210 protein-coding genes, 4 tRNA genes, 2 pseudogenes and 1 riboswitch (2 of these 217 cut by a window edge) are annotated in these 225104 nt (G+C 71.3%); of the genes and pseudogenes, 128 read left to right on the top strand and 88 right to left on the bottom strand.

Annotated elements, in window-relative coordinates:
* Positions 1–1843, top strand: the 3' portion of a protein-coding gene (locus tag BLW14_RS18395) for a bifunctional FO biosynthesis protein CofGH (protein WP_177154019.1). It extends 740 nt beyond the left edge of the window; 1843 of the gene's 2583 nt are visible here — the last part of the coding sequence; the start codon falls outside the window, past its left edge; the stop codon is at positions 1841–1843.
* Positions 1844–1919: 76 nt separating this feature from the next.
* On the opposite strand, the gene BLW14_RS18400 is transcribed toward BLW14_RS18395, so the two are convergent.
* Both BLW14_RS18400 and eccE read right to left on the bottom strand, forming a co-directional pair.
* A complete protein-coding gene (locus tag BLW14_RS18400; protein WP_093708340.1) occupies positions 1920–2684 on the bottom strand; it encodes a hypothetical protein in 765 nt (254 codons plus the stop codon).
* Positions 2681–3859, bottom strand: coding sequence for a type VII secretion protein EccE (gene eccE / locus BLW14_RS18405; RefSeq protein ID WP_093708341.1), 1179 nt, complete (start codon positions 3857–3859; stop codon positions 2681–2683). The genes BLW14_RS18400 and eccE overlap by 4 nt, the downstream gene beginning before the upstream one ends.
* A gap of 247 nt (positions 3860–4106) precedes the next feature.
* On the opposite strand from eccE, the gene eccB reads away from it, so the two are divergent.
* The 14 genes from eccB to BLW14_RS18475 all read left to right on the top strand — a co-directional run bounded on the left by eccB (position 4107) and on the right by BLW14_RS18475 (position 15544).
* Positions 4107–5657 carry a type VII secretion protein EccB gene (gene eccB, locus BLW14_RS18410; protein ID WP_093708342.1) on the top strand — a complete coding sequence of 517 codons (1551 nt, stop codon included), beginning with the start codon at positions 4107–4109 and terminating at the stop codon, positions 5655–5657.
* Positions 5658–5898: 241 nt separating this feature from the next.
* Positions 5899–7011, top strand: coding sequence for a type VII secretion-associated serine protease mycosin (gene mycP / locus BLW14_RS18415; RefSeq protein WP_093708343.1), 1113 nt, complete (start codon positions 5899–5901; stop codon positions 7009–7011).
* Positions 7012–7167: 156 nt separating this feature from the next.
* Positions 7168–7521 (top strand): WXG100 family type VII secretion target, encoded by a 354-nt coding sequence (locus BLW14_RS18420; RefSeq protein WP_093708344.1) that lies wholly within the window; start codon positions 7168–7170, stop codon positions 7519–7521.
* A 48-nt stretch (positions 7522–7569) separates the two neighbouring features.
* The gene (locus BLW14_RS18425) at positions 7570–7851 is read left to right on the top strand and encodes a WXG100 family type VII secretion target (protein ID WP_093708345.1); all 282 of its coding nucleotides are present in this window, start codon (positions 7570–7572) and stop codon (positions 7849–7851) included.
* A 110-nt stretch (positions 7852–7961) separates the two neighbouring features.
* On the top strand, positions 7962–8438 hold the full coding sequence (locus BLW14_RS18430; protein ID WP_093708346.1) for a hypothetical protein: 477 nt from the start codon (positions 7962–7964) through the stop codon (positions 8436–8438).
* Positions 8439–8470: 32 nt separating this feature from the next.
* On the top strand, positions 8471–9991 hold the full coding sequence (locus tag BLW14_RS18435; RefSeq protein WP_093708347.1) for a WXG100 family type VII secretion target: 1521 nt from the start codon (positions 8471–8473) through the stop codon (positions 9989–9991).
* A 56-nt stretch (positions 9992–10047) separates the two neighbouring features.
* Positions 10048–11292: a S8 family serine peptidase gene (locus BLW14_RS18440; protein WP_256332828.1), complete on the top strand. Its 1245-nt coding sequence runs from the start codon at positions 10048–10050 to the stop codon at positions 11290–11292.
* A gap of 55 nt (positions 11293–11347) precedes the next feature.
* Entirely contained in the window at positions 11348–12106 is a 759-nt protein-coding gene (locus BLW14_RS18445) for a YbaB/EbfC family nucleoid-associated protein (protein ID WP_093708349.1), read from the top strand.
* A gap of 21 nt (positions 12107–12127) precedes the next feature.
* Positions 12128–12433, top strand: a complete 306-nt coding sequence (locus BLW14_RS18450; protein ID WP_018524934.1) for a hypothetical protein — start codon at positions 12128–12130, stop codon at positions 12431–12433.
* Between the two features lie 12 nt (positions 12434–12445).
* Positions 12446–13186, top strand: coding sequence for a hypothetical protein (locus BLW14_RS18455; protein ID WP_018524933.1), 741 nt, complete (start codon positions 12446–12448; stop codon positions 13184–13186).
* An 80-nt stretch (positions 13187–13266) separates the two neighbouring features.
* Positions 13267–13629, top strand: a complete 363-nt coding sequence (locus BLW14_RS18460) for a hypothetical protein (RefSeq protein ID WP_093708350.1) — start codon at positions 13267–13269, stop codon at positions 13627–13629.
* 11 nt (positions 13630–13640) lie between these two features.
* Positions 13641–14243: a PH domain-containing protein gene (locus BLW14_RS18465; protein WP_143052012.1), complete on the top strand. Its 603-nt coding sequence runs from the start codon at positions 13641–13643 to the stop codon at positions 14241–14243.
* A gap of 276 nt (positions 14244–14519) precedes the next feature.
* Positions 14520–14855, top strand: coding sequence for a hypothetical protein (locus BLW14_RS18470; protein ID WP_256332829.1), 336 nt, complete (start codon positions 14520–14522; stop codon positions 14853–14855).
* Positions 14856–14956: 101 nt separating this feature from the next.
* Positions 14957–15544, top strand: a complete 588-nt coding sequence (locus BLW14_RS18475; RefSeq protein WP_177154020.1) for a hypothetical protein — start codon at positions 14957–14959, stop codon at positions 15542–15544.
* A gap of 20 nt (positions 15545–15564) precedes the next feature.
* On the opposite strand, the gene eccCa is transcribed toward BLW14_RS18475, so the two are convergent.
* Positions 15565–19530, bottom strand: a complete 3966-nt coding sequence (gene eccCa, locus BLW14_RS18480) for a type VII secretion protein EccCa (RefSeq protein WP_093708353.1) — start codon at positions 19528–19530, stop codon at positions 15565–15567.
* Positions 19531–19733: 203 nt separating this feature from the next.
* On the opposite strand from eccCa, the gene eccD reads away from it, so the two are divergent.
* Positions 19734–21203, top strand: coding sequence for a type VII secretion integral membrane protein EccD (gene eccD, locus BLW14_RS18485; RefSeq protein ID WP_093708354.1), 1470 nt, complete (start codon positions 19734–19736; stop codon positions 21201–21203).
* Positions 21204–21357: 154 nt separating this feature from the next.
* Complete coding sequence (locus tag BLW14_RS18490; RefSeq protein WP_093708355.1) at positions 21358–22470, top strand: ADP-ribosylglycohydrolase family protein; 1113 nt, start codon at positions 21358–21360, stop codon at positions 22468–22470.
* On the opposite strand, the gene BLW14_RS18495 is transcribed toward BLW14_RS18490, so the two are convergent.
* The 4 genes from BLW14_RS18495 to BLW14_RS18510 form a co-directional block, all read right to left on the bottom strand.
* Positions 22458–24050 (bottom strand): sodium:solute symporter family protein, encoded by a 1593-nt coding sequence (locus BLW14_RS18495; RefSeq protein ID WP_093708356.1) that lies wholly within the window; start codon positions 24048–24050, stop codon positions 22458–22460. The two genes, BLW14_RS18490 and BLW14_RS18495, sit on opposite strands and share 13 nt — an antisense overlap.
* A 434-nt stretch (positions 24051–24484) precedes the next feature.
* A complete protein-coding gene (locus BLW14_RS18500; RefSeq protein ID WP_107468444.1) occupies positions 24485–24685 on the bottom strand; it encodes a DUF397 domain-containing protein in 201 nt (66 codons plus the stop codon).
* 210 nt (positions 24686–24895) lie between these two features.
* Positions 24896–25753 carry a helix-turn-helix domain-containing protein gene (locus tag BLW14_RS18505; RefSeq protein ID WP_093708357.1) on the bottom strand — a complete coding sequence of 286 codons (858 nt, stop codon included), beginning with the start codon at positions 25751–25753 and terminating at the stop codon, positions 24896–24898.
* 243 nt (positions 25754–25996) lie between these two features.
* Positions 25997–26719 carry a GOLPH3/VPS74 family protein gene (locus BLW14_RS18510; protein WP_093708358.1) on the bottom strand — a complete coding sequence of 241 codons (723 nt, stop codon included), beginning with the start codon at positions 26717–26719 and terminating at the stop codon, positions 25997–25999.
* A 194-nt stretch (positions 26720–26913) separates the two neighbouring features.
* Between BLW14_RS18510 and BLW14_RS18515 the strand changes: the two genes are divergently transcribed.
* The 3 genes from BLW14_RS18515 (at position 26914) to BLW14_RS18525 (ending at position 32048) form a co-directional block, all read left to right on the top strand.
* Positions 26914–29433: a D-alanyl-D-alanine carboxypeptidase family protein gene (locus BLW14_RS18515; protein ID WP_093708359.1), complete on the top strand. Its 2520-nt coding sequence runs from the start codon at positions 26914–26916 to the stop codon at positions 29431–29433.
* Between the two features lie 192 nt (positions 29434–29625).
* Positions 29626–31452 carry an MFS transporter gene (locus BLW14_RS18520; protein WP_093708360.1) on the top strand — a complete coding sequence of 609 codons (1827 nt, stop codon included), beginning with the start codon at positions 29626–29628 and terminating at the stop codon, positions 31450–31452.
* Positions 31449–32048, top strand: a complete 600-nt coding sequence (locus BLW14_RS18525; RefSeq protein ID WP_093708361.1) for a DNA topoisomerase subunit B — start codon at positions 31449–31451, stop codon at positions 32046–32048. The genes BLW14_RS18520 and BLW14_RS18525 overlap by 4 nt, the downstream gene beginning before the upstream one ends.
* Here BLW14_RS18525 and BLW14_RS18530 read toward each other — a convergent pair.
* From BLW14_RS18530 to BLW14_RS18540, 3 genes are all read right to left on the bottom strand, one after another.
* Positions 32032–32508 carry a flavoprotein gene (locus BLW14_RS18530; protein ID WP_093708362.1) on the bottom strand — a complete coding sequence of 159 codons (477 nt, stop codon included), beginning with the start codon at positions 32506–32508 and terminating at the stop codon, positions 32032–32034. The genes BLW14_RS18525 and BLW14_RS18530 overlap by 17 nt on opposite strands.
* Positions 32501–33373, bottom strand: a complete 873-nt coding sequence (locus BLW14_RS18535) for a GNAT family N-acetyltransferase (protein WP_093708363.1) — start codon at positions 33371–33373, stop codon at positions 32501–32503. Before BLW14_RS18535 ends, BLW14_RS18530 begins: the two co-directional genes overlap by 8 nt.
* Positions 33374–33441: 68 nt before the next feature.
* Positions 33442–34137, bottom strand: coding sequence for a DUF6308 family protein (locus BLW14_RS18540; protein ID WP_093710777.1), 696 nt, complete (start codon positions 34135–34137; stop codon positions 33442–33444).
* Positions 34138–34224: 87 nt separating this feature from the next.
* On the opposite strand from BLW14_RS18540, the gene BLW14_RS18545 reads away from it, so the two are divergent.
* The 5 genes from BLW14_RS18545 (at position 34225) to BLW14_RS18565 (ending at position 36415) form a co-directional block, all read left to right on the top strand.
* Positions 34225–34638, top strand: a complete 414-nt coding sequence (locus tag BLW14_RS18545) for a GNAT family N-acetyltransferase (RefSeq protein WP_093708364.1) — start codon at positions 34225–34227, stop codon at positions 34636–34638.
* A gap of 90 nt (positions 34639–34728) precedes the next feature.
* A complete protein-coding gene (locus BLW14_RS18550; protein WP_093708365.1) occupies positions 34729–35019 on the top strand; it encodes a winged helix-turn-helix domain-containing protein in 291 nt (96 codons plus the stop codon).
* Between the two features lie 400 nt (positions 35020–35419).
* Entirely contained in the window at positions 35420–35788 is a 369-nt protein-coding gene (locus BLW14_RS18555; protein ID WP_177154021.1) for a type II toxin-antitoxin system RelE/ParE family toxin, read from the top strand.
* The gene (locus BLW14_RS18560) at positions 35788–36111 is read left to right on the top strand and encodes a helix-turn-helix domain-containing protein (RefSeq protein ID WP_093708367.1); all 324 of its coding nucleotides are present in this window, start codon (positions 35788–35790) and stop codon (positions 36109–36111) included. Before BLW14_RS18555 ends, BLW14_RS18560 begins: the two co-directional genes overlap by 1 nt.
* A gap of 28 nt (positions 36112–36139) precedes the next feature.
* On the top strand, positions 36140–36415 hold the full coding sequence (locus tag BLW14_RS18565; RefSeq protein ID WP_093708368.1) for a prevent-host-death family protein: 276 nt from the start codon (positions 36140–36142) through the stop codon (positions 36413–36415).
* 721 nt (positions 36416–37136) lie between these two features.
* Here the strand turns inward: BLW14_RS18565 and BLW14_RS18570 are convergent.
* The 8 genes and pseudogenes from BLW14_RS18570 to BLW14_RS18605 all read right to left on the bottom strand — a co-directional run bounded on the left by BLW14_RS18570 (position 37137) and on the right by BLW14_RS18605 (position 48860).
* Positions 37137–37877 (bottom strand): M48 family metallopeptidase, encoded by a 741-nt coding sequence (locus BLW14_RS18570; RefSeq protein WP_093708369.1) that lies wholly within the window; start codon positions 37875–37877, stop codon positions 37137–37139.
* A gap of 6 nt (positions 37878–37883) precedes the next feature.
* On the bottom strand, positions 37884–41261 hold the full coding sequence (locus BLW14_RS18575) for a type I restriction endonuclease subunit R (RefSeq protein WP_093708370.1): 3378 nt from the start codon (positions 41259–41261) through the stop codon (positions 37884–37886).
* An 82-nt stretch (positions 41262–41343) separates the two neighbouring features.
* Entirely contained in the window at positions 41344–42183 is an 840-nt protein-coding gene (locus tag BLW14_RS18580; RefSeq protein WP_177154022.1) for a restriction endonuclease subunit S, read from the bottom strand.
* A 190-nt stretch (positions 42184–42373) separates the two neighbouring features.
* Positions 42374–43191, bottom strand: a protein-coding gene (locus BLW14_RS18585; protein ID WP_093710523.1) for an IS5 family transposase whose coding sequence is annotated in 2 segments (ribosomal slippage) — positions 42374–42849 and positions 42849–43191 — 819 coding nt in all. Because the reading frame shifts where the segments join, the coding sequence is not laid out codon by codon here.
* A gap of 185 nt (positions 43192–43376) precedes the next feature.
* Positions 43377–45857, bottom strand: a complete 2481-nt coding sequence (locus tag BLW14_RS18590; protein ID WP_093708372.1) for a type I restriction-modification system subunit M — start codon at positions 45855–45857, stop codon at positions 43377–43379.
* A gap of 70 nt (positions 45858–45927) precedes the next feature.
* The gene (locus BLW14_RS18595; RefSeq protein WP_143052014.1) at positions 45928–46599 is read right to left on the bottom strand and encodes a restriction endonuclease subunit S; all 672 of its coding nucleotides are present in this window, start codon (positions 46597–46599) and stop codon (positions 45928–45930) included.
* Positions 46599–47252 carry a hypothetical protein gene (locus BLW14_RS18600; protein WP_143052015.1) on the bottom strand — a complete coding sequence of 218 codons (654 nt, stop codon included), beginning with the start codon at positions 47250–47252 and terminating at the stop codon, positions 46599–46601. Before BLW14_RS18600 ends, BLW14_RS18595 begins: the two co-directional genes overlap by 1 nt.
* A 453-nt stretch (positions 47253–47705) precedes the next feature.
* Positions 47706–48860: pseudogene (locus BLW14_RS18605) on the bottom strand (serine hydrolase domain-containing protein).
* On the opposite strand from BLW14_RS18605, the gene BLW14_RS35200 reads away from it, so the two are divergent.
* On the top strand, positions 48765–49001 hold the full coding sequence (locus BLW14_RS35200) for a hypothetical protein (RefSeq protein ID WP_256333042.1): 237 nt from the start codon (positions 48765–48767) through the stop codon (positions 48999–49001). The pseudogene BLW14_RS18605 and the gene BLW14_RS35200 sit on opposite strands and share 96 nt — an antisense overlap.
* 67 nt (positions 49002–49068) lie before the next feature.
* On the opposite strand, the gene BLW14_RS18610 is transcribed toward BLW14_RS35200, so the two are convergent.
* The 3 genes from BLW14_RS18610 to BLW14_RS18620 form a co-directional block, all read right to left on the bottom strand.
* Complete coding sequence (locus BLW14_RS18610) at positions 49069–49824, bottom strand: hypothetical protein (RefSeq protein ID WP_093708375.1); 756 nt, start codon at positions 49822–49824, stop codon at positions 49069–49071.
* Entirely contained in the window at positions 49821–50153 is a 333-nt protein-coding gene (locus BLW14_RS18615) for a hypothetical protein (RefSeq protein ID WP_093708376.1), read from the bottom strand. The genes BLW14_RS18610 and BLW14_RS18615 overlap by 4 nt, the downstream gene beginning before the upstream one ends.
* Positions 50154–50266: 113 nt before the next feature.
* Positions 50267–50339 (bottom strand) — tRNA-Arg (locus BLW14_RS18620).
* Positions 50340–50495: 156 nt separating this feature from the next.
* Between BLW14_RS18620 and BLW14_RS18625 the strand changes: the two genes are divergently transcribed.
* The gene (locus tag BLW14_RS18625) at positions 50496–51272 is read left to right on the top strand and encodes a hypothetical protein (RefSeq protein ID WP_256332830.1); all 777 of its coding nucleotides are present in this window, start codon (positions 50496–50498) and stop codon (positions 51270–51272) included.
* Here the strand turns inward: BLW14_RS18625 and BLW14_RS18630 are convergent.
* Entirely contained in the window at positions 51269–52549 is a 1281-nt protein-coding gene (locus tag BLW14_RS18630) for a M6 family metalloprotease domain-containing protein (RefSeq protein ID WP_093708378.1), read from the bottom strand. The two genes, BLW14_RS18625 and BLW14_RS18630, sit on opposite strands and share 4 nt — an antisense overlap.
* A gap of 272 nt (positions 52550–52821) precedes the next feature.
* On the opposite strand from BLW14_RS18630, the gene BLW14_RS18635 reads away from it, so the two are divergent.
* Both BLW14_RS18635 and BLW14_RS18640 read left to right on the top strand, forming a co-directional pair.
* The gene (locus BLW14_RS18635) at positions 52822–53469 is read left to right on the top strand and encodes a TetR/AcrR family transcriptional regulator (RefSeq protein ID WP_018104255.1); all 648 of its coding nucleotides are present in this window, start codon (positions 52822–52824) and stop codon (positions 53467–53469) included.
* A gap of 153 nt (positions 53470–53622) precedes the next feature.
* Positions 53623–55155: an MFS transporter gene (locus BLW14_RS18640; protein ID WP_093708379.1), complete on the top strand. Its 1533-nt coding sequence runs from the start codon at positions 53623–53625 to the stop codon at positions 55153–55155.
* An 81-nt stretch (positions 55156–55236) separates the two neighbouring features.
* Here BLW14_RS18640 and BLW14_RS18645 read toward each other — a convergent pair whose 3' ends face one another.
* Entirely contained in the window at positions 55237–55749 is a 513-nt protein-coding gene (locus tag BLW14_RS18645) for a MarR family winged helix-turn-helix transcriptional regulator (protein WP_093708380.1), read from the bottom strand.
* Between the two features lie 135 nt (positions 55750–55884).
* Here BLW14_RS18645 and BLW14_RS18650 point away from each other — a divergent pair, with 135 nt between their 5' ends.
* The gene (locus BLW14_RS18650; protein ID WP_093708381.1) at positions 55885–56667 is read left to right on the top strand and encodes a dioxygenase family protein; all 783 of its coding nucleotides are present in this window, start codon (positions 55885–55887) and stop codon (positions 56665–56667) included.
* Between the two features lie 20 nt (positions 56668–56687).
* Here BLW14_RS18650 and BLW14_RS18655 read toward each other — a convergent pair whose 3' ends face one another.
* Complete coding sequence (locus BLW14_RS18655; protein ID WP_093708382.1) at positions 56688–57752, bottom strand: questin oxidase family protein; 1065 nt, start codon at positions 57750–57752, stop codon at positions 56688–56690.
* Positions 57753–58173: 421 nt separating this feature from the next.
* Between BLW14_RS18655 and BLW14_RS18660 the strand changes: the two genes are divergently transcribed.
* Positions 58174–59172, top strand: coding sequence for a sigma-70 family RNA polymerase sigma factor (locus BLW14_RS18660; protein WP_093708383.1), 999 nt, complete (start codon positions 58174–58176; stop codon positions 59170–59172).
* Positions 59173–59337: 165 nt separating this feature from the next.
* Here the strand turns inward: BLW14_RS18660 and BLW14_RS18665 are convergent, their stop codons facing one another.
* Positions 59338–60300: a helix-turn-helix transcriptional regulator gene (locus BLW14_RS18665; RefSeq protein ID WP_093710778.1), complete on the bottom strand. Its 963-nt coding sequence runs from the start codon at positions 60298–60300 to the stop codon at positions 59338–59340.
* A gap of 62 nt (positions 60301–60362) precedes the next feature.
* Between BLW14_RS18665 and BLW14_RS18670 the strand changes: the two genes are divergently transcribed.
* Positions 60363–61898 carry an MFS transporter gene (locus BLW14_RS18670; RefSeq protein WP_093708384.1) on the top strand — a complete coding sequence of 512 codons (1536 nt, stop codon included), beginning with the start codon at positions 60363–60365 and terminating at the stop codon, positions 61896–61898.
* A gap of 77 nt (positions 61899–61975) precedes the next feature.
* Here the strand turns inward: BLW14_RS18670 and BLW14_RS18675 are convergent, their stop codons facing one another.
* Together BLW14_RS18675 and BLW14_RS18680 are read right to left on the bottom strand one after the other, a co-directional pair.
* On the bottom strand, positions 61976–62731 hold the full coding sequence (locus BLW14_RS18675) for a DUF6227 family protein (RefSeq protein ID WP_093708385.1): 756 nt from the start codon (positions 62729–62731) through the stop codon (positions 61976–61978).
* A 134-nt stretch (positions 62732–62865) separates the two neighbouring features.
* Complete coding sequence (locus BLW14_RS18680; RefSeq protein WP_093708386.1) at positions 62866–63954, bottom strand: P1 family peptidase; 1089 nt, start codon at positions 63952–63954, stop codon at positions 62866–62868.
* A 279-nt stretch (positions 63955–64233) separates the two neighbouring features.
* Between BLW14_RS18680 and BLW14_RS18685 the strand changes: the two genes are divergently transcribed.
* From BLW14_RS18685 to BLW14_RS18710, 6 genes are read left to right on the top strand one after another with little or no spacing between them, the layout of a single operon-like run.
* The gene (locus BLW14_RS18685; RefSeq protein WP_371128126.1) at positions 64234–65280 is read left to right on the top strand and encodes an MFS transporter; all 1047 of its coding nucleotides are present in this window, start codon (positions 64234–64236) and stop codon (positions 65278–65280) included.
* The gene (locus tag BLW14_RS18690; protein ID WP_093708388.1) at positions 65277–67601 is read left to right on the top strand and encodes a molybdopterin oxidoreductase family protein; all 2325 of its coding nucleotides are present in this window, start codon (positions 65277–65279) and stop codon (positions 67599–67601) included. The genes BLW14_RS18685 and BLW14_RS18690 overlap by 4 nt, the downstream gene beginning before the upstream one ends.
* A 7-nt stretch (positions 67602–67608) precedes the next feature.
* Positions 67609–68211, top strand: coding sequence for a 4Fe-4S dicluster domain-containing protein (locus BLW14_RS18695; protein WP_018104243.1), 603 nt, complete (start codon positions 67609–67611; stop codon positions 68209–68211).
* Positions 68208–69026, top strand: coding sequence for a QcrA and Rieske domain-containing protein (locus BLW14_RS18700; protein ID WP_093708389.1), 819 nt, complete (start codon positions 68208–68210; stop codon positions 69024–69026). Before BLW14_RS18695 ends, BLW14_RS18700 begins: the two co-directional genes overlap by 4 nt.
* A complete protein-coding gene (locus BLW14_RS18705; protein WP_093708390.1) occupies positions 69023–69457 on the top strand; it encodes a hypothetical protein in 435 nt (144 codons plus the stop codon). Before BLW14_RS18700 ends, BLW14_RS18705 begins: the two co-directional genes overlap by 4 nt.
* A 36-nt stretch (positions 69458–69493) precedes the next feature.
* On the top strand, positions 69494–69697 hold the full coding sequence (locus tag BLW14_RS18710) for a hypothetical protein (protein ID WP_093708391.1): 204 nt from the start codon (positions 69494–69496) through the stop codon (positions 69695–69697).
* Between the two features lie 22 nt (positions 69698–69719).
* Here BLW14_RS18710 and BLW14_RS18715 read toward each other — a convergent pair whose 3' ends face one another.
* From BLW14_RS18715 to BLW14_RS18740, 6 genes are all read right to left on the bottom strand, one after another.
* Entirely contained in the window at positions 69720–70148 is a 429-nt protein-coding gene (locus BLW14_RS18715) for an MscL family protein (protein ID WP_371128127.1), read from the bottom strand.
* A gap of 174 nt (positions 70149–70322) precedes the next feature.
* The gene (locus BLW14_RS18720) at positions 70323–70898 is read right to left on the bottom strand and encodes a hypothetical protein (protein WP_256332831.1); all 576 of its coding nucleotides are present in this window, start codon (positions 70896–70898) and stop codon (positions 70323–70325) included.
* A gap of 237 nt (positions 70899–71135) precedes the next feature.
* On the bottom strand, positions 71136–71969 hold the full coding sequence (locus tag BLW14_RS18725) for an S-methyl-5'-thioadenosine phosphorylase (RefSeq protein ID WP_093708393.1): 834 nt from the start codon (positions 71967–71969) through the stop codon (positions 71136–71138).
* Positions 71970–72078: 109 nt separating this feature from the next.
* Positions 72079–72423 carry an FmdB family zinc ribbon protein gene (locus BLW14_RS18730; protein ID WP_093708394.1) on the bottom strand — a complete coding sequence of 115 codons (345 nt, stop codon included), beginning with the start codon at positions 72421–72423 and terminating at the stop codon, positions 72079–72081.
* A 67-nt stretch (positions 72424–72490) separates the two neighbouring features.
* Entirely contained in the window at positions 72491–73774 is a 1284-nt protein-coding gene (locus tag BLW14_RS18735) for an MFS transporter (protein ID WP_093708395.1), read from the bottom strand.
* A 317-nt stretch (positions 73775–74091) separates the two neighbouring features.
* Entirely contained in the window at positions 74092–75750 is a 1659-nt protein-coding gene (locus BLW14_RS18740) for a potassium/proton antiporter (protein ID WP_256333012.1), read from the bottom strand.
* A gap of 243 nt (positions 75751–75993) precedes the next feature.
* Between BLW14_RS18740 and BLW14_RS18745 the strand changes: the two genes are divergently transcribed.
* A complete protein-coding gene (locus tag BLW14_RS18745) occupies positions 75994–78747 on the top strand; it encodes a penicillin acylase family protein (protein WP_093708397.1) in 2754 nt (917 codons plus the stop codon).
* Positions 78748–78751: 4 nt separating this feature from the next.
* Here the strand turns inward: BLW14_RS18745 and BLW14_RS18750 are convergent, their stop codons facing one another.
* On the bottom strand, positions 78752–79357 hold the full coding sequence (locus BLW14_RS18750; protein WP_093708398.1) for a 5-formyltetrahydrofolate cyclo-ligase: 606 nt from the start codon (positions 79355–79357) through the stop codon (positions 78752–78754).
* Positions 79358–79464: 107 nt separating this feature from the next.
* On the opposite strand from BLW14_RS18750, the gene galU reads away from it, so the two are divergent.
* The 7 genes from galU (at position 79465) to BLW14_RS18785 (ending at position 84886) form a co-directional block, all read left to right on the top strand.
* Positions 79465–80367, top strand: a complete 903-nt coding sequence (gene galU, locus BLW14_RS18755) for a UTP--glucose-1-phosphate uridylyltransferase GalU (RefSeq protein WP_093708399.1) — start codon at positions 79465–79467, stop codon at positions 80365–80367.
* 4 nt (positions 80368–80371) lie between these two features.
* Positions 80372–81682 carry a molybdotransferase-like divisome protein Glp gene (glp, locus tag BLW14_RS18760; RefSeq protein WP_093708400.1) on the top strand — a complete coding sequence of 437 codons (1311 nt, stop codon included), beginning with the start codon at positions 80372–80374 and terminating at the stop codon, positions 81680–81682.
* 121 nt (positions 81683–81803) lie between these two features.
* Complete coding sequence (moaC, locus tag BLW14_RS18765; RefSeq protein ID WP_093708401.1) at positions 81804–82304, top strand: cyclic pyranopterin monophosphate synthase MoaC; 501 nt, start codon at positions 81804–81806, stop codon at positions 82302–82304.
* Positions 82301–82813 carry a MogA/MoaB family molybdenum cofactor biosynthesis protein gene (locus BLW14_RS18770; protein ID WP_093708402.1) on the top strand — a complete coding sequence of 171 codons (513 nt, stop codon included), beginning with the start codon at positions 82301–82303 and terminating at the stop codon, positions 82811–82813. The genes moaC and BLW14_RS18770 overlap by 4 nt, the downstream gene beginning before the upstream one ends.
* A 17-nt stretch (positions 82814–82830) precedes the next feature.
* The gene (locus BLW14_RS18775; RefSeq protein ID WP_093708403.1) at positions 82831–83454 is read left to right on the top strand and encodes a GNAT family N-acetyltransferase; all 624 of its coding nucleotides are present in this window, start codon (positions 82831–82833) and stop codon (positions 83452–83454) included.
* 136 nt (positions 83455–83590) lie between these two features.
* Positions 83591–84715, top strand: coding sequence for a divisome protein SepX/GlpR (gene glpR / locus BLW14_RS18780; protein WP_093708404.1), 1125 nt, complete (start codon positions 83591–83593; stop codon positions 84713–84715).
* Between the two features lie 97 nt (positions 84716–84812).
* Positions 84813–84886: transfer RNA gene (locus BLW14_RS18785), tRNA-Ala, on the top strand.
* 228 nt (positions 84887–85114) lie between these two features.
* Here the strand turns inward: BLW14_RS18785 and BLW14_RS18790 are convergent.
* Positions 85115–85993, bottom strand: coding sequence for a YwqG family protein (locus BLW14_RS18790; RefSeq protein ID WP_371128081.1), 879 nt, complete (start codon positions 85991–85993; stop codon positions 85115–85117).
* Between the two features lie 147 nt (positions 85994–86140).
* Here BLW14_RS18790 and BLW14_RS18795 point away from each other — a divergent pair, with 147 nt between their 5' ends.
* The 8 genes from BLW14_RS18795 to BLW14_RS35205 all read left to right on the top strand — a co-directional run bounded on the left by BLW14_RS18795 (position 86141) and on the right by BLW14_RS35205 (position 91628).
* Positions 86141–86410, top strand: coding sequence for a hypothetical protein (locus BLW14_RS18795; RefSeq protein ID WP_256332832.1), 270 nt, complete (start codon positions 86141–86143; stop codon positions 86408–86410).
* 395 nt (positions 86411–86805) lie between these two features.
* Complete coding sequence (locus BLW14_RS18800) at positions 86806–87813, top strand: MarR family transcriptional regulator (protein ID WP_093708406.1); 1008 nt, start codon at positions 86806–86808, stop codon at positions 87811–87813.
* 213 nt (positions 87814–88026) lie between these two features.
* The gene (locus BLW14_RS18805; protein WP_143052016.1) at positions 88027–88731 is read left to right on the top strand and encodes a hypothetical protein; all 705 of its coding nucleotides are present in this window, start codon (positions 88027–88029) and stop codon (positions 88729–88731) included.
* A 56-nt stretch (positions 88732–88787) separates the two neighbouring features.
* Complete coding sequence (locus BLW14_RS18810) at positions 88788–89429, top strand: hypothetical protein (RefSeq protein WP_093708408.1); 642 nt, start codon at positions 88788–88790, stop codon at positions 89427–89429.
* A 5-nt stretch (positions 89430–89434) separates the two neighbouring features.
* Positions 89435–89941 (top strand): hypothetical protein, encoded by a 507-nt coding sequence (locus tag BLW14_RS18815; RefSeq protein ID WP_143052017.1) that lies wholly within the window; start codon positions 89435–89437, stop codon positions 89939–89941.
* A 60-nt stretch (positions 89942–90001) separates the two neighbouring features.
* Positions 90002–91165, top strand: a complete 1164-nt coding sequence (locus BLW14_RS18820; RefSeq protein WP_093708410.1) for a TRAFAC clade GTPase domain-containing protein — start codon at positions 90002–90004, stop codon at positions 91163–91165.
* On the top strand, positions 91162–91506 hold the full coding sequence (locus tag BLW14_RS18825) for a hypothetical protein (protein WP_093708411.1): 345 nt from the start codon (positions 91162–91164) through the stop codon (positions 91504–91506). The genes BLW14_RS18820 and BLW14_RS18825 overlap by 4 nt, the downstream gene beginning before the upstream one ends.
* A complete protein-coding gene (locus tag BLW14_RS35205) occupies positions 91503–91628 on the top strand; it encodes a hypothetical protein (RefSeq protein WP_256332833.1) in 126 nt (41 codons plus the stop codon). The genes BLW14_RS18825 and BLW14_RS35205 overlap by 4 nt, the downstream gene beginning before the upstream one ends.
* Before the next feature lie 168 nt (positions 91629–91796).
* Here BLW14_RS35205 and BLW14_RS18830 read toward each other — a convergent pair whose 3' ends face one another.
* The 5 genes from BLW14_RS18830 to BLW14_RS18850 all read right to left on the bottom strand — a co-directional run bounded on the left by BLW14_RS18830 (position 91797) and on the right by BLW14_RS18850 (position 97847).
* Positions 91797–92378: a DUF4352 domain-containing protein gene (locus BLW14_RS18830; protein WP_093708412.1), complete on the bottom strand. Its 582-nt coding sequence runs from the start codon at positions 92376–92378 to the stop codon at positions 91797–91799.
* A 158-nt stretch (positions 92379–92536) separates the two neighbouring features.
* Complete coding sequence (locus BLW14_RS18835) at positions 92537–93697, bottom strand: PP2C family protein-serine/threonine phosphatase (RefSeq protein WP_093708413.1); 1161 nt, start codon at positions 93695–93697, stop codon at positions 92537–92539.
* On the bottom strand, positions 93684–95798 hold the full coding sequence (locus BLW14_RS18840) for an FUSC family protein (protein ID WP_093708414.1): 2115 nt from the start codon (positions 95796–95798) through the stop codon (positions 93684–93686). Before BLW14_RS18840 ends, BLW14_RS18835 begins: the two co-directional genes overlap by 14 nt.
* A gap of 169 nt (positions 95799–95967) precedes the next feature.
* The gene (locus BLW14_RS18845; RefSeq protein ID WP_093708415.1) at positions 95968–96615 is read right to left on the bottom strand and encodes a response regulator transcription factor; all 648 of its coding nucleotides are present in this window, start codon (positions 96613–96615) and stop codon (positions 95968–95970) included.
* Complete coding sequence (locus tag BLW14_RS18850; RefSeq protein ID WP_093708416.1) at positions 96600–97847, bottom strand: sensor histidine kinase; 1248 nt, start codon at positions 97845–97847, stop codon at positions 96600–96602. The genes BLW14_RS18845 and BLW14_RS18850 overlap by 16 nt, the downstream gene beginning before the upstream one ends.
* Positions 97848–98001: 154 nt before the next feature.
* On the opposite strand from BLW14_RS18850, the gene BLW14_RS18855 reads away from it, so the two are divergent.
* Positions 98002–98418: a hypothetical protein gene (locus BLW14_RS18855; RefSeq protein ID WP_093708417.1), complete on the top strand. Its 417-nt coding sequence runs from the start codon at positions 98002–98004 to the stop codon at positions 98416–98418.
* A gap of 13 nt (positions 98419–98431) precedes the next feature.
* Here BLW14_RS18855 and BLW14_RS18860 read toward each other — a convergent pair whose 3' ends face one another.
* On the bottom strand, positions 98432–98935 hold the full coding sequence (locus BLW14_RS18860; protein WP_093708418.1) for a GNAT family N-acetyltransferase: 504 nt from the start codon (positions 98933–98935) through the stop codon (positions 98432–98434).
* Between the two features lie 50 nt (positions 98936–98985).
* Here BLW14_RS18860 and BLW14_RS18865 point away from each other — a divergent pair, with 50 nt between their 5' ends.
* On the top strand, positions 98986–99801 hold the full coding sequence (locus tag BLW14_RS18865; RefSeq protein ID WP_093708419.1) for an exodeoxyribonuclease III: 816 nt from the start codon (positions 98986–98988) through the stop codon (positions 99799–99801).
* Between the two features lie 35 nt (positions 99802–99836).
* Here the strand turns inward: BLW14_RS18865 and BLW14_RS18870 are convergent, their stop codons facing one another.
* Positions 99837–100481 (bottom strand): MerR family transcriptional regulator, encoded by a 645-nt coding sequence (locus BLW14_RS18870; protein WP_093708420.1) that lies wholly within the window; start codon positions 100479–100481, stop codon positions 99837–99839.
* A gap of 194 nt (positions 100482–100675) precedes the next feature.
* Here BLW14_RS18870 and BLW14_RS18875 point away from each other — a divergent pair, with 194 nt between their 5' ends.
* From BLW14_RS18875 to BLW14_RS18890, 4 genes are all read left to right on the top strand, one after another.
* Entirely contained in the window at positions 100676–102205 is a 1530-nt protein-coding gene (locus BLW14_RS18875) for a flavin-containing monooxygenase (RefSeq protein ID WP_093708421.1), read from the top strand.
* The gene (locus BLW14_RS18880; protein ID WP_093708422.1) at positions 102202–103182 is read left to right on the top strand and encodes an alpha/beta fold hydrolase; all 981 of its coding nucleotides are present in this window, start codon (positions 102202–102204) and stop codon (positions 103180–103182) included. The genes BLW14_RS18875 and BLW14_RS18880 overlap by 4 nt, the downstream gene beginning before the upstream one ends.
* The gene (locus BLW14_RS18885; protein WP_093708423.1) at positions 103179–104072 is read left to right on the top strand and encodes an SDR family oxidoreductase; all 894 of its coding nucleotides are present in this window, start codon (positions 103179–103181) and stop codon (positions 104070–104072) included. The genes BLW14_RS18880 and BLW14_RS18885 overlap by 4 nt, the downstream gene beginning before the upstream one ends.
* Positions 104073–104158: 86 nt before the next feature.
* Positions 104159–104350, top strand: a complete 192-nt coding sequence (locus BLW14_RS18890) for a hypothetical protein (RefSeq protein WP_018524865.1) — start codon at positions 104159–104161, stop codon at positions 104348–104350.
* Positions 104351–104446: 96 nt separating this feature from the next.
* Here BLW14_RS18890 and BLW14_RS18895 read toward each other — a convergent pair whose 3' ends face one another.
* Positions 104447–104911: an Lrp/AsnC family transcriptional regulator gene (locus tag BLW14_RS18895; RefSeq protein ID WP_093708424.1), complete on the bottom strand. Its 465-nt coding sequence runs from the start codon at positions 104909–104911 to the stop codon at positions 104447–104449.
* Positions 104912–105005: 94 nt separating this feature from the next.
* Between BLW14_RS18895 and BLW14_RS18900 the strand changes: the two genes are divergently transcribed.
* Complete coding sequence (locus BLW14_RS18900) at positions 105006–105857, top strand: LLM class flavin-dependent oxidoreductase (RefSeq protein ID WP_093708425.1); 852 nt, start codon at positions 105006–105008, stop codon at positions 105855–105857.
* Positions 105854–106294, top strand: a complete 441-nt coding sequence (locus tag BLW14_RS18905; RefSeq protein ID WP_093708426.1) for a nucleoside deaminase — start codon at positions 105854–105856, stop codon at positions 106292–106294. The genes BLW14_RS18900 and BLW14_RS18905 overlap by 4 nt, the downstream gene beginning before the upstream one ends.
* Here the strand turns inward: BLW14_RS18905 and BLW14_RS18910 are convergent.
* Together BLW14_RS18910 and BLW14_RS18915 are read right to left on the bottom strand one after the other, a co-directional pair.
* The gene (locus BLW14_RS18910) at positions 106281–106484 is read right to left on the bottom strand and encodes a DUF397 domain-containing protein (protein ID WP_177154024.1); all 204 of its coding nucleotides are present in this window, start codon (positions 106482–106484) and stop codon (positions 106281–106283) included. The genes BLW14_RS18905 and BLW14_RS18910 overlap by 14 nt on opposite strands.
* Complete coding sequence (locus BLW14_RS18915) at positions 106441–107310, bottom strand: helix-turn-helix domain-containing protein (RefSeq protein WP_177154025.1); 870 nt, start codon at positions 107308–107310, stop codon at positions 106441–106443. Before BLW14_RS18915 ends, BLW14_RS18910 begins: the two co-directional genes overlap by 44 nt.
* Before the next feature lie 118 nt (positions 107311–107428).
* Here BLW14_RS18915 and BLW14_RS18920 point away from each other — a divergent pair, with 118 nt between their 5' ends.
* Both BLW14_RS18920 and BLW14_RS18925 read left to right on the top strand, forming a co-directional pair.
* Positions 107429–107638: a hypothetical protein gene (locus BLW14_RS18920; protein ID WP_093708427.1), complete on the top strand. Its 210-nt coding sequence runs from the start codon at positions 107429–107431 to the stop codon at positions 107636–107638.
* Positions 107635–108060 carry an ATP-binding protein gene (locus BLW14_RS18925; protein WP_093708428.1) on the top strand — a complete coding sequence of 142 codons (426 nt, stop codon included), beginning with the start codon at positions 107635–107637 and terminating at the stop codon, positions 108058–108060. Before BLW14_RS18920 ends, BLW14_RS18925 begins: the two co-directional genes overlap by 4 nt.
* Positions 108061–108079: 19 nt before the next feature.
* On the opposite strand, the pseudogene BLW14_RS18930 reads toward BLW14_RS18925, so the two are convergent.
* The 3 genes and pseudogenes from BLW14_RS18930 to BLW14_RS18940 all read right to left on the bottom strand — a co-directional run bounded on the left by BLW14_RS18930 (position 108080) and on the right by BLW14_RS18940 (position 110148).
* Positions 108080–108651, bottom strand: a pseudogene (locus BLW14_RS18930) (dihydrofolate reductase family protein).
* A gap of 31 nt (positions 108652–108682) precedes the next feature.
* Positions 108683–109291, bottom strand: a complete 609-nt coding sequence (locus BLW14_RS18935; protein ID WP_093708429.1) for a dihydrofolate reductase family protein — start codon at positions 109289–109291, stop codon at positions 108683–108685.
* Between the two features lie 74 nt (positions 109292–109365).
* Positions 109366–110148: a polysaccharide deacetylase family protein gene (locus BLW14_RS18940; protein WP_093708430.1), complete on the bottom strand. Its 783-nt coding sequence runs from the start codon at positions 110146–110148 to the stop codon at positions 109366–109368.
* A 171-nt stretch (positions 110149–110319) separates the two neighbouring features.
* Between BLW14_RS18940 and BLW14_RS18945 the strand changes: the two genes are divergently transcribed.
* Entirely contained in the window at positions 110320–110904 is a 585-nt protein-coding gene (locus BLW14_RS18945; RefSeq protein WP_177154026.1) for a DinB family protein, read from the top strand.
* 184 nt (positions 110905–111088) lie between these two features.
* Complete coding sequence (locus BLW14_RS18950; RefSeq protein ID WP_256332834.1) at positions 111089–111718, top strand: LysE family transporter; 630 nt, start codon at positions 111089–111091, stop codon at positions 111716–111718.
* Between the two features lie 47 nt (positions 111719–111765).
* On the opposite strand, the gene BLW14_RS18955 is transcribed toward BLW14_RS18950, so the two are convergent.
* The 3 genes from BLW14_RS18955 to BLW14_RS18970 form a co-directional block, all read right to left on the bottom strand.
* Positions 111766–112698 carry an RNA polymerase sigma-70 factor gene (locus tag BLW14_RS18955; RefSeq protein WP_093708433.1) on the bottom strand — a complete coding sequence of 311 codons (933 nt, stop codon included), beginning with the start codon at positions 112696–112698 and terminating at the stop codon, positions 111766–111768.
* A 28-nt stretch (positions 112699–112726) separates the two neighbouring features.
* The gene (locus BLW14_RS18960) at positions 112727–113200 is read right to left on the bottom strand and encodes a carboxymuconolactone decarboxylase family protein (protein ID WP_093708434.1); all 474 of its coding nucleotides are present in this window, start codon (positions 113198–113200) and stop codon (positions 112727–112729) included.
* A 346-nt stretch (positions 113201–113546) separates the two neighbouring features.
* Complete coding sequence (locus BLW14_RS18970) at positions 113547–116831, bottom strand: S41 family peptidase (RefSeq protein WP_093708435.1); 3285 nt, start codon at positions 116829–116831, stop codon at positions 113547–113549.
* A gap of 195 nt (positions 116832–117026) precedes the next feature.
* On the opposite strand from BLW14_RS18970, the gene BLW14_RS18975 reads away from it, so the two are divergent.
* Together BLW14_RS18975 and BLW14_RS18980 are read left to right on the top strand one after the other, a co-directional pair.
* A complete protein-coding gene (locus tag BLW14_RS18975) occupies positions 117027–117599 on the top strand; it encodes a TetR/AcrR family transcriptional regulator (RefSeq protein ID WP_018524847.1) in 573 nt (190 codons plus the stop codon).
* A 126-nt stretch (positions 117600–117725) separates the two neighbouring features.
* Positions 117726–119954: an MMPL family transporter gene (locus tag BLW14_RS18980; RefSeq protein WP_093708436.1), complete on the top strand. Its 2229-nt coding sequence runs from the start codon at positions 117726–117728 to the stop codon at positions 119952–119954.
* Between the two features lie 128 nt (positions 119955–120082).
* Here BLW14_RS18980 and BLW14_RS18985 read toward each other — a convergent pair whose 3' ends face one another.
* Positions 120083–120436 carry an SsgA family sporulation/cell division regulator gene (locus BLW14_RS18985; protein WP_093708437.1) on the bottom strand — a complete coding sequence of 118 codons (354 nt, stop codon included), beginning with the start codon at positions 120434–120436 and terminating at the stop codon, positions 120083–120085.
* Positions 120437–120635: 199 nt separating this feature from the next.
* Here BLW14_RS18985 and BLW14_RS18990 point away from each other — a divergent pair, with 199 nt between their 5' ends.
* The 5 genes from BLW14_RS18990 to BLW14_RS19010 all read left to right on the top strand — a co-directional run bounded on the left by BLW14_RS18990 (position 120636) and on the right by BLW14_RS19010 (position 125306).
* Positions 120636–121694 (top strand): energy-coupling factor ABC transporter permease, encoded by a 1059-nt coding sequence (locus BLW14_RS18990; protein ID WP_093708438.1) that lies wholly within the window; start codon positions 120636–120638, stop codon positions 121692–121694.
* A 1-nt stretch (position 121695) separates the two neighbouring features.
* Complete coding sequence (cbiQ, locus tag BLW14_RS18995) at positions 121696–122457, top strand: cobalt ECF transporter T component CbiQ (RefSeq protein WP_093708439.1); 762 nt, start codon at positions 121696–121698, stop codon at positions 122455–122457.
* Positions 122454–123227, top strand: coding sequence for an energy-coupling factor ABC transporter ATP-binding protein (locus BLW14_RS19000; RefSeq protein WP_093708440.1), 774 nt, complete (start codon positions 122454–122456; stop codon positions 123225–123227). Before cbiQ ends, BLW14_RS19000 begins: the two co-directional genes overlap by 4 nt.
* Before the next feature lie 66 nt (positions 123228–123293).
* Positions 123294–124454: a serine hydrolase domain-containing protein gene (locus BLW14_RS19005; RefSeq protein WP_093708441.1), complete on the top strand. Its 1161-nt coding sequence runs from the start codon at positions 123294–123296 to the stop codon at positions 124452–124454.
* Between the two features lie 75 nt (positions 124455–124529).
* Entirely contained in the window at positions 124530–125306 is a 777-nt protein-coding gene (locus tag BLW14_RS19010; RefSeq protein WP_093708442.1) for an SDR family NAD(P)-dependent oxidoreductase, read from the top strand.
* A 43-nt stretch (positions 125307–125349) separates the two neighbouring features.
* On the opposite strand, the gene BLW14_RS19015 is transcribed toward BLW14_RS19010, so the two are convergent.
* Positions 125350–126093, bottom strand: coding sequence for an SDR family oxidoreductase (locus BLW14_RS19015; RefSeq protein ID WP_177154027.1), 744 nt, complete (start codon positions 126091–126093; stop codon positions 125350–125352).
* 104 nt (positions 126094–126197) lie between these two features.
* On the opposite strand from BLW14_RS19015, the gene BLW14_RS19020 reads away from it, so the two are divergent.
* Together BLW14_RS19020 and BLW14_RS19025 are read left to right on the top strand one after the other, a co-directional pair.
* Entirely contained in the window at positions 126198–127046 is an 849-nt protein-coding gene (locus BLW14_RS19020) for a LysR family transcriptional regulator (protein ID WP_093708443.1), read from the top strand.
* A gap of 84 nt (positions 127047–127130) precedes the next feature.
* Positions 127131–127541, top strand: coding sequence for a VOC family protein (locus tag BLW14_RS19025; RefSeq protein ID WP_093708444.1), 411 nt, complete (start codon positions 127131–127133; stop codon positions 127539–127541).
* Positions 127542–127670: 129 nt separating this feature from the next.
* On the opposite strand, the gene BLW14_RS19030 is transcribed toward BLW14_RS19025, so the two are convergent.
* From BLW14_RS19030 to BLW14_RS19045, 4 genes are all read right to left on the bottom strand, one after another.
* Entirely contained in the window at positions 127671–128108 is a 438-nt protein-coding gene (locus BLW14_RS19030) for a DoxX family protein (RefSeq protein WP_093708445.1), read from the bottom strand.
* Between the two features lie 16 nt (positions 128109–128124).
* Entirely contained in the window at positions 128125–129873 is a 1749-nt protein-coding gene (locus BLW14_RS19035) for a discoidin domain-containing protein (RefSeq protein WP_093708446.1), read from the bottom strand.
* A 147-nt stretch (positions 129874–130020) separates the two neighbouring features.
* Positions 130021–131121 (bottom strand): DUF1996 domain-containing protein, encoded by a 1101-nt coding sequence (locus BLW14_RS19040; protein WP_177154028.1) that lies wholly within the window; start codon positions 131119–131121, stop codon positions 130021–130023.
* A 172-nt stretch (positions 131122–131293) separates the two neighbouring features.
* Complete coding sequence (locus BLW14_RS19045; protein ID WP_093708448.1) at positions 131294–132187, bottom strand: LysR family transcriptional regulator; 894 nt, start codon at positions 132185–132187, stop codon at positions 131294–131296.
* Positions 132188–132278: 91 nt separating this feature from the next.
* Here BLW14_RS19045 and BLW14_RS19050 point away from each other — a divergent pair, with 91 nt between their 5' ends.
* Both BLW14_RS19050 and BLW14_RS19055 read left to right on the top strand, forming a co-directional pair.
* Entirely contained in the window at positions 132279–133202 is a 924-nt protein-coding gene (locus BLW14_RS19050) for an EamA family transporter (protein WP_093708449.1), read from the top strand.
* Entirely contained in the window at positions 133199–133834 is a 636-nt protein-coding gene (locus BLW14_RS19055; RefSeq protein WP_093708450.1) for an NAD(P)-dependent oxidoreductase, read from the top strand. Before BLW14_RS19050 ends, BLW14_RS19055 begins: the two co-directional genes overlap by 4 nt.
* On the opposite strand, the gene BLW14_RS19060 is transcribed toward BLW14_RS19055, so the two are convergent.
* The 3 genes from BLW14_RS19060 to BLW14_RS19070 form a co-directional block, all read right to left on the bottom strand.
* Positions 133828–134352, bottom strand: a complete 525-nt coding sequence (locus BLW14_RS19060; RefSeq protein WP_256332835.1) for an NUDIX hydrolase — start codon at positions 134350–134352, stop codon at positions 133828–133830. The genes BLW14_RS19055 and BLW14_RS19060 overlap by 7 nt on opposite strands.
* The gene (locus BLW14_RS19065; protein ID WP_177154029.1) at positions 134349–135998 is read right to left on the bottom strand and encodes a penicillin-binding transpeptidase domain-containing protein; all 1650 of its coding nucleotides are present in this window, start codon (positions 135996–135998) and stop codon (positions 134349–134351) included. The genes BLW14_RS19060 and BLW14_RS19065 overlap by 4 nt, the downstream gene beginning before the upstream one ends.
* Before the next feature lie 148 nt (positions 135999–136146).
* Positions 136147–137925, bottom strand: a complete 1779-nt coding sequence (locus BLW14_RS19070; protein WP_093708452.1) for a dolichyl-phosphate-mannose--protein mannosyltransferase — start codon at positions 137923–137925, stop codon at positions 136147–136149.
* Positions 137926–137977: 52 nt separating this feature from the next.
* Between BLW14_RS19070 and rsmI the strand changes: the two genes are divergently transcribed.
* The 5 genes from rsmI to BLW14_RS19095 all read left to right on the top strand — a co-directional run bounded on the left by rsmI (position 137978) and on the right by BLW14_RS19095 (position 142202).
* Complete coding sequence (gene rsmI / locus BLW14_RS19075) at positions 137978–138874, top strand: 16S rRNA (cytidine(1402)-2'-O)-methyltransferase (protein WP_093708453.1); 897 nt, start codon at positions 137978–137980, stop codon at positions 138872–138874.
* A 160-nt stretch (positions 138875–139034) separates the two neighbouring features.
* Positions 139035–139424, top strand: a complete 390-nt coding sequence (locus BLW14_RS19080; RefSeq protein ID WP_093708454.1) for a hypothetical protein — start codon at positions 139035–139037, stop codon at positions 139422–139424.
* Between the two features lie 42 nt (positions 139425–139466).
* Entirely contained in the window at positions 139467–140333 is an 867-nt protein-coding gene (locus tag BLW14_RS19085; RefSeq protein ID WP_093708455.1) for a TatD family hydrolase, read from the top strand.
* 94 nt (positions 140334–140427) lie between these two features.
* Positions 140428–141312, top strand: coding sequence for a 16S rRNA (adenine(1518)-N(6)/adenine(1519)-N(6))-dimethyltransferase RsmA (gene rsmA / locus BLW14_RS19090; RefSeq protein WP_093708456.1), 885 nt, complete (start codon positions 140428–140430; stop codon positions 141310–141312).
* Positions 141309–142202 carry a 4-(cytidine 5'-diphospho)-2-C-methyl-D-erythritol kinase gene (locus BLW14_RS19095; protein WP_093708457.1) on the top strand — a complete coding sequence of 298 codons (894 nt, stop codon included), beginning with the start codon at positions 141309–141311 and terminating at the stop codon, positions 142200–142202. Before rsmA ends, BLW14_RS19095 begins: the two co-directional genes overlap by 4 nt.
* A 4-nt stretch (positions 142203–142206) precedes the next feature.
* Here the strand turns inward: BLW14_RS19095 and BLW14_RS19100 are convergent, their stop codons facing one another.
* On the bottom strand, positions 142207–142836 hold the full coding sequence (locus BLW14_RS19100) for a lipoprotein (RefSeq protein WP_177154030.1): 630 nt from the start codon (positions 142834–142836) through the stop codon (positions 142207–142209).
* Positions 142837–142973: 137 nt separating this feature from the next.
* Here BLW14_RS19100 and BLW14_RS19105 point away from each other — a divergent pair, with 137 nt between their 5' ends.
* From BLW14_RS19105 to BLW14_RS19125, 5 genes are all read left to right on the top strand, one after another.
* The gene (locus BLW14_RS19105; protein ID WP_093708459.1) at positions 142974–144791 is read left to right on the top strand and encodes an ABC-F family ATP-binding cassette domain-containing protein; all 1818 of its coding nucleotides are present in this window, start codon (positions 142974–142976) and stop codon (positions 144789–144791) included.
* A gap of 144 nt (positions 144792–144935) precedes the next feature.
* Complete coding sequence (locus BLW14_RS19110) at positions 144936–146636, top strand: outer membrane protein assembly factor BamB family protein (RefSeq protein WP_093708460.1); 1701 nt, start codon at positions 144936–144938, stop codon at positions 146634–146636.
* A 248-nt stretch (positions 146637–146884) separates the two neighbouring features.
* Positions 146885–148756, top strand: a complete 1872-nt coding sequence (locus tag BLW14_RS19115; RefSeq protein ID WP_093708461.1) for an outer membrane protein assembly factor BamB family protein — start codon at positions 146885–146887, stop codon at positions 148754–148756.
* 109 nt (positions 148757–148865) lie between these two features.
* Positions 148866–150803 (top strand): outer membrane protein assembly factor BamB family protein, encoded by a 1938-nt coding sequence (locus BLW14_RS19120; RefSeq protein WP_093708462.1) that lies wholly within the window; start codon positions 148866–148868, stop codon positions 150801–150803.
* A 121-nt stretch (positions 150804–150924) separates the two neighbouring features.
* Positions 150925–151617 carry a response regulator transcription factor gene (locus BLW14_RS19125; RefSeq protein WP_018524814.1) on the top strand — a complete coding sequence of 231 codons (693 nt, stop codon included), beginning with the start codon at positions 150925–150927 and terminating at the stop codon, positions 151615–151617.
* A 31-nt stretch (positions 151618–151648) separates the two neighbouring features.
* On the opposite strand, the gene BLW14_RS19130 is transcribed toward BLW14_RS19125, so the two are convergent.
* Positions 151649–151942, bottom strand: coding sequence for a hypothetical protein (locus BLW14_RS19130; RefSeq protein WP_093708463.1), 294 nt, complete (start codon positions 151940–151942; stop codon positions 151649–151651).
* A 15-nt stretch (positions 151943–151957) separates the two neighbouring features.
* Positions 151958–153628, bottom strand: a complete 1671-nt coding sequence (locus tag BLW14_RS19135) for a sodium:solute symporter family protein (protein WP_018524812.1) — start codon at positions 153626–153628, stop codon at positions 151958–151960.
* A 238-nt stretch (positions 153629–153866) separates the two neighbouring features.
* Between BLW14_RS19135 and galT the strand changes: the two genes are divergently transcribed.
* From galT to galK, 3 genes are read left to right on the top strand one after another with little or no spacing between them, the layout of a single operon-like run.
* The gene (galT, locus tag BLW14_RS19140; RefSeq protein ID WP_093708464.1) at positions 153867–154910 is read left to right on the top strand and encodes a galactose-1-phosphate uridylyltransferase; all 1044 of its coding nucleotides are present in this window, start codon (positions 153867–153869) and stop codon (positions 154908–154910) included.
* Positions 154907–155887 carry a UDP-glucose 4-epimerase GalE gene (gene galE, locus BLW14_RS19145; protein WP_093708465.1) on the top strand — a complete coding sequence of 327 codons (981 nt, stop codon included), beginning with the start codon at positions 154907–154909 and terminating at the stop codon, positions 155885–155887. The genes galT and galE overlap by 4 nt, the downstream gene beginning before the upstream one ends.
* On the top strand, positions 155884–157053 hold the full coding sequence (gene galK, locus BLW14_RS19150) for a galactokinase (protein ID WP_093708466.1): 1170 nt from the start codon (positions 155884–155886) through the stop codon (positions 157051–157053). The genes galE and galK overlap by 4 nt, the downstream gene beginning before the upstream one ends.
* 40 nt (positions 157054–157093) lie before the next feature.
* Here the strand turns inward: galK and BLW14_RS19155 are convergent, their stop codons facing one another.
* On the bottom strand, positions 157094–157537 hold the full coding sequence (locus BLW14_RS19155; RefSeq protein ID WP_093708467.1) for a GNAT family N-acetyltransferase: 444 nt from the start codon (positions 157535–157537) through the stop codon (positions 157094–157096).
* A gap of 196 nt (positions 157538–157733) precedes the next feature.
* Between BLW14_RS19155 and BLW14_RS19160 the strand changes: the two genes are divergently transcribed.
* A complete protein-coding gene (locus BLW14_RS19160) occupies positions 157734–158540 on the top strand; it encodes a response regulator transcription factor (protein WP_218137685.1) in 807 nt (268 codons plus the stop codon).
* Here the strand turns inward: BLW14_RS19160 and BLW14_RS19165 are convergent.
* Entirely contained in the window at positions 158499–158996 is a 498-nt protein-coding gene (locus tag BLW14_RS19165) for a MarR family winged helix-turn-helix transcriptional regulator (RefSeq protein ID WP_093708469.1), read from the bottom strand. The two genes, BLW14_RS19160 and BLW14_RS19165, sit on opposite strands and share 42 nt — an antisense overlap.
* Before the next feature lie 87 nt (positions 158997–159083).
* On the opposite strand from BLW14_RS19165, the gene BLW14_RS19170 reads away from it, so the two are divergent.
* Positions 159084–159884: a trans-aconitate 2-methyltransferase gene (locus BLW14_RS19170; protein ID WP_093708470.1), complete on the top strand. Its 801-nt coding sequence runs from the start codon at positions 159084–159086 to the stop codon at positions 159882–159884.
* Positions 159881–160246, top strand: a complete 366-nt coding sequence (locus BLW14_RS19175) for a VOC family protein (RefSeq protein WP_093708471.1) — start codon at positions 159881–159883, stop codon at positions 160244–160246. The genes BLW14_RS19170 and BLW14_RS19175 overlap by 4 nt, the downstream gene beginning before the upstream one ends.
* A gap of 27 nt (positions 160247–160273) precedes the next feature.
* Here the strand turns inward: BLW14_RS19175 and BLW14_RS19180 are convergent, their stop codons facing one another.
* Together BLW14_RS19180 and BLW14_RS19185 are read right to left on the bottom strand one after the other, a co-directional pair.
* Positions 160274–160960, bottom strand: a complete 687-nt coding sequence (locus tag BLW14_RS19180; protein WP_093708472.1) for a TetR/AcrR family transcriptional regulator — start codon at positions 160958–160960, stop codon at positions 160274–160276.
* Positions 160957–161940 (bottom strand): acyl-CoA desaturase, encoded by a 984-nt coding sequence (locus BLW14_RS19185; protein ID WP_093708473.1) that lies wholly within the window; start codon positions 161938–161940, stop codon positions 160957–160959. Before BLW14_RS19185 ends, BLW14_RS19180 begins: the two co-directional genes overlap by 4 nt.
* A 334-nt stretch (positions 161941–162274) precedes the next feature.
* On the opposite strand from BLW14_RS19185, the gene ppc reads away from it, so the two are divergent.
* Positions 162275–165004, top strand: coding sequence for a phosphoenolpyruvate carboxylase (gene ppc / locus BLW14_RS19190; protein ID WP_093708474.1), 2730 nt, complete (start codon positions 162275–162277; stop codon positions 165002–165004).
* Positions 165005–165074: 70 nt separating this feature from the next.
* Here the strand turns inward: ppc and BLW14_RS19195 are convergent, their stop codons facing one another.
* The 7 genes from BLW14_RS19195 to BLW14_RS19225 form a co-directional block, all read right to left on the bottom strand.
* Complete coding sequence (locus BLW14_RS19195; RefSeq protein WP_093708475.1) at positions 165075–165545, bottom strand: hypothetical protein; 471 nt, start codon at positions 165543–165545, stop codon at positions 165075–165077.
* Between the two features lie 54 nt (positions 165546–165599).
* Positions 165600–166193, bottom strand: coding sequence for an aminoacyl-tRNA hydrolase (gene pth / locus BLW14_RS19200; RefSeq protein WP_093708476.1), 594 nt, complete (start codon positions 166191–166193; stop codon positions 165600–165602).
* Between the two features lie 133 nt (positions 166194–166326).
* Positions 166327–166914 (bottom strand): 50S ribosomal protein L25/general stress protein Ctc, encoded by a 588-nt coding sequence (locus BLW14_RS19205; RefSeq protein ID WP_093708477.1) that lies wholly within the window; start codon positions 166912–166914, stop codon positions 166327–166329.
* Between the two features lie 194 nt (positions 166915–167108).
* On the bottom strand, positions 167109–168083 hold the full coding sequence (locus BLW14_RS19210; protein WP_018524797.1) for a ribose-phosphate diphosphokinase: 975 nt from the start codon (positions 168081–168083) through the stop codon (positions 167109–167111).
* A gap of 120 nt (positions 168084–168203) precedes the next feature.
* On the bottom strand, positions 168204–169652 hold the full coding sequence (glmU, locus tag BLW14_RS19215; protein ID WP_093708478.1) for a bifunctional UDP-N-acetylglucosamine diphosphorylase/glucosamine-1-phosphate N-acetyltransferase GlmU: 1449 nt from the start codon (positions 169650–169652) through the stop codon (positions 168204–168206).
* Positions 169653–169758: 106 nt separating this feature from the next.
* Positions 169759–169831 (bottom strand) — tRNA-Gln (locus BLW14_RS19220).
* Between the two features lie 7 nt (positions 169832–169838).
* The gene (locus tag BLW14_RS19225) at positions 169839–170711 is read right to left on the bottom strand and encodes a hypothetical protein (protein ID WP_093708479.1); all 873 of its coding nucleotides are present in this window, start codon (positions 170709–170711) and stop codon (positions 169839–169841) included.
* 155 nt (positions 170712–170866) lie between these two features.
* Here BLW14_RS19225 and BLW14_RS19230 point away from each other — a divergent pair, with 155 nt between their 5' ends.
* Positions 170867–172207, top strand: a complete 1341-nt coding sequence (locus BLW14_RS19230; protein WP_177154031.1) for a sensor histidine kinase — start codon at positions 170867–170869, stop codon at positions 172205–172207.
* Between the two features lie 132 nt (positions 172208–172339).
* On the opposite strand, the gene BLW14_RS19235 is transcribed toward BLW14_RS19230, so the two are convergent.
* Complete coding sequence (locus tag BLW14_RS19235) at positions 172340–172873, bottom strand: SUKH-3 domain-containing protein (RefSeq protein ID WP_018524793.1); 534 nt, start codon at positions 172871–172873, stop codon at positions 172340–172342.
* An 8-nt stretch (positions 172874–172881) separates the two neighbouring features.
* On the bottom strand, positions 172882–173415 hold the full coding sequence (locus tag BLW14_RS19240; RefSeq protein WP_093708481.1) for a YwqJ-related putative deaminase: 534 nt from the start codon (positions 173413–173415) through the stop codon (positions 172882–172884).
* A 311-nt stretch (positions 173416–173726) separates the two neighbouring features.
* Here BLW14_RS19240 and BLW14_RS19245 point away from each other — a divergent pair, with 311 nt between their 5' ends.
* From BLW14_RS19245 to BLW14_RS19255, 3 genes are all read left to right on the top strand, one after another.
* Positions 173727–174704 (top strand): SMI1/KNR4 family protein, encoded by a 978-nt coding sequence (locus tag BLW14_RS19245; RefSeq protein WP_093708482.1) that lies wholly within the window; start codon positions 173727–173729, stop codon positions 174702–174704.
* A gap of 5 nt (positions 174705–174709) precedes the next feature.
* A complete protein-coding gene (locus tag BLW14_RS19250; protein WP_093708483.1) occupies positions 174710–177220 on the top strand; it encodes an SUKH-4 family immunity protein in 2511 nt (836 codons plus the stop codon).
* 196 nt (positions 177221–177416) lie between these two features.
* Entirely contained in the window at positions 177417–178313 is an 897-nt protein-coding gene (locus tag BLW14_RS19255; protein ID WP_256332836.1) for a cellulose-binding protein, read from the top strand.
* A gap of 29 nt (positions 178314–178342) precedes the next feature.
* On the opposite strand, the gene BLW14_RS19260 is transcribed toward BLW14_RS19255, so the two are convergent.
* A complete protein-coding gene (locus tag BLW14_RS19260; protein WP_093708485.1) occupies positions 178343–178810 on the bottom strand; it encodes a MarR family winged helix-turn-helix transcriptional regulator in 468 nt (155 codons plus the stop codon).
* Between the two features lie 150 nt (positions 178811–178960).
* On the opposite strand from BLW14_RS19260, the gene BLW14_RS19265 reads away from it, so the two are divergent.
* Positions 178961–180418 carry an MFS transporter gene (locus BLW14_RS19265; protein ID WP_093708486.1) on the top strand — a complete coding sequence of 486 codons (1458 nt, stop codon included), beginning with the start codon at positions 178961–178963 and terminating at the stop codon, positions 180416–180418.
* A gap of 195 nt (positions 180419–180613) precedes the next feature.
* On the opposite strand, the gene BLW14_RS19270 is transcribed toward BLW14_RS19265, so the two are convergent.
* The 3 genes from BLW14_RS19270 to BLW14_RS19280 are packed head-to-tail and all read right to left on the bottom strand — an operon-like array spanning position 180614 to position 182627.
* Entirely contained in the window at positions 180614–181498 is an 885-nt protein-coding gene (locus BLW14_RS19270) for a haloalkane dehalogenase (RefSeq protein ID WP_093708487.1), read from the bottom strand.
* Positions 181499–181533: 35 nt separating this feature from the next.
* Positions 181534–181938 carry a pyridoxamine 5'-phosphate oxidase family protein gene (locus BLW14_RS19275; protein WP_093708488.1) on the bottom strand — a complete coding sequence of 135 codons (405 nt, stop codon included), beginning with the start codon at positions 181936–181938 and terminating at the stop codon, positions 181534–181536.
* Positions 181935–182627 (bottom strand): NAD(P)-dependent oxidoreductase, encoded by a 693-nt coding sequence (locus BLW14_RS19280; protein ID WP_093708489.1) that lies wholly within the window; start codon positions 182625–182627, stop codon positions 181935–181937. Before BLW14_RS19280 ends, BLW14_RS19275 begins: the two co-directional genes overlap by 4 nt.
* 76 nt (positions 182628–182703) lie before the next feature.
* Between BLW14_RS19280 and BLW14_RS19285 the strand changes: the two genes are divergently transcribed.
* The 4 genes from BLW14_RS19285 to mfd all read left to right on the top strand — a co-directional run bounded on the left by BLW14_RS19285 (position 182704) and on the right by mfd (position 190799).
* Positions 182704–183294: a TetR/AcrR family transcriptional regulator gene (locus BLW14_RS19285; protein ID WP_093708490.1), complete on the top strand. Its 591-nt coding sequence runs from the start codon at positions 182704–182706 to the stop codon at positions 183292–183294.
* 372 nt (positions 183295–183666) lie between these two features.
* Entirely contained in the window at positions 183667–184455 is a 789-nt protein-coding gene (locus BLW14_RS19290; protein WP_093708491.1) for an ABC transporter ATP-binding protein, read from the top strand.
* Complete coding sequence (locus BLW14_RS19295; RefSeq protein ID WP_093708492.1) at positions 184452–187031, top strand: ABC transporter permease; 2580 nt, start codon at positions 184452–184454, stop codon at positions 187029–187031. Before BLW14_RS19290 ends, BLW14_RS19295 begins: the two co-directional genes overlap by 4 nt.
* Before the next feature lie 237 nt (positions 187032–187268).
* A complete protein-coding gene (gene mfd, locus BLW14_RS19300) occupies positions 187269–190799 on the top strand; it encodes a transcription-repair coupling factor (RefSeq protein WP_093708493.1) in 3531 nt (1176 codons plus the stop codon).
* Positions 190800–190874: 75 nt separating this feature from the next.
* Here the strand turns inward: mfd and BLW14_RS19305 are convergent, their stop codons facing one another.
* Entirely contained in the window at positions 190875–191657 is a 783-nt protein-coding gene (locus BLW14_RS19305) for a hypothetical protein (RefSeq protein ID WP_256332837.1), read from the bottom strand.
* A 250-nt stretch (positions 191658–191907) separates the two neighbouring features.
* Here BLW14_RS19305 and BLW14_RS19310 point away from each other — a divergent pair, with 250 nt between their 5' ends.
* On the top strand, positions 191908–192492 hold the full coding sequence (locus BLW14_RS19310; RefSeq protein WP_256332838.1) for an MFS transporter: 585 nt from the start codon (positions 191908–191910) through the stop codon (positions 192490–192492).
* On the opposite strand, the gene BLW14_RS19315 is transcribed toward BLW14_RS19310, so the two are convergent.
* Positions 192473–193036, bottom strand: a complete 564-nt coding sequence (locus BLW14_RS19315) for a TetR/AcrR family transcriptional regulator (protein ID WP_093708494.1) — start codon at positions 193034–193036, stop codon at positions 192473–192475. The two genes, BLW14_RS19310 and BLW14_RS19315, sit on opposite strands and share 20 nt — an antisense overlap.
* 108 nt (positions 193037–193144) lie before the next feature.
* Here BLW14_RS19315 and BLW14_RS19320 point away from each other — a divergent pair, with 108 nt between their 5' ends.
* Together BLW14_RS19320 and BLW14_RS19325 are read left to right on the top strand one after the other, a co-directional pair.
* Positions 193145–194011: an SCO6745 family protein gene (locus BLW14_RS19320; RefSeq protein WP_093708495.1), complete on the top strand. Its 867-nt coding sequence runs from the start codon at positions 193145–193147 to the stop codon at positions 194009–194011.
* A 132-nt stretch (positions 194012–194143) separates the two neighbouring features.
* A complete protein-coding gene (locus BLW14_RS19325) occupies positions 194144–194926 on the top strand; it encodes an HNH endonuclease family protein (protein ID WP_177154032.1) in 783 nt (260 codons plus the stop codon).
* Between the two features lie 124 nt (positions 194927–195050).
* On the opposite strand, the gene BLW14_RS19330 is transcribed toward BLW14_RS19325, so the two are convergent.
* Positions 195051–195815 (bottom strand): hypothetical protein, encoded by a 765-nt coding sequence (locus BLW14_RS19330; RefSeq protein ID WP_093708497.1) that lies wholly within the window; start codon positions 195813–195815, stop codon positions 195051–195053.
* A 168-nt stretch (positions 195816–195983) separates the two neighbouring features.
* On the opposite strand from BLW14_RS19330, the gene BLW14_RS19335 reads away from it, so the two are divergent.
* The 17 genes from BLW14_RS19335 (at position 195984) to BLW14_RS19415 (ending at position 215110) form a co-directional block, all read left to right on the top strand.
* Positions 195984–198071, top strand: coding sequence for an N-6 DNA methylase (locus BLW14_RS19335; RefSeq protein ID WP_093708498.1), 2088 nt, complete (start codon positions 195984–195986; stop codon positions 198069–198071).
* Positions 198072–198193: 122 nt separating this feature from the next.
* Entirely contained in the window at positions 198194–198808 is a 615-nt protein-coding gene (locus BLW14_RS19340) for a hypothetical protein (RefSeq protein ID WP_093708499.1), read from the top strand.
* On the top strand, positions 198805–200337 hold the full coding sequence (locus tag BLW14_RS19345; RefSeq protein WP_093708500.1) for a serine/threonine-protein kinase: 1533 nt from the start codon (positions 198805–198807) through the stop codon (positions 200335–200337). The genes BLW14_RS19340 and BLW14_RS19345 overlap by 4 nt, the downstream gene beginning before the upstream one ends.
* Before the next feature lie 123 nt (positions 200338–200460).
* Positions 200461–201426: a glycosyltransferase family 2 protein gene (locus BLW14_RS19350; protein ID WP_093708501.1), complete on the top strand. Its 966-nt coding sequence runs from the start codon at positions 200461–200463 to the stop codon at positions 201424–201426.
* Positions 201423–201827, top strand: a complete 405-nt coding sequence (locus BLW14_RS19355) for a GtrA family protein (protein ID WP_093708502.1) — start codon at positions 201423–201425, stop codon at positions 201825–201827. Before BLW14_RS19350 ends, BLW14_RS19355 begins: the two co-directional genes overlap by 4 nt.
* 101 nt (positions 201828–201928) lie before the next feature.
* Positions 201929–202375: a hypothetical protein gene (locus BLW14_RS19360; protein ID WP_256332839.1), complete on the top strand. Its 447-nt coding sequence runs from the start codon at positions 201929–201931 to the stop codon at positions 202373–202375.
* 131 nt (positions 202376–202506) lie between these two features.
* Positions 202507–203163, top strand: a complete 657-nt coding sequence (locus BLW14_RS19365) for a SurA N-terminal domain-containing protein (RefSeq protein WP_093708504.1) — start codon at positions 202507–202509, stop codon at positions 203161–203163.
* A gap of 34 nt (positions 203164–203197) precedes the next feature.
* Complete coding sequence (locus BLW14_RS19370; RefSeq protein ID WP_093708505.1) at positions 203198–204172, top strand: nucleoside triphosphate pyrophosphohydrolase; 975 nt, start codon at positions 203198–203200, stop codon at positions 204170–204172.
* A gap of 9 nt (positions 204173–204181) precedes the next feature.
* Positions 204182–205576 carry a cytochrome P450 family protein gene (locus BLW14_RS19375; RefSeq protein ID WP_093708506.1) on the top strand — a complete coding sequence of 465 codons (1395 nt, stop codon included), beginning with the start codon at positions 204182–204184 and terminating at the stop codon, positions 205574–205576.
* Positions 205577–205682: 106 nt separating this feature from the next.
* Entirely contained in the window at positions 205683–206771 is a 1089-nt protein-coding gene (locus BLW14_RS19380) for a LysM peptidoglycan-binding domain-containing protein (RefSeq protein ID WP_093708507.1), read from the top strand.
* Between the two features lie 299 nt (positions 206772–207070).
* Positions 207071–207239, top strand: a riboswitch (cyclic di-AMP (ydaO/yuaA leader).
* A gap of 4 nt (positions 207240–207243) precedes the next feature.
* Positions 207244–207960 (top strand): transglycosylase family protein, encoded by a 717-nt coding sequence (locus BLW14_RS19385; protein WP_093708508.1) that lies wholly within the window; start codon positions 207244–207246, stop codon positions 207958–207960.
* 298 nt (positions 207961–208258) lie between these two features.
* A complete protein-coding gene (gene eno / locus BLW14_RS19390) occupies positions 208259–209539 on the top strand; it encodes a phosphopyruvate hydratase (RefSeq protein ID WP_018104074.1) in 1281 nt (426 codons plus the stop codon).
* A gap of 110 nt (positions 209540–209649) precedes the next feature.
* Entirely contained in the window at positions 209650–210120 is a 471-nt protein-coding gene (locus BLW14_RS19395; RefSeq protein WP_093708509.1) for an FtsB family cell division protein, read from the top strand.
* Between the two features lie 72 nt (positions 210121–210192).
* Positions 210193–210747: a DUF501 domain-containing protein gene (locus BLW14_RS19400; protein ID WP_093708510.1), complete on the top strand. Its 555-nt coding sequence runs from the start codon at positions 210193–210195 to the stop codon at positions 210745–210747.
* On the top strand, positions 210744–211685 hold the full coding sequence (locus tag BLW14_RS19405) for a Ppx/GppA phosphatase family protein (protein ID WP_093708511.1): 942 nt from the start codon (positions 210744–210746) through the stop codon (positions 211683–211685). The genes BLW14_RS19400 and BLW14_RS19405 overlap by 4 nt, the downstream gene beginning before the upstream one ends.
* 426 nt (positions 211686–212111) lie before the next feature.
* Complete coding sequence (locus tag BLW14_RS19410) at positions 212112–213497, top strand: NAD(P)/FAD-dependent oxidoreductase (RefSeq protein WP_093708512.1); 1386 nt, start codon at positions 212112–212114, stop codon at positions 213495–213497.
* Between the two features lie 308 nt (positions 213498–213805).
* Entirely contained in the window at positions 213806–215110 is a 1305-nt protein-coding gene (locus BLW14_RS19415) for an SAM-dependent methyltransferase (protein WP_093708513.1), read from the top strand.
* Between the two features lie 71 nt (positions 215111–215181).
* On the opposite strand, the gene BLW14_RS19420 is transcribed toward BLW14_RS19415, so the two are convergent.
* Both BLW14_RS19420 and BLW14_RS19425 read right to left on the bottom strand, forming a co-directional pair.
* Complete coding sequence (locus BLW14_RS19420) at positions 215182–217710, bottom strand: ABC transporter permease (protein WP_093708514.1); 2529 nt, start codon at positions 217708–217710, stop codon at positions 215182–215184.
* A gap of 79 nt (positions 217711–217789) precedes the next feature.
* Positions 217790–218560: an ABC transporter ATP-binding protein gene (locus BLW14_RS19425; RefSeq protein ID WP_093708515.1), complete on the bottom strand. Its 771-nt coding sequence runs from the start codon at positions 218558–218560 to the stop codon at positions 217790–217792.
* A 496-nt stretch (positions 218561–219056) separates the two neighbouring features.
* On the opposite strand from BLW14_RS19425, the gene BLW14_RS19430 reads away from it, so the two are divergent.
* From BLW14_RS19430 to BLW14_RS19445, 4 genes are all read left to right on the top strand, one after another.
* Positions 219057–219142 (top strand) — tRNA-Leu (locus tag BLW14_RS19430).
* Between the two features lie 155 nt (positions 219143–219297).
* Complete coding sequence (locus tag BLW14_RS19435) at positions 219298–219666, top strand: DUF4259 domain-containing protein (RefSeq protein WP_177154229.1); 369 nt, start codon at positions 219298–219300, stop codon at positions 219664–219666.
* Between the two features lie 126 nt (positions 219667–219792).
* The gene (locus BLW14_RS19440; protein WP_093708516.1) at positions 219793–220665 is read left to right on the top strand and encodes a Bax inhibitor-1/YccA family protein; all 873 of its coding nucleotides are present in this window, start codon (positions 219793–219795) and stop codon (positions 220663–220665) included.
* Positions 220666–220751: 86 nt separating this feature from the next.
* Positions 220752–221069, top strand: a complete 318-nt coding sequence (locus tag BLW14_RS19445) for a hypothetical protein (RefSeq protein ID WP_093708517.1) — start codon at positions 220752–220754, stop codon at positions 221067–221069.
* Between the two features lie 62 nt (positions 221070–221131).
* On the opposite strand, the gene BLW14_RS19450 is transcribed toward BLW14_RS19445, so the two are convergent.
* The 3 genes from BLW14_RS19450 to BLW14_RS19460 form a co-directional block, all read right to left on the bottom strand.
* Entirely contained in the window at positions 221132–221968 is an 837-nt protein-coding gene (locus tag BLW14_RS19450; protein WP_256332840.1) for a hypothetical protein, read from the bottom strand.
* A gap of 245 nt (positions 221969–222213) precedes the next feature.
* Positions 222214–223434, bottom strand: coding sequence for an acetyl-CoA C-acetyltransferase (locus BLW14_RS19455; protein WP_093708519.1), 1221 nt, complete (start codon positions 223432–223434; stop codon positions 222214–222216).
* A 292-nt stretch (positions 223435–223726) separates the two neighbouring features.
* Complete coding sequence (locus BLW14_RS19460; protein ID WP_093708520.1) at positions 223727–224809, bottom strand: SGNH/GDSL hydrolase family protein; 1083 nt, start codon at positions 224807–224809, stop codon at positions 223727–223729.
* A gap of 164 nt (positions 224810–224973) precedes the next feature.
* Between BLW14_RS19460 and BLW14_RS19465 the strand changes: the two genes are divergently transcribed.
* A protein-coding gene (locus BLW14_RS19465; RefSeq protein ID WP_093708521.1) for a cystathionine beta-synthase crosses the window boundary here: on the top strand, positions 224974–225104 show its 5' portion. It continues 1273 nt past the right edge of the window; only the first 131 of its 1404 coding nucleotides appear in the window; the start codon lies at positions 224974–224976; its stop codon lies beyond the right edge, outside the window.

Here is a 225104-nt window from a genome sequence, read left to right on the forward strand (position 1 = left end):
CGAGTCGTACGAGGAGCGCGCGGACTCCCTCTTCGAGCTGCGCCGGACCGCCCGGGCCTACCACGGCATCCAGGAGGTCATCGTCCAGAACTTCCGGGCCAAGCCGGACACCGCGATGCGCGGGATGCCGGACGCGGAGCTGGAGGAGCTGGCCGCCGCCATCGCCGTCGCCCGGCACATCCTCGGCCCGTCCGCCCGCATCCAGGCCCCGCCGAACCTCGTCGACGCGGAGTACGCCCTGCTCATCGGCGCCGGCATCGACGACTGGGGCGGGGTCTCGCCGCTCACCCCCGACCACGTGAACCCCGAGCGGCCCTGGCCGCACATCGACGAACTCGCCGCCCGCACCGCCGAGTCCGGCTTCGCGCTGCGCGAACGCCTCACCATCTACCCGGAGTTCATTCGGCGCGGTGAACCCTGGCTCGACCCGCGCCTGCTCCCGCACGTCCGGGCGCTCGCCGACCCGGAGACCGGCCTCGCCCGCGAGGGCGCGATCCCCGAGGGGCTGCCCTGGCAGGAGCCCGACGAGGGGTTCAACGCCTCCGGCCGCACCGACCTGCACCGCACCATCGACACCGAGGGCCGTACCGGCGACCGCCGCGACGACTTCGACGTCGTGTACGGGGACTGGGAGGCGCTCCGCGAGGCGGCGGCCCCCGGGATGGTGCCCTCCCGGATCGACGGGGACGTCCGCGCGGCGCTGAGCCGGGCCGCCGACGACCCGACGAAGCTCTCCGACGACCAGGCGCTCGCGCTGCTGCACGCGGACGGGCCGGCCCTGGACGAGCTGTGCCGGATCGCGGACACCCTGCGCCGGGACGTGGTCGGGGACGACGTCACGTACATCGTCACGCGCAACATCAACTTCACCAACGTCTGCTACACCGGCTGCCGCTTCTGCGCCTTCGCCCAGCGCCGCACCGACGCCGACGCGTACACCCTCTCCCTGGACCAGGTCGCGGATCGGGCCGCGCAGGCGTGGGACGTGGGCGCGGTCGAGGTCTGCATGCAGGGCGGCATCCACCCCGACCTGCCCGGCACGGCCTACTTCGACATCGCGCGGGCGGTGAAGGAGCGCGTCCCCGGCATGCATGTGCACGCCTTCTCGCCCATGGAGGTCGTCAACGGGGCCACCCGCACCGGCATGTCGATCCGCGACTGGCTGACCGCCGCGAAAGAGGCCGGGCTCGGTTCGATCCCCGGCACCGCGGCCGAGATCCTGGACGACGAGGTCCGCTGGGTCCTCACCAAGGGCAAACTGCCCACGGCCACCTGGCTTGAGGTCATCAGGACCGCCCACGAGGTCGGCCTGCGCTCCTCGTCGACCATGATGTACGGGCACGTCGACCAGCCCCGCCACTGGCTGGGCCACCTGCGCACCCTGGCCGCGCTCCAGCAGGAGACGGGCGGCTTCACGGAGTTCGTGACGCTGCCCTTCATCCACACCAACGCGCCCGTCTACCTCGCCGGCATCGCCCGCCCCGGCCCCACGGACCGCGACAACCGGGCCGTCACCGCCATGGCCCGCCTCCTCCTGCACCCGCACATCACCAACATCCAGACCAGCTGGGTCAAGCTCGGCACGGAGGGCGCGGCGGAGATGCTCCGCTCGGGCGCCAACGACCTGGGCGGCACCCTGATGGAGGAGACCATCTCCCGTATGGCCGGGTCGGGTTACGGCTCGTACCGCTCGGTGCGTGACCTGGTCGCCATCGCGGAACTGGCCGGCCGCCCCGCGAAGCCGCGCACCACCCTGTACGGGGAGGTGCCCGAGGAGCGGGTCACGGCCGCCGCTGCCTCCGACGGGCACCTGCCGGAGCTGCTGCCGGTGCTGCCGGACTGACGGACCGGGGCGGGGCTTCGTCCGGGGCGGGGGCTCTTCGCCTGGGGGCGGGGCCTTCCCGGCCGGGGCGGCCGGGTCAGTCCAGGCGGCGCGGGCCGCCGAGGAGCCCGGCCTCGATGTCCGTCGGCTGCATCTTGACCAGCTTGCGGTGCTTGGGCGTGCACCACAGCACCATGTCGTCGCCGAGCTGGGACAGCGCCTCCGCGTTCACCCGGGGCAGGCGCAGGATGCGGCCGAGGACCGCGGCCTCCTCCGGCGAGACCCGCTGGATGCCGACCAGCCCCGCGTGCTCCACCAGCTTCGGCGCCGTCGGGCCCAGGAACGGCAGCAGTGTCAGCACGGACTGCCAGGGGCCGGGCGCCAGCCGGCTGCGTGGGGGCCGCATGCCGGCGTCCCGGACCACCAGGACCGGGCTGGTGACCGAGGCGCCCTGCGGACCCACCTGCTGCACGTCGTGCACCGTCATGCACTGCTGGCTGCCGCCCGCGGCCTGCGCCAGGCCCGTCCACGCCTGCGGCCGGGCCGTCTCCACGGCGACGCGCGCCCCGGTGCCGGCCGTGCGCAGCGCCAGCACCTGGGCCGTCCACACACTCCCGATGACCACGACGTCCAGCTGGGCCGGGCGGAACATCCCCAGCACCGCGGGCTGCCCCTGCGCGTCAGTGCCCGCCACGACCCCGTCGTCCCCGACCGGCAGCCGCAGCGCCGCGAGCTGCTCCACCGGCAGCTCGTGCCGGCCCCGGCGCGGCCCGAACAGCCCGTGCCCGGCGCGCGCACGGGCGGCCGGGGCCGGGGCGGCGGGGGCCGGGGCGCCGGCCGGGCTCGTACGGTGGATGCTCAACGGGTACCTCCGAGCGGCAGGGTGGCCAGCACACCGGGCAGTTGTTCGCGGTCCAGCCGTACCAGGCCGACCTTCACTCCACGCGCGGCGCGCTCCAACTGCCGCCGCACCGAGACCAGTTCATCGGCGCCGCGGGCGGTGAGGCGGACGTGCCCGCTGACCGCCGGCATGCCGCCCGTGCCCTGCGACACCGTCAGGCTGAACGTGCTGACCGGGGCGGGCATCGACGTCAGCAGCGCCACCACCTGCGCCGAGGCCGCCGCCCCCGCGCCCAGGTGCGGCCAGCGGCCGACCCAGTACGTGGTGTGCCAGCGGTCGTCGCAGCGCCAGGTGCGGCTGGACTCCGCGGTGCGCCGCTCGGCGGTCTCCGACCGGCCCGCCAAAGCGCTGGCCTGCGGGTTCACCCCGGCGGACGTCGCCAGGGCGGACGTCAGCTGCGCCTCGGTCAGGATCGAGGCGTCGAACCCGGCCGCCGTCAGCCGGCTCGCCAGCTGATCCGCGGCCCGCAGCAGCGCACGCTGCGCCCCGCCGAGCCCGCCACCGCGCGCCTGCACCGCCTCCGGGCACAGCTTCGGGTCGAGCTTCAGTGCGATCCACGTCAGCCGGACCGCGGGGGTGCCGGCCCGCGCCTGGAGCGGGCCGTACGAGCGGGCGGCGGCCGCCTGCTCCGGCAGATGCGGACCGGGCGCGGGCTGCGTGTGCTGCACGACCTGCGCCGACTCCAGCCGGATGCCGTCCACCTCAAGGGCCTCGTGCAGCAGCCCGAGCTCCAGCGGACGCGCCTCACGGGCGGCGCGCAGGGGTTCGTCCCGCGGCTGCACGAGGAGCAGCGCCGTCAGGAACGTACCGTCGCCCACCATCCCGACAGCGCGCTCCCGCTGCCGGTCGGTGTAGGTGTACGTGCGCAGCGCGTCCTCGCACTCCAGGACCGGTGCCAGCGCGGGATCGACGCCCTCGGCGGACCACGGCCGCCGCGCGGCCCGCTGCCGGCCGCGCAGGGCCAGGAACGCCTTGATCCACTCCAGCACCGGCCGCCCGCGCCAGCGCAGGACGGCCAGGAGCACCAGTACGGCCCCGACCAGGCCCATCGGCACCATCAGGACCTTGTCCGTCACCCACGCGATCAGCATCAGCGCGCCGGCGACCTCCAGCAGCACCATCTGGTGCAGCCGCACTCCACCGATCCGTCCCGGCCGCGGTTGCAGCCTCGTCACTGCGGTCGTCGTGCTGCTCATCCCCCGGTATGTCCCTCCGTGTCACGGCACTGCGGCGTGTGCGAGCCGGACCCACGCTATCGGCACACCGGCCCGCGGGCGCCCCCTGGCCCCCGAAGCCCGCACCCGGACGGCGGCGGGCGGGGCCGGGCGGGCATAGTGGGGTCGGTTCGCGACGCGTTCACAACCACGGGGAGAAGTCGGGCAGATGGCATCACGGCGTGACGAACTCAATGCCTACACCTTCGCGAAGAAGAGACTGGTCGCCGCCTTCCTGCAACCCTCGGCGGCCGCGACGGACGAGGCGGCGCCGCGACCGCTGCGCGCCGTGCTGCCGGGCGTGGTGGTCGGCGCCCTGCTGGTGGCGGGCTTCGGCGCCTGGGGCATCTTCAAGCCGAAGGTCCCGGCCGGCTGGACCGACGCCGGTGCCCACGTCATCGTCGGCAGCGAGTCCACCACCCGTTACGTGGTGCTGGAGACCAAGGGCGTCAAGCGGCTGCACCCCGTGCTGAACTTCGCCTCGGCGCGCCTGCTCCTGGACCCCGGCGACTCCTCGGTGATGCAGGTGCCCGAGTCCGAGCTCGACAGCGGCAAGCTGCAGCGGGGCCCCATGCTCGGCATACCGTACGCACCCGACCGGCTGCCCGGCGCGGACGAGGCGGGCAAGAGCAAGCTCTGGGCGGTCTGCGAGCAGCCGGGCGCCGGCTCCGGCGACACCGTCCAGAAGGCCGTGTTCCTGTTGGCCGACCGGGAGGCCGGCAAGGTCGGCGGCAAGCGGAAGCTGCGCGACGGGCAGGCGCTCTACGTGGAGGCGGACGGCGGGGACGGCACGCGCTACCTGGTGGACGCGGACGGCACGCGGCACCCCATCGGGACCACCCCGGGCGACAAGCCCTCGGCCCGCGACGAGGTCCTGCGGCGCTCCCTCTTCAGCGAGGGCGCCAAGCCGCAGAAGGTCAGCAAGGACTGGCTCGGCACCCTGCACGACGGTTCGCCCGTCGACTTCCCGAAGCTGCCGGGCAAGACCGGCGACCCGGCGGGCGTGAAGGGCCTCGACCCCGGCCTGAACAAGGTGGGCACGGTGCTCAAGGCCGTCGCCGGTACCGGGATGCAGCACTACGTCGTGCTGCCGGGAGCCGTCGCGCCCGTCTCCGACCTCGTCGCCCGGCTGCTCCTGACGAGCCCGGAGGCGGAGGTGCTCGGCCAGAAGGCGCAGGCCGCCGAGGTCGCCCCGCAGTCCTTCACCTCGTCGCCGGACGAGTTCTACGCGTCCAAGGGCTGGCCGAAGAGCGTCCCGACCCAGGCCAACGACACCTCCGCCCGGACGGGGACCGTCTGCAACGTGCTGCACGGCGTCGACGGCAAGGGCGTGCCGGAGCTCACGACCTGGGCCGGGCCCCGCTACCCGGTGAGCTTCCTGGACGGTGCCACCAGCGCGTACGTCACCCCGGGCAGCGGTGTGCTCTACCGGCAGTTCAGCGGTGCCTCGCCCACCACCGGGTCGGTCTTCCTGGTGACGGACACCGGGCTGCGGTACGCCGTGCAGACCAACAACGACAGCAGCGCCGACCACTCGAAGATCGGTGAGACGGCGAAGCCCGCGTCGCCCGAGGACCGGGCCGCCGAGGTCAACCAGGCGCAGATCAGGCTCGGCTACAAGGACGTGAAACCGCTGCCGGTGCCGGAGAACTGGTCGAACCTGCTGCCCAAGGGGCCACGGCTCGACACCAACAGCGCCAAGCAGCCGCAGAGTTCCTGACGACGGAGGAGGGGGAAGCGTGAAAACGATCAACCGCGGCACATTCCGGCGCCGGGCTTCTTCCGGAACTCATTCCGCATCTCGTTCCGTATCACGTTCTTCGGTTCGCCCGGCCGCCGCCGTACTGCTTCTGACATGCGCGGCGACCATCGTTCTGCCGGTATTTCCTGCCACGTCGGCGGCGGCCGAGGATTCCGTTCCGCAAACGGGGGCCGAGGGCAGCGGCGAGTGCACCTTCCCGATGCCGAAGCAGATCCAGGGCCGCCCCTGGTCGCTCCAGCGGCTGGTCTTCGACCAGCTCTGGCAGGACACCAAGGGCAAGGGCGTCCGGGTCGCGGTGATCGACACCGGGGTGGACGCGACCAACCCGCAGCTGAAGGGTGCCGTCGACCGGAGCTCCGGCACGGACCTGCTTCCGGCGCTGAACCCGGACGGTACGAAGGCCAAGGGCAAGGCGAAGGGCAAGCGGGGCGACGGCACGACCGACGTCGTCGGCCACGGCACCAAGGTCGCCGGCATCATCGCGGCCCGCCCGCGCAGCGGCACCGGCTTCGTGGGCCTGGCCCCGGAGGCGACGATCATCCCCATCCGGCAGAACGACGACAAGGGCAACGGCACCGCCGCGACGATGGCCGAGGCGATCCGCCATGCCATCAGGAAGCACGCCCGGGTCATCAACATCTCGCAGGACACCGTCAAACCCCTGCGCGCAGACTCGGAGTTGGGCCGTGCGGTGAGCGAGGCCCTGAAGAACGACATCGTGGTGGTCGCCTCCGCGGGCAACGATGGGCTCACCGCCCCGGCCAAGGCCACCTACCCGGCCGCGTACCCGGGTGTGCTGGCGGTGGCCGCGTCCGACCGCAACGACGAGCGGGCGCCGTTCTCCCAGACCGGTGACTTCGTCGGGGTCGCGGCGCCGGGCGTCGACATGGTGTCCACCGTGCCGAAGGGCGGCCAGTGCGTCGACAACGGGACCAGCTTCTCGGCGCCGTACGTCGCCGGGGTGGCCGCCCTCATCCGGGCCAAGCACCCGCGCTGGACGCAGGCCCAGGTGGTGGCCCAGATCGAGCAGACCGCGGAGCGCGCGGTGAACGGCCGGGACGACTTCATCGGCTGGGGGGTGGTGGACCCGGTGCGCGCCCTCAACGACGACGAGCACCCGGTGAACGCGCCCACTCCGGACCGCGCGGTTTCGAACGGTCCCGTGGGGCCGGAACCGGTGGCGCTCCAGCTGCGTGAAACCAGGCAGGAACGGATGACTCGCATCTCGACCTACGTACTGGCCGCGACGGGGCTCCTCGTCGCGGTGGTCGCGGGGGTCGCGGTCCTCGTGCGGGACCGGAGCCGTCCGTGAATAGGTGAATTTCCAACAACTTGCTGTTGCAATAAGCCGGTTGGAATCGTTGGTCATCGCAGTTAAAGTGAAAGTCGCAAAAATGCGGTCCGATCTGGACGTGCCAGCCGGCGGCCCGACAGCCCGCAACATCCAATTCATGGGGGAAGGTGCGCTATGGGAGACAAGCTCAAGGTCACATCCGGGGAGATCACTCAGCTGATCAAGGACCTCGGCCACATGCAGGACACGCTGGAGAGCAGGATCAGCGCGCTCAACGCGGTCATCGACTCCGTCGAGGGTCACTGGAAGGGCGTCGCGGCCAACGCGTACAACGGCCTCCAGACGCAGGTGAACCTCGATGTGCGCAACCTGAAGGAGCTCCTGGACTTCACCCACGAGGCGGTCCAGATGAGCCGCGACGGCTTCGACGCCGAGGAGGTCGAGCGCCTGAACAGCTTCAAGGGCATCGACGGCGTAGACCACACGGGCAGCAACGGCATCCTGGACCGCTTCCAGGTCTCGCAGTAGTCGGCCCGTCCGCCCTCATTCCGCACCTTCGCGTCAGGAGACCGTTCCATGGAGATCACGTACTCCGGGGTCGTCGAGGCCTCTAACCAGGTCAAGACCACCGCCAACACCATCAAGGAGCAGCTGGACTCGCTGAACAGGAGGGTCGAGGCCGTCGTCGCCACCTGGGACGGTGAGACCCGGCGGGCGTTCCACGACCGCCACGCGGGCTGGCAGCTCAAGGTCGACCACATGCACCAGACTCTGCTGAAGATCTCGACCAAGCTCATGGAAGCGACGGACGGCTACCAGGCCAACGACCTGGCGCAGTCCCGCCGCTTCCACGGCTGACCCAGGCCCAGATGAACGACAACGGAACCGGCACGCCGGGGGTGCGGGGCGCGGACACCGCGTCCCGCACCCACGCCTGCCGGACCACGGCACTCTAGGGAGGCGTATCCATGGGATCCCATCTTCCGGACGACCCGCCGCTGCCCGACAACGGCAAGGGCAAGGGCTCGCCGGACCTGGACACGCCGAGCGAGTCCCTGAAGAGCTTCAAGACGCGCGTGGACAAGCTCCTCACCGCGCTGGACGGCTCACCGGCCGCCCACAGCCGCATCACCGAGCAGAAGGTCACCGCCGCCGCGTACGGCACGGGCTTCCCGGAGGCACTCGGGCTTTCCGCTTCCTACGATGTCGTCCACCTGCGCCTGACCCAGCTCTCCAAGACGCTCGGCGAGCAGTTGGAGGCGATGGGCATCACGGTCGACTTCGCCGACCGCGGGTACCAGAACGTCGACCACGAGTACGCGGAGCGCCTGCAGGCCATCCAGAAGCGCGTCGAGGCCGAACACCAGAAGCCGGAAGTCGACCCGCAGACCGGGCTGTTGCCGAGGCCGGGCGAGGGTACTGGCACCGATCAACACGGTTTGTAGGCACGGGAAGTGAACGGGGGAGAGGGATAACCATGGGGGACAAGGGCAAGCTGCCGCCGCTCAACGCCTGCTATCTCACGACCGACTTCGAGAACATGTCGTACGAGGACATGCTCGCGATGGTGCGCAGCGTGGACCCCACGGCGATCATGGGCCGGGGAACCGCGCTGATCGACGCACAGACCGAGATCGAGAAGATCGGTACCGAGCTCAAGGAGCACGTCAGCCGCACCACGTGGAAGGGCAAGGGGGGCGACGCCTTCCGCGAGTGGGGCGACGACTTCGCCAAGCAGACCATCAAGCTGGCCGACTACGCCGGCGCCGCGGGCACCTCGCTGCAGACGGCCGGCCAGGCGCTCAGCGAGGTCAGCAAGGTGATCCAGGGCCACTCCGACGCCACGGCCATGTGCTACGCGGACGAGGAGAAGGAGAAGGCCCGGCTGAAGGCCGTCGACAAGGCGCGGAACGAAGCGATTCCGCAGATGAACAAGCTCGCCTCGTACTACATGATGGCGCAGCAGACGATCTCGTCGCAGGAGGAGCCGGTCTTCAAGCCGCTGCCTGCGGCGGCGTTGCCGGACGAGAAGTACGCGGGTGGCGAAAGGAGCTACGGCACTTCCGGTGACTCGGGCAGCACGCACTCGGTCTCCACTGTGCCGAGCACCGGCGGCTCGTCGGGCACCTACCACCACGTCACCGCGCAGCCCGACGGCAGCAGCTCGCCTTCCACCACCAACGTCTCCACCCCCCCTGCGGCGCATCACGTCGGTGTGGTCCCCGTGACGCCCGGCGTCCCGGACACCACGGGCACCAACATCGACACGGTCACGATGCCGGACGCCCCGCCGGTCACGTCGACACCGCCCACGGGCGGCCCTCCGGTCACTCCGGTCGGCGGCGGCGGGCAGAACAACATCCCGCCCGTGGTCCTGCCCACGCAGTCGCTTCCGAACGGTCCCGGGGGCGGTGGGAACCGGCGGACGATTCCGGTCGCCCCCGTTACCGACGGCGGCCCACGGGCGAACCCCGTCGGCCCCGTTGCGGCGGGGGACCGGCGCACGATGCCGGTCGGCCCGATGGGCAGGGGCGGCGGCGAGAGCGTGCGTGCTCCCGGCATCCACGGCGGTACGCCCGGCCGCCCGGTGACCGGCCCCCTCGCGGGCGGACAGCGCGGAACGGTCATCGGCAACGAGCGCCCCGGGGTCGGCCGCTCGATGATGGGCGGCCACGGCATGGGCGCCGTGGGTTCGCCCACGGGGCGTGGCGGAGTCGGCGGAGCCGCCGGTTCGCGACGCCTGGTCACCCAGCCCGGCGGCACGGTGGGGGAAGCGCGCGGTGGCGGCGCGGGACGGGAGTTCACGCCCGGCGGCAGCGGCCTCGTACGCGAAACCGCGCGCCCGGGAGCCATGGGTCCGATGGGCGGTGCGATGGGCGGGTCCCGGAGCGCGGGCCGGCGTCCCCAGCGGCGTGACGGTGAGCACCCGGACTACCTCGAAGAGGACGAGGCGACCTGGGCCACGGGGGACGACGTGGTCCCGCCCGTGATCGACTAGCAGCCGGTTTTCCGAGCACCGACGCCGGTGGGGCGGACAGAACACGAGTGGGTGGCATGAGGTCAACGGTCTGGCGACGGCGCGGTCGGACGTCGGCGGTGGTGTCCGCGCTGGGCGCCCTGCTCCTCCTGGGCGGCGCCGTCGCCCCGGCCGCGACCGCGGACACCATGCGCGACCGCCAGTGGTACCTGGACCGCATGCAGGCCCCGGCCATGTGGAAGGTCAGCACCGGCAAGGGGATCACGGTCGCCCTGCTCGACACCGGGGTGCTCCCCTCCGTCCCCGAGCTGACGGGCAAGGTGCTCAAGGGCAAGAACTTCGTGGAGCCCGAGCGGGGTGCGCACAAGGACAAGGACGGGCACGGCACCGCGTTGGCGATGCTGATCGCCGGCAACGGGGCCAACGACCAAGGCGTGAAGGGTCTCGCGCCGGATGCGCGCATCCTCCCGCTGACCGTCTTCGGCTCCTCCAAGGAGTCGGGCACCAACAGCGTTCCGGCGGTGATCGATGCCATCAGGTACGCCGCTGACAGCGACGCCCAGATCATCAACATGTCGTTGGGTTTCGAGAACTACATGCTTGAAACCGGCGAGCGGGAAAAGATCCAGCAGGCGGTGGACTACGCCATTGGCCGCGGGAAGCTGCTTCTGGCAGCCACGGGGAACCGAGGCGACAAGGACAACGATCCCGCGTACCCGTCGGCGAGTCTCGGCGTCGCCGGGGTCGGAGCGATCGACAAGACGCTCAAGGTGACGAAGTTCTCGGGCTGGGGGTCCCAGGTGGCACTTGCCGCGCCTGGTGAGGACATTCCCGTCCGTTGCTCTGAAGGCAAGCCCGGCTACTGCAGCAGCTGGGGCACCAGTCAGGCCACCGCCATCGCCTCCGCATCGGCAGCCCTCATCTGGTCCATGCACCCCGACTGGACCGGCAACCAGGTCCTGCGCGTCCTCATGAACACCGCGGGCAAGCCGACCGAGGGCAGGATTCCCAGCCGCTACATCGGCTACGGCACGGTCCGCCCCCGGATCACCGTCCTCGGCGGCAAGGCCGACCCGGGCCCCGCCGACGTGAATCCTTTGGTCGCCGCCCGCGCAACCGCGTCCCCGTCGCCCAGCGTCTCCGCTTCCGCGTCCCCCTCGGAGGACCCGAAGCCCTCCGCCACCCCCACGGCGAAGGACGACGACGGACAGGGCGGCACGGACACGACCGTCTGGATCGTCGTCGGGGCGGTCGCGGCGGTGGTCGTCGTCGGCGGTGCGGTGCTCCTGGTACGCCGGAGGAGCACCGGCCCCCGGTACTGAGCGACCTCCGTCGCACCACCCCCCCCCACGTAGTACACAGGCCGGAGGAGACATCGTGGACCAAGAGTTCCTGGCAGGGCTGCAGCAGTTCCAGCAGCAGGCGCAGAACTTGCAGAACCTGATGACGGACATGCAGAACCGCATGCCGCAGGGAGGCGAGGGAACGGACGCCCAGGGCGCCGTGACCGTACGCCTGGCGGCCGACGGGATTCCGGAGTCCATCAAGGCCGCCTCGGACTGGCAGCGCAGGCAGGGCCCCGAGGTCATCGGCGCGGCCGTGCTCGACGCATACGGGACGGCGATGAGTGCGCGGATGGAGGGCGTCGCCCGCGCCTTCGACCAGGCGGACTGGCAGGCCACGGCCGAGCAGGTGGACCGCTCGCTCGCCCAGCCCGGGCCTCCTCCCGCGACGGGCCTCCCGCCGGCGACGCCTCCCGGACCGGATCTGCGATATGTGGTGCCCCGGAGCCTCGACGAGGTGACCGAGGACGCGCTGTCGGCGCTCGACGCGGTGCAGCAGATGGCGACGACGGTCGCCGAGCCCCCCCGGGCCGTCGGCAGATCCACGGCGCACCGGGTCGTCATCACCGTAACGAAGGGGGCCCTGCTCTCCTGCGAGGTGGACCCGCAGTGGGCGGCGAAGCAGACGTCCATCGGGCTCAACCAGGCGTTCGAGGAGGCCCTGGCCGGTGCCCGTAGCCAACTGGGCGAACTGGAGGCCGCCGCCGAGGACGGCGCGGGCCACCTCCAGCTCGACAGCCTGCTGCACGAAGCACTGGCCATTCTCAGCGACCCGCGGCGTCTTGCCGAATGACTTCCGAAGGGACTGACTGCATTGGGTGATCCCGACCTCAAGGTCATCACCGATGGACTGCGCACCGACGCGGTCATGTGGGACGAGCAGAGCACCGCGATGAAGGCGGTGCACGACGCGGTCGAGGGCACGAGGATGAACCGGCTCCAGGCCGGCGTGTTCCAGCTCCTCGTCTCGGCGTACGGAGCCGTGGTCGAACAGGTCTCCGCACGCAGCGCCGAGGGTGAGGTGCAGATGGCGGCGGTGAGCTCCGCGCTGTACAAGAACGCCAAGGCGTACGACGCACACGAGGTGGACACCAAGCACCACGTGGACCACGCCTACTAGACAGGGAATTTCATGGCTTTCAACGCCGCGCAGTACGAGGCGACCACACAGAAGCTGACCACCGGGATACAGACGCTCTCGGAGAAGGTGAACCAGGTCGGCCCGAAGGCCGAATCCACGGCGAACCACTGGTACGTCCCCGACTTCATCGGGGACGCGCTGATCTGGGCCGCCAACAAGGTCATCGAATTCGGCAACTGGGTCCTCGGCAAGCTGAAGGAACTCATGGAGGGCGTGGCGGCGCCCGTCTACATGGCCATCCACACCTGGACCTGGCAGTCCGACATCCGCGGGGGCGCCTCCGGAGTGGCGGGCACCACCACCGCCGACCAGCTCCAGTCGCTGAAGCACTGGACCGGCGAAGCCGCCACCTCCTACACCAACGCGGTGAAGGCCCAGCCGATCGCCGCCGCGAAGATCGGCACGACCGCGGACAAGGTGGCCACCGGCCTGGCGCTGTGCACGACCGCCGGCGCCGCGTTCTACGTGTCGCTGGCCGTCATCCTGGCCCAGTACATCGTCACCATGATCGGTGCGATCGCGGCCCTGGGCTCGGTCGTGTTCTCGTGGGCGGGTGCGGCCCTGATCGTCGGCGACACGTCGGTGAGCGTCGGCTACATCATCACCGCCGTCACCGCGCTGGCCGCGCTGCTCGGTGCGCAGGCCCAGCAGATGGCCGCCATCGAGGGCGAGGCGCGCGACATGACGACGTACCCCAACGGCCACTGGCCGGTTGCCGCGCCGGGCGCCTGAACCCGTCCGATACTGGGGCCTCCCCCCAGTAGAAGACCGGGTGGTACGGGCCTCTCGGACGAACAGACAGGTGAGACATCATGCGTGCATTCCGGGTAGTTCTCTGGGCCGTCGGCCTGGTGGCTCTGGTGGGTCTGTTCTTCTCACTGAAGGAGGCGTTCCACCCGGCGGTCTGGATCCTCTGCATGGTCCTCGCCGTCGGCTGCCCCCTGGCGGCCGAGGGCCGTGCGGCCCGGCAGACGCAAGGCAGGCGACGCGCGGAGCAACGCGCCTGGTACGCGGAGAACTTCGGCTCCCTCGAAGCCCTGCGCGAGGCCGTCGACGCGCCGGCCCTGCGCCGCATCCGTGACGAGAAGGGCCCGGCGCAGGCGGTCCGCGAGGTCAAGCGCGAACACCCCCGCCTGCCGCTGGACGTGGCGGTGTCCCTGGTCAGAGCCTTGTGAGCCCGGGGACCATGTTTACGTCCCCGGGCCCCGGCGAAGGGCTGTTCATCCCCGCCGAGGGGGCGCGCCGAGGCGGGGTCTACCTGTTGGTGACTCTCGCGTGTGTGCTCGCTCTGGTGGTTCTCGAAGCGCTCACCGTGTTCGTGGTCCTCGTGCTGCTCTCGGGTGAAGGCATCGAATCCATGGGCTGGGCCGGCGTCGGCGGGTACATCGGCCTGCCCGTGTTCTTCGCAGGGGTGTTCCTGCTGCCGATGGCGGTGATGATGCGGCGGCTCCCGGGCATGCGCATCGACGCGACCGGTGTGACCAGGGTGTGGCGCAAGCGTAGTCAGACCATTGGCTGGGCCGACATCGACCAGGTCCGGTTCAACAGTCGGCGGAGTTACCTGATGATCGTGCTGAAGCCGGGTGTGAACGCCGGGAAGCCGAACGACGGCGGTGGGCCGCGCGCGGTTCTCCACTCGCTCGGACACGCCGTCTGGCGCCGCCGCAGGCCCGGTCAGGCCGGGCTGATCATCGAGGCGGTCGAGCGCTTCGCCCCGGGTACGTACATCCCCGGCCAGTGGCCCGTGGGCAACCAGGGCCGCACGCGCGGGACGGGCGCTCCGGCGTAGCGGAGCGGATGTGCAGGGCGCCGTGACCGTACAGCCGGAACCGGATGGGCTGCCGGAGTCCATCACGGCTGCTACGGACTGGCAGCGCAGGCAGGGCCCGGAATCCATCGGAGGCGCCGTGGTCGATGCCTACGGAGTGGCCATGAGCGAACAGATGCGGGGATGAGCCCTAGCCTTGGAGCGGAGCGACTGGCAGGCCAAGGCCGACCGTGCAGGCTCGGCAGTGCTTGATGATGCCGGGAGGCGGGTTCTCTGAAAGACAGGTGATGGTTTCGCATGTACTGGATTCGAGTACCGCTTTGGTGTGCCTCCCTGGCCTGCTTGTATGTGGTGTTCGCTGTTCGGCCTCATAGTCTGCCGCTGACGATCCTTCTTTACGCCCTTTTCGTTCTCCTCCCGAGCTTGGGCGAGGGATACGTGCAGCGGCGGCGCCAGAAGGACTGGTACGGAAAATTCGGGTCCATCGACGCATTGCGGTCGATCGTGACGGACGAGGCGGAACTTCGTCGGATCCGTGATGAAAAGGGGTTGCTGGTGGCTGCCCGCCGGTTCAGGCGCCAGTTTCCTCGGTGTCCCTTGCCCGAGGCCCTGAAGCTGGTTCAGTCGCTGTGACCACTCCGCCCATCCCCTCGGCGTCGCGGTCGTGACGTTGGGTTGTGTCCATCTCGCAACTGAGCGCGTGGACTTCTCGGATCAACAGGCAGGTGGGCCTCATGTACGTGTGGCGGATGGCTCTCTGGGCAGCTGCGAGCGCAGCCGCCGGAGCGGCGGTGCTGCTCTTTCACGGAGCGGACACCGGTTCGTCGGCGCTGCCGTTCCTGCTCTGTCTCGTGCTGGCCTTCGTGTTCGCGCTAGCCGCTGAGCTCTATGCGACGGGCCGCAAGCGACGCGAAGCGAGGAAGAGCTTTATACAGAAGTTCGGATCGGTCGACGAGTTGAGGCAGGCCGTCGATGGACCGGGGCTCCGGCGTACGCGTGATGAGGATGGGCTGCTGAGCGCCGTGCGCAAGCGTAGTCAGAGCATTGGCTGGGCCGACATCGACCAGGTCCGGTTCAACAGTCGGCGGAGTTACCTGATGATCGTGCTGAAGCCGGGTGTGAACGCCGGGAAGCCGAACGACGGCGGTGGGCCGCGCGCGGTTCTCCACTCGCTCGGACACGCCGTCTGGCGCCGCCGCAGGCCCGGTCAGGCCGGGCTGATCATCGAGGCGGTCGAGCGCTTCGCCCCGGGTACGTACATCCCCGGCCAGTGGCCCGTGGGCAACCAGGGCCGCACGCGCGGGACGGGCGCTCCGGCGTAACGGAGCGCCCGTCCCGGCCGTCACCCCTCCTCCGGCTCCAGCCACCCCGTCTGGATCAGGGCCGGCGTGCCCCGGCGGGCGACGAACATGCCCCGGCCGGGCGGCAGCGGGCGGCCCTTCACGGTGCCGAGGAGTTCGCCCTCGCTGGGGTGGCCGGACAGGATCACGCCCTGCGCGCCCAGCTCCTTGAAGCGCTGGATGAACGGCTCGTACGAGGAGCGGCCGGCGCCCGCGCTGCTGCGGGCGATGATGAAGTTGACGCCGGTGTCCCGGGCGAACGGCAGGTTGTCCACCAGCTGGGCCAGCGGGTTGGCGGACGACGTGGCCACCAGGTCGTAGTCGTCCACGATGATGAACGCCCGGGGGCCGCGCCACCAGCTGCGGGTGCGCAGCTGCTGCGGGGTCACGTCCGTCCCGGGGATGCGGCTGGTGATGAGGGTGTTCATGTCGCCGAGGTAGGACTCGAACGCGTTCTGCGTGGTCGCGTAGCCGACCAGGTACGGCTCGGGCACGACCTCCAGCAGGCTGCGCCGGTAGTCCCCGACGCAGATCAACGCCTCCTGCGGGGTGTAGCGGGCGGTGATCTGCTTGATCAGCAGCCGCAGCAGCGCCGTCTTGCCGGACTCCGACTCGCCGAAGACCGCGAACAGCGGGTCCGTGTCGAAGTCGACGTACACCGGCGCGAGGTTCATCTCGTCGATGCCGATCGCGACACCGCCGCGCGTGGCGTCGGGGCCGGTCGGCAGGTCGCGGGCGGACAGCATCCGGGGCAGCATCCGGACGGCCGGGGCGTGCGGGCCGGGCCAGTTGTCGTTCATGGCCTTGACGAAGCCGGCCGTGGCCTCGGACAGGTCGTCGCCGCCCCCGCCCGCGGAGTCGTCGATGCGCGGCAGGGCGCCCATGAAGTGCAGCCGCTCCTCGGTCAGACCGCGGCCCGGGGTGCCGACGGGCACGTTCTTGGCGACCTTGCGGTCCAGCTCGGAGTCGGCCGGGTCGCCGAGGCGCAGCTCCAGGCGGTTGAGCAGCTGGTCCTTGAGCGCGGCGCGCATCTCCATGTACCGGGAGACGGTGGCGACCAGGTGGACGCCGAGGCCGAGGCCCCGGGCGGCGATGTCGGCGACGACGGGCTCCAGGAACTCGTAGTCCGTCTTGAAGGACTGCCAGCCGTCGATGACCAGGAAGACGTCGCCCCACGCCTCGCCGGGCAGCCGGCCGGCGGCGCGCAGCCGGCGGTAGGTGGCGATGGAGTCGATGTTGTTGTCCCGGAAGAACGCCTCGCGCCGGTTGAGGATGCCGGCGACCTCGGCGACCGTACGGCGGATCTTCTCCGGGTCGAGCCGGGAGGCGACCCCGCCGACGTGCGGGAGGCCCTCGATGGCGGACATGCCGCCGCCACCGAAGTCCATTCCGTAGAACTGCACTTCGTGCGGGGTGTGGGTGAGGGCGAAGGCGCCGATGAGGGAGCGGAGGAGGGTGGACTTGCCGGAGCGCGGGCCGCCCACGATCAGCATGTGGCCGGCGGCGCCGGAGAAGTCCCTGACCAGGGTGTCGCGGCGCTGCTCGAACGGCTTGTCCACCAGGCCGAAGGGGACGACGAGCGCCCCGTTCCGCTGCTCGGGCGCGTGCAGGCCGCGTTCGGGCGTGACCGCGAGCCCGGGCAGCAGCCGGTCGAGCGAGGGCGCCTCGGTGAGCGGTGGCAGCCACACCTGGTGGGCGAGGGGCCCCTGGCCCTCCAGGCGGCGGGCGATGACGTCGAGGACGGTGTCCGCCAGCGCGTCGGGCGTCGCCTGCCCGGGCACGAAGGGGACGTGCGGCTCGGGCTCCGGGTAGTGGACCGCGACCGGGGCGGCGGTGAACAGGACCGGCCGGCGGTCGATCGCGAGATCCCCGTTGCCGGAGACCGGCGCGACCCCGGGCCGGTAGGTCCCCGACACGTACGCGGCCTTGAAGCGGGTCATCCCCTCGGTGCCGAACTTCAGGAACCCGGAACCGGGCACCGACGGCAGGTGGTAGGCGTCGGGCACGCCCAGCGCGGTACGGGACTCGGCGGCGGAGAAGGTCCGCAGCCCGATCCGGTACGAGAGGTAGGTGTCCAGGCCGCGCAGCCGGCCCTCCTCCAGGCGCTGCGAGGCCAGCAGCAGGTGCACGCCCAGGGACCGCCCGATGCGGCCGATCTGGATGAACATGTCGATGAAGTCCGGCTTGGCGGTGAGCAGTTCGCTGAACTCGTCGATCACCAGGACCAGCGAGGCCAGCGGCTCCAGCGGGGCCCCGGCGGCGCGTGCCTTCTCGTAGTCGGTGAGGTTGGCGTAGTTGCCCGCCGCCCGCAGCAGCTCCTGGCGGCGCTGGAGCTCACCGGTGATGGAGTCCCGCATGCGGTCGACCAGGGTGAGGTCGTCCGCCAGGTTGGTGATGACCGCGGCCACGTGCGGGAGTTCCGACATCCCGGCGAAGGTGGCGCCGCCCTTGAAGTCGGCGAGGACGAAGTTGAGGGTCTCCGACGAGTGGGTGACCGCGAGGCCCAGCACCAGGGTGCGCAGCAGTTCGGACTTGCCGGAACCGGTCGCGCCCACGCACAGCCCGTGCGGGCCCATGCCCTCCTGCGCGGCCTCCTTGAGGTCGAGCATGACGGGGGAGCCGTCCTCGCCGACACCGATGGGCACCCGCAGCCGGTCGGCCGTCGAACGCGGCCGCCACACCGTGTTGGTGTCCACCGCGGCGGGATCGCCGATGCCCAGCAGGTCCGTGAAGTCCAGGTTGGCGAGCAGCGGCTCCTCGTCGTCCCCGCCGCTGCCCATCCGGAACGGGGCGAGCTGGCGGCCCAGGGCCTGAGCGGTTTCGACGGGCAGGAGGTCCGGGATGCCGTGGTAGGAGACGCTGGCCGACTCCAGCCGCAGCCGGCCCGGCCGCACGGCGATGTGGAGTCCGCCGCGCGGCTCGTCCAGCTCCTCCGGGACGATCTCCACCACGGTGACCCCCTGGAGCCCCTCGGCGGAGGCGAACAGCGAGTTCTGCGGGACGACGCCGCCGTCCAGCACGAGGACCACGTGCGGCTGGTCCAGGAGCGGGGAGCCCTCGCGGTTGAAGCGGGAGCGGCCGTCCAGGGTGTGGTGGAGCAGCGTCTCGACCTCGGCCAGGTCGTCGCTGAACAGCCGCTTGGTGCCGGCCCCGTCCGACGTGCCGGGGGCCTGGGTGTGCGGGAGCCACTTCGTCCAGTCCCACTGGTCCGTCACGTCCGTGGACGCCACGACCGCGACCAGCAGGTCCTCGGGGGAGTGCAGCGCGACCAGTCCGGAGATCATCGCGCGCGCGGAGCCGCGTACGGAGACCGGGTCGCCGGAGACCACGACGTGGTAGAAGGCGCGCAGCGACATCGCCATGGGGAGCCGGTCCACGGAACCGTGGGTGGCCAGGAACCGGTGCATGGCACCGGCCGACAGCGGCTCCAGCTCGTCCACCGGCGCGGTGGTCGGGGCGATGAGCGGCGTCCACAGCTGCTGCGGGCCCAGGCCGACGCGGACCTGTCCGAAGTCGTCGTCGGTGATCCGGCGCTCCCACAGCCGCCCGCCCTCGGCGACCAGCGACCACAACTGGTCCGGGTCCGGGTGCAGGTAGAACTGCGCGTCGCGCTGCGCCTGCGCGGTGCGCCGCACCTTGCGCCGGGTCTGCCCGAGGTACTTCAGGTAGTCGCGGCGGCCCTGCACGGCCTCGCCCTGGGTGCCCTTGCGGTACCGCATCATCTGCGCCACGGCCATCGCGACCGTCGACAGCAGCATCATGACGCCCATGATCTTCATGAACGACTGGGAACCGGGCATGAAGAAGAACACCACCGACGAGCCCATGCCGAGCATCGGCAGGAGCTGCATGGCCATGCCCTCCTGCTGCCCGCGGGGCAGTTCAGGAGGAGCTTCCAGACGCAGTTCCGTGGTGGACGTCTCGGGCGGCATCGCGCGGGGCGGGCGCTTGACGACGATCTGGGTCACCGGCGAATCAGTCCCTCAGTGCGGCCCGGAGAGTTGTGGGCCGGCACCCCCGTGGCAGCGACCTACCTCCGCGCGCGGATCATCCTAATGTAGGCACGGAAGGGGGCCCCGATAGGGTGACGCCCTGCGGGCGTACGACGGCACTGTGCCGACGCGGCCCGCTCTCAGCAGCACGGCGTGCAGCGAACGAGGGGACCCCACAGGTGAGTTCGACCCTGACAACCACCGGCTTCTGCCGCATAACGGTCGTGGCGCCGGACAGTCGTATCGACGTCGCCCTGCCGGACGACGTCGCCGTCGCCGATCTCCTCCCGGAGATCCTGCGGCTGACCGGCCAGGAGACACCCGCGGGAGCGCCTCCGGGATACCACCTGACCCGCCGCGACAACACGGTCCTGGACGCCACCCACACCCTGGGCGTCCAGCGCGTCCTGGACGGTGACGTGCTGCGGCTGCGGCCCTTCACCGAGTCGCTGCCGCCGGCCGTCTTCGACGACGTCGCCGACGCGGTGGCCTCCGCCGTCCGCCGCGACCGGGCCCTGTGGAGCGACCAGCTCCTCGGCGTCGCCGGTCTCTTCGGCGGGGCGCTGCTGCTCGTCCTCATGGGCTTCGTGGTCTGGTTCGCCGACCCGGTCCGGCACGACATGCACGGACTGCCGGGCATCGTCGCCGCCGCCGTCGGCGTCCTGCTCGCCGTGCTCGCCGGGATCCGCGCCCGGCGCTACGACGACCGGGCCTCCGCGATCGCGCTCGGCCTCGCCGCCCTGCCGCACGTCATGATCGCCGGGTCCGGGCTCCTCGCCCTCGACCCGGGCACCGGGATCGGACGCCTCCAGTTCATGCTGGGCTGCGCGGCGGTGCTCCTGGTCTCCGCCGGGCTCGTCGTCGCGATGCCGACCGGCGACGCCCCGTTCGTCGCCGTCGTGTTCGCCTCGGCGGTCGGCACCCTCGCCACGTTCCTGTCGATCGTCACGGAGGCCGCACCCCGCGAGGCGGCCGCCGTCTGCGCCGTCGTCGCGATCGGCCTCATCGCCTTCCTGCCCGGCCTCTCCGCACGGGTCGCCCAGCTGCCCATCGGCTACGCGGCCCCGCGCCCCGCGACCGACGCCGACCTCGACGGCGAGCCCGGCCCCGGCAGCCCCGAGCCCGTCGACACCGAACGCATCGCGGCCCGGGCCCGGCGCGGCCACGAACTGCTGCTCGGCCTCGTCGGCGGCTGCTGCGTCGTGGTGGTCGCCTCGGCCGCCGTCCTCGGCTTCTCCACCGACACCTGGGGCCGCACCCTCGCCCTCGTCGCCGGAGTGGCCATGCTGCTGCGCGCCCGCCTCTTCCGCTACACCTCGCAGGTCGCCGTCACGCTGAGCGCCGGCATCGCCGCCCTGGGCCTGCTGGTGCTCGGGCTCTCCCTCAACCCGCCGGCCGACGCCGTCGTCAAGCTCCTGACCGAGAACGACCGGGGCCCGCTCGACATCCGTACGCTGTGGCTCGCCGCTGCCGTCACGGCCGGCGCCGCCCTGCTGACCGGCATCGCGCTGATCATCCCGAAGAAGGGCCTCTCCCCGTTCTGGGGTCGCATGTCCGACCTGGCCGAGGTCCTGCTCCTGCTCGCCCTCGTCCCCCTCTGCCTGGCCGTCCTCGACCTGTACTCGGCAGCCCGGTCCATGACCAGCTGAGCACCGGGCCCGACGCGCCTGCGGGGCCAGACGCGCCTCGGAGCCGTACAAAACGTTCCGTCTCCTCGGACGCCGGGCCTGTTCGATTACAGTGCTGCGCAGTTACCGCACAGTCGCACAGGGGAACGAGACGACGGCATACGGGAGTGGCGCGGTGAGCACAGGGATCACGGCCGTCTGGGGCCGGGCCGAGCAGCAGGACTTCCGCAGCCGGGTCCGCGGGACGCTCCTCGGCGGGGCCCTCGGTGACACCCTCGGCGCGGGTGTCACCGCGCTCACCCTGGAGGAGATCCGCGCCGCCCACGGGCCCGACGCCGTCACCGACCTCGTCCCCGCCCACGGCGCCCGCGGCACCGTCACCGCCGCCACCCAGCTCACCCTGTTCACCGTCGACGGGCTGATCCGCGCCCAGGTCCGCCGCGACACCGGCGCCTGGCACCCGCCCACCGACGTCCACCGCGCCCATCTGCGCTGGGCGGCGACCCAGCGCGACTGGGGGCCCGACGAGCGCCGCAAGGACAACGGCTGGCTCGCCGGGCAGGAATGGCTCTACGCCCGCCGCGACCCCACCCGGGAATGCCTGAACGGCCTCGGCGACGACATCATGGGCACCCTGGACCGGCCCAAGCACCCCGCCGCGCACGACGCCGCCGCGCTCACCCGCTCCGCACCGTTCGGGCTGCTCGTCGGCTGGGAGCCCCGGCTGGTGTTCCAGCTCGCCGTCGAGTGCGCCGCGCACACCCACGGCCACCCCACCGCCCTGCTCTCCGCCGGCGCCTTCGCCGTCCTCGTGCACGGCCTGGCGCGCGGCGAGACCCTGGACGGCTCCGTGCAGCACGCACTCGGGGTGCTCGGGGACCGCCCCGGCCACGAACCCGTCACCGAGGCGCTGCGCCGGGCCCTCGGCACCGTGCGCCAGGGCATCCCGGGGCCCGCGCTCATCGAGTCCCTGGGCGCCACCGACTCCGCCGACGAGGTGCTGGCCGTCGCGGTGTACTGCGCGCTGGTCGGGGAGGACGTACGGCAAGGGCTGCGGCTCGCCGTGAACCACGGCGGGCCCTCCTCGGCCACGGGCTCGCTGTGCGGGGCGCTGCTGGGCGCGATGCACGGCGAGACCGCGCTGCCGCCGGACTGGGTCGCCGAGCTGGAGGGGCGGGCCACCCTCCTCGAACTCGCCGACGACTTCGCCATGGAGATGACCCAGGGGCCCGCCCTGCACAGCCCGGCCTCCGCGGCTCCGGGCTGGCTGGCCCGCTACCCGCGCTGAGACTCCCCCTTCGTGCCCTCCGCGACCGGGGCGTCCTGCGGGCCGCCCTGCGCCGGGACCGCGGCCGCGCCCGACGTCCCGGGGCCGTCGCCGTCGGCGTTGATCCGCTCGATGAGCGCATCCCGTTCCGGGGTGTCCTCCGGGCGTACGAGGCCGATCACGACGTACAGCACCAGCGAGACGGCCAGCGGCAGCGCCACCTGGTACTGGAGCGCCACGCCCTCCTTCACCGAGCCGTCCAGGTCGTAGTTGGTGAAGTAGAACGCCAGCAGACCCGCCGCCCAGCTGGTGAGCGCCGCCGTCGGCCCCGACCGGCGGAAGGTGCGCAGCAGCCCCAGCATGAACGGGATGGCGATCGGGCCCATGAGCCCGGCGACCCACTTGATGACGACGGAGATGATGTCCTTGAACGTGGGCGAGTTGATCTGCGTAGCCAGCGCCATGGACAGCCCGAGGAAGCCCAGCGTGGACAGGCGCGCGGCCAGCAGCCCGGCCCGGCTGCTCCACTCGCGGGCCGCCTTGGAGAACACCGGGGCGATGTCCCGGGTGAAGACTGCCGAGATCGCGTTGGCGTCGGAGGAGCACATGGCCATCGTGTGCGAGAAGAACCCGACGACCACGAGTCCCAGCAGGCCGTGCGGCAGCAGCTGTTCGGTCATCAGCGCGTAGCTGTCGGAGGCGTCCGGCTTCTCGGCGTGGACGAGCAGCGGGGCGCACCACATCGGGAAGAACAGGACCGTCGGCCACACGAGCCACAGAAGGGCGGAGAGCCGCGCCGAACGGGTCGCGGAGGCGGCGGAGTCGGTGGCCATGTACCGCTGGGCCTGGTTCCACATGCCGCCGTTGTACTCGAAGGTCTTGATGAACAGGAACGCCAGCAGGAACGTCACGGTGTACGGACCGGCCGTGGGCTCGGCGTGGCCCTCGGGCAGCTTGTCCCAGACCGTCCAAAGGGTGCTGAAGCCGTCCAGCTCGCGCATGACGGTGATGAGCATCGCGAGGCCGGCGAGCAACTGGATGACGAACTGGCCCAGTTCGGTGAGCGCGTCCGCCCACAGGCCGCCGACCGTGCAGTAGACGGCCGTGATGATGCCGGTGATGAAGATGCCCTGGGTGAGGGAGATCCCGGTGAAGACGGACAACAGGGTCGCGATGGCGGCCCACTTGGCGCCGACGTCCACGATCTTCAGCAGCAGCCCGGACCAGGCCAGCGCCTGCTGCGTGGGCACGTTGTAGCGGTTCTTCAGGTACTCCAGCGGCGAGGCCACGTGCAGCCGCGAGCGCATCCGGTTGAGCCGGGGCGCGAAGAGCTTCGCGCCGATGCCGACGCCGATGGCGATCGGCAGCGACCAGGTCACGAAGGACGTGACGCCGTACTGGTACGCGATGCCGGCGTAGCCCGTGAACATCACGGCGCTGTAGCCCGACATGTGGTGCGAGATGCCGGACAGCCACCACGGCATCCGTCCGCCCGCCGTGAAGAAGTCGCTGACGTTGTCCACACGCTTGTGGGACCAGAGCCCGATCGCGATCATCACGCCGAAGTAGCCGATGAGCACGACCCAGTCGAGACTGTTCATGTGTCCCCTCCCGGGGTCCGCCTTGTGAACGGGATACGCACTTCGCCAGTACGGCCGTCTCAGCGGTGTCCCCGTGCGGGAGCGGGGACTTCGGGGATTGAACCGTCTGTGCGGGGCCTCGGTCAAGGACTCCTTCGGTCAGAGATGTGAACACAGGTCAGTAAGCCGAACGATTTTGCCTGTTCTTGACCCACGGGAGCGTTGTCGTGAACGTGACGGCGGCCACACGATGAGCGGGCGCTTCGCCAGGCTGTGGGCGCGTGCAGGCACGAAAAAGACCGCACGGGATGCGGGTCCCGTGCGGTCGAGAAGGAGGGGAACTGCCCGAGGAGAGGCCGGCCCGGAGGTGCGAAAAGCCCTCTCGGCCAGGACGGCGGGCCGGTCGAGAGGGCCTGGCCCGGGCCGCGGCGCGCCGCGGGCCGAACCGCTCGGTCTCAGAACCGGGCGGTCCGGGTCACGTCCGAGAGGAACGCCGACCAGGTCTTCGCGGAGAAGTCGAGGACCCCGCTGCTCACGCTCTTCGAGTCGCGGACCAGCAGTGCGTGACCCTCCGCCGCCTTGACCTCCACACAATTCCCATTCGCGGAATACGAGGACTTGGTCCACTCCGCCAGTGCGTCCTGCCGAATCACCATAATGACTCCGATGGTTGTGCCGGTCGTTGGGCGATGCGCCCAGCCGCTGCGCCCAGCGACTTGTGAAGGGACGCTACGCCGCAACATCATCGGACGTGAGCGGCGTTCACTCGTTCGGATGACTTGCGCCGCTATGGTCTTCCGGCACGGCCTTGTGGAGGTGTACCTTCCGCGCCGCCTTCCAAATCCCTTCGGAGGAGACCGAATTGCTCACGCTCCGCAGTTGTCCGCCGTCTCCAGAATGAACGCGCGGGACTGCTCCGCACTCAGCGCCTTCGCGCGCAGGTGTTCGTACATCACCGCATAGCTCTGGACGTCGGGCGCCTTTTCCAGATACAGGTCGCTCGTGATGCCTTCGAGGTAGACGACGCTCGCGTCCATGTCCTCCTGGAATTCCAGGATCGTGTAACTCCCGTACATCCCCGGGTGCGCGCCGACGGTGTACGGCAGCACTTGGAGCGTCACGTGGGGCAGCTGGCTCAGCTCCGCCAGGTGCCTCAGCTGGTCCGCCATGATCTGCGGGCTGCCCACGACGCGGCGCAGTACGGCCTCGTCGATCACGGCCCAGAACCGCAGGGGTTCGACCGGATCGGTCAGCCGGTCCTGGCGCTTGATGCGGATCTGGATGCGCTTGTCGATCTCGGTGGGCGTCGCCTCCGGCCACATCCCCTCGATCGCCGCCTGCGCGTACTCGCGCGTCTGCAGGAGGCCCGGGACGATCAGCGACTCGTACACCCGCAGCGACGCCGCGTCGGTCTCCAGACCGATGTACACGCTGTACGGGATGTCGCCGAACGCGTGCCACCAGCCCTGCTGACGCGAGTCCTTGGCCATCTGCATCAGCGAGTCGACGACCCGGTGGTCCTCGACCTCGTACACCCCGCAGAGATCGCGCACATCGCGCTGGCTGATCGAACGGCGGCCGTTCTCCAGGCGGCTGATCTTCGACTGCGAGACCAGCAGCCGCTCCGCCACCTCCTCGGCCGTCATTCCCTTGACCTCGCGCAGTCGGCGCAATTCCTGACCCAACCGGCGTCGCCTGACGGTGGGATTGACGTTGGACGGCACGGAAACGGCACCTCCGGCTATGTAGCTGTGCGTATCTACTGCTGAGCAGATTGCCACCCGTGCCCCCGGCCGCGCTGGGAAACGGCCACACAAAGCGGCGCGGGGCAGTCGGTGGTATCGACTGCCCCGCGCCCTGGTGCGGCTCCCGAACCGGGTCTGAGGGGACGACGGTGCGGCGTTGTGCGGTTGTTGACGCGATGGTGCGAGTGGTGCGAGTGGTGCCCGGGGTGTGCGCGGTGCGGCCTAACCGGCCGCGGTGTGCGCCATGCTGCCGCGGTGTGGCTGCGACTGCACTTGCGGTTGCAACGGAACGCCGGCCGCCTGGGCGCGGCGCGGCTGCGCGACCGCCCCGTTCTGGACGTCCATCACGGCGTGTGCCACGAGGCCGCCCATCGGGTCGTGCCGGATCAGGTCCCGGAGCCGGGAGCGCGATGAACGCCCCTCGTTCCCGGGGTACAGGTGCTTGCCGAGACCGACCGCGTGGGCCAGTGCGGCGAGCGCCGCGGTCCGCGGGTCCGGCGGTACGCCGGTGCGGATCGCACTGTCCAGCCGGGCCCTGATGTCCCGGCTGATCGCCGTGTCCGTCGCCTGGTAGCGAGTCGTCGGCAGCACCCCGCACATCTGGCCCGCGACGGCATGCACCATGCCGCACCGCTCCAGATGAGCGAGGTAGATCTGGCGGAGCCCCAGCCGGGGTCCGCCTATCCAGTGGACGGCCCGTACCGGACTGCCGCGCCTGCGCAGCAGTTCCAGTGCGGAGTCCAAGGTCGGATCTCCTGTCGGCCGTGGCATCACCACGGCGATACGATCCCCGTCAGGGGCTATCCGTCCTGCCAGGGCCAGCTCTACTAGCTGGGCTCCGGCGAGGCCGAGGTCGAGCGACTGCGGCTGCGCTGTGGTACCCGTGGCCGGGTCCAGAGCGAGCAGCAGAAGCTCCTCCGGAATTGTTCTGCGGCTCCTGCCCATCCATGCCTCCCCGCGTGGATGAATGACAGGGTGACCCCTCTCACATCTTCCTGTCGAGGGTGCCTGGTTGCTTTGTACGGGAACCAGTAGGTATGTCGTTCTCGTCTAGCAGCCCGGCCAAGGGTTCACACGGGACACTGGTAGATGGTTCGGACAGCGCGGGTGGTTCCCCGCGCCGCATGGAGGAGGCATCGGTGGCGGGCGAGTCCCCCGACAAGTCGGAGCAGCAGCAGTCGTCGGGAACGACTCGGAACGGGCGCGATCCGCGGCTCGACGTCTTCCGCGAACCGGAGCCCCCGGAGGAGTCCGGTACGGGAGCCGGCTCCGCCGGTACGGGGTCCGGCGAGGCCGGTACGGGGGAGGAGCCGGCGTCCGTCGAGCCGGCCGGTGACTCGGACCGCGATGCGCGTGCGGATGACGCTGCGGCGTCGGAGCCCTCGGGGGCCACGGAGGGCCCTGAGAGCGCTCTGAGTCCCGTGGACGCCCCGGAGGAGCCCGACGACGCCCCGGAGGGGCCCAGCGAGGCGGAGGGGGCTGCTGAGCCCGAGGCGGACGGTTCCGAGGCGGAGGAGCCCGAGGCCGACGAGCGGAAGCCTGTCGCCCAGGCCCAGAGCGCTGAGGCCCAGAGCGCCGAGGCCGAGAGTGCTGAGGCCGACGCCGAGGTTGCCGAGCCCGAGGCCGCCCCCGACGCCGAGGTTGCCGAGCCCGAGCTCGAGGCCGCCCCCGACGCCGCCGCCGAGCCCGACGCTGCCGACGACGAGCCCGAGGCCACCGAGCCCGACGAGGACGACTCCGCTGCCGAGGCCGCCAAGTCCGAGCCCGACTCCCCGGAACCCGCTCCGGAGGAGGGCGACGCCCGCCTCCGGGCCGCCGTGGCCGCCTGGGTCTCGGAGACCGACGATGGCAGCGACGACATCGGTGACGGCGACGACGGCGACGACGCCGACGAGCAGCCCCGCGTACCCCGTTCCCGCGACGAAATGCCGGCCGCCGAGCCGGACGAGACGCCGGACGCAGCCGCGAAGCCGGACGCAGCCGCGAAGCCGGACGCAGACGTCGACGCAGACGCAGACGCCGACGCAGACGCAGACGCCGACGAGAAGACGCCGGCCGCCGACGACGAGAAGCAGCCCGCCGCCAAGGCGCCCGCGCCCGTCGACCAGCCCACCGCCGTTTTCAAGGCCCCCCGGCTGCCCAAGGTCGACCAGCCGACCACCGCGCTGAAGATCACCAGGTCCCCGTCGGGCCAACCCGTCGCCGCCGAGACCGAGTCGCTCACCGAGCGCACCAGCCGGTTCGTACCGCTGCGCTCCGACGAAGCGCGGCCCGCGCCCGCCCCGCGCAAGCCCGAGAGCCCCGCGCCGGCACCCGGCGCCCCCGCGGCTCTGAGCGAGGCCGAGCGGACCCGGCAGCAGCCCATGCCGCCCAAGCCGCCGCTCGACCTGCTCGCCGAGCTGACGAACACCCCGCCGCCGCCGGAGACCCCGGTCCGCACCGCGGTGCGCCGGGTCAAGATCTGGACGCCGCTGGTCCTCCTGCTGCTGCTCGTGTTTGCGATCGCGCAGATGGTGCGCCCGCTGCCGGACCCGACGCTGACGATGACGGCGAAGGAGACGTACAGCTTCGGGGGCGGCGAGCTGAAGCTCGACTGGCCGTCGCAGGGGCAGTCGGCGGTCACCGTGGACGGCGTCGGCTCGCTCGGTTCGTCCGGCGCGCAGAAGCCCGCGCCGATCGCCAGCGTCGCCAAGATCATGACGGCGTACGTGATCCTCCAGGGCCACCCGCTCTCGGGCAAGGACGAGGGCGAGAAGATCACCGTCGACCAGCAGGCCGAGGACGAGTCCAAGGCCGAGGACGAGTCCACGGCGCCGATCAGCAAGGGACAGCAGTTCACCGAGAAGCAGATGCTTCAGCTGCTGATGATTCCGTCCGGGAACAACGCGGCCCGTCTCTTCGCCCGCTGGGACGCCTCCTCGGAGGCCGCCTTCGTCAAGAAGATGAACGACGAAGCGAAGAAGCTCGGCATGACCCACACCACGTACACGGACCCCAGCGGTCTGAAGAAGACGACCGTCTCCACCGCCGCCGACCAGCTCAAGCTGGCGCAGGCCGTCATGAAGAACGAGGTCTTCCGCGAGATCGTCGACACCCCGCAGATCAAGATCGACGGCATCGACACGACGATCTACAACAACAACACCATCCTGCTGAAGCCCGGGGTGAGCGGGATCAAGACCGGTTCGTCCACGCCCGCCGGCGGCAACCTGATCTGGTCCGCCAACACCGTGGTGGACGGCAAGAAGCTGTGGATCTACGGCGCGGTCATGGGCCAGCAGGCGGGAACGGGCCAGCCGTACGACAGCCTCGTGATGTCGCTGGACAACAGTCTCAAGCTGATCGAGGGCGCCCAGGCCGCCGTGACCTCCGCCAAGGTGGTCCACAAGGGCGACGTCGTCGGCTACGTGGACGACGGCTTCGGCGGCCGGACGCCGCTGGTCGCCACCGCCGACCTGAAGGCGAAGGGCTGGGCGGGTCTCGAGGTGGAGCTCTCCGTCGAGGGGAACGGCAAGAAGATCTCCCGCAGCATGAAGGCGGGCACCGAGGTCGGCGTGGTCACCGTGGGCAGCGGCACCGGCAAGGTGAGCGCCCCCGTCGCCCTCAAGCAGGACCTGGCCGATCCGACCTTCGGCCAGAAGCTGAAGCGCATCGGCTGACCCGCCGGACCCGCTGTCAGGAAAGGCCCCCTGTGCCGCCCCGCAGCGCAGGGGGCCTTTCCGGACACCGCGCGTGGGCGCGTGTTAGCGTCCCGGGGGCAACGCGTGGACCCTGGAACGCGTCTTCCGGCCCATGAGACCCGAGCAGGAGAGCCGGCCGAGACCACGCGTCCGGGGACGGGGAGAGACGCAGTGACCACTGCCGAGCCGACACGGGCCGACGACGAGACCGCCGTCCCGGACCCCGCGCACACGAAGCGCGGCAGCGACGGCGAACGCACCCCGGAGCCGTCCGGCCGACTCGACGGCCTGAAGCAGCGGTGCCTGCGCCACCCGGTCCTGCTGACGACCGCGGTCGCCGCGGTCGCCCACATCCTGTGGTTCCTCTACTTCGCCAACAGCGGCGGCGACATCGCGGCCCAGGACGCCTGGGCCGAGTTCGTCGGCCGGCACCCGGGCACGGCGTACAACCTCGCCTGGTACGGGGGCATGCACCCCGTCTCGTACAGCGTGGTCTCGCCGTACCTCATGTCGCTGCTCGGTGTGCGGACGACGATGATGATCGCCGGCACCGTCTCGGCCGGGCTGACCTCGCTGATCCTGTACCGGGTCAAGGCGGTCCGTAACCCCATGGCCTGCTCGATGGCGGGCGTCTTCGCGTACCTGTGCAACGCCCTGTCGGGCCGGGTGACGTTCGGGCTCGGCATGATGTTCGCGGTCGGCGCGGCGGCGGCCGTGTTCTGCTGGCCGTACCGGTGGCGCTACAAGCGGTGGGCGAAGGCGGCCGTCGCCGCGCCGCTCGCCGGACTCGCGACGCTGGGCAGCCCGGTGGCGGGCCTCTTCCTCGGCGTCGTCGCGGGCGCGCTGTTCCTGAACAAGCGGCGCCCCGGCGCGTACGCCCTCGGCCTCGCGCCCGTCGTGGTGGTCGCGCTGTCCGCGTGGCTCTTCCCGTTCTCCGGCACCCAGCCGATGTCGGTCGCGACGCTGTCCGGGCCGTTCATCTTCGCGTGGCTCGTCTTCTTCCTCGTACCGTCCGACTGGAAGACCGTCCGCATGGCCTCGGCCGTGTACGGGGTCGGGACGCTGGCGACGTTCGTCGTGGACTCGCAGATCGGCTCCAACGTCTCGCGGATGGCGATGCTGTTCGCGGGGGTCGTCCTGCTGGCCGCGCTGCCGTACACCGCTCCCCGCTCCCGGAAGTGGTACGCGGTGGTCATCGCGTTCGTCTCGCTGAACGTCTGGATCGGCTACAAGGGCGTCGACGACATCGTCAGGACCGCCCCCACCGCCTCCTGGACCCGTTCGCTGGCGCCGCTCGTCAACCAGCTCCAGAAGGTCGGCGCCGAGCGGGGCCGGGTCGAGGTCGTCCCGCCGAGCAGCCACCGCGAGGCATCCGCGCTGCCGCGCTCCGTCAACCTGGCCCGGGGCTGGAACCGCCAGGCGGACATGAAGCGCAACCCGCTCTTCTACGACGACACCCTGGACCCCGTCAACTACCGCCAGTGGCTCGACCGCTGGGCCGTGCACTACGTGGTGCTGCCGCAGGGCGACCCCGACTACAGCGGCGCGCGCAAGGAGGCCGAACTCGTCGGCAAGGGCCTTTCCTACCTGAAGCTGATCTGGTCCAACAAGGACTGGCGGCTCTTCGAGGTGGACAGCCCGGTGCCGCTGGCCGACCCGCCGGCCACGGTGGAGCGCGCGGGCGAGGGCGAGCTGACGATCCACGTCAAGAAGGCGGGCCGGGTGCTGATCCGCGTCCCGTACTCGCGCTGGCTGGCGGTCGTCGACGAGGACGGCAACGGCGTGGAGCGCCCCCAGGAGACCGAGGAGTCCAAGCACCGCCAGGACCAGGACACCCCGAGGACCTTCGTCAACGAGAACGGCTGCCTGATCAAGATGGACGAGGACGAGGACGGCGACGAGTGGACGGAACTCCTCGCCCCACGCCCCGGCACGTACCGCCTGGGAGCCCCGTACCAGCTCCCGCCGGGCACACCGTGCCCGGACGAGCTGCGGTGACGGACGCCGTACGCGCCACCTGGCGCAACACGACCCACGACTGGGCGGCGGAGGTGGACCACGCCCACCTCGCCGCCGTCCGCCGGGCCCCGGAAACGTACGCCCCCGGCGGTGTACGCCACCTGATCCTCGAAGTCCTCGCGTATGCGGCGGACGAGGCGGAGTGCACCGGGGGCGGCCGAGCCGTCGTCACCCTGCACCCGGACGGCTCGGTCTCCGTCACCGACGACGGCCGGGGCACGGACACCCGCCTCGACGCGGCGGGCCGCCCGGTGAAGAAACCGGTCATGGCCACGAAGGACCTCCGCTTCTTCGACGAGCCCGACGCGCCGGCCCTCCCCGACGGGCACCCGCGCCGGGGCATGTCCGTCGTCGCCGCGCTCAGCGACCGCCTGACCCACACCAACCGCCGCGCGGCCGGCTCCTGGACCCAGCGCTACGAGCACGGCATCCCGGTCACGGACCTGGACCCGCTCCTGGACGACGGAACCACGGGCACCCGCGTCCACTTCCACCCGGCACCGGGCCTCGCCGCGGCGACCGGGACCGGGCTGACGGCGTGGCCGGACCACCTCACCGTCACGGTCGAGCGCTGACCAGCGCCTCCCGCACCGCCGCCCACGGGAACGGCTCGGCCTGATCCGCGGCCAGGAGCCGGACGCCCCATCCCCGCAGGGTCTCCACGGCGGGCGCGAACACCGGATGCGCGGCGAGCCTGTCGTTGGTCCACGGCACGACGATCACCGGGGTACCGCCGCCGATCGCGTCGGCGGCCACCGAGAGCGCCAGTGTGTCCGCTATGCCCGCGGCGAGCTTCACGACCGTGTTGTACGTGGCGGGCGCGACGACGACCGCGTCCGCCTGCGGCAACTCCACCGGATCATCCGGGGCGGACTCGCTGTGCACGGCCGTCCCGGCATCCAGGAACCGGAGCCCCACGGGGGTGGGGACGAGGTACGGGGCCCACCCGGCGTCGAGCGTGGCGGCGAAGGCGGGCAGATCCCTCGTGGGCCGCGATCCGCAGCCCACGAGGTGGACGACCGGCCGCTCAGCCATCCGCCGCTCCCGCCAGGTCGTACACCGCGAAGTCGGTCACGGGCCGGTAGCCGACGCGCTGGTACAGCCCGTTGCTGGTGGGGTTGGCGAGGTCCGCGAAGAGCAGCACCTCGTCCGCCCCCGAGGCGAGCGCGGCACGGCTGGCCTCGACGGTCGCGGCGCCCGCGTAACCCCGGCCCCGCAGCCCGGCCGGGGTGTAGACGGGCGCCACCCGGATCTGCCCGGCGACCTTCGCCGTCGTCCCCGCCATGGAGACGGGCACCCCGTCGGGGGTCTCCCAGAGGCGGATGAGCCCGTCTGCGATGTGCGCATCGGCCCAGGTCCCCGGGTCCCGGTGCCCGCCCCCGCCGATGTCCCGCACGAACTCCACGTACCACCGCGCCAGCAGCTCACGGTCCCCCTCCCCGGCGACGCGGGCCCGCCCCTCCGGCATCGGCTCGGGCCGCCGGAGCTCCCCGAGCCGGTAGAGCCGCGTCCGCTCGTGCAACCGCGGCTCCACCCCCGTACGCCCCCGCCACGCCTCCGCGAACGCCTCGGCCGTCCCGCTCTCCGCGTTGACCCCGGCCACGTCGTGCCCCACGTCCACCAGGTGCGCGACCAGCGACCGGGCCTCCTCGGCCGTCAGCGGCGTAACGGCGAGCGGATAGGGCGGCGTCCGAAAGTACGCCGCCCGCACCACCCCACCCCGCTCCAGCACCCCGAACACGGGCGCCTCGTCCCCGTACACCTTCGACCCCCGGACCCGCAGCCCCTCGGTCACGGTCAACGCGACGGTGTGCAACGCGGGCCGCGACCGGAGGAAGCCCCCGGCCCGGTCGAGGAAGGCGTGAACGTCGGCGGGCCGAAGCCAGGTTGAGGTATCCATGACTCATCCTCGCGCGACGGGGGCGGGGAGCGCCTGCGCTTTTCCCGGGGCTGTTGGTCGTCCGGGCCTCACGGCTCCCGGGTCTTCCGACTGCCCAGCGTCCACGCGACGACATCCAGAACGCGCAGCACGCTCACGTCGTCCGGGACACATTCCTTCAGGACCTTCCAGGTATCCGGCTGCTCGTCCAGGTCGTGTGCCATGGCCTCGCCGAGGAGCGGGAAGAACTGTGCCCAGGTGCGCCGCGACGAGTGCTGGATCGGATACGGGATGCCGGGCCCGCAGTAACAGGCATAGACCCGGCTGTCGTACAGCGGCAGGAACAGCGGACGCTTACGGTGCATGATCTTCAGCAGAGTCGTCCCGCCCACCCCACGCAGCAGGGCCGGGTGGTCGAGCAGATCACCGAGGCGACGCAGCGGCTCCGCGTGCCTGCCGGAAGCCGCCGCATCCTGCAGTGTGAGCCGTGGAGGAATCGCGGCGAGCACGGCCTCAAGGTCCGGTCGCACCGCTTGCAGGTTCAGAAAGGAGTGCAGCTTGGGAGCCACGTGCAGCAGCACCGATGCCAGCAGGTCCCCGTCGTTCAGCTCGTTCGGCTCGCTCCCGGTTTCCATCCGGTCGTAGGCCGGAAACGCATACGGCCTGCCCTTCGCAACGGCCGCGGCCGCCCGGTTCGCCTCGGCATCGAAGTACTCCCGCACCCACTGAACCGCCTGCTGGACGCCCGCATCACATCCACCGACGCGCAGGGTCTCACTGCTCATGTTCCCCTCCCGGCAACGCCGTTGTGGCAGGCACAAGCTACCGGGCGGCCCCTTTCCGGTCGACGCCCAACCGGCGAGACTGCCGCAATGATCACTCACATCGCGAGCGATGACCTGCCCCTCCTGGACCGAGCGGCCCGCCAGTTCAGAGGAGTGGCCGCCGGCGCTACGTTCATCGAGTCCCCGGCCGTGATGGCTTACGTGGCAAGCGAGGGTGACGAGATCCTGGGATGGTGTTGGGGCTATCGGCTGGTACGGCCCGATGGATCCATGATGCTCTACGTCCACGGCCTGGATGTGGCGGAGGCCCACCGCCGACGGGGGATCGGGCGTTGTCTTCTGACGGCATTCATGGCGGCGGGCAAGGCGGCCGGGGCCGCAACGATGTTCGTCTTCACGGCAGAGGCAAATGTGGCTGCGCGATCCCTCTACGAGTCGATGGGAGGCGGCCCGCCGGCCCAGGGCCCGTCGGTGAACTACTGGTTCCTGCTCGACTCGTGAAGGCCGTTCTAGGTACAGCGGACCGGCAGCGGGCCGGGGAGGGAGTCTCGACGGAGTGCGCCAACCCACTTTCCATGATGGAGCCTGATCATGAGCGGCTTCGACGAAGTGATCCATCCGGTGCACAGGCTGCAGATCTGCAGCATGCTCGCCGCGGTCGAGTCGCTGGAGTTCTCCGTGCTTCGTGACGCCCTCGGGGTGAGCGACTCCGTACTCAGCAAGCAGGTGAAGGTGCTTCAGGCGGCCGGTTACGCAGAGGTCACCAAGGTGCCCATGAATTCCCGGCCCCGTACCTGGCCCGCCCTCACACCGGCCGGTCGTGAAGCTCTCGCCGGACATCTGGCGGAGTTGCGCCGCATCGCCGCGCTGGCACAGCCGTAGGCGGGGTCGCAGATGCGGACACGGCTTCACCCCCGGGCCCGATGCCCGGAACGCCGGCATCCGGCACGGCAACACCTCGACCCGCGCGTCCAGCTCCCGCGTACGCCGCCGCGCCTCGGCCTCACGCTGCTCCCGATATGCCGCCTTCCGCTCCCGCTGACTTCGCGAGAGCTTCCGCCGACAGGCCCACCGGTCCCGGTCCTGATTCGCAGGCATCATCCGTCCAAGCCCTCCCCACCGGGACGGCACGCGTGCGTACGCACGGCGAGCAATGGTCTCGTGACCATCAGTGACGTACGCCGACTCATCGGCATGGTCGAGGCGCAGCAGAGCTGAGACCCGGCGGGGCGTATCTCCGTCGGCTTGCGGTATGTATTCCGGGGTATATACCGTTGATTGCATGGCGGAGCGGTGGCAGATCGAGATCGAGTCCGAGGTGCGGGATTGGCTGGAGTTGCTTCCCTTCGGCCTGTACCGGCGAGTCGAGGACAAGACAGACCGACTGCTGGATGAGCCGACGACTCTTGGTGAGCCGTATTCCCGGCACCTTGGTGGCAAACTGCGTGAGCTCCGCTTCGAACTGGACGGCGAAGCCGTACGTATCCCGTACTGGCTCGCGCCCGGGCAGCGGATTGTCCTGCTGACGGTCTTCCGGAAGACGAAGATGCGGGAGACGGCGGAAGTGGAGCGCGCGCATCAAGCCCAGAAGGTGTGCGAGGCCGAACACGGCCACGCCCAGGACACGTACGAGCGGCGCAAGGAGAGCTGATGAATCACAGCACGTGGAGAACGCGCCGAGCCCGACAGCTCGCGGGCGAGACAGCCGAGTACGACCAGGAGTACGTCGACGCCCGCTTGGCCGGAGACCTGGGGCAGGCGGTCTATGACCGCCGCATCGAGCTCGGCCTCTCCCAGGCGGAGCTGGCCGAGCGGGCGAATATGACCCAGCCCCAGGTTTCCCGGATGGAGGGCGGCGACACCGTGCCGACGCTCCCGCTGCTGCGACGCCTGGCCAAGGCCCTCAACGGCACGCTGAACCTGACCATCGACGAAGGCGATTCCCACGTCACCTTCACCCCGCACGCCGCGTGAGCCGCTGGGGACCGAGGCCGACAGGACCATGCCGGCGGTCGATACCCAGCTTCATGTACGCAGCCACCTCGCCGACGACATCGATCGCGCCCGTCGGGAGAGCACCCTGACGATCGTCATCCGGAGCGGCAAGCAGAAAGCTGTTGAGATGGACATCCAGGAGTATCAGCGCCTGCGGCGGATCGTCGAACAGGCCGAAGAGATATGGCTCACCCGGTTGGCCGACGAAGCCGAGTCGGAAGGCAAGGAAAAGTCGGTCTCGTTCGAAGAGATGGCGGTCTTGCTCCGCACTCACGACGGCTGACCCATGGGGCACGTCACGCAATAACGGCCGGCCCATCGTGTGGGACCTGCCGGCGAAAGGCCCTCTATGCCGCCCCTGAGCCCCGCTTCCCGCTGGCGATGGGCTGATTACCTCGAGTCGGCGCCCCGCACGACACCGCTTTAGGAGTTCGACCGGAGGTGCCTGAGCACCCTAACGGACTCCACTGCGGCTGCCGCCCCGGGCTCTCCACGGCCGCCGTTGTACGCCGCCGTTGATGTCAGACGTGGATGTCAAAGAGCACCCCTCAACGTTGAGGGGTGCTCTTTCCCTTGTGCCCCCGGCAGGATTCGAACCTGCGACACCCGCTTTAGGAGTGGGATCGAATCCTTGCCGGGGGGTGGCCGGTGCTGCCTGCCGGTGCTGTTTCCCCTGGTCAGAACCCCCAGGCTGAGCCCTTTGACCCGGCTCATGCCGCCCTGTATCAGGCCGTCCGCTCACGCGTCGCTCACGCGATGTCGGCTGCTGAGCAGCGCGTGGGTCAGTTCTGGCTGAGGTCGATTTCCACGAAGAAGGGTGCCGCTGCCTTGAGGATGACGGTGGACACGTCTCCGTCCCAGTAGGTCTTCGTCGCGGGGTCGAGAAGGTGCGGCCGAACTTCAGCTCGGCTGCCAGGGCCTGTACGCGGGCTTCGAGCTCCTCGCGCGTGGCCTCAGAGGCGGGGCCGGGGCGAGGTCGCGATCCCTGCTAAACGCGTTCTCTTTCAGACGGGTGGACGGGAGAGGGTTACCTCTTCGGGAAGCCACACGCCGGCCCCCCACCCTTCCAACCGATCCCGCCGGACTTCGTAGTCGGGAAGAGCTCGGGCCACCATCCGCCAGAAGTTGGGCGAGTGGTTCGGCTCATGCAAGTGCGCCAGCTCATGCACCAACACGTAGTCCACGAGTGCGGCGGGAAGTTGCATGACCGCCCAGTGGATGTTGAGCGCGCCCCGGTCCGAGCAGGATCCCCAGCGGTAGCCGAGGGGACGCACCAGCAGATCCGCTGGCGGAGCCTCGAGGCAATCTGCCCATGGGCCAATACGCTGGGGAAGCCATTGCCTCCCCCGCTCCGCGTACCAGGCCACCAGCGCCTCGCTAGCTGAGTCCTTACAGTTCCGTCGCAGCCTGAGCCTGCCTTCCACCAGGGCTACCGGGCGAGGCGTTTCGTCGACGGTCTTGAGCCGGTAACTGCGCCCCAGGTAGTAGAAGCCCTCGCCATCGACGAACCGGCGGCGCGGGCGCTGCTCCACATCCGCCTCACGGCCGCGGACTTTGCTGTAGAGCCAGGGCAGGCGGGTGCGGATGAGACTTTCGAGGGTCTCACGGTCCGCGCCGGGCGGCACGGCCGCGACGATCCGCGCATCTCGTTCCACCGTGACCCGGACGCTCGTGCGTCCGGGTACCGGGTGGATGTCGATGACCAGACCGCCCACTTGCAGCGGTTTGGCCGGGGTGTCGGGCATGGAGGGTTACAGGTCCTTCTTGTTGTGCTGGATGATCTCCCGCACCGCAGGCGCGAGACTGTCGGCAGCAGGATGGGTGCGGTCGTTGACGGCGAAGAGCATCCAAATATCGCTCTGCAGATCATGCAGCGCGGCCGTGTTGGAGAACAGGTCCTTCCGCGCGGTGTGCCGCACAGCAACAGCCCGCACTTCGCGCGCAAGCCCGAGCAGGTCAAGGCGTACCTCGTCGGCGATGACCCCGTCCGTGACAACGGTGGTCAGCTGCTGGTACACGGCCTGCTCGAGCTTGCTGAGACTGCGTACGTCCTCAGGCAGACCCGAGCCACGCCCCTCGGTCACATCCTGCGCCTCCTGGGAGAGCGCCTCGAACGCATCGAGTTGCTGGGCCCAGTCCTCGGCGTACTTCTTGAGGATTTCCTCCAGGCGTTCACGGAGCCTGTTGTAGGCGACGGGATTCTCCTGGAAGTGGAGTTCGATGTGGTTGCGCACGGCGTGCGCCATCATCGACGCCTTGGCGCGGGAACTCGGCAGCTGTTCGACCTTGGTGCGGAAGTCGTCGGAGGTGAGCCGGGTGGGCTCTATCGCGCGTTCCACGCCAAGCGCCTTGACGTGCTCGTCGATCAGCTCGGCTACCCGCTCGCCGTACGCGGACGGGTCGAAGCCGACCTCCTCCTCGCTGAACCGCTGTTTGGCCACCTGGGCGATGAACCCGAAGAGCTTGGCTGGCCGCTGATAGCGGCGCGTGGCTTCGCGTGGCAGGAGGAGATCGAAGGTGTTCAGGAAGTCCCGAAGGAGCTTGTGGTAGGCGATGCGCCGCTCCTCGTCCTCCAGGGTGTCCACCAACCGGTGTACGGCGGCAGTGTCGGCGGGGTCGATGAGCTCCCGGGTGAGACCGAGATGGTGGCGGAGCGCGTCGTACTGGTCCTCAAGCTTGTTCTCCTCCACTTCGATCTTGATGGTCCCGCCCTCGGCTTCGTCGGAGGCATAGGCGGCCATTGCTTCGAGGAGGGCCCTGGACACGCCCGCATAGTCGACGACGAAACCGGCCTGCTTCTTCTCCCCGTAGGTGCGGTTGACACGGGCGACGGCCTGGAGGAGCTCGGCCTCGCGCATCCGACGGTCCAGGTACATGACCTGTTCGATGGGGGCATCGAAGCCGGTGAGCAGCATGGTCCGGACGATGAGGACAGCTACCGGCCTGGGGGATTCAGGGGTCAGGTCAGCGGGGTCGGGGAAAGGGCTGCGGAAAGCCGTAACAGCGTTCTCCTGGGCGTTCCCGTCGGACCAGGACGTCCACGTCGGGTCGTCCTCGGAGTCGGGGGAGATCACCGGCACGAAGTCGATGGCCTTGAGCAGGGTGAGCTGCTTGTGGGCAGAGACGAGCAGTCGCTGCTTGGGGGTACGCTCCTCCGCCGGGGTGTCCTGGGCCCTGGCGAGAGTGCGAGCCGGGGGTGTAGCGGCCTTCTCCACTTCGGCGACCAGTTCGTCGCGCGCGTCGCACAGAGCCTCCCTGTAACGGACCGCGATGCCGCGTGAGTAAGCAACGACCTGGGCCTTGAAGCCCTCCTTCATAGCCCCCTCGACGTAGTGGCGCAGCATGTGGCGCGCCTTGCGCCGGATCATGTCATCGGCGTTGAGGACGGCCGAGGACTTCGCATACCGCTTCTGGAGTTCGTCGTACTGGTCATCGGTGAGTTCTTCGAACTCCTCCTGGAACACCTCGTCCAGGGCCTCGCCCTCGTTCACCGCGCCCTTGGCGATGTGGCCCTCGTAGTAGATCGGCACGATGGCGCCGTCGTCCTCGGCGTCCTTGAGGCGGTAGGTGTCGATGAACTCGCCGAAGGTCGTGGTGGTGAGCTTGCGGTGGTTCATGATGATAGGGGTGCCGGTGAAGCCGATCCGGGCTGCGTTGGGCAGGGACTCCATGAGGTTCTGGTGGAGAGCGGAGCCGTGCGATCGGTGTGCTTCGTCGACCATGATGAGGATGCCGTCGCGGTCGTTGATCAGGCCCCAGCCGGGGGTGCCCTGGTGGGCGAGGGAGTCTGCGGCGTTCTGCCGGGCCTTCTCCGCGTCCTGCTGCTTCTGGATCATGACAAAAACCAGGCCGGCGTTCTCCAGCCCGAGGACCTTCGGCACCTTGGACGCGCGAGTGACGATGTCCGGTTTCTCGCCCGCGAGCACGGCCGTCTCGGCGAGCTGCTTCTGGAGCTGCTTGCGGTCAGTGACCACGACGACCTTGAAGTGGCCCAGCCCGGGCGTGGAGCGCAGCTTGCGGACCAGGAACACCATGGTCAGCGACTTGCCCGAGCCCTGGGTGTGCCAGATGATGCCGCCGCGCTTGTCCTCCTTGCCATGCACCTGCTTGGTCTCGCCCGTCCGCAACCGCTCGATCGCCTTGTAGACGGCCCGGTACTGCTGGTAGCGCGGGCCGATCTTCACCCGCGCGGTTCGGCCTTCGGCGACCTCGACGTCCTTGAAGACGACGAAGTTTCGAACGATGTCGAGCAGGTGGTGGGGGTGCAGCACCCCCGCGGCGAGGACCTTCTGTGCGGTGGCGAAGGCGTCGTCCTTGTCGTACGTCGTCTTGGCCACCCGCTTCGTGCTGAGCGGGTGCGTGTCCCCGACGAGCGGGTGTGCCTGCCGCCAGACCACGTAGTCCTGGGGCCGCGAGGTGAACGTGCCCAGCAGGGCGGTGTCCCCCGTGGTCGCGACCGTCAACTGCACCGTGCGGAACAGCTGTTCGCTGCCCTCCGGAGTGGTCGACACCCGCTTCTGGTTGGCGTATCGGCGCAGCTGCTGGATCGCCTTGTGGGCATCGCCTTGCCCGGCTTTGAGCTTCTTGCACTCGATGACGACCAACGGGATGCCGTTCACGAATAGCACCAGGTCGGCGATGAGCTTCTTGGGCTTGCCGTGATCGTCCCGTGCACCGGGGATCGTCATCGGGAACTGTGAGACGACGAGAAAGTCGTTGTTCGCCGGCGTCTCCCAGTCGATGAACCGCACTTTCTGCGCCCGCCCGCCGTTCCAGCCGTCCACGCCGGGGACGGCGACGCCCTCGACCAGCGCCTCGGTCGCCGCCTCGTTGGCGGCGATGAGCCCGCCGCCGGGCGTGCCGCCCTTGCTGAGCGCGGAGATCGCGACGGCCGCACGGGCGTCGTCCAGCCACGCTGCCCCGTCCGGCATCCGGTTCAGCTGGTCCAGCCGACGCCGAAGTATTCCGGTGAGCAGCGCGCTGTCCGTCCCTTGCCGGACGTACGGCTCGTCGCCGGGCGCCTGCAACTCCGTCCCCTGATTCCCCACCGCATGCCGCCAGCCCATGGTGTGGTGGGTGAGTTGCGCGATCAGTGGGGCTTCGACGTACTTGTACTCGGGGCCGGACATCGGGAGCGCGGTCTCCTTCGGTGAGCGGTACGTGGGGGACGGGCGGGGGCGGACGGCGGGGCGGAGTGTCGGCGCAGTGGGGCTACGCGGAGGCGGGGACGCGGACCTTGCCGGTGAGTAGGTCGTCCATGAGGGCCTTTTTCAAGGTCTTGAGCTTGACGACCTCCTGGCTGATCTGACGGCTCGCGTCTCTGACTTCTCTCACAGCCGTCATGGCTCGATGCTGCGCGTCCTCGCTCGGAATCGGAAACAACATCGCCCCGAAGCGGTCGCCGCCAAGGTGAGCGATGCTCGTAGTCTTCTTGGCGATATCAGCGAAAGCCCCTGTGTCGAGCCAGTGCTTGAATACAAGCCTGGCGAATTCCGGCAGCACCGTCATGGTCCGAAAACGAACCAAAGTGTTTTGAAAAAACATCCCCGACGGGCCATCGTACAGAGCGGACCGTCCCACCAGCTCGAGACTTTGCCCCTCGTTAAGCAGGATGTCGCCAGGCTGGAGTTCATACCGCTCCTGTTCGACCGGATTGAAATTCATACTCATTACATCCGAGTAATCGATGAACCCATCGAACACGTTTGCCACTCGCAAGTATGGGCGCATGAACTCACCCTCAGAGTGTTCGGGGGAGCGCTGCCGCCCCAGCCTCACCTCTCCGGCTTCCTTGACCGGCCGCCATACTGTCGCAGGATCTGCCCGAACTACATCCATTGCCTGGAGGAGCGTTCCGCGGAACACTTTGGAAAGCTTGGAGACCTCGGCGCCAGCCCGCCGGATCTGTGCCCCGACCTCGTCGAGGATCTCGGTGATCCGCCGCTGTTCCGCCAGTGGCGGGAGGTCAACCGCGATCTTCTTGAATTCGCTGTACTTCAGATTCCACGTGTCACTGACGAGCCCTTGTGAGCGGTTCATGAACTTTGCCACGAGCCTCGGCTCCTTCATAAGGAACCCGAGAAATTTGCCGTCAACGTGTCCGGCCGGCTCACACACTGTGTACGCGGGACTGACGATTCCGCCTACAGGAGCGACTCCAGATACCCCCTGCCACATGCGCATTGTGTTGTAGACAACATCGCCAGGATGAACATCCAAGTACAGCGACTTAGACCGTGTCCTATGTGGTGAGTCGAGCGAGTCGTTTGTAGCAGCAGAGGGTGGCGGCGAGGCCGAGAAAGGCCAGGTAGTTGCGGGGATGGCGTTCGTAGCGGTGGTTGAGTCTGCGGTAGCCGGTCAGCCAGGACATGGTCCGCTCGATGACCCATCGGCGGCGCCCTAAGCGTTCGCTGGGCTCGATGCCCTTGCGGGCGATGCGCACGCCGATGTGCTTGCCCCATAGCCATTTCCGCAGGTGGGGGACATCGTATGCCTTGTCCGCGTGGAGACGCTGGGGCTTGAAGTAGCGGCCGCGGTGGGGGTCGTGTCTCGTTTGGTGACCCATGATCATGGGCTTCAGCGCGAGGCTGTCGTGGGTGTTGGCCGCGGTGAGACCGACGAGGAGGGGCAGTCCGTTCGCGTCCGACAGGACGTGCATCTTGGAACCCGACTTGCCCCGGTCCACGGGGCTCGGACCTGTGAGTTCGCCCCCTTTTTGGCCCTGACATGGGCGGAGTCGAGGACGGCCCGGGACAGGTCGAGCAGGCCGGCGTCGTCCAGGCGGTGCAGGATCTCCTCGTGCAGCCGGCCCCACACACCTGCCCGCGACCAGATCAGGAACCTGCGGTGAGCCGTCGACTTCGATATCCCGAAGCACGGCGGCAACGCCCGCCAGGCGCATCCGCTGACCAGTACGTAGATGATCGCGGCGAACAGCGTCTCATCAGGCGTGTCCTGCGTCCCGCCGCCCTGCGGCCGCACCTTCGACGGCGGGATCAGCGGCTCCGCGATCTCCCACAGCCCGTCCGGAACAATCCAACTCCACGTACCCCGGCCCATGACGAGTCCAACGAACCAACCCCACATAGGACACGGTCTTATCCGTACTCGACGAGTCCCGACGCCCACTCTCGCTCTGCGGGATCACACCTCGGTCAGCAGTCACCGACAGCAGTGTGGTCACCGCGTGTGCTCGCTCGGAACGCAACCTGAGGACGTCGCCCAAGGCAACCCTCTCCCACCCCTCACGCATAACCCAGCTCCTTCAGATACCCCCGCAGTCGCTTGGCTGAGGCCTCGCGTTTCTGCTCCAGGTCCGCCAAAGGCACCGCATACTTCTCGCCCCAGTTACGGAAGGCGTCTACCAGCCCGCGTCGGTCGACGGTGACGAAGCGGGTCATGCGGGCGTAGAGGTCCGCGTTCAGGAATCCGAGAACGACTCCCTGCGCCTGCATGGGGGTCAGCTGCTCCGCCGCGCTATGCAGCTCACTCACGAACGATGCCTTGATGGTGGCGAGTTCGACCTTCGCCTCCCGCTGCCTCTTCTTCAGCGCCGTTAGTTCCTTGGGGGGCAGGACCTGGGGCAGGTCGAGCTCTGCCTCGTCGTCGTCCTCCCCCTCTCCCTCGCCTGCCTTAGATGTCTTCTTCGGCGGGGAGCCCGCCTTCACTTCTGCGTCCAGCTTCGCGACCAGCGCCTCCGCCGTCTCCAGCTGCTTCACATATGCCGGGATCAGCTCCGGGACCAGCCGGTGCTCGCGGGCCTTGCGCATCGCTGCCCGGTAGCGGGCCTTGGTCTTTGCGTCGGCCTTGGCCGAGGGCTCCTCGAAGGCCGAGGCGATGCTGCGGACCCAGCCGTCGATCAAGCCTTTGAAGTTTTTCGCCATCAGCACGTCGAGGTCGTTCTTGGCGTCGAACCACCATGCGGCGACCGCACCCGCCAACTGGTGCCTGTCCAGCACGCCCACGGGCTTCAGTGCCGCCACGAAGGTAGTGAGCAGCTCCTCACGCGTCTGCGACTTCTGCTGATGCACGGGCAGCTTCGCGAGCTGCTCCCGGTGTTCGCCCCACCATGTGTGGAACGCCCGTCCGAGGACGACTTCTCGTTCCTGAGCGAGCCCGGGGATTTGCGCCGCCGTCGCGTTGTATCCCTCCCCCAGGAAATCGAGGTAGTCCGGATCACCGTCCCGTGGCCGGAAGAGCGCTCCCTCGGGCTCGATGCCGAATGCCTCGAACTGTGCCCTGCGTGCCGCGACCTCACTTCTGGGCACGCCTCCGTACAGGTGCGCCCGCACGTCCTGCGGCTCGGGCGGGGGCGTGTTGTCCACGTAGCGGCGGATGTTGAGGTTGTAGTCGTTCTTCGCCAGCTCGGCGAACTCCACTACCCGAGCGAACCCGGGGATCTCCTTCCAGCCTTCGTACGCCGAGACGATCTTCTCCGCGTGCTGGGCCTCCAGCAGGTTCTGCGTGCGCCCGGCGGTGATTTCCCGGTCGGCGTTGATGAAGAGCACTCCGTCGCGCCGCCCCTCCGGTACGCCGTCACGGCCGCGCAGGACGAGGATGCACGCCGGGATTCCGGTGCCGTAGAAGACGTTGGGGCCGATGCCGATGACGGCCTCCAAGCGTCCCTCTTCGATGATCTGCTTGCGGATCTTCTGCTCTTCTCCGCCCCGGAACAGCACCCCGTGCGGCATGACGGAGGCTGCGATGCCGTCCGCTTCCAGCACGGCCAGTACGTGCTGGATGAACATGAGGTCGGCCTTCTTGCCCGACTCGGGAGTCCAGCCGTACCCCATGCGCTCGGCGAATTTCATCCCTGTCCGCTGGTAGTTCTGCGCGAACGGCGGGTTGGTGAGGATGCGGTCGAAGCGCTGGAGCTGTCCGCCTTGTACGTGTTGCGGGTCGGCGAGGGTGTCGCCGTGGTGGATGACGCCGTCGGCGACGCCGTGCATCAGCAGGTTCATCCGGGCCATGGCCCAGGCGCTGCCGTTGTCCTCCTGTCCGTAGACCGACAGGTGTGACTCGTCACCGCCGTGGTCCTGTACGTACTCCTTGGCGAGGATCAGCATGCCGGCCGAACCGCAGCACGGGTCGTAGACGGACATGCCCGGCTGCGGCTTGACCAGCTGGTTCATCATGCGGATGACGGAGCGCGGTGTGTAGAACTGGCCACCCTTCTTGCCGCCCTCGTCGGCGAACTCGCCGATCAGGTACTCGTAGGCGTGCCCCAGGAGGTCGGGGAACTCGAAGTCGTCGTTGCTGAGCCGGTACTCACTGAAGTGGTCGATGAGCTGCTGGATGACCGGCTTGGTCAGCTTGGTGTTACCACCGCGGGACTCGGTGAAGCTGATGTAGGAGAGGACCCCGTCGAGTGCTTGGACGTTGTGGTTCTCCAGCTGGGCCAGCGCCACGTTCAGCGCCTCGGCCGGTTCGGTCCGGGATTTACCGACGATCGTGGACCAGCGGGACTCCTGCGGGACGTAGAACTCGTGCGCCTTGTAGGCGCCACGGGCCTCGGAGATCCGCTCGGCCTGCTCCTGGTTCTTCCCTTCCTCGACGAGTCTCTTGACCAGTGCGGCCTGTGCCACGTCGAACTGGTCCGAGGCGCGCTTCAGGAAAAGCATTCCGAAGATGTAGTCCTGGTACTGCGCCGCATCCATCTTGCCGCGCAGGATGTCCGCGGCCGCGTACAGATGCCGTTCCAACTGCGGCAGCGTGAGCTGTGCCACTCGGGTCTCCTCTTACTTCACGTCCCACAGGGCATGCGTCCTGTGACAACTGGCCCAGGTTATGGTCTGGCTACGACATCCGGTTCGTACGGCGGGTTCTGGGGGCCCTGCGTTCGGGCAGCGCACCGGCCGGCCGTGAGAGGGGTGTGCCCGGGAACTCGTCCCCCAGCATCTGCGTGAACAACCCCTGCCTGACGGCATCGAGGCGCGCCAGTATGCGGTGCTGGATCTCCATCTGCAGTCCCACTTCACTCAGCGCGCCGGCCATCAGCCGCTGTTCGCGCAGATCGGGCAGCACCACCGGCAGTCCTTTCAGTGAACCCGCTGTGAGGACCGGCACCGTGCCCACCTGGGCGCGGGACAGCAGCTCGTCGACCACGGGTGGATGCGCCAAGTAGGCGGCCAGATAGACAGGGTCGACACGGCTGGCGTCCGGGCGGATCCGGATGCAGGAAGAGTGGTAGATCCAGTTCCTGGCTCTTTCGTCGACCAGTGCGATCCGACCGACCCCGCCCAGTCGGACCAGTACCAGGTCGCTTGCGCGCAGGTGATAGCGCTCCAGGCCGCTGACAGTACTCGGCAGCCGCCGCAGAGTGTGAGTGTCGATCCGCCGGGCACTGGTGATGTCCGCAGGGGTTACCACCGGCGTCCCGTTTGCCTCGACCGAAAGTTCGGTGAAGAGGTCACTGGAGGGACTGGGGGTCACCTGGCAAAGGTCACCCAACGGGAGGGCTTTCGGCATCACGACTCACATCCCTGGCGCTGAGCGCACACCCCGGGCCGGTTCGCCAGCAGGGCCGGCAAGGCGGTGTCTGCCGCATCGACGCGGCGGGCTACGGCCTCGGAGACGTACCCGATGGCGGTCAGTACGGATCTGCGGTCGGCCGCGAGGTCGCGGCCACCGATGCGGTCTTGGTGCGCCACCTTGTTGCGAAGCACCCGCAGATGGTCCAGGCGGGCGTGAAGAGGTGCGCGCCGACCCCGGTAGCCGGGAAACCCGGCGCTGATGGGACGCCACAGCTGGGTCTCGTAGTCAGCGCCGCGCCCCAGCAACGCGACCCAGAACCCGAGCGTCATCTCACGCTGCACGGCCGTGGGTGTCAGTGGAGCGCAGGCTCGGGACAGCTTGCGCTTCGCCTCCGCGATCTTCTCCTCGGTGCCGTAGGTAAGCCGCAGCCGAGGGGCGCTCCACCAGTCCTCCTGCCCGTAGTACGTCGACAGCCGAACAGAGATGGTGTAGCGCAGTACACCCTCCAGATGCCGGAGTGCCTCGTACATCGCCTTGGAGACGTTGGTCTCCCAGTCGGACCACGCCAGGGACTGACGGCATAATGCCGAGCAGAGTGCCCCGGAGTCGGCGTACCGCCCGGCATCGAGCATCTTGATCAAGTCCATCTCGTCAGCAGTGGCGCACGGCACAGCGACCCCCCGAGGGTCCGTATTGCACAACTTAGGGAATGGGCACTAGGATGACCGGCGTAAGCCCCGGTGTGTGCCTCTGCTCGCAAGCGCCCCGGGGCATAGTTATGTCCCGGAAAGCGCGCTTTAAGCGAACTGTGCGTCATGACCCGAACACGAGCCAGACGCTAACACGATCGCTGGCCGACTTCCAGTGTATGTAGTTACACGACGACGCGGGCGGGTCTTGGGCATCGGGGAGAATGTCGGCGCAGGACTCGCTGTGGCGGTCACCTGGTGCTGCTGCTCGTGAGCAATCAGACCGCCCTGTGAACCAGGAACCTGGCCTCGCCTGCGGTCATCCGGCCGGGCCCACTGCCCCCGCTCCCAAGACATGCGACACCCGCGAGGTGCTGAGCTGGAGTTGGGGGACGGGGATGCGATTTCGGACTACGTCAGCGACTCTCGCACCGCGTTCACCAGCGAAACCGCACGCACATCGTCGGTACCTCCGATGACGCGGTTCATCGCGTAACCGAAGGCAACGACGTGTCCCGGATCGGCGAAAGCGAGCGATCCCCCGCGTCCGGTGTGACCGAAGGCGTTCGGCCCGGTCATGCGGGTCGCCTCAGTGGGCAGCATGTATCCGGAGCCGAATCGGCTCGGGGTCAGCATCACCTGGTCCCTCCTGTCAGCCTGCTCCGCAGTGGCAGCCGCCACCGCCTCCGGGGTGAGCAGGCGCACGCCGTCCACCTCGCCGATCAGCGCCGCGTACATCCGCGCCAGCGCGTGCGCGGTGCCGATGCCGTTCGAGGACGGGAGCTCGGCGGCCTGTACCTCCGGTGAGTCGAAGTCGATCTCGGCCGGGTCGGTGACCGCGAAGGCTCGGTTGCCGAGTGAGTTCGGGTCGCGCCAGGCGGCGACCTGTTCGCGGAGCTCCTCGGGGATGGAGTTGGCTGGCACAGTGGTGAGGTCGACGGGTGGGCGCCTGTACACCATGCGGCTGACTCGATCGCGTTCCGCCGCCGGCAGCCCGATGTAGAAGTCCAGCCCGAGGGGCGCCGCGATCTCGTCGGCGAAGAAGCGGCCCGGGGAGCGGCCGGACACCCGGCGGATCACCTCGCCGACCAGCCAGCCCCATGTCCTGCCGTGGTAACCGTGTGCCGTTCCCGGTGTCCACTGGGGGCGCTGGGCGGCCAGTGCCGCCGTCATGGGATACCAAGCCAGCGCTTCTTGAAGAGGCACGGCCTGATCCAGCGCGACGAGGCCGGCCTGGTGGGACAGGAGCCAGCGCACCGGGATGTCCGCCTTGCCGTTCGCGGCGAACTCGGGCCAGTATTCGGCCACCGGGGCGTCCAGGTCCAGGAGGCCGCGTTCGGCCAGCATGTGTGCGGCGGTCGCGGTCGCGCCCTTGGTCGCCGAGTAGACCAGTTGCAGCGTGTCGCGCGTCTACGGGCGACCGGTTCCGGGGTCGGCGATGCCACCCCACAGGTCCACCACCGGCCGACCGTGCTGGTACACGCACACGGCAGCGCCGAGGTCACCGTGCTGCGAGAAGTTCGCCGCGAACGCCTGGCGCACCGGCTCGAATCCGGGCGCCCCGATCGCCTCGACGAGGTCTCGAAGAAGATGCACAAGCGTCGCGCCAAGCAGCTGGCCAAGGCGAAGGCCAAGCTTGAGAAGGCGGAGCGGAGGGCACGCGAGGCGGCCGAGGCGGTGGCCACCCTGGAGGAGTCCGCGGCGTGATCTGTGTGCTGGATCCGTGCAGAGCGGCAGCTGCCGACGGAGGCGAAGCACGGCCCTGGGGGCGCGGTCAGAACGGGAGATCTTCGGCGTCACCTACGGCGAGGTTCCATTCGGCCGACGGGGACGTGTCGCTCGTTGCGTCGCACACCTCGAACGCCTCCCGCCGGACTTCCAGGCCCGCAGTGTTCTCGCCCCATGCGGTGAGCGCTTCGATGGCTCGTTCCCGGTATTGCCACAGGGCGCTGACGGCCAGCGTCTCTCGTAGGGCTGGGGCCATGGCTTTGCGGTGGTGGTGCAGTTGAGGGTCGTCCAGCAGTGGGATGCAGGCGGCGAGTGCTGCCTCACGGACGTGCAGGTCGTGGTCGTCGAAGCAGGCGGAAGCGGCCGAGAAGAGCAGCGGACGGATCTCGCGGGTCTGGACGAAAGGAGGGTAGTCCTCGGGCGGGAAGCCGAAGCGGCGCATCGTCGCCTCGGCCTGGTCGTCGGCGGCGTTGGCCACCGAGTCCAGCCAGCCGAGGAGTTCGGCGCGCATCGGTCCGGGGAAGTCTCGGGGCCCTTTCTCGACAGGCAGGGCGGTGCGCGGGTCGAGGAGGATCGCGGCCACGTAGAGGGCGGCCGGGGTCGTTGCGGCGTAGAGGGTGTTCTGGTGGTGCACCACGTGGTGCAGGTGGTCCAGGGCCCGGGATCTCACACGCTGGTCGACATCCAACAGCGCGACGAGCTGTGTGGGGGTGTCCTCCGCTGTCCCGTAGGCGTGCTCCAGGCTGCCCCAGTCGGTTCCGGCGAGCAACACGGCTGGATCGGGCAGGGGATCCAGGCTCACTGATGCTCCTGCCAGGCTCGGTCCATAGCCTTGGCTGACGCGTCTTGGGCGAGCTTCTCGATCTCCGCAGGCGCTTCCCGCTCGTCGAGGACGAAGAGCCGGCCGTTGACGAGTCTGGTCGTGGGCTTCCAGCCCAGACGGTGGCCCGCCTCACGGGCAGCCCGCCGGACGTCTTTGAGCTCGCCCATCTCTGCGAGATCGTCGCTGCTCAGGATCAGCTGTCCGTAGTAGCCCTTGTACTGCGGCTTCAGTGCACCCCGCATCATCGACTCAAGCCGGCCAACCAGCTTCTCGTACCTTCGTCGGGCCAGCTCGTCCTTCGCGGGCATCTCGCACAGTTCCCCACCTCTGCCCGCAGCCGCATGTGTGCCATATGTGTGCTGCGAGTACGAAGGCCCTCCCGCCCGACGGGCGGAAGGGCCTCTGACCTGGTGTTTCTCTGTGCCCCCGGCAGGATTCGAACCTGCGACACCCGCTTTAGGAGAGCGGTGCTCTATCCCCTGAGCTACGAAGGCTGGGCTTGGTCGCCGCCGTCAGTGTAGCGGGTGGTTCGGTCGGCGTACGGGGGGTTGGGGGTGCGGGGATCTTGGTAGGGGAGAGGCGTCGGGCGTGAGGGGGAGCTGGTCGTGGCGTACGACCTGTTGACCGTTGGTGCCGTTGGGCCCGCTGTTATGGCGAATGCGCTTGCCGGGGTCCTGGGCGTCGCCGTGCAGGACGTCGACGTGGCCGATGCCGATGGGGATCAGGAGTCGCGGGACTGGGAGGCGGCCGTCCTGTGTACGTACCACGGCCTGCGCGGGGACCTGGCGTTCTCGATCGACGTCTACGCGCAGGAGTTCGTGGCCGACCAGCCGGCCGAGAGCGAGGTCGCCGCGGTCTTGGCGAAGGCCGCCGGGACCACCGTGCTGTTTCCCGCGGACGAGGCCCCGCCCAGCGCGTACTGGGCCGTCACGCCCGAGGGCATGCTCACCCGGGCCCGGCTCGAACCGTCCGACGACGAGCCGCCGGTGTTCACGGTCACCGCGGTCGAGGCGCCCGTGCCGGAACTGCCCGGGGCGGTCGTGGAGCGGTTCGCCGAGATCGTACGGGAGCAGCGGCCGGAGACCCCCGTGGCCGACGCGTTCCTGGCGTCGGTCACGGAGTTCCCGCTCGACGGCAGCCTCGTCGTGTGGGAGCGGGTGATCCGGCAGATGGAGTCCGGGTGGGCGCCCTCCGGGTGGTATCCGGCCGATCTGTACCGGGAGCGGCTGGAGGCGCGGGATGCCCTCGCCGAAAGGGCGGGGGAGCTGCCCGCGGTGGTCGCCGCGCGGCTCGGAGAGGTGCTTCGGGAGCTGGACGCGATCTTCGTCGCCGGCACCGAGGACGATCCGGACGGGAGCCTTCGGGGCAGACACGCCGGCTGGTGGTGGTACCGGAGACCGGTGCCCGCGCCCTGGGACACCCCCTAGGGTCGCGTCACCTGCACCCGGTAGTCCCCCTTCTCGTCCTTCTCCAGCACCGAGATCCGTATCCCGTTGGCCCGGTCCGTGAAGGTGTCGCCCGGCTGGAACGCGGCGTCGGAGAGTTCCGCGTGGACGTTGGGGAGGCGGGTGCAGCCGGGGCTGTCCTCCGTGCTGTCGGTGACCGAGACCGGGCCCTGGCCGGTGTCCACGTCGGAGCTGACCTTGTAGATGAGGACGCCGGGGCGGCAGACCGCCTCGTCGTTGCCCGCCTGGGTGCGGACCTCCACCGCGTAGCCGGACTCCGCGGTCAGGGGGACGAACGCCAGCTTCAGGCCGCCGCGGGTGGCCAGGGGTTCCAGGACGTGGTCCGTGGTGCCGGGCCGGGCGGCGCAGCTGACCTGGTCGTTGTCCAGCCAGCCGAGCTTCCACTTGTGCCAGCCGAGCATGTCGTTGTTGGCGCCCCAGTCCTCGGACATGATGTCCCAGTGCCCGACGGAGCCGCCGCCCTCCAGCGTGTAGAGGTCGGGCAGCCCGAAGACGTGGCCGTTCTCGTGGGGCAGGACCCGGTAGCCGGTCCGGGCGTACGAGCCGGAGCCGTCGTCCTGGCGGCTGTAGACGAAGGACGTGTTGGACAGTGGCACCCCGTCCGCGAGCGGGGCCTCGTCGTTGCCCGAGAAGGTCACCGACAGCACGGTGTCCAGCGCCGAGGGCCCGGCGTTCGGGGTGACCAGGATGTTGACCAGGTCGTACTCGTCGAAGTCCACCCTCGGGTCCGCGGCGGCCACGATGTCCTGGACCAGGTGGCGGTAGCCGGGCTCGTACGGGGAGCCCCGCTCGATCCCGTACTCCTCGAAGGGCAGCGGCATCCGCAGCCACGAGTGGATCGGGGCCTCCGGTATGTAGGTGAGCCGCCCGTACGAGCTCGTCCGGAACCAGTCCGTGGTCTGCGGGAAGAATTCCGCCAGGCGGTCCATGGCCGGCTCGGTGCCCTGGGCGTCCGGGAAGTCGATCATGAGGTTCAGGGCGCGGACGCGGCCGGTGGAGCGGGCGTAGCCGGGCTGGGTCGGCATGCCCTCCGACATCTGTACGCCCATGGAGGACGCGATCCGGCAGGGGCCGAGGCCGGTCGCCGGCGGGGCCGTCGCGGCGGGGCCGGCCGACGCGGGGCTCTGCAGGGGCAGGGTGCTGCTCGCCGTCGCCAGGGCCGCGATGACCAGGGCCGTCGCGGCGCCGAGTGCGACCGGGCGGCGGTGCCTGCGTATCCGGCGGCGGGGCTGCTGCATCGAGGCGCCTTCCGGTCCGCGGCAGCCGGCCGACCCCGGCTGCGCTCTGCCGTCAGCCTCTGCCGGGTGATCGCGGGCCGCTCGCTGGGTGCGCCGTTCGGTTGGTTTTCGAGGACAGTGGTGTACGTGACGCAGGTCACAAAGTGCGGGGAAATAACCGGGGAGGGTTTCCCCGTTTGAACTCGTGTCCCCGCGAAACGGGGAAGCGGTCCCCGGTTGGTCCTCCGGCCGGAACCGCGAGGGACGAGAACCGGAAGAGAAGGAGCACTGCCGTGGCCACCACCGCACCCGCGCAGCCGCGTACGCCCCGGCCGAGGGCCGACGCACTGCGCAACCGGGAGCGGATCGTGACGGCCGCGCGCGAGATGTTCGTCGAGTTCGGGCCGGACGTGCCGCTCGACGAGGTCGCCCGCCGCGCCGGCGTCGGCAACGCCACCCTCTACCGGAACTTCCCCGACCGGGCCGCCCTCGTCCACGAGGTCGTGCTCGCCGTCACCTCACGCACCACCGACCGCGCCGAGGAGGCGGCCGCCGAGGAGGCGGACCCCTTCGACGCGCTCACCCGCTTCGTCCACGCGGCGGCCGACGAACGCATCGGGGCCCTGTGCCCCATGCTGTCCGGCGGCTTCGACAAGGACCACCCCGAACTGCTCGCCGAGCGCCGGCGCCTCGAAGAGGCCGTCGAAGGGCTCGTCGCGCGCGCCATGTCCGCCGGGCGCCTGCGTACCGACATCGCCGTCGGTGACGTACTGGTCGCCCTCTCCCAGCTCACCCGGCCGCTGCCGGGCATCGCCTGCCCGAACATCGACCGGTTCACCCACCGCCACATCCAGCTGTTCCTGGACGGACTGGAGGCCCCGGCCCGGTCCGTACTCCCCGGAACGGCGGCGACCTTGGAGGACCTGCGGCGCCGGACGTGACGTGATCCGCGCCCGCCGTTCCCTCTTCTTCTCCCTGACCTGAAGCCCGACGACCCTCCTTTCCACAGACCTGCCCTCAGCCGTGCCCGCGACCGGCGGCACGCACGGTTCGCGATCTCTTGCGCCCTCGCGCGCCCCTAGGTGGCTACTCCCATGTCAAAAACTGCTGATCTCCGACTCCCCGACCCCAGCCGCTGGAAAGCGCTGGCGTTCATCGCGCTCGCTCAGTTGATGGTCGTGCTCGACGCCACGATCGTGAACATCGCGCTGCCGCACGCCCAGACCGCGCTCGGCATCACCGACGCCAACAAGCAGTGGGTCATCACCGCCTACGCCCTCGCCTTCGGCGGTCTGCTGCTCTTCGGCGGGCGTATAGCCGACCTCTGGGGCCGCAAGCGCACTTTCGTCGTCGGCCTCATCGGCTTCGCGCTGGCCTCCGCGCTCGGCGGCGCCGCGCAGAACCAGGGGATGCTGTTCGGCTCCCGCGCCCTCCAGGGCGTCTTCGGCGCACTGCTCGCCCCGGCCGCGCTCTCGCTGCTCGCGGTGATGTTCACCGACGCCAAGGAGCGCGCCAAGGCGTTCGGCATCTACGGGGCGATCGCCGGTGGCGGGGGCGCCGTCGGCCTGATCCTCGGCGGTCTCCTCACCCAGACGCTGAACTGGCGCTGGACGTTCTTCGTCAACATCCCCTTCGCGGTCGTCGCCGCGGCCGGTGCGTACTTCGTCATCCGTGAGCCCGCCGGCACCCGCAACCGCTCCCCGCTCGACATCCCCGGCGTCGTCCTGTCCGCGCTGGGTCTGGTCTCGCTGGTGTACGGGTTCACCCGCGCCGAGTCCGCGGGCTGGTCGGACGCGCTGACCGTCGGCTCGTTCGTCGCCTCCGCCGTCCTGCTGCTGGCCTTCGTCCTGACCGAGGCCAAGGTCAAGTCGCCGCTGCTCCCGCTGCGCGTGGTGATGGACCGCAACCGCGGTGGCGTCTACCTGTCGCTGGGCCTGGCCGTCATCGCGATGTTCGGCCTGTTCCTCTTCCTCACGTACTACCTCCAGGTCGTCAAGGGCTACTCGCCGATCAAGACCGGCTTCGCCTTCATGCCGATGATCGCGGGCATGATCACCGGGTCCACGCAGATCGGTGCCCGGCTGATGACGCGGGTCCCGGCCCGCAAGCTGATGGGTCCGGGCTTCCTGACCGCCGCGGTCGGCATGCTGCTGCTGACGCGCCTGGGCATCGACTCCTCGTACGCCGCGGTCATCCTGCCGGGCCAGCTGCTGCTGGGTCTGGGCATGGGTACGGCGTTCATGCCGGCGATGTCGCTGGCCACGCACGGGGTCGAGCCGCGTGACGCGGGTGTCGCTTCCGCGATGGTCAACACCTCGCAGCAGGTGGGCGGTGCGATCGGTACGGCCCTGCTGAACACGATCGCCGCCTCGGCCGCCACGGCGTACGCCACCTCGCACGCCGCGCTCGGTGCCAAGAACCCCGAGCTGCTGAAGCTCCAGTCGATGGTGCACGGCTTCACCGGCGCCATCTGGTGGGCGGTCGGCATCCTGGTGGTCGCCGCCGCGATCGCGCTGACCTTCATCAACGCGGGCCGTCCGGGGGAGGCGGGGACCTCGGACGGTTCCGCCTCCGGTGAGGTGGACGGGGTCGAGGACGAGTTCAAGGTCCCGGTCGTCGCCCACTGATCCACAGGAGCGCCGATACGCCTCTGCCCCGGTTCCCTCGTACGAGAGGACCGGGGCAGAAGTGCGTCGCGGGCGGGTGGCTCAGCGCAGCCAGGGGAGGTCGGCGTCCGCGCCCTCCGGCTGGAGTCCGGCGGCGAGGATCTTCATGATCTCGCCCAGCGAGCGGACCTGCTCGGGCGTGAGGCGGTCGAACATCGCCTGGCGGACGGCCTTCACATGGCCGGGCGCGGAGCGGCGGAGCATCTCGTAGCCCTCGTCGGTGAGGACCGCGTTCTGGCCGCGCTTGTCGGAGGGGCAGTCCTCGCGGCGCACCCAGCCGTTCTTCTCCAGCCGGGCCACCGCGTGCGAGAGGCGGGAGCGGGTGATCTTGGCGTCCTTGGCCAGTTCGGTCATCCGCATTTGGCGGCGGGGTGCCTGGGAGAGCTGGACGAGCAGGCCGTAGTAGATGTGCGGCATGCCGGCATCGGCCTGCAACTGGCGGTCGAGGTGATCCTCCAGGAGCGTGGTGGCGTGCAGATACGCACGCCAGACGCATTGTTCTTCGTCGGTGAGCCAGAGCGGCGCACCGGTTGATGCCGTGGTCATGTACTCCACTGTACGACCTTTTCTTGAAAGTTGAACTAGATAGAGCTAAGGTCTCCGAAGGTAGGAGCTTGAAGATTAAAGAATCTTCCCTGTCGAAGGCTCCTACAGAAGACTTACCTTGAGTAGCCGCAGATGGGGAGTGTCATGACAATCACCGCGGAGCGCATGCCCGCCCTCTACCTCTCCCACGGCGCGCCGCCCCTGGCCGACGACCCCGTCTGGCCCGGCCAGCTGGCCGCCTGGTCGGCGGAGCTCCCGCGCCCCACCGCCGTCCTCATGGTCTCCGCCCACTGGGAGGAGGCCCCGCTCGCACTCGGCGCGACCGAGACGGTCCCGCTGGTCTACGACTTCTGGGGCTTCCCCGAGCACTACTACCAGGTGCGCTACGCCGCCCCCGGCGCCCCGCGGCTCGCCGAGAGCGTCCGCAAACTGCTGCGCGGCGCCGGTACGCCGGTCCAGGACATCCCGGACCGCGGCCTCGACCACGGCGCGTACGTACCGCTGGTCGAGATGTTCCCCGAGGCCGACATCCCGGTCCTCCAGATCTCCCTGCCCACGCTCGACCCGCAGAAGCTGATGGACATCGGGCGCAAGCTGGCGCCGCTGCGCGACGAGGGCGTCCTGATCGTCGGCAGCGGCTTCTTCACGCACAACCTCGCCGCCCTGCGGCACACCGGCGGCTCCACCCCCGGCTGGTCGGCGGAGTTCGACGACTGGGGCCACCGCGCACTCCAGGCGCAGGACATCGACGCGCTCCTGGACTTCGAGCACAAGTCCCCGGCGGGCCGCCTCGCGCACCCGCGCACCGAGCACTTCGCCCCTCTCTTCGTCACCCTCGGCGCCGCCGAGCAGGAGCTCGACCAGGGGCGCAGCGTGATCGACGGCTTCTGGATGGGGCTCGCGAAGCGCTCGGTGCAGTACGGCTGAGCCTTTTACGGGTGAGGCGTCTACAGCACCGGCGGGTTCAGCTCCACCGAGCGCAGCGCCGCCGCCAGGGCCGGCGCGTCGCCCACGTCCAGCGCGGTGTCCGTGAACTTGATGGTGTGGTCGTCGCCGTGCGCCGCCGCCCGCGCGAACACCTCGTCGGCCGTGAGCGACGCCCCGTACCCGGCCGGCAGCACGGCGGGACCGGCGGGGGAGTACGCGGCGGTGACCGCCGCGCTCGCCGCCCACGCCGCCCCCACGCTCGGCGCCCACAGCTCGCGCGGCAGCGCCGGCAGCGTCCGCAGTACGGCGTTGGGCGCGGTCGCCGCGTGCACCAGCATCACCGGCGAACCGTGCCCGTACTCCGCGTAGCGGTGGGTGGCCGCCGCCACCAGCTCCTCCAGCCGGTCCCGCGCCTCGTCCGCACCGGTCGCGGCCGCGCCCGGCCACTGCGGGAACGCGGTGACCTGGGCCAGCCGGGCCCGGATGCCACCGCTCTGGTCCGGCACCCGCGGTACGGCGTCCAGCGCGTCGCCCGCGGTCCGGGCCGGGGCGAGCGGGGTCAGCGAGGGCAGCGGCTGGTGGCGGGCCGCCCAGTAGCCCAGCGCGTGGGCCAGCTCCCTGACGCGGGGGCCGGTCTCCTCGGTCGTCAGCAGGGTGCGCACGCTGTGGCCGAGCCGGATCGCCGGGTGCGTGGCGCCGCCCGCGATGCCCGGGAGCAGCCGGGGCCACCACTCGGCGAGCACCTCGCGCCAGGGCCGGTCCGCCGTCTCCCGCTCGTAGTACACCGCCCAGTCGGCGATACGGCGGGGGTCGCCGAGGGCCTCCTGCCAGTTCGCCGGGGTCACCTCGGCGAAACGGTCCGGCATGTCCTCCAGTTTCGTCCGGTAGTGGTCGAGCCAGCGGTGCACGGCGTCCGCCCGGCCGTTGCGTACCAGTGCCTCCACGGCCATCGGCGCGTGATTGGACAGCCAGCCCTCGCGCTCGGGGCCGGAGGAGTGCAGCCGCTCCAGGGCCTCGTCGAGCGTGCCGGAGGCGTCGGGGGCCGTGGGGGCGGTGGGCGGGGTGCTGGGCGTCGTCTCGGTCATGCCAGCGACGCTAGGCACTCGGTGCGCGCCCGGTAACGGCCCGTGGTCCCAAGGGCCGGGGGCATGGGGACTAGGACTGCGGTCCCGGGCCCGCGGGGGGCCGGGACCAGGACCCGGAGATCACCGGACCGGGGAACTCGCAACCCGTATCGGACGTCTTCCTGGGTACTAGCGCAGCAGAGCCGCCGCGGAGCACCGCCGAGGGGTGCGAGTGGGACCCTGCATCGCCCTCGGCACCCGTTCCGACCTGCACGGACGTGCCCGGCAGCGTCATGCGCCCGCCCCGGCGGCGGGACAGGGTACTGCATGATCGCGAAATTCAATGCCAGGCATGGGAATTCTGTCCGGATTCCAGTCGTTGTTTCCATCGGATGCAGGGCACCCGAGAGGGTGTCGCGACCTACTCAGCAAGGGAGCACGCATGGCAACCCGTGCCGTCGCCCGTCGTTCGTCCGCCACCGGCGGGACCAACCGGGCGAGCAGTGTTCGCGCCGTGGGCGGAGAGATCGCCGATCGCGACCTGGTCGGCATGTACCTGGACGAGATAGCCCGTACGCCGCTGCTCGACGCCGCCAAGGAAGTCGACCTGTCACAGGCCGTCGAGGCAGGCGTCTACGCCCGGCAGATCCTCGACGGCCAGGTCGAGAGCGACGCGGGCGGCGCCTCGCGCGAGGAGCTGGAGGCGCTGGTCGCCGAGGGCGAGCGCGCGAAGGACGTCTTCATCCGCTCCAACCTCCGTCTCGTCGTCGCCGTCGCCCGCCGCTACCCGCGGGCCGGACTCCCCCTGCTCGACCTGATACAGGAGGGCAACGCCGGCCTCGTGCGCGCGGTCGAGAAGTTCGACTACGCCAAGGGCTTCAAGTTCTCCACGTACGCCACCTGGTGGATCCGCCAGGCGATCACCCGCTCCATAGCGGACCAGTCGCGCACGATCCGGCTCCCCGTCCACCTCGTGGAGGAGCTGGGCCGCATCCGCCGGGTGCAGCGCGAGTTCAACCGGGAGAACGGACGCGACCCGGAGCACGCCGAGATCGCCGCCGAGCTGGGCTCCACCGCGGGCCGCGTCGGCGACGTCCTCGACTGGGCCCGCGACCCGGTCAGCCTCAACATGTCCGTGGACGACGAGGGCGACACCCAGTTCGGTGACCTCCTCGAAGACACCTCCGCCGTCTCGCCCGAGCAGTCGGTCCTCACCCTGCTGCGCAGCGAGGAGCTGGAGGAGCTGATCGGCAAGCTCGACAACCGGACCGCGTCGATCATCCGCATGCGGTACGGCATCGAGGACGGCCGCGAGCGCACGCTCACCGAGGTCGGCAAGGAACACGGCCTCACCCGCGAGCGCATCCGCCAGATCGAGAAGCACGCCCTCCTCGAATTGAAGCGAATGGCTCACGACACGGGCTTTGACGCTGCAGCCTGAGCTCGAGTCCAGTAACCTCCGAATTGGGCCGCTTCACCTGGCCCCCCTGAGCTGAGTCCCGGCGCCCACCCCCCCCTGGCGCCGGGGCTCATTCTTTTAGACGGCTTCCCTCACGCGGCTTCCTCCGCGCGGCCGCCCCCGGCAGGCGTCACGATCCGGCAGGCGTCACGCCCCCGCCGCGCGGCCGAGCCGGCCGCCCAGCTCCGCCACGTACGCCACCAGCTGCGGCGGCTCGTGCACGGCGAACTCGCAGCCCGCCATCGCCAGCCGCACCGCCAGCCACTCCAACTGGTCCCGCACCACCGCACGCAGCCGACAACCGCCCTCGCCCTCCGGCTCCAGCGAACCCATCCGGCCGTGCAGCCGCGACGACACGAACTCCGGCGGCGCCGCGAAGCTCACATCCACCTCGAACTCCGGCTGCCGACGCGCCATCGAACTCGTCAGGAACTCCGCCGCGTCCCCCTCCGGCAGCTCACGCGGCGCGAACCGGGCCCCCGTCGCGAACGGCTCGCTCACCCGGTCCACCCGGAACGTCCGCCACGCCTCCCGCTCCAGGTCGTACGCCACCAGATACCAGCGCCACCCCGTGCTCACCAGCCGGTACGGCTCGACCTGCCGCCGCGTCTCCGCGCCGTCCCCCGCCCGGTACGCGAACCGCAGCCGCTCCCGGCCGGTCACCGCCGACGCCATCACCGTCAGCGTCCGCGGGTCGATCGTCGAACCGTCGCCCCGGGCCAGCGGCACCGTTGCGTTCTGAAGGGTGGAAACCCGGTGCCGCAGCCGGGACGGCAGCACCTGCTCCAGCTTGGCCAGCGCCCGTACGGACGCCTCGTCCACGCCCTCGATGGCATGGCCGGCCCCGGCCCGCAGCCCCACCGCGATCGCCACCGCCTCCTCGTCGTCCAGCAGCAGCGGCGGCATGGCGGTGCCCGCCACGAGCCGGTACCCGCCGACCGAACCGCGCGACGCCTCGACCGGATAGCCGAGGTCACGGAGCCGGTCGATGTCGCGGCGGATCGTGCGCGGGCTGACGGCGAGCCGATCCGCGAGCTCGCTGCCCGGCCACTCGCGCGGCGTCTGGAGCAGGGACAACAGATTCAGCAGACGTGCCGGAGTGTCGGTCATGTCACCCAGCATGCGGCCTCAATGGGTCATGACCTGACCTAATGCCCCTCTAATTTCTTCCTATGACTTCCACCGCACCACAGCCGTCGCCCGCGGAATCCACCGCGGGGGCTCCGTCGGACCGCCGCCGCTGGTTCGCCCTGGCCATCGTGATGACCGCCGCCTTCATGGACCTCGTCGACGTCACGATCGTCAACATCGCCATCCCCAGCATCGAGCGGGACACCGGCGCCTCGTTCAGCTCGATCCAGTGGATCGTCGCCGGCTACGCCCTGGCCTTCGCCGCCGGACTCATCACCGGCGGCCGGCTCGGTGACATCTACGGCCGCAAGCGGCTCTTCCTCATCGGCATCGGAGGCTTCACCCTCGCCTCCGCGCTCTGCGGATTCGCCGCCAACCCGGAGATGCTCGTCGCCTCCCGCTTCCTCCAGGGCGCGACGGCGGCCCTGATGGTGCCCCAGGTGCTCTCGATCGTCCACGCCACCTTCCCCGCCCACGAGCGCGGCAAGGTTTTCGGCCTCTTCGGCGCGATCGTCGGCCTCGGCGCGGTCTCCGGACCCCTGCTGGGAGCGCTGCTGACCGAGTGGAACATCGCCGGTCTCGAATGGCGCCCCATCTTCCTGATCAACCTGCCCGTCGGCATCCTCGGCCTGGTCCTCGGCCGCAAGTTCATCACCGAGTCCAAGTCGCCCAAGGCCCTGCGCCTCGACCTGGTCGGCGTCGTCCTCGTGACCCTCGGCATGCTGATGCTGATCTACCCGCTGACCCGGGGCCGCGAGCTGGGCTGGCCGCTGTGGGGCCACCTGTCGATGGCCGGAAGCGTCCTCGTCTTCCTCGTCCTCGTCCTGTTCGAGCGCGGCAAGGCAGGCCGGGACGGGTCGCCGCTGGTCGAGCTCTCGCTGTTCCGCGTCAGGAGTTTCGCCGCCGGCATCGCCGTGCAGCTGACCTTCGGCATCGGCCTCGGCATATTCTTCCTGGTCTGGACCCTGTACATGCAGATGGGCCTCGGCTGGAGCGCGCTGCGGGCCGGCACGACCGGAATCCCGTTCTCCGTCTCCGTCTCGGTGGCCGCCGGCCTCTCCGTACAGAAGCTCGTGCCCCGCTTCGGCCGCAAGGTCCTCCAGACGGGCGCGCTCCTCATGGCGGCCGGCCTGCTGCTCTACATCTGGGAGTCGCACCACTACGGCATGGACATCACGTCCTGGCAGATGGCGCTGCCGCTGGTGGTCATGGGCGTCGGCATGGGCCTGATCGTCGCGCCGCTGGCCGACGCGGTGCTGTCCGAGGTGCCCAGGGAGCACTCCGGCTCCGCCTCCGGCCTGTTCAACACAGTGCAGCAGATGGGCAACGCGCTCGGCCTCGGCCTCGTCTCGGTCGTCTTCTACGGGGCGATCGGCGACCGCCTCACCCCGCAGCAGGTCGGCCCGGCGTTCGCGGACGCCTTCGAGCAGTCGCTGTGGTGGGTGGCCGGTGTGCTGGCCCTGATCTTCGTGGTCATGTTCGCCCTGCCGGCCAGGCCGAAGCAGCACGTGGAGGGCGCCGGGGCGGACGAGCCCGCCACGGTCGAGCCCGCCGAGGAGCCGGTGCTCACGCACTGACCGGACGGCGTACGCGGCAGAGTCACGGTGCCCGCATCCCCACGGGGGACGCGGGCACCGGCATGCGTGGGGCCGGGTCAGCAGATGCGCGTACGGGACTCCATCGCGCCGCGCGCCGTCTCCTCGTCCCCGTACACCTCGCACATGTGGCGGCCGTCCGGCGTCGCCGTGTGCTCGACCTCCCACAGGCTCGTCTCGCTGCCGTCGAGGAGCAGGAACGCGTGCTCGTACAGCGTGAAGCCGGCGTCCCGGCCCTCCACCCGGCACTGACGCCCGAAGACCTGCGTGATGTGGTGGGCGAAGGCGGCCCGCAGCAGACGGGCGGTCTCCTCACCGGGCACGTCGCCGTTCTCCGCACGGCGCAGCACGCGGCGGGCGTGGTCCGCGGAGTTGTCCGGCGCGTACGTCCGGGGGAGCGGGGCAGGGGGCGCCGCCAGCAGGGCCGACATCAGCTCCAGGTCGGCCTGCGCCCCCTCCTCGTCCCCGAACTCCGGAACATCCCACAGGCTGCCGGTCAGCCGGGCGGCGGCGATGTGCGCGTCGGCCTCGTCGTCGTACAGCTCGTGCTGCCGGGTGTCCGGATGACCGGCCCCGCGCGGACCGCCGTGCACCAGCTCCCACAGCGTCGCCGCGGAGCCGTCGCTCAGCAGATACGTATGGCGGTACGTCTCGCGGTGCAGGGTGGCGCTGTGGTGCGAGGAATGCAGGGTGCTGCTGTGGGCCAGGGCGGAGCCCAGCCGCTCCACCGTGCTGTCGGGCAGGTCGAACGAGTTGAGAGCCCGACGCAGGATTCGCTCAAGGTGCTGCTCGGTCGTCTCGTACGGATCGCTCAAGGTGCTGTCTCCAGGCCGTCGCCGCGTGTGACTCGATGCGTGCATAACGTAGCCCCTGGGGCTGACATCGGGACCGGGGTTCAGAAAAACGCACGGGGCGCGCGGAAGGTTCCGCGCACGCCGCCCGAACTTCCCTACGCGGGGGGCGAGTCGGTTTCCCCGCCCCGTCCGTTCCCGGTGTGCGACGGCGGCCCGTAGAGGTCGCCGTACGAGGGGAAGGTGCCGCCGCCGTCACGGCCCTCCACGCCCGTGGCCGCCCGGACCGCCTTCACGATGGCCCGGGCCACGGCCTCCGCGCCCGCCGCGAGCAGCGGGTTGAACGCGAACGGGTCCTCCGCGTCCAGAGCCTCCCGGCCGGTGGCGAGCGCGAACACGGTGTCCCCGTCGGTCATCAGGTGCACGGGCCGGATGGCGCGCGCCAGCCCGTCGTGCGCCGTGCCCGCGAGCTTCTGCGCCTGCGCGCGGGTGAGGCCGGCGTCGGTCGCGACGACCGCGAGCGTGGTGTTGAGCGGGGGGCGCGCGTTCGCCTCGCGCACCTGCGCCAGGCGCCGTTGCGCCGCCTCGTGGACCGAGGCCGGCGGGGCGACGGCCGGCTCCCCGCCGCCGTACTCCCCGAACAGCACCCCTGTACGGGGGTCGAGCACCGAACCCGCCGCGTTGACCACGACCAGCGCCCCCACGGTGACCCCGGACGGCAGCAGCACGCTCGCCGACCCCACCCCGCCCTTGAGCCGCCCGGCGACCGCGCCCGTACCCGCGCCGACGCACCCCTCGGCGACCGCGGCACCCTCCGCCGACCGGGCCGCGTCCTCCACGGCTGCCCGGCCCGTCGCCGCGTCCGGCCTGGCTCGCCAGTCGCCGCCCCTGCCCAGGTCGAACACGCAGGCCGCCGGGACCACGGGGACCACCTGGGCCGGACCGGCGCCCACCCGCACCCCGCGCCCCCGCTCCTCCAGCCACGCCATCACGCCTGACGCCGCGTCGAGCCCGAACGCGCTGCCACCGGTGAGGACGACCGCGTCGATGCGCTGCACCAGATTGCGCGGATCCAGCGCGTCCGTCTCCCGCGTCCCCGGACCACCGCCCCGCACATCGACGGCCGCGACAACCCCGCCCTCGGGCCCGAGCACCACGGTGGTACCGCTGAGCGCGCCCTTCCCGGGAACCCGGGCATGACCGACACGCAGCCCGCGAACGTCGGTGAGAGCGTCCTGACGGGTCATGGGGGCTCCTTCGGGTGGGGGCGGGGCGGCCAAGGTACCGCCGAAGACCCTTCACGCCCCTTGGGGCTTCCCCCCCCCGCCCCACCCCTCCCGCCCACCCCCATCCCACGACTCGCTCACCCCCCGGCCGCACAAAACAGGACCAATCGCCCCACGCCGCCCTACCGTGGCAGCGTGACCGAGCCACCTGAAGCCGCAGGCGCAGCCGCGCAGCCCGTTCCCGGGGGCCGTACCGGGGTCGCCGACGGGGGCGGCGGTCCGCCGTCGGCGGGCGGGGCGGTGCGGGCCGGAGGGCTCGTTCCCCGGTCCGTCACCGGGCGGGCGACCGCGGCGGGCGTCATCGTCTCCCTTCTGCTGGTCGTGGCCATCGTGCTCGGCAGCCGGTTCCTGGAGCACTTCGACTCCGCGCTGCTGCCGTACGCCGTGGCCACGGTGTTCCTCGCCTTCGGCGTCGCGTACCGGTACACCGTCTGGGTCTCCGCGCCCGGCGCCAAGCGGCTGTTCAAGAAGGGCTGGGGGAGCCTCTTCTCGGTCGACAACTTCCGGCGGGCGCCCACCGCGCTGCCGAAGATGATCGCCACCTACCTGGGCTTCCAGAAGTTCCTCGGCGCCCGCTCGCACGCCCGCTGGGCCGCCCACCAGCTGATCTTCTGGGGCTGCATCCTCGCCTCACTGATCACCTTCCCGCTGACCTGGGGCTGGTTCACCTTCACCTCGGGCACCGGGTCCGGGCCCGGCTACGAGATGCGTATCTGGGGCTTCAAGATCATCGGGTTCGACTCCCTCGACTTCCTCGGCTGGCTGATGTTCCACGGCCTGGACATCGCCGCCGTCCTCGTCATCCCCGGCACCTCGTACTTCCTGTGGCGGCGGATGAAGGACCGCGGGGCCGTCACCGGGCAGCGGTTCGGCTACGACCTGGTGCCGCTGATCGCGCTCATCGTCATCTCGGTGACCGGTCTGCTCCTCACCTTCTCCTCGATCTTCCTGCACGGCGGCGGCTACGAGTTCCTGGCGATCCTCCACATGGTCGCGGTGGTCTTCACCCTCATCTACATCCCGTTCGGGAAGTTCTTCCACATCGTCCAGCGGCCCGCAGCCGTCGGGATGCAGCTGTTCAAGTACACCGGCCGGCAGGACGACGAGGTCTTCAGCTGCCGCCGCTGCGAGGAACCCATCGACACCACCCCGTACGTCGACAACCTCCGCGGCACCATGCGCGACCTCAGCCTCGGCTTCGACGAGTGGGCCGAGTACTGCCCGCGCTGCAAGCGGGTGCTGCGGGGCAGCGCCTACCTCTCCCAGGTGAAGAAGGGTTTCAAGTGACCGCGGACTCGCGCACGCCCGAACCGCATGCGGTCGTCCCCATCGACCCCTCCCTCGCACCCCCGGGCACCCGCGCCTTCCGCGACGCGGGCGGCATCCCCGCCGACCGGTGGCACGCCGACCAGAACGGCGAGACGCTCGTCCCCACCCACTGCTGCTTCTGCGGTGTCCAGTGCGGCATGTATCTGCGCGTCGACCGCGGCGGCAAGGTCTTCGGCGTCGAACCCCGCAACCACGACATCAACCGCATGCGCCTGTGCCCGAAGGGCATCAACGCCTACCAGCAGGTCAACCACCCCGACCGGCTCACCGCCCCCCTCATGCGCCGCTCCCGCGACGAGGAGTTCCGCGAGGTCTCCTGGGAAGAGGCTCTCGAATTCACCGTCGCCGAGATCAAGCGCATCCAGCAGACCTACGGGAACGACGCCTTCGGGCTGCTCGGCGGAGCGAGCCTGTTCTCCGAGAAGACCTACCTCGTCGGCAAGTTCGCCCGGGTCGCCCTGAAGACCCGGCACGTCGACTACAACGGGCGGCTCTGCATGGTCAGCGCCGCCGGCGCCAACAAGCTGGCCTTCAACATCGACCGGGCCGGCAACCCCTTCTCCGACATCCTCCTCACCGACTGCCTGCTCATCGCCGGCTCCAACGTCGGCGAGTGCTTCCCCGTCATGACGCAGTACGTGTGGGGCGCCCGGGACCGCGGCGCCAGCCTCATCGTGATCGACCCCCGCGAGACGGCCGTCGCCCGCACCGCCGACATCCACGTCGCCCTCAAACCCGGCACCGACTCCGCGTTCTTCAACTCCGTGCTCCACGTCATCGTCGAGGAGGGCCTCACCGACGAGGCATACCTCGCCGCCCACGCCACCGGCTGGGAGGAGGTCAAGGCCAAGGTCGCCGAGTACCCGCCGTCCCGCGCCGCCGAGATCTGCGGTGTCCCCGCCGAACAGATCGTCCAGGTCGCCCGCACCTTCGCCCGCGCCCCCAAGGCCATGGCCTGGCACGCCCGCGGCATCGAGCACCACTCGCAGGGCGTCGAGAACTGCCTCACCGTGATCAACCTCTGCACCGCCACCGGAAACATCGGCAAGCCCGGCGCCGGCTACGGCACCCTCACCGGTCAGGGCAACGGGCAGGGCGGCCGCGAGCACGGCCAGAAGTCCGACCTCCTTCCCGGCGGGCGCTCCATCAACAACGCGGAGCACCGCCGGCAGATCTGCGAGGTCTGGGGCATCGAGGAGCCCGAACTCCCACCCGCCGGAACCTCGATGATGGAAATGGTCTGGCAGATGCAGCGCCGCGAGATCCGCGGCCTGATCGGCATCTGCAACAACCCCTTCGTCTCCCTGCCGAACCTCAAGGTCGTCAAGGAGGGGTACGACGCCACTGAGTTCCACGCCCAATTCGACTTCTTCCTTTCCGAGACCGCCGCCAACGCGCACGTCGTCTTCCCCGTCACCACCTGGGCCGAGGACGACGGCGTCATGGCCAACGCCGAAGCCCGTGTGGTCAAGCACAACAAGGCCCAGGACCCGCCCCCCGGCGTCCGCACGGACACCTGGGTCATGTGCGAACTCGCCCGCCGGCTCGGTGCCGGCGACAAGTTCGCCTTCGACAACTCCCGCCAGGTCTTCGACGAACTGCGGATCGCCTCCGCCGGCACCGTCAACGACTACTACGGCATCACCTACGAACGGCTGGAGGAGACCGGCGGCATCTCCTGGCCCTGCCCGTCCACCGACCACCCCGGCACCCCGAGGCTCTTCGAGGACGGCAGGACCTACCACCCCGACGGCAAGATCCACCTCCAGGTCGTCGAGTGGCACCCGCCGATGGACCCGTACGACGACGAGCACCCCATGACGCTCACCACCGGGCGCACCGTCGCCCACTTCCTCTCCGGCAACCAGACCCGCCGCCTGGGCGCCCTCGTCGAGCAGACCCCCCGCCCGTGGGCCGAGGTCCACCCCTCGCACGGCTTCCGCAACGGCGAACCCGTCCGCGTCGTCACCCGGCGCGGCAGCGAGGTCTTCCCCGCCCTGGTCACCGAGGCCATCCGCCCCGACACCGTCTTCATCCCGTACCACTGGCCGGTCCCCACCGCGGCCAACGCGCTCACCATCGACGCTCTCGACCCCCGTTCCAAGATCCCCGAGTACAAGGTCTGCGCCTGCCGCATCGAGCACGCCGAGCGGATCGACGTGGTCCCCGCGCCCCCGGTCGCACCCGGGCACGTCGCCTACCCGGAGACCCAGGTCTCCCGCACCGACCCCCTGCCGCCCACCTCCCCGCAGGGCCGCGGCACCTCGGAGAGGAGCTGATGCCCGGATGATGGGCCGCACGATCTTCATCGACCCGGGGCGCTGCATCGGCTGCCAGGCCTGCGTCTCCGCCTGCCGCGAATGCGACTCGCACCGCGGCAAGTCCATGATCCACCTCGACTACACCGACGAGGGCCAGTCCGTCGCCTCCCTTCCCACGGTCTGCATGCACTGCGAGGACCCCGTCGCCCCCTGCGCCGAGGTGTGCCCCGCCGACGCGATCCTGGTGACCGCCGACGGCGTCGTGCAGCAGGCCGACACCACCCGCTGCATCGGCTGCGCCAACTGCGTCAACGCCTGCCCCTTCGGCGTACCGAAGATCGACCTCCAGGCGAAGCTGCAGATGAAGTGCAACCTCTGCTACGACCGCACCGCCTATGGCCTCGCCCCCATGTGCGCCACCGTCTGCCCGACCGGCGCGCTCTTCTACGGGACGGCCGAGGAGCTCCAGGCCGAGCGGCCCGGTGTCCAGGTCGCCGACTCCTTCGTCTTCGGCGAGAGCGAGGTCCGCACCGGCGTCGCCATGGTCGTCCCCGCCGACCGCGTCCAGTGGCCGGTGCCCGGCGGCCTGCCCGTCGTCGAGATCAACGGGAAGGACGTCCGACGGTGACCGAGACCGACGCCCCGCCCCCCGGCGACCCGAAGCAGCCCCCGACCCGCGGACCCGGCGGTACGCCTCCCGGCGCGCCCGGACAGCCGGCCTCCGGGGACCCGCGCGAGGCCCTGCACGACCGGATCGCCGCCGACGCCCTCACCACCCGCCGGGACTACCTGCGCATCGTCGCCACCGTGTCGGGCGGGCTCGCCGTCGGCGGCCTCGGCGTCGCCGCCGGCATCCTGCCCCGCCACGGCGACCCCGACGAGGACGGCAAGGCCCCCGCCCCGAAGAAGATCGCCTCCCAGCTCCTCCCCGGCGAGTCCATCGCCTTCGACTACCCCGACGAGGAGGACCGCGCGGTCGCCGTCCGGCTCAACGACGGCACCCTCGTCGGCTACTCCGCGATCTGCACCCACCTCGCCTGCGCCGTCCTCTGGCGCAAGGACCGGGGCACCGAGGGCGAGCTGTACTGCCCCTGCCACGAGGGCGTCTTCGATGCCCGCAGCGGCGAGGTCACCGCCGGACCGCCGCCCCGGGGGCTGCCCAAGGTGGTGCTCACCGAGCAGACCGACGGCAGTATCTGGGCCGTCGGCACCACCCGCTCCGGCGAGAGCATCGAGCACGGGCTGTGCCGTCAGTTCGGCCAGGACCGCCCCGACCTGGCCTCCCGGCTCGGCTGCCCCGGCGTCCGCGACGGCGCCGAGGCGCCCCCCGCTTCCGGAGCCACCGCCCGCACGGTGGCCCCGGGGCCCGTCGCTCCGGGGGCGTCCCGTACCCGCACCCGCACCGGAGCCGGCACGTCCGAGACCCCCGGGAGCCCGGCATGAGCGACGACGACCGCCGCCCCGCGAACGGCCCGCAACCCTCTCCCGACTCGCAGTACCTCGGACCCCCCGAGCACCCCGGGCCGCACTACCCCGAGTACCACCCCGGCAGCGCGCGGGCCGAGCTCAACCGGCCGGTCCACGAGCGCTACCCGCAGATCCGGCCCACCAGCGGTTACGGAGACCCCCGCGTCCGCCACACCGGGCCCGGTCCCGGCGCCGGCACCGACCAGGAGCCGGAGCGGTCCTCGAAGCTCACCGCCCGCCTCGTGCTGGCCATGAGCGTCGTCATCGGGCAGCTGTGGGGCCTGACGGTCATCGTCGACGAGTGGATGGAGGGCAACTCCGGCACCGCTTGGTGGGGTGCCGGGTTCCTCTGCCTCTCGTTCCTCGTGGTCCTCGGGCTCTGGCTCGCCGACCCCAAGGACCGCTGACCACCCGCCCCGGCCGGGCGGCCGTACCCTGGAGGTATGAGTACCGCCCCCGCCCACGGCCCGCGCGATGCGGAGCCCACCACGCCGGACCGGCCCAGGCCGGCGCTGATCTTCGACGATCCGCTGGACCAGCAGTCCGCGGACGACACGGACCAGGGGTGGGGCGAGCGGGCCCCGTCCGGCAACAGCGCCGCCGACCTGGCGCGCTTCCTCGACGAGAAGCCGCCGCACCACATCTGACGCCGGCCCCGGCAGCGGCTCCCTAGGCGGGGTTCCCGCTGCCGCCGCGCTGCGCGACCAGGGTGTCGCGGATCTCCTTCAGGACCTCCAGCTCGGTCACCTCCAGCGTCTCCTGGACGCCCTCCTTCGCCGCCTGCATCGCGGCCCGCCGGGCGAGGTACTTCGCCATCGGCAGGACCATCAGGAAGTAGACGACGGCGGCGGTGATCAGGAAGCTGAGCGTCGCGCTGAGCACCGAACCCCACATGATCCGGATGCCCTCCCTCGCCTCGCCCGTCGCCGGGTCCGTCGTGCACGGGGCCTTCAGGCAGGAGCTGTACTTCTCCAGGTCCTGGGTGCCGAACGCGCCGACGAGCGGGTTGATGACGCCCTTGACGATCGAGTTCACGATGTTCGTGAACGCCGCGCCGATGACGACGGCAACCGCCAGATCGATCACGTTGCCACGCATCAGGAAGGCCTTGAAGCCCTCCAGCAGACTGACCTTCTTCGTCTCGCTCACGGCTGCGCTGTCCTCCGTAAATGCCACAAGGGGTGTGAACTCCCGGGCAACTTACGGCAGTAGGGCGCGCAACCACCCCATCCGGGCGGGTTGTCAGGTGACGTGATAGTTCGTCAGTACGAATCAACACAGGATCACCGCGAATCCACCGGAAATCCCGGCCCCCGCCAGATCGGCGGCCGTCGCCCTCGGCACCGCCAGCACGATCAGCGCCCCCGCCTCGCCCGCGCCTCCGACGGCCGCAGGCACCCGCTCAACCCGCGCCCCCCTGGCCAGCACCCGGGCCTCCGCCGCCCCGGCACCCCCCGACGCGACCACGTCCACCCGGTCGCCCGGCCGCAGCAGCCGCACGGTCTCCGCGTCCGCGATCCGCACCGGCGCCGACACCAGCCGCACCGGCGGCGACGCCCGCTCCCGGGCCGCGCCCTGCGCCGTACCGCCGCCGTGCCCACCGCCGCCGCCACCGGCGAACCCGGAGACCGCCAGCGCGGCCGCCGTCAGTGCCAGCCCGGCCGCCATGGACCGGCGCTGCCGCCACACCGCCCGGCGCAGCCGCTGACCGGAGCCCCCGCGCACCCGCAGCGGCGGGAACGCGGGCACCCCGCACGGCGCTGGAGCGGGCAGCGGCCCCGGCGGCGCGCCCGCGAACGGAGCGGCGGGGCCGGGCTGGGGCGGGAAGAGGGAATCGGAGGAGCGCATCGCGAACACCGCCTGCGTCGGGAGTCGTCGGGTCGGGCCGGCCGCCGAAACCCGTGGGTTCGGCCGCCGGACAACCCCCACGATCCACCGGCCGCGCGATTCCCGCCGGAGCCTGTGGACCGTCCACCGGATGTGGATAACTCCGTCACCCGCCGCGGGTATGACCGCCCCCGCCGCGGGTATGACCGCCCCCCGCCGCACGTACAACGCCCCCGCAGCGGGTGCGACGGCCAGCTCCTACGGCAGCGCGATCCCGGTGTCGATGCCGTCCAGCGCGTGCCCGCACGGGCACCCGCGGTCCGCCTCCGACGGCAGCCCCGCGACCGCGTCGAAGAGGACCGAGCGCAGCCGGTCCACGTTGGCCGCGAAGACCTTCAGCACCTCCTCGTGGGAGACGCCCTCGCCCGCCTCCGCGCCCGCGTCCAGGTCCGTGACCAGGGTCATCGTGGTGTAGCAGAGTCCCAGTTCGCGGGCGAGCACCGCCTCGGGGTGGCCCGTCATGCCGACCACGGACCAGCCCATCGCGGCGTGCCAGCGAGACTCGGCGCGGGTCGAGAAGCGCGGCCCCTCGACGACGACCAGCGTGCCGCCGTCCACCGCCTCCCAGTCCCGTCCCCGCGCGGCGGCCAGCGCCACCTTGCGGCCCTCGGGGCAGTACGGGTCCGCGAAGCCCAGGTGGACGACGTTCGGCAGGACACCGTCGGCCCGGGTCTCACCGTCGTAATAGGTCTGCGCACGGGTCTTCGTGCGGTCCACCAGCTGGTCCGGCACGATCAGCGTGCCCGGCCCGTACTCCGGGCGCAGCCCGCCCACCGCGCACGGGGCGAGCACCTGGCGTACGCCGACCGAGCGCAGCGCCCACAGGTTGGCGCGGTAGTTGATGCGGTGCGGGGGCACGTGGTGGCCGCGGCCGTGCCGGGGGAGGAAGGCGACCCGGCGGCCGCCGGTCTCGCCGATGAAGACGGAGTCGCTGGGGTCTCCGTAGGGGGTTTCCACGCGGACCTCGGTGACGTCCTCCAGGAAGGAGTACAGCCCCGAGCCGCCGATCACACCGATCTCTGCGTTCGCCATGCCGTCACCCTAGGCGCCGGGCGTGCGGTCCTCGCAGGGGGGCGCGGGCGCGCGAAGACCCCGCCGGACGGGTCGGCGGGGTCTTCGGGAAAGCTGTGGGGCCGGCTGCTCAGGCGGCCGACGAACCGCTCGTCGAGGAAGAGGACGAGGAGGCGGACGACGTGGACGCCGGGGCGGCCGACGACTTCGTCTCCGACGACGTCGAGGAGCCGGCGGACGACGATCCGGAACCGGACGTCTTCGAGGCGGAGGACGCCGGCGTGCTGCTCGACGAGGAGCCGCGGCTGTCGTTCCGGTAGAAGCCGGAACCCTTGAAGACGATGCCGACCGCCGAGAACACCTTCTTCAGGCGTCCGTCGCAGTTCGGGCACACCGTGAGGGCGTCATCGGTGAACTTCTGCACCGCTTCGAGGCCCTCGCCACACTCGGTGCACTGGTACTGGTAGGTCGGCACTTTGTTCCTCCTGGCACTCTGACTCGATGAGTGCTAACGACGCTCCATAGTGACGTATTCCGCTGGATCAGTCCACCGCGACCGGCCCGCGGTGACCGACACCACGCGCCACGGTCCGCCCCGAACCGGCCGGCAGGAGCCTCGAACGCAGCGTCAGCAGGGTCACCAGCGCCAGCACCGTACCCACCAGCGGGACCAGGAATCCGGCGCTCGCGCCGTGTCCGTCCGCGAGTCGGCCGGCCACCGTCACCGCGGCCGCCTGGCCCAGCGCGACCGCGCCCGTCAGCCAGGTGAACGCCTCGGTCCGGGTGGAGCCCGGCACCAGCGCATCGACCAGCGTGTAGCCGCTGATCAGCGCCGGAGCGATGCAGAGTCCGACGAGCAGGCCGAGCGCGGCGAGCAGCGGCACCGAGTGCATCGCCCACAGGCCCGACGCGGTCAGCGCCAGCCCGGTGTAGCCGACGAGCAGGCGGCGGCGGGGGCCGACCTTCCAGGCGATGGCCCCGCAGGCGATCCCGGCGAGCATGTTGCCGGCGGCGAAGATCCCGTACAGCACGCCGTTGGCGCCGGGGTTGCCGATCTCCTCGGCGAACGCGGTCAGCGAGACCTGCATGCCGCCGAAGACCGAGCCGATGCCCAGGAAGGCGATCGCGAGCACGCGCACGCCGGGGATGGAGAGCGCGGAGGCGTGCCGCTCGGCGCCGGGCAGGGCGCGGTCGCGGACGGGCGGTTGCGTGGCGCGGCGCGCGGCGAAGAGCAGACCGCCGACCAGGGTGAGCGCGGCCTCGGCGATCAGGCCGGCCGCCGGGTGCACGCCCGTGCAGAGCGCGGTGGCGAGAACGGGGCCGATGACGAAGGTGAACTCGTCCGTCACCGATTCGAAAGCGGCGGCCGTCGCCAGCAGCGGCGACGCCTCGCGCCCCGGAGCGGCCCCCAGCACGGCCGCCCAGCGGGCGCGCACCATGGGGCCGATCTGCGGGACGGACGCGCCGGTCGGGACGGCCGCGGCGAACAGGGCCCACAGGGGCGCGTCCGCCAGGGCGAGCGTCACGAGGAGCGAGACGGCGGCGGCGTGGACCAGCACGCCGGGCAGCAGTACGGCCCGCTGGCCGAAGCGGTCGGCGAGCTTGCCGGTCTGCGGGGCGAACAGGGCCATGGAGACCCCGGTGAAGGCCGCGACGGCGCCCGCGCTGCCGTAGGAGCCGGTGGTGTGCTGGACCAGCAGCACGATGCCGATGGTCAGCATCGCGAAGGGCTGCCGTGCGGCGAAGCCGGGGAGGAGGAAGGTCCACGCACCGGGGGTGCGCAGCAACTGCCCGTATCCGGGGCGGTCGGAGACCGTGGACGCCACGGTCCTTGCCTTTCTGCCGCCTGGTGGCCGTGCTCCCCGGGGCGGCCGGCACAGGGGTGCGGGCCGGGCGGGGGCTGCCGAGAGCTGTCCTCTTCGCGCGGAACTGCGGTAGATGCCGGGCGCTCGCGGCCGGTGTGCGGGGCACAGCCGGTACGCCAGGACGCCACGACCGCCATACGGTCGCGCCAGCTCTGCGTCAGGCAGAGTTGGTCGATCAATCGGTGGTTCTGGGTTTCCTTCATGCTACAGGCAGGAAGGGCGGCGCTCCTGTGATTGTGCGCGCACCGCCCTTCGGTGCCTGTGAACGCGGTGTGCGTTCAGTGGTGGGCCTTCGCGTCGCGTTTGCGTGCTTCCTGTTCGGCGGTCTCCTGTTCGGCGGCTTCGCGTTTGGCGGCGACGCGCTTCGCGGAGTCGCGTTTCTTCGCCTCGTCCGCCCTGCCGAGCTTCTTCACCGCCTTGAGTGCCCCGGCCACATGGGGACCGGTGAGGTCCTCGTGGCCCGCGGGCTGCCCGCCGGGCGTCCCGAGCCAGCCGGCCAGCTTGCCACCCTCGGCGACAGCGCGCAGCCGGGCCTCGGCCGCGTCGCGCACCGGGTCGGTGGCCACGACGAGCAGTTCGTCGCCGCGCCGCAGCACCGTCGAGGGGGCGGGTACGAAGCTCTTGTCGTCGCGTACGACGAGGGTGACCGCGGCGCCCGCGGGCATGCGCAGTTCGCCGACCTCGACGCCGTGCATCTTCGACTTCGCGGGAATGGCCACCGACAGCAGGTGCCCGCGCAGCCGTTCCAGGGGAGCCGATTCGATGCCCAGGTCGGAGGCCTCGGACGGGTCGTCCTTGATGTTGAGGGCCTTGGCGAGCCAGGGCAGGGTCGGGCCCTGGATGAGGGTGTAGACGATGACCAGGACGAAGACGATGTTGAAGACCCGGGTGGAGCCTTCGATTCCGGACACCATGGGAATGGTCGCCAGGATGATGGGTACGGCGCCGCGCAGCCCGGCCCAGGACATGAGGGCCTTCTCCTGCCACGGCAATCGGAACGGCAGCAGCGAGATGAAGACTTCCAGCGGCCGTGCCACCACGGTCAGCACGAGGCCGACGACGACGGCGGGCCAGAAGTCGTCGAGCAGGTCGTGCGGGGTGACCAGCAGGCCGAGCAGGACGAACATGCCGATCTGGGCCAGCCAGCCGAGCCCGTCCGCGAAGCCCCGGGTCGCCGGCCAGTGCGGCAGCTTGGCGTTGCCGAGGATCATCGACGCGAGGTAGACGGCGAGGAAGCCGCTGCCGTGGAGCATGGCGCCGGCCGCGTACGCGGACACCGCGATGGCCATGACGGCGATCGGGTAGAGGCCGGAGGCGGGGAGCGCCACGTGGCGCAGCCCGTACGAGCCGAGCCAGCCCACGGCGATGCCGACGGCGGCGCCGATGGCCAGTTCCAGGGCTATCTCGCCGACCAGCACGTACCAGCTGTCGACCTCGCCGACGGTCGAGAAGGCGACGACGAGGATGACCACGGGGGCGTCGTTGAAGCCGGACTCGGCCTCCAGGACACCGGTGACGCGGGCGGGGAGCGGGACCTTGCGCAGGACGGAGAAGACGGCCGCGGCGTCCGTCGAGGAGACGACCGCGCCGATGATGAGCGCCTGCCGCCACTCCAGACCGACCAGGTAGTGCGCCCCGGCCGCGGTCACGCCCACGCTGATGCCGACGCCGACCAGCGAAAGCATGACGGCCGCGGGCAGCGCGGGCCTGACCTCTTTCCACTTCGTGCCGAGGCCGCCCTCGGCGAGGATCACGACGAGCGCCGCGTAGCCGATGACCTGCGTCAGTTCCGCGTTGTCGAACTTGACGTCGAAGAAGCCGTCCTGGCCCATGGCGATGCCGATGCCCAGGTACAGGAGCAGGCTGGGGAGCCCGCTGCGGGACGAGATGCGTACCGCCGCGACGGCGACGAGCAGGACGAGCGAGCAGACGAGCAGGAGTTCGTTGAGCGTGTGGACAGTCAGTGGCCGGTCCTTTCCCTGCGTACGCCTGCCGGATCGTCTTCCGGCGGCCGGTACTTCGTTACCTTACCTAATCTTTAACGTTTTCTTGATGCGTTCGAGTATTCGTACGATCGCTACGCAATTCGAGCCATCCTGATACCGCGTCCGAGTGGGTTACGCGCTGCGCCTATGGTTGCTCCTGCACTCCCAGGACCGCCCTGCCCTCGAAGGACAGCGATGCCCGCCACAACAACCGCCTCTTCCGGATCCACCGGTACCGCCGGTGGCGGGCCGCGCAAGAAGAAGAAGGGGCGCCGCGCCCGCCTGCTCGTGCTCGTCCTGGTGCTGGCGCTCGTCGCGGGCATCGGTTACGGAACGTACTGGTCCGTATCCACCGTGCGGGCCTCGTACCCGCAGACGAACGGCACCATCCACATCGACGGCCTCTCCGGCAGCGTCGAGGTCAAGCGCGACGGCTACGGGATCCCGCAGATCTACGCGGACTCCGACGCCGACCTGTTCCGCGCCCAGGGCTTCGTCCAGGCGCAGGACCGCTTCTGGGAGATGGACGTACGCCGCCACCTGACGGCCGGCCGGCTCTCCGAGATGTTCGGCTCCGGCCAGGTCGAGACGGACTCCTTCCTGCGGACGCTGGGCTGGCGCAAGGTGGCGCAGGAGGAGTACGACACCGTCCTGTCCGACGAGACCAAGAAGAACCTCCAGGCGTACGCGGACGGCGTGAACGCCTACCTCAAGGGGCGCGACGGCAAGGACATCTCGCTGGAGTACGCCGCGCTCGGCTTCACCAACGACTACAAGCCGTCCGAGTGGACCCCGGTCGACTCCGTCGCCTGGCTGAAGGCCATGGCCTGGGACCTGCGCGGCAACATGCAGGACGAGATCGACCGCTCGCTGATGACGAGCCGGCTCGACGCCGGCCAGATCAAGCAGCTCTACCCGGACTACCCGTACGACAAGCACGAGCCGATCGTCACCGAGGGCGCGATCTCCTCGGTCACCGGAAAGTTCGACCCGGAGGCGACCGGCACCGAAGGCAGCGGCGCGAACACCGTGGCGGGCGCCACCGAGGGCCTGAACACGCAGCTCGGCGCGCTCTCCGACACCCTCGACGAGATCCCCGCACTGCTCGGCCCGAACGGCACCGGCATCGGCTCGAACTCCTGGGTGGTCTCCGGCAAGTACACGACCACCAACAAGCCGCTGCTCGCCAACGACCCGCACCTCGCGCCGATGCTGCCGTCCCTCTGGTACCAGATGGGCCTTCACTGCCGGCAGGTCTCCGAAACCTGCAAGTACGACACGGCCGGGTACACCTTCTCCGGGATGCCCGGCGTGATCATCGGTCACAACCAGGACATCGCCTGGGGCTTCACCAACCTCGGCGCCGACGTCACCGACCTCTTCCTGGAGAAGGTCTCCGACGACGGCTACCTGTACGACGGGAAGACCAAGCCCTTCACCACCCGCGAGGAGACCATCAAGGTCGCCGGCGGCAAGGACCGGCACATCACCGTCCGCGAGACCAACAACGGCCCGCTGGTCTCCGACCGCAGCAGCGAGCTGGAGAAGGTCGGCCAGAAGGCCCCCGTCACCAACTCCGCCCCGGACCGCGCCGACGGTTACGCCGTCGCCCTGAAGTGGACCGCGCTGGAGCCCGGTCACTCCATGGACGCCGTCTTCGAGCTGAACCGCGCCAACGACTTCGCGACCTTCCGCGAGGCGGCCCAGCACTTCGAGGTTCCCTCCCAGAACCTGATCTACGCCGACACCAAGGGCCACATCGGCTACCAGGCCCCCGGCAAGATCCCGGTCCGGAAGCAGGGCGACGGCACCACGCCGAGCCCCGGCTGGTCCTCGGCGTACGGGTGGAAGAAGGACCCGATCCCGTTCGACGAGCTGCCCTACGAGTACGACCCGGCGCGCGGCTACATCGTCACCGCCAACCAGGCCGTGATCGACGAGGACGACTACCCGTACCTGCTCACCAAGGACTGGGGCTACGGCAGCCGCAGCCAGCGGATCAACGACCTCATCCAGTCGAAGATCAAGGGCGGCGGCAAGATCTCGACCGAGGACATGCAGAAGATGCAGATGGACAACACCAGCGAGATCGCCGCGCTGCTGGTGCCCGAACTGCTGAAGATCAACGTCTCCGACAAGGACGTCCGCCAGGCGCAGAAGCTGCTGGAGGGCTGGGACTACACGCAGGAGGCCGACTCGGCCGCCGCCGCGTACTTCAACGGCGTCTGGCGCAACATCCTCAAGCTCGCCTTCGGCGACAAGCTGCCCAAGGAGATGCGCGTCGAGGGCGAGTGCCTGAACGTCCGCCCGGCCAAGAGCTCCGGCCCGGTCGACGAGCAGGACCGGCTGGTACGCGAGTGCGGCCAGCGCTCCCCGGACTCCGCGCAGCCCGACGGCGGCGACCGCTGGTACCAGGTCGTCGCGAACCTCATGGACAAGCCGGACAGCGACTGGTGGAAGTCGCCCAAGGGCCGCAAGGACAAGGCGACCGAGACCCGCGACGAGCTGTTCGCCCGCGCCATGGAGGACGCGCGCTGGGAGCTGACCGCCAAGCTCGGCAAGGACATCACCACCTGGAACTGGGGCCGGCTGCACCAGCTGACCCTGAAGAACCAGACCCTCGGCACCGAGGGACCCGGCCTCCTCCAGCGGGTCCTCAACCGCGGCCCCTGGAACCTCGGCGGCGGCGAGGCCGCGGTGGACGCCACCGGCTGGAACGCGGCCGGCGGCTACGAGGTCGTCTGGGTGCCCTCGATGCGGATGGTCGTCAACGTCGGGGACTGGGACAAGTCCCGCTGGATCAACCTCACCGGCGCCTCCGGACACGCCTTCGCCGCGCACTACACCGACCAGACCGACAAGTGGGTCAACGGTGAGCTGCTGCCCTGGTCCTACGGCACGAACGCCGTGGCCGGGACGACGACGGACACGCTGACGCTCAAGCCGTAGGCGCTCACCGCGGGCCCCCGGTGCTTCGGTTCACGCCGAAGCGCCGGGGACCTTCGGGTGTCACCACCGCGTGCACGGGGAAGTCGTGCGGCTCGGCCGGGACCCGCGCGGCCACCTCGTCCGCGTACAGCAGGACGACCAGCGCGGGCGTGGCCCCGGCGGCCGTCAGGCGGGCCAGCACCCGGTCGTAGCTGCCGCCGCCGCGCCCGAGGCGCATGCCCTGCGCGTCCACCGCCAGACCGGGCAGCAGCACCGCGTCCGCCTCCAGGACCGCGTCGGGGCCCAGCCGCTCGCCGGCCGGTTCGAGCAGCCCCCGCCCCGCCTTCACGAGGCTCTGGGCACCCTCGTACGCCGCCCAGTCCAGGTCGTTGTCGGCGAGCAGCACCGGCAGCAGCACGCGTACGCCCCGCGCGCGCAGCGCGTCCAGCAGCGCGCGGGTGCCCGGTTCGCGCCCCACCGAGACGTAGGCGGCGACCGTGCGGGCCCCGCCCAGTTCGGGGAGCGCGAGTGCGTGGCGGGCGAGAACCGCGGCGGCCCGTTCCACGTCCTGATCCGTCAGGAGGCCACGCGCGGCGAGCAGTTCACGCCGCAGCAGTGCCTTTGCGGACATGTCGGTGTTCAAGGGGGCACCTACCGGCCTCTCGTACAGGGCTATATAAGGACAAAGTTAACCGGAAGCTCATCTTCCGCCCATGTGGGCCCGTTAATGTTCAGCGCATGACCCAGTCGAACCCCAGGATCAGCAAGGCCGTCATCCCGGCGGCGGGCCTCGGTACCCGCTTCCTGCCGGCCACCAAGGCCACCCCCAAGGAGATGCTGCCTGTCGTCGACAAGCCTGCCATCCAGTACGTCGTCGAGGAAGCGGTGGCCGCCGGTCTCCACGACGTGCTGATGATCACCGGTCGCAACAAGCGTCCCCTGGAGGACCACTTCGACCGGAACTACGAGCTGGAGGGCGCGCTGACCCGCAAGGGCGACGCCGACCGGCTCCGCAAGGTCCGCGAGTCCACCGACCTCGCCACCATGCACTACGTCCGCCAGGGCGACCCCCGGGGCCTGGGTCACGCCGTCCTGTGCGCCGCGCCGCACGTCGGCGACGAGCCCTTCGCCGTACTCCTCGGCGACGACCTCATCGACCCCCGCGACCCGCTGCTGTCCCGGATGACCGAGGTCCAGGAGCGCGAGGGCGGCAGCGTCATCGCGCTCATGGAGGTTCCGCCCTCGATGATCCACCAGTACGGCTGCGCGGCCGTCGAGCCCACCGCAGAGGCGGACGTCGTACGCGTCACCGGCCTGGTCGAGAAGCCGGAACCCGCCGACGCGCCCAGCAACCTCGCGGTGATCGGCCGCTACGTCCTTGACCCCGCGGTGTTCGGGATACTGCGCAGGACCGAGCCCGGCCGGGGCAACGAGATCCAGCTGACCGACGCACTGCAACTGCTCGCCGAGGACGAGAAGGCCGGCGGCCCCGTGCACGGCGTCGTCTTCAAGGGCCGCCGCTACGACACCGGTGACCGCAGCGACTATCTGCGTGCCATTGTCAGACTCGCGTGCGAACGTGAAGATCTGGGTCCGGAGTTCCGCAGTTGGCTCCGCCGGTACGTCACCGAGGAGATGTAGCACGTTGAGCAGCACGATCTGGTCGGTGGACGAGCACCTGGAAGACATCCTCGCCGCGGTGAAGCCGCTCGAACCCATCGAGCTGCAACTGCCCGAGGCCCAGGGCTGCGTCCTCGTCGAGGACGTCGTCGTGGAGATCGCCCTGCCGCCCTTCGACAACAGCTCGATGGACGGTTACGCGGTCCGCGTCGCCGATGTCGAGGGCGCCACCGAGGAGTTCCCCGCCGTCCTCACCGTCATCGGCGACGTCGCCGCCGGCGACGACGGGCTCGGCGACGGCCGCCGCGTCGGCCCCGGCGAGGCCGCCCGCATCATGACCGGCGCACCCCTCCCGGAGGGCGCCGAGGCCGTCGTCCCCGTGGAGTGGACCGACGGCGGTACGGGCGAGGGCCCCGCCGCCGCGATGCGCGCCCACAGCGACGCCCCCGAGGGCGCCGGCGGCGAGGTCCGCGTCCACCGCCCCGCCGAGGCCCGCGCCCACGTCCGCGAGCGGGGCAGCGACGTGCGCCCCGGCGACCTCGCGCTCAAGGCGGGCACGGTCATCGGACCGCCCCAGATCGGACTGCTCGCCGCGATCGGCCGCTCCACCGTCAAGGTGCGGCCCCGCCCCCGCGTCGTCGTCCTGTCCACCGGCAGCGAACTCGTCCAGCCCGGCGGCGAGCTGACGCCCGGCCGGATCTACGACTCCAACAGCTTCGCCCTCACCGCCGCCGCCCGGGACGCCGGGGCCATCGCCTACCGGGTCGGCGCCGTCGCCGACGACGCCGAGACGCTGCGCTCCACCATCGAGGACCAGCTGATCCGCGCCGACCTCCTCGTCACCACGGGCGGCGTCAGCGTCGGCGCGTACGACGTGGTCAAGGAGGCCCTGTCCTCGGTCGGCGACGAGGACGAGCCGGGCGGCGGCGTCGACTTCCGCAAGCTCGCCATGCAGCCGGGCAAACCGCAGGGCTTCGGCTCCATCGGCCCCGATCACACCCCGCTGCTCGCCCTGCCCGGGAACCCGGTCTCCAGCTACGTCTCCTTCGAGCTCTTCGTCCGCCCCGCGATCCGCACCCTGATGGGGCTGCCCGCCGCGGACCGCTCGACGGCGAAGGCCACCCTCGTCGCGGACAAGGCCCTGTCGTCACCGGCCGGGAAGCGCCAGTTCCTGCGTGGGACGTACGACGCCGAGGCCGGCACCGTCTCGCCCGTCGGCGGTTCCGGATCGCATCTGATCGCCGCGCTCGCCCAGGCGGACGCGCTGATCGTGCTGCCCGAGGACGTCACCTCCGCCGAGCCCGGCGCCGACACCGAGGTGATCCTGCTCCGCTGACCGGGGCGCGGTGGCGGTACGGTATCTGGCGCTGTGCCGTCCGGGGGACACCCCCCGGCCCCCGGACCGCGCCCCGGTGCGGCACCGGGGAATCCGGCGCCCTACCGCTAGGCGGAGTGAGTTGAGTACGCAGAACAGGCTGACGCACATCGACGAGGCGGGCGCCGCCCGCATGGTCGACGTCTCCGGGAAGGACGTCACCGCGCGCGTCGCCCGTGCCAGCGGCCGGGTCCTCGTGTCGCCGCGTGTCGTCGAACTGCTCCGGGGCGAGGGGGTTCCCAAGGGCGACGCCCTCGCCACCGCCCGGATCGCCGGGATCATGGGCGCCAAGCGCACCCCGGACCTGATCCCCCTCTGCCACCCGCTGGCCGTCTCCGGCGTCGGCGTCGAGCTGAGCGTGGCCGACGACGCGGTGGAGATCACCGCCACGGTGAAGACCACCGACCGCACGGGCGTGGAGATGGAGGCCCTGACCGCGGTCTCGGTCGCCGCGCTCACCGTGGTCGACATGGTCAAGGCCGTCGACAAGGCCGCGGTCATCACGGACGTCCGGGTGGAGGCCAAGTCCGGCGGCAAGTCCGGCGACTACGTCCGTACGGCGCCGCCGGGAGCCGAGGCGTGAGCGCCGCGCCCCCGTCCCCGTACCGCGCCCTGGTCGTCACCGCGTCGAACCGCGCGTCCACCGGGGTCTACGCGGACAAGGGCGGGCCGCTGATCGCCGAGGCGCTGGCCGGGCTCGGGTTCACGGTCGACGGCCCCCGGGTCGTCCCGGACGGCGACCCGGTCGAGGAGGCCCTGCGGGACGGGGTGGCCGCCGCGTACGACGTGGTCGTCACGACCGGCGGTACGGGCATCTCGCCCACCGACGGCACCCCCGAGGCCACCCGCCGCGTCCTGGACCACGAGGTCCCCGGCATCCCCGAGGCGATCCGGGCCGAGGGCCGCGACAAGGTCCCCACCGCCGCCCTCTCGCGCGGACTGGCGGGCGTCGCCGGGCGCACCCTGATCGTCAACCTCCCCGGCTCGACCGGCGGGGTGCGCGACGGGCTCGCCGTCCTGGAACGGCTCCTGGTGCACGCCGTGGACCAGCTGCGCGGCGGCGACCACCCCCGACCAGGGAGCCCGAGCTGAACGTCCCGACCTGGCCGGTGATCCTGGCGGACGGCGATGTCGCCCTCCGGCCCATCAAGCTGCGCGACCAGCGGGAGTGGCGCGAGGTCAACCGCCGCAACCGGGACTGGCTGCGGCCCTGGGAGGCGACCGTTCCGCCGCCCGCCCCCGGCGGCCCGGTCGCCCAGCGGCCCACGTACCGGCAGATGATCCGCCACCTGCGCTCCGAGGCCAATGCGGGCCGGATGCTGCCGTTCGCCATCGAGTACCGGGGGCGGCTGGTCGGCCAGCTGACCGTGGCCGGGGTCACCTGGGGCTCGATGTGCTCGGGGCACGTCGGCTACTGGGTGGACAGGGACGTGGCCGGGCGAGGGGTGATGCCGACCGCCGTCGCGCTCGCCGTCGACCACTGCTTCCAGGTGGTGGGACTCCACCGCATCGAGGTGTGCATTCGGCCCGAGAACGGGCCGAGCCGGCGGGTCGTGGAGAAACTCGGATTCCGTGAGGAGGGCCTTCGTCCGCGTTATCTGCACATCGACGGGGCCTGGCGGGACCACCTCATCTACGCGCTGACGGCGGAGGAGGTGCCGGACGGGCTGCTGCGGAGGTGGCACCGGTCACGGCCGTCGCCCCGCCCGGATCAGACGGATCCTCCCGCGTAATAAAAAGTTTGTTCGAATTGCTGGTCATCTTCTGATCGGAACAATCACAAAAAAAGTCCGGGATATCGGCCGGATCGTGCGACACACCGCGCCAATTGGCGGATGCCTCCGCGCAAACCCCTCTACGGTGTGAGATGTGAGCAGCAGCGGCCTCATCTACGCAGTCATCGTCGGGGCCTGGGCCGCCTACTTGGTGCCGATGTGGCTCCGCAGGCAGGACGAGCTGAACGAGGAGCGTCCGACCGAGCGCTTCAGCACCGCCATCCGGCTGCTTTCCGGCCGGGCGGCGATGGAGCGTCGTTATGCCAAGGGGCTGCAGGAGCGCACCGAGGACGAGGCGGCACCCGACGCCGACCCGGACGTGAGCGCGGACCGAAAGGACTCCGCCGACGTCCGGGCCTTCGCCGCGCCCCCGGCGCACACCGAGGCCCGGGTCCACGACCCGGCCGCCACGCCGGAACGCGCCCCGCGCAGACGGCGCGGCGCCGCACCCGCGGCCCCCGGGCCCGCCCGGCGCCCGCGCCCCGGCGGAATCGACGCGGAACGCGCCCGGCGCGCCCAGCGCCACCAGGTGCTCGCGCGCCGCCGGCGCACCACCGTCGTCCTCTTCCTCGCCTTCACGCTCGGCGCGATCGTCGCGGCCGTCGGCGGCCTCCGCTTCCTGTGGGCGCCCGCGGTCCCGGCCGTCCTGCTCAGCGCGTACATCGCGCACCTGCGGGCGCACGAGCGGCGCCGGTTCGCCTTCACCATGGACCAGCGGCGCGCCGAGGTGGCGGCCCAGCGGCTCCGCGAGAACCGCCCCCGCCGCCACCAGCCCGCCGCCACGGCCCCGGCCGACGCCGACGAGGACTCCGAACCGCGCCACCCGGCCCCCGAGCCCACGCCCACGGTCTCCCCGCAGGAGGCCGGCCGCCGCGCCCTCGTCGAGCAGACGGACCACGCGGAGTGGGTCGACCAGCAGCGCGAGCGCGGCCGGGTCCAGGGCGACAGCTGGGAGCCCGTCCCGGTACCGCTGCCCACCTACGTCACCGCCCCGGTCGCCCCGCGCGCCACGGGCGGCGTCGAGGTCGGCAACCCGGAGACCTGGAGCGCGGCCCGCTCCAGCACCGCCGAGCCCGCCCAGCCGGAGACCGCCCCGCCCGCGGTCGACCCGGCGCCCCGCCGGCGCTCCCCGCAGTCCCGCCGCTCCCGCGACCGGGGCCGCACCCCGCTCTTCGACCAGTACGAGGACGGCGACCGCCCCCGCGCGGCCAACGAGTGACACCTCGCCGGACGGCCGCGGACCACGCCACGGCTGACCAGCGCGGAACGGATTTCCGAGCACCCCGTAGAGGGTGCTAGAGTTTCACACGTCGCAAGGGCCTGTGGCGCAGTCTGGTAGCGCACCTCGTTCGCATCGAGGGGGTCTGGGGTTCAAATCCCCACAGGTCCACACACGACAGTTCGCGAGTAGCTCTCGGGAACGGTGACGAGATCCCGTCCGATCGGAAGATCGGGCGGGATCTTCGTCGTTTCTGGAGTCGGCCCCGGTTGCCCGGGGCCGACCGGCCGTAGTTACGGCAGATCAGGCTCCGCCACGATTCCCGACGTCACGTCTTCGAGAAACAAGGCGGCAGGACCAGCGTGTACTGGACTCCCCAGGCGGGAGGTGCCGCGCTCATCAGCCGCACTGCCAGGTGAACATCGCCCGCTCGAAGCGCCTTTCGGCCAGGTCTTCCGGGCGGATCAGCCAGTACAGAGCCCCGGCGTCGCCCCACATCATGTCCGCGGCGTCCTCGCTGTCGAACTGGGCCAGCAGCAACCAGTTGCCCGCCTCCTCGGACAGCCGCGGATCGTCCCAGGGCACCTCGCCGTCCAGGGCCGCCTCCGCGATCTCGATCTCCACAGGGTTCTGAACGGAGTGAGGGTGGCCGCCGATCTGATGCCCCACTTCACCATCGAACTCCCACAGCCCGTCGATGAACTCCTGCGAGCAGACGGGGTGGTCGTAGCGGTTGCCCAGAGGGGCGCCCGGGGCGAAGGCGGCCCGCGCGGAAGGGTGCCAGGGCTCTGTCGCCGTCATTCTCACCCGAGCGGTCAGCGGTACCACCGGATACGGCTTGAGCCCTGCAGGCGTCCCGCGATCCGCCACCTCCTCCTCGGCCGCTACGTAGAGCACACGGGCGCCCGCCCAGCTCTCCCGGTCCTCGGCCAGAACGAGGGCCTCGCCGTCGTCCAACTGCCCGTCGAAGTAGAAGAACAGCAGCGTTCCCGCCTCGGGCAGATCGATGTCCAGCGAGGCCGTCGACAGACGCGCGCAGTCGATCGAGGCGACGAAGGAGAGCGGACCATGCCCCTCCCACACCGGCCATTCCGCGCCGACAGGCAAGGCGGGGAGACCGCCGAGGCGACCCACAGCGTCATCAGTGTCAGTTGCCACCTCAAGACGTATGCCAGGTCGGAGCAGACCGAGCCACTTCTCGGCATCCTCAGGCGACAGGTGCCGCAGGGCGAGGGATCGAAAGGCTTCTCGGGAACCATGTGTCATACGCCCGATCATCCACGGTGCCGCTGACAGAGACCTCGGCGGACCACCCTCTGCACACAGGCCGCTCAGCCGGTGGCCGTGGACCTGCAAGCAGCGGTAACGCCCCCTACCCGGTGACTCCTAAAATCCTCGGACGCTTCTCATGGAGGTGATCGCGACGTGATCCCGCACACCGGCACCCTCTTCAACGACGGGCCGCTCAGGCGCGTGCTCGAGACGGCTGTGCGCGCCCGGGAGTCGCAGGGCGTCCTCGACCTGGACGAGGAGGTCAGGCGCTTCGTCCGTACCGCAGGTGCCACCGATACATCGCCCTGGTTGTTTCCGGTCGTGGCCGTTGCCGCCCTGCTCGACCACACGGCCGACGCCGCTGATGCGCAAGCGGTCCTGGTGCTCCTTGACCACATGCGGACGAAGCATTCCGGTTCCTGAACCACCGGGTGTCGTCGGGAGCGGGTCTGCCCAGGCGCAGGTCGCTTTCCGGAACCCGGGTTTCGGGGTGCGAGCTCCGGAACGGCCCCCGTTCCCTCTTTCGTGTGTACGGAAAGGGGGCTCCGCCCGAGTCTTGGGACCCGGGTGCCGGGCGTCGGGATTCGGGCTTCGGGAGTCGAGCGCTGTTGTACAACCGGTAGGGGAAAGAAGGGTTGGGGAAAACCTCCCCGCCCTCCCTGCCCCGTCACGGCGAGCAAGTGTGACTATTCGTGACCGACTTGCGACGCGGTGTCGCGGCTGCTTACGGTGCCGCCAGACGAAGCGACCCCGACGCGGTGTTGAACGCACCGGCCGGGGTCTCACCTCAAGATCGCTACCTAGAAAGACCCGATCCTGTGGCTGCACAAAACTTTAGCCCCGCCCTGCCGACGTCCGCTCGTTCGGCCCCGTATCCGAAGGCCAGTCCCGGCTACGGAAAGCGAGCTGTTCCTGGTCAACGCCCGCCCACCGCCGATGACTTCGCGTTCCTGCCGGTGCGGGAGCGGTACATCGCGGGTTACGTAGACCGCCTTCCCGACGGTGCGGCGATGGGCATCAAGTCCCTGGCCAAGTGCCAGCCCCTGTACGGGCAGATGGCTGTCGGCAGCGCGCTGCGGGCTCTGGCAGTGGCCGGGCATCTGCGTCAGGTCCGGTGCGCGGTCGATGGCGGCGAGGGTATTCGCTGGGTGACCCGCACGTTCTGGTCGCGTACGGCCCGGGACAACGAGTGGTGGACCGCCTTCCTCGGCGCCGAGGAGAGCCGCTGCGCGCCGCAGCCGGCCGTGGCGCCCGTGGGCCCGCCGCCGTGGGTTCCGGCCGAACCCGCCGCCATGGACGCGGCGGGGGCCCGGCCATCCGCCCCGGTCCTGCCGAAGCAGCGCACCGAGGAGCCGCAGGTCCCGTCACCCGCGTACCTCGCCCTGGCAGGGCTGGGCCGTACCGACGCGCGGCTGGCGCTTTCCGCCGCCGACTGTGCGGTGCTGGAGCAGCTGGCCGGCCAGTGGTTCGCACGCGGTGTGGACGCGGACTACCTCACCCGTGCCCTCATCGCCGGGCTTCCCGAAGCCGTCGACTCACCCGTGGGCTTCGTCCGGCGCCGCCTTGTCGACAAGCTCCCGCCGCAGCTCCCCGCCCCCGCTCCTGCCTCCGCCGCGCAGGACGGCCCCGCCCGCCACCTGATGATCGAGTGCGCCGACTGCCGCACACCCGGCCCGCCCGAGGTCTTCCGCGACGGGCTGTGCGGCCCCTGCCTCCGCAGCACCCATAGCCCCGCCGCCGACCCCGCACCCGAGGAGGACCCCGGCGCCGGGTGCGACGTCCAAGGCCACGTACAACGCATCCGCGAGCAACTGAAGGCCCGCTGAACACCTGGGGCTGCCCGTTGTGAGTGACCCGTTCAGGTCGCACGCTGCTCGCTCACGGAAGGCTCGCCCCCTTCGACGGTGGGTGTGGACGCGAGGCGAGGCCCTCGCGTCTGCTGCGATGCGAGATTTCGGACCCCCTGTCAGTGCGCGGTGAGAGACTGATGGTCGGCGGCATGCGCGATGCGCAGGCGCGTGGCGGAGGAGGGGGCTGCGGTGAGTCACTGGTATCAGCCGCATGAGCAGTGGCCCAAACACCCGAAGCCGTGGTGGAGGGAGACGCTCACCCTGGCCCGGTCTGCAGGGTGGCATCTGCAGAAGATCGAAGGTCACACCTGGGGGCGCATCGTGTGTGACCCGAGTGCGGACGAGCCGTGCAAGGTCCCCGTCTTCACTTCGGGCGTCGGCGGGGAGTCTGCGGCCCTCACAGCACGTAAGACCGTCGCACGCTGCGACCACCTCACGGCATCGGGCGTCGACCAGCTCCTGTTCAGGGCGGTCCAGCTGCTCGATCGTGCGGAAGCGCTGCTGGCAGCGGCGAGCCGCTGCCTGCAAGCCGCAGACAAGCAAGCCGAGGTCGAGGAACTGCTTCTCGGCGCCGCCGCAGCGGCTGATGAGGCGGAGCAGCTCAGCCAGGCGCTCATATTGGAGGCGGACGGCGACCGGCTGTTCGTTGAGGCCTTTGCCGTGTTGCCCCACGGGGCCGAGCTGGGATGTCCGCCCACGCCGGCGGAGCTCGACGTATTGATGGTCGACGCGTCGGCCCACGTCGACGAGGCGGAGCAGATGGTCCACGGCCTTCCGAGAGGAGACCCCGGGGGCGCTCTCCGCAGCCGGATCGGACAGGTCAGAGCACATGCGGCCGACGTGACCGAGCGCCTTCGGCGAGGCCCGGATGCAAAGGGTTCTTCCCCCGCTTAACATGTTGGAGAAGTCCAACAGGCGGGTATGGTGATGTCAGGAGGAGGGGGTACTCCATGGAGACGCACATTCCGCTGATCGTTCGCAACGTCGATCTCGACGACGACGAAACACTCGAGCAGCTCGCGATCAATCTGGCCGACTTCGGGTGGCAGGAGACCGGCGGGCAGGTGGTTGCCACGTTCTTCACCGAGTCGTCCGATCCCGTGGCCGCCGCTGCGGCTGCGGCGCTGTGCATCAGACGTGTGCTGCCGCAGGCCTCGGTGGAGCGAGTCGACGAGCAGTTCGTTTCTCTCGCCGACATCGCCGCGCGGGCCGGACTGAGCCACGAAGCCGTCCGCCTGTGGGCCGCAGGGAAGAGGCGTACCACCGGTGCACCGTTCCCGGCCCCGCGGGCCGAGGTGGGGCAGGGACGCACGGCGACCAAGATCTGGACCTGGCCAGAGGTCCTCGTCTGGCTGGAGGCGCACTACTGCCTCGACCTTGAGCCGGACACGGCGTATCTCACGGTGCGGCAGGTGACGCAGCTCAATGCCCTTCTTCAGGAGCCGCGGAAGGAGAACCGGCGGGGGCGCTGGCAGCCAGTGGCGACGGCCGGTGTCACGCGCACCCTCGGCATGGTGGACGCGGCGCTGGAGGAGGGCGTCGCCCCGGGACCGACCGTGGTGCGCTACGCCGTGCCGACCGGCCGACGGTGATGTCCGTGAACACCGAAGAGGTTCGGGGGGCGTCGGACGATGCCCTGCGCGAGCAGGTCGTCGCCCTGCACGACAGGCTCCATCTCGTGGACGTGCGAGTGCAGCGCCTGAGAGCGGAGAGCCTGAGCGAGCCGCCGTTCGACGTCCACAGCATCGAGATCCGCAGCAGCCCGTGCGAAGTGCTGGTCGAGTCGCCGCGCTTCGCCGTCCGAGTCAACCAGACGGTCGAGCTGCGGCGCTCCGACGAGCAGGCGCTCGCGGAGATCGAGGTCGTTCTGGTCATCGACTACACCCTTGACGACGGCCCGGACCCGGGCGAAGACGCGGTCAGCGCCTACGTGGAGCACAACACCTACTTCACGGCGCATCCCTACCTGCGGGAGATCCTGCAGAATGCCACGTTGAAACTCGGCCTGGAGCCGGTCGTCCTCGGCGTTCTCAGCAGGGACCGGCCCAGACCGGCCGAAGTCACGCTGGTGCGCCGAGTTTCGCCCGGTGCCGTTGCCGACTGACCGAATTTGCGTGCAGTCATAGTCTTCACGCCACAAGAAAAACGCCAGTATGGTTCTCATATGCGAGTAACAAAAGCAGCGCTCGAGCAGCACATCGCCGTTTTTGGTGAGAGTGGCAGTGGGAAGACCGTCATGCTTTCCTCCTTCTACGGAGCCACGCAGGAGCCTCAGTACCGGCAGAAGAGCCTGTTTCATGTCCTGGCGGATGACATGGGTCAGGGGACGCGGCTTCATCAAAATTATCTCGGCATGAAGTCGGCGCGAGTCCCCGCAGCCAACCGTTTTGCCGCCACGTCGTATTCCTTCTCGGTCAGGATGAAGGATGCCCCCGACGTTAAGGTGAATAAGGGTAAACCTTTCGATGCCCTGCGGCTCGTCTGGCACGATTATCCGGGGGAGTGGTTCGAGGAGGGTGCCAGCGGGCCCGAGGAAGCCCAACGCAGGGTTGACGCCTTTATGTCCTTGCTCAGGTCTGACGTCGCTCTCCTGCTGGTGGACAGTCAGCGGTTGCTGGAGAACGCCGGGCAGGAAGAGCGGTATCTGAAGTCTCTGCTGGCCAATTTCCGCAACGGATTGCTGTTGCTCAAGGACGATCTGCTGAAGGACGGCAAGCCTCTTGTCGACTTTCCGCGTATCTGGATCATGGCGCTGTCGAAGTCGGATCTGCTACCGGACTTGGATGTGTTCGGGTTCAGGGATCTCCTCGTGGAGAAGGCCGGCGGCGATCTGGTCGAATTGCGGGAGGTGATCTCCGGACTGGTGGAGGCCGACGAAGCGCTGTGCGTGGGCGAGGACTTCGTGCTGCTTTCGTCGGCGAAATTCGGTGAGGAAAATATTGAGGTGACCAAGCGTGTTGGTATGGATTTGATCCTCCCCCTGGCCGCCATGCTCCCCTTTGAGCGCCACATCCGATGGGGTCAGTCGAAGCAAATTACTGCGAAGGTGACCGAGGGGCTGCTCGCCGGCGTCGGGGTCCTTTCCGCTGTGCTGCTCGAGAAAAAGATCAAACCTGCCGGCCCCGCAGGAGCAGTGCTTAACCTCGTCAGCCGCGTGCTCTCGAAGGAGCTTCTGGACGAGGCGGTCAAAGCGACGGGAGATAAACTCAAGAACATGAACTCCGAAGCAATGGCCAAAAGGAACTATCTCACAGCAACACTGACCCGGTTCCGGATGGACTTGGACAGGGGCGAAGAGGAGCAGGTCCTTCTGAGGAGCGTGAAGTGAGCCTCATCTGGACCACTCGCGGGCAGACCTGGGGTTTCAGGTTTCTCCGTGATGGCGGATTCAGGGATCCGCTCCGGGTCTATGACGAAGCCTTCTCCGGTGTCGAGGACGAACCGGAAGTCTGGCGGCGCGTCGCGGGCAAGGGGGCGCTGCGTTTCCCGGATCCGCTGGGACGGAAGGACAGGGCCGGCAGAGTCATCCCCCACGAGTTCGTCCTCCTCGGGCCCTTGGCCGATGAGGTCGACTCGGTGGATGAGGCTCGCGAGTTGGTCTGGCCGCAAGTCGCAGACGTATTCGCGCGGGTCTGGGAACTGCCCGAGCCGCCCTCGGTCGAGACGTGACGCCGACGACACCATCCTCGCGGCAGCGCCAGGCGACGTACAAGGTGGCCTTCGACACCGCCGACCATGCAACCGTCTACTCGTCGACGGGTCAGAAGATCTACGAGATCGACCGCTTCTGAACTGCCCGATCCGGGAGGTCGGGCCGCGCGCCCATAGCTGGCGAACGTACCGCCCGCCACCGCAGGAGCGCGGTGCGTCCGCTCGTGCGCGGCCGTCTGCTGACTCAGGTCGCCAACACGGCCCGGGTCTCCGAGTTCGAGCGCTCGCCGGTACCCGTGCTCGGCGGATCAGTGCTTTTCGGGGACCTTCCACTGGCCCGTGTCTCCGGAGAAGCCGCTGTTCATCGCGAACTGGATCTTGGCGACCGTGGACTTCTTCGGGACCTCGAACGTGATGAAGCCGAGTCCGGTGTCACCGGGCGCGATCGTGACGCTGCCGGGGAACCCGGGGCCCGCGGAGGTGTCCTCGACGGTCGCCTCGAACTGCTGGCCCTGGGTGTCCACGACGGTTGCGCCGTTGCCCGGAGAGTCGTCGTAGACCGCGGACCCGGTGTTCTTCAGGCGGAACTGCACCGCCACGTACCGCTTGTCAGCCGCCGGTGTGGAGAACTCGTCCGCGGCACCCGCCGGATCGACCACCTTGACCACGGTGACGGCGAGTTGTTCTCCTTTCTCGCCGTCACCGGTGAGATCGAGTGTGTCGCCCACCGAGGCCTGAGGCTTCGGGGCCGTCGTCTCGGGTGACGGTTGCGTGGCGGAAGTTTTCTGCGCCGCCTCGCTGCTCGGGGGAGCGGTGCTGACCGTCTTGGCCGAGCAGGCCACCGTGGTGGCGAACAACCCGGAGAGCACGAGGGCGAGTGTGCGGCGCATGAGGTCTCCCTGATACCGGCGCCCACCGGGGTACGGAAGGTGCGGGTGCCTCCATGCTCCGCCCTGGCACGTATTTCCGCGGGGCGGCCGTGTGGACGGGCGGCCGCGGCGGGGGCCGCCGAGCATGCGGGTGTTCACTCGTCCAGCGGCCGGAAGGTCTACGAGGTCAGCGGGTTCCGGGGCGGGAGGGGCTCGGTCGGCTCGGGCGGCTTCGGCAGCCACGTCAGTGCCAGCAGGGCCGCGTCGTCGTACGTGTCGTCGGCGCTGTACGCCTGGGCGTCCTCCAGGAGCCAGGCGAGCAGGTGGTGGGGGTCGACCGGGGTGGGGTGGTCGTGCTGGTAGGCCGTCAGGCGGGTGGTGAGGGGGTAGAAGGTGCCGGCCGCGTTGCGGGTCTCCGCGATTCCGTCGGTGTAGAGCAGGAGGGTGTCGCCGGGGCGCAGGTGCGTGCCGGCGGGCTGCGGGGCGTCCGGCGGGGTGGGTGGGGCCGCGAGGGCGCGCAGGCCGAGGGGGAGGCCGGGGGCGGCGGGGAGTTCGCGGACGGCGCCGGTGCCCAGGACGAGCGCGGGCGGGTGGCCGCAGGAGTACGCGTGGGTGCGTCCGTCGGGCGCGGTCTCGATCAGGAGCGCGGTGACGAACGCCTCCTCGTCGCGCAGGAAGCGGCTCAGCCCGGTGTCGAGCCGGCCGGCCAGGCGGCCGAGGGTGGGCTGTTCGTAGGCCGCTTCGTGGAAGGAGCCGAGGACCGCGGCGGCGGTGGACACGGCGCCGAGCCCCTTGCCGCGTACGTCGCCGATGAGGGCGCGTACGCCGAAGTCGGTGTCCGCCACCGCGTAGAGGTCACCGCCGATACGGGCGTACTGGGCGGCGGCCAGATAGCTCGCGGCCGTACGGAAGCGGCCCAGGGTCTCGGGCGGCGGGCGCAGGACCGCGCGTTGCGCGGTTTCGGCTACGGAGACCACCTTCCGCAGCCGGGCGTAGTCCTGCTCGCCGCGGCGGACCACGAAGCAGCTCAGTGCGGCGATGACGCCGATCACCACCGTGGTGCCGGCCACGGAACCGATCCTCTGCGGTTCGGTCGGCAGGAGCAGCCAGCGGGTCGCGGCCGCCACGATCGCCGAGCAGATGATCATCGGCGGGCGGAACGCGAACGCGATGACGGCGGGGATCGCGACGAGGACGGAGGCGATGTGCGAGGAGGGCGGGGTGGTGAGCTGAAGGATCACGACCAGGAGGCACAGCACCAGAGCCGTGCCCAGGACCGCGAGCTTGGTGGCCCGTCCGGCCGGCGGGCGGGTGTCGGGCGCCCCTTCACGGGTGGGCATGTCCGCCCCTCCCGGTGATTGCGGCCGGTTCGGGATCGCGCCGGGCCGTGCGCTCGATCCACGCCAGCTGGTGGCCGAGGCTCGTCAGCCACACCTCCAGGTCCACGGAGAGCGACGCCGGCGGGTAGTCGGCCGGGGCCGGGGCGGGCGGCCGCGCGGGCGCCGGGCTCCGGCCGCCGACCAGGGCGGCGATCCGGTCGGCCTCCGCCTCCAGGTCCGCCGCGGCCGTACGGGCCCAGACCGCGGGCGGGCCGGTGGGCTCGGCGGTCCGGGGGAGGCCCAGGTGGGGCAGGCGGTGGGCGCCGAGGATCGTGTGGCTCGCGAGGATGAGCACCGCGTGCCAGTCCGTTCCGGTTCCGGCCGGGAGGGCGGGGGCCTCGCTGCGGTACTGCGCGTACGCCGCCTCAGCGAGGCGCAGCCGGTGCAGGCTCGGGAGGACCGGTGCCGGGGTCCGCTCGTCGGGCGCGGGGGTCATCAGGAGCTGTGCGGTGGCCGGGACCAGGCCGCCGCAGGAGTGCAGCAGGTCGGCCATCGTGCGGCGGACCTCGCGACGGGCCCCGGCCGGCCAGGCGAGGAGCCCGCACAGCAGCCCGATCGCGCTGCCGGTGAGCACGTCGATCATCCGCGCTTCCGAGAGCCGCCAGGTGACCGGGGCGATCTGGGCGAACGCCGTCGCCACGACCAGCGTGAACCCGGCCTGTGCCCAGGCGATCCCCAGCTGCGGCCCCAGGCAGAAGGCCGCAAGCATCGCCGGGAGGAGCAGCGCCGCGTACAGGTCGGTGTGCGGGCCGAGCCCGATCAGGAGCGCGCCCGCGGCCAGGGCGCCGACGACGTTCCCGACGACGGCGCGGCGTACCGCCTGCCAGGTCGCGCCCACGGTCGTCCGCCCGAGGGTCAGCACCGCCAGCAGCACCCAGAACCCGTGGGCCAGGTCGAGGGTGCCCGCCACCAGCCGGGCGGCGGCCAGTCCGAGGGCGGTGCGCACGGCGTTCTGGAAGAGCACCGAACGCAGGGTGATGTTGCCGAGGACCCGGCGGGCCCACAGTCTCGGCGTCGACAGCTCCGCATACCAGAACTGCTCGCGCGGGACGGCCGGCCCGCGTGGTCCGCCGTGCGCGGCGATGTCCGTCGCGACTTCCACGATCCGGGCCGACTCCGCCAGTGCCAGGACCCGCGACTGCCGTCTGAGGACGGCGATCGGCGGTACGAGGGAGGCCGGCCCGGACGTCAGCCGTACGCGCTCCGCCCTGAAGCCCTCCATCGCCGCGTCGAGCGTGCCGGCCACGGGCGGGTGCTTCCCGGTGCGCAGGTAGGCCGCGCAGCCCCGGCACACCTCGGCGACCCGGGCCAGGAGCGCGGCGGACGGCGGATCGGCGGGCGCGGGCGGCTCCTCCGCGAGGGTGGCCAGCTGGTTCAGGAGGCGGCGCACCGAGCGGCCGGCCTGGTCCAGGGCGCGGTCCGTCCGCCCGGCGCTCGCCGGTTGCTCGGCCGGGGGCAGGGTCGACGGGCGCAGCCGCTCACCGGCCGCGCGCAGCGTCGCCGGGGGTACGCGGCCGGGCGAGGCGGCCTCGTCCGCCGCCGTTCGCAGCGCGTCGGCCATGCGGTGGCGGTAGGAGGGGGCGGCCCGCTCGGGCAGGAGGAGGGTCTCGCACGCCACGAGGAGCAGGACGCCGGCGGTCAGGCCGACGAGCCGGTCGCCCAGGGCGCCGGGGGCGTACGGGGGGAAGCAGGCGAGGATGTAGAAGAGCTGGAGGCCGGGGCCCGCACCCGCCGGGCGCGGCCCCGCGACGGCCGCGAAGGCGAGCAGGAACCCGACGACGAGCATCCCACCCACGGCCGCCCAGGTGTCCACGGCCAGCAGCGTTCCCAGTGACGCCAGCGCGAGGGCCGGCGGGAGTGCGCACAGCATCACGGTCGCCTTCTGGCGGCCGGAACCGGGGATGTGGGAGAGCAGGCCCAGCGCGACGGGCGCGAAGAGCGCGTACAGCGCGGCGACCGGCCGGTCGCCGGCGTAGAGCAGCGGATAGAACCCGGCGCCCGCCGCGACCGCCACCCGGACACCCCGCCGGACGACGACCGGCCGCGCGCTGTCGACGGTCACCCCGGTGCCCGGCAGCCGCCGTCGCCCGGGCCCGGCGCGTCTCGTATGGGCAGCGGCTGTGCGCACATCCCGCGACGCTCCCTTCTCCGCCCGGACCGTGTCCCTTCCCCCACGACATTGTCGAACAGGCCCGGCCGCCGCGCTCGCGGACGATCGGCGGCGGGAGCGGTCAGGGGTTGTTCAGGTACGCCAGCACCGCCAGCACGCGGCGGTTGTTAGAGCCGTCGTCCGTGATGCCGAGCTTGCCGAAGAGGGAGGTCGTGTACTTGCTGATCGCGCTGTCGCTCAGGAACAGCCGCCCCGCGATCGCCTGGTTGGACAGGCCCTCCGCCATCAGCGCCAGCACCGAGTGCTCGCGCTCCGTGAGACCGCCCAGCCTGCGGTGCGACGAGCCGCTGGACAGCAGCTTCGCGATGACCGCCGGGTCCATCGCCGTCCCGCCGGCCGCGACCCGTTCCAGCGCGTCGACGAACTGGTCCGCGTCGAAGACGCTCTCCTTCAGGAAGTAGCCGACCCCGCCCGACCCGTCGGCCAGCAACTCGCGGGCGTACAGCTGCTCCACGTACTGGGACAGGATCAGCACCGGCAGGCCCGGCACCTCGGCGCGGGCGGCGAGAGCCGCGCGCAGGCCCTCGTCCGTCTGTGTCGGCGGCATGCGGACGTCCACCACCGCCACGTCGGGTCGGAACTCGCGCAGGGCGGCCAGTGTCTCGGGGCCGGTCGTGGCCGTACCCACCACCTCGTGTCCGTACGCCTCGATGAGACGGACCATGCCGTCGCGCAGGAGATACAGGTCCTCGGCTACAACGATTCGCATGGCACCATGATCCTCGCGCGGGTCGGCCCGCCGGCCGGACTGGTGATCTCCAGGCTTCCGTCGAAGACCGCGAGGCGCCGCCGCAGCCCCGCGAGTCCGCCGCCGTCCCGGACGACCGCCCCGCCGCGCCCGTCGTCCTCCGTCTCGACGACGAGGCCCGTCCCGTCCTGAGCGAGGGAGATCCGCATCCGCGTCGCCCGGGCGTGCTTGACCGCGTTGGTGAGCAGCTCGGCGACGCCGAAGTAGAGCGCCGACTCGACGGGCGCGTCCAGCCGACCCGGCACGTCCGCGACGACCTCCGTTTCGAGCGGGCTGTCGAGGGCGAGGGCGCGTACGGCGTCGACGAGGCCCCGGTCGTTGAGGACGGGCGGGTTGATGCCGTGGACCAGGTCGCGCAGTTCGGCGAGCGAGGCGGTGGCGCCCGCCCGTGCCTCGCGCATCAGCGCCCTGGCCCGCTCCGGGTCGGTCTCCATCAGCCTCTCCACCGTCGCCAGGGACATCCCGAGCGCGACGAGCCTGGCCTGCGCCCCGTCGTGCAGGTCACGCTCGATCCGGTGGATCTCGGCGGCCTGAGCCACCGTCGCGTCCGCCCGCTGACCTGTGAGTTCGTTCACCCGGTCCGCCAGCGCCATCGTGGCGGACGGCCGCAGGAAACGGACCGCGACGGGGACGACCGGCCGCCAGGCGTACGGGGAAGAGGCGACGGTCACCAGGAGGCCCAGGAGCGCGGCCGGCGTGCCCGTACCCAGCCCCACGGCCGCCAGAACCACCCCCGCGGGTGGAACGCACGCCGCGATCCCCGCCATGAACGGGGCGATCGCGGTGAACCGGAGGTCGCGCCCGTTGGCCGGGTCCTTCCAACGCAGCCGCCACCGCTGGTCCATGAGGGCGTCGCGCCGGGTGCGGTGGTAGTCGAAGCCGTTCCACCAGTGGCCAGTGGCCATACGTGTCACGGGTGGCGCCTGCCGGTAGCCGGACGGGATCGCGGTCCCGGACCAGCGGGCGACCAGGAAGCGGACCGCCCGGCACACCGGCCTCGCCAGGGCGAGCGTGCCCACGCACACCAGCACCAGGGGCCCCACCCACGACCAGGGGTTCGCCGCGCCCCACGCGATGCCCCACACCACCGCGCCCGCCCACACGGCCGGGATCAGCAGCGTGACGGCGGCGACGGCGCACGCCCGTACAAAGCCGGTGCCGGCCCGGGCCGGCCACGATCCCCGTACACCCATGTCCCCTGCCGCCTCTCCCCGTTCGTCCCGGTGCCCCACTCTGCACCGTGCGGAGGGCGCGCGGGCCCTGTCCGGGGAGGAGTGGGTCTGGGCCCACCCCGTCGTGCGTCCAGGCGCATACCGCGCCGGACCGGCGATTCGTAGCGTCGTCGCCATGACCACGAGGACGAACACTCAGCCCGAGGCCCCGAAGGCCCTCGCACCGGCACGCCGGAGCATCACGCTCTACGGGGCACTCGCCGGCACGGCACTGCTCGCGGTGATCGCGGTGGCGGCGACCGGCCACACGGTGAACACCTTCATGTGGGTCCGCGCGGTCCTGCTGCCGCTGACCGCGTACGTACTCCTGCGCCTCACGGCCGCCGCGGCCGACGGCTCGCGCCGCGCGTTCGAGCGGGTGAGCACCCTCGCGGTGATCATGCCGGTCGCGATCATCGGAGTGGACCTGATTCCGGGCGTCTGCCCGCCCTGGTACGCGGCGGCCCAGGCACTGTGCATGCTGCCGGTGATCCGGGTGGCGTTCCTGACGCGGAGTACGGCGCTGAAGACGGCGTTTCCGAAGGCGGGGTGAGGGAAGAGGGGCCTCAGACCGCCCCGCCCTCCCGGAGCGACTGGAGCGGCTTCGCGTAGCAGCGGCTGCTGTCGTACGTGCGGTAGTGGCCGAACTTGGAGCACGGGGTGTAGCCGCTGGAGAGGTACAGGGCGATGGCCTCCGGCTGGCGGTCGCCGGTCTCCAGGACCATGCGGGTGCGGCCGGCGGCGCGGGCGTCCGCCTCCAGAGCGGCGAGGATGCGGCGGGCGAGGCCCTGGCCGCGAACTTCCGGTATGACGTACATCCGCTTCAGCTCGGCGTCACCGTCCGAGTAGCCCTCGTCGTTGCGTTCCTGGGCGCGCCAGCCGCCGGTGGCGACGGGCTGCTCCGACGCGTCGTACGCGATCAGGTACAGACCGTGAGGCGGGTCGAACATCGCGGCGTCCAGCGGTGTGACATCGCCCCCATCGCCGTAGCGCTCGGCGTACTCCAGCTGCACACGATCGTTGAGTTTGACGGCATCGGGGTGGTCGAAGGCCCGGAGCTGGATATTCATGCGGAGTAGTGTACATGTATGCGATGCGAGGTGGTCGGTATCGTGCCGGAATGCTCACTGTGACCTCCGTGAATGTAAACGGGCTCCGCGCCGCGGCCAAGAAGGGCTTCGTCGAGTGGCTGGCCGAGACCGACGCCGACGTGATCTGCCTCCAGGAAGTGCGCGCCGAGCCCGGGCAGCTGCCCGCGGAGGTGCGTGAGCCCGAGGGCTGGCACGCCGTCCACGCGCCGGCCGCCGCCAAGGGCCGGGCCGGGGTCTCCCTCTACTCGCGGCGCGCCCCCGAGCGCGTGCAGATCGGCTTCGGCGGGTACGGGCACGCCGGGTGCGAGGAGTTCGACACGAGCGGGCGGTATGTCGAGATCGACCTCCCCGGCGTCACGGTCGCCAGCCTGTACCTGCCCTCCGGCGAGGTCGGCACCGAACGGCAGGACGAGAAGGAGCGGTTCATGGCCGCCTTCCTGCCCTACCTCGTCGGACTGAAGGCGCGCGCCGCCGCCGAGGGCCGCGAGGTCGTCGTCTGCGGCGACTGGAACATCGCCCACCAGGAGGCCGACCTCAAGAACTGGCGCGCCAACCGCAAGAACTCCGGCTTCCTGCCCGAGGAGCGCGCGTGGCTGACCCGGGTCTTCGCGGAGGCCGAGTACGTGGACGTTGTGCGCGCCCTGCACCCGGACGTCGAGGGCCCGTACTCGTGGTGGTCGTACCGGGGGCGCGCGTTCGACAACGACACGGGCTGGCGCATCGACTACCAGGTCGCGACCCCGGGGCTGGCCGGGCGTGCGGTGAAGGCGTGGGTGGAGCGGGCCGCCACGCACGGCGAGCGGTGGAGCGACCACGCGCCGGTGACGGTGGTGTACGAGCAGTAAGGCCGGCGGCGGGACGGCCGGTACGCGCCCCGGAGCTACTCCTCCTCCGGCTCCGGCTTCTCCCGCCGCAGCCGCCGGTCCAGCGCCATCGACAGCTCCGCGTCCATCACCGCGCGGGCCAGCGGCCGCAGTTGGGGCGGTTCCGGGTCCGTCTCCGCGCCGTACTCCTGGAGGACCGAGACGAACAGGTCCGCCAGCGCCTCCGCGTGTTCGCGGACGTGGCGGCCCGTGGCGAGGACCGTGGCGAGGGGGACACCTTCGCGGACCAGTTCCGCCGAGACCTCCAGCAGGCGGCGGCTGATGTGGACGATCTCCTCGCCGTCCGTCCCCAGGTAGCCCAGCTCCATCGCCAGCGCCAGGTTCTCCGGGGTCGACTCGCCCTCGAAGTAGTCCGCGAGCTGCTCGGGCGTGAGGCGGACCGGGGTCTCCTCGGACGGTTCGCCCAGGCCCAGCACCTCCGCGACATCGCGCCCGCTCTCGAACGTACGGGCGAGATCGGCGATGCCGGTGAGGGTGTGGCCGCGTTCCAGGAGGCCGGTGATCGTCCGCAGGCGGGACAGGTGGTGGTCGTCGTACCAGGCGATCCGGCCCTCGCGGCGGGGCGGCGAGATCAGGCCGCGCTCCCGGTAGAAGCGCACGGTCCGGACGGGGATGCCGGCCTCCTTGGCCAGCTCCTCCATGCGGTACTCGCGGTGCTCGCGTCCTTCTGCCACCCCCGCACCCTATCCGTCCCCACCGCGCTGGGGCCTCAGGTTGTACCGTCGGTAACTTTCCTTCGCCCGCCCCCTACCCATCGGTACGAAGCTGCTCTACCCTCCCAACAATGCCAGTGATTGCTGGCAGAGTCGTGTGACGTACCGCGGGAGGCGGCAGCATGGCCCAGCACGAGCATGTACGCGTGGCGGTGATCGGATCCGGATTCGGGGGCCTCGGGGCCGCGGTCCGGCTGCGGCGCGAAGGCATCACCGATTTCGTGGTCCTGGAGCGCGCCGGTTCCGTCGGCGGCACCTGGCGCGACAACAGCTACCCGGGCTGCGCCTGCGACGTACCGTCCCACCTGTACTCCTTCTCGTTCGCCCCCAACCCCGAGTGGCCGCGCACCTTCTCCGGGCAGGAGCACATCCGCGCCTACCTGGAGCACGTCGCCGACACCTTCGGGCTCCGCCCGCACCTGCGCCTCAACCACGAGGTGAAGCAGATGCGCTGGGACAACGACGAGCTGCACTGGGTCATCGACAGCGCCGACGGCACCACGATCGTCGCGGACGTCGTCGTCTCCGCGACCGGGCCGCTCTCCGACCCGAAGACGCCCGACATCCCGGGGCTCGCCGACTTCCCCGGCAAGGTCTTCCACTCCGCCCGCTGGGACCACGACGCCGACCTGGCCGGCAAGCGCGTCGCGATGATCGGCACCGGCGCCTCCGCCATCCAGATCGTGCCCGCGATCCAGCCGAAGGTCGGGAAGCTGACGCTCTTCCAGCGCACCCCGCCCTGGGTCATGCCCCGCATGGACCGGAAGATCAGCGGCGCCGAGCGCTGGCTGCACCGCGCGCTGCCCGCCACCGGCACCGCCCGTCGCGGACTCCTCTGGGGCATCCGGGAGTTGCAGGTCAGCGCCTTCACCAAGCACCCCGACCAGCTCGGCCTGGTCGAGCGGATAGCCAAGTCCAACATGGCCCGGTCCATCAAGGACCCCGCCCTGCGCGCCAAGCTGACCCCCTCGTACCGCATCGGCTGCAAGCGCATCCTGCTGTCGAGCACGTACTACCCCGCCCTCGCCCAGCCCAATGTCGACGTCGTCGCCTCCGGCCTCGCCGAGGTCCGCGGCTCCACCGTCGTCGCCTCGGACGGTACGGAGACCGAGGTCGACGCGATCATCTTCGGCACCGGCTTCCACGTCACCGACATGCCGATCGCCGAACGCGTCGTCGGCGCCGACGGGATCACGCTCACCGAGTCCTGGAAGGACGGCATGCAGGCCCTGCGCGGCGCCAGCGCGGCCGGCTTCCCGAACTGGATGACCATCATCGGCCCCAACACCGGCCTCGGGAACTCCTCGATGATCCTCATGATCGAGTCCCAGCTGAACTACATGGCCGACTACATGCGGCAGTTGAACGTCCTCGGCGGCAAGGTCGCCCTCGACGCCCGCCCCTCCGCCGTCGGCGCCTGGAACCGCCGCGTCCAGGAGCGCATGAAGCGGACCGTCTGGAACACCGGCGGCTGCAACAGCTGGTACCTCGACGCCAACGGCCGCAACACCACCGTCTGGCCCGGCACCACGGCCGAGTTCCGCAAGGCCACCCGGACCGTCGACGTCTCCGAGTACCAGGTTCTGCGCCCGGCAGCCGTGCCAGCCCAGCGCACCGCCGGCGAGAGCGTCTCCGAGGAGGCCGTCCGATGAGCCGCCCGCTGCCCGTCGCCGGGCGCCGCCCCGTCCCGGCCCGCGAACTCCTCGCCGTCTCCGCCGACGGCTCCCGGATACACGTAGAGGTCCACGGCCAGGAGGGCGCGCCCGCCGTCGTCCTCTCCCACGGATGGACCTGCAACACCAGCTTCTGGGACGCCCAGATACGGGACCTCGCCGTCGACCACCGCGTCATCGCCTACGACCAGCGCGGCCACGGCACCTCGCCCGCCGCCGCCCGCGACGGCTACAGCACGGACGCGCTCGCCGACGACCTCGAAGCGGTCCTCGCCGCGACCCTCGCCCCCGGTGAGAAGGCGGTCCTCGCCGGGCACTCCATGGGAGGCATGACCATCATGTCCGCCTCCCGCCGCCCGGGGCTGCGCGAGCACACCGCCGCCGTCCTGCTGTGCAGCACCGGCAGCTCCCGGCTCCTCGCCGAGTCGCTGGTCGTGCCGATGCGCGCCGGAGCCGTACGCACCCGGCTCACCCGCGCCGTACTCGGCGCCCGCGCCCCGCTCGGCCCGGTCACACCGGTCTCCAAGCGGATACTGAAGTACGGGACGATGGGCCCCGGTTCGGCCCCGGACAAGGTCGACACCTGCGCCCGCATCGTGCACGACTGCCCCCGGCTGCCGCGCGTCGCCTGGGGCCAGGTCCTCGCGGAGCTCGACCTCGAAGCGGGCGTAAGGGAGTTGCGGGTGCCCACCGCCGTCATCGCGGGTACGGAGGACCGGCTCACGCCTCCCGTCCACGCCCGCGCCATAGCGGCCGCGCTGCCCGACTGCCTGGGGCTCACCGAGCTGACCGGCATGGGGCACATGACTCCGGTGGAAGCGCCGGAGGTGGTCACCGCGAAGATACGCGAACTGGTGACCACCTACCTGCCGGTCGTCCCGGACCGGAACACAGCGGGCCCGACGGACGTCGGACAGGTCGAGGACAACGCCGAGGGCAAGGAGGAGGTCGCATGAGCGGCAGGGGAAGTCTCGAAGGACAGGTCGTCGTCGTCACCGGTGCCGCCCGCGGCGTCGGTGAACTGCTCGCCCGCAAGCTCTCCGCCCGCGGCGCGGTCCTCGCTCTCGTCGGCCTCGAACCCGACGAGTTGAAGAAGGTCTCCGCCCGCCTCCACGGCGAGAGCGACCACTGGCACGCCGACGTCACCGACCACGAGGCCATGGCCCGCGTCGCCCGCGACGTCAAGGCCCGCTTCGGCAAGGTCGACAGCGTCGTCGCCAACGCGGGCGTCGCCACCGGCGGCCCCCTCGTGGACTCCGACCCCGTCGCCTGGCGCCGGGTCATCGAGGTCAACCTCATCGGCGGCGCGGTGACCGCCCGCGCCTTCCTGCCCGTGCTGATGGAGAGCCGCGGCTACTTCCTCCAGATCGCGTCCCTCGCCGCGATGACCCCGGCCCCGATGATGAGCGCCTACTGCGCCTCCAAGTCCGGCGTCGAGGCGTTCGCGCACAGCCTGCGCGCCGAAGTCGGCTACCGGGGCGTGAAGGTGGGCGTCGGCTACCTCTCCTGGACCGACACCGACATGGTCCGCGGCGCCGACGAGGACGACGTCATGCGCGACCTGCGCCAGCGCCTCCCGTGGCCCACGAACCGTACGTACCCCCTCGGCCCCGCCGTCGACCGCATCGTCGCCGGCATCGAGCGCCGCTCGCCCCACGTCTACGCCCAGTGGTGGCTGCGCGGCATGCAGTCCGTACGCGGCTACCTGCCGTCCCTCATCGGCGTCGTCGGCCAGCGCGAGATGCGCCGCTTCGCCCCCCGCCTGGAGGGCATGAGCAAGGGCCTCGTCGGCGCCGGCGGCGCCGCTGACCAGGGCGAACGCGCCGCGCGTACGGAGCGTGAGTGATCGACATGCGGAGCGTGGCCGGCCGTGTGAATCTGGTCGAGGCCCCACCGGGGCCGTACCCCACGCACCACATAGGAGTGAACAGCATGGGCATCGCCGACCAGTTCAAGGACAAGGCCAAGGACCTCGCCGGCCAGGCGCAGGACCAGGCGCAGGACCGCCAGCGCCAGGGCCAGGGCCGCGACCGCGCAAAGGACGCGACCCAGCAGGGCCGCGACCGCGCGAAGGGCGCGGCTCAGCGCGCCCAGGACGAGGCGAGCGAGCGCTTCGACCGGTAACGGTCGCGCGGTGACGCCGAGGGGCGTGCCCGGATTCTTCCGGGCACGCCCCTTCGTGTACGCCCACGCGCGTGTACGCCCACGTGCGACCGGAGGTCATGGGCCGGGACGCTCCCGGGGCTCGCGCGGGCCCCGGAACGGCAGCGTCCGGCTGAACACGAGATTGGTCGTCGTGCTCCCGAACTCGGCCAGCTCGTCCACGATTTCCTCCAGGTGCGCCATCGAGGTGGCCGCCACCTTCAGGACGTAGCAGTCGTCCCCGGTGGTACGCAGGCACTCCAGGATCTCCGGACGCTCCCCGAGCATCCGGCGCAGCGGCTCGTGCCGGCTGCCCGGGTACTTCAGCCTGACCACCGCCAGCGCCACGTAACCGGCCCGTTCGAGGTCCACCTCCGCCCGGTAACCCGTGACGATCCCGGCCGTCTCCAGCCGCCGCACCCGTTCCGTCGTTGCCGACGCGCTCAGGTTCACCCGCCGCGCGAGCTCCGTGAAGGCGATCCGGCCGTCCCGCTGGAGCTCGTCCAGGATCGCCCAGTCCGTCGAGTCGAGATTCCCGGTCATCCGGTCAGATTACCGTGATATCCACGGCTGAACTCCCCCTGAACAGGCAGGAATCCCTTCAAGGAGGCGGGACGGCATGGCTAGGCTCGGCGACGTGAAGATCGGCGTGAACGTCCCCAATTTCGGCCCCGGCACCGACCCCGGCGTCCTGCGCGACTGGGCGCAGACCGTGGAGGGCCTCGGCTTCGACCTGCTGATGCTCTCGGACCACGTGGCCATCACGCCCGACGTCGCCGAGCGCTACCCGGCCCCCTTCTACGAACCCTTCACCACCCTGTCCTGGCTCGCCGCCCGCACCACCCGCGTCCGCCTCGGCACGACGGTCCTCATCGCCCCGTACCGCCACCCCCTGCTGACCGCCCGCATGGCGGCCAACCTGGACGCCCTCAGCGGCGGACGGCTCGTCCTCGGCGTGGGAGTCGGCTGGGCCCGGCAGGAGTTCGCCGCCCTCGGCATCCCCTTCGACCGGCGCGGACGCCTCACCGACAGCACCCTGAGTGACCTGCGCGACGCCTGGACGGACACCGCCTCCTACGGGGACCGCCGCATCCCGGTATGGGTCGGCGGCAACAGCGACGCGGGTGTGCGGCGGGCCGTACGGTTCGGGGACGCCTGGCACCCGTTGCGCTGCACGATGCCGTGGCTCCGGGAGGGCGCGGACCGGCTGCGGGCCTCCGCGTCCGAACAGGGCCTCCCCGTCCCCGCGTTCGCGCCCCGGATCGCGCTCCGGCCCACCCCGTCACCGGTCGAGGGGCCCGAACGCCTCGCCGGCGAGGGCACGATCGACCAGATCATGGAGGACCTGGACGGGCTGAAGCTCCTGGGCGCCGACACCGTCGTCCTCGACCCGTACCACGGCGACCCCCGCGAGACCTCCCGCCCGCAGCCCGCCCGCCAGGCCCTCGCCACGGTGGCCGCCCACCTCTCCACGACGGAGCAGCCGTGACCACGACCGCCGACCACGCCCTCCTGAGGCGCGCCGTCGCCCTCGCGGCCGAGGCCCGCGAGAACGGCAATCCTCCGTACGGGTCGCTGCTCGCGGCCCCGGACGGCACGGTCCTCGCGGAGGACCGCAACACGACCCTCACCGACCGCGACATCACCGCCCACCCCGAACTGAAGCTCGCCCGCTGGGCGGCGGCGGAACTGGACGCGGCGACGGTCGCCGCCACGACGATGTACACCAGCTGCGAGCCCTGCACGATGTGCGCGGCGGTCATCCAGCAGGCGGGACTGCGCCGCGTGGTCTTCGCCCTCTCCGGCGAACAACTGCTGACCATCCGGCCGGGCAATGGCCGCCCGCCCGTACCGCAGGAGGGCCCGGCACTGCTGGAGGAGGTACGGGCGGTGGTCGAGCCGTACTACGACGTCAGGCGGCCTTGACGGATGCGATGAACGGCGCCCAGGCGGCGGCGTTGAGGAGGAGGGCGGGCCCGTTGGGACACTTGGAGTCGCGGACCGGGACGAGGCCGGGGTGGCCATCGGCGACCTCCAGGCAGTCGCCGCCGCTGGTGTTGCTGTAACTGCTCTTACGCCAGGTCGCGCCGGTCAAGTCGTGCTGGGTGCGCACCATTTCGGTATTCCTCTGCCGCGGCCTCGATCATGGCTTGGGACGCCTCCAGCGGCGAAGCGACGGCCCTCAGGAGATCGTACGATCTCCGATACTGCTTCACGAGGCCCGGATCGTCGACCACATTGCCGTGGTGCTGGCCCTCCATGTATGCGAGTGGCGGAGCGTCTGCGAAGTCCAGCACCATGAGGTTGCTCTGCATGAGCGGGTGCGGTCCGGCATTCCACGGAACGATCTGTGCAAAGATCCGTCCGCGCTTGATGAGTGCGGCGATGTGGTCCAGTTGTCCGGCCATCTGCTTGGGCGGCAGGATGCTGGTCCACAGCAGAACCTGGGGCAGGATCACCCAGTACTCGGGGGTCAGGCGGTTGTCCTCGAAGAGCTGCGCCCGTGCCAGCCGCGCCTTGACCTTCTCGTCGGTCTCCTCCGGGAGTTCCTGCAATCGTTCGCCTCGAAACAGGGCGCGAGCGTACGCCTCCGTCTGGAGCAGACCAGGAATGACGGTGGGCGACCACTGGTCGATCGTCAGCGCGTGCTTCTCCGTCTCCAGCACACGCTCGAAGTACGGGGCATGACCCTTGCGGCGAGCTTCTCGTACGTCTTCACAACGCCTTGTGAAAAAGTCCGTGCCCAGCACGCGGTCCACGTGCTGGGCGAGCCCTGGCGGCATGCGGCGGTTGCCGTGCTCGACCTCGCTGAGCAGGCCGATGCCGAAGAAGCTTCCCTCCGTGAGCCTTTCCAGGGTCAAGCCCGCCGCCTCCCGCTGGTACCGCAGCTCCTTCCCGTAGAACTGCGGGACCCCCGCCGAACCATCGATGTCCTTGGCCACTGGCCGACCGCCTTTCACACCTCGCTCTGTGGAGCGGAATCGGCTTCCACGGTAGAGGCCCGTGCGGCAGCGTGTGAGGTGTTCGTCACAGCTAGCAACCGAAAGGTGGGCGGCCCTCATGGACCACGCCCCGTACGACATCGGCCCGGAGATCGACGCGTTGCGCGCGGCGCTCAAGGCGAACGGGATCACCCTGCCGTCACTCGGGGTTGACCCGCTGACGTTCGCGGGGTGGACGAGCCGGCCGCCGCTCGTCGCGCTCGGTAACTGCAACACGGAGACGGCCCGGCGGCTGGCCGAGGTGCTGGAGAGGGCGGCGGGGGGATGAGCGGGCTGCCCCTGACGTGGGAGTTCCTGGCGGTTCCGCAGGCCGTGCCGGAGGTGCGGCGGATACTGCGGGCCCGGTTCGCGGGGGACGACGCGGACGATCTCGTCCTGTGCGTCAGCGAGTTGCTGGCGAACGTGATCACGCATGTGGGGGAGCGCACGCCGGTGTCGTTACGGGTGAGCGCGACGCACACGGGACGCGTACGGGTGGCCCTGAGCGACCCGGCGTCGGCCGTGTGGCCGATGCTCCGGGAGTCCGGCCCGGACGGCACGTCGGGACGCGGCCTGCTACTGGTGGACTCGCTGGCCCTGCGGTGGGGCGTGGAACAGGCCCCGTACCGCAAGACGGTCTGGTGCGAACTCCGGGTGCCCCGGGCCCGGGCCGGGGCGGCTGCGGTGGCCGCCGGTGGACGGCGGGGCTGACGCGCCCGTCGGTACCGGCTCAGCGGACCACGTCGAAGACGTTTTTCTGGATGCCGTTCGGGAACGCCTCGTGCTCGACCAGCTTCAGGTGCTGCGTGTCCTTGTCCGAGCCGCTGAACAGGCGCTTGCCGGCGCCGAGGAGGAGCGGGAAGACGAGGAGGTGGTAGCGGTCGATGAGGTCCGCGTCGGAGAGGGACCGGTTGAGGGCCGCGCTGCCGTGGACGATGATCGGGGCGCCGTCGGTCTGCTTGAGGGCGGCGACGTCGTCCAGGGAGCGCAGGATGTGGGTCTCGCCCCAGTCGGCCACGAGGCGTCCTCGGTGAGCGTGGTGGAGACGACGTACTTGGGCATCGCCTTGTAGCCGGCGAACTCCGCCATGCCGGGCCACACGGGGCTGAACGCCTCGTAGCTGGCGCGCCCCATCATGAGCGCCCCGGCCTCCTCCTGTTCCCGGCCCTTGATCTCGTACGCCTCGGGCAGGAAGTCGATGTCCTTGAAGGTCCAGCCGGAGTTCCGGTAGCCCGGTTCGCCGCCGGGGGCCTCGACGACGCCGTCGAGGGAGACGAAGGCGGTGGTGATGAGCGTGCGCATGGGTGACGTCCTTGGAGAGGGGCGGGTGGGGCTACTGGTAGCTGTCGTACGTCGGCTTGCCCGTCGTGCGGTAGACCGCCAGGACCGTGCCGCCCTTGGTCCCCGTGACGCTGACCGGCTCCAGGGCGGTGGGGACCGTGCCGTCCGCGAAGAGGCGCTTGCCGGTGCCGAGGATGACCGGGTGGATGGTGAGGCGGTACTCGTCGACCAGGTTCTCGCGCATCAGGGTCTGGGCGAGGTCGCCGCTGCCGACGACGTTGATGTTGCGGCCCTCGGTCGCCTTCAGGCGGCGTACGGCGTCGGCGGTGTCGCCGGTCAGGAGCTCGGAGTTCTGCCAGTCGAGCGAGGTCAGGGTGCGGGACGCGACGTACTTGTGCATGGAGTTCATCCGCTCGGTGAACGGGTTGTCCGGGTCGGCGGTCGGCCAGTACGAGGCGAAGATGTCGTACGTCTTGCGGCCGAGGAGCATCGCGTCGGTGTCCTCGTACCAGCCGCCGATCGCCTCGCCCACCTCGTCGTCGGACGTGGGCTTCTGCCAGCCGCCGTGCGGGAAGCCGCTCTCGGGGTCCTCGTCGGGGCCGCCGGGGGCCTGCATGACGCCGTCGAGGGTCAGGAACGTGGAAACGATGATCTTGCGCATGAGCTGCGCTCCTTTCGTCAAGGGGTAGACGTCGGGAGCGCCGGAAACTCATCGGCGGAGGCGCTGCCCCGGACTCACCGCACCGGGAAGCCGTACGCGTAACCCTGCTCCCGCAGCCACGGCAGCACCTGGCCCAGCGCGGCCAGGGTCTGGGAGCGGTCGCCGCCCGCGTCGTGGAAGAGGACGGTCGGGCCGTTGGTGATCTCGCTCTTCACGGTCGCGACGATGGCGTCCACGCCGGGGTGCTCGAAGTCCTTGGTGTCGACGTTCCAGCCCAGCGGCCGCATCCCGTGCGAGGCGGCGAGCTTCCGGCTGTACGGGGTGAAGGCGCCGCCCGGGGCGCGGTAGTACTGCGGGTGGACGCCGCCCGAGGCCTTGGTGATCATCCGCTCGGCGTCCAGGATCTCCTTGGCCTGGTACGCCTCGGACTTCTTGTCCATGGTGACGTCGTGCGACACGGTGTGATTGCACAGGCGGTGACCGCCCGCCACGACGGCCTTGACCAGGTCGGGGTAGGCCTGGGCCTGCGTGCCGACCATGCAGAACGTGGCCTTGACCCCGTTCTCCTTCAGGAGCTGGAGCACCTGTGGCGTCCAGGTGGGGTCCGGGCCGTCGTCGATGGTGATGTTGACGCCCTGGGGGCCCTTGTCCGAGGCGTGGGCGATGTCCTCCGCGACCTTCTCGGTCATGGACCCGTCATGGTGCGAGGCGGACGGCGACGCGATGGCCGCGGGCCGCTTCCCGTCGGTGGTGCCGGCCTGCGCCGTCCACACCGAGGTGGCCGCGGCCAGGGCCGTGACCCCGAGCGCCGCCGCGATCAGCCGGCTGTGCCACGTCCGCTCCCTGTGCTTCGCCATTGTCCGCCCCGCCCCTTTGTCCGCCGCCGCTGCCCTGTCTGCCCTGCTCCTACGAGGACAGGCTGGTGCGCTTGGAGGCTCCCTCTGTTACCGATCGCGGACACTTTTGAGTAGGGCCGGCGACAAAGGAGGGGCCCCCAACCGGCGCCCGTGATGGCAGAGTCGGTACGCATGATCGATGACGCGGCGAAAGACCGTCTCCACCACACCATGCGCAACGCGCGCGAAGCCGTGGTCTGGAAGCTCGACGGGCTCGGGGAGTACGACATCCGGCGGCCGTTGACCTGGACCGGGACCAATCTGCTGGGGCTCGTCAAGCACCTGTCGTTCTGGGAGGCCCGGTACTTCGGGGACGTCTTCGGGCGGCCGTTCCCCGAGCCGCTTCCCCGGTGGGACGACAACGAACCGGGCAGCCGGGACATGTGGGCCACCGAGGGTGAGACCCGGGACGAGATCGTCGGCCTGTACCGACGGGTGTGGGCGCACACGGACGCGACGATCGCCGCGCTGCCGCTCGACGCGCCCGGCCGGGTGGAGTGGTGGCGTCAGCCCGAGGTGCGGCTGTTCGACGTCATGGTGCACATGCACGGCGAGACCGCCCGCCACGCGGGCCACGCCGACATCCTCCGCGAGCAGCTCGATCACGCGACGGGCACGGTGGCCGCGTACGCCCGGCCGCAGCAGGGCACGGCGTACTGGGAGGCGCACCGCGCGAAGGTCGAACGCGCGGCGAGGGCCGCCGCGGGGAACGCGTAACGGGCAGTACGGACCCGAGAGGCAGCGCCGGCCTCGTAATCGGGTTGCGCGACAGGCCGTGCCCCGCCGAGGATCCACCCATGACCACGACCATTGTTTCGGTGCTGCCGCTGCCCTCGTCCCCTGCCGCGGGGCGGGGCCAGCAGCAGCCCGGCCGTCCGTGGAGGTCGGCTCCGCACCGCGCGTGAGCGCGGCCTTGGTCGCGGGGGTCCTGGCGGGGTATGGCATCGCCATGCCCGTGGGAGCGGTCGCGACGTATCTCGTGGCCCTCACCGCGCGGACGTCGTTGAGAGTCGGAACGTGTGCCGCTCTGGGAGTCGCGACCGCTGACGGCCTGTACGCGCTCGTCGCCGTGATCGGAGGCTCGGCGCTCGCGCCCGCCATCCAGCCGATCACGCTGCCTCTGCACTGGGCCTCGGCCGTGGTGCTCGTGGCGCTGGCGGGCCGGAGCGCTGTGACGGCCGTCGTCCAGTACCGCGGGCGGGAGGTCACGGACCGGGGTGACCGGAGGCCGATGAGTCCGGTGCGAGCGTACGCGGAGTTGCTGGGCATCACGATGCTGAACCCGATCACCGTGATCTACTTCGCGGCGCTGGTGCTCGCCGGTCAGGGCACCACCGCCCCGGACCACTGGAGCGAGGCCGTATTCGTCCTCGCGGCCTTCGCGGCCTCCGCCAGTTGGCAACTGCTGCTCGCCGCGGGCGGAGCCCTGCTGGGCCGGGTCCTGACGGGGCCTCACGGCCGTCTGGTCACCTCTCTGGTGTCCAGCGCCGTGATCGTCGGGCTTGCCGCCCACCTACTGGTCGCCCAGTGACGGCCGACGGGGATCCGGGCAAAGAGGCCGAACGGAGCCGCGCGGCCTCACTCGGCATGAGAGGCCCGCCTGCGCAGCGCCCTCACCTCCCGGTCCGCCTCCCAGGCGTCCGCCACCGGGCCCAGGTGGCCGAGCTTGTCCGGGTTGATGACCGAGCGGACCGTCTGGATCCGCCCGTCCAGCACGTCCAGGGACAGGATGTGGAGCACGGAGCCGTCGCGCACCCGGAACACCGCGCCCGGGCGGCCGTTGACCTCGCGGGGTTCGCAGGTGATGCCCGCCTGGGCCATGAGGGGGTAGACCGTGGCGAGCAGCCGGGCCGCGTTGTCCGCGCCGACGACGGTCCTGGCGAGCTGCGGGGCCTTGCCGCCGCCGTCCCCGACGAGCTGGACGTCGGCGGAGAGCAGGCTCCGCAGCCCGTCCACGTCGCCCCGGGACAGCGCGTCGAAGAACCGGCCCGCCAGTTCCCGCTGTTCGGCGCGGTCCGCCTCGAACCGGGGCCGCCCCTCGTGCATGTGGCGGCGCGCCCGTACGAGCAGCTGCCGGCACGCCGCCTCGGAGCGGCCCACCGCCGCCGCGATGTCGTCGAAACCGAAGGCGAAGACCTCCCGCAGCACGAACACGGACCGCTCCAGCGGGCTGAGCCGTTCCAGGAGGAGCAGCGAGGCCATCGACACCGAGTCCGCCAGCTCGGCGGCACGCGCCGGGTCGGCGTACGGGTCGTCGAGCAGCGGCTCCGGCAGCCACGTCCCCACGTACGCCTCCCGGCGCACCCGGGCCGACCGCAGCACGTCGATCGCGATCCGGGTCACGGCGGCGGACAGGAACGCCTTCACCGACTCCGGCCGGGTGGCCGAGGCGTCGTAACGGAGCCACGTCTCCTGCACGGCGTCCTCCGCCTCCGCGACGCTGCCCAGGATGCGGTACGCGATCGAGAACAGCAGTGCCCGCAGCTCCTCGAACTCCTCGGCCTTGCCCACGCTGGTTCCTCTCCCTCGCTGCTTCCGCTCAGTGGAACTGTCCGGGCTCGTAGTCGCCCGCCGGCTGCTGCGTGATGATGTTCAGCCGGTTCACCGCGTTCATGAACGAGACCAGCATGACGAGCGCGGTCAGCTGCTCCTCGTCGTAGAACTTGGCGGCGTACGCCCAGGTGTCGTCGTCGACCCCGGTCCCCGCGTCGGCGGTACGCGTGCCCTGCTCGGCAAGCGCGAGGGCGGCGCGTTCGGCGTCGCTGAACACGGTGGCCTCTCGCCAGGCCACGACGAGATTCAGCCGCACCGCGCTCTCCCCGGCCGCGGCGGCGTCCTTGGTGTGCATGTCGATGCAGGCCGCGCAGCCGTTGATCTGGCTGACGCGCAGCGCGACGAGCTCCTGCGTCGTGGCGGGCAGCGGCAGCGCCTTCACCTCCCGGCCGCACGCCATGAAGTACTTCAGTGCTTTGCCGACGGCGGGGTTGGTGAAGTAGTCGAGGCGTGCGTTCACGGTGTGCTCCTCGGTGCTCGTGCGGATGTGTTCGTACCCGGGACGAGACAGCGGGCGCGGCTGTGACACGGGGGCGCATCGTGTGACGCAGGTCTCCTCGGCTACGCCGTCCGTACGCGTACGGCCTCGGCGGCCCAGTCGAGCGCGGGCGCCAGGCTCTCCGGGGCGGGCCAGCCGTTGATGACCGCGAGCAGCTGGACGTATCGGTCGCGGCGCGGGTCGTTGAACCGCTGGAGCCGGGGGATGAACCCGTCGGTGCGGCCGTGTTCGGCCGTGATGGCCGCGACGACGGAGTCCGCGTCGGGCGAAGAGCTGGACGAGGACGACGAGGAGTGAGCCTCCCGCCCTACCTCGGCGGCAGCGGCGGCCTCCTCAGGTCCGGGGCCGTGTCGTACGTCGGCGGGGTCGCCGGGGGACGGGCCGCCAGGAGGTCCAGGGCGGTGCGGACCGCGTCGTCCAGGACCGCGTAGCGCCCCTCCGCCCAGTCGAGCGGGGTGCGAAGCGCCTCCAGGTCCGGTTCGACGCCGTGGTTCTCGACGGACCAGCCGTACGTGTCGAACCAGGCCGCGTTCATCGGCACCGTGATCACCGTGCCGTCGCCGAGGCGGTGGCGGCCGGTCATGCCGACGACGCCGCCCCAGGTGCGCTGGCCGACGACCGGGCCCAGCTTCAGCAGCCGGAACGCGGCGGTGATCATGTCGCCGTCGGAGGAGGTCGCCTCGTCGGCCAGGGCGACGACCGGGCCGCGGGGGGCGTTGGAGGCGTACGAGACGGGCTGGGCGTTGCGGGTGAGGTCCCAGCCCAGGATCGTGCGGGTGAGCTTCTCCACGACCAGCTCGCTGATGTGGCCGCCGGCGTTGCCGCGTACGTCCACGATCAGGGCGGGGCGCGAGACCTCCATGCGCAGGTCCCGGTTGAACTGGGCCCAGCCGGAGCCGCCCATGTCGGGGATGTGGAGGTAGCCGCACCGCCCGCCGCTCAGTTCCCGGACGACCTCGCGGCGCTTGGCGACCCAGTCCTGGTAGCGCAGGGGGCGTTCGTCGACGAGGGGGACGATCGCGATGCGGCGCGGGCGGCCCTCGCCCTCCGCCGGGCGGAACGTCAGCTCGACGGTCGTGCCGCCCGCCGCCGCGAGCAGCGGGTACGGGCCGGTGACCGGGTCGACCGGACGGCCGTCGACGTGGGTCAGCACCGCGCCCTCGCGGATGCCCGTACCGGCAAGCGGAGAGCGGGCCTTGGAGTCCGACGAGTCGCCGGGCAGGATGCGCAGCAGGGTCCAGTCTCCGTCCCGGCACGCGAAGTTGGCGCCGAGCAGGCCGATCGCGCGCTGGTAGTGCGGCGGGCCCTCGTTGCGGCGCGCGGGCGACACGTACGCGTGCGAGGTGCCCAGCTCGCCCACTACCTCGCGCAGCAGGTCCGCGAACTCGTCGGGTGTGGCGACGCGTTCGACGAGGGGGCGGTACTGGGCCAGGACCGCCGGCCAGTCGATGCCGCACATGTCCGGCTCCCAGAAGTAGGAGCGGATGATGCGGCCCGCCTCGTCGTACGCGCCCCGCCACTCCGCCGGCGGGTCCACCTCGTGCAGGATGCGGCGCAGGTCGAGGTAGACCGTGGAGTCGTTGTCGCCGGGCTCCGTGGCGGGGACCGCGCGCAGTTCGCCGTCGTCCATGACGACGAGCCGGGAGGCGTCGCCGCTGACCTCGAACCAGTCGAGGTGGCCGACGAGTTCGGTCTTCTTCGCCTTGGCGATGCTGAAGTGCTCCAGGGTCGGCCGGCCCGACATGTCCGCCGGGTTGGCGAAGGTCTCACCGAGCGCCCCGGAGATCGGCCAGCGCAGCCACACCAGACCCCCGCCGGACACGGGCGCCAGCGCGGAGTACTTGGACGCGGAGACCGGGAACGGCGTGACCCGGCTCTGCAGGCCCTCGAACTCGACGGTGACCGTCGACCCCTCCGTCATCCCCGCCTCGGCCGTGTCGACCGGGTCCAGGCCGCCCGCCGCGGGCCGCCCGTCGGGGAGCAGCGCGAAGGGGGACGGGGTCGCCGAGGAGAGCGGCACCAGGTAGGGGCGGCAGCCGAGCGGGAAGGACAGGTCGCCGGTGTGGACGTCGTACACCGGGTCGAAGCCGCGCCAGGACAGGAACGCCAGATAGCGGCCGTCGCCCGTGAAGACCGGGTTCTCGTCCTCGAAGCGGCCATTGGTGACGTCCACGACCGCCGGCTCGCCCGGTCCGCCGATCCGGGCCAGCTTGATCTTGCGCAGGGAGCGGCCGATGCCCGGGTGCGACCAGGTCAGCCAGGCGCCGTCGGGGGAGAACGCCAGGTCGCGGACCGGCCCGTTGACCGAGCGGATCAGCTCGACCGGCTCGCCGGTGGCCGTCTCCTCGTCGGTGTCCAGGAGCAGCAGGCGCCCGTCGTGCGAGGCGATGGCGAGGCGTTCGCCGTCCGGGTCGGAGACCATCTCCTGGACCCGGCCGATCAGGCCCGAGGCGAGCCGGCGCGTGGGGCGGTCGCCGCTGGCGCGCGGCAGCTGGGCGATCTCGACCGCGTCCTCGCCCTCCGCGTCGGTGACGTAGGCGACCTGGCCCCCGCTGCCCAGCATCTCCGGCAGCCGCACCCGTACGCCCGGGGTGTCCGAGATGGTGCGGGCGGGCCCGTCGCGGTGCGTGAGCCAGTACAGGCTGCCGCGTACCGACACGGCGCTCGCCCGGCCCGTCTCGTCCACGGACAGCGCGTCCACGTTGCTCGACGCCGGGACCTGGTACGTACGCCGTCCGGAGCGCGGGCCGCCGAGCCGGACCTCCAGCTTGCGGGGTACGGCGTCCGGGGTCTCCAGGTCGTCCACGAGCCACAGCTCGCCCGCGCACTGGTAGACGACCCGGCGCCCGTCGCTCGCCGCGTGCCGGGCGTAGAACGCGTCGTGGTCGGTGTGCCGCCGCAGGTCCGTGCCGTCGGGGCGGCAGGAGTAGAGGTTGCCGACGCCCTCGTGGTCGGAGAGGAACGCGATCCGGCCGCCGACGAACATCGGGGTGTCGAGGTGCCCGCCGATGTCCGGGAGCAGCCGCTCGCCGTGCAGCCACAGCCGGCCCGTGGCCCCGCCCCGGTAGCGCTTCCAGGCGGCCGGTTCGTGCGGCGGGGTGCCGGTGAGCAGCAGGGTGCGGCGCTCGCCGTCGATGTCGGCGACCGCGATGTCGGAGACCGGGCCCCAGGGGAGCTTGCCGCCGGGGCTGCCGTCGGTGGGGACGCTGTAGGCCCAGGAGAAGTAGGAGAACGGCTGGTTGTGCGAGGAGACGGCGAGGATCTGCGCCGCGTCACCGGGGTCGGGCGTCCAGCCGCAGACCCGGGTGTCGGTGGAGCCCCAGTAGGTGAGCCGGCGGGACGGTCCGCCGGCGACCGGGGCGAGGTGGATCTCGGGGTCGAGGCTGCGCCAGGACGTGTACGCGATCCGGGTGCCGTCGGGCGAGAACCGCGGATGGCCCACTCTGGTGCGGTCGGCGGTGACCCGCCAGGCCCGTCCGGGGCGCTCGCCCCCGGCGGCGAGCGGGGCGACCCAGAGATCGTCCTCGGCCGCGAAGCAGAGCAGATCCTCGTGAAGGTGCGGGAACCGGAGATACGAGACGTCGTCACTCACCCCCCAATGCTTTCCGCGTGGAGGGGGCCCGGCAACTCAGAGCGGCCGGGCCCTGTGGTGCGGGACACAAGCGAAACTGTTCCGTTTCGCTAGGTGGCCGGGGTAGCGTTCTGCTGTACGAAACAGTTTCGTTCGATTTGCTTATGCGCGGCTTATGCGCGGCAGGCCGGGCCCACGGGAACAGGAGGTCGAACCATGGCACGCACACGGCTCACGCCCGAGCGTGAGAGCGAGCTGTACGCCGCCGTGCTCGACCTGCTCCGCGAGGTCGGCTACGACGCCCTGACGATGGACGCCGTCGCCGCGCGTACGCATTCCAGCAAGGCCACCCTCTACCGCCAGTGGGGGAGCAAGCCGGCGCTCGTCGTCACGGCCCTGCGGCACAACAAACCCGGCACCCTCGGCGACGTCGACACCGGCTCGCTGCGCGGTGACTTCCATGCCGTCCTCAGCCGCAGCGACGACTGTCAGATGGAGAAGGACGCCGCGCTGATGCGGGGTCTGAGCCATGCCGTCCACAACAACCCCGACCTCCTCCAGGCCCTGCGCGAACTGCTCGTCGAACCGGAGATGACCGGTCTCGACACGCTGCTGCGACGGGCCGTGGACCGGGGAGAGGTGAGCCCGGACAACCCGGCGCTCAGATACGTACCGCACATGCTGATCGGCGCCTTCGCCACTCGGCAGCTGGTCGAGGACCGCCCCGTCGACCAGGCATTCCTTCTCGACTACGTCGACTCCGTGATCCTCCCCGCTCTCGGCGTCTGACGCTCACCGGTCCCCGCGCTTTCCGCACGGCCCCCTCCCCAAGCCCCACCTGACACGCCGCTCTCGTCGTCGGGCTGGTTCCTCACGCCCAATTCCACTCAACGACCTGACCGGGAGTACGCCCCCGTGGCCACATTCCTCTACAAGCTCGGACGGCTCGCCTTCCGGCGCCGCCGCTATGTCGCCCTGATCTGGGTGGCACTGCTGGCGCTCGCCGGGTTCGGCGCGTCCTCCGCAGCCACCGCGACCTCCAGCTCCTTCTCCATCCCCGGTACGGAGGCCCAGAAGGCCTTCGACCTGCTGGAACAGCGCTTCCCGGCCGCCAGCGCGGACGGCGCCACCGCGCGCATCGTCTTCAAGGCCCCCGAGCACGAGAAGATGACGGACGCGGCCAACAAGGCCGAGGTCAACAAGATCACCCGGGAGCTGAAGGAAGGCTCCGACCAGATCGCCTCGGTCACCGACCCGTACACCGGCAACGCCGTCTCCAAGAACGGCTCCACCGCGTACATCTCGGTGTCGTACAAGGTCAACTCGATGGAGCTGACCGACGAGACCCGGGACGCGCTGGAGGACGCCGGCACCCACGCCCAGAAGAGCGGGATGACCGTCGAGATCGGCGGTGACGCGCTCCAGGTGATGCCGGAGACCGGCGCCACCGAGGTCATCGGCATCGCGCTGGCCGCAGTGGTCCTCGTCATCACCTTCGGCTCGCTCATCGCGGCCGGGCTGCCGCTGCTCACCGCGCTGATCGGCGTCGGCATCGGCGTCTCCACGATCACCGCCCTGGCCAACGTGCTCGACCTGGGCTCCACCACCTCCACGCTCGCGATGATGATCGGCCTCGCCGTCGGCATCGACTACGCGCTGTTCATCGTCTCCCGCTACCGCGCCGAACTGGCCGAGGGCCGGGAACGCGAGGAGGCGGCGGGCCGGGCGGTCGGCACGGCCGGGTCCGCGGTCGTCTTCGCCGGGCTCACCGTGGTCATCGCGCTGGTCGGCCTGGCGGTCGTCAACATCCCGATGCTCTCCAAGATGGGCTTCGCCGCGGCCGGCACGGTCGCCATCGCCGTCCTCATCGCGCTCACCCTCGTCCCGGCCATGCTGGGCTTCGTCGGCAAGCGCATCGTGGGACGCAAGGCGCGCAGGGCCGCCGAGGCGGCGGACAAGCCCGAGGCGAAGCCGAACATGGGCACCCGCTGGGCCCGGTTCGTGCTGCGCAAGCCGGTCTGGGTGCTGCTCGTCGGCGTCCTGGGCCTCGGCGCCATCGCCGTACCGGCCGCCTCGCTGGAGATGGGCCTGCCGGACGACGGCTCCCAGCCCACCAGCACCACCCAGCGCCGCGCCTACGACCTGCTCTCGGAGGGCTTCGGCCCAGGCTTCAACGGTCCGCTGCTGGTCGTCGTCGACACGGAGAACAGTTCCGACGGCAAGGCCGCGGCCAAGCGGGTCGGCGACCAGATCTCCGGCATGAAGGGCGTCGTCGCCGTCACCCCGGCCACCTTCAACAAGGCCGGCGACGCGGCGATGATCACCGTCGTCCCGAAGGACCGCCCCAGCTCCGTCGAGACGGAGAACGTGGTCCACGCGATCCGCGACGCGGGCAAGGACATCAAGTCCGACACCGGTGCCGAGGTGCTGGTCACCGGCGCCACCGCGATGAACATCGACTTCTCGCAGAAGATGAACGACGCGCTGCTGCCCTACCTGGCGCTCGTGGTCGGCCTCGCCTTCCTGCTGCTGATGGTGGTCTTCCGGTCGGTGCTCGTACCGCTCAAGGCTGCGCTCGGCTTCCTGCTCTCGGTCGTCGCGGCCCTGGGCGCGGTCGTCGCGGTCTTCCAGTGGGGCTGGCTCGGCTCGCTCTTCGGGGTGGAGCAGACCGGTCCGATCATGTCGATGATGCCGATCTTCATGGTGGGCGTGGTCTTCGGCCTCGCGATGGACTACGAGGTCTTCCTCGTCACCCGGATGCGTGAGGCGTACGTCCACGGCGAGAAGCCCGGCCAGGCCATCGTCACCGGCTTCAAGCACGGGGCGCGGGTCGTCACGGCCGCGGCCGTGATCATGATCGCCGTGTTCTCCGGGTTCATCGGCTCCAGCGAGCAGATGATCAAGATGATCGGCTTCTCGCTCGCCATCGCCGTCTTCTTCGACGCGTTCGTCGTCCGCATGGCGATCGTGCCCGCCGTCCTGGCGCTGCTCGGCAAGCGCGCCTGGTGGCTGCCGCGCTGGCTGGACCGCGCGCTGCCCAACGTGGACGTCGAGGGCGAGGGCCTGCGCAAGGAACTGGACGAGCCGGCCGCCGGTGACGGCGGCCCGGAGTCCGGCGGCGAGCGCGAACTGATCCGCGTGTGACGTACGCGGACTGAACTCCGGGGCCGCGTATGAGCGGAGCGCGGCCCCGGGAGCCCGGGTTACCTGTGGGGACGGGGGGCCGGGGCGACGAGAGCCCCCGTGCACGCGCACGGGGGCTCTCGGCATGGTCAGGCGCGGGCGGCCTCGGGCTTCGGCGCCTCCTGGTGCGTGCGCCGCAGGAAACGGACCATCGGGGCGCAGTCGAACTGGACCACGTCCACGCCCGCCGCGTCGTGCCGTTCCACGACCACCTGGACCCGGCCGCACGGCCATATCCGCCAGCCGTCCTGCTCGACCGGGTAGCGCAGGCCGCGTTCCAGCAGTTCGCGCTCGACGGCCCACTCGGTTCCCCCGGGATAGGCGATGCGCACGGTGGCGGGCGTGTCCGCGCCGTCGAACCGCAGCTCGACCGGGACGACGGGGAGGTCGCGGGCGTCGGTGACGAGCCGGGCTCGGGCATGTTCATTGATCACGGAAGACATGGGCACCGACTCTCCTCCTGCTTCTGCAACTTTGTTATCTAATGTCCCATATTTTACGTAAAGAGCATTTTGGGGGTGCTCTGCAGTTGTGGTGCACGCGCTCTTGCGAACGCTTCGCAACAAGGTCCTATCATTGAGAGGTTCACGACCCCGCGCACCCGGCGCAGCAACGCGAGAACGCAGGAAGCGGAGCCTCCCCATGCATGTACCCGACGGATTCATCAACGCACCTGTCTCCGCCGTCACAGGCGTCGTCGCCGCCGGTGCCGTGGCCGTCAGCCTCAGGGGGGCCCGCCGGGAGCTCAACGAGCGGACCGCGCCGCTGGCCGGACTGGTCGCCGCCTTCATCTTCGCCGTGCAGATGCTGAACTTCCCCGTCGCGGCCGGCACCAGCGGCCACCTGCTCGGCGGGGCTCTGGCCGCGATACTCGTCGGGCCGTATACGGGCGTGCTCTGCATATCGGTCGTCCTGCTGATGCAGGGCATCCTCTTCGCCGACGGCGGCCTCACCGCTCTCGGCGTCAACGTCCTCGACATGGGCGTCGTCACCACCGTCGTCGCGTACGCCCTCTTCCGCGGCCTGCTCGGCGTGCTGCCGCGCACCCGGCGCTCCGTGACCGCCGCCTCGTTCGTCGCCGCGCTGGTCTCCGTACCGGCCGCCGCCTGCGCCTTCACGCTGATCTACTGGATCGGCGGGACCACCGACATCCCGATCGGCAAGGTCTTCACCGCCATGGTCGGCGTCCACGTCCTCATCGGCGTCGGCGAGGCCCTGATCACCGCGCTCACCGTCGGCGCCGTCGTCGCCGTCCGCCCCGACCTGGTCCACGGCGCCAAGGGCCTCACCGCCCCGCTCAAGCTCCGCGTCGACGGCGAACTGGTCGACGCCCCGGCCCCCGCCCGCGAGCCCGCCCCCGCCGCGCACCGCCCGACCCGCGGCCTGTGGGCCACCGGCCTGGTCACCGCCCTCGTGCTCGCCGGGTTCGTCTCCTTCTACGCCTCCGCCAACCCGGACGGCCTGGAGAAGGTCGCCACGGACAAGGGCATCGACAAGGAGGCCAAGGAGCACGCCGCCAAGGACTCGCCGCTCGCCGACTACGGCGTCAAGGACGTCTCCAACGCCCGCCTCTCCGGCGGCCTCGCCGGAGTGATCGGCGTCGGCGCCACCCTCGTCGCGGGCAGCGGCGCCTTCTACGTGGTCTCGCGCCGCCGCCGTACGCAGGACGAGGCCGACACCCGTACTGAGGAGAAGGTCTGAGATGGGCGCCGGCCACGCGCACAAGCTCTACCGGCACGGACACTCACCGGTCCACGACCTGCCGCCGCACTGCAAGCTCGCCGCCGTCTTCTGCTTCGTCGTGGTCGTCGTCTCCACCCCGCGCGAGGCCGTCTGGGCCTTCGGGCTCTACGCACTGCTCATCGCGGGCGTCACCGCCCTCGCCCGCATCCCGGCCGGCTTCCTGCTCAAGCGGCTGCTGATCGAGGTGCCGTTCGTCGCGTTCGCCCTGCTCATGCCGTTCGTCGTGCCCGGCGAGCAGACCCACCTCCTCGGCCTCTCCGTCAGCGTCCCCGGCCTCTGGGGCGCCTGGAACGTACTGGCCAAGGGCACCCTCGGCGTCGCCGCCTCCGTGCTCCTCGCCTCCACCACCGAACTGCGCGAGCTGCTGCTCGGCCTCCAGCGCCTCAAGCTCCCGCCGCTCCTCGTCCAGATCGCGTCCTTCATGATCCGGTACGGCGACGTGATCACCGACGAGATGCGCCGCATGTCCATCGCCCGCCGCTCGCGCGGCTTCGAGGCGAGCGGGATACGGCACTGGGGCGTCCTCGCCAAGTCGGCCGGGGCCCTGTTCATCCGCTCGTACGAGCGCGGCGAACGCGTCCACCTCGCGATGGTCAGCCGCGGCTACCGGGGCTCCATGCCCGTCATCGACGAAGTGACCGCCTCCCGCACCCAGTGGGCGTACGCCTCCGCCCTCCCGCTGCTCGCCCTCGCCGTGTGTCTGGTGGGATGGACCGTATGAGCACCGACCCCGCCCCCGTACCGCCCTCCCTGGAGGTCAGCGGCCTCGCGTACGCGTACCCCGACGGCCACCAGGCGCTCTTCGGCGTCGACCTGACCGTCGGACGCGGCGAACGCGTCGCGCTCCTCGGCCCGAACGGCGCCGGCAAGACGACCCTCGTCCTCCACCTCAACGGCATCCTGGAGGCGGGCGCCGGGTCGGTGCGCGTGGCCGGGATGCCGGTGGACAAGCGGAACATGGCCGAGATCCGCCGCCGCGTCGGCATCGTCTTCCAGGACCCCGACGACCAGCTCTTCATGCCCACCGTCCGCGAGGACGTCGCCTTCGGGCCCGCCGCCGGGGGACTGCGCGGCGCGGAGCTGGAGGAGCGGGTCATGGAGGCGCTCAAGCAGGTCGGCATGGAGGAGTACGCCGCCCGGCCGCCGCACCACCTCTCCTTCGGGCAGCGCCGCCGCGTCGCCGTCGCCACGGTCCTCGCCATGCGGCCGGAAATCCTCGTCCTGGACGAGCCCTCCTCCAACCTGGACCCGGCCTCCCGGCGCGAACTCGCCGACATCCTGCGCTCGCTGGACGTCACGGTCCTGATGGTCACGCACGACCTGCCGTACGCGCTCGAACTCTGCGGCCGCGCGGTGATCCTCAGCGAAGGGGTCATCGCCGCCGACGACCGCACCCAGGACCTCCTGTGCGACGAGCCCCTGATGCGCGCCCACCGCCTGGAACTGCCCTTCGGCTTCGATCCGCGTTCCGTGACGGTGAATTCCGGGTGACCCGCCCCACCTCCCACCTGCGGTGCCGTGCACCATGGGGGGATGAGCGGGAGTGCGGCAGCAGGGGTGGACGTACGCGGCACGGCGGCGCCCGGATTCGAAGCGGTCCGGGACGCCTTCGTCCGTAACTTCGAACAGCGCGGGGACCGGGGAGCGGCGGTCGCCGTCTACCGGCACGGGCGCAAGGTCGTCGACCTGTGGGCCGGCACCAGAGACGTGGACGGCCGCGAACCCTGGGCCGTCGACACCGTCCAGGTCGTCCGCTCCGCCGGCAAGGGCATCGCCGCCGCCGTACCCCTGCTGCTGCACCAGCGCGGGCAGATCGACCTGCACGCCGCCGTCGGCACGTACTGGCCGGAGTTCAAGGCGAACGGCAAGGAACGCGTCCTCGTCCGCCACCTCCTCGCCCACCGGGCCGGCGTCCCGGCCCTGGACCGGCCGCTGACCCCCGAGGAGGCCGCGGACGGGGTGAGCGGGCCGCGCGCGGTCGCCGCCCAGCGCCCGGCCTGGGAGCCCGGCACCGCGCACGGCTACCACGCGCAGACCTACAGCTGGCTCATCGGCGAACTCGTGCGCCGCGTCACCGGGCGCACCGTCGGCCGCTGGGTCGCCGAGGAGATCGCCCGCCCGCTCGGCCTCGACTTCTGGTTCGGAATCCCGGACGACGAGGCCCACCGGGTCGGGCGGATCGGGCCCGTCGAGGCGCCGGCCGCCGAGAACACCGGCGCGCTGCGGGTGCGGCCCAAGCGGTCCGTGGTCGACGCCTACCGCGACCCGGAGTCGCTGACCAGGCGGGCGTTCGGCGCGATCGACCCGCTGCCGGACGAGAACGACGGGGGATACCGGGCGGCGGAACTCCCCGCCTCCAACGGCACCGCGACCGCGCGCGGCCTCGCCCGCTGCTACGCCGCGATGATCGGCCCGGTCGACGGCCACCGGCTCTTCGCCCCGGCCACCCTGACGCTGGCCCGCACCGAGGAGTCGGCGGGCCCGGACCAGGTCCTCGTCGTCAACACCCGTTTCGGCCTGGGCTACATGCTCCACGGCCCCGCCAGCCCGCTGCTCGCGCCCGGCTCCTTCGGACACCCGGGCCGCGGCGGCTCGCTGGGCTTCGCGGACCCCGAGTCGGGGATCGCCTTCGGGTACGTGACCAACGGCCTCCAGAAGGGGGTTACGGCAGACCCCCGGGCCCAGGCCCTGGTGCGGGCGGTGCGGTCGGTGCTGTGACTGCTGGGTGCTTCGGGGGAGTTGCTGCCGGCTGCCCCGGGCCCGGGCCCTGGTCCGCGCGGTACGGTCGGCGCTATGACTCGCTTCGACGGATACCGCGTCCTCATCACCGGTGCGGGCCGGGGCATCGGCGCCGCCACCGCCCGCCTGATGGCCGCCGAGGGCGCCCGCGTCCTCGTCACCGACCTGGACGGCGACCGGGCGGAGGCGGTGGCGGCGGAGATCCGGGCGGACGGGCGCGCGGCCGAGGCGACGGCCTGCGACGTGGCGGACCGGGCGGCGGTCGACGCGGCGGTGGCGTACGCCGTGGAACTGTTCGGCGGGCTCGACGTCCTGGTCAACAACGCCTACTCGTGCAGCCTCGACAGCGTCCTCTTCGAGGACGAGCCGGACGAGACCTGGCACCGCGACCTGGACGTCAGTCTCGGCGGCGCCTACCGCTGCTCGCGCGCCGCGATGCCGCACCTCGCCGCGTCCGGCCGGGGCGCGATCGTCTCCATCGGCTCCGTCAACGGCACGCAGGACTTCGGCAACCACGCCTACAGCGCGGCGAAGGCGGGCCTGGCCAGCCTCACCCGCACCCTCGCCGGCCACGCGGGCCCGCGTGGTGTCCGCGCCAACCTCGTCGTCCCCGGCACGATCCGCACGGACGCCTGGGCGGGCCGCGAGGCCGAACTCGACCGTATCGCCCCGCTGTACCCGCTGGGCCGGGTCGGCGAACCCGAGGACATCGCGAAGGCCGTCGCGTTTCTGGCGTCTTCGGATGCGGAGTGGATCACGGGCACGTCGCTGTGCGTGGACGGGGGGCTCACGGCGGTCAACACGGGGTTCCGGGCGGCGGTTTCGGAGTAGGGGCGGCGTGCGTGCCCTCGTACGGGGCACGCACGGAACCTCGTTACCAGGGAATCTCCCCCTCGTCGCTGAAGAAGCGGCCGGTCGGGCCGTGGTCCTCCACGGTGGCCAGCCGGATCGCGGAGGTCGCGCCCTGCTGCGGGGTGCGCGTCCCCCGGAAGCCGTTGAGGTCGGTCGCGGTGAAGCCGGGGCAGACGGCGTTGATCAGGACGTTCGTGTCGGCCAGTTCCTTGGCGTACTGCACGGTGACGGCGTTGAGGAAGGTCTTGGACGGTGAGTAGGCGATGGAGATCGGGCCGGTGTCGCTGCCCGGAGTGGTCTGGAGCGTGAGGGAGCCGACGCTGCTGGACACGTTCACGATCCGCGGCGACGGGGAGCGGCGCAGCAGCGGGAGCAGGGCGTTGGTGACGCGGATGACGCCGATCACGTTGGTCTCCACGGCCGCCCGCACCCGGTCCACGTCGACCGTGGTGGGCTGCTGGGGGTGGCCACCGGTGATCGCCGCGTTGTTGACGAGCGCGTCGAGCCGCCCGGTCCGCTCCTCCACCAGCCGGGCCGCCGCGCTCACGCTCGCGTCGTCGGTCACGTCCAGCGGTACGCCGAACACGTCGGCCCCCGCCGCGCGCAGCTCGGCCACGGCGGCCTCGCGCCGCTCCTCGTCCCGCGCGCCGACGCCGACCGTCCAGCCCAGCGCGCCGAGCCCGGCGGCGATCTCGTATCCGATGCCCTTGTTGGCCCCGGTCACCAGCGCGACCTTGGGGTGGTTCACGGTGTTCGTCTCAGTCATGACTCCGATACTTCTCCCGCACCGGGCGGGGCGTCCAAGACCGACCGGGTGGGCGGCGATACCGCCCGGGTATCACTCCTGGTGAGGCCCGTTACGCTGGCGGTGTGGAGACACGTGAACTGCGGTACTTCGTCGCGGTGGCCGAGGAGCTGCACTTCGGCCGGGCCGCGCAACGGCTCGGGATCGCCCAGCCCCCGCTGTCCCGGGCGATCGGCGGGCTGGAGCGGCGGCTGGGCGCGCTGCTCCTGGAGCGTGGCAGCCGGGGCGTCACCCTGACCGCGGCCGGCGAAGTGCTCCTGCGGGAGGCGCGGGCGGCGCTGGACGCCGTCGAGGCCGCCGAGCGCCGTACCCGCCGGGCCGCTCTCACCGCGGCCGGCCACCCCACCGTGATCCTCGCCGCGAAGGCGGGCGCCTCCGGCGAACTGCTGGCCAAGCTCCTCGACGCCTACGCCGCCGAGCCCGGTGCCGTCGCCGTGGACGTCCTGCTGTGCGGGCCGGGCGAGCAGGCGGGGGTGCTGCGCGACGGCCGGGCCGACGTGGCCCTGCTGCACCGGCCGTTCGACGACCTGGCCGGCTTCGACACCGAGGACCTGCACACCGAGGGCCAGGTCGCGGTCCTCCCTGCGGGCCACCCCCTCGCCACCCGTCCCCACCTCCGCCTCGCCGAGGTCACCGACATCCCCGACCTCCCCCTCCCACGCTGGCCACGTCCCGACGGCACCTTCCCGAACGGCCCGGGACCCAAGGTGCGCGACCACACCCAACTCACCCAGCTCATCGCCCTGGGCCGCGCCTGCGCGATCGTCCCGGAAGCCATCCGCACCAGCCTCCACGAGGGCCTGACAGCCGTCCCCGTCCCCGACAGCCCCCGCGTCACCACAGTCATCGCCTGGCCCCCGCACAGCCGCTCGACGGCGGTAGCGGGCCTGGTCCGCGCGGCCACGGCGCTGTGACGGGACCCGTACCTCGAACGCCGAACGCCCCTTCGGGGCCTCCTGCTCTCGGAGCCCGGTGCGAGCTCGTGCCAAGATCACGGGATGTTGCGACTCACCGATTTCATTATCGACTGCCCGGACACGATGAAGCTGGCGGCCTTCTACTCCGAGGTCACTGGCCGTCCGGTGAAGAAGGGCAGCTCCGAGGACTGGGCCGGCATCACGTTCGGCGAGATCGAGCTGGCGTTCATCCGGGTGGACGACTACCGCGCTCCGCAGTGGCCCGACAGCGAACACCCCAAGCAGTTCCACCTCGACTTCGAAGTGGACGAGTTCGAGCCGGAGCAGCGTCGCGTCCTCGACCTCGGCGCGACGCTGAGGCAGGACTTCATCGGCCCCGACGGCTACGGCTGGCAGGTCTACACCGACCCGATCGGCCACCCCTTCTGCCTGTGCCGCAACAAGGGCGTCGTCTGGACCGACCAGGGCCCGGTCTGGCCCGAGCGCGACTAGCCACTCGCCCGCGTCGGCGGCGCACCGACCCTGGCCCGGGTGTCGTCCGTACCGGGCAGGAGCGTCCTCCAACGCCGATCGGCCCCCCAGGGGCAGTCCCGGGGGGCCGATCGCGGCGTATCCGTTCCCTCAAACGGGGGCGCCGAGGCGGGGTTCCCGCAGGTGGGCCGCCGTCCCCGCAGCGAACAAGCGGTCCGCCGCCCACGCGCCCGGGCCCGTCACCGCCAGCAGCAGGAGCGTCCAGCAGAACAGGGCCGCGGGTTCGCCGCCGTTCTCCATCGGAAGCAGGCCCACCCGCTGGTGGACGTCGAAGTACGCGAAGGCCATCGAGCCGGAGCCCAGGAAGGCGGCCGTGCGTGTGCCGATGCCGAGGGTCACCAAGGTGCCGGCGGCGAGCTGGATGACGGCCGCGTACCAGCCGGGCCAGGTGCCCGTCCGGAGGTTCTCGCGGCCCAGGACGCCGAAGAGCGAGGCGATGCCGTGGCAGGTGAACAGCGACCCGATGACGATGCGGAACAGGCCGAGCACGTAGGGCCGGGCGCGGTCCAGGCGGTGAGTGGTCGTCATGCGCGCCGGGCTCCCGTCAGCTGTAGACGCCGAACTCGTACAGCGAGTAGCCGTAACCCGAGCCGCGTGAGGTGCCGTTGACGCGTACGTAGCGGCCCGTGCCGGTGACGTCGAGGTCGTCGATGTCGCCGTTGCCGTCGGTCACGGTCTTGATCGTCGTCCAGTCACGGCCGTCCTCCGAGGTCTGGATCTCGTAGCCCTTGGCGTACGCGGGATCCCACGCCAGCTGCACGTGCTTGATGGCCGTGGAGGCGCCCAGGTCGACCTGGAGCCACTGCGGGTCGCTCCAGTCGCCGGCCCAGCGGGTGTCGAACTTGCCGTCCACCGCGTTGTCAGCGCCGCACGGGCAGCCGCCGGTCGGGTCCGTCTGGAAGGAGGAGGCCGTGGCGGGCTTGCCCTGGGAGACGTTGGTGCCGTCCACCTTCGGCGGGATCACCTTGAGGGACTCGGTCTCGATGCCCACGTTGCCGTGGCCGTCCCTTGCCTTCACGTACACCTTGTAGACGCCCGTCCTGCTCGGCGCCTTCGCGGTCAGCGTGCCGTCGCCGTTGTCCTTGGTCTCGGCGGGGACCAGGGCCTTGTTCTCGTCGATGTAGTTGCTGCTGAACAGGACCTGGTAGGTGATCGCGTCGCCGTCCGGGTCGGTGGTGTGCGTGCTGACGCGCACGTCGGAGCCGGTGGGGACGCCCTCGGTGGCGTTGTCGACGGTCATGTCCGAGATCACCGGCGGGGTGTTGTCACCGGCGGTGCCGGCGCCGTACGCCTTCTTCACGGCGTAGTACGAGAGCCGCTTCTCGCCGCCCGGCAGCAGGTTGAACCAGACGCCGCCGAAGTCGTCCTCGGTGCCGTAGTGGAACATCGTGGCGCCCAGGGCCACCCCCGTGTGCCCCGTGACGCAGTCCCACGCCTTGGTGTAGCCCTCGGCCTTCGCGGCGTCGGTGGGCTCCTCCGGTACGCCGTTGGCGTCGTCGTCCACCTCCCACTCACCGGCCGGTCCGGTCTCGGTGACGATGTACGGCTTGTCGTAACCGCCCTGCTCCCAGTCGGACTTGACGTTGCAGACCGCGTCGTAGGAGTTGACCGCGTAGAGGTCCAGATCCGGGGCGTTCTTCTTGTAGTACGGCCAGGCGCCGGTCCACGCGTCCGTGGAGGTGACCGGGTGGTTGGGGTCGACCTCGTGGATCTTCTTCGCGATGTCGTTGACGAAGGAGGTGTACGCGTTGCGCTGGGCCTCCAGCTCGTCGCCGCCGTAACAGTTCTGCAGGCCGAGCGTGGACTCGTTGCCGACGTTCCACATCAGTACGCCGGGGTTGTCCTTGTAGGTGTCGACCCACTTCGGGAACTCGGCGAGCATGTCGTTCTTGTACTGGGTGTCCGTGAGGTAGTCGACGCAGCCGCCGGCGCCGGGGCCGCCGCCGGGCTGGAGCCAGAAGCCGGCGATCACCTTGACGCCGTTGGCCGCCGCCGTGTCGAACAGCGGCTTGCTGGTGGCGTCCGTGCCCCAGGTGCGGATCGTGTTGACGCCCATCGACGCCACGTCGGGCATGTACTTCTCGGCGTCCGCGACCGAGGGGCCCCAGGTGAGGCCCTTGACGGTGTACGGCGAACCGTCCACGTTCAGCTGCCAGTCGCCCTGCGAACCGGTGACCTTCACGACGTTGCCGGCCGCCTGTGCCGCAGGTGCCTGGAGGGCGAGCAGACCGCCGCCGAGGAGGGCGGCCGCCACGGCGGGCGCGATCAGGCGACGGGTGGGGGGATGGTGCATGTGTCTCTCTCCTTGCGGGTGGGGGGAGTTGGGGGGACGGGGAGTGGATCGTGCGCGCGCGGTCCGGGGCCTCCGCGATCTTGGAGAGCGCTCTCCGGTATGGGCCGAAAAAAGGCCCCGGACCTGTGGGGGTGCGCGCGGCCGGAGCTACGGCAGTTCGTAGTTCCCGTCGAGCACCGCGCCCTTGTCGGGGTGGTTCTCGTCGTAGCCGTGCGGGTCGCACTGGAGGCCGCCCTTGATGCAGTGGGTGACCATCGCGTCGAGCGTGGCGGTGTCCCAGCCGTTCATGAAGTCGTAGTGGAACGAGTAGCCCGCCCCGCTCGCCAGCTTCACCTGAGACATGTCGCCGTTGACCGGCCACGCCATCTTGAACTCGATCATCGGCAGCGCGACCGGGTGGTCCGCCGGGCAGGAGTTGTAGTTGGCGCCACCCGCGACCGGGTACGCCATGTGGCTCTTGTGGTCCGGCGTGTCCAGGTGGATGCCGTCCCAGCAACTCGGCGCCTGGAGGCGCAGGTTGAGCTGCACGTCCCGGCGGTCCGGGCAGCTGGGCGGGAAGTTGTAGTTCTTGAAGGAGTCACCGCACTCCCAGCCCTCGACGGTGCCCTTCAGGTTCTTGAACTCCTCCTGGCTCTGCATCGGGCTGCCGACCACGTACCGCAGGCCCTTGGGGAACGGGCGCACGCTGCGGTAGTCGGTGACACCGGACTTGTAGTAGATGGTCTGGACGCCGTCCGGGAGGACCTTGGTGTCCCCCTTGAACAGGCTGGGCATCCAGTAGCCGGACTTGTCACCGGGCGCCAGGCACGTGGTGTCGCCGGACTCCAGCGAGCCGGCCGTGGTGTACGCGTCCGTCGTGGTGTTGCCCATGAACGTGTGGTCGTGGGACTTGCCGGGCTGGCCCGGGTACACGATCGGGTCGTCCGGAGCGGTGTGCGTGGGGGCGCACTTGGCCTGGAACTCGTGGAAGTACGCCGTCGGCGGGACGTCCATCGAAGGCGTGACCCCGGTGACGGGCGGGTCGGCCATGATGTAGCCGTCCCCGTCCGGGTCGTCGCCGGACGCCTTCGTGGACGCCTCCATGCCGGGCATGCCCGGCATCGAGTACGCCGCGTGTTCCGCGTGCGCGGTGGTGGCCGTCTCGGGGGCCGCGTTCGCCGTCGCCGCGATCCCGGCGATGCCCGCCGTGGTCAGTCCGAGCGAGGTGAACAAGAGCAGTCCGGTGAGCGTTCTGGACCTCCGTGGCATGGAGACCTCCTGCTGCGTCGTGGGGGAGCGTGGGTGGGGGAGCGCGCTCGGCCGGGGAGGACGGAAGCACGGTGGGAATTCTTGGAGAGCGCTCTCCCGCTGTGGAGTGTTCCGCTCCTGACAAGAGCGTGTCAATACTTCGTGTCATCACTTCATGAGTCCTCCGCGTCCGTTACGGGGATGGCGACGCGTCCGTTGCGGGGATGCCGAGCGCCTCCAGGAACGCCGTCGCGGCGGGCGTGCGGCCGGCCCGGCTCCAGACGACGTGCTGGACGCGGACCGGTGCGTCGGAGACCTCGACCGCGACGACGCCGGTCAGCCGCACGGCGTACGCGGGCGGCAGCATCGCCACCGCGAGGCCGGGGCCGACCAGCCCTGCGATGTAATCGGCGGTGCTGACCTCGAAGGCGACGTCACGAACGAGCCCGGCGGCCGTGAACGCCAGGTCCGTCTGGGCGCGGCCGGCCGTGCCCGCCGGGAAGTCCACGAACACCTCGGAGGCGAGCCGGCGCAGGTCCACGGAGGCCGCCCCGGCCAGCGGATGGTCCGGGGCGACCACGGCCACGAGCCGGTCGCGGGCCAGTTCGTGGCGGCCGACGCCCCGGGGCTCGGCGGACGCGGGCAGCCCGAGGAACGCGATGTCGAGCGCACCCTCGCGGACCTGCTCGGCCAGCTCGTCGCTGGCGCCCACGCGCAGGCTGACGCGCACCTGAGGGTGGCGGTGGCGGAAGCCGCCCAGGGCGGCCGGGATGTCGACGGCGCTGACCGTCGGGATCAGGCCGACCGCGAGCCGGCCGCGCACCTCGCCGACCGCCGCCGCGACCTCGGCGGCGGCACGTTCGGCGGCCTCCAGGCACTGCCGCGCGGCAGGCAGGAACGCCTCGCCGGCCGGGGTGAGACGCACCCGACGGGTGGTGCGCTCGAAGAGGCGGGCGCCCAGCTCCCGTTCCAGGCGGGCGATCTGATGGCTGAGGGCGGACTGCACGACCAGGCACCGCTCGGCGGCCCGGGTGAAGCTGCTGGTTTCGGCCACGGCGATCACATAACGCATCTGCTGAAGCTCCATGGGTGCAGCGTCCATCCATCGAGGATCGAGATCAATGACGTGACAGACATGTGTTGGACTCATCAATGGGCCGGGGCCGAGACTTCGGAACATGACAAGCCGACCCACGCGGGGGGCCGGCGGGGGGCTGCCCCGTACGGCCCTGACCGCGCTCGCCCCGGCGGTGTGGGGCACCACGTACATCGTCACGACGGAGTTCCTGCCGGCCGGGCACCCGCTGTTCGCCGGATTCCTGCGCGCCCTGCCCGCCGGACTGATCGCCCTCGCCGTCACCCGCACACTGCCGCGCGGGGCCTGGTGGGGGAAGGCGGCGGTGCTCGGCTTGCTCAACATCGGGCTCTTCCTGCCGCTGCTGTTCATCGCGGCGGAGCGGCTGCCGGGCGGTGTCGCCGCCACGCTGGGCGCCGCACAGCCGCTCGTCGTCGCCGTCCTCGCGGTGGCCGTCCTGCGCCAACCGCTGGCCGCGCGTCCTCTGTTGTGGGGTGTTACGGGGGTGCTCGGCGTCGGCCTGGTGGTGATCGGCCCCGGGGCGCAGCTCGACGGGGCCGGGGTGGCGGCCGGCCTCGCCGGGGCGGCCACGATGGGGCTCGGCGTGACGCTCACCAAGCGGTGGGGGCGGCCCGAGGGCGTCGGCCCGCTCGCCTTCACGGGCTGGCAGCTCACCGCCGGGGGCCTCTTCCTGGCGCCGGTGACCTTCCTCGCCGAGGGCGCGCCGCCCGCGATCGACGGGCGGGCCGCGCTCGGCTACCTCTGGCTGGGCCTGATCGGCGGGCTGCTCACGTACGCGCTGTGGTTCCAGGGCATCGCCGCCCTGCGGGTGACCTCGGTCGCGGTGCTCGGGCTGCTCTCACCGCTCGTCGCGGCCGGCCTGGGCGCGCTCGTGCTCGGCCAGACGCTCGGCCCGGTCCAGCTCATGGGCTTCGCGCTAGCCCTCGCGTCGATCGTCGGGGGCCAGCTCCCGGGACGCGCCCCTGCTGTCCTCCCCACTCCTGTACAGGAAAGGACCTTTCGATGAGGATCGCCGTCATCGGAGCCGCAGGCATGGCCGGCTCCCGTGTCGTCACCGAAGCCGCGAACCGGGGCCACGCGGTCCTCGCTGTGTACCGCAGCAGCCGCCCCGATGTTCTGCCGCCCGGCGTCACCGCGGCCGGCGGCGACGCGGACGACACCGCCGCGATGAGCGCCCTGTTCGAGGGCGTGGACGCGGTGGTGGCCGCGACCCGGCCGCCCGCGGGGCGCGAGCACACGATCGCCGCGACGACGACCGCCCTGCTCGACGCGGCGGCGAAGACCGGGACGCGGGTCCTGGTGATCGGCGGCGCGGGCCCGCTGGAAGTCCCCGGACACCCGGGCCGACGGGTGGTGGACGACCCCGCGTACGTACCGCCGCAGTGGCGCACGGTGGCCGCCGCCAGCTCGGCCCAGCTCGCCGCCTGCCGGGCGCACGCCTCGGCCGACTGGACCTATCTCAGCCCGCCCGCCGTCCTCGGACCGGGGCCCCGCACGGGCGCGTACCGCCGGGGCACGACGACCCTGCTCACCACGGAGGACGGCGCCTCGCGCATCTCGGCGGAGGACCTGGCGGCGGCGGTGCTGGACGAGCTGGAAGTGCCGCGCGGAGAACGGCACTTCACATTGGGCTACTGAGAGCCGACGGCCCGCAGCGTGGCGGCGATCCTGTCGTGGATCAGGAAGTCGGCGGGATCGCGGTTCTCCTTGAGCCGGTCCAGGTCCCCGGGGCCGAACCAGCCGTAGTCGCTGATTTTGGACCACTCCAGCGCGGGGTGGTCCAGGTCGCCGTCGACCTCCACGAGGTAGTCCGCCTCATGCCGCAGCCCGCCGCCGTCGTCCCCGGTCCAGGTGGTGACGCCGAGCAGGGCCCGGAGCCGGCGCAGACGCCATCCCGTCTCCTCGCCCACTTCCCGGGCGAGGGCGGTCAACAGGGTCTCGCCGGGCTCCACATGGCCGCCCACGATGTCCCAGCAGCCGGGGAACAGCCGTTGGCGGGGGCCGCGCTTCTGGGCGAAGGCGCGGCCCTGTCCGTCGAGGATCACCGCGCCGACGGCCCACGTCTCGCCGTCGGCGGGGACGGGTACGTGGACGCCGGGGCCGACCAGGACGTGCGGGCCCTGGCGCCCCGGGCCCCTCTGGGTCGCCGGGCTCACGGCCCCGCCCGCAGGACCTCCGCGACGACCGGGCCCGCCGCGTCGCCGCCGTGGCCGCCGGACTGGACGAGGGCGGCGGCCGCCAGGTCGTTGCTGAAGCCGGTGAACCAGCTGTCGGAGGTGGCGTGGCCGTCGATCTCCGCCGAGCCGGTCTTGGCGCCCTTGTCGCCGCCCACGTTCGCCATGGCCTGCGTCGCGGTGCCTTCGGGGGCGGTTGCGGTGTAGCGCAGCATGTCCTTGAGCTGGCCGGAGACGCCGGGCGGCAGCGGGGTCGCGGTGGCGAAGGTCCGGTTGTCCAGGGACTGCGCCACGATGAACGGCTGCCGGAAGCGGCCGTTGACCGCGGTGGCCGTCACCGAGGCCATGTTGAGCGGGTTCATCTGGATCTTGCCCTGGCCGATGAACGAGGCGGCGGTCTCGGCGTCCCGGGACTCGGGGACGCTGCCGTCGACCGTGACGATGCCCGACTGCCAGTTCTGGCCGATGCCGAAGTACTGCTTGGCCTCGTTGCCCAGTGCGGTGTCGCGCTTCTTGTCCAGGGGGAGCACCGGCTTGATGAACGCGGTGTTGCAGGACCGCGCGAACGCCGTCTTCAGCGTGGCGCTCGGCATCGAGAAGTTGTTCAGATTGTGGAAGGTGACCCCGACCCAGGGCACGGACGACGGGCACTGGACGGCCGTGTTCGCGCTGCCCAGGCCGTTCTGGATGATCATCGCGGAGGTGATGATCTTCATCGTGGAGCCGGGGGCGACCTTGCCCTTCCGGGCCGCGTCGAAGCCGTCGGCCCGGTTGTTCGCGATGGCCCGGATCGCGCCCGTGGACGGCTCGACGGCGGCGACCGACGCCTCCGCGAACTTCTTCACGCCCCGCTCGGCCGCCGCCTGGATCTTCGCGTCGAGCGTCGTCCGCAGCTTGCCCGGCTTGCCCTTGACCAGGGTCAGCAGGGTCCTGTCCACGCCGTCGGCGTTCGCGCTGTTGATCCAGGTCTCGATGCCCGTGGTGCCGCCGGCCTTCTCGCCGTACTTCTTGCGCAGCTCGTCCAGGATGCCGCCCAGCGACGGGTACTTCTCCTTGGTGAGCACCTGGCCGTTGCGGTCGATCGCCTCGATCGACGCGGTGGAGGACTCGCCCGTCTCCAGCGACTCGCCCTTCGCGAGGTCCGGGTGGATGACCGCGGGCTCCCAGTCGACGAGCGGGCGTCCGGTGGTCAGTCCGCGGACCACGGTCAGCTTCGAGGCGTACGACCAGGGCTTGGACGTGCCCTTGTACGAGACGGTCGCCTTCACGGTGTACGGGACCGTCGAGCCGGTCGCCCTGCCGGGCGTGATCACCGCCTTGGTGACGTGGGCCGTCCCGCTGTAGCCGGCCAGGGCCGGTTCGGCGTCGCCCTTGTTGTTGGTGAGCGCCGCCGCGGCCGCCGCGTCGCCCTCCGCCCACGCGGCGAGGAACTTCTTCGACGTCTCGGCGATCTCCTCCTCGGTGACCGGACCCGTCTTCACCTCGGAGGAGTCGGCTGCCGTGCTCGTACCGCCGCCGACGCCGCTGTCCCCGAGGCCGTCGAGGATGTTGTACGCCCCGTAGCCCACCCCGCCCAGGACGAGAGCGAACACCCCGCCGACTATGCCTACTTTCGCTCCACTGCGCATTACCTGCTGTCCCCATCCCCCGGAGCCTGCCTCTTGAACATGTTCAAGAGGGCTGTGCGGCGCACCCTACGGGACAGTACTGACAGGAGTACGGGTTGTTATCGGAATGCGATGCGACCGGGCCGCGAATGGCGTGAACGGCTGCCTATCAGATCCAGGTGTCCAGCCACATCCGGTCGCGCCAGGAGTCCTCCGGGATGGACGTTCCGGTGTACAGGGGCCAGAAGTAGATGAAGTTCCAGATGATCAGCAGCACCAGCACACCGGCCGCCACCGCCCCAAGCGTCCGGCGCCGTTCACCCGAGGGGTCCGGTTTGGCCAGGCCGAGTTCGTACCGTTCCCCGGTGTCCGCCGCCGGGCCCAGCATCGCGCCGATCATCATCGTCACCGCGAGGCACAGGAAGGGCACGAACACGACCGCGTAGAAGAGGAAGATCGTGCGCTCCTGGTACAGGAACCACGGCACCCAGCCCGCGGCCACCCCGCAGGCGATCGCGCCCGCCCGCCAGTCGCGGCGGAAGATCCACCGCCACAGCACGTACACCAGGGCGAAGCAGGCCGCCCACCACAGCAGCGGCGTCCCGATCGCCAGCACCTCGCGGGCGCACTTGCCGGTCGACGACGTCGGGCAGCCGTTCTGCTCCTCGTAGAAGTACGAGACGGGCCGGCCGAGCACGATCCAGCTCCACGGGTTGGACTGGTAGGTGTGCCCGGACGTCAGGTTCACGTGGAACTCGTAGACCTGGTACTCGTAGTGCCACAGGCTGCGCAGCCAGTCCGGCAGCCAGGTCCAGTGGCCGCCCTTGCCCTCGGTCGCCGCCCAGTCCCGGTAGTAGCCGCGGTGGCCCGGCGAGTTGCGGACGATCCAGCCCGTCCAGGACGCGAGGTACGTGGCGACCGCGACCGGCACCACCGAGACGAACGCCGGGAGCACGTCCCGCCGCAGCACCGCCGTGTACGGGCGCACGGCCCCGGCGGCGCGGCGCGCGCCCGCGTCCCACAACACCGTCATCAGGCCGAACGCGACCATGATGTAGAGGCCGTTCCACTTCGTGGCGAAGGCCAGGCCCAGCGAGACACCGGCGGCGATCCGCCAGGGCCGCCATCCCAGGCGCAGGTTCTCCGCCACCCGGGCGTCCGGGCGCAGCACGCCCTCCTCGTCCACCGGCAGCGCCGCCGCCAACCGGCGCCTGGCCCAGTCGCGGTCGATCAGCAGGCAGCCGAACGCGGCCAGCACGAAGAACATCAGCACCAGGTCGAGCAGCGCGGTGCGGCTCATCACGAAGTGCAGCCCGTCCACCGCGAGCAGCCCGCCCGCCAGGCAGCCGAGGAACGTCGAGCGGAACAGCCGGCGCCCGATCCGGCACAGCATCAGCACCGACAGCGTGCCGAGCACGGCGACCATGAACCGCCAGCCGAACGGCGTGAACCCGAACATCTGCTCACCGATGCCGATGATCCACTTGCCGACCGGCGGGTGCACCACGTACCCGGGATCGGTCGGCACGGGCACCTGCGAGGGGTCGTTCAGGATCAGCTTGTCGACGTCCTTGGGCCACGCGCCCTCGTACCCCTGGTTGATCAGCGCCCAGGAGTCCTTCGCGTAGTACGTCTCGTCGAATATCACCGCGTGCGGGCTGCCCAGCTTCCAGAAGCGCAGCACCCCCGCGACCGCCGCCACCAGCAGCGGACCGCCCCACGCCGACCAGCGCACCAGCCGGTCGGCGAGCAGCGGCGGCACGCCGAGCACCGCCCACAGCTGGTTCCCGGGCCGGGTGTACGGCGGAATGAGCCGCTCCCGCAGCCCGATTCCGGGGCGCGGGGAATGGCCGAAGCGGCGCAGCCGCCGCTGCCAGGAGGTCGGCTCCGGGCCGTGCTGTTCCCCGGCGTCTTGGCCCTGCCGGGCTTCGGGCGCAGTACTCGTCACCGCGCCATCGTAGGGAACACGTCTGTGGGAGCGGTGCTCCCCGTGCGGGAGGATGGGGCTTGTGACTGGAACGACTGGAACGCTCGTGCTCGCAGGGACCCCCATCGGCGACCTGGCGGACGCCCCGCCCCGCCTCGCCGCCGAACTGGAGGCGGCCGACGTCATCGCCGCAGAGGACACCCGCAGGCTCCGCCGGCTTACGCAGGGGCTCGGCGTCCACACCACGGGGCGGGTCGTCTCCTACTTCGAGGGCAACGAGTCCGCCCGTACGCCCGAACTCGTCGAGGCCCTGGCCGGCGGCGCCCGGGTGCTGCTGGTCACGGACGCCGGGATGCCGTCCGTCTCCGACCCCGGCTACCGGCTGGTGGCCGCCGCAGTGGAGCAGGACATCAAGGTCACCGCCGTGCCCGGCCCGTCCGCCGTGCTCACCGCACTGGCCCTGTCCGCGCTGCCGGTGGACCGGTTCTGCTTCGAGGGGTTCCTGCCGCGCAAGGGCGGCGAGCGCCTCTCCAAACTCCGCGAGGTGGCCCGCGAGCCCCGCACGATGGTCTTCTTCGAGGCCCCGCACCGGCTCGACGACACCCTCGCCGCGATGGCCGAGGTCTTCGGCGCGGAGCGGCGGGGTGCCGTGTGCCGCGAGCTGACCAAGACGTACGAGGAGGTCAAGCGCGGTCCGCTGGGCGAGCTGGCCGCCTGGTCGGCCGCCGAGCAGGTACGCGGCGAGATCACCGTCGTCGTCGAGGGCGCGCCCTCGGGCGGGGAGGATCTGGACGCCGAGGAGCTGGTGCGCAGGGTGCGGGTGCGCGAGGAGGCGGGGGAGCGGCGCAAGGAGGCGATCGCCGCCGTCGCCACCGAGGCCGGCCTGCCCAAACGCGAGGTCTTCGACGCCGTCGTCGCGGCAAAGAACGCTGCTCGGACCGGCCATGCGGACGGCAAAGGACTATCGTGAAAAGCAAAGCGAGAGCCGCGTACCGGCCCCTTTGACCACGACGAGGCCAAAACCGCTCCAACACTCGGCAGGGCCCGGTGCGCTCCCGCCGGAGAAGGCGTCCACTGGAAGACAGGGCGCATTCTCCGGAGTGCTTGTCCGACGGACAAGAGGAGCAGGCATGAGCGACACCACAGCAACCACCGCGCACGAGGCATACGCCTTCGCCTGCATGAGGTGCGGACACGGGTGGGAGCAGTCCTACGAGATAGAGCACCACGTCGACGCGTCCGGTCACGCGTACGTGGTCTACAAGGCGGACGGTGAACGGGTGCCCTCGCCCCTCTCCACCCCCACCTGCGCCAACTGCGGCGGGCACGTCGTACGGATCATGCGGGCCGGCCGGGTATCGACCGTCCAGCAGCTCCTGCGCAACCCCGGCCGCTCCCAGCCCCCGGCCGGTCCGCTGGTCCCGGAGGAGCCGGCCGCGGAGCCCGTGGCCGCCACCGCCGCCCCGGCCGCCGGCCACCACTGGCACCTGTCCGACCTCCTGCACCCCTTCCGCAAGTGACCCCGTAGGCCGGTGCGCCGCGATCCTCGTACGATCGGGGCCATGAGCCGCACCGAAGCCCCGCCCCTGCCGGAACCCCTCCGGGTGCCGGTCGCCGATTCGCACACCCACCTGGACATGCAGGACGGCACCGTCGAGGAGGGCCTCGCCAGGGCCGCCGCGGTGAACGTGACGACCGTGGTCCAGGTGGGCTGCGACGTGAAGGGGTCCCGCTGGGCCGCCGAGACCGCCGCCGCGCACGCCAACGTGCACGCGGCGGTGGCCCTCCACCCGAACGAGGCGCCGCGCATCGTGCACGGGGACCCGGACGGCTGGTCGCGGCAGGGGGCGCGTGAAGGGGGCGGTACGGCCGCGCTGCACGACGCCCTCGCCGAGATCGACGCGCTGGCCGCGCTGCCGCACGTACGCGGGGTCGGCGAGACCGGGCTCGACCACTTCCGGACCGGGCCCGAGGGCATGGCCGCCCAGGAGGAGTCCTTCCGGGCCCACATCGAGATCGCCAAGCGGCACGGCAAGGCCCTCGTCATCCACGACCGCGAGGCCCACGCGGACGTCCTGCGCATCCTCGCGGACGCGGGGGCGCCCGAGCGGACCGTCTTCCACTGCTACTCCGGCGACGCGGACATGGCGCGGATCTGCGCGGACGCCGGGTACTTCATGTCGTTCGCCGGCAACATGACCTTCAAGAACGCCCAGCCCCTGCGCGACGCACTGGCGGTCGCCCCGCTGGAACTGGTCCTGGTCGAGACGGACGCCCCGTTCCTGACCCCGGCGCCGTACCGGGGGCGGCCCAACGCCCCGTACCTGATCCCGGTCACGCTGCGGGCGATGGCGGCGGTGAAGGGCCTGGACGAGGACACGCTGGCCGAGGCGATCGCGGACAACACGGCGCGGGCCTTCGACTACTGAGCGGGGGCCCGAGCCGCGTGAGTCGACTTACGCGGCTCGGACGACGAGCCCGCTGAGCGGCGAAGCAGCTCCGCGAGCGCCTTACGCTTTACAGGTGAGTACCACTGAGCCCGACGCCCTCCTGGGCCCCGCAGACATCCGCGAGCTGGCCGACGCGCTGGGCGTACGCCCCACCAAGCAGCGCGGCCAGAACTTCGTCATCGACGCCAACACGGTCCGCCGGATCGTGCGCACGGCGCAGGTGCGGCCGGACGACGTGGTGGTCGAGATCGGGCCGGGCCTCGGCTCGCTGACCCTCGCACTCCTCGAGGTCGCCGACCGCGTCGTCGCCGTCGAGATCGACGACGTCCTCGCGGCGGCCCTGCCCTCCACCGTCGCCGCCCGGATGCCCGCCCGCGCCGACCGCTTCGCGCTGGTGCACTCGGACGCCATGCTCGTACGGGAACTGCCGGGCCCGCCGCCCACCGCGCTGGTGGCCAACCTCCCGTACAACGTCGCCGTGCCGGTGCTGCTCACCGTCCTCGACCGCTTCCCGAGCATCGAGCGCACGCTCGTCATGGTGCAGGCGGAGGTCGCCGACCGGCTGGCCGCGCGGCCCGGCAACAAGGTCTACGGCGTGCCGTCGGTGAAGGCCGGTTGGTACACGGACGTCAAGCGCGCCGGATCCATCGGCCGCAAGGTGTTCTGGCCCGCCCCGAACGTCGACTCCGGGCTCGTCTCGCTGGTGCGCCGCAGTGAACCCGTGGCGACGACGGCCAGCAAGGAAGAGGTCTTCGCGGTCGTCGACGCGGCGTTCGCCCAGCGCCGCAAGACGCTGCGCGCGGCACTCGCGGGCTGGGCCGGCTCCGCACCGGCCGCCGAGGCCGCCCTGCTCGCGGCGGGGATCTCGCCGCAGGCGCGCGGGGAGTCCCTGACGGTCGAGGAGTTCGCCGCCGTCGCCGAGAACAAGCCCGCCGCCGAGAACGGGAGCGCCCAGTGAGTGTCACCGTACGGGTCCCCGCCAAGGTCAACGTCCAGCTCGCGGTCGGGGCCGCGCGCCCCGACGGCTTCCACGACCTGGCGAACGTCTTCCTCGCCGTCGGCCTGTACGACGAGGTCACCGTCACCCCCGCCGACAGCCTGCGGATCACCTGCTCCGGGCCGGACGCGGCGCAGGTCCCGCTGGACGCGTCGAACCTGGCGGCCCGGGCGGCGTCCGCGCTGGCCGCGCGCCACGGCATCGCGCCGGACGTGCACATCCACATCGACAAGGACATCCCGGTCGCCGGCGGCATGGCCGGCGGCAGCGCGGACGGGGCCGGCGCCCTGCTGGCCTGCGACGCGCTGTGGGGGACCGGCACCCCGCGCGAGGACCTCCTCGCGCTCTGCGCCGAACTGGGCAGCGATGTGCCGTTCAGCCTGGTCGGCGGCGCCGCGCTCGGCACCGGCCGGGGCGAGCGGCTGACCCCGGCCGAGGTCGGCGGCACCTTCCACTGGGTGTTCGCGGTGGCCGACGGCGGGCTCTCCACCCCGGCGGTGTACCGCGAGTTCGACCGCCTCACCGAGGGCACCCGCGTCCCTGGGCCCGTCGCCTCGGACACGCTCCTGGACGCCCTGCGGTCGGGCGACGCGAAAGCCTTGGCCGCCGTCCTGAGCAACGACCTCCAGGCCCCCGCGCTCTCGCTGCGCCCCTCCCTGTCCGCCACGCTGGCGGCGGGCACCGAGGCGGGCGCGCTGGCCGCCCTGGTCTCGGGCTCGGGCCCGACGACCGCGTTCCTCACGGAGGACGAGGCGACGGCCGGCCGGGTGGCCGCCGCCCTCACCGCCTCGGGAACCTGCCGCACGGCGCGCACGGCGGTGTCCCCGGCCCCGGGGGCGACGGTTCTCTAGGGCCTCAGCCCAGCCGTACCGACGCCTTCGCCAGCTCGTACGCCGGGAGCATGCCCCCGTGCTCGGCCGAGTCCAGGCCGCCGAGGTGGACCACGACCGGGCCCCCGGGGGTCGAGAGGGCGAAGGCGTGGGCGGGGCGGTCCTCGTCCATCAGCTCGCTGTGCAGGGTGTAGGTCACCTCGGTCAGCGCCGGCTTTCCGGCGTCGACCTCCTTGTAGACGGCCTTGGAGGAGTTCTCGTCGGCCTTGACGAAGCTCTCCAGCGTCTCGCGCGGCGAAGCGCCCTTGTCCTTGCCCTGCCACACCCGCAGGAAGCCGATGTGCCCGGCCGGCTTGGCGTCGATCTCGCAGACCATGGTGACCGGGCCCTGCGTCCCGAGTTCGGCCAGCTCCGAGTCCGGGTCGACCGACACGGCCTTCGGCTTCCAGTCCTTCGCCAGGTCGAACGTCACCGGCAGCTCGCAGCCGGAGCCGGCGCCCCCGACCGTGCCGCCCTTGGCCGCTGCCTTCGCGGCGGGCGCCGCGGACTTCTCCGCCTTCGCGCCGTCACCGGAGTCCGCGTCCGACGAGCAGCCGGTCACCGTGGCCGCGGCCAGCAGTACGGGCAGCAGCCCGCGCACCGTACGACGTGTCATGACAATCCCCACCCCTGAATTCCCCACCTCTTGATCGTTGCGCGCAACGTACACCGGGCCCGGCGGGCGCTCGTACGGAGGTCCGCGCGGCGGCGACTACGCTGAAGGCCAGAGTCTTCCTTCGAGCTGGAGCGTTCGTGGCCGTCAACCTCATCAATGTCGAGCAGGTCAGCAAGGTGTACGGGACCCGTGCCCTGCTCGACGGTGTGTCCCTCGGCGTCTCCGAGGGAGACAGGATCGGCGTCGTCGGCCGCAACGGCGACGGCAAGACGACCCTGATCCGGATGCTCGCCCGGCTGGAGGAGGCGGACACCGGCCGCGTCACGCACAGCGGCGGGCTGCGCCTCGGCGTGCTCACCCAGCACGACTCCCTGGACCCCGCGGCCACCATCCGCCACGAGGTCATCGGCGATCTCGCCGACCACGAGTGGGCGGGCAGCGCCAAGATCCGCGACGTGCTCACCGGCCTCTTCGGCGGGCTCGACCTGCCCGGGTTCCAGAACGGCCTGGACACCGTCATCGCCCCGCTCTCCGGTGGCGAGCGGCGCCGGATCGCGCTGGCCAAGCTGCTCATCGCCGAACAGGACCTGATCGTCCTCGACGAGCCCACCAACCACCTCGACGTCGAGGGCATCGCCTGGCTCGCCGGCCATCTGCGCGCCCGCCGCTCCGCGCTGGTCTGCGTCACCCACGACCGCTGGTTCCTGGACCAGGTCTGCACCCGCATGTGGGACGTCCAGCGCGGCTCGGTCCACGAGTACGAGGGCGGCTACAGCGACTACGTGTTCGCCCGTGCCGAGCGGGAGCGGATCGCCGCGACCGAGGAGGCCAAGCGGCAGAACCTGATGCGCAAGGAGCTGGCCTGGCTTCGGCGCGGCGCCCCCGCCCGCACCTCGAAGCCGCGCTACCGCATCGAGGCCGCCAACGAGCTGATCGCGGACGTGCCGCCGCCGCGCGACACCAGCGAGCTGATGAAGTTCGCCAACGCACGGCTCGGCAAGACCGTCTTCGACCTGGAGGACGTCACCGTCGAGGCGGGCCCCAAGACCCTGCTCACCCACCTCACCTGGCAGCTCGGCCCCGGCGACCGCATCGGCCTGGTCGGGGTCAACGGCGCCGGCAAGACCTCGCTGCTGCGGGCGCTCGCCGAGGCCGCCCGCAGCGAGGGCGAGGTCCAGCCGGCCGCCGGGCGGATCGTCGTCGGCAAGACCGTCCGGCTCGCCTACCTCTCCCAGGAGGTCCATGAGCTGGACCCGAAGCTGCGCGTCCTGGAGGCCGTGCAGCAGGTGCGGGACCGGGTGGACCTCGGCAAGGGGCGGGAGATGACCGCCGGGCAGCTCTGCGAGCAGTTCGGGTTCGCCAAGGAGAAGCAGTGGACGCCCGTCGGGGACCTCTCCGGCGGTGAGCGGCGCCGGCTCCAGATCCTGCGCCTGCTGATGGACGAGCCCAACGTCCTCTTCCTCGACGAGCCGACCAACGACCTCGACATCGAGACCCTGACCCAGCTGGAGGACCTGCTCGACGGCTGGCCCGGCTCCATGATCGTGATCTCCCACGACCGGTTCTTCGTCGAGCGCACCACGGACCGGGTCATGGCCCTGCTCGGCGACAAGTCGCTGCGGATGCTGCCGCGCGGCATCGACGAATATCTGGAGCGCAGGCAGCAGCAGGCGCGGACGGCGGCGCCCGCGGCGGCGGCCCCGGCCGCGTCGCAGGCCGCCGCCCCGGCGCCCGCGGTCTCCGCGCAGGCGGCCCGCGCGGCCAAGAAGGAGCTCCAGAAGGTCGAGCGGCAGCTGGAGAAGATGTCGACCCGCGAGACCACCCTGCACGCTCAGATCGCCGACAACGCCACGGACTTCGAGAAGGTGGCGAAACTGGACGCCGAGCTGCGTGAACTGGTCGCGGAACGCGACGTATTGGAGATGCGCTGGCTCGAACTGGCCGAGGACGCCTGACCGCTGAACCGTTCGCCGTAGCAACGATGCGGCAACGGGTGTGACTGCGGGGGCCCGTGGGGCGGGTGGTAGAAAGAGGACTCGCCCGGTACGGGGTACGAACGTGCCGCTTCGCAGGCGACAACGGAACAGGGGGACCGGTAGATGAGTCAGCCGCCCGGACAGCAGCCGCCGCAGGACGGGTTCGGAGCACCGTACGATCCGGCGACCGGCCCGTACACACAGCCCGGCTACGGCTACCCGCCGCAGGGTCACGGACAGGCCCAGCCCGGCCCCTACGCCCAGCCCGGCCCCTACGCCCAGCCCGGCCCGTACACGCAGCCGGGCCTGCACCAGATGCCCACCCAGCAGTACGGCGCCCCGCCGCCGGGCGGCCCGCAGGGCGGAGGCGGACGGTTCCGCGGCAGGGGCGCGAAGATCGTCGGGGCCGTGGTCGCCGTGGCGCTCCTCGCCGGCGCCGGGATCTGGTTCGCCACCGGCGGGAACGGGGACGACGACAAGCCCCTGTCGGGCCCGACCCACTCCGCGAAGCCCACGGTGACGCCGTCGCCGACCAAGGGCGGGGCCACCGGGGAACCGGTGGTCAGCCCGGAGGAGGAGGCGCGGACCATCAACGCCGGCGTGAAGCCCGGCGAGGCGAAGGTCGCCTGGATCCAGAAGGGCGGCATCGACCTGCCGCGCTACGGCGACGACATGTTCGGCCCCTGGTTCGCCGGGGACACCGTCGCCAGGGCGCTGTTCAAGACGGTCTCCGGCTATTCGGTCGCGGACGGCACCCTGAAGTGGACCCTCCGGCTGCCCACCCGGATGTGCGCGGCCCCCTCGCAGCCCACCGCCGACGGCAAGATCGTCCTCGGGATCAGGCACGACACCACGGAGGGCTCCGACTGCGACACGCTGCAGATGGTCGACGTGCGGACCGGCAAGGCCGGGTGGCGCAAGTCGTTCGTCCGCAAGGGCCTCTGGGACGGTCTCTCCGACCTCGCGATGTCCATCAACGGCGACACCGTCACCGCCGGACGCACCGGCCGCACCGAAGGCTTCCGGGTCAGCGACGGCAAGAAGCTCTTCGGCCAACGCGAGGACCCGTGCCAGCCGTTCGGCCTGGCCAGCGGCCCGGTCGCCATAGCCGCGGTCAGCTGCCACACCGCCGACGACCAGTACAAGGACCAGCGGGTCGAGCGCATCGACCCGGCCACCGGCAAGACCCTGTGGTCGTACAAGCTCAAGAAGATCTGGGAGGTCGGGCAGATCTACTCGGTCAGCCCGCTGGTGATCTCGCTCAAGCAGTCGGACGACCCCGACAAGTGGGCGATCCTCGCCCTCAACGCCGACGGCACCTACCGCTCCCAGCTTTCCGGAGGACCGGACAACCTCCAGGTCAACTGCGACGAGCACCTGATGACGAGCAAGGGGAACCTGGACAACTGCGTGGGTGTGGCCGCCGACGCGAACACGTTCTACATGCACACCGGGATCGACGCGGTCGCCGGCCACGGCAACAAGATCGTCGCGTTCGACCTCTCCACCGGCAAGTACCGCTGGTCGGCGGACGGGCCGGGCGGTCAGACCGCCATCCCGGTGCGCACGGAGGGCGGCAAGCTGCTGATGTACGTGGAGGCGATGAAGGGGAAGGGCGGCGGGATCGCCTCGCTCCCCTCCACCGGCGGCACCCCGCGCTTCGTGCTGCGCCACCCGGTGTCCGGCGTCGACCTGGAGCGCGGCTTCTACGAACCGCGCATCACGTACACCGGCGGGCGCACCTTCCTGTCGCGGACGAGGGTCTCCGGCGAGAAGGACGGGGACGAGATCGAGGCGCGGTCCATGGCGGTCTTCGAGAACTGACGGGCCGGAGCATCACGGCTCCATCACGGCCCGGTCCTCCCTTGGGAACAGGGGTGGACCGAACCGGAAGACCCCCTCCGGCGGGTGGTACAAAGAAGTCCCGCTCGACTGACGTGACACTGCGGGATCCATGCCCGATTCGCTCCATTCCGTCGTGGTCCGGGGGGTCTTGACCGACCCGGGGACCACCGGCGGGATCGCGGGGGAGTCCGGAACGGGCACCGGACCGCACGAAGGGGGACGCGCTGATGACCCAGCCGCCCGGACAGCAACCGCCGCAGGGAGGCTTCGGCGCTCCGCAGGAGCCGTCGAACGGGGTACCGCAGCCGCCCCAGGGCCCGCCGCAGACTCCGCCGCCGCCGGCCGCCCCGCCGCAGGCCCCCGCCGCGCCGCCGACCCCGCCTCCCACGCAGCCGGGCTACGGCTACCCGCAGCAGCCGGGCCCGTACGACAAGCCCCAGCAGCCCGGACCGTACGGCCAGCAGCCGCAGCAGCCGGGCCCCTACGGCCAGCAGCCGCAGCAGCCCGGGCCCTACGGGCAGCCGCAGGCCGGTCCGTACGGACAGCCGCAGCAGCCGGGGCCGTACAACCAGCAGACGCAGGCCGGGTACGGCTTCCCGCCGCAGCAGTACCCCGGCGCGCCCGTTCCCCCCGGCCCCGGCGGTCCGTCCAAGCGCAAGCCCCTCCTGATCGCCGGTGCCGCGGTGGTCGCGCTGCTGCTCGTCGGTGGCGGCGTCTACCTGGCGACCAGCGGGGACGACAGCGGCAACGACAAGCCGGTCGCCAAGAAGAGCGAGCAGGTGACGAAGCCGTCCGTCTCGCCCTCCGTGGACGACGGCGACGGCAACGGCACCGGGCGGGAGGACGACGACCTCAACAGCGGCCGCAAGGACGGCGAGGCCAAGGTCCTCTGGCTCCAGAAGAACGACGTCGACCTGCCGCGCAACGGCGCGGACGTGTACGGCCCCTGGATCGTCGGCGACACGATCGTCAAGGGCATGTACCGCACGGTCTCCGGCTACTCGGTGGCCGACGGCGCACAGAAGTGGACGCTGAAGCTTCCGGCGGACATCTGCTCCGCGCCCGAGCAGACCACCGCCGACGGCAAGATCGTCATAGCGATCAAGAACGGCACCACCGACAAGGCCGACTGCTCCGCGCTCCAGCAGATCGACCTCAACACCGGCAAGGCGGGGTGGAAGAAGGAGGTCAAGAAGAGCGGCCTCTTCGACATGATGTCGGACCTCTCCATGGCCATCAGCGGCGACACCGTGACGGCCGGCCGCACCGGTGCCGCCAACGCCTTCCGGGTGAGCGACGGCAAGGAGGTGTTCGGCAAGCGGTCCGGCACCTGCCAGCCGTTCGCGTTCGCCGGCGGCGCCAAGCTGATCGCCGCGGTCAACTGCCGTACCAGCGACGTCAACAACCCGCAGCACGAGATCGAGGAGCTGGACCCGAACACCGGCAAGGCCAAGTGGACCTACAAGCCCGCCCGCGGCTGGGAGGTCGACAAGGTCTACTCGGTGACCCCGCTCATCGTGTCCCTCACCAAGGGCAGCAGCAGCGACGACAAGAAGTGGAGCATCCTCGCGCTCCGCGAGAACGGCACGCTCCGCTCCCAGCTGATCGGTGACAAGAACGACAAGTTCGCCCCGGACTGCGGCGGCGGCTTCACCATCTTCGGCCAGCGCCTCGACGGCTGCACCGGGGTCGCGGCCGACGCCAACACCTTCTACATGGCGACGCAGGACGACACCAGCGGCACCGCCCGCACCAACAAGGTCGTCGCGTTCAACCTGAACACCGGCAAGCCGAAGTGGAAGGCCGACTCCCCGTCGGAGCAGACCATGAAGCCGCTGCGGATGGAGGGCGGCGACGTCCTGCTCTACGTGGACGGCGGCTACGGCAAGGGCGGGGGCATCGCCACCCTCTCCCCGTCGGGCGGCAGCCCGAAGACCGTCCTCCAGCACCCGGAGTCGACCTCGTCGGTCGAGCGGTCGTTCTACAACCCGAAGGTCCTGTACGCGGACGGCCGTTCGTTCATCGCGAGCGGGCGGGTCAGCGCGAGCAACGACAAGGAAGAGCTGGAGACGAAGACCATGATGGCCTTCGGCAGCTGACGGCTCAGCACCGCCCGGACGAACCCCTGCCGGCCGCGGACGGGCACAGCCCCGCCCGCGGCCGGCCCCGGCCCACCGACCGCCCCCCTTTCCCGAGGTACGCAACGCCATGACCCAGCCGCCCCAGCAGCCGCCCAACGATCCGCCCCAGGGCCCGCCCCCGGGCGGCTTCGGTGCGCCGCAGGACCCGCCGCCCGGCGGCTTCGGCGCCCCGACCCCGCCGCCGTCCGGCGACCCGTTCGGCAAGCCGCCGGCCACCCCGCCCGCCCCGGCGACCCCGCCCCCGGCCACCCCGCCCCCGGGCGGCTACGGCTCCCCGCCGCCCCCCGGCCCGCCCCAGCAGCAGCCGGGCTACGGCTACCCGCAGGCGCAGCCGCCGACCCAGCCGGGCTACGGCTTCCCGCAGGGCCAGCCGCCGACCCAGCCGGGCTACGGCTTCCCGCAGCAGGGCCAGCCGCCCACGCAGCCGGGCTACGGCTTCCCGCAGCAGGGCCAGCAGCAGCCGTACGGCTACCCGACCGCACCCATGCAGCCGGCCGCCCCGTACCCGCCCCAGCAGGGCGGCAACGGGCAGAAGAAGTTCTCCACGCAGGCGCAGATCATCGTCGGCGCCGTGGTGGCCGTCGCACTGATCGTCGGCGGCGGCATCTGGTACGTCTCCAAGGACGGGGACGGCAAGAAGGACGAGGCGGGCACCTCCGCCGGCACCACGGGTGAGAACAAGGGCGGCAGCGGCGGCGACAAGGACGGCGGCTCCACCGGAGGCGGCGGCAAGGAGAAGGCCCCGGCGAACGTCGATTCGACCGTCGGCTTCCAGCTCCCGCAGCCCAAGGTCACCGACGTCACCACCGTCTCCGGCTCCTGGGTCACCGACAAGGCGTACGTGAAGACGGGCGTCAACGAGATCGTCGGCTACGACCTGGACAAGGGCACCAAGCTCTGGTCGATCCCGCTGGAGGGCCAGCTCTGCGCCGCCTCCGCGCACATGAGCAAGGACTTCAAGACGGCCATCGCCTTCGAGGAGACCAAGCGCAGCAAGACCACCAAGTACGCCAGCTGCAACCGGATCGGCGCGCTCGACCTGACCACCGGCAAGCTCATCTGGAGCAAGCAGGTCACCGCGTCCAGCAGCGGTGACAACGCCGTCCGGTTCGACGAGGTCACCGTCAGCGGCAACACCGTCGCCGCCGGCGGCAGCGACGGCGGCGCCGCCTTCAAGCTCGACACCGGCGCCGAGCTGTGGAAGCCGAAGGTCTCCACCGACGGCTGCTACGACAAGGGGTACGGCGGCGGCGAGGCCCTCGCCGTGGTCCGCAAGTGCGGTTCGTACGACGACCCGCAGCTCATCATCCAGGCGCTGAACCCGACGACCGGCGCCCCGCTCTCCTCGTACAAGATGCCGCCCGGCGTCGACTACGCGAGCATCGTCTCCACCAAGCCGCTCGTCGTCGCCGCCGACGTCGGCGACACCGCCGGTGACGGCAGTGGCATCTCGGACTTCTTCTCGATCGACGAGGCCACCGGCAAGCTGAAGATCCGCATCTCCGCCGACGCGGAGAAGTACGCGGCCAACTGCCGCTCCACCAAGGTCGAGAGCTGCCAGCACCTCGCCGTCGGCAACAACCGCATCTACCTGCCGACCGAGGAGCACGACGGCACCGGCGAGAGCTTCAGCCGGACCAACGAGATCGTCTCCTTCGACCTCACCACCGGCAAGCAGACCGGCGACCGGGCCGACGCGGGCGAGAAGTTCACGATGTTCCCGCTGCGCATGGACGGCGGCAACATCATCGCGTACCGCGAACCCCCGTACGACAAGGGCGGTGAGGTCGTCTCCATCGACGGCAGCACCTTCAAGCAGACGGTCCTCATGCGCAACCCGGCCGACGAGGCCATCCGGGACGCGGAGACCAGCTTCTCCTCGGACTATGCCGAATTCCGGTACGAGCAGGGCCGGTTCTTCATCTCCGAGACGATGATCAGCGCACCGCGCAAGACCACGTACGACGACAAGGAGTACCTGGTGGTGTCCTTCCGCACCAGCTGAGTACGCGCACGCGTGTGGGGGTGGAACCGGCCGGTTCCACCCCCACACGCGTATCCGGCCGTGTAACTTGCAGGCCCTGGAGGGCCGGGGGGCCCGGGACGGTGTACAGGGGGATGGGGAGATGAGCGTCCGGCTCATGGTGGTCGACGACCACCGGCTGCTCGCCGAGGCGCTCGCCTCGGCGCTGAAACTGCGCGGTCACCGGGTGCTGGCCGCCGCCGCGCCCACCACCGGGGCCGCCGACCTCGTCGTCGGACGGGCACCGGAGGTCTGCCTGTTCGGCACCGCGTCGCCCGCCGTGCCCGGGACCTTCGACCCCGTCGTCCGGATCAGGCGGGAGCGCCCGCAGACCGCGGTCGTGGTGCTCGGCCCGGTGCCCAGCCCCCGGGGCATCGCCGCCGCCTTCGCGGCCGGGGCCGCCGGGTACGTCCGGCACGACGAGCGCATCGAGGGCGTGGAGCGCGCCATGGTGAAGGCCCGCTCCGGGGAGGCGGCCATCGCGCCGCAACTCCTCCAGGCCGCCTTCGCCGAGCTGCTCGACCCGGTGGAGCAGCCCGACGACGAGGGCCGCCGGCTGCTGAGGATGCTCACCCCGCGCGAGGTGGAGGTGCTGGTCCGGGTCGCGGAGGGCGAGGACACCCGGCTGATCGCGGCCGGGATGCGGATCGCGCCGAGCACCGCGCGTACGCACGTCCAGCGCGTCCTGATGAAGCTCGGCGTCGGCTCCCGGCTGGAGGCCGCCGCGCTGGCCGCCCGTACCGGGCTGCTGGACCGGGCGGCGGTGACGCGGCAGGGGCCGGACCCCGTCGGCTGACGGTGTCCGGCCCCTGCGGAGCGACGGCGTACTACTTCTCAGGGGTGGTGTCCTCCGGGGCGTGCGCCGGGGCCTGGGCCGGGCGCAGCTTCATCCAGACCAGGAAGAACAGGCCGAGCGCCAGCATGGCGAGGCCGGTCCAGAGGTTGATGTGGACGCCCTGGGCCTTCTTCAGGTCCGCGTCGGACGGGCTGATCCCGGCGATCGTCACGATGATCCCGTAGACCACGAAGAGGCCGCCGATGATCCGCCGGATGTCGAAGAGGCGGGCCGCCGTGGCGGACTTCTGCTCCAGGTCGGAGACTTCCTTGTGCAGGTCGGACATGGTGGGTTACTCCGATCAGAACGAGTAGGGGACGTAGCACAGGGCGGCGAGCACGATGGCTCCCCAGCCCAGGAGTGCGGGCCTGCGGTACCAGGCGCTGTCGCCCTCGTCGGGCACCTCGGCGGCGTCCGGGGACTCGGTTCCGTAGACGAGGCCGGCGAGTTCGGCCTCGGGCTTGGGAGCGGTGAAGAGCGTGACCGCGATCATGACGACCGCGCCGGCGACGAAGCCGACGATCGCGGAGACGAAGTTGGCGCCCTGGTCGCTCGGGATGTCGATGACACCCTGCTTGTAGATGACGAAGTAGTTGACCATCGCGGCAGTGGTGCCGGCCAGCAGGCCCCAGACACCGGACTTCATCGAGGCGCGCTTCCAGAACATGCCGATGATGAACACCACGAAGAGCGGCACGTTGAAGAACGAGAAGAGCGTCTGCAGGTAGCTCATGATGTTGGAGAAGCTGGCGGCGATGAACGCGGTGCCGATGGAGGCCAGCACGCCGAGCGCCGTGATCAGCCGGCCGAAGCGCAGGTAGTACGCGTCCGGCTGGTCCTTCTTCACGTACCGCGCCCAGATGTCCGTGGTGAACACGGTGTTGAACGAGGAGACGTTGGCGGCCATGCCCGCCATGAACGCGGCCAGCAGACCGGTCACCGCGATGCCGAGCACACCGTTGGGCAGCAGCTCGCGCATCAGCAGCGGGATCGCGTCGTTGTACGTGGTGTCCGAGCCGGCGGCGCCGATGTTCGGCACGACCACGGCGGCGACGAGGCCCGGGATCATCACGAGGAAGACGATGAACATCTTCGGGAAGGCGGCGATCAGCGGGGTGCGCTGGGCGGCCGAGAGGTTCTTCGCGGACAGGGCCCGCTGGACCTCGGCGAAGTTCGTCGTCCAGTAGCCGAAGGAGAGCACGAAGCCCAGGCCGAGGATGATCGTCAGCCAGTTGGCGCCGAGCGGGTTGGCGTCACCGATGGAGGTGCCGCCCCAGGCCGTCATGAAGTCGTGGCCGTGGCTCTTCTCCAGCGAGTCGCTGAGCCCGTCCCAGCCACCGACGCGCTTGAGGCCCAGCAGGGTCAGCGGGATCAGCGCGGCGAGGATGACGAAGAACTGGAGCACCTCGTTGTAGATCGCGGAGGAGAGCCCGCCGATCGTGATGTAGACGAGGACGAAGAGGCCCGCGACGACGATCGCGACCCACTGCGGCCAGCCGAGGAGCGCCTCCACGACGATCGACAGGGCGTACAGGTTGACGCCCGCGATGAGGATCGCCGAGAAGGCGAAGAGTATGGAGCTCAGCAGGTGCGCCGACTTGTCGAAGCGGTGGAGCAGGAACTCCGGGACGGAGCGCACCTTGGAGCGGTAGTAGAACGGCATCATCACGAGGCCGAGAAAGACCATCGCGGGGATGGCACCGATCCAGTACCAGTGCACCACCGCGACGCCGTACTGCGCGCCCGTCGCCGCCATGCCGAGGATCTCGGTGGCACCGAGATTCGCCGCGACGAAGGCCAGACCGGTCACCCATGCGGGCAGTGACCGTCCGGAGAGGAAGAAGTCCAGGCTGGTCTTCACGCTCGCCCGGGCGGCGAAGCCGATGCCGAGGACGACGGCGAAGTAGATCGCCAGGATCGTGTAGTCGAGCCCGTTCGTGGGGAGCCGGAGCCCTGCTGCCAGATATTGCATGTGGGGGTCTCGCTTCGTTGCGCGAACTGAACCCGAAGGAAACTACGCTCTTGTGTTCGGAAAGTGAACAGTTCCCAAGGGGTTCTTTGTTTGTTTGTGATCGTATTGCCGGAATCACAGCCTTCAGGACGGCCGTGATCCTCCTCGCATCGCCCGTCTGCCCACCGGCGTCGACTCATTGACGCAACTGTTGACTTGTGGTTCATTGTGTTTGCTTATGTTGGGTGGGAGGAGCCTGGTGAAGAAGACGGTTACGACGCTCGCCGACGGCCGGGAGCTGATCTACTACGACAGCCGCGAGGACAGGGCACGCAAGACCGTCGACACGCGCCCCCTCGACGCCGTCTCCACCTCGTCCGAGATCCGGCGCGACCCCCTGCTCGGCGACAGCGTGGCCATCGCCTCGCACCGCCAGGGCCGGACCTACCACCCGCCCGCCGACGAGTGCCCCCTGTGCCCCTCGCGCGAGGGCCGGCAGAGCGAGATCCCGGAGCCCGACTACGACGTCGCCGTCTTCGAGAACCGCTTCCCCTCGCTCGCCGGCGACTCCGGCCGCTGCGAGGTCGTCTGCTTCACCTCCGACCACGACGCCTCCTTCGCCGACCTCACCGAGGAGCAGGCCGGGCTCGTCCTGGACGCCTGGACCGACCGCACCGCGGCCCTGTCCCGGCTCCCGCAGGTCAAGCAGGTGTTCTGCTTCGAGAACCGGGGCGCCGAGATCGGCGTCACGCTCGGCCACCCGCACGGCCAGATCTACGGCTACCCCTTCGTCACCCCGCGCACCGAGCTGATGCTGCGCTCGATGGCCGCCCACCACGCGAAGACCGGCCGCAACCTCTTCGACGACGTGGTGGCCCGCGAGGAGGCCGACGGCTCCCGGATCGTCCTCGCCGCCGAGCACTGGATCGCCTTCGTCCCGTACGCCGCCCACTGGCCGTACGAGGTCCACCTCCACCCGCGCCGCCGCGTCGCCGACCTGCGGGAGCTGGACAAGGAGGCGCGCACGGAGTTCCCACAGGTCTATCTGGAACTGTTGAGGCGATTCGACCGGATCTTCGGACCCGGAGAGCCGCCGACCCCGTACATCTCCGCCTGGCACCAGGCGCCGTTCGGGGTCCCCGGACGTGAGGACTTCGGGCTCCACCTCGAGCTCTTCACCATCCGACGGACCTCCGGCAAGCTGAAGTTCCTCGCGGGTTCCGAATCCGGCATGAGCGTGTTCATCAACGACGTGCCGCCGGAGACCGCGGCCCAGCGACTGCGAGAGGTAGCGAGCGAGTGAGCAAGTCCCCGAAGAAGTACCTGGTCACCGGTGGCGCCGGTTACGTGGGCAGTGTCGTCGCCCAGCACCTCCTCGAGGCCGGCCACGCCGTCACCGTCCTCGACGACCTCTCCACCGGCTTCCGCGAGGGCGTCCCGGCCGGCGCCGACTTCATCGAGGGCCGTATCCAGGACGCCGCGAAGTGGCTCGACGCCTCCTACGACGGGGTCCTGCACTTCGCCGCGTACTCCCAGGTCGGCGAGTCCGTCGCCGACCCCGAGAAGTACTGGGTCAACAACGTCGGCGGCTCCACCGCCCTGCTCGCCGCCATGCGCGACGCCGGGGTCCGCACTCTGGTCTTCTCGTCCACCGCGGCGACCTACGGCGAGCCGGTCTCCAGCCCCATCACGGAGTCCGACCCCACCGCCCCGACCAGCCCGTACGGCGCCACCAAGCTCGCCGTCGACCACATGATCACCGGTGAGGCCGCGGCCCACGGCCTGGCCGCCGTCTCGTTGCGCTACTTCAACGTGGCCGGGGCGTACGGCGACTGCGGCGAGCGGCACAGCCCCGAGTCCCACCTCATCCCGCTGGTGCTCCAAGTCGCCCTGGGACAGCGCGAGTCGATCTCCGTGTACGGCGACGACTACCCGACCCCGGACGGCACCTGCGTCCGCGACTACATCCACGTCGCGGACCTGGCCGAGGCGCACCTGCTCGCCCTGGACGCCGCCACCGCCGGCGAGCACCTGATCTGCAACCTCGGCAACGGCAACGGCTTCTCGGTCCGCGAGGTCATCGAGACGGTCCGCGAGGTCACCGGCCACCCCGTCCCCGAGACCGCGGCCCCGCGCCGCGGCGGCGACCCGGCCGTCCTCGTCGCCTCCGCCGCCACCGCCAGGGAGCGCCTCGGCTGGCAGCCGTCCCGCGCCGACCTGGCCGGAATCGTCTCCGACGCCTGGACGTTCGCCCGCCGAGAGGAGCCCACCGCACCATGACCGACGACCACGCAGAGCTCACCGCTTCCTTCACCGCGCTGTACGGAAGCGCCCCCGAGGGGATCTGGGCCGCACCCGGCCGGGTCAACCTGATCGGCGAGTACACCGACTTCAACGACGGCTTCGTCATGCCGCTCGCCCTCCCGCACACCGCCCGGGCCGCCGTCGCCCGCCGCACCGACGGCGAGCTGCGGCTGCACTCCACCGACGTGCCCGGCGGCGTCGTCCGGCTCCGCGTGGACGGGCTGACCCCGCACGAGGGCCACGGCTGGGCCGCCTACCCGGCCGGTGTCGTCTGGGCGCTGCGGGAGGCCGGCCACGAGATCACCGGCGCCGACATCCAGCTGACCTCCACCGTCCCCACCGGCGCCGGGCTCTCCTCGTCCGCCGCCCTCGAAGTCGTCACAGGCCTCGCGCTCAACGACCTCTTCGGCCTCGGCCTGGACGCGGCGGAGCTCGCGGTGATCGCCCAGCGCGCCGAGAACGCGTTCGTCGGCGTGCCCTGCGGCGTCATGGACCAGATGGCGTCCGCCTGCTGCACCGAGGGCCATGCCCTGCACCTGGACACCCGCGACCTCGGCCGCCGCCAGGTCCCCTTCGACCTCGCCGCGCACGGGCTGCGGCTCCTGGTCGTCGACACCCGCGTCAAGCACGCGCTGGGCGACGGGGCGTACGCGGAGCGCCGGGCGGGCTGCGAGGAGGGCGCACGCCTGCTCGGCATAGGCACCCTGCGCGACCTGCCGTACGAGGAGCTGGACGCCGCGCTCGGCCGGCTGGCGGAGGCCGGCGCGGACGAGTCCGTCGTGCGCTACGTGCGCCATGTGGTCGGCGACAACCAGCGCGTCGAGCAGGTCATCGCGCTGCTGGACGCGGGCGACGTGCGCGCGGCCGGCCCGGTCCTCACGGCGGGGCACCTCTCGCTCCGCGACGACCTGCGGGTCTCCTGCGTGGAGCTGGACCTCGTGGTCGAGGCGGCGAACGCGGCCGGGGCGCTCGGCGCCCGCATGACCGGGGGCGGCTTCGGCGGCTCCGCGATCGTGCTGGTCGAGGAGGCGCAGGCGGACACCGTCACCAAGTCCGTGCTGGAGGCGTTCACTTCGGCCGGCTACGGCACACCGGGCGTCTTCCCCGCGGTGCCGTCGGCGGGCGCGCGCCGGCTCGTCTGACCAGGGGGCGGGTGCCCGTCCGTACGGGCACCCGCGAAGGTCAGCCGAGTTCCTTCGTGAGGGTGAACTCCGTGACGCCCGGCGGGAAGTCCTCCACCCGCCCGCGTACCTCGTACCCCTGCTTCCGGTAGAAGCCGGGGGCCTGGAAGTCCCACGTCTCCACCCGGGAGCGGACGCAGGACCGGTCCTCCCGCGCCACCCGCTCCGCCTCGGCGAGCACCCGCGCGCCCAGGCCGGAACCCCGGTGCGCGGGATCCACCCACAGCAGTTCCAGATGGAGCCAGCTCGCCCAGGTCCGGGCCGCGAGACCGCCCGCGAGGCGCCCCTCGGCATCCAGTGCCCAGACGTGCAGCGGCTCCTCCTGCGCGTCCGGGCGCCGGCGCAGGGCGCTCATGTGCGCTGAGCGTGCGGTGTTGTCGTCCCGCAGCAGCCGATGCAGCCGGGCACGCCGTTCCTTGTCCACTTCTGTCTCAAGTCGGAACATGCGCCCCAGAGTAGGGCGCACCCCCGGACAAGTTCCGCCAATTACCCTCCCCCCGGTTCCCCCGCCCTTACTCTGATGCTCAGCGCCGGCGGGGGGCCTGCGCCGCATTCAGGGGTACGAGACAGCCGGGCGCGGTACCCGCGCGGGTCCGGCCCCGCCGGGGGGACGCACGCTTCGGGGCGCCCCATCACACAGCATGGGGGTGACTGTGGCCCGTATCCGGGTTCTCGTGGTCGACGACCACCGGATCTTCGCCGAATCGCTCGCCGCCGCGCTCGCGGCCGAGCCGGACGTCGAGGTGGCCGCGGCGGGCAGCGGCCCGGCGGCCCTGCGCTGCCTGGAGCGGGCGGTGTCGGAGGGCCGGGGGTACGACGTGCTGCTCGTCGACGCGGAGCTGGGCAACCTCGTCCCGCAGGCCCGCTCCGGCGCGGACCCGGTGCCCGCCCCGCGCAACGGGCGCAGTGGCCCGGTCGACGGGATCTCCCTGGTAGGCGCGGTCCGTGCCGCCCGCCCCTCGGTGCGTACGGTGGTGCTCGCCGAGAAGGACGACCCGGCCCGGGCCGCGCTGGCGCTGCAGGCCGGCGCCTGCGGCTGGGTCGCCAAGGACAGCTCGCTGCAACGGCTGCTGGCGGTGATCAGGGGGGTGCTGCGCGACGAGACGCATCTGCCCGCCGCGCTGCTGACGGGCGTGCTGCGGGAGCTGCTGGCCGACCGCAAGCACCGCACCGAGAGCGAGAAGCTCGTCGAGTCGCTGACCCCGCGCGAGCGCGAGGTGCTGCGGTGCATGGTGGCGGGCCTGGGCCGCAAGGCGGTCGCGGAGCGGCTGTTCCTGTCGCCGCACACGGTGCGGACGCACATGCAGAACGTGCTGGGGAAGCTGGATGTCCACTCGACGCTGGCCGCCGTGGCGCTGGCGCGGCGGGCCGGGGTCGGGCCCGTGGACCTGGAGCCGGGGCCCGCCCTAGCCGGGGACGTTGTCGAACGGGGCGGTCAACTGGCGTAGCAGCCCGGCCAGCTCGCCGCGCTGGGCGCGGGAGAGCTCGCCGAGGATGGCCCGCTCCTGGGCGAGGAGGCCGGCCAGCGACTGGTCGGCCTTGTCGCGGCCCTCGGCGGTGAGCCGGACCAGGACGCCGCGCCGGTCGCTGGGGTCGGGGAGGCGCTCGACGAGGTTCTTCTTGGTCAGGCGGTCGATGCGGTTGGTCATCGTGCCCGAGGTGACCAGGGTCTGGGTCAGCAGCTGGCCGGGGGAGAGCTGGTAGGGGGCGCCGGCCCGGCGCAGCGACGTGAGGACGTCGAACTCCCACGGCTCCAGCTGGTGCTCGGCGAAGGCGATGCGGCGGGCCCGGTCGAGGTGGCGCGCCAGGCGGGAGACGCGGCTGAGGACCTCGAGCGGTTCCACGTCGAGGTCGGGGCGCTCGCGGCGCCATGCAGCGACCAGACGGTCGACCTCGTCCTCCATGTGGATCAGTGTAGAGGGTCTGTCGACGTGAAGTCTCTTGAATTCAAGTGTCTTGACATCAAGATACTGGCTGATCATGCTGGACCCATGACCGCACCCCTCTGGGATCCGCAGCAGTACCTGCGCCACGCGGACCACCGCACCCGCCCCTTCCACGACCTCCTCGCCCGCGTCCCCGACCCGCCGGGCACCCCCGCACCCCGCATCGCCGACCTCGGCTGCGGCGCCGGCAACGTCACCGCCCTGCTCGCCGGGCGCTGGCCGCACGCCCGGATCACCGGCTACGACAACTCCCCGCAGATGCTGGAACGGGCCCGCGCCCACGCCACGGACCTGCTGGACTTCGCCGAGGCCGACGCCGCCACCTGGACGCCCTGTGAGCCGTACGGCCTGATCGTCTCCAACGCCCTGCTCCAATGGGTCCCCGGCCACGCCGGCCGCCTCCCGGACTGGCTGGACGGCCTGCTCCCCGGCGGCACCCTCGCCCTTCAGGTCCCCGGCAACTTCGACCAGCCCTCGCACGCCCTGATGCGCGAACTCGCCGGCTCCCCGCGCTGGCGCCCCCGCCTCGGCTCCCTGCTGCGCCATGCGGACGCCGTGCTGAGCCCCGCCGGATACCTGGACGCGCTGACCGGCCCCGGCACCACCGCCGACGTCTGGGAGACCACCTACCTCCACCTCCTGCCCGGCGAGGACCCCGTCCTGGACTGGGTCAAGGGCACCGGGCTGCGCCCCGTCCTCACCGCCCTCGCCGACGACGAGGAGGCCCGGGACGCCTTCCTCGCCGAGTACCGCGACCTGCTGCGCACCGCCTACCCGAGCGGCCCGCACGGCACGGTCTTCCCCTTCCGCCGCATCTTCGCCGTCGCCCACCGGGAGAACCGATGATCGCCTCGCTCGACCACGTCCAGCTCGCCGCCCCGCAGGGCAGCGAGGACGCGCTGCGCACGTACTACACGGATGTCCTCGGCATGACGGAGATCCCCAAGCCGCCGGTGCTCGCGGCCCGGGGCGGCTGCTGGTTCGCCGCCGGCCCGGTCCAGCTGCACCTGGGCATCGAGGCGGACTTCCACCCGGCCCGCAAGGCGCACCCGGGCCTGCGGGTCACGGGCATCGAGGCGTACGCGGCCCGGCTGGCCGAACGCGGCGCCGAGGTGGTCTGGGACGACAACCTGCCGGGCCACCGCCGCTTCTACAGCCACGACCCGGTGGGCAACCGGCTGGAATTCCTGGAGCCGGTCACCGGCTGAGCCCAGGCCCGGGCGACCGGGGGGCCGTCAGCTCTTGCGGTGCCCTATCAGCCGCGGCTTGGACTCCAGGTTCTCCAGGCCGTGCCAGGCCAGGTTCACCAGATGGGCCGCGACCTCCGCCTTCTTGGGCTTGCGCGCGTTCACCCACCACTGGCCGGTCAGCGCGACCATGCCCACCAGCGCCTGCGCGTACAGCGGGGCCAGCTTCGGGTCGAAGCCCCGGGCCTTGAACTCCAGGCCCAGGATGTCCTCCACCTGGGTGGCGATGTCGCTGATCAGGGAGGCGAAGGTGCCCGTCGACTGGGCGACCGGGGAGTCCCGGACCAGGATGCGGAACCCGTCGGTGTACGTCTCGATGTAATCCAGCAGCGCGAAGGCCGCCTGCTCGAGGAGCTCCCGCGGATGGCCCGCGGTCAGGGCGCCGGTCACCATGTCCAGGAGCTGGCGCATCTCCCGGTCCACCACGACCGCGTACAGCCCCTCCTTGCCGCCGAAGTGCTCGTAGACCACCGGCTTCGAGACCCCCGCCCGGGCGGCGATCTCCTCGACCGACGTGCCCTCGAAGCCCTTGTCGGCGAACAGGGTGCGACCGATGTCCAGCAGCTGCTCGCGGCGTTCCTTCCCCGTCATCCGCACCCGGCGCGCCCGCCGGCCGGAGGGAGCACGGGTGTTCTCGCTGCTTGCGCTGGAGTCGGTCGCCACGTCGTCCATCATGCCGCGTCGGCCGCCACGCGGTTGCGCCGGGCGTCGATACGGGCGTCGTCGGGCCAGCGCACGTCGTACGCCCAGCCGGCCTGCTCGAACCAGCGGATGAGGCGCGCGCTCGAATCGATCTGACCGCGCATCACGCCGTGCCGCGCGCTCGTCGGGTCAGCGTGGTGCAGGTTGTGCCACGACTCGCCGCACGACAGGATCGCCAGCCACCACACGTTGCCGGACTTGTCGCGGGACTTGAAGGGGCGCTTGCCGACCGCGTGGCAGATCGAGTTGATCGACCAGGTCACGTGGTGCAGCAGGGCCACCCGTACCAGCGAGCCCCAGAAGAACGCGGTCGCCGCGCCCCACCAGGACATCGTCACCAGGCCGCCGACCAGCGGGGGAATGGCCAGCGAGATGATCGTGAAGGTCAGGAAGTGGCGCGAGATGCCGCGGATCGCCGGGTCCTTGACCAGGTCCGGCGCGTACTTCTGCTGCGGCGTCCGCTCCTCGTCGAACATCCATGCGATGTGGGCCCACCACAGGCCCTTCAGCAGCGCCGGCAGCGTCTCGCCGAACCGCCACGGCGAGTGCGGGTCGCCCTCCGCGTCCGAGAACCGGTGGTGCTTGCGGTGATCGGCCACCCAGCGCACGATCGGGCCTTCGACGGCCAGCGAACCGGCCACGGCCAGGGCGATGCGGAGCGGACGCTTCGCCTTGAACGAGCCGTGCGTGAAGTACCGGTGGAAGCCGATCGTGATGCCGTGGCAGCCGATGAAGTACATCGCCACCATCAGACCCAGATCGAGCCAGCTCACACCGCGGCCCCAGGCCAGCGGCACCGCCGCGACCAGCGCCACGAACGGCACGACGATGAACAGCAGGAGCGCGATCTGCTCGATCGACCGCTTGTTGTCCCCGCCGAGCGTGGCGGAGGGAAGAGCCTGATCACCGGCCGCCGGAGCGGCGGCCTCGATCACATCGGGGCTGGTTTTCATGGGGAGTCCCCTGAGGGTGAGAACGGGACGGACAGCCGGGTTACGCATCCGTAACCTACGGCTTCGTAAGTATGGCAGCGCGAAGGCCCGCCCACGAGAGGACGAAACACCGCGCACAGACGCGCGAATACCGGGTAGACAGTCACCGCGTACCCCGGCCGGAGCCAATACCCACACAGGCCACCTTCCGGGGCGCGAACAGCGCCGAAAGCACGGACACCTATCCTGGAGAGGTCGGACAGCGCGGTCCGCACCCTGCTTTCCGGGGTGGCGTCGGCATCCGCCGACCGCGGTCCCGGGTCCCGTGCACAACCACTGCAAGGAGCCGCACACTGTGAGCAGTGCCGACCAGACCCCCGCAGCCAGCACCGAGCTGCGCGCCGACATCCGCCGCCTCGGCGACCTGCTGGGCGAGACCCTGGTACGCCAGGAAGGGCAGGAACTCCTCGACCTCGTCGAGCGCGTACGCGCCCTGACCCGCACCGACGGCGAAGCCGCGGCCGAACTCCTCGGCGACATCGGCCTGGAGACCGCGGCCAAGCTCGTCCGCGCCTTCTCCACCTACTTCCACCTCGCCAACGTCACCGAGCAGGTCCACCGCGCCCACGAGATGCGCGACCGCCGCGCGGCCGAGGGCGGCCTCCTCGCCCGCACCGCCGACCGGCTCAAGGACGCCGACCCCGAGCACCTGCGCGCCACCGTCGGCAACCTCAACGTGCGCCCCGTCTTCACCGCGCACCCCACCGAGGCCGCCCGGCGCTCCGTGCTCAACAAGCTCCGCCGCATCGCCGCCCTCCTGGAGACCCCGGTCATCGAGGCCGACCGCCGCCGCCAGGACCTCCGCCTCGCCGAGAACATCGACCTCATCTGGCAGACCGACGAGCTCCGCGTCGTACGCCCCGAGCCCACCGACGAGGCCCGGAACGCGATCTACTACCTCGACGAACTCCACGCCAACGCCGTCGGCGACGTCCTGGAGGACCTGGCCGCCGAACTGGAGCGCGTCGGCGTCGAACTCCCCGCCGGCACCCGCCCCCTCACCTTCGGCACCTGGATCGGCGGCGACCGCGACGGCAACCCCAACGTGACCCCCAAGGTCACCTGGGACGTCCTGATCCTCCAGCACGAGCACGGCATCACCGACGCCCTCGAACTCGTCGACCAGCTGCGCGGACTGCTCTCCAACTCCATCCGCTACACCGGCGCCACCGACGAACTGCTCGCCTCCCTCCAGACCGACCTGGAACTCCTCCCCGAGATCAGCCCCCGCTACAAGCGGCTGAACGCCGAGGAGCCCTACCGCCTCAAGGCCACCTGCATCCGCCAGAAGCTCGTCAACACCCGCGAGCGCCTGGCCACCGGCCGCCCCCACCGCCCCGGCTGCGACTACCTCGGCACCGCCGAACTCATCAGCGACCTGGCCCTCGTCCAGGACTCCCTGCGCCGCCACAAGGGCGGCATCGTCGCCGACGGCCGCATGGACCGCACCATCCGCACGCTCTCCGCGTTCGGCCTCCAGCTCGCCACCATGGACGTCCGCGAACACGCCGACGCCCACCACCACACCCTCGGGCAGCTCTTCGACCGCCTCGGCGAGGAGTCCTGGCGCTACGCCGACATGCCCCGCGACTACCGGCAGAAGCTCCTCGCCAAGGAACTGCGCTCCCGCCGCCCCCTCGCCCCCACCCCGGCCCCGCTCGACGCCGCCGGCGAGAAGACCCTCGGCGTCTTCCACACCATCAAGGAAGCCTTCGAGCGCTTCGGCCCCGAGGTCATCGAGTCCTACATCATCTCGATGTGCCAGGGCGCCGACGACGTCTTCGCCGCCGCCGTCCTCGCCCGCGAGGCCGGACTCCTCGACCTCCACGCCGGCTGGGCCAAGATCGGCATCGTCCCCCTCCTGGAGACCACCGACGAGCTGCGCGCCGCCGACGTCATCCTCGACGAGATGCTCGCCGACCCCTCCTACCGACGCCTCGTCTCCCTGCGCGGCGACGTCCAGGAGGTCATGCTCGGCTACTCCGACTCCTCCAAGTTCGGCGGCATCACCACCTCCCAGTGGGAGATCCACCGCGCCCAGCGCCGCCTCCGCGACGTCGCCCACCGCTACGGCGTACGGCTGCGCCTCTTCCACGGCCGCGGCGGCACCGTCGGCCGAGGCGGCGGCCCCTCCCACGACGCGATCCTCGCCCAGCCCTGGGGCACCCTGGAGGGCGAGATCAAGGTCACCGAGCAGGGCGAGGTCATCTCCGACAAGTACCTCATCCCGGCCCTCGCCCGCGAGAACCTCGAACTGACCGTCGCCGCGACCCTGCAGGCCTCCGCCCTGCACACCGCGCCCCGCCAGTCCGACGAGGCCCTCGCCCGCTGGGACGCGGCCATGGACACCGTCTCCGACGCCGCCCACGCCGCCTACCGCAAGCTCGTCGAGGACCCCGACCTGCCCTCGTACTTCCTGGCCTCCACCCCGGTGGACCAGCTCGGCAACCTGCACCTGGGCTCGCGGCCCTCCCGCCGCCCCGGCTCCGGCGTCTCGCTCGACGGACTGCGCGCCATCCCGTGGGTCTTCGGCTGGACCCAGTCCCGCCAGATCATCCCGGGCTGGTTCGGCGTCGGCTCCGGCCTCAAGGCCCTGCGCGAGGCCGGCCTCGACACCGTCCTGGAAGAGATGCACGAGCAGTGGCACTTCTTCCGCAACTTCCTCTCCAACGTCGAGATGACGCTCGCCAAGACCGACCTGCGCATCGCCCGGCACTACGTCGACACCCTCGTCCCCGACGAGCTCAAGCACGTCTTCGACGTCATCGAGGCCGAGCACGCCCTCACCGTGCAGGAGGTCCTGCGCGTCACCGGCGGCGAGAAGCTGCTCGACACCAACCCGGTGCTCCAGCAGACCTTCGCCATCCGGGACGCCTACCTGGACCCCATCTCCTACCTCCAGGTCTCCCTGCTCGCCCGCCAGCGCCAGGCCGCCGAAGCCGGCGAGGAGGAGGACCCGCTCCTCGCCCGCGCCCTGCTGCTCACCGTCAACGGTGTCGCCGCGGGCCTCCGCAACACCGGCTGACCGAGCACCGCACGCCGACGGGGCGCGGGGAGAAACCTCCCCGCGCCCCGTCGCACGTCCGGCCGCCGTCTCAGAGCGCGATGAACGCCGCCAGCAGCAGCGCCCCGCCCGCGATCCCGGCACCCCACGCCGTACGCGTCAGCCGCAGACCCCCGCCGATCACCAGCGCCGCCAGCACCAGGGCCCCGCCCAACGGCACCCACGCGTGCAGGAACCCGGCCGCCCCGGTCCGCACCACCTCGTCCGTCCCCGGCCTCACCACCACCGGGAAGCGGTCACCCTTACGGGCCGCCACCGAACTGTCCACCGACACCCGGGCCCGCGCCGCCGCCCCGTCCCCGGGCGCGAACGTCCCCGTACAGACCTCGTCGCCGCACCCCGTCACGGTCATCGTCCCGTGCTCCCGGCCCTTGGCCAGCACGATGTGGTGCGCCGAGTCCCACGACGCCAGTACCCCCGCCACCAGCAGCACCAGGACGACGAGGCCGAGCACCGCGCTGCGGCCGTACAACAGGGCACGGTGGGAGGGGTTCCGCTTCATGGGCCCAGATCCTTGGCCAGAGCCCTGCGGCCGGTCAAGCCGGGCCCGCGCCCCTTACGTGTTGTACGCGGACTGCGCCCGCTCCAGGCCCTCGGCCAGCAGGCACTCCACCGCGTCCGCCGCCCGGTCCACCTCGTACGCCAGCTCCTTGCGCTCGGACGACGAGAAGTCCTTCAGCACGAAGTCCGCCACCTGCATCCGCCCCGGCGGCCGGCCGATCCCGAACCGCACCCGGTGGTAGTCCGGACCCATCGCCTTCGTCATCGACTTCAGCCCGTTGTGCCCGTTGTCCCCGCCGCCCAGCTTCAGCCGCAGCGTCCCGTAGTCGATGTCCAGCTCGTCGTGGACCGCCACCACATGATCGAGCGGCACCTTGTAGAAGTCCCGCAGCGCCGCCACCGGCCCCCCGGACAGATTCATGTACGACATCGGCTTCGCGACCACCACACGGCGGCTCAGCGGCCCGGGCGGACCGATCCGCCCCTCCAGCACCTGCGCCTGCGCCTTCGGGGCACGCTTGAACTTCCCGCCGATCCGCTCGGCGAGCAGGTCGGCGACCATGAAACCGACGTTGTGCCGGTTCGCCGCGTACTCGGGGCCGGGATTGCCCAGCCCCACGATCAGCCAGGGGTCGGTGGCGTCGGACATCGCGCGAAGTCTCCTCGTTCGTACGCGTACAGCGGCGTGGACAGGAAGCGGGCAGTGAGCGGACAGGAAAACGGGGCGGCGGCTCCCCGGAAGGGAGACCACCGCCCCGTCAGTCAAGCAGGCGGGCAGAGGCTCAGGCCTCCGCGCCCTCCTCCTCGCCGCCCTCGGCGGCCGGCTCCTCGGCCTGCGCGGCGACGACCTGCAGCACGATGGCGTCCTCGTCACCGGCGAGCACGGAGCCCTTGGGCAGCGGGATGTCCTTGGCGAGGATCGACGCACCGGCGTCCAGGCCCTGCACGGAGACCGTGACGGACTCGGGGATGTGGGTGGCCTCGGCCTCGACGAGCAGGGTGTTCTGCACGTACTCCAGCAGGTTGCCGCCCGGGGCCAGGTCGCCCTCGACGTGCACCGCGATCTCGACGTTGACCTTCTCGCCGCGCTTCACGGTCAGCAGGTCGACGTGCTCGATGTCGCCCTTGAGCGGGTTGCGCTGGACGGCCTTCGGGATGACCAGGGCGTCCTTGCCGTCGAGCTCCAGGCCGATCAGGACGTTGGCGGTACGGAGCGCGAGCTGCAGCTCGTGGGCCGGAAGCGTGATGTGGACGGACTCGGCGCCGTGGCCGTAGACGACCGCGGGGACCTGCTGGGCGCGACGCGCGCGACGGGCGGCACCCTTGCCGAACTCGGTACGGACCTGGGCGGCGAGCTTGATCTCGGCCATGGTGGCACTCCTCGTGAGGTGACGGAAGGACGAACGGTCACCCGGCCCATCTACAGGCCTGCTACGAAGAGCGCGCCGATAACGGATCGCCGTACATGAGTACGGCCTCCCTCGCCGAGCAACTCGCTGAGTCTACCCGGCGGGGAGGCCGCACCCCAAAGTGGATCAACGGCGACCGCGGTCGCCGTCCGGTCCTACTGCTCCTCGAACAGGCTCGTGACCGAGCCGTCCTCGAAGACCTCGCGCACGGCGCGGGCGATCGTCGGGGCGATCGACAGCACCTTGATCTTGTCGAGCTCCAGCTCACCCGGGGTCGGCAGGGTGTCCGTGAACACGAACTCGCTGACCTTCGAGTTCTTCAGACGGTCCGCGGCGGGACCCGAGAGCACACCGTGCGTCGCCGTCACGATGACGTCCTCCGCGCCGTGCGCGAACAGGGCGTCCGCGGCGGCGCAGATCGTGCCGCCCGTGTCGATCATGTCGTCGACCAGGACACAGACCCGGCCCTTCACATTGCCGACGACCTCGTGGACGGTCACCTGGTTGGCGACGTCCTTGTCGCGGCGCTTGTGCACGATCGCCAGCGGGGCGTCCAGACGGTCGCACCAGCGGTCGGCGACACGCACCCGGCCGGCGTCCGGCGAGACGATCGTCAGCTTGGAACGGTCCACCTTGGCACCCACGTAGTCCGCCAGGATCGGCAGCGCGAACAGGTGGTCGACCGGGCCGTCGAAGAAGCCCTGGATCTGGTCGGTGTGCAGGTCGACCGTCAGTATCCGGTCCGCACCCGCCGTCTTCATCAGGTCCGCGATCAGACGGGCCGAGATCGGCTCGCGGCCGCGGTGCTTCTTGTCCTGGCGGGCGTAGCCGTAGAACGGCACGATCACCGTGATCGAACGGGCCGACGCGCGCTTCAGCGCGTCCAGCATGATGAGCTGCTCCATGATCCACTTGTTGATCGGAGCCGTGTGGCTCTGGATCAGGAAGCAGTCCGCGCCACGCGCCGACTCCTGGAAGCGGACGTAGATCTCACCGTTGGCGAAATCGAAGGCCTTCGTCGGCACGAGGCCGACACCCAGCTGGTGCGCGACCTCCTCGGCCAGCTCGGGGTGGGCGCGGCCGGAGAAGAGCATCAGTTTCTTCTCGCCGGTCGTCTTGATCCCGGTCACAGCACAGTCTCCTCGGACGTGTTCCTGGCGCCGCACGCAGATGTCCCGATGTGCAACGAGCCAGCCGAAATGGGGTGAGCATCTATCACGGTACGCGGTACGCGACGCACCTGTTTCCGGTCAGCTTTCGCCGACCGGCTCCTCCGCTGCCGCCTGAGCCGCCTGCGCGGCGGCGCTTCCGGGACGCTTGCGCGCGACCCAACCCTCGATATTCCTTTGCTGGCCCCGGGCCACGGCCAGCGAACCGGACGGTACGTCCTTCGTGATGACCGAGCCGGCCGCGGTGTAAACGCCGTCCCCGACCGTGACAGGCGCCACAAACATATTGTCCGACCCGGTACGGCAGTGCGAGCCGATCGTCGTGTGGTGCTTGGCCACCCCGTCGTAGTTCACGAACACGCTCGCGGCGCCGATGTTCGTGTGGTCGCCGATGGTCGCGTCCCCCACGTACGACAGGTGCGGCACCTTCGTGCCCTCGCCGATCGTGGCGTTCTTCATCTCCACGTACGTACCGGCCTTGGCCTTCGGGCCGAGCTTCGTCCCCGGTCGCAGATAGGCGTACGGGCCCACCAGCGCGCCCGGGCCCACCTCGGCGCCCTCGGCCACCGCGTTGTCCACCCGCGCGCCCGCGTGCACCACGGTGTCCGTGAGCCGCGAGTTCGGGCCGACCTCGGCGTCCTCCCCCAGGTGCGTGGCACCCAGCAGCTGCGTACCCGGGTGCACGACCGCGTCCCGCTCGTACGTCACCGTCACGTCGATCAGCGTCGACGCCGGGTCCACCACGGTCACCCCGGCGGCCATCGCCCGCTCCAGCAGCCGCAGGTTCAGCAGCCGGCGGGCCTCCGCGAGCTGCACCCGGTTGTTGATGCCCAGGATCTCGCGGTGGTCGCCCGCCACGGACGCGCCGACCCGGTGCCCGGCCGCGCGCAGGATCGACAGCACGTCGGTGAGGTACTCCTCGCCCTGGCTGTTGTCCGTCCGCACCTGCCCCAGCGCCTCGGCGAGGAGCTTCCCGTCGAACGCGAACACCCCGGAGTTGATCTCCCGGATCGCCCGCTGCTCGACGCTCGCGTCCTTGTGCTCCACGATCTCGGTGACCGCGCCGCTCGCCGCGTCGCGCACGATCCGCCCGTAGCCGGTGGAGTCGGGGACCTCGGCGCTGAGTACGGTGACCGCGTTGCCGTCGGCGGTGTGCGTCGCGGCGAGCGCGGCCAGCGTCTCCCCGGACAGCAGCGGGGTGTCCCCGCACACGACGACCACGGTGCCCTCGACGACCCCGCCCAGCTCGTCGAGCGCGACCCGCACCGCGTTCCCGGTGCCCTTCTGCTCGGCCTGGTAGGCGGTCCGCACCTGCGCGTCCGCCCCGCCGAGGTGCGCGGTGACCTGCTCGTGGGCGTGGCCCACGACCACGACGAGGTGCTGGGGGTCCAGCTCGCGGGAGGCGGCGACGACATGACCGACGAGCGAGCGCCCGGAGATCTCGTGCAGAACCTTGGGGGTCTTCGACTTCATGCGGGTGCCCTCACCCGCTGCGAGGACGACGACGGCTGCCGGGCGTACGGAGCTCACGGATAGGCCCTTCGGCTTCGGGTGGTGGACATCCGCAGGATACCGGGGGCGTCCGCCCGGACATGGGCACGGGCCCCGACCGAGGTGGTCGGGGCCCGTGGTGTTGCTCCGCCGCTAGGACTCGAACCTAGACCGAACATCTCCAAAGGATGCCGTGCTGCCAATTACACTACGGCGGAACACGCGTCAGCTGGGCAAGGAATGGCCCTGCGCCAAAACGCTGCCGCCTACTATGCCGCACCACCAGCCCTCGATGCGACGGTAGAGCTCGGCGCTCTGGCGAACTTGGATCACGAGGCAGCCTCGGTAGTCGTCCCCGACGTTCTTGCGGTTGGTCTTGGGGTTGTGCTTCTTCAGCGTTGTCTTGCCGAACTCGGAGACGTCAGTGCCTGTGAGGCCGGCCCAATAGTTCTCGGCAGCGACGACGTCGGCCGATTCGTGGATCATCAAGTGGAACCGAAGGCTGTCGGGGCTGACGCCGACCAGGGCAAGCCACGCCAGGAAGATCTGGATCATGGCGGGATCGCTGTTCACGAAGGTAACCCGCTCGCGGCGCGCATGGGGCTTGTCCTTGGTTCCCTCCGCCCAGTACAGCCCGACTCCCAGTAGGAACAGCTCGCGCTCGGTGAGGGCGCCGATCTCGTGCTCTGCGGCACGCTTTGTTTCCTGGCGTTCCCGTTCGCGCCGCTGAAGCACGATCTCCCAGCCTCGCTTGGAGAAGGCTGAGGCTTCCTCTCTGGTTCGTGGTGCGGGCTTGGGCAGATCCCGAACCCACAACGAGATCGAACTCTTCGAGCACCCCAGCTCCATCTGGATCTGATCGTACGTCTTCCCTTCGAGCCGCAGCTCCCGGGCCCTGGCCCGCAGGTCGTCCTTCGCGTTGGGGCGCTCCGTCCACTCGGGAGGCGGCGCGCCCTCTAGCAGGCGGTTGAGGATGTCGTTGTTGTCGACGTGCAGGCGGTCCCGGATCTGGCGGCGGCTCAACCCCTCCCGCCGCAACGCCACCGCCCGCTCGCGCAGGCCCTCGAAATCCGCGTACTTGCTCGTGATTTCCGTCATGCGCCAAGCGTTGTCCGGAATCCGGACGTTCGGATCGAATGAGTGGTCGATTCGCTATTTCGAGCGGTTGTCCACCATTTGGTCCCCGGTCGTACGTACGACGTGCTGTGCAGGTCACCCGAAAATGGGATGCGGCCGCCCGTACGCTGGATGCCATGACCGCAACGGGGGAAGACCGGGAAGCGGCGGGTCCGACCACCCGTGGCTACTGGTGGTGGGAACGGCGGCGGAGTGTCGCGCTGGATGTGGGGCTGGCGCTGGTCTCGGCGCTGGAGTGTGCGCTGGAAGGGGTGGACTTCGCGGGGGACGCCGGGCTGCCGGTGCCCTTCGGGGTGGTGTTCGGGCTGGTCGCGGGGGCCGTGCTGCTGGTGCGGCGGCGGTGGCCGATCGCCGTGGTGCTGGTCTCGATCGCGACGACGCCCGCCGAGATGGGCTTCCTGATGGGCCTCGTCGGCCTGTACACGCTGGCCGCGTCCGAGGTGCCCCGGCGGATCACCGCGGTGCTGATGAGCATGTCCCTGGTGGGGACGTTCATCGTGACGTACGTACGGCTGCGCCAGGGCGTCGACGAGAACGCCGACTTCGGGCCCGGCGACTGGTACGTGCCCATGCTGTCCCTCTTCATGGCCGTCGGGCTGACCGCCCCGCCCGTGCTGTTCGGGCTGTACATAGGGGCCCGGCGCCGGCTGATGGAGAGCCTGCGGGAGCGGGCGGACTCGCTGGAGCGGGAGCTGTCGCTGCTCGCGGACCGGGCCGAGGAGCGGGCCGAGTGGGCGCGTACGGAGGAGCGGACCAGGATCGCCCGCGAGATGCACGACGTGGTCGCCCACCGGGTGAGCCTGATGGTCGTGCACGCGGCGGCGCTCCAGGCCGTGGCACCGAAGGACCCCGCGAAGGCCGTGCGCAACGCGGCCCTGGTCGGCGACATGGGGCGCCAGGCGCTCACCGAGCTGCGCGAGATGCTGGGCGTCCTGCGCACCGGCGATCCCACCCCGGCACGGGTGGAGCGGGTGCCGCTGGCCTCCGTGGGCCGGGCGGCCCAGGCCGCGGCGGAGGACGGGCCCCGGCTGGAGGAGGTCGAGGCGCTGGTGGGTCAGTCCCGTGCGGCGGGCATGACCGTCGAGCTGTCGGTCGAGGGGCCCTCGCGCGCGTACGCGCCCGAGGTCGAGCAGACGGCGTACCGGGTGGTGCAGGAGGCCCTGACCAACGTGCACAAGCATGCGGCGGGCGCGAAGACGTGGGTGCGGCTGGCGCACCGGGGTGCCGAGGTCGCGATGCAGGTGGAGAACGGTCCTTCGGACGCGGCGACGGCCGACGCGGGCCTGCCCAGCGGCGGCAACGGCCTGGTCGGGATGCGGGAGCGGGTGCTCGGTCTGGGCGGCGTGTTCGTCTCGGGTCCGACGGAGAAGGGCGGCTTCCGGGTGTCGGCGGTCCTGCCGGACGGTGTAAACACTTCAGGCGCGCCCGGCGACACCCCCAGCCCGTCCGGCGTTTGAGGACGGAACCCTCGCGGTGGTGACCGCCCCGCCCGGCGTGAACCGGCGCGCCGTGGTGACCGCCCGCCCGGCGTGAACCGGCGCGCCGTGGTGACCGCCCGCCCGGCGTGAACCGGCGTCGCCGGAAACCGCTCAGCCCGAGACCAGCCGCTCCGGCTGCAACCCCGTCACCAGCGTCGCCAGCGCCGCGTCGATGTCGTGGCCGAGGTACCAGTCCCCGGTGTGGTCGATGGAGTACACCCGCCCGGCCTGGTCGATCGCGAGGACGGCCTGTCCGTCCCCCTCATCGCCGAGCGGTGCGACCTCCGTGTCCAGTGCGCGGCCGAGGTCGCCGAGGGTGCGGGCCAGGTGGAGCCCGCTCAGCGGGTCGATGCGGACGGCGGGCGGCGCGATCTGGCGGCCGGGCGCGGTGGCGGTGATGTGGAGGCCGCCGAATTCGGCCCAGGCTTCGACGGCGGCCGGGAAGACGGCGTGCTGGTGGCCGGCGGGCGAGGCGTGCGAGCGCAGGGCGTCGGCCCACTCCTCGGCCTGGCGGATGTCCCAGCGCCCGGGCTGCCAGCCGGCGGCCCGCAGGGCGGCGTCGACGGCGACGGGGAAGCGGGTGGCGGACTGGCGGTCGCGGCCCGCGGGCCCGGCCTGGGCGGGGAGGTCGGTGCGGTCGTGCATGGGCGCGGTCAGCTCTTCTCTGCGGTGGTGGCCGCGCCGTTCGCGGTGAGGTCGACGGGGCGTACGCCGAAGTGGGCGAGCATGACGGCGCAGGAGCGGCAGGGTGCCGCGTAGGTGCCGTGCAGGGGGTCGCCGTCCTCGCGGATGCGGCGGGCGGTGAGCCGGGCGTGCTTGAGGGCGCGGCGGGCCTCGCCGTTGGTGAGGGGCTTGCGCTGGGCGCGCTTGGAGCGGTCGGCCTCGGCGGCGGTGAGGTGGCGGGAGAGCAGTATGGCCTCGGGGCAGCGGCCGGTGAACCGTTCGCGCTGTCCGCTGGGGAGGGTGTCGAGGAAGTCCTGGACGAGGTGGTGCAGGACGGGCGGCTGGTCGCCCTTGCCGGCGGTGCAGGTGAGTGTCTCGCCGCGGACGGAGAGCGCGGCGGCGACGGCCGGCAGGATGCCGTCGCGGCGCTGCCCGAGGCGGGGCGCGGGGCCCTTCTCGGTGCTGCTCCAGCTGAGTCGTGGGTCCCCGGTCGTGACGGTCTGTGCAGAGTGTGCGGTGTGCATGGTGCTGTGTCCCTCCCGTGCCCGCAGCGGCCGCTGCCTTCTGTGCACGCCCCCGTGTATGCGGGTGACAGCCTGCCAAATGTGTCGGGTCCTGTGAAAGCTGGGTCGGTGAAACGTGTCTGCGTGTCGCGGCTCGGTGGCCCTTCCGTAGCTCGTCCGTCACGCGGGCGTGACGGTTGGTGACGGTTGTGGTCAGGGGCGGCGTGGCCGGTCCCCGTACGGGTGACACCGCTTAGGCTGTGCCTGGACCGCCGGACGCGACCCAGGGCGGATCGGTCCTCATCAGCCAGACGCAGCAGGGGGCAACCGCCATGACGACAGGTCGGCTCGGGCAGCAAGCCGCGCCACCGAACGCGGCCTACGCCGGGCAGCTCGTGCACTTCCCGGACCCGGTCCGGGCGTCCCGGCATCCCAGAGGGGTGCGGATGGACGGGAACGGCTGTCCGGATTTCTCGCCCTACGCGCGTGCCGCGGCGGAGATCGCGGAGCCCCCGCAGGGTTTCGGCGTGGACGAGCTGAGGCTCACGGACTACGTGTCGGCGAACGCGGCGCTGGCCGCGGCCGGGCACGAGCTGTGGGACACGATCCCGGCGGTGGCGACGCCGCACGGCTGGACCTGGCACCACGTGCCGGGCGGTCGGCGGATGGAGCTGGTCCCGGTCGAGGTGAAGGCGCTGCTGCGCCACCATGGCGGACTCGCGTCGACGGAGGTCGACCACGGCAAGCGGGGCACGCGCCCGTTGCAGGAGACGCGGCCCGCGCACTTCCGGCTGCCCAAGGGGGCCGTGGCGGTGAGCGAGCAGCAGATTCTGGGTGTGGAGGAGGACCTCGGTTACCGGCTGCCGGGTGCGTACCGCTCGTTCCTGAAGGCGGCCGGCGGTTCGGCCCCGGTGGGTGCGGCGCTGGACGCGGAGCTGGGTCTCCTGATCGACCAGCCGTTCTTCACGGTGCGCGAGGAGGCCGCCGTGAACGACCTGGTGTACGTGAACAAGTGCCTGCGCGACCACCTGACGAAGGACTACCTCGGGGTGGCGTTCGTCCAGGGCGGTCTGCTCGCGGTGAAGGTGCGGGGCGAGGCGCTGGGTTCGGTGTGGTTCTGCGCGTACGACGACGCGCGGGACCGGGACGGCTGGACGGTGCAGGAGCGGGTGGACCGGTTGTTGCTGCCGTGCGGTGAGGACTTCGACGCGTTCCTCCAGCGGCTGGCGGGCAATCCGCCGGAGCTGGAGACGGTGGCGAACCTGATGGTGGACGGCGGCTTCGCGCAGGCCGTCCCGGTGGAGGGGTGAGCGCGATGGTGACCTTCGCACAGGCGCAGGAGCGCGCGGACGAGTGGGTGAACGGTGACCTTCCGGCGTACCAGCACCGCGAGGTCCGGGTCCGCGAATTCGAACTCGGATTCGTGGTGTGGGCCGAGGACCGTGCGGACGGCCCGGTGTCCGACGGGGGCCGTCAGCGGTTGGTGATCGCGCGGGACAGCGGTGAGGCGACGCTGTGGCCCGGGCTGCCGGTGGGTGAGGTGATCCGGCGGTACGAGGAGGAGTACGGCGCGCAGGACGGGGAGCCGGAGGCCCCGGCGCCGCCCGAGCGGGTGGACCTGAACCAGACGTCGTTCCTGTTGAGCCCGCCGGAGTGGCTCCAGGAGGCGGCGGACAAGCTGGGCATCCCGGACCGGCGTGCGGAGCGGGACGAGACCCCGCCGCCGGCCCCGGAGGAGCCGTCCCCGTTCCCGCCGCCGTCCCCGTTCCCGCCGCCGTCCCCGATCCCGCCGGCCCCGATCCCGCCGGCCCCGATCCCGTCGTCCCCGACGCCGTCGCAGGGCGGTTCGGTGGCGTACGAGCCGACCGCGTCCGACGGCGTACCGGCGTCCTCGCTCCAGCCGCCCGTGGGTGCCACGCCGTGGGCGGGGACCGATGTGAACGGGGACTCGGACGACGCGGGGGTGGCGCTGCCGGCGACGGTGTTCGCGCCGCCGTTGTCGGGCGCCGACGACGAGGAGGAGCTGCCCCCGGTCGTTCCGGCGGACGCGCCGACGGCGCTGATGTCGGGCGGGAGCGCGTTGCCGAAGACGGCGATCGCGCCGAGCATGGGCGGCCGCCGGGAGGAGCCGGCCCCGCCGGTGCCCGGTCCGCCGGCACCCGGGACCGGTGTGCCCGGTCCGCCGCCCGTGCCCGGCACGGGTGTGCCCGGTCCGGTGCCTCCGAGTCAGCACACCCCGCCGCCCGGTCCGCCCGCCGGGCCCGGGGCGAGGGACATCGCCGACGCCGCGACGAGCAAGGCCGCCGTCGCGCCGCGCGACCGGCGGGGGAGCACGCCTCCGCCGCCGCCCGGTGCCCCCGGCACCCCGGGTGCCCGGCCGGGTGGACCGGTGCCGCCGCCGTCCGGCCCGGGTGCGCCCGGTGCTCCGGCGGGCGGCTACGTGCCGACGCAGCTCGTCTCGCAGCTGGGCCCGCCCGGGGCCCCGCAGCAGCCCGGTCCGCCGACGCCGCCGCCCCCCGGTGGCGGGGTGCACCAGGCGGCCACGATGTTCGCCGACCCGAACGCGTCGGGGCCGGGTGTCCCGCAGCCGCCCGGCCCGCCGGGTGTTCCGGGTGCGCCGCAGCCGCCCGGGCCTCCCGGGGCCCCCGGTGCCCGGCGGACGCCGCCCCCGCCGCCGGGTGCGACGCCTCCGCCCGGTCCGGGCGGGGTGCACCACGCGGCGACGATGCTCGCGGCTCCGGGGCAGACCGGTCCCGGCGCGCCGCCTCCGCCCGGTCCGCCGATGGGCGCGCCGCCCGCCGGGCACACCCCGCCGCCGGCGTACGGCTATCCGCAGGCGCCGCCGACCGGTCAGCCGACCGTGGGTCCGGGCTACCAGGCGGTGCTGCGCTTCCGGGCGCCGGACGGCAGCGAGCAGCAGCTGATCCGCCGCTCGGCGCCGGGCACCCCGCACCCGGAGTGGCAGATGCTGCACGAGCTGCGGGCGATGAACGTGCCGCCGCAGCAGGTGATCGAGCTGCACACGGAGCTGGAGTCCTGTGAGCTGCCCGGTGGTTACTGTGCGCGGATGATCCGGGAGACCTGGCCGCAGGTGCGGATCACGTCGGTCGCCCCGTACGGCACGGATCACGCGAGCCGGCAGCAGGGGATGCAGCATCTGCTGACGCATCAGGGCGAGTTGCACCAGGTGGCGGACGGTCCGGCGCGGCCGGCGCCGGTGCGGGCCCCGCTGCCGCAGATGCAGCCCGCGCCGCCGGTGCCGCCGGAGGCGCTGGCAGAGGAGATGATGCAGACCTTCGGTCCGCAGGGCGTGCTGCGCTTCGACCAGCGCGCGGTGTCCCGTCAGGGTGTGCCGGAGATCGTGGCGCGGACGCTGGTGTGGGCGGGTCTGCCCGCCGACTTCGGGCCGTTCTTCTGGGCGCAGCCGGGTCAGCCGGTGATCCCGACGCTGGCGGAGCTGGCGGCCCAGCGTCAGGTGCAGGCCGCGTCGGACGCGGGGTCGTACCTGGTGATGGGTTCGGACTTCGGCCGGGCGATCTGCGTCCAGTACGGCACGGCGCACATCGTGGCGGTGCCGGTGGAGGCGGGTCCTGGGGGTGCGCCTGGGCAGCCGCAGTTCGTGAACACGGGGCTGCCGGAGTTCGTGCGGTGCATGGCGCTGCTGGGCCGGATGTGGCGGCTGCGGTACGGGCTGAACCCGGAGCAGGCGGGCCGCTGGACGGTGGACTTCCAGGCGCAGCTGGTGGCGCTGGACGCGGCGGCGCTGGCGTCGCCGGAGAGCTGGTGGTCGGTGCTGCTGGAGCAGATGTGGGACGGGCTGATCTGACCGTTCCGTACGCGGGGCGTGGTGCCCGGCCCCTCTCGGGGGGCCGGGCACCACGCCTTTTCCGGGTGTGATGCCGGTCGCTTCCGTCCGGAAAGCGCCGCAGGCATTCAGACTTCCCGACCAATTGCCGCATCCTTGACGTATTGCTCGATGGTCGGAGCATCGCAGCCGGGATGATCGGAAAGAGGCGTCAGGGATGAGTTCTGCACCGGGGTCCGCGTACGGGTTCGTCGGTGTCAGGGGCCGTGGGTACCGCCCGGAGCAGGTGGACCGCTTCGTGGCGGAGCTGTCGGCCGAGCGGGACGCGGCCGTGGCGGGGGTGGCCCGGCTGACGGCTCGGGCGGAGGAGCTGGCGGCGGAGTCGGCCCGGCTGGACGAGGCCGTGGCGCGGCTGGCCCCGCAGGACTACGCGTCGCTGGGGGAGCGGGCGCAGCGGATTCTGGCGCTGGCCGAGGAGGAGGCCGGTGCGCTCCGGGGCGCGGCGGGGGAGGCGGCGCAGGCGCTGCGGGACGAGGCGGACGCCGCGGCCCGGGCCATGCGGGAGGCGGCGCGTACGGACGCGGAGGCGGTGCGGGCGGCGGCGGTGCGCGCGGCCGACGAGGTGGTGGGGGCCGCGGAGGCGGCGGCCGGTGAGGCGCTGGAGGCGGCCCGTACCGAGGCGGCGGCGGTGCGCGAGGAGGCGGAGTCCGCGATGGCGGCGACCCGCGACCGTACCGCGAGTGTGCTGGCCCACCAGGAGCAGGAGCACGCCGAGCGGTGGAAGGCGGCCGAGCGGGAGATCGCGGAGGCGGAGGCGGCGCAGGCCGCGGAGCACGCCGGTCTCCTGGAGCGCGCGGAGGCGGATCTCGCGGCCGCGCGGCGGGCCCGGGCGGAGGCGGAGGAGGCCGCGCGGCACGGTCAGGAGGACGCCGAGGCGCGTGCGGCGGAGCTGGTCGCGGCGGCGCGGGTGCGCGAGGAGCGGGTGGTGCGGGAGACCGAGCGGATACTGCGGGAGCACGAGGAGGGCCGCGAGGACGTGCAGGCCCACATGGCCCACGTACGCAGTTCGCTCGCGGCGCTCACCGGGCGGACGGCGTCCCCCTCGCGGGACTGACGCTCTTCTCGGTTCTCGGTTCTCGGTTCTCAGGGACGGGGCCAGGGGCGTCTGCTGAGCTGTTCGATGCTGCTGTTGAAGCGTTTGAGGTAGCCGGCGAAGGCGGCGATGTCGTCGTCCGGCCAGTCGTGCATGACCTGTTCCAGGGAGCGCACGACGCGTTCGCGTTCCGCGTCGAGGAGCTGGGCGCCCTCGCCGGTGATGCGGAACTTGCGGGCCATGCCGCCGTCGGGGTCGGGGATGCGTTCGGCGAGCCCGGCGCGGGTGACGGCGGCGGTCTGGCGGTTGAGGGTGGAGGCGTCGAGGCCGAAGGCGTCGCTGAGCTCGCCGTTGGACATGGGGCCCTGGACGCGCAGCCGGCTCAGCAGGATGTACGCGCTGCGGTCCAGCAGGGCGTATTTGTGGCGTCCGCCCCGGTGGTCGGCGAGGCTGTGGCGGCCGAGCAGCATCTGCTCGTACTCCACCTCTTCCGTGGGCCTGGATCTGGGCCTGGGCATGGGGCGGCCTCCTGCTTCTCCCGCTTCCGGACGGCGACTCATTCTCGCACGGAGTGTGTACGGGGCACATAATGTGTATGACGCATTGGGCATGTACCATGCACGTTGCTGTCCCGGCAGGCGGGACCTCGATCTCCAAGGAGCCCCCTGGTGGAAGCCATCCAGCCGCCGGCGAGGACGGGCGGCGTCGTCGCCACCCTCGCCTTCGCCGGCACCGTGGCAGCGGTCATGCAGACGCTGGTCACGCCGCTCATCGCGGAACTGCCCAAGATCCTGGACACCACGTCCTCCAACGCCGCCTGGGTCATCACCGTGACCCTGCTGGTCTCCGCGGTGTGCGTGCCCGTCTCCGGCCGGCTGGGCGACCTGCTGGGCAAGCGCCGGATGCTGCTCGCCTGCTCGGTGCCGCTCATCGTCGGTTCGGTGGTCTGCGCGCTCTCGTCCTCCGTCGTCCCGATGATCATCGGGCGCGGACTCCAGGGCATGGGCATGGGCATGGTCCCGCTCGGTATCGCCCTGCTGCGTGACGTGGTGCCGCCGGAGAAGATGAGCTCGTCCATCGCCCTGGTCAGCGCCTCGCTCGGCATCGGCGGCGCCCTCGGCCTGCCGATCGCGTCGGCGGTCGCCCAATACGCCAGCTGGCGCGTGCTGTTCTGGGGCTCGGCCGTGCTGGCCGCCGGGATCTGCGCCCTGATCTGGTTCGTGATCCCGGACGTTCCGGCCGGCGCCAAGGGCCAGCGCTTCGACGTGCCCGGCGCCCTCGGCCTGGCCGCCGGCCTCGTCTGCCTGCTCCTCGCCGTCTCCAAGGGCGCCGACTGGGGCTGGACGTCCACCACGACCATCGGCCTGTTCGTGGCCGCCGTCGTGGTGCTGCTCGCCTGGGGGTTCTGGGAGCTGCGCACCACGGACCCGCTGGTGGACCTGCGCACCACCGCCCGCCCCCGGGTGCTCATCACCAACATCGCGTCGCTCTTCGTCGGCTTCGGCATGTACGCCGGCATGCTGATCGCGCCGCAGCTGCTCCAGTTCCCGGAGGCCACCGGCTACGGGCTCGGCCAGACGATGCTCCAGGCGGGCCTGTGGATGGCGCCCGGCGGCATCATGATGATGGTCGTCTCCCCGTTCGGCGGAAAGCTCACCGATGCCCGCGGCCCCAAGTTCACCCTGATCTCCGGCGTCCTCGTCATCGCCGCCGCCTACGGACTCGGCATCCTGCTGATGGGCTCCGCCTGGGGCCTGATGCTGTTCCTCATGGTCAGCAGCGGCGGCGTCGGCCTCGCCTACGGTGCGATGCCCGCCCTCATCATGAGCGCGGTCCCGGCCTCGGAGACGGCCGCCGCCAACGGCTTCAACACCCTCATGCGCTCCCTCGGCACCTCGGTCGGCGCCGCCGTGATCGGCGCGGTCCTCGCCCAGATGACCACCGAGGCGGGCGGCTACACCTTCACCTCGGAGGCCGGTTTCCGCATGGGCCTGGTCCTCGGCTGCGGTGTCGCGCTGGTCGCGGTCGCGATCTCCGCCTTCATCCCGGCGGTGCGCACCGCCGTCACGGGCGGCGGCGAGTCCGGCACCCCCGCGGCCCCGGAGGTCGCGGCAGCCAAGGGCTGAACCGTACGTACGCACCGGGAGCGGTCCGTCAGCCGGCGGGCCGCTCCCGCCATGCCGCTGCCCGCTTCCGCAGCGCCCGGATCAGGGCTTCGACCTGGAGACGGGCACGGGGATGCCCGAGGGTCGCGGCGCGGGCCGCCGAACTCGACCTATACGAGAGCTAGTCGGCGTTGCTGGACGAGGCCGCGGACCGCCTCAGCGGGTGACCGGCGCGCTCCCGAGCCCATGGCGGTCCGCCCAGTCGGAGATGGCCGAGGCCAGCTCGTCCGGGCGGTCCTCCGGGGTGTGGTGTCCGGCGGGGCCGTGCCGGGAGACCTCCAGGCCCGCGATGTTCGCCTCGCACCAGGCCACCGCTCCCGCGTCGGTCATGGCGCCGGGTCCCGGTTCGAACGCGGCCAGCAGCTTGGGGACTTCGGGGGTGGCGGCCAGCCAGGCGTCGTAGCGCTCGATCCGGGCCACGACATCGGCCGGTTCGCCGTCCAGCGGCATCATGCGCGTCCACGCCAGGACGGGCCGGCGGCTCTCCGGGGTGGGGAAGGGGCGGCGGTAGGCGTCGAGGTCGGCGGGGTCGAGCGGGGTGGCGAGCGTGGCCGGCAGCCCCTCGATGAACGCGTTCTGCTCCAGTACCGTGCTCTCGCCCACACCCGGCGTCCGCAGGAGAGTGAACAACTCCCGTCCCCCCGCCGGGAATTCGTCACCGTACAGCGGCTTGACGATCGTCTCCGTGAAGGCGAGCGCGCGGACGGCCCCCGGGAGGCGCGCGGCCCGGTCGAAGGCGAGCGCGCCGCCCCAGTCGTGGCCGACGAGCACGGCCTCGGTCAGGCCGAGCGCGTCGAACCAGGCGTCGAGATGGCGGGCGTGGTCGTCGAAGGAGTACGCGAGGCCGGGTTTGCCGGAGTCGCCCATGCCGATGAGGTCGGGGGCCAGCAGCCGGCGGCCGGGCGACACCACCCCCGGCAGGACGTTCCGCCACAGGTGGGAGGAGGTCGGATTGCCGTGCAGGAAGACGAACGGCAGACCGTCGGGGTCGCCGGACTCGCGGTAGTGGACGGTGGTGCCGAGGACGGGAACGGTGGGCATGGTGAGGCGTCACATCGCTTTCTGGTCAGTCGGTTTCATACGTTGAGGCTCAGGAGCCGGTCGACGGCGATCTCGATGACCGTCAGGTCCGGCGGGGCGGGCGGGGCCGCCCCGTAGCGGGCGGTGTAACGGCGTACGGCCTCCGCCAGGCGTACGGGATCACCGGTCACCGAGGCGCGGCCTTCGAGGGTGATCCAGCGGAAGCCCTCGGCCTGGCAGAGCGCGACCCGGGCCGCCGGGCCGCCCGCCGACACGTTGCGCGCCTTGCGGGCGCCGCCCCTGGTGGTCACCCGGGCCAGGCCCGTCGACGCGTCGAAGGTGAAGCGGACCGGGGCCACGTGCGGGGTGCCGTCGGGGCGCAGCGTGGTGAGGGTGGCCGTGAGGCCGAGGGAGAGGAAACCGCGGGCGGCGGCGGTGAGCGGGGGCAGGCCCCGGATCACTTCTTCTTCACGCCCTCGTTCCAGATCAGCTTGGCGATGTTCGGCTTCACGGCGGTCGTGACGACGCCCATGGCCGCACGCACATGGCGCCGCTCCTCCAGCTCGCGCAGCATGCTCGCGGCGAGGTCGGAGCGGGCCGTGAAGACGCCGTCGGCGCTGGACGGGGCGGTGCGGTAGTCGGTGACGACGGGGTGCTCGAAGAGGCCCGACGGGCGCACCAGGGTCCAGTCGAGGGCCGTGCGGGCGACGACGTCCTCCATGCGGCGCATGTCCGCGTGCAGGGTGCGGCCCAGGCGCCGGTTCACCAGCGGGTCGAGCACGTGGTTGAAGAAGTGAGCCCCGGTGGGCCGCCACCCGGGGTCGGCGATGCTGGAGCTGACGACCAGCAGCCGCCCCACGCCGTGCCGGCTCATGGCCCGGGTGATGGCCGTGGCGCTCCGCGAGTACAGGGTGATGGGCTGCTTGCTGAAGCGTGCGCCGAGGGCGGACAGGACCGCGTCCGCCCCCTCGACCGCGGCGTCCACGGCCGCCGGGTCGGTGGCGTCGGCGACGGCCGGGGTGACCCCGGGGCGGGCCGACAGCGAACCGGGCCGGCGGATGACGGCGGTGACCTCGTGACCGGCGGCGACGGCCTGCTCGGCGAGGTGGCGTCCGGTCGGGCCGGTGGCGCCGAAGAGCGTGATGCGCATGGTGTGGGCTGCTTCCTGCGGGGTGCGGTGGGAACGCCCTTGACTGTGCGGATCACGCGACGCAGGCTCAACGCTGATGAATAACGCCGTGGCCGCCCCCGCCCGGCCCCGTGGCCGCCCCCGGGGCAATCCGCCGATCCGTGAATCGGTCGTGGTCGCGGCGCGTGCGCTGTTCCTCGAGCGCGGCTACCGGGCGACCACGCTGCGCGCGGTGGCCGGTGCGGCCGGGGTGGACCCGGCCCTGATCTCGTATCACTTCGGGTCGAAGAAGGGCCTGTTCGCGGACGTGATGCAGTTCCAGTGCGCCAGCGCGCTTTCGGTGGACGAGGTGCTGGGCGGTGACCCGGCCACCCTGCCCGGCCGGCTGATCGACGCGGTGACGGACCTGTGGGAGGACGCCGACTTCCGGCGCCTGTCGACCCGGGGCGAGACCGCCGCCGAGGTCGTCCGCGAATACCTGGAACAGGAGCTGCTGGGGCCGCTCGTTGAATTTCTCGGCGGCCGGGACGCGACCGCCCGCGCGACCGCCGCGGTGACCGTCCTCGGCGGAATCATCTACACCCGCTACCTGAACCCGCTGCCCACCCCGGCCGCCCTCACCCCGGCCGGAACCCGTGCCGCCCTCACCCCCGCGCTGGCCGCCGCCCTCGCCCCGCGCCGGCGGTAGGACCGCTTCCGGTCACGCCGGTCTCCACCGGGCGGTGTGAACCCCTGGGTGCAGTCCCTGAGACGGGAGTCCACCCACGGGTCCAGCCCCCTAGGGGGAGCTCCTTACTCCGGGCCAGGGGCCGTTCCTCCCGCCGGAGGACGTGCCCGGGCGGCCCTGTTCCGTAGCGTGTTCGACGTACCGCAGACGGACCGCAGGCGTACCGCACACACGCACCGCGAACCCGCCGCCGACGGGCGGACCACAGGGGACGGGGTGGGGAAAACCCCACCCGAAGACTGCGCTGGGCACCAGCGCGCCGGACCCCCTCCAGCCAGCAGACTTCACAGCAGACGGCGACAACCCGACGCCGACCGACATAGGAGAAAAACCGTGACAACGGCTGTAACCATTCCCAGGCACGGGGGCACTGGAGGGCGTACGGCCGTGGCTGCGCGGGCGCGGCAGGTCGTCAAGGCGTACGGGACCGGCGAGACCCGGGTCATGGCGCTCGACCACGTCGACGTGGACATCGCCCGCGGGCAGTTCACGGCGATCATGGGCCCGTCCGGCTCCGGCAAGTCGACGCTGATGCACTGCCTGGCCGGCCTGGACACCGTGACGTCCGGCCAGATCCACTTGGCCGACACCGAGATCACCGGCCTCAAGGACAAGAAGCTCACCCAGCTCCGCCGCGACCGCATCGGGTTCATCTTCCAGGCGTTCAACCTCCTGCCGACTCTGAACGCGCTGGAGAACATCACGCTGCCGATGGACATCGCGGGCCGCAGGCCCGACGCCGCCTGGCTCGACCAGGTCGTCGAGACCGTCGGCCTGGCCGGCCGGCTCAAGCACCGCCCGACCCAGCTCTCCGGCGGCCAGCAGCAGCGCGTCGCCGTGGCCCGGGCCCTCGCCGCCCGGCCGGACATCATCTTCGGCGACGAGCCGACCGGGAACCTGGACTCGCGGGCCGGCGCCGAGGTGCTGACGTTCCTGCGCAAGTCCGTGGACGAGCTGGGCCAGACCATCGTCATGGTCACCCACGACCCGGTCGCCGCCTCCTACGCGGACCGGGTGCTCTACCTCGCCGACGGGCGCATCGTCGACGAGATGAACAACCCCACCGCCGACCAGGTGCTGGACCGCATGAAGGACTTCGACGCGCGCGGGCGGACGTCATGACCGTGTGGAAGACCTCGATGCGCAACTTCTTCGCGCACAAGGGACGCATGGCGCTCTCCGCCGTCGCCGTCCTGCTGTCGGTGGCGTTCGTCTGCGGGACGCTCGTCTTCACCGACACCATGAACACCACGTTCGACAAGCTCTTCGCCGCGACATCCGCCGACGTCACCGTCAGCCCGAAGAACGCCAAGGTCGACGACATCCCGCAGAACGGCAAGCCGGAGTCGCTGCCCGCCTCCGTCCTCGCCCGGGTGGCGAAGGCCGACGGCGTGAAGAAGGCCGAGGGCGGCGTCTCCAGCCCCGCCGTCACCGTCGTCGACAGCCACAACAAGAACATGGGCTCCGAAACCGGCGCGCCGACCATCGCCGGCAACTGGACGCAGAACGACCTGCGGTCCATGGAGATCACCTCGGGCCACGCCCCGCGCGGCCCGACCGAGGTCATGGTCGACGCCGACACGGCCGAGAAGCACCACCTGAAGCTCGGCGACGAACTGCGCACCATCGCGGCCACCGGCGACATCACCGGCAGGATCAGCGGCATCGCCACGTTCAAGGTGACCAACCCCGGCGCGGCGATCGTCTACCTCGACACCGCCACCGCCCAGCGCGCGCTGCTCGGCGCCCCCGACGTCTTCACGCACCTCTCCCTCACCGCTGAACCCGGCGTCAGCGACGCGCGGTTGAAGCAGAACGTGGCCGAGGCGCTCGGCGGCTCCGCCACGTACAAGATCCAGACCCAGCAGGAAGCGGCCGACGCCAACAAGGACTCCATGGGGTCGTTCCTCGACGTCATGAAGTACGCGATGCTCGGCTTCGCCGGGATCGCCTTCCTCGTCGGCATCTTCCTCATCGTCAACACCTTCTCGATGCTGGTCGCCCAGCGCACCCGCGAGATCGGCCTGATGCGGGCCATCGGCTCCAGCCGCAAGCAGGTCAACCGCTCGGTGCTGCTGGAGGCGGTGCTCCTGGGCATCGTCGGATCGATCCTCGGCGTCGGCGCCGGGGTCGGGCTCGCCGTCGGGCTCATGAAGGTCATGGGCGCCGTCGGGATGGAGCTGTCCACCGACGACCTCACGATCGCCTGGACGACCCCGGTAACCGGCCTCGCGCTCGGCATCATCGTGACGGTCCTGGCCGCGTACATCCCGGCCCGCCGGGCCGGCAAGATCTCGCCCATGGCCGCCCTGCGCGACGCCGGTACCCCCGCGGACGCCAAGTCCGGCTGGATCAGGGCGGGCCTCGGCCTGGTCGTCACCGGCGCCGGCGCCGCCGCCCTGTGGGCGACGACACGGGCCGACAAGGCGAGCGACGGCTCCGGCCTCCTGGGCCTCGGCGTGGTCCTCACCCTGATCGGCTTCATCGTCATCGGCCCGCTGCTCGCCGGAGTCGTCGTACGGGCGCTCAGCGCCGTACTCCTGCGGTTCTTCGGCCCCGTCGGCCGGCTCGCCGAGCGCAACGCCCTGCGCAACCCGCGCCGCACCGGCGCCACCGGCGCGGCCCTGATGATCGGCCTCGCCCTGGTGGCCTGCCTGTCCGTCGTCGGCTCCTCCATGGTCGCCTCGGCCACCGACGAGCTGGACAAGTCGGTCGGCGCGGACTTCATCGTCCAGGCGCCCAACAGCCAGCCGATCGTCCCGCAGGCCGCCGAGGCGCTGGCCGCCGCGCCCGGCATCGAGCACCTCACGCACTACCGGGTCCTGGACGCCGGGCTCACCACCCCGGACGGGGTTACGAAGAAGCAGGAGGTCACGGCGGCCGACCCGAGCTACCAGCAGGACGTACGGCGCGAGGTTCTCTCCGGTGACCTGGCGGCGGCGTACGGCAAGAACGCCATGTCGGTGGGCGAGGACTACGCCACCGCGCACCGCGTCAAGGTCGGCGACACGATCACCGTCGCGTTCAAGGGAGGCGGGACGGCGAAGCTGAAGGTCGCCGCGATCACCTCCGACGACACCGCGCTCGACCAGGGCGCGATGTACATCAACACCTCGACCGCGCGGAAGTACGTCCCCGCCGCCAAGATGCCGCAGAACATGCTCATGTTCGCCGAGGCGAAGGAAGGCCAGGAGGACGCGGCCTACGCGGCGCTCAAGGACTCGCTCGCGAAGTACCCGACGTACAAGGTCCAGAACCAGGCCGACTTCAAGGAGGACCTGAAGGACCAGATCGGCCAGCTCCTGAACGTCGTCTACGGCCTGCTCGCCCTCGCGATCATCGTCGCGGTCCTCGGTGTGGTGAACACCCTGGCCCTGTCGGTCGTCGAGCGGACCCGCGAGATCGGCCTGATGCGCGCCATCGGCCTCTCCCGCCGCCAGCTGCGCCGGATGATCCGCCTGGAGTCCGTGGTCATCGCCCTCTTCGGAGCCCTGCTCGGCCTCGGCCTGGGCATGGGCTGGGGCACCTCGGCCCAGCAGCTGCTGGCCCTGGAGGGCATGGGCGTCCTGGAGATCCCGTGGCCGACGATCATCACGGTGTTCGTCGCCTCCGCCTTCGTCGGACTGTTCGCCGCCCTGGTCCCGGCGTTCCGGGCGGGCCGGATGAACGTCCTGAACGCGATCGCCACGGACGGGTGAGACAGACAGCCGCCGGCTGACGGAACCGGCCCCGGCCCGCTCCCTGGAGCGGGCCGGGGCCGGTACGCGTGTGGCCTGCGGGCCCCCTGTCGCGCAGCGGCGCTCTTCCCGGAGTCGTACGCTAGTAACCCCCGGCCCGTCACACGTGTCGGGCCCTTCGCGTTGCCCCCGGGGCAGCGCGCCCTGGCGGCAGCCGGCTGTCAGAGGCCCCTCTCCTCACCCGGACGGAAGCCCTTCATGAGCCTGAACGGTCTGCTGGATGTCGTCGTACGTGATCCGGCGCTCGACGAAGCGGTGAAGGCCGCCGGTGACGGCCACCGGATGCACATCGACCTGGTGGGACCGCCCGCCGCGCGGCCCTTCGCCGTGGCTGCGCTGGCCAGGGACGCCGGGCGCACGGTGCTCGCGGTCACCGCTACCGGCCGGGAGGCGGAGGACCTGGCGGCCGCGCTGCGCACCATGCTGCCGGCGGACACGATCGCGGAGTTCCCGTCCTGGGAGACCCTGCCGCACGAGCGCCTGTCGCCCCGCTCCGACACCGTGGGCCGCCGCCTCGCCGTGCTGCGGCGCCTGGCGCACCCGCGCGCCGACGACCCGGAGACCGGACCGGTCTCGGTCGTCGTCGCGCCGATCAGGTCCGTGCTCCAGCCGCAGGTCAAGGGGCTCGCGGACCTGGAGCCCGTGTCGCTGCGGACCGGGCAGAGCGCCGATCTCGGGGAGGTCGTGGAGGCGCTGGCGGCAGCCGCGTACGCCCGGGTCGAACTGGTCGAGAAGCGCGGCGAGTTCGCGGTGCGCGGCGGCATCCTCGACGTGTTCCCGCCGACCGAGGAGCACCCGCTCCGGGTGGAGTTCTGGGGCGACGACGTCGAGGAGATCCGCTACTTCAAGATCGCCGACCAGCGGTCCCTGGAGGTCGCCGGGCACGGCCTGTGGGCGCCGCCCTGCCGCGAGCTGCTGCTGACGGACGAGGTCCGCGAGCGGGCCGCCGCGCTCGCCGAGGCCCACCCCGAACTGGGCGAACTCCTCGACAAGATCGCCCAGGGCATCGCGGTGGAGGGGATGGAGTCCCTGGCCCCCGTCCTCGTCGACGACATGGAGCTGCTGGTGGACGTGCTGCCCAAGGGCGCCATGGCCGTCGTGTGCGACCCCGAGCGGGTGCGGACCCGGGCCGCGGACCTGGTCGCGACGAGCCAGGAGTTCCTCCAGGCGTCCTGGGCGGCGTCGGCGGGCGGCGGCGAGGCTCCGATCGACGTCGGCGCGGCCTCGCTGCGGGGCATCGCGGACGTGCGCGAGCGCGCCCGTGAGCTGGACATGATGTGGTGGTCGATCTCCCCGTTCGCCGCCGACGCCGAGCTGGACGCGGACACGCTGTCGCTCGGGATGCAGGCCCCGGAGACGTACCGGGGCGACACCGCGCGGGCGTTCGCCGACACCAAGGGCCGGCTGGCCGACGGCTGGCGCACGGTGTACGTCACGGAGGGCCAGGGACTCGCCTCCCGTACCGTCGAGATGCTGGGCGGCGAGGGGATCGCGGCCCGGCTGGACCCGGACCTGGAGGAGATCACCCCGTCCGTCGTCCACGTCTCGTGCGGGGCCATCGACCACGGCTTCGTCCACCCCGGCCTGAAGCTCGCCGTCCTCACCGAGACGGACCTGACCGGCCAGCGCACCGCCACCAAGGACCTGGGCCGGATGCCGGTCCGGCGGCGCAAGACCATCGACCCGCTCACGCTGGAGACCGGCGACTACATCGTCCACGAGCAGCACGGCGTGGGCCGCTACATCGAGATGGTCCAGCGCACCGTGCAGGGCGCGACGCGCGAGTACCTGCTCGTCGAGTACGCCCCGGCCAAGCGCGGCCAGCCCGGCGACCGGCTGTACATCCCGACCGACCAGCTGGAGCAGGTCACCAAGTACGTCGGCGGCGAGGCCCCGACCCTGCACCGGCTCGGCGGCGCGGACTGGACGAAGACGAAGGCGCGCGCCAAGAAGGCGGTCAAGGAGATCGCCGCCGACCTGATCAAGCTGTACTCGGCCCGGATGGCGGCCCCCGGTCACACCTTCGGCCCGGACACCCCCTGGCAGCGCGAGCTGGAGGACGCCTTCCCGTACGCGGAGACGCCCGACCAGCTGACGACGATCGCCGAGGTCAAGGAAGACATGGAGAAGTCGGTCCCGATGGACCGGCTGATCTGCGGCGACGTCGGGTACGGCAAGACGGAGATCGCGGTCCGCGCGGCGTTCAAGGCGGTGCAGGACGGGAAGCAGGTCGCCGTCCTCGTACCCACCACGCTGCTGGTGCAGCAGCACTACGGCACGTTCACCGAGCGCTATTCCCAGTTCCCCGTCAACGTACGCGCGCTGAGCCGCTTCCAGTCGGAGTCCGAGTCCAGGGCGACCCTCGAAGGGCTGAAGGACGGCGCGGTCGACCTGGTCATCGGCACCCACCGCCTGTTCTCCTCCGAGACGAAGTTCAAGGACCTGGGCCTGGTCATCGTCGACGAGGAGCAGCGGTTCGGCGTCGAGCACAAGGAGCAGCTGAAGAAGCTCCGCGCCAACGTGGACGTGCTGACCATGTCCGCGACGCCCATCCCCCGTACGCTCGAAATGGCGGTGACCGGCATCCGCGAGATGTCGACGATCACCACCCCGCCCGAGGAGCGCCACCCGGTCCTGACCTTCGTCGGGCCGTACGAGGAGAAGCAGATCGGCGCCGCGATCCGGCGTGAACTGCTGCGCGAGGGCCAGGCGTTCTACATCCACAACCGGGTCGAGTCGATCGACCGGGCGGCGGCGCGGCTGCGCGAGATCGTGCCCGAGGCGCGGATCGCCACGGCGCACGGCCAGATGTCCGAACAGGCCCTGGAACAGGTCGTGGTGGACTTCTGGGAGAAGAAGTTCGACGTGCTGGTCTCCACGACGATCGTGGAGTCCGGCATCGACATCTCCAACGCGAACACGCTGATCGTGGAGCGCGGCGACAACTTCGGCCTCTCACAGCTGCACCAGCTGCGCGGCCGCGTCGGCCGTGGCCGCGACCGGGGGTACGCGTACTTCCTGTACCCGCCGGAGAAGCCGCTCACCGAGACCGCCCACGAGCGCCTGGCCACGATCGCGCAGCACACCGAGATGGGCGCCGGCATGTACGTGGCCATGAAGGACCTGGAGATCCGCGGCGCGGGCAACCTCCTCGGCGGCGAGCAGTCCGGCCACATCGCGGGCGTCGGCTTCGACCTGTACGTACGCATGGTGGGCGAGGCGGTCGCGGACTACCGGGCGTCCCTGGAGGGCGGCGTGGAGGAGGAGCCGCCGCTGGAGGTCAAGATCGAGCTCCCGGTCGACGCGCACGTCCCGCACGACTACGCCCCCGGCGAGCGGCTGCGCCTCCAGGCGTACCGGTCGATCGCCTCGGCGACCTCGGAGGACGACATCAAGGCGGTCCGCGAGGAGCTGACCGACCGCTACGGCAAGCTGCCCGAGCCGGTCGAGAACCTGCTCCTGGTGGCCGGGCTGCGCATGCTGGCCCGCGCCTGCGGCGTCGGCGACATCGTGCTCCAGGGCCCGAACATCCGCTTCGCGCCGGTGGAGCTGCGCGAGTCGCAGGAGCTGCGCCTGAAGCGGCTGTACCCGAAGACGGTCATCAAACCGGCCGTCCACCAGATCCTGGTGCCGCGCCCGACCACGGGCAAGATCGGCGGAAAGCCGGTGGTGGGACGCGAACTGCTGGCGTGGACGGGGGAGTTCCTTACGACGATCCTGGGATCGTGAGCCCGGACACTCGAACGGGAGTGGGTGCGGTACGCCGACGGCGTACCGCACCCACTCCCGTTTCCCGTACAGAGGTCAGTCGATGGAGTTCAGCCGCATCGTGGCGGGGCCCCGACCCGGGGCGTTGGTGCAGCGGCGGTCGCCCGACGGCTGTTCCAGCTGAAGGGTCAGGCAGGTGCCGAGGGCCTGCTGGCCGTAGCGGTTGGGGTGCAGGGACTCCTGCTTCTGGCCCTGACCGATGCCGGAGGTCACGAAGCGGACCCACTCGCTGGTGTCACCGGCGGGGGGATGGGCGGCGTCGGCCTGCCGGGTGCTGGTCGAGCACACCTCGCGGCCCTCGAACGACCGTGACAGGTCCAGGAATTCCGCGCCGCCCTCGTCGGCCGCGTCCGCCAGGACCGAGCTGATCTCCCTGGCCTGCGAGCGCTCGCCCTTGAACGGTTTGCCGCCGCTCTCCGGGAGCAGCACCGCTTTCGAGGTCGCCCCCGAGCAGGCGAGATTGAGGCGGCTGAGGTCGAGCGTGACGGACTGGACCTCGGCCACGTCGGAGCGGTTGCAGCCGTTGTCGTAGGACGACCCGTACACCCGGTACGGGTCACGCTTGCCGGTCGCCGGGTCCCAGGCCCGGTCGGTGCCGGAGTAGCCGTTCGCGCGCACGTTGCTGTTGCCGGCCCAGCGCCCGGCCTCGCCGGAGATGAAGCTGTCGCCCAGGGACACCAGCAATGGTGCCTCGGCGGCGGCCGGCTCCGCACGGGAGGCGGAGGCGGAGGCGGGCAGTGCGCCCGAGACCGTGAGCGCGCACACCGTGGCGGCTGCGGCGGCGAGCGTCCTGGAACGTCGTGAGGGAGAGGTGATCATGCGTTGGTTGTCGGCAGCGGGGCGGCGGGAGGTGAGGGCCCTTCGGTCCTTTGCCGCGAATGGGCCATTTGGACAAGGCAGTTACGGGTCGAGAGCGACAGAAGTGATCAGGATGAGCCGCACCTCTGACAAGACGTGAGAGTAGACGTCGTCGTTATGGCGGGACCGGCGGTTCACCCGCTTCTGGGCGGGGGAGACGGTCTCCCAGTTCGGCGACCGCATCACCGAACTGGCCCTGCCCCTCATCGCGGTGAGCGCCCTGGGTGCCTCCGCCAACCAGGGCGCCTGGCTGACCGTCCTCGTCTGGGCGCCCAGCCTCCTCGGCGCGATCGTCCTCGCCCTGGGCCTCGGCGCGACCGGTGCCCTGCTCGGCGCGGTGTGCGCCCCGGCGATCTCCCGCCGCCCGGGCGTGGGCCGGGGCATCCTCGTGGGCGCGGTCCTCTTCCCCGCCCCGATCGCCCTCGCCGCCGCCGCGAACGGCCCGCTCTGGCTCCGCGCCACCGCGCTGGCCGGGGCGGAGTCCCTCTCCGGCTTCGGCGTCATGCTGTTCGACGTCAACCTCAACTCCCTCCAGGCGGCGGTGATCCCGGACGGGATGCGCAGCCGCGTGGTGGGCGCGTTCGGCACGGTCAACTACGGCGTACGGCCGGTGGGCGCGGTCGCCGGAGGCGCCCTGGCCACGCTCCTCGGCCCGCGCCCCACGCTCCTGGCGGCGGCGGTGGGCGGCTGCCTCTCCCTGCTCTGGCTCCTGCCGTCACCGATTCCGCGCATCCGGGATCTGGAGGGGGATGCGGTGGCGTACCAGGGGGAGGAGGTCAGTCCCGGCCCGGCGTGAACAGCAGCCGCCCCACCTCGCGGAACACCTCCTCCGCATCGCGGTCGCCCACCGCGTCGGTCAGGTTGCCGCTGAGGAGCAGTGTGGCGAAGCCGTGGGCGAGGGACCAGGCGGCGATGCCCGTGAGGCGGGGGGCGCCGGTGGGGGCCAGGGTGGCGACGCCCGCGCGCAGTTCCGCCGTGGCCCGGTCCTTCGCGGCGAGGAGGTCCGGGTCGTCCGTGCGGTAGAGGTCCGGCTGGAACATCACCTGGAAGTGGGCCGGGTGGGTCGTCGCGAACCGTACGTACGCCACGCCTCGCTCCCGCAGGTCCGGGGCGGCGGCCAGGGTGTCCGCGAACAGGGCGTAGCCCTCGGCGGCGACGGCGGTGAGCAGGCCCGTGCGGTCCTTGAAGTGGTGGGCGGGTGCGGCGTGGGAGACGCCGGCCCGGCGGGCCAGGTCGCGGAGGCTGAGCGCGGCGGGGCCCTCGGTGCGGATGACGTCGAGGGCGGCGGTGAGGACGGCCCGCCGCAGGTCGCCGTGGTGGTAGGCGCGGTCGCTGGTCATGGACAGCAGGTTACGCGGGATCTAGTCGTTGACAAGTTCGCGGATCGCGCGCACTCTTGAGATCTAGGCAGTGGCTAGATGGCCGGTGCGTGGCGGAAGGTGTGGGGCATGTCCGAGGAACTGGGTCGCGTACGGCAGCTGTGGCACCTGCTGGAGCCCGTGCACGCCGTCCTGTACTACGCGCCGGAGGCGTTCGAGGAGGCCGCGGCCCTCGGGTACGGCGTCGACGAGCGGTGGCCGAGCTACTTCGCCTGGCGGGCGGCGCCGCTGGGTGCGGTGGGGGCGGACCGGGTCGGGGAGACGTTCTACAGCTTCAGCCCGGGCATGGTCGGCGCGTACGTCCCCGGCGTCTGGTCCGTCGCGTCGCCGGACGCCGTGCTGGCCGCGCGGGGCCGGGCCGTCGACCGCGCGTACCGGACGCTCCTGGGGGAGGCGGCCGACGCGCCGGACACGGCGGAGGCCGCCGCGCTGCTGCGGCGGGTCGCGGAGGCCGCCGACACGGCGGACCGGCCGCTCGCCGCCGCGAACGCCGCGCTGCCGTGGCCGGACGCACCCCACCTCGCCGTGTGGCACGCGGCGACCGTCCTGCGCGAGCACCGGGGCGACGGCCACCTCGCCGCGCTGGCCGACGCGGAGCTGGACCCGGTCGAGGCGCTGGTGTCCTTCGCTGCGATCGGGGCCGCCCGGCCCGAGGTGTTCGCGAGCCGGGGCTGGGGCGACGAGGAGTGGCGGGCGGCGCGCGAACGGCTGGAGAAGCGGGGCCTGGTGGCCGGTGACGGCACGGCGACCGAGGCGGGCCGGGCGCTGCGGGCCGAGGTCGAACGGCTTACGGACGAGGCGGCGGCGGGACCGTGGCGGGTGCTCACGGACGCGGAGCGCGAACGGCTCGTCGCGCTGCTGGGCCCGCTGTGGGTCGCGGCGATCGGGTCCGGGCTGCTGCCGTCGGAGAACACGCTGGGCATCGGGAAGGTGTGACGGGGCGGCGGCCCGATGGGTGACCCGCCCCGCACGCGGGAACACGTCGCTGCCATGAAATTCTTCCGACAGGGAAGAAGTCCATAGGATTCCCGGGTTGGTTCGGCTTTCTCCCCGTCAGGACGGCTACGAGTGATATCTCCCCGCGTGTGTCGAGTACTGGTCCCCGCCCTGGCCGCGACGGCCGCGTTGGCGCTGAGCGCCTGCGACCCCGATCAACTGCCCAAGGACATCGACACCACCACCGGCGGCGCGGACGGCGGCGGCCAGTCCGTCACCGGCTTCGGCGCCAGTCCGCTGGAGAACGAGGACGGTACGAAGCCCGGCCTCGCACCCCTCACCTCGGACAAGGACCGGGCGGCGGCCCGCAAGGTGATCGAGAAGGTCGCCACCAAGGGGCGCGGCCCGAAGACCGGGTACGAACGGGATAAGTTCGGGTACGCCTGGAAGGACTCCGTGGACGACGTCCCGCTGTCCCACAACGGCTGCGACACCCGCAATGACCTGCTCGCCCGCGACGGCAAGGACGTCGAGCTGCGATCCGGCTCGAAGTGCGTGGTCGTCTCGATGACGCTCAAGGACCCGTACACCGGCAAGACCATCGAGTGGCGCAAGCAGCAGGCGACCAAGGTGCAGATCGACCACGTCATGCCGCTGTCGTACGACTGGCAGATGGGCGCCGCCCGCTGGAACGAGTCCAAGCGCCAGCAGATCGCCAACGACCCGCTCAACCTCATCCCCGTGGACGGCCCCGCCAACAACGCCAAGCGCGACGCGGGCCCCGCGACCTGGCTCCCCCCGTACAAGCCGGTGCGCTGCGCGTACGCGCTCCGCTTCGCCCAGGTCTCGCTGAAGTACGACCTGCCGGTGACGAGCGCGGACAAGGACATGATGCTGAAGCAGTGCGGCGGCTGAGAACGCTGTTCCCGGCTTCGAGTCCTCGTAACCCGTGCTCCGGACACCGGCGGGTTCCTGTGCGTGCGGGCGGGTGAGGGGTCGTCGGTCGCGGTGTGCCGACGGGCGGCCCGGCCTGGGCCGGTCAGCCGATGTCGGCCATGTCCTTCGCGGCGGGCTTGCGCACGACGACGGGCTTCCCGAACTCGGAGAGCGTCATCGTCATCGGGTCCTCGTTGCCGGCGGCGTCGATCTTGAGGATGTACGGCTGCCCCTCGGTGGCCACCGTGAGCGTGTAGCTTGCCGCGCCGTCCTTCTCGATGAGGCGCAGGGCCGGGTGGCCGTCGACAGTCGTGGAGCCGTCCTTCCGGGCTTCGGTGTCGTTGCTTGCGGAGTCCTCCAGCAGCGAGTTCAGATCGCAGAGCTCGAGCATGTCCTTGTTGTCGGGCTCCGACGCCTTCGACTTCAGCCACTTGCCCGCGAGCATGTCCACCGCTGCATCGATGTCCTCGGCGGGCTCGCCCTTGGACTGTTCGCGCAGCAGCGCCTCGTCGTACTTCGTGTAGACGGTGTCACCCGTCTTGCGGATCTCCATCGCTCCCGCCGGGCCGATGGCCATCGTGCCGGTGCAGTTGCCGGAGGTGTCGCTGCTGAGGTGGGCGGAGACCTTTTCCCCGTCCGACGTCGTGTCGATGCCGATCTTCATGGACTTGGCCTTCTTGGTGGCCGCCATGGCCTTGTTGACGACCTCGGGGCCCGAGAGCTTCGCGAAGGGTTCGGCCTCCCTCGCCGGGGAGTTCTTCGGGGCCGCCTCCTTCGAGGACGTCGTGTCGGTGCCGCCGCAGGCGGCCAGGCCCAGCACGGCGAAGGCGCAGGCGGTGTTCACAGCGGTACGGGTGAGAAGGCGCATGGGGGAGGGCTCCGAGGCAGATGGGGTGACGACGCGGTCATCAGAACAAATTCTGTGAACCGAGTCAACCACGAGTTATCTGTGCATGGTTATTTGATGTGTGAACCGTGGGGGTGTGGGTGGGTCGGTATGCTCGCCGACACAGGGGGCCGACCAGGGAGACAGCAAGTGCCGGAGAACGCGACAGAGGTGACCGCCGCCGGGATCGCCCGGCTGGCCGGCGTGGGACGCGCCGCCGTCAGCAACTGGCGCCGCCGGCACGCCGACTTCCCCCAGCCCGTCGGCGGCACCGAGACCAGCCCCTCCTTCGCCCTGCCCGAGGTCGAGCGATGGCTGCGCGACCAGGGCAAGCTCGCCGAGGTACCGCTCCGCGAACGCGTCTGGCAGCAGCTGTCCGGCCACCCGGCCGGCGCCGTCACCGCCCTCGTCCACACCGGCTGCGCCCTGCTCCTTGTGGACCGGAGCCCCGCCGCCTGGCGCGAGATCACCGGAGTCTCCGACGACCGGATGGCCGGCGTGCTCTCCCTCGCGCTGAACGACGCCCTCGCCGACCGCTTCGGGCCCGCCGGCACCGGACGCGCCGTGCACACCCCGGACCGCGCCGAACTCCTGCCCTCCGTACCGCTCCTGCGCGGCGCCGCCGAACTGGCCGCCGAATCCGGCACCCGGGACACGTACGACTTCCTGCTGGGCCGTCAACTCGACGCCAACCCGCGCCAGTACACGCTGACCCCGCCCGGACTCGCCGGGCTGATGGCGGAGCTGGCCGGAACCGGCGGACCCGGCGTGCGCACCGTTCTCGACCCCGCCGCGGGCACCGGCGCCCTGCTGGCCGCCGCCCCCGGACCGGCCGGGCTGTACGGGCAGGAGAGCGACCCCGGACTCGCCGCCGTCACCGCGCTCCGCCTCGCCCTGCGCACCGCGCCCGCCGACTGCGCGGTCGACGTGCGGACCGGGGACACCCTGCGCACCGACGCCTTCCCGGACCTGACCGCCGACGCCGTGCTCTGCCACCCGCCGTTCAACGAGCGCAACTGGGGCCATGACGAACTCGCCTACGACCCGCGCTGGGAGTACGGCTTCCCCGCCCGCACCGAGTCCGAACTCGCCTGGGTGCAGCACGCGCTGGCCCGGCTGCGCGAAGGCGGCACCGCCGTCCTCCTGATGCCGCCCGCCGCCGCCTCCCGCCGCTCCGGCCGCCGCATCCGCGCCGACCTCCTGCGCCGTGGCGCACTGCGCGCCGTCATCGCGCTCCCGGCCGGCGCCGCACCTCCGTACGGCATCCCGCTGCACCTGTGGGTGCTGCGCAGGCCCGGCGCCGAACCGCACCCCACGCCCGCACTGCTGCTGGTCGACACCGCCGAGCCGGCCGAACAGGCCACCGGCGGCGGCCGCGACCGCCTCGACCTCACCGCCCTGCGCCACGCCGTGCTCGACGCCTGGCACGCGTACGACGCCCCCGGCGAGACCCCCGGGAGCGAACAGCGCGAAACGGCCCCCGGCGCCGCCTCCCGCACCGTCCCCGTCATCGAACTCCTCGACGACGACGTCGACCTCGCCCCCGCCCGCCACCTGCCGTCCCCCGCCGCCACCGGCGGACCCGCCGAGCTGGCCGGCGTACGGGAACGGCTGACCCGCACCCTGGGCCTCGCCACCGGGCTCACCCCGCCGCCCCCCGCCCTCACCACCCCCGCGCACCGCCCGCTCACGACCATCGGCGAACTCGCCCGCGCCGGCGCCCTCCAGCTGCGCCACGGCGGCACCGGCACCGGGCACGGCCCCGTCCTCACCGAGCACGACGTGCTCGCGGGCACCGCGCCCTCGGGCAGCCTGCCCGCCGACCAGACCCCCGAGGAGCCGGTGCTCGTCGCGGCCGGCGACGTCGTCGTACCCGTGCTCGGCGGCGTCACCGTCGTCCGCGTCGTCGACGAGAACACCGCCGGCGCCGCCCTCGGCCGCAACCTCCAGCTGCTGCGCCCCGACCCGGACGTCGTCGACCCCTGGTTCCTCGCCGGCTTCCTGCGCGGCACCACCAACAACCGCCAGGCCAGCAGCCACGCCTCCACCGCGACCCGCCTCGACGCACGCCGCCTCCAACTGCCGCGCCTGCCCCTGGCGGAGCAGCGGCGCTACGGCGAACGGTTCCGCGCCCTCGCCGCGTTCGAGGACGCGCTGCGGCTCGCCGGACGCCTCGGCGGACAGCTCGTCCAGGGCCTCTACGACGGACTGACGGACGGTACGGTCACGCCCGAGTGACCGGAACCACAACGGTTGTGCACAACCCCGGGCACTCTGTCGGTGTCGCCCCTTACGCTCGGATCCGCACGCACGCCCGTGTGCGCGCGGACGTTTCACGACCAGGCAATCCAGGAGCAGCCATGTACGCCCCGGGTCTTCCGCCCACGGCGCCGCGCCGGGTCCCCGGCAGGGCCTGGATCGTCTCCATGCGCGTCCTGTTCATCCTGCTCGCGGTCTGCTCCATCGGCATGCTGCTTTGGGCACCGCTGCTCAGGCTGGCGTTCGTCCGCCGCCGCGCCCTCGACTGGTGGATCGCCGGCGCCGGCTTCGTGTTCGTCTGCGTGCTGCTGCCCATCCTCGGAAGGGACGAGCCGAACGTGGAGGCGCACGGCATCGACAACGTGCTGATCCCGCTGCTGCTTCTGGTGCTGGCGGGCGCCTGCGTGCACTACCTCGTCGCCGACGTACGTTTCCACGCCCGCCTGACCGGGAAGGCCGCCGGCTTCCCGCAGCCGGTCCCCGGTTACGGATACCTGACCACCGCGCCCGTCCCGACGCCCCCGTACGGGCAGCCGCAGCACTACCCGCCCCACCAGCAGCAGCCCTACCCGCTTCCCCTCACGCGCTGTCCCCAGCCCGAGGACGCGCGCCCCGCCCCGGACCCCCGGCAGCACCCCGCGCCCCAGCGCATCGACCAGGTCCGCGCCGAGCTCGACGAGCTGAGCGACTACCTCCGCAAGGAGGAGGGCCGGTGAGCGGTCGCCTCATCGGCGGGCGGTACGAGCTGGCCACGATCCTCGGCCAGGGCGGCATGGGCCAGGTCTGGACCGCCTACGACCAGCGCCTGGATCGCCGGGTCGCCGTCAAGCTGCTGCGCCCCGACCGGGTCACCGGACCCATCGGCAGCGAGGCCGCCGACGAACTGCGCCGCCGCTTCGTCCGCGAGTGCCGGGTCACCGCCCAGGTGGACCACCCGGGCCTGGTCACCGTGCACGACGCGGGCAGCGACGGCGACGACCTGTTCCTCGTCATGCAGTACGTGGAGGGCGCCGACCTCGGCGACCACCTCGCCGAGCACGACCCCTACCCGTGGCCCTGGGCCGTCGCGGTCGCCGCGCAGCTGTGCGCCGTCCTCAGCGCCGTGCACGCCGTGCCGATCGTCCACCGCGACCTCAAGCCCCGCAACGTGATGGTCCGTCCGGACGGCACCGTCCTCGTCCTCGACCTGGGCGTCGCCTCCGTCCTCGACACCGACACCACCCGCCTCACGCACACCGGCTCACCCATCGGCTCCCCGGCCTACATGGCCCCCGAGCAGGCGATGGGCGGTGCCGTCGGCCCGTACACCGACCTCTACGCCCTCGGCGTCCTGCTGCACGAACTGCTCAGCGGCGACGTGCCGTTCGCCGGGTCCACCGCCCTCGGCGTGCTCCACCGCCACCTCTACGAACCGCCCGTGCCCGTCCGGCAGATCCGGCCCGACATCCCCGAGGACCTGGAAGCGCTCGTCCTGCGGCTGCTCGCCAAGGACCCGCAGCACCGCCCGGACAGCGCCCAGGAGGTGTACGAACAGCTCGCCCCGCTGCTGCCCGCGCGCGGCTCCCGGCCGCCCTCCGGACCCCTCGACCCCACCCGCCCCTTCCTGCGCCCGCACGCCCCCTGGCCCGACCGCCCCACGGCCCCGCCGCCCGCCAGACCCGCCGCCGCGCCCGCCCGGACGGACGTCGCCGCCGCCGTCGACGAGGTCAAGAAGCTGCTCGGCGAGGGCCGCATCACCCAGGCCGTCGACCTGCTCGGCGGGCTCCTGCCCGTCGCCGCCGAACAGCACGGGCCCGGCTCCCCGGTCGTCCGCATCCTGCGCAAGCAGTACGCCGCGACCCTCATGGACGACGGCCAGTACCGCCGCGCCCTGCCCGAACTGCGCCGGCTCGCCGACGACCGCACGGCCGAGGCCGGCGCCGCCGACCCGCAGACCCTCGGCTACCGCTGCGACGTCGCCCAGTGCCTCGAACAGCTCGGGGAGCCCGCCGCCGCACTCGCCGAGTACCGCGCCGTCCTGCCGTACTACGAGAACCAGTACGCCACCGGCAACGACCCGGCACGCTCGTACGAGATCCGCCACCGCATCGGACAGCTGCTCCTCGCCCTCGGCGACCACGCGGGAGCCCGCGCCCAGCTCCAGGCGCTCCTGTACGACACCGAGCGCACCTACGGCCCCCATCACCCGCAGGCCGTCGAACTGCGCCGGCAACTGGAGCGCCAGATGGAGGTCCGGGGCGGTTGAGTGCGCGGGCTCCGGTTGAGTGCGCGGGCTCCGGGGAAAGCGTCCGGGGCCGTTCACCCGATGGCCGCCCCCCGGCCACACCCGGCTCCGAAGGGCGACACTTCGACCGGTTGATGTACATGGGTGCTGATCTCGCTGGTGGTGCCTTGTTTCAACGAGGAAGAGATCCTCGAACGCTTCCATGAACGCGTCACGGACGAAATGTCCCGCCTCGGCCACGCGTTCGAGGTCGTCTACATCGACGACGGAAGCGCCGACCGGACCCTCCCCCTCATCCAGGAACTGGCCGCCGCCGATCCCCGCGTCCGCTACGTCTCCTTCAGCCGCAACTTCGGCAAGGAGGCCGCCATGCTGGCCGGCCTCCAGCACGCCGAGGGAGATGCGGTCGTCCTGATGGACGCCGACCTCCAGCACCCCCCGGAACTAGTCGGACGCATGCTGCAGGAGCACGCCAAGGGCCACGACCAGGTCATCGCCCGCCGCACCCGCGCAGGCGACCGCGTCACCCGCACCCTCACCGCACGCGCCTACTACTGGCTCATCAACCGCCTCGTCGACGTAGAACTCGTCGACGGAGTCGGCGACTTCCGGCTCCTGTCGCGCCGCGCGGCCGACGCCGTGCTCGCCCTCACCGAGTACAACCGCTTCTCCAAGGGCCTCTTCGCCTGGGTCGGCTTCCCCACCACGACCTTCAGCTACGAGAACGCCGTACGGGAACAGGGCCGCTCCGCCTGGACCTTCGGCAAGCTCCTCAACTACGGCCTGGACGGGCTCCTCTCCTTCAACAACAAACCCCTGCGCGCCGCCCTCTACCTCGGCCTCCTCCTCACCTCACTCGCCCTCGCCTACGCCGCCTGGATCGTCGGCGTCGCCCTCGTACGCGGCGTCGACACCCCCGGCTACGTCACCCTGCTCGTCGTCGTCACCGCACTCGCCGGCGTCCAGATGGTGCTCGCCGGAGTCGTCGGCGAATACGTCGGCCGCATCTACTACGAGGTCAAGCGCCGCCCCCACTTCCTCGTCAAGGACACCAACACCCGCGCCCGCACCCCCGCACCGGAGGAGCCCCGGGAGTTCGTACGCCGATGACCCTCCCCGGACAACTCATACGTTTCGTCCTCGTCGGAGCGGTGAACACCGGGACGTACTACGGCTGCTACCTGCTGCTCCTGCACGTACTGCCCTACCTGGCCGCGCACACCCTCGCCTTCGCGCTCAGCATGACCGGCTCCTTCTTCCTCACCTCGTACGTCACCTACCGCACCCGGCCCACCTGGCGGAAGTTCCTGCTCTTCCCGCTCACCAACGCCGCCAACTTCGTCATCACCACCGGCGGCGTCTACCTCCTGGTCGACCTCGCCGGATTCAGCAGCCGGTACGCACCGCTCGTCGCGGCGGCGGCCGCCATCCCCATCACCTTCGTGATCTCGCGCACGATCATGCTGCGCCCCGACACCCCGCCCCGGAAACGGCCGGAACCCGTGCCCTGAGGCGGCGGCGGGAAAGCCGGGGCGAGTGGGTCACAATGTCCCCGACGCGGGGGAGGGACCTCTTCCGGCCGCATGGACCACACGAGTCACCGAGGGATGCTGTGAACGGAAGACGAAGCCGCGCGCTGATGAAGGCCGTGACGCCGATGCTGGAGCCCGGGGAGCAGATAGTGGCGACCTCCCTGGTGAACCTGAGCGAGATCTCGGTCAAGCGGAACCTGGCGATGGGCGTCGCCGCGGCGGTACTGAGCGGCGGCACGATGATCGCGGCGGCAGCCCCCACCCCGATATACCTGGCGGTCAGCCGCGAGAGGCTCTTCCTCTTCGTCGCCAACCCGGCCTTCGCCAAGCCAGACCGGCACCTGGCCACGTTCCCGCTCCAGGGCCTCACCCGAACCGAGGTCAAGAACCGGGTCCTGAAGAAGTCCTTCGACCTGGTCGACGAGTCCACGGGCAGCGCGCTGCGCCTCTTCTTCCCCGCCCTGGTCAGGAACAACAGCCTGGACATCGTGGCCGGACTCGTCCCCGTCGCGCGAGCCACCGTCTGACCCGGGGCGGCCCGCATCCCCAACTCCTCCCGAATCGTTGGTCGAATCAGTGGCCCGGACCACTTCCACTGCCTAACATCGATCACCGCAAGGCCTTGTGCACCGCCGCACAATCTCCTCGGGAGGCTCCTTTGCACCGCCGCCGTCGCACCGCGCTCACCGTCTCCGCCGCGCTGCTCGCCGCAGCGCCGCTCCTCACCGCCTGCGGCAGCCAGGCCCACCCCGGCGCCGCGGCCGTCGTCGGCGGGGACCGGATCACGGTGTCCACCGTGCAGGCCCAGGTGGCGGACGTACGCGAGGCGCAGGGCTCGTCCCCGCAGGCCGCCCAGCTCACCGACCAGTCCGGCCAGCTCGCCCGTGCCAAGCTGCACGGGCTGATCCTGGACCGCGTCCTCGACCGGGCCGCGGCGGACGCGGGGGTCACCGTGACCCGCGCGGAGATCCAGCAGATGCGGCAGTCGGCCGTCGCGCAGTACCAGGGCGAGAAGGGGCTGCGGCAGGCCGTCCTCCAGGAGCGCTGGCTCGCCCCGGGCCAGATCGACGCCTTCCTGCGCGAGCAGATCCAGATCACCAAGCTCGGCCAGGCCCTCGGCGCCGACCCGTCCACCCCCGAAGGCACCAAGGCCATCGGCGACGCCCTCACCAACGCGTCCAAGGCGCTGAAGGTCGACGTCAACCCCCGCTACGGCACCTGGGACAACAAGCAGATCCAGCTGGGCGACTACAAGGCCCCCTGGATCTCCCAGGTCACCAAGCCCGCCCAGGCGGCCGCCGAGGCCGGGGCCTGACAGCCGCCGCGCGCGGCCGGGTAGATTCGGCGCTGTGAACGCTGAAGACCCCGGCCGCATCGTCCTGCTCACCGCCAGCCACCGGGTCGCGCCCGGACTGCTGTCCTGGCCCGCCTGGCAGGCGCTTCACGCCGCCGACGAGGTGCGCTGCGGTGAGCCGGAACAGCCCCAGCTGCCGTACCTGCGCGAGGCCGGCGTCACCGTCACCCCCGGCGTCCCCGACGCCGAACAGCTCGTCGACGCCTGCGCGGGCGGCCGGACCGTGGTCGTCCTCACCGGCGGCGAGGGCAACCAGCCGCTCACCGACGGCCTGGCCAGGCTGGCCGGCTCCGGGCGGGTCCGGATGCCGGACCTGGAACTGCTCCCGGGCTCGTACGACCTGCCGGGCGCCCGGCTCCTCGACCTCGTCCAGGTCATGGACCGCATCCGCGTCGAGTGCCCGTGGACCTCGCGGAAGACCCACGAGGGCCTCGCCAAGTACGCCATCGAGGAGGCGTACGAACTGGTCGAGGCGATCGAGGACGGCGACCGCGAGGAACTGCGCGAGGAACTGGGCGACGTGCTGCTCCAGGTGGTCTTCCACGCGCGCATCGCGGAAGAGGGCATCCCGGGAAGCGGTGAGGAGCCGTTCTCCGTGGACGACGTCGCCGGCACACTGATCGAGAAGCTGATCCACCGCCACCCGCACGTCTTCGGCGACGAGACCGCCGAGACCCCGGAGGACGTGCACGCCCACTGGCTGCGCACCAAGGCGATCGAGAAGCAGCGTGCGTCGGTCACCGACGGCGTACCCCTCGGCCAGCCCGGCCTGGCACTCGCCGCGAAACTCGCGAGCCGCGCCCGTACCGCCGGACTCGACGTCCCCCTCCCCGAGGGCGACGACATCGGCTACCGCCTCCTCGCCCTCGCGGTACGCGCCCAGGAGGACGGCATCGACCCGGAGGCCGCGCTACGGGCCGCGGGGCGCGCGTACCGGGACGCGATCAGGAAGGCGGAGGGCACCGGATAACGTCGTGGAGTGAACGCCAGCCCCGCCGACCTCCCCGCCGACGCCGCGTCCTGCGTACCCGCGGGCGCGCCCGACGACACCTCCGCCGAAGCCGCCTCCGTACCCGCCGGCTGTCCCGGCCCTACCTCCCCCGCCGCCGCGCCACCCGCGCCGGAGCTCTTCACGTGGGAGTTCGCCACCGACCCGTACCCCGCTTACGCCTGGCTGCGCGAGCACAGCCCCGTGCACCGCACCACGCTGCCCAGCGGGGTCGAGGCATGGCTGGTGACCCGGTACGCGGACGCCCGGCAGGCCCTCGCCGACGCCCGGCTGTCCAAGAACCCGGCGCACCACGCCGAGCCCGCGCACGCCAAGGGGAAGACCGGTATCCCGGGCGAGCGCAAGGCCGAGTTGATGACGCACCTGCTCAACATCGACCCGCCCGACCACACCCGGCTGCGCCGCCTGGTGTCCAAGGCGTTCACGCCCCGGCGCATCGCGCAGTTCGCGCCCCGCGTGCAGGAGCTGACGGACCGGCTCATCGACGGGTTCGTGGAGAAGGGGGAGGCCGACCTGATCCACGAATTCGCCTTCCCGCTCCCCATCTACGCGATCTGCGACCTGCTCGGCGTCCCGCGCGAGGACCAGGACGACTTCCGGGACTGGGCGGGCATGATGATCCGGCACGGCGGCGGGCCGCGCGGCGGGGTGGCCAGGTCCGTGAAGAAGATGCGGGCCTACCTGCTCGAACTCATCCACCGCAAGCGCGAGGACCTCGGCGACGACCTGATCTCGGGGCTGATCCGGGCGAGCGACCATGGCGAGCACCTCACCGAGAACGAGGCCGCAGCCATGGCTTTTATCCTACTGTTCGCCGGTTTTGAAACGACCGTTAACTTGATCGGCAACGGGCTCCACACCCTGCTGTGCCACCCGGTCGAGCGGGAACGGCTCCAGCGGTCCCTGGCGGCGGGGGAGAGCGAGCTGCTGGCGACCGGCATCGAGGAGCTGTTGCGCTACGACGGGCCCGTGGAGCTGGCGACCTGGCGGTTCGCGACCGAGCCGCTGACCATCGGCGGACAGCGCGTCGAAGAGGGCGACCCGGTGCTCGTGGTGCTCGCGGCGGCCGACCGGGACCCCGCGCGGTTCGGCGGACCGGACACGCTGGACCTCTCGCGGCGCGACAATCAGCACCTCGGCTACGGGCACGGCATTCATTACTGTCTGGGAGCACCGCTCGCCCGGCTCGAGGGGCAGTCCGCGCTCGCCACACTTCTGACGCGCCTTCCGGACCTGCGACTTGCGGGCAATCCTGACGATTTGCGCTGGCGCGGCGGGCTCATCATGCGCGGATTGCGCACACTGCCGGTGCAATTCACGCCGGGGGAGCGCATCGGCGAAAGTGACACTCTGTCAACTCTGTGACTTTCACGTGATCTGCGCTGCATCGACTTGTGACTCACGTTCGACTCCCGCTAGGTTCACCGTTCGACTCACCAGTCGCTTGTCAGTCACACGGAAGGCAACTCCCATGGGCTCCGCGAACGGCAGACACCGTCGCCCTCGTCAGGCACCCGCCATCGTCGTCGCCGCCGGCGTCACCGGCTCGGCCATCGCCATCCCGCTGCTCGGCGCGGCAAGCGCACACGCGGCGGACGCGTCGACCTGGGACCGGGTGGCCGAGTGCGAGAGCGGCGGGATCTGGAGCGCTGACCTGGGCAACGGCTTCTACGGCGGCCTCCAGTTCTCGCCCGAGCTGTGGAAGGCGTACGGCGGTGAGGCCTACGCCGAGCGCGCCGACCTCGCCAGCCGCTCGCAGCAGATCGCGGTGGCCGAGCGGGTCCTGGCCGCCAAGGGGCCGAAGGCGTGGCCCAGCTGCGCGGTGATCTCGGGGCTCGGCAAGAGCGCGGGCTCGGCGGACGTCGACCCGGGCGACGAGGGCTCCGGCGAGCCCGCCCGCGGCGCCGACTCGGGCCTGGACGCCGGGCTCGGCACCGACCCGGCGGACGACGCCTCGTCGGACGCGACCGCCACCACCCCCTCGGACGAGGCCACGGACGACGCGGCCGGCGGTACGGCCACGGACAAGGGCGCCGGGAAGAGCACCGGCAAGCACACGGGCGGGGGCGCCGGGAAGGGCGCCGGTGCCTCTCCGTCGGCCGACCCGGCCGCCGATCCCTCCTCCACCCCGTCCGCGGACCCCTCCGGCTCGGCCGACCCGTCGGGCGACGCGCGGGAGACGGGCGGCAAGCACCGGGGCGCCCCGGCCGCCGACGACACCGCCGAGGCGGACGGCGGCCGCGACACGGGCCGGCACGCCTCGCGGGGCGACGGCGAGGCGCGTGACGGTGCGGTGCAGGCGGGCTCCGACACGTACACCGTCCGGCCGGGTGACAACCTGTGGGCCATCGCCGACGCGCAGAACCTGCCCGGCGGCTGGCCCGAGCTGTACGAGGCGAACAAGGCCGAGGTGGGCTCCGACCCGGACCTCATCCTGCCGGGCCAGAACCTCGACCTCGGCCTGTCCGGCACCGAGGGCACCGCGGCCGACACCTCGTCCGGCACCGCGCCGGACGCCCCGGCCGAGGCGCCTGCAGAGACCCCGGCTGACGCACAGTGAGAGCCGCCGATGAGCAGCTGAGAGCCGGCTGAGTTTTGGGTGGTTTAAGAGGCCTGTGTCCCACTTTTGACCGAGTGAGACATGGGTCTCTTTGCGTGAACTGGCGCCCCTTGTCCGTGAGGTCCCGCCGCATCCCTTCCGACCTGCACAAATGAGGGCTCATCGGATGCTCGTACGGGATGATTATCCGGTATGTCCGTCTTTGAATATGAGGGTTGGATGTGATTACGGTCTGAACCGCTCGCACCGCGGGCCCCGTCGACCGTCACGCCGAATCCTGCCGTCGGTCGAAGGGAACAGACGCGAAAGCGCCGTAGGCAGGAGCGGGGGACCCAGGTAGGCGCTGGGCCGGATCGTCGGGAGACGCATCAGGACCGGCTAGGGGTGAAGTCGCGCCAGGAGCGCGGCCGGGCAACTCACTTGGCCCGAACCCGACAGCTCACCTCGCAGGCGTCGGTGAGGAGAAGACTCGATGCTGTTCAACCGCAAGGGCAACAAGCACCGCCGTCCGTCCAAGGCCGTCCGTGTCGCCACGCTGGCCGGTGTCGCCGGTGCAGCCGTCGCCGTCCCGCTGATGGGCGCCACCAACGCCTCGGCCGCCTCCGTCGCCACGTGGGACGCCGTCGCCCAGTGCGAGTCCGGCGGCAACTGGTCGATCAACACCGGCAACGGCTACTACGGCGGGCTGCAGTTCTCCCAGTCCAGCTGGGCCGCCGCCGGCGGTACGCAGTACGCGGCCCGCGCCGACCTGGCCACCAAGGCCCAGCAGATCGCCACCGCCGAGAAGCTCCTCGACATGCAGGGCCCGGGCGCCTGGTCCTGCGCCGGTGCCGGCAACCTGACCAACGACGGTGTCGACCCGGGCGTCGACACCGGCTCCGGCTCCGCGAAGCAGGAGGCCGCCCCCAAGCAGGAGGCCGCCCCGAAGAAGGCCGAGCGCACCGAGGCCCCGGCCACCAACCGCTCCGACCGCTCGGACGCCCCGAAGAAGACGGTCACCACCCCCACCGGCAAGAAGGTCGCCAAGGGTGACGGCGAGTACAAGGTCGTCTCCGGTGACACGCTGAGCAAGATCGCCGCCGAGCACCACGTCAAGGGCGGCTGGGCGCAGCTGTTCAAGCTGAACAAGGACATCGTCGACGACGCCGACCTGATCTACCCGGGTCAGCAGCTCCACCTGACGAAGTAGTCGCGGTCCCTCCTCGCTGACCGCTCGGGCCGCCCCGGCCCGGTGTGCACCTCCCCCCGTGCGCGCCGGGCCGGGGCATGCCGCATCAGGGGCTCCGATACCCCCTTGATCGTTCAACTGTTGTAGTTACCGGCCAGTAAATATCTGGCGTTTCGCCCCGGTGTGCCCGCCTTCGGGCCCTTTTTCGTCCCAGGGGACGGGCGGTCGGCCGACGCAGACGGCCGGGCCGGTTAGGCTCTTGTCGCAAGGCCAAAGTGACCCTGCACAACAAGCGTCATATCCCAGAAGGAGATGCCTCGTGCCGTCCATCGACGTCGTCGTAGCCCGGGAAATCCTCGACTCCCGGGGCAACCCCACGGTCGAGGTCGAGGTCGGCCTCGACGACGGCAGCACCGGTCGTGCTGCTGTTCCGTCCGGCGCCTCCACCGGCGCGTTCGAGGCCATTGAGCTTCGCGACGGCGACCCCAACCGCTACCAGGGCAAGGGCGTCGAGAAGGCCGTCCTCGCCGTGATCGAGCAGATCGGCCCGGAGCTCGTCGGTTATGACGCCACCGAGCAGCGCCTCATCGACCAGGCGATGTTCGACCTGGACGCCACGGAGAACAAGGGCTCGCTCGGCGCCAACGCCATCCTCGGCGTCTCCCTCGCCGTCGCCCACGCCGCCTCCGAGGCCAGCGACCTCCCGCTGTTCCGCTACCTCGGCGGCCCGAACGCGCACCTGCTGCCCGTTCCGATGATGAACATCCTCAACGGCGGTTCGCACGCCGACTCCAACGTGGACATCCAGGAGTTCATGATCGCGCCGATCGGCGCCGAGTCGTTCTCCGAGGCCCTGCGCTGGGGCGCCGAGGTCTACCACACGCTGAAGAAGGTCCTGAAGACCAAGGGCCTGTCCACCGGCCTCGGCGACGAGGGCGGCTTCGCGCCGAACCTGGAGTCCAACCGCGCCGCCCTCGACCTCATCATCGAGGCCATCAAGGAGGCCGGCTACGCCCCGGGCAAGGACATCGCGCTCGCGCTCGACGTCGCCGCGTCCGAGTTCTACAAGGACGGCTCCTACGAGTTCGAGGGCAAGTCCCGCTCGGCCGCCGAGATGACCGAGTACTACGAGGAGCTCGTCTCCGCGTACCCGCTGGTCTCCATCGAGGACCCGCTGTACGAGGACGACTGGGCCGGCTGGAAGGTCATCACCGACAAGCTCGGCGCCAAGGTCCAGATCGTCGGCGACGACCTCTTCGTCACCAACCCGGAGCGCCTGGCCCGCGGCATCGAGGAGGGCTCGGCCAACGCCCTGCTCGTCAAGGTCAACCAGATCGGTTCGCTGACCGAGACCCTGGACGCCGTGGAGCTGGCCCAGCGCAACGGCTTCAAGTGCATGATGTCGCACCGCTCCGGCGAGACCGAGGACGTCACCATCGCCGACCTCGCGGTCGCCGTGAACTGCGGTCAGATCAAGACCGGCGCCCCGGCCCGCTCGGACCGCGTCGCCAAGTACAACCAGCTGCTGCGCATCGAGGAGATCCTCGACGACGCCGCGGTGTACGCGGGCCGCTCGGCGTTCCCGCGCTTCAAGGGCTGACGTGCCCTCGGGGGCTGACGCCCCCTCGGGTACCCCCCGCCTCCGTCCGTCCCCGCGCTCGGTCCCGTACCGTGTGCGGGGACGGACGTGCGTAAAGGGGAGGCGGGAACATGGCCGTGAAGGACCGGGACCGGTTCTCCACCGCGACCCGGCTGCGGCTGCTCGGTGAGCAGACCGCAGCCCGCGTCTACCGGTCCCAGAACCGGCGGCAGGCCCGCCGTTCCCGGCTCACCGGCCGGGCCGCCTTCCTGGCCCTGGTCGTCTGCTCGCTGATCGTCGCCCTCGCGTACCCGATGCGTCAGTACGTGTCGCAGCGCGACGAGATCGCCGACCAGCGGCGGCTGGCGCGGGAGGCCGAGGCGCGCACCGAGGAGCTGCGGGACGAGAAGGCCCGGCTCCAGGACGACGCGTACATCAAGCGGCTGGCCCGCGAGCACCTGCACTACCTTCTCCCGGGGGAGACCGGCTTCACGGTGGTCGACCCCGACGCGGCCGAGGAGCGCGACGGGAAGCAGTCCGGCACGGACCGGCCGTGGCACTCCAACCTGTGGGACGGCGTCGACAGCGCCGACCGCGGCTGACGCCCGTCCCCACCCCCGTACCTCTGCGCAGAACCCGCGGTTCGAGCAGTCCGATCAGATCCCTAGGCAGGCATGGAAACGCCCCCTCCCCAGACCGAGTCCACCGACCCCACCGAGGCGGACATCGCCGCGTTCCAGCAGCAGCTGGGGCGCCCGCCGCGCGGGCTGCGCGCCATCGCGCACCGCTGTCCGTGCGGCAACCCGGACGTGGTCGAGACACAGCCCCGGCTGGAGGACGGCACGCCGTTCCCGACGACGTACTACCTGACGTGCCCGCGTGCCGCGTCCGCGATCGGCACGCTGGAGGCGAACGGGGTCATGAAGGAGATGACCGAGCGTCTGGGCACGGACCCGGAGCTCGCGGCGGCCTACCGGGCGGCGCACGAGGACTACATCACGCGGCGCGACGCCATCGAGGTCCTGGAGGGCTTCCCGAGCGCCGGCGGCATGCCGGACCGGGTGAAGTGCCTGCACGTGCTCGTCGGGCACTCGCTGGCCGCCGGCCCCGGGGTCAACCCGCTGGGCGACGAGGCGATCGCGATGCTTCCGGAGTGGTGGCGCAAGGGGCCGTGCGTGTCGCCGTGCGGCGGGCAGGGTACGGACGAGGGCCGGGGGGCGACGGCATGACGCGTGTGGCCGCCGTCGACTGCGGCACCAACTCGATCCGTCTGCTGGTCGCGGACGCCGACCCCGTTACGGGGGAGCTCGTCGAGTTCGCCCGGCGGATGGAGATCGTCCGGCTGGGGCAGGGCGTCGACCGGACCGGCCGGCTCGCTCCGGAGGCGCTGGAGCGTACGTTCGCCGCCTGCCGGGACTACGCGGCGGTGATCGCGGAGCACGGCGCCGAGAAGGTGCGCTTCGTCGCGACCTCCGCCTCCCGGGACGCGGAGAACAGGGACGACTTCGTGCGCGGGGTGCTGGACATCCTGGGCGTCGAGCCCGAGGTGATCAGCGGTGACCAGGAGGCCGCGTTCTCGTTCGACGGGGCGACCAAGGAGCTGACCGGGCGCGACGACCTGGCGAAGCCGTACCTGGTCGTGGACATCGGCGGCGGCTCCACCGAGTTCGTGGTGGGCGACGACCGGGTGCGGGCCGCCCGGTCCGTGGACATCGGCTGTGTCCGGATGACGGAGCGCCACCTCGTACGCGACGGGGTCGTCAGCGACCCGCCCTCGCCGGAGGGAGCCGAGGCGATCCGCGCGGACGTGGCCGCCGCCCTGGACCTGGCCGAGGAGACCGTGCCGATCACCTTGGCGGCGACGCTCGTGGGCCTCGCGGGGACGGTCACCACGGTGGCCGCCATCGCGCTGGGCCTGGAGGAGTACGACTCCGAGGCGATCCACCACTCCCGCGTCTCGCTGGAGCAGGTCCGGAAGATCACCGCGCGCCTGATGGCCTCGACCCATGCGGAGCGCGCGGCGATCGGTGCCATGCACCCAGGGCGGGTCGACGTGATCGCGTCCGGGGCGCTGATCCTCCAGGCCGTGATGGAGCGGGCCGGGGCGCGCGAGATCGTGGTGAGCGAACACGACATTCTGGACGGAATCGCCTGGTCCCTGGCCTGAGTCCGGGCCGTCGCGGAGTGCTCATGCGTCATCCCGCCCGCACCTTTGAGTGGGCGGGATGTGCCTGGTGAGGCGGCTTTCGGGCCGACCTGACATCAACTTCGTGAACTTCTTCACAAGAGATTGGCCGCCTGGGGCCCCACTTCTGCTCCGGAAGGGTCACGGCGGGGGTGAGCGGGGTCACTCGCGGAACGGACCGACGCGTTCCGGGGGTGTTGCGGCGATGTGGACCGGGAAGGGCCTCGATCCGGGCCGGGGGCCCAAGGGCCAGCTCACAGGCGGTGAACAACGTTCACCGATGTAACGAGGTTCCCGCCGCGGGCCATGACCTGGGTCACGTGGGCGGCGAACTATAGCAGAGGGTGGCCACAACCTTGTGAAGGGGCTCACGAGCATGCCCCCCGAGGGGGGTGGATACTCGATGGCATGAGCACCACGGAGCGTCCCAGGATCCTCGTAGTAGGCGGTGGGTACGTAGGCCTGTACGCAGCTCGGCGCATCCTCAAGAAGATGCGCTACGGCGAGGCGACCGTCACGGTCGTCGACCCCCGGTCGTACATGACCTACCAGCCCTTCCTCCCCGAAGCTGCTGCCGGCAGCATCTCGCCTCGGCATGTCGTCGTCCCGCTGCGACGCGTCCTGCCGAAGGCCGAGGTCCTCACCGGCCGCGTCACCACCATCGACCAGGACCGCAAGGTCGCCACGATCGCGCCGCTCGTCGGCGAGGCCTACGAGCTGCCCTTCGACTACCTGGTCATCGCGCTCGGCGCGGTCTCCCGCACCTTCCCGATCCCCGGCCTCGCCGAACAGGGCATCGGCATGAAGGGCATCGAGGAGGCCATCGGCCTGCGCAACCACGTCCTCGAACAGCTGGACAAGGCCGACTCGACCACCGACGAGGACGTCCGCCGCCGGGCCCTCACCTTCGTCTTCGTGGGCGGCGGGTTCGCCGGTGCGGAGACCATCGGCGAGGTCGAGGACATGGCCCGCGACGCGGCGAAGTACTACACGAACGTGAAGCGCGAGGACATGCGCTTCATCCTCGTCGACGCCGCCGACAAGATCCTTCCCGAGGTCGGCCCGAAGCTCGGGACCTGGGGCCGCGAGCACCTGGAGTCCCGTGGTGTCGAGGTCTTCCTCTCGACCTCCATGGACTCCTGCGTCGACGGTCACGTGGTGCTGAAGAACGGCCTGGAGGTCGACTCCAACACCATCGTGTGGACCGCCGGTGTGAAGCCGAACCCGGCGCTGGCCCGCTTCGGTCTGCCGCTCGGCCCCCGCGGTCACGTGGACACCTCCGAGAAGCTCCAGGTGCAGGGCACCGACTACATCTGGGCCGCCGGCGACAACGCCCAGGTGCCGGACATGGTCGGCCGCAAGGCCGGCAACCCCAACGCCTGGTGCCCGCCGAACGCCCAGCACGCGCTGCGTCAGGCCAAGGTCCTCGGTGACAACGTCATCTCCGGGATGCGCGGCTTCCCGCAGGCCGACTACAGCCACGCCAACAAGGGCGCGGTCGCCGGTCTGGGCCTGCACAAGGGCGTGGCGATGATCGTCATGGGCAAGATGAAGATCAAGCTCAAGGGCCGGCTCGCCTGGTACATGCACCGTGGCTACCACGGTCTGGCGATGCCGACCTGGAACCGCAAGATCCGCATCTTCGCGGACTGGACCCTTGCGATGTTCCTCAAGCGCGAGGTCGTCTCGCTCGGCGCCATGGAGACGCCGCGCGAGGAGTTCTACGAGGCCGCCAAGCCGGCTCCCGCCCCGGCCGCCGCCAAGCCGGTGGGCGAGAAGGCCAAGGCCTCCTAGCCTCCCGCTCCGGCCGGAGCAGCAGTACGACGCCCGAAGGGGCCGTCCGCCATCCGTGGTGCGGGCGGCCTCTTCGGCGTATCCGGGGACGACGGAGCGGTGCGGGACCGCGGGCCGGACCCCAGGCGGATGCGTGTGGTGTGCATGTGTTTTGCCGTTCCCTTGCCCGGTAGCGGGATGGCCCGGCCGCCGGAGACTGTTGAGGGGAATGTGCCATGCCGGTGGTGCCACGGGCGCCGGGGCGTGGCTCGGGACATGTATGGGCATGTCTGGGCACGTCGGGAAACACCGTCACGGAGGTGTGCGCCATGGCAGACGCCGCATCGCGGCTGACCGCTCTCGCCCAGGAGTTGCTGGGAGAACCCCTACCGGTCCGCGTCCGGGCCTGGGACGGCAGCGAATCCGGACCGCCCGGCGCCCCCGTCCTCGTCATCAGGAACCGCCGGGCCCTGCGCCGGCTGCTGTGGAAGCCGGGCGAACTGGGCCTGGCCCGCGCCTGGGTGGCCGGCGAACTCGACATCGAGGGGGACCTGTACGAGGCCCTGGACCTGATGGCCGGGCTCGTCTGGGAGCGCGGAAGCGACGTGCGCGGCGGTCTCCGGGCCCTGCGTGAACCCCGGGTGCGGGACGCCGTGAAGGACCTGCTGAAGCTGTCCGCGCCCTGGCTGCCTCCCGCGCCGCCGCCCGAGGAGGTACGCGGACGCGGCGGGGCCCTGCACACCAGACGCCGCGACAAGGCGGCCATCAGCCACCACTACGACGTGGGCAACGACTTCTACGCACTGGTCCTGGGCCCCTCCATGGTCTACTCCTGCGCCTACTGGGAGGACGCCGGAACCCTGGAGGACGCCCAGCGCGACAAGCTCGACCTCGTCTGCCGCAAGCTCGCCCTCAAGGAAGGCGACCGCCTGCTGGACGTCGGCTGCGGCTGGGGCTCCATGGCCATCCACGCCGCCCGCGAGTACGGCGCCCGCGTCACCGGCGTGACCCTCTCCGCCGAGCAGGCCGCCTTCGCCAGGAAGCGCGTCGCCGACGAGGGCCTCACCGACCGCGTCGAGATCCGGGTCCAGGACTACCGGGACGTCCACGACGGCCCGTACGACGCCATCTCGTCCATCGGCATGGCGGAGCACGTCGGCTCCGTCCGCTACCGCGAGTACGCCGACGACCTCTACGCCCTCCTCAAGCCCGGCGGGCGCCTCCTCAACCACCAGATCGGCCGCCGTCCGGAGAAGGACGAGTCCGCCTACGAGATCGACGCGTTCATCGACGCCTACGTCTTCCCGGACGGGGAACTGGCCCCGGTCGGCCGGACCCTCGCCCTCCTGGAGGAGGCCGGCTTCGAGGCCCGGGACGTCGAGGCGCTGCGCGAGCACTACGCCCTGACCCTGCGCCGCTGGGTCGCTAACCTGGAGCAGGGCTGGGGGCGCGCCGTGAAGCTGGTCTCGCCCGGGCGGGCCCGCGTCTGGCGGCTGTACATGGCCGCCTCCGCGCTGTCCTTCGAGCGCAACCGGATCGGGGTCAACCAGATCCTGGCGGTGCGCCCCGAGGAGGACGGCTCCTCCCGGATGCCGTTGCGCGCCCGCGACTGGAAGGCCGACGCGAACGGCTGAGCCCGTGTCACGAAGAGAAGGGGCCGGTGTCCGCCACCGCGGACACCGGCCCCTTCGTCGTGCGGGTGCGGCTACTCGGTCTTGATGGCCGTCAGCATGTTGAGCTTGGCGGCGCTGCGGGCCGGCCACAGGGAGGCCAGTACGCCGACCAGGCCGGCCAGCAGCAGGAACAGCGCGATCCGGCCCCACGGCACGACCAGCACGTACTGCGGGATGCTCGCGGACACGGTCTGTCCGATCGCCCAGCCGAGGAACAGGCCGAGCCCGATGCCGATCACCGCGCCGAACAGCGAGATCACCACCGCCTCCAGCCGGATCATCCGCTTGACCCTGCGCCGGTCCAGGCCGATCGCCCGCAGCATGCCGATCTCCTGCTGGCGCTCGAACACCGACATGGCCAGGGTGTTGACGACCCCGAGCACCGCGATGATCAGGGCCATGCCGAGCAGGCCGTACATGATGTTCATGGCGAGGTTGACGCCGCCGCCGAACATGTTGCGGATGTCCTGACGGTCCATGACGCTCATGCCCGGGTTGTCGCCCAGCGCGTCCACCAGCGCCTGCTCGTGGGCCGCGCTCGCGCCGCCCTCCGTCTTCACCCAGATCTCGCGGATGTCGCCCTTGCCCTCGTGCGGGGCGACGGTGTCGCGGGGGACGAGGACCGGCGAGAGGAACTCGTTGTCCTTGTAGAGCGCGCCGACCTTCAGCGTCTCCTTCTTCTTGTCGTCGTACGTGACCGCGACGGTGTCACCGGGTTTCCAGCCGTGCGACTTCGCGGTCTTCTCCGCGACCGCGATCTGCCCCTTCTCCAGGGTGTCGAGGGAGCCCGCGACGGTGTCGACGGCCAGCACCTGCTGCACGTCGCCGGGGGTGACGCCGGACGCCGAGACGCCCTGCCCGCCGATCGTCAGCCAGACGGCCTGCTGGGGCGAGACGGCGGTGACGCCCCCGGCCTTCTCCAGGGCGGTCAGCGCGGACTCGTCGAGCGCGTCGCCGCTGGCCATCGAGATCATGTAGTCGGCCTTGATGTTGTCCGTCGTCACCTTGTCGACCGCCCGGCCGAGGGTGACGCCGAGCACCGAGATGCCGGTGACCAGGGTGAGGCCGATCGCCAGCGCGGAGGCGGTGGCACCGGTGCGCCGGGGGTTGCGGACCGCGTTCTGCGCGGCGAGCTTGCCCGAGACCCCGAACAGCCGGCGCAGCGGCGGGCGGACCAGGGCGATCACCGGGCGGGACAGCAGCGGGATCAGGATGATGACGCCGATCAGCGCCAGGAACGTGCCGCCCCCGACGAGCAGCCGGCCGTCCGTCCCGCCCTTGGCCGCGCCGCCGAGGATCCCGGCGGTGCCGAGCAGCGTGATGATGCCGCCGATGGTGTTGCGTACGACCAGGGACTTGACGGTGGCCACCGCGTGCGCGCTGCTCATCGCGGCGACCGGGGGGATCTTCGCGGCGCGGCGGGCGGGCAGCCAGGCGGCGAGCACGGTGATCAGGACGCCGACGGCGAAGGCGACGGCGACGGTGAGCGGGGCGACCACCAGCGGGCCGGCCGGGATCTTGGCGCCGAACAGGCTCATGGCCGAGCGCAGCCCGACGGCGAGCCCGAGGCCCAGCGCGAAGCCGACGACGGAGGCGATGAGGCCGACCACGGCGGCCTCCAGGAGCACCGAGCGCTTGACCTGGCGGCGCGAGGCGCCGACGGCGCGCATCAGGGCCAGCTCCTTGGTGCGCTGGGCGACCAGCATGGTGAAGGTGTTGGCGATCAGGAAGACGCCGACGAAGAGGGCGACCCCCGCGAAGGACAGCAGCACCCAGTTGATCCCGCTGAGGCCCTTCTCGATCTCCTCGGCCTGCTCGTCGGAGCGCGCCTGACCGGTCTTGGCCTCGGCGTCCTCGGGCAGCAGCGGCTTCACGGTGGCCAGCAGCTTCCGGTCGGATGCGCCGGGCTTCGCGGTGACGGAGACGTCCTTGAACTCACCGGGGCGCAGGAACAGCTTCTGCGCGACGGGGGTGTCGAACAGGACCAGGCTGCCACCGGCGTTGACCGCGCCGTCCTGGGTGGTGAAGACCCCGGACAGGGTGTACTCCTTCACCGGCCCGTTGGTGGCGACGCGCACGGTGTCGCCGACCTTGTACTCGCCCTTGTCCGCGGTGTCGCGGTCCAGCGCGATGCTGCCGGGCGCGGTGGGGCCGCTGCCGTCGGTGAAGGTGTACGCGGCGTCCTTGCCGTCCTTGCCGGGGGCGAAGTTGGAGCCGGTGTTGGACCAGCCGTTGCCGATCAGCTTGCCGTCGGGGTCGGCGACCCCGGCGAAGCCGTCGACCCGGCCGGTGGCCTCGGCCACGCCGTCCAGGCCCCGGATCTTCTCCAGGGTGGCCGCGTCGATGGCGCGGGACTTCTCGTCGCGCTGGTCGGCGTAGGTGGTCACGGCGACGGCGATGTCGTCGTAGCTCTTGGCCGACTGGTTGCGGAGGGCGTTGCCGAGGGTGTCGGTGAAGACCAGGGTGCCGGAGACGAAGGCCACGCCGAGCATCACGGCGAGGATCGTCATCAGCAGCCTGGCCTTGTGCGCGAGCACGTTGCGCAGGGCGGTACGGAACATGTCTGTCAGTCCTGGGTGTCTGCCGGCCCGGGTGGGGAGGTGCCGGAGGAAAAGGTACGAAGCGCCGGTACGGGCCGGCTCAGCTGGTGCGGCCCTTGGCGTCGAACGCCTTCATCCGGTCCAGTACGCCGTCGGCGGTGGGGCGGATCATCTGGTCGACGATCGCGCCGTCCGCCAGGAAGATGACCCGGTCCGCGTAGGAGGCGGCGACCGGGTCGTGGGTCACCATCACCACGGTCTGGCCCAGTTCGCGCACGGAGTTGCGCAGGAAGCCCAGGACCTCGGCGCCGGAGCGCGAGTCGAGGTTGCCGGTCGGCTCGTCCCCGAAGATGATCTCGGGCTGCGAGGCGAGGGCGCGGGCCACCGCCACGCGCTGCTGCTGGCCGCCGGAGAGCTCGGTCGGGCGGTGCTTCAGCCGGTCGGAGAGGCCCACCATGTCGATGACCCGGTGCAGCCACTCCTGGTTCGGCTTGCGGCCCGCGATGTCCATCGGGAGCGTGATGTTCTCCAGGGCGGTGAGCGTCGGCAGCAGGTTGAACGCCTGGAAGATGAAGCCGATCTTGTCCCGGCGCAGCTGCGTGAGCTGCTTGTCCTTGAGCGAGCCCAGCTCCGTCTCGCCGATGCGCACCGAACCGCTGCTGAAGCTGTCGAGGCCGGCCACGCAGTGCATCAGCGTGGACTTGCCGGAGCCCGACGGGCCCATGATCGCGGTGAACTCACCCTGCGGGAAGTCCACGGTGACCCGGTCGAGAGCGGTCACCCGGGTCTCGCCCTCGCCGTAGACCTTGGACAGTTCCGTGGCGCGGGCGGCCACCGCGGTGGCGCGGTGAGCGGTGGACATGGTGGTCACAGCAGACTCCAGGGTGGGGTGCGTACGGGACGTGGCCCGCCCGGCGGCCCGCCGCGTCGGCGTGGGCCCCGGGTCAGGGGTACCGCTCCATCGTCTCCGCCGGACGGCCTCCGGTCGTCACTCCCGGTGCCCGTTCCCGGGGCCCTCTTGAGTCGCACGACGACCCCGTCGGCGTCCTCCTCGGGTATGACATCCGCCCCCGCGCGCGCGGCGCCTGGACGGCCGGGTGAGGCGCCGGAACCGGCCACCGGGTGGCGTGCCCCTGGCGATCAGTGGCGCGCCCCTGGCGAATCGACTGTGTCGGTGCGGCGACTTTCCGTCAATTCACCCGGCACCCCGGGGCTGCCGCCATCTCGCCCGGGCATGTGGGTATGCCTCCGACGTGCGCTGACGGAGGCTCAAGAGATCGATAAATAAGACAACATCGAGCCACTGTTCGGCTGATCGCGCCGGGCCCCCCGGATAGGGTCATGTGCCAACGCGGAGCCGCGCGCCAGCCCGGATGGTGGAATGCAGACACGGCGAGCTTAAACCTCGCTGCCCCTCGGGGGCGTACCGGTTCGAGTCCGGTTCCGGGCACCACAGCGCCTTCGGCGCCGCAAGGATACGACCCCCTGGAATCGTCCGGTCCCGGACCGGAATTCGGGGTTCCCTTCCCCCCGCTCCTCCTGCGAATGCCCGTTGTCAGTGCCCGGTGGTGGGATGACAGCCCGGACAACGACGACGTGGGGCGGGCCATGGGCACCTGGGGTGCGGGGAATTTCGACAGTGATACGGCGGCGGACCATCTTTCGGGGCTCGTGGAGCGGCTCGTCGCCGAGGTCGGCGAGGCCATGGGCGGGGATCCCGCGGGGATCGAGCCCGACGAGTACGACGGGGTCGCCGTCCCCTGCGATCTGGAGCTCCTCCTGCTCCTGCACGAGCGCGGCTGGGTCGGCGTGAGCCTGCCCGCGCCGGAGGTGGTCCGGCAGTGGCGGGACGCGTACATGGCGGTGTGGGAGCGGACCATCGACGGCCTGGAGCCGGCCGACGGGTTCAAGGACGAGCGCCGAGCGGTGCTGAGGGGGACCTTCGACCGGCTGGCGGAGGCCGCGGCGGAGCGGTAGGTGTCCGGTATCGGAGCCGCGTGGGGCCCGGGTCGGGGAAAGATCCTCCTTCGGCACTAGGCTGATTGCTTTGCCTACCCATTACTCTTGTGGGAAGGCCACGCTGGGTGGCCATGGAGGAGTGAGATGAGGAGCAGCAACCCGGTCTTCTCGCGACGGGGCTTCAGCCGCGACAACGGTTACGCGGGCTTCAACGCGGCGCCGCAGGCCGGGGCCCCCGCAGCGGGTGCCAACCCGTACGCGCAGGGCACCGCCCCGAACCCGTACGCGACGAACCCCTACGCCCCCACGGGCGCCCCCGCGCCGGCCCGTACCGGCGCGATGACCATCGACGACGTCGTCACGCGCACGGCGATGACGCTGGGCACGGTCGTGCTCGGCGCCGCGCTCGCCTGGGCGCTGCTGCCGGTCGACGAGGCGAACCTCAACAAGTCGTACGGCATCGCCATCGGCGCGGCGCTCATCGCGTTCGTGCTGTCGCTCGTCCAGTCCTTCAAGCGCAAGCCCGTACCCGCGCTGATCCTGGCGTACGCCGCCTTCGAGGGCGTCTTCCTCGGCGTCATCTCCAGCGCGGTCAGCACGTACATCGGGCCGGGCGTCGTGATGCAGGCGGTCATGGGCACCATGTGTGTCTTCGCCGGTGTCCTGCTGGCCTACAAGATGCGCTGGATCCGTGTCACCCGCCGGTTCTACGGCTTCGTGATGGCCGCCGCCATGGGCTTCCTGCTCCTGATGGCCGTCAACCTGCTGTTCGCCGTCTTCGGCGGCGGTGACGGCCTCGGCTTCCGCAGCGGTGGCCTCGGCATCCTGTTCGGTGTCATCGGCATCATCCTCGGCGCCTGCTTCCTGGCCCTCGACTTCAAGCAGGTCGAGGACGGCATCGCGTACGGCGCTCCGCGCGAGGAGTCCTGGCTGGCCGCCTTCGGCCTGACCATGACCCTGGTCTGGATCTACCTGGAGATGCTGCGCCTGCTCTCCATCCTCAGCGGCGACGACTGATCGCCCCTGCGGACCCGAAGCGGCCCGCGGTCTCCTTCCGGAGGCCGCGGGCCGCTTCCGTGTGTGCGGGTGGGTAGGGTCGCGGGGTGCTCGATACGACGCCCCTGATCATCGCCGTTGACCGATTCGCCGACCGGCTGCGCGCCGCCCCGCAGAGCAGGCTGCAGCGCGGGGCCGCCGCCGCGGGCCTGGCCACCGCGCGGGAGCTGTCGGCGCGGGCCCAGCGCGCGGAGGAGCCAGGACGGGAGCCGAGGGTCATGCCGGACGCGGGCGTGTTCGCGGTGGGCGACCAGCTCGCCGTCGCCGGGCGGGACCTGGCCGTGGCACTGGAAACGGCCCCGTCCGCGGAGCTGGACGAGGCCGTGCAATTCGTCGGGGAGGCCGCCGCGCGGGCCTTCGGCTAGGGCGCGCGGCGCGTGGGGAGGGCAAGCCTCCGGGGGGGCCGGGGACCGGCGTCGGCGCGGGCTCAGAAGCTCGCTATGACGCGGTCGGCGAGTATGTAGACGCTCTCCTTGCCGCAGGAGAAGGTCAGCGCGTACGCGCCGGAGACGCCGGAGCCGCCCAGCAGCACCGGGTGCTCACCGGCCCGCAGGGAGTCGGCCAGCCGCTCGGCCGTCTCGCGGTGGCCGGGGGTCATACAGAGCGTCGTGCCGTCGGCGAACACGTACACGTCGAGCGTGCCGAGCGGGCCGGGGCGCACGTCGGAGAGTTCCGTACGGCTGTCCGCCAGCTCCTCCAGGCGGTTCACCGTGCGCTCGTGGTCGGTGACGACGGGCGTCTGGACCGGCACGAAGTCGGGGTGCGAGGGGTGGCGGCGGCGGGCCGCGGCCAGCTCGGGGGAGTCCTCGGGGAACTCCGCCGGCTCGACGGGTTCGCTCAGCCCGGCCAGCTCGGTCAGCTCGTCCAGGGCCTCCGTCGCGTCGAGGTCCATCGCGTCGAGGCCGGCGAAGTCGCTCTGGCGCGGCATGAAGAACGGGGCGTCCTCGCCCAGGCCGGCCAGCCCGCCCAGCAGGGACGGGGCGTCGGCGGCGTCCCGCGCCTCCTGCGAGGCCCAGAACGCGCGGGCCTCGGCCAGCTCGCGCTCCCGCTCCTCGGCCAGCGCCTCGGCGACGGCCGCGCGGATTTCCTCGGCGGAGGTGGTGTCGTTGCGGGTCTGAGGGGGTACTGCGGCAGTAAGGGCGCGACCGTCGGCGAGTTCCTTCCGGAGTGCCGAGACCTGCCTGCGCAGCCCGTGAGCAGCGTGCAGAGCGGCGGCGCCCACGGCCGTGGCGGCGGCGGTGGTCAGCAACAGGGCAAGAGGCATGGCGCTCACTGACATACTCCCGGTTTCAATCGATCCCCCGACTTCCTACATCAGCTTGGGCCCAAGCGGCACCCTGTGTCAGTGCATTACGTCACGAATTGGACAGGTCTTTGTGCCCGGTGTCTACCCCTGTTTCCGGTGTGACCTGCGAAAACGACACTCCCCCAGGACGTAGATCACATCCTGGGGGAGATTCGGTCACGGTCGGGGCTCGGTGGCCTCCGAGGGTCCGCTGCCCGCTTTGATCAGCTCAGACGCTCGATGACCATGGCCATGCCCTGACCGCCGCCGACGCACATGGTCTCCAGACCGAACTGCTTGTCGTGGAACTGGAGGCTGTTGATCAGCGTGCCGGTGATGCGCGCGCCGGTCATGCCGAAGGGGTGGCCGACGGCGATGGCGCCACCGTTGACGTTGACCTTCTCCAGCGGGAGGCCGAGGTCGCGGTAGGAGGGGATGACCTGGGCGGCGAACGCCTCGTTGATCTCGGCGAGGTCGATGTCGCCGACGGTCAGCCCGGCCCGCTTCAGGGCCTGCTTGCTGGCCTCGACCGGGCCGTAGCCCATGATCTCGGGGGAGAGGCCGGAGACGCCGGTGGAGACGATCCGGGCCAGCGGGGTCAGGCCCAGCTCGCGCGCCTTGGTGTCGGACATGATCACGAGCGCGGCGGCGCCGTCGTTGAGCGGGCAGCAGTTGCCCGCCGTGACCAGGCCGTCCGGGCGGAAGACCGGCTTCAGGCCCTGGACGCCCTCCAGCGTGACGCCCGCGCGCGGGCCGTCGTCCTTGGAGACGACGGTGCCGTCCGGCGTGGTGACCGGGGTGATCTCGCGCTCCCAGAAGCCGTTCTTCAGGGCTTCCTCGGCGAGGTTCTGCGACCGTACGCCGAACTCGTCCATGTCCTGGCGGGTGACGCCCTTGAGCCGGGCCAGGTTCTCCGCGGTCTGGCCCATGGAGATGTACGCGTCCGGGACCAGGCCGTCCTCGCGCGGGTCGTGCCAGCTCGCACCGGACTCCTCGGCGCGGGCGGCGGTACGGGCCTCGGCGTCGGCGAAGAGCGGGTTGTGGGTGTCCGGCAGGCTGTCCGAGTTTCCCTTGGCGAAGCGGGACACCATCTCGACACCGGCCGAGATGAAGACGTCGCCCTCGCTGGCCTTGATGGCGTGCAGAGCCATGCGGCTGGTCTGGAGCGAGGACGAGCAGTAGCGGGTGACCGTACAGCCGGGAAGGTGGTCCATTCCCATCTGCACGGCGATGATGCGGCCCAGGTTGTTGCCCTGCTCGCCGCCGGGCAGACCGCAGCCGAGCATCAGGTCGTCGATGTCCTTCGGGTCCAGCTCGGGGACCTTGGCCAGCGCGGTCTGGATGATCGTGGCGGTCAGGTCGTCCGCGCGCAGGTCCTTCAGCGAGCCCTTGAAGGCCCGGCCGATGGGCGAACGGGCGGCAGAGACGATCACGGCTTCGGGCATCACGCGGCTCCATGGTGGCTGAGGGCTGACCGGCTGCCCGGGGTGGCGGGCAGGCCCGGCGGTACGGCACGACTGCTCTGGAAATTACCCGGACGTAGCGCCGGGGTCACCCGAGGCGGCATGTGATGCGGGCCTCTTTTCTAAGCAACCGCTCAGTCAAGGATCTCATTCCGCGGACGGCCGCCGCCGGTGAGCCCGGCCGCGGCGGCCGTCCCGAGGCGGCCGCCGCAGGCGTCGCTCCCGTGGTCGCCCGGGCGACGGCGTCGCTCCCGCGGCCGCCCGGGCCATGGCGTCACTCCCGCGGCCGCCCGCTCGGCCGGCGGACCCACGCGTGCCTCGGAGTGCCGTCGCCGTCCGCCTCCGGACGGTGGTCGAGGCGCGTCGAGCCGCCGGGCTCCGGGTGCGGATGCGGATGCGGCTCCGTGGACGCGGGCAGGCGCCGCCGCCTGCGGTGCTTGAGCAGGGCCCAGGGCGCCCGGGCCCCCGTGACCTCCGTACCGGCCTCCTTGGCCGCCTGGGAGGCCGCCTTGGCCACCGGCAGCATGTCCTCGCGCCGGGCGCCGTCCAGGCGGTCGGACTCCGGCCACAGGCCCAGCACCGCGCACAGCGTCGGCAGCACCGCCATGGCCGCGGTCGCGTAGCCCTCGGCCGACGGGTGGTAGTTGTCCGGGCCGAACAGCTCGCGCGGGTTCGCCTCGAACTCCGGGCCCAGCAGGTCGCCCAGCGACACCGTGCGCCCGCCCTGCTCCACCGTGCCGATCGTCTGCGCCGCCGCCAGCTGCCGGCTCACCCGGCGGGCCAGCCAGCGCAGCGGCTGGTACACCGGTTCGATCGTGCCCAGGTCCGGACAGGTCCCGACGACGACCTCCGCCCCGGCCGTCCGCAGCCTGCGCACCGCCGTCGTCAGGCAGCGCACCGACTGGGTCGCGGGCATCCGGTGCGTCACGTCGTTCGCGCCGATCATGATCACGCACACGTCCGGCGTCCGGGCCGGGTCCGCGAGCAGCAGCGAGACCTGCCGCTCCAAATCGTCCGACCGCGCACCCGGCAGCGCGACGTTGCGCAGATCCACCGGCCGCTCCGACACCGCCGCGAGCCCCGACGCCAGCAGCGCCCCCGGGGTCTGCCCGGCCCGCCGCACCCCCTGTCCGGCCGCCGTGGAGTCCCCCAGCAGCCCTAGGCGCAAGGGCTCCGCCGGGCCCGTGAACGCCACCCCGTACCGCCCGTCCGCGCTCGGCGGGACCGGGGCGACCCCGCCGCCCACCTGCCGCTTCGCCAGCTGGACCTCCGCCAGCAGGACACCCACCGCCGCGGCTCCCAGCAGCCCGATGCTGCCACCGCCGTAGGCCGCGCCCGCCGCGATCCGCCGTGCCACCCTTGCCGTCGACACAGTCCGGTCCACCTCCTCGTCGCACGTACCGCCGTAGAGCCGTACAGAGAGCTACCTGCCCGCTACCGGCCGTCGTTCAATCGCGCGACCCAATCTCGTCCCCGTACGCATACGCTTGCCGGACCATCTCGGAGATCCCGGAGTACACGGTGCAATTCCACGATTCGATGATCAGTCTCGTAGGCAATACCCCGCTGGTGAGGCTGCGCAGTGTCACGGCCGGCATCCAGGCGACGGTCCTGGCCAAGGTCGAGTACTTCAACCCCGGCGGGTCGGTCAA

This window comes from Streptomyces sp. 2131.1, from assembly GCF_900105515.1.
In the GTDB taxonomy this organism is placed as follows: Bacteria; Actinomycetota; Actinomycetes; order Streptomycetales; family Streptomycetaceae; genus Streptomyces; species Streptomyces drozdowiczii.

Excerpts from the sequence above, each read along its gene's own strand:
- BLW14_RS19185 (WP_093708473.1), bottom strand. The coding sequence starts at position 161,940 with ATGAAAACCAGCCCCGATGTGATCGAGGCCGCCGCTCCGGCGGCCGGT.
- BLW14_RS18600 (WP_143052015.1), bottom strand. The coding sequence starts at position 47,252 with ATGGACTTGATCAAGATGCTCGATGCCGGGCGGTACGCCGACTCCGGG.
- BLW14_RS18625 (WP_256332830.1), top strand. The coding sequence starts at position 50,496 with ATGGCGAATGCGCTTGCCGGGGTCCTGGGCGTCGCCGTGCAGGACGTC.
- BLW14_RS19455 (WP_093708519.1), bottom strand. The coding sequence starts at position 223,434 with ATGCCCGAAGCCGTGATCGTCTCTGCCGCCCGTTCGCCCATCGGCCGG.
- BLW14_RS19100 (WP_177154030.1), bottom strand. The coding sequence starts at position 142,836 with ATGACACGTCGTACGGTGCGCGGGCTGCTGCCCGTACTGCTGGCCGCG.
- BLW14_RS18880 (WP_093708422.1), top strand. The coding sequence starts at position 102,202 with ATGAGCCGCCCGCTGCCCGTCGCCGGGCGCCGCCCCGTCCCGGCCCGC.
- BLW14_RS19435 (WP_177154229.1), top strand. The coding sequence starts at position 219,298 with ATGGGCACCTGGGGTGCGGGGAATTTCGACAGTGATACGGCGGCGGAC.
- BLW14_RS19085 (WP_093708455.1), top strand. The coding sequence starts at position 139,467 with ATGAGCCGCACCGAAGCCCCGCCCCTGCCGGAACCCCTCCGGGTGCCG.
- BLW14_RS18655 (WP_093708382.1), bottom strand. The coding sequence starts at position 57,752 with ATGACCGAGACGACGCCCAGCACCCCGCCCACCGCCCCCACGGCCCCC.
- BLW14_RS18435 (WP_093708347.1), top strand. The coding sequence starts at position 8,471 with ATGGGGGACAAGGGCAAGCTGCCGCCGCTCAACGCCTGCTATCTCACG.
- BLW14_RS18555 (WP_177154021.1), top strand. The coding sequence starts at position 35,420 with ATGGCGGAGCGGTGGCAGATCGAGATCGAGTCCGAGGTGCGGGATTGG.
- BLW14_RS19385 (WP_093708508.1), top strand. The coding sequence starts at position 207,244 with ATGCTGTTCAACCGCAAGGGCAACAAGCACCGCCGTCCGTCCAAGGCC.
- BLW14_RS18855 (WP_093708417.1), top strand. The coding sequence starts at position 98,002 with ATGACCACGAGGACGAACACTCAGCCCGAGGCCCCGAAGGCCCTCGCA.
- BLW14_RS19355 (WP_093708502.1), top strand. The coding sequence starts at position 201,423 with ATGACCCTCCCCGGACAACTCATACGTTTCGTCCTCGTCGGAGCGGTG.
- BLW14_RS19280 (WP_093708489.1), bottom strand. The coding sequence starts at position 182,627 with ATGCGCATCACGCTCTTCGGCGCCACCGGCCCGACCGGACGCCACCTC.
- BLW14_RS19045 (WP_093708448.1), bottom strand. The coding sequence starts at position 132,187 with ATGGAGCTTCAGCAGATGCGTTATGTGATCGCCGTGGCCGAAACCAGC.
- BLW14_RS19450 (WP_256332840.1), bottom strand. The coding sequence starts at position 221,968 with ATGCCTCTTGCCCTGTTGCTGACCACCGCCGCCGCCACGGCCGTGGGC.
- BLW14_RS19440 (WP_093708516.1), top strand. The coding sequence starts at position 219,793 with ATGAGGAGCAGCAACCCGGTCTTCTCGCGACGGGGCTTCAGCCGCGAC.
- BLW14_RS18920 (WP_093708427.1), top strand. The coding sequence starts at position 107,429 with ATGGACCACGCCCCGTACGACATCGGCCCGGAGATCGACGCGTTGCGC.
- BLW14_RS18745 (WP_093708397.1), top strand. The coding sequence starts at position 75,994 with ATGCCCGCCACAACAACCGCCTCTTCCGGATCCACCGGTACCGCCGGT.
- BLW14_RS18750 (WP_093708398.1), bottom strand. The coding sequence starts at position 79,357 with ATGTCCGCAAAGGCACTGCTGCGGCGTGAACTGCTCGCCGCGCGTGGC.
- BLW14_RS19240 (WP_093708481.1), bottom strand. The coding sequence starts at position 173,415 with ATGCACACCGCACACTCTGCACAGACCGTCACGACCGGGGACCCACGA.
- BLW14_RS19115 (WP_093708461.1), top strand. The coding sequence starts at position 146,885 with ATGACCCAGCCGCCCGGACAGCAACCGCCGCAGGGAGGCTTCGGCGCT.
- BLW14_RS19135 (WP_018524812.1), bottom strand. The coding sequence starts at position 153,628 with ATGCAATATCTGGCAGCAGGGCTCCGGCTCCCCACGAACGGGCTCGAC.
- BLW14_RS19295 (WP_093708492.1), top strand. The coding sequence starts at position 184,452 with ATGACCGTGTGGAAGACCTCGATGCGCAACTTCTTCGCGCACAAGGGA.
- BLW14_RS18830 (WP_093708412.1), bottom strand. The coding sequence starts at position 92,378 with ATGCGCCGCACACTCGCCCTCGTGCTCTCCGGGTTGTTCGCCACCACG.
- BLW14_RS18725 (WP_093708393.1), bottom strand. The coding sequence starts at position 71,969 with ATGGCGAACGCAGAGATCGGTGTGATCGGCGGCTCGGGGCTGTACTCC.
- BLW14_RS18940 (WP_093708430.1), bottom strand. The coding sequence starts at position 110,148 with ATGGCGAAGCACAGGGAGCGGACGTGGCACAGCCGGCTGATCGCGGCG.
- BLW14_RS19340 (WP_093708499.1), top strand. The coding sequence starts at position 198,194 with ATGTACGCCCCGGGTCTTCCGCCCACGGCGCCGCGCCGGGTCCCCGGC.
- BLW14_RS19400 (WP_093708510.1), top strand. The coding sequence starts at position 210,193 with ATGGAAACGCCCCCTCCCCAGACCGAGTCCACCGACCCCACCGAGGCG.
- BLW14_RS18695 (WP_018104243.1), top strand. The coding sequence starts at position 67,609 with ATGATGGGCCGCACGATCTTCATCGACCCGGGGCGCTGCATCGGCTGC.
- BLW14_RS18865 (WP_093708419.1), top strand. The coding sequence starts at position 98,986 with ATGCTCACTGTGACCTCCGTGAATGTAAACGGGCTCCGCGCCGCGGCC.
- BLW14_RS18820 (WP_093708410.1), top strand. The coding sequence starts at position 90,002 with ATGCGAGTAACAAAAGCAGCGCTCGAGCAGCACATCGCCGTTTTTGGT.
- BLW14_RS18470 (WP_256332829.1), top strand. The coding sequence starts at position 14,520 with ATGTACTGGATTCGAGTACCGCTTTGGTGTGCCTCCCTGGCCTGCTTG.
- BLW14_RS19410 (WP_093708512.1), top strand. The coding sequence starts at position 212,112 with ATGAGCACCACGGAGCGTCCCAGGATCCTCGTAGTAGGCGGTGGGTAC.
- BLW14_RS18890 (WP_018524865.1), top strand. The coding sequence starts at position 104,159 with ATGGGCATCGCCGACCAGTTCAAGGACAAGGCCAAGGACCTCGCCGGC.
- BLW14_RS18665 (WP_093710778.1), bottom strand. The coding sequence starts at position 60,300 with ATGACCGACACTCCGGCACGTCTGCTGAATCTGTTGTCCCTGCTCCAG.
- BLW14_RS18575 (WP_093708370.1), bottom strand. The coding sequence starts at position 41,261 with ATGTCCGGCCCCGAGTACAAGTACGTCGAAGCCCCACTGATCGCGCAA.
- BLW14_RS19270 (WP_093708487.1), bottom strand. The coding sequence starts at position 181,498 with ATGCCCACCGTTCCCGTCCTCGGCACCACCGTCCACTACCGCGAGTCC.
- BLW14_RS18870 (WP_093708420.1), bottom strand. The coding sequence starts at position 100,481 with ATGGAGGAGCTGGCCAAGGAGGCCGGCATCCCCGTCCGGACCGTGCGC.
- BLW14_RS18535 (WP_093708363.1), bottom strand. The coding sequence starts at position 33,373 with ATGGATACCTCAACCTGGCTTCGGCCCGCCGACGTTCACGCCTTCCTC.
- BLW14_RS19160 (WP_218137685.1), top strand. The coding sequence starts at position 157,734 with ATGGGGGTGACTGTGGCCCGTATCCGGGTTCTCGTGGTCGACGACCAC.
- BLW14_RS18530 (WP_093708362.1), bottom strand. The coding sequence starts at position 32,508 with ATGGCTGAGCGGCCGGTCGTCCACCTCGTGGGCTGCGGATCGCGGCCC.
- BLW14_RS19285 (WP_093708490.1), top strand. The coding sequence starts at position 182,704 with ATGAATAACGCCGTGGCCGCCCCCGCCCGGCCCCGTGGCCGCCCCCGG.
- BLW14_RS19080 (WP_093708454.1), top strand. The coding sequence starts at position 139,035 with ATGAGCGACACCACAGCAACCACCGCGCACGAGGCATACGCCTTCGCC.
- BLW14_RS19255 (WP_256332836.1), top strand. The coding sequence starts at position 177,417 with ATGAGTTCTGCACCGGGGTCCGCGTACGGGTTCGTCGGTGTCAGGGGC.
- BLW14_RS18975 (WP_018524847.1), top strand. The coding sequence starts at position 117,027 with ATGGCACGCACACGGCTCACGCCCGAGCGTGAGAGCGAGCTGTACGCC.
- BLW14_RS18985 (WP_093708437.1), bottom strand. The coding sequence starts at position 120,436 with ATGTCTTCCGTGATCAATGAACATGCCCGAGCCCGGCTCGTCACCGAC.
- BLW14_RS19205 (WP_093708477.1), bottom strand. The coding sequence starts at position 166,914 with ATGGCCGAGATCAAGCTCGCCGCCCAGGTCCGTACCGAGTTCGGCAAG.
- BLW14_RS19380 (WP_093708507.1), top strand. The coding sequence starts at position 205,683 with ATGGGCTCCGCGAACGGCAGACACCGTCGCCCTCGTCAGGCACCCGCC.
- BLW14_RS19010 (WP_093708442.1), top strand. The coding sequence starts at position 124,530 with ATGACTCGCTTCGACGGATACCGCGTCCTCATCACCGGTGCGGGCCGG.
- eccB (WP_093708342.1), top strand. The coding sequence starts at position 4,107 with ATGGCATCACGGCGTGACGAACTCAATGCCTACACCTTCGCGAAGAAG.
- BLW14_RS18810 (WP_093708408.1), top strand. The coding sequence starts at position 88,788 with ATGGAGACGCACATTCCGCTGATCGTTCGCAACGTCGATCTCGACGAC.
- BLW14_RS19315 (WP_093708494.1), bottom strand. The coding sequence starts at position 193,036 with ATGACCAGCGACCGCGCCTACCACCACGGCGACCTGCGGCGGGCCGTC.
- BLW14_RS19170 (WP_093708470.1), top strand. The coding sequence starts at position 159,084 with ATGACCGCACCCCTCTGGGATCCGCAGCAGTACCTGCGCCACGCGGAC.
- BLW14_RS18895 (WP_093708424.1), bottom strand. The coding sequence starts at position 104,911 with ATGACCGGGAATCTCGACTCGACGGACTGGGCGATCCTGGACGAGCTC.
- BLW14_RS18455 (WP_018524933.1), top strand. The coding sequence starts at position 12,446 with ATGGCTTTCAACGCCGCGCAGTACGAGGCGACCACACAGAAGCTGACC.
- BLW14_RS18595 (WP_143052014.1), bottom strand. The coding sequence starts at position 46,599 with ATGCCGAAAGCCCTCCCGTTGGGTGACCTTTGCCAGGTGACCCCCAGT.
- BLW14_RS19305 (WP_256332837.1), bottom strand. The coding sequence starts at position 191,657 with ATGATCACCTCTCCCTCACGACGTTCCAGGACGCTCGCCGCCGCAGCC.
- BLW14_RS18615 (WP_093708376.1), bottom strand. The coding sequence starts at position 50,153 with ATGCCCGCGAAGGACGAGCTGGCCCGACGAAGGTACGAGAAGCTGGTT.
- BLW14_RS18860 (WP_093708418.1), bottom strand. The coding sequence starts at position 98,935 with ATGAATATCCAGCTCCGGGCCTTCGACCACCCCGATGCCGTCAAACTC.
- BLW14_RS19180 (WP_093708472.1), bottom strand. The coding sequence starts at position 160,960 with ATGATGGACGACGTGGCGACCGACTCCAGCGCAAGCAGCGAGAACACC.
- BLW14_RS19015 (WP_177154027.1), bottom strand. The coding sequence starts at position 126,093 with ATGACTGAGACGAACACCGTGAACCACCCCAAGGTCGCGCTGGTGACC.
- BLW14_RS18500 (WP_107468444.1), bottom strand. The coding sequence starts at position 24,685 with ATGGTGATTCGGCAGGACGCACTGGCGGAGTGGACCAAGTCCTCGTAT.
- BLW14_RS19235 (WP_018524793.1), bottom strand. The coding sequence starts at position 172,873 with ATGCACGACCGCACCGACCTCCCCGCCCAGGCCGGGCCCGCGGGCCGC.
- BLW14_RS19395 (WP_093708509.1), top strand. The coding sequence starts at position 209,650 with ATGGCCGTGAAGGACCGGGACCGGTTCTCCACCGCGACCCGGCTGCGG.
- BLW14_RS19415 (WP_093708513.1), top strand. The coding sequence starts at position 213,806 with ATGGCAGACGCCGCATCGCGGCTGACCGCTCTCGCCCAGGAGTTGCTG.
- BLW14_RS18560 (WP_093708367.1), top strand. The coding sequence starts at position 35,788 with ATGAATCACAGCACGTGGAGAACGCGCCGAGCCCGACAGCTCGCGGGC.
- galK (WP_093708466.1), top strand. The coding sequence starts at position 155,884 with ATGACCGACGACCACGCAGAGCTCACCGCTTCCTTCACCGCGCTGTAC.
- BLW14_RS18990 (WP_093708438.1), top strand. The coding sequence starts at position 120,636 with ATGCATGTACCCGACGGATTCATCAACGCACCTGTCTCCGCCGTCACA.
- pth (WP_093708476.1), bottom strand. The coding sequence starts at position 166,193 with ATGTCCGACGCCACCGACCCCTGGCTGATCGTGGGGCTGGGCAATCCC.
- BLW14_RS18650 (WP_093708381.1), top strand. The coding sequence starts at position 55,885 with ATGACAATCACCGCGGAGCGCATGCCCGCCCTCTACCTCTCCCACGGC.
- BLW14_RS19260 (WP_093708485.1), bottom strand. The coding sequence starts at position 178,810 with ATGCCCAGGCCCAGATCCAGGCCCACGGAAGAGGTGGAGTACGAGCAG.
- BLW14_RS19405 (WP_093708511.1), top strand. The coding sequence starts at position 210,744 with ATGACGCGTGTGGCCGCCGTCGACTGCGGCACCAACTCGATCCGTCTG.
- BLW14_RS19195 (WP_093708475.1), bottom strand. The coding sequence starts at position 165,545 with ATGAAGCGGAACCCCTCCCACCGTGCCCTGTTGTACGGCCGCAGCGCG.
- BLW14_RS18425 (WP_093708345.1), top strand. The coding sequence starts at position 7,570 with ATGGAGATCACGTACTCCGGGGTCGTCGAGGCCTCTAACCAGGTCAAG.
- mfd (WP_093708493.1), top strand. The coding sequence starts at position 187,269 with ATGAGCCTGAACGGTCTGCTGGATGTCGTCGTACGTGATCCGGCGCTC.
- mycP (WP_093708343.1), top strand. The coding sequence starts at position 5,899 with ATGCCGAAGCAGATCCAGGGCCGCCCCTGGTCGCTCCAGCGGCTGGTC.
- BLW14_RS18850 (WP_093708416.1), bottom strand. The coding sequence starts at position 97,847 with ATGGGTGTACGGGGATCGTGGCCGGCCCGGGCCGGCACCGGCTTTGTA.
- BLW14_RS18630 (WP_093708378.1), bottom strand. The coding sequence starts at position 52,549 with ATGCAGCAGCCCCGCCGCCGGATACGCAGGCACCGCCGCCCGGTCGCA.
- BLW14_RS19230 (WP_177154031.1), top strand. The coding sequence starts at position 170,867 with ATGACCGCAACGGGGGAAGACCGGGAAGCGGCGGGTCCGACCACCCGT.
- BLW14_RS18705 (WP_093708390.1), top strand. The coding sequence starts at position 69,023 with ATGAGCGACGACGACCGCCGCCCCGCGAACGGCCCGCAACCCTCTCCC.
- galU (WP_093708399.1), top strand. The coding sequence starts at position 79,465 with ATGACCCAGTCGAACCCCAGGATCAGCAAGGCCGTCATCCCGGCGGCG.
- BLW14_RS19040 (WP_177154028.1), bottom strand. The coding sequence starts at position 131,121 with ATGCCACGGAGGTCCAGAACGCTCACCGGACTGCTCTTGTTCACCTCG.
- BLW14_RS18945 (WP_177154026.1), top strand. The coding sequence starts at position 110,320 with ATGATCGATGACGCGGCGAAAGACCGTCTCCACCACACCATGCGCAAC.
- BLW14_RS18660 (WP_093708383.1), top strand. The coding sequence starts at position 58,174 with ATGGCAACCCGTGCCGTCGCCCGTCGTTCGTCCGCCACCGGCGGGACC.
- BLW14_RS18670 (WP_093708384.1), top strand. The coding sequence starts at position 60,363 with ATGACTTCCACCGCACCACAGCCGTCGCCCGCGGAATCCACCGCGGGG.
- BLW14_RS18715 (WP_371128127.1), bottom strand. The coding sequence starts at position 70,148 with ATGCGTGGCAACGTGATCGATCTGGCGGTTGCCGTCGTCATCGGCGCG.
- BLW14_RS18925 (WP_093708428.1), top strand. The coding sequence starts at position 107,635 with ATGAGCGGGCTGCCCCTGACGTGGGAGTTCCTGGCGGTTCCGCAGGCC.
- BLW14_RS18440 (WP_256332828.1), top strand. The coding sequence starts at position 10,048 with ATGAGGTCAACGGTCTGGCGACGGCGCGGTCGGACGTCGGCGGTGGTG.
- BLW14_RS19120 (WP_093708462.1), top strand. The coding sequence starts at position 148,866 with ATGACCCAGCCGCCCCAGCAGCCGCCCAACGATCCGCCCCAGGGCCCG.
- BLW14_RS19175 (WP_093708471.1), top strand. The coding sequence starts at position 159,881 with ATGATCGCCTCGCTCGACCACGTCCAGCTCGCCGCCCCGCAGGGCAGC.
- BLW14_RS18545 (WP_093708364.1), top strand. The coding sequence starts at position 34,225 with ATGATCACTCACATCGCGAGCGATGACCTGCCCCTCCTGGACCGAGCG.
- BLW14_RS19110 (WP_093708460.1), top strand. The coding sequence starts at position 144,936 with ATGAGTCAGCCGCCCGGACAGCAGCCGCCGCAGGACGGGTTCGGAGCA.
- BLW14_RS19125 (WP_018524814.1), top strand. The coding sequence starts at position 150,925 with ATGAGCGTCCGGCTCATGGTGGTCGACGACCACCGGCTGCTCGCCGAG.
- BLW14_RS18565 (WP_093708368.1), top strand. The coding sequence starts at position 36,140 with ATGCCGGCGGTCGATACCCAGCTTCATGTACGCAGCCACCTCGCCGAC.
- BLW14_RS18875 (WP_093708421.1), top strand. The coding sequence starts at position 100,676 with ATGGCCCAGCACGAGCATGTACGCGTGGCGGTGATCGGATCCGGATTC.
- BLW14_RS18845 (WP_093708415.1), bottom strand. The coding sequence starts at position 96,615 with ATGCGAATCGTTGTAGCCGAGGACCTGTATCTCCTGCGCGACGGCATG.
- BLW14_RS19250 (WP_093708483.1), top strand. The coding sequence starts at position 174,710 with ATGGTGACCTTCGCACAGGCGCAGGAGCGCGCGGACGAGTGGGTGAAC.
- BLW14_RS18710 (WP_093708391.1), top strand. The coding sequence starts at position 69,494 with ATGAGTACCGCCCCCGCCCACGGCCCGCGCGATGCGGAGCCCACCACG.
- BLW14_RS19330 (WP_093708497.1), bottom strand. The coding sequence starts at position 195,815 with ATGCGCCTTCTCACCCGTACCGCTGTGAACACCGCCTGCGCCTTCGCC.
- BLW14_RS18540 (WP_093710777.1), bottom strand. The coding sequence starts at position 34,137 with ATGAGCAGTGAGACCCTGCGCGTCGGTGGATGTGATGCGGGCGTCCAG.
- BLW14_RS18475 (WP_177154020.1), top strand. The coding sequence starts at position 14,957 with ATGTACGTGTGGCGGATGGCTCTCTGGGCAGCTGCGAGCGCAGCCGCC.
- BLW14_RS18430 (WP_093708346.1), top strand. The coding sequence starts at position 7,962 with ATGGGATCCCATCTTCCGGACGACCCGCCGCTGCCCGACAACGGCAAG.
- rsmI (WP_093708453.1), top strand. The coding sequence starts at position 137,978 with ATGGGGCTTGTGACTGGAACGACTGGAACGCTCGTGCTCGCAGGGACC.
- BLW14_RS18510 (WP_093708358.1), bottom strand. The coding sequence starts at position 26,719 with ATGGGCAGGAGCCGCAGAACAATTCCGGAGGAGCTTCTGCTGCTCGCT.
- BLW14_RS19155 (WP_093708467.1), bottom strand. The coding sequence starts at position 157,537 with ATGTTCCGACTTGAGACAGAAGTGGACAAGGAACGGCGTGCCCGGCTG.
- BLW14_RS19055 (WP_093708450.1), top strand. The coding sequence starts at position 133,199 with ATGAGGATCGCCGTCATCGGAGCCGCAGGCATGGCCGGCTCCCGTGTC.
- BLW14_RS18680 (WP_093708386.1), bottom strand. The coding sequence starts at position 63,954 with ATGACCCGTCAGGACGCTCTCACCGACGTTCGCGGGCTGCGTGTCGGT.
- BLW14_RS19165 (WP_093708469.1), bottom strand. The coding sequence starts at position 158,996 with ATGGAGGACGAGGTCGACCGTCTGGTCGCTGCATGGCGCCGCGAGCGC.
- BLW14_RS18640 (WP_093708379.1), top strand. The coding sequence starts at position 53,623 with ATGTCAAAAACTGCTGATCTCCGACTCCCCGACCCCAGCCGCTGGAAA.
- BLW14_RS19035 (WP_093708446.1), bottom strand. The coding sequence starts at position 129,873 with ATGCACCATCCCCCCACCCGTCGCCTGATCGCGCCCGCCGTGGCGGCC.
- BLW14_RS18790 (WP_371128081.1), bottom strand. The coding sequence starts at position 85,993 with ATGATCGGGCGTATGACACATGGTTCCCGAGAAGCCTTTCGATCCCTC.
- BLW14_RS18465 (WP_143052012.1), top strand. The coding sequence starts at position 13,641 with ATGTTTACGTCCCCGGGCCCCGGCGAAGGGCTGTTCATCCCCGCCGAG.
- BLW14_RS18835 (WP_093708413.1), bottom strand. The coding sequence starts at position 93,697 with ATGCCCACCCGTGAAGGGGCGCCCGACACCCGCCCGCCGGCCGGACGG.
- BLW14_RS19130 (WP_093708463.1), bottom strand. The coding sequence starts at position 151,942 with ATGTCCGACCTGCACAAGGAAGTCTCCGACCTGGAGCAGAAGTCCGCC.
- BLW14_RS19000 (WP_093708440.1), top strand. The coding sequence starts at position 122,454 with ATGAGCACCGACCCCGCCCCCGTACCGCCCTCCCTGGAGGTCAGCGGC.
- BLW14_RS19320 (WP_093708495.1), top strand. The coding sequence starts at position 193,145 with ATGTCCGAGGAACTGGGTCGCGTACGGCAGCTGTGGCACCTGCTGGAG.
- BLW14_RS18910 (WP_177154024.1), bottom strand. The coding sequence starts at position 106,484 with ATGGTGCGCACCCAGCACGACTTGACCGGCGCGACCTGGCGTAAGAGC.
- BLW14_RS19065 (WP_177154029.1), bottom strand. The coding sequence starts at position 135,998 with ATGCGCAGTGGAGCGAAAGTAGGCATAGTCGGCGGGGTGTTCGCTCTC.
- BLW14_RS19050 (WP_093708449.1), top strand. The coding sequence starts at position 132,279 with ATGACAAGCCGACCCACGCGGGGGGCCGGCGGGGGGCTGCCCCGTACG.
- BLW14_RS18550 (WP_093708365.1), top strand. The coding sequence starts at position 34,729 with ATGAGCGGCTTCGACGAAGTGATCCATCCGGTGCACAGGCTGCAGATC.
- cbiQ (WP_093708439.1), top strand. The coding sequence starts at position 121,696 with ATGGGCGCCGGCCACGCGCACAAGCTCTACCGGCACGGACACTCACCG.
- BLW14_RS18420 (WP_093708344.1), top strand. The coding sequence starts at position 7,168 with ATGGGAGACAAGCTCAAGGTCACATCCGGGGAGATCACTCAGCTGATC.
- BLW14_RS19025 (WP_093708444.1), top strand. The coding sequence starts at position 127,131 with ATGTTGCGACTCACCGATTTCATTATCGACTGCCCGGACACGATGAAG.
- BLW14_RS19225 (WP_093708479.1), bottom strand. The coding sequence starts at position 170,711 with ATGACGGAAATCACGAGCAAGTACGCGGATTTCGAGGGCCTGCGCGAG.
- BLW14_RS19420 (WP_093708514.1), bottom strand. The coding sequence starts at position 217,710 with ATGTTCCGTACCGCCCTGCGCAACGTGCTCGCGCACAAGGCCAGGCTG.
- BLW14_RS19030 (WP_093708445.1), bottom strand. The coding sequence starts at position 128,108 with ATGACGACCACTCACCGCCTGGACCGCGCCCGGCCCTACGTGCTCGGC.
- BLW14_RS18885 (WP_093708423.1), top strand. The coding sequence starts at position 103,179 with ATGAGCGGCAGGGGAAGTCTCGAAGGACAGGTCGTCGTCGTCACCGGT.
- BLW14_RS18570 (WP_093708369.1), bottom strand. The coding sequence starts at position 37,877 with ATGCCCGACACCCCGGCCAAACCGCTGCAAGTGGGCGGTCTGGTCATC.
- BLW14_RS18495 (WP_093708356.1), bottom strand. The coding sequence starts at position 24,050 with ATGAACAGTCTCGACTGGGTCGTGCTCATCGGCTACTTCGGCGTGATG.
- BLW14_RS18460 (WP_093708350.1), top strand. The coding sequence starts at position 13,267 with ATGCGTGCATTCCGGGTAGTTCTCTGGGCCGTCGGCCTGGTGGCTCTG.
- BLW14_RS19245 (WP_093708482.1), top strand. The coding sequence starts at position 173,727 with ATGACGACAGGTCGGCTCGGGCAGCAAGCCGCGCCACCGAACGCGGCC.
- BLW14_RS18720 (WP_256332831.1), bottom strand. The coding sequence starts at position 70,898 with ATGCGCTCCTCCGATTCCCTCTTCCCGCCCCAGCCCGGCCCCGCCGCT.
- BLW14_RS18935 (WP_093708429.1), bottom strand. The coding sequence starts at position 109,291 with ATGCGCAAGATCATCGTTTCCACGTTCCTGACCCTCGACGGCGTCATG.